Annotated in this window: 195 protein-coding genes, 5 tRNA genes, 1 rRNA gene and 1 pseudogene (1 of these 202 cut by a window edge); 122 read left to right on the top strand and 80 right to left on the bottom strand. The window is 57.2% G+C overall.

Annotated features, from left to right (window positions below; genetic code table 11):
- The 5 genes in view from QZ298_RS05380 to QZ298_RS05360 are tightly spaced (at most 55 nt apart) and all read left to right on the top strand, a layout consistent with a single transcriptional unit that may run on beyond the window.
- Positions 1-1,511, top strand: partial view of a BACON domain-containing carbohydrate-binding protein gene (locus QZ298_RS05380; RefSeq protein ID WP_296006294.1) — the 3' portion only. It extends 328 nt beyond the left edge of the window; only the last 1,511 of its 1,839 coding nucleotides appear in the window; the start codon falls outside the window, past its left edge; it ends in the stop codon at positions 1,509-1,511.
- Between the two features lie 55 nt (positions 1,512-1,566).
- Entirely contained in the window at positions 1,567-2,352 is a 786-nt protein-coding gene (locus tag QZ298_RS05375) for a sialate O-acetylesterase (protein ID WP_296006292.1), read from the top strand.
- Positions 2,345-4,999 (top strand): glycoside hydrolase family 2 TIM barrel-domain containing protein, encoded by a 2,655-nt coding sequence (locus QZ298_RS05370; protein WP_296006289.1) that lies wholly within the window; start codon positions 2,345-2,347, stop codon positions 4,997-4,999. The genes QZ298_RS05375 and QZ298_RS05370 overlap by 8 nt, the downstream gene beginning before the upstream one ends.
- Positions 5,000-5,019: 20 nt before the next feature.
- Positions 5,020-6,567 (top strand): hypothetical protein, encoded by a 1,548-nt coding sequence (locus tag QZ298_RS05365; RefSeq protein ID WP_296006287.1) that lies wholly within the window; start codon positions 5,020-5,022, stop codon positions 6,565-6,567.
- On the top strand, positions 6,564-9,524 hold the full coding sequence (locus QZ298_RS05360; RefSeq protein ID WP_296006284.1) for a discoidin domain-containing protein: 2,961 nt from the start codon (positions 6,564-6,566) through the stop codon (positions 9,522-9,524). Before QZ298_RS05365 ends, QZ298_RS05360 begins: the two co-directional genes overlap by 4 nt.
- A gap of 61 nt (positions 9,525-9,585) precedes the next feature.
- Here the strand turns inward: QZ298_RS05360 and QZ298_RS05355 are convergent, their stop codons facing one another.
- From QZ298_RS05355 to QZ298_RS05340, 4 genes are all read right to left on the bottom strand, one after another.
- Entirely contained in the window at positions 9,586-10,404 is an 819-nt protein-coding gene (locus QZ298_RS05355; protein WP_296006281.1) for an SDR family oxidoreductase, read from the bottom strand.
- Positions 10,405-10,410: 6 nt separating this feature from the next.
- Positions 10,411-11,586, bottom strand: a complete 1,176-nt coding sequence (gene uxuA, locus QZ298_RS05350; protein WP_296006279.1) for a mannonate dehydratase — start codon at positions 11,584-11,586, stop codon at positions 10,411-10,413.
- Positions 11,587-11,596: 10 nt separating this feature from the next.
- Positions 11,597-13,411 carry a family 43 glycosylhydrolase gene (locus QZ298_RS05345; RefSeq protein ID WP_296006277.1) on the bottom strand — a complete coding sequence of 605 codons (1,815 nt, stop codon included), beginning with the start codon at positions 13,409-13,411 and terminating at the stop codon, positions 11,597-11,599.
- Between the two features lie 204 nt (positions 13,412-13,615).
- A complete protein-coding gene (locus QZ298_RS05340) occupies positions 13,616-14,599 on the bottom strand; it encodes a CorA family divalent cation transporter (RefSeq protein ID WP_296006274.1) in 984 nt (327 codons plus the stop codon).
- Between the two features lie 681 nt (positions 14,600-15,280).
- Here QZ298_RS05340 and QZ298_RS05335 point away from each other — a divergent pair.
- The 9 genes from QZ298_RS05335 (at position 15,281) to pth (ending at position 24,224) form a co-directional block, all read left to right on the top strand.
- The gene (locus QZ298_RS05335) at positions 15,281-16,249 is read left to right on the top strand and encodes a hypothetical protein (protein WP_296006271.1); all 969 of its coding nucleotides are present in this window, start codon (positions 15,281-15,283) and stop codon (positions 16,247-16,249) included.
- The gene (locus tag QZ298_RS05330) at positions 16,246-18,621 is read left to right on the top strand and encodes a hypothetical protein (protein ID WP_296006269.1); all 2,376 of its coding nucleotides are present in this window, start codon (positions 16,246-16,248) and stop codon (positions 18,619-18,621) included. The genes QZ298_RS05335 and QZ298_RS05330 overlap by 4 nt, the downstream gene beginning before the upstream one ends.
- Positions 18,622-18,663: 42 nt before the next feature.
- The gene (locus tag QZ298_RS05325; RefSeq protein ID WP_296006266.1) at positions 18,664-19,551 is read left to right on the top strand and encodes a Clp protease ClpP; all 888 of its coding nucleotides are present in this window, start codon (positions 18,664-18,666) and stop codon (positions 19,549-19,551) included.
- Positions 19,552-19,638: 87 nt separating this feature from the next.
- Positions 19,639-20,616, top strand: a complete 978-nt coding sequence (locus tag QZ298_RS05320) for a hypothetical protein (protein ID WP_296006264.1) — start codon at positions 19,639-19,641, stop codon at positions 20,614-20,616.
- A gap of 70 nt (positions 20,617-20,686) precedes the next feature.
- Positions 20,687-21,913, top strand: a complete 1,227-nt coding sequence (locus QZ298_RS05315) for a phage portal protein (protein WP_296006263.1) — start codon at positions 20,687-20,689, stop codon at positions 21,911-21,913.
- Entirely contained in the window at positions 21,913-22,386 is a 474-nt protein-coding gene (locus QZ298_RS05310) for a hypothetical protein (RefSeq protein WP_296006261.1), read from the top strand. Before QZ298_RS05315 ends, QZ298_RS05310 begins: the two co-directional genes overlap by 1 nt.
- Before the next feature lie 48 nt (positions 22,387-22,434).
- A complete protein-coding gene (locus QZ298_RS05305; protein ID WP_296006256.1) occupies positions 22,435-22,839 on the top strand; it encodes a structural protein P5 in 405 nt (134 codons plus the stop codon).
- 232 nt (positions 22,840-23,071) lie between these two features.
- The gene (locus tag QZ298_RS05300) at positions 23,072-23,647 is read left to right on the top strand and encodes a 50S ribosomal protein L25/general stress protein Ctc (RefSeq protein ID WP_296006253.1); all 576 of its coding nucleotides are present in this window, start codon (positions 23,072-23,074) and stop codon (positions 23,645-23,647) included.
- A gap of 13 nt (positions 23,648-23,660) precedes the next feature.
- Positions 23,661-24,224 carry an aminoacyl-tRNA hydrolase gene (gene pth / locus QZ298_RS05295; RefSeq protein ID WP_296006250.1) on the top strand — a complete coding sequence of 188 codons (564 nt, stop codon included), beginning with the start codon at positions 23,661-23,663 and terminating at the stop codon, positions 24,222-24,224.
- Between the two features lie 66 nt (positions 24,225-24,290).
- Here the strand turns inward: pth and QZ298_RS05290 are convergent, their stop codons facing one another.
- The 9 genes from QZ298_RS05290 to rsmH all read right to left on the bottom strand — a co-directional run bounded on the left by QZ298_RS05290 (position 24,291) and on the right by rsmH (position 35,966).
- A complete protein-coding gene (locus tag QZ298_RS05290; RefSeq protein WP_296006247.1) occupies positions 24,291-25,643 on the bottom strand; it encodes an MATE family efflux transporter in 1,353 nt (450 codons plus the stop codon).
- A 382-nt stretch (positions 25,644-26,025) separates the two neighbouring features.
- Positions 26,026-26,418, bottom strand: coding sequence for an RNA-binding S4 domain-containing protein (locus QZ298_RS05285; RefSeq protein ID WP_296006244.1), 393 nt, complete (start codon positions 26,416-26,418; stop codon positions 26,026-26,028).
- 2 nt (positions 26,419-26,420) lie between these two features.
- Positions 26,421-27,677, bottom strand: coding sequence for an FtsW/RodA/SpoVE family cell cycle protein (locus tag QZ298_RS05280; protein WP_296006241.1), 1,257 nt, complete (start codon positions 27,675-27,677; stop codon positions 26,421-26,423).
- Between the two features lie 78 nt (positions 27,678-27,755).
- The gene (gene murD, locus QZ298_RS05275; protein WP_296006238.1) at positions 27,756-29,102 is read right to left on the bottom strand and encodes a UDP-N-acetylmuramoyl-L-alanine--D-glutamate ligase; all 1,347 of its coding nucleotides are present in this window, start codon (positions 29,100-29,102) and stop codon (positions 27,756-27,758) included.
- 159 nt (positions 29,103-29,261) lie between these two features.
- Positions 29,262-30,506 (bottom strand): phospho-N-acetylmuramoyl-pentapeptide-transferase, encoded by a 1,245-nt coding sequence (mraY, locus tag QZ298_RS05270; protein ID WP_296006235.1) that lies wholly within the window; start codon positions 30,504-30,506, stop codon positions 29,262-29,264.
- A 299-nt stretch (positions 30,507-30,805) separates the two neighbouring features.
- The gene (locus QZ298_RS05265) at positions 30,806-32,260 is read right to left on the bottom strand and encodes a UDP-N-acetylmuramoyl-L-alanyl-D-glutamate--2,6-diaminopimelate ligase (protein ID WP_296006232.1); all 1,455 of its coding nucleotides are present in this window, start codon (positions 32,258-32,260) and stop codon (positions 30,806-30,808) included.
- A gap of 16 nt (positions 32,261-32,276) precedes the next feature.
- Entirely contained in the window at positions 32,277-34,538 is a 2,262-nt protein-coding gene (locus tag QZ298_RS05260; protein ID WP_296006229.1) for a penicillin-binding protein, read from the bottom strand.
- Positions 34,539-34,540: 2 nt separating this feature from the next.
- Entirely contained in the window at positions 34,541-35,059 is a 519-nt protein-coding gene (locus QZ298_RS05255) for an FtsL-like putative cell division protein (protein ID WP_296006226.1), read from the bottom strand.
- A gap of 4 nt (positions 35,060-35,063) precedes the next feature.
- The gene (gene rsmH / locus QZ298_RS05250; RefSeq protein ID WP_296006224.1) at positions 35,064-35,966 is read right to left on the bottom strand and encodes a 16S rRNA (cytosine(1402)-N(4))-methyltransferase RsmH; all 903 of its coding nucleotides are present in this window, start codon (positions 35,964-35,966) and stop codon (positions 35,064-35,066) included.
- A gap of 169 nt (positions 35,967-36,135) precedes the next feature.
- Here rsmH and QZ298_RS05245 point away from each other — a divergent pair, with 169 nt between their 5' ends.
- Together QZ298_RS05245 and QZ298_RS05240 are read left to right on the top strand one after the other, a co-directional pair.
- Positions 36,136-36,969, top strand: a complete 834-nt coding sequence (locus QZ298_RS05245) for an acyltransferase (protein WP_296006222.1) — start codon at positions 36,136-36,138, stop codon at positions 36,967-36,969.
- Positions 36,970-36,991: 22 nt separating this feature from the next.
- On the top strand, positions 36,992-38,005 hold the full coding sequence (locus tag QZ298_RS05240) for a GNAT family N-acetyltransferase (protein ID WP_296006219.1): 1,014 nt from the start codon (positions 36,992-36,994) through the stop codon (positions 38,003-38,005).
- 29 nt (positions 38,006-38,034) lie between these two features.
- On the opposite strand, the gene QZ298_RS05235 is transcribed toward QZ298_RS05240, so the two are convergent.
- The 9 genes from QZ298_RS05235 to pheS form a co-directional block, all read right to left on the bottom strand.
- Positions 38,035-38,580: an HAD family hydrolase gene (locus QZ298_RS05235; RefSeq protein ID WP_296006217.1), complete on the bottom strand. Its 546-nt coding sequence runs from the start codon at positions 38,578-38,580 to the stop codon at positions 38,035-38,037.
- Complete coding sequence (locus QZ298_RS05230; protein WP_296006213.1) at positions 38,556-39,329, bottom strand: Rossmann-like and DUF2520 domain-containing protein; 774 nt, start codon at positions 39,327-39,329, stop codon at positions 38,556-38,558. Before QZ298_RS05230 ends, QZ298_RS05235 begins: the two co-directional genes overlap by 25 nt.
- Positions 39,330-39,377: 48 nt before the next feature.
- Complete coding sequence (locus tag QZ298_RS05225; RefSeq protein WP_296006210.1) at positions 39,378-40,688, bottom strand: YihY/virulence factor BrkB family protein; 1,311 nt, start codon at positions 40,686-40,688, stop codon at positions 39,378-39,380.
- A gap of 68 nt (positions 40,689-40,756) precedes the next feature.
- A complete protein-coding gene (locus tag QZ298_RS05220) occupies positions 40,757-41,908 on the bottom strand; it encodes a methyltransferase domain-containing protein (protein ID WP_296006207.1) in 1,152 nt (383 codons plus the stop codon).
- Positions 41,905-43,437, bottom strand: coding sequence for a ComEC/Rec2 family competence protein (locus QZ298_RS05215; protein WP_296006204.1), 1,533 nt, complete (start codon positions 43,435-43,437; stop codon positions 41,905-41,907). The genes QZ298_RS05220 and QZ298_RS05215 overlap by 4 nt, the downstream gene beginning before the upstream one ends.
- Positions 43,434-43,871: an rRNA maturation RNase YbeY gene (ybeY, locus tag QZ298_RS05210; RefSeq protein ID WP_296006201.1), complete on the bottom strand. Its 438-nt coding sequence runs from the start codon at positions 43,869-43,871 to the stop codon at positions 43,434-43,436. The genes QZ298_RS05215 and ybeY overlap by 4 nt, the downstream gene beginning before the upstream one ends.
- Before the next feature lie 2 nt (positions 43,872-43,873).
- A complete protein-coding gene (locus tag QZ298_RS05205; protein WP_296006198.1) occupies positions 43,874-44,998 on the bottom strand; it encodes a peptidoglycan DD-metalloendopeptidase family protein in 1,125 nt (374 codons plus the stop codon).
- A gap of 8 nt (positions 44,999-45,006) precedes the next feature.
- Positions 45,007-46,779 (bottom strand): tetratricopeptide repeat protein, encoded by a 1,773-nt coding sequence (locus QZ298_RS05200; RefSeq protein ID WP_296006196.1) that lies wholly within the window; start codon positions 46,777-46,779, stop codon positions 45,007-45,009.
- Positions 46,780-46,805: 26 nt separating this feature from the next.
- Complete coding sequence (gene pheS, locus QZ298_RS05195; RefSeq protein WP_296006195.1) at positions 46,806-47,834, bottom strand: phenylalanine--tRNA ligase subunit alpha; 1,029 nt, start codon at positions 47,832-47,834, stop codon at positions 46,806-46,808.
- 171 nt (positions 47,835-48,005) lie between these two features.
- Between pheS and QZ298_RS05190 the strand changes: the two genes are divergently transcribed.
- Positions 48,006-50,360 (top strand): patatin-like phospholipase family protein, encoded by a 2,355-nt coding sequence (locus QZ298_RS05190; protein ID WP_296006193.1) that lies wholly within the window; start codon positions 48,006-48,008, stop codon positions 50,358-50,360.
- A gap of 116 nt (positions 50,361-50,476) precedes the next feature.
- On the opposite strand, the gene QZ298_RS05185 is transcribed toward QZ298_RS05190, so the two are convergent.
- Positions 50,477-51,010, bottom strand: coding sequence for a nitroreductase family protein (locus tag QZ298_RS05185; RefSeq protein ID WP_296006190.1), 534 nt, complete (start codon positions 51,008-51,010; stop codon positions 50,477-50,479).
- 78 nt (positions 51,011-51,088) lie between these two features.
- Here QZ298_RS05185 and QZ298_RS05180 point away from each other — a divergent pair, with 78 nt between their 5' ends.
- The 7 genes from QZ298_RS05180 to QZ298_RS05150 all read left to right on the top strand — a co-directional run bounded on the left by QZ298_RS05180 (position 51,089) and on the right by QZ298_RS05150 (position 56,211).
- A complete protein-coding gene (locus QZ298_RS05180) occupies positions 51,089-51,934 on the top strand; it encodes an HAD family hydrolase (protein ID WP_296006187.1) in 846 nt (281 codons plus the stop codon).
- A 208-nt stretch (positions 51,935-52,142) separates the two neighbouring features.
- Positions 52,143-52,784: a hypothetical protein gene (locus QZ298_RS05175; RefSeq protein ID WP_296006184.1), complete on the top strand. Its 642-nt coding sequence runs from the start codon at positions 52,143-52,145 to the stop codon at positions 52,782-52,784.
- Positions 52,781-53,536, top strand: coding sequence for a hypothetical protein (locus tag QZ298_RS05170; protein WP_296006181.1), 756 nt, complete (start codon positions 52,781-52,783; stop codon positions 53,534-53,536). The genes QZ298_RS05175 and QZ298_RS05170 overlap by 4 nt, the downstream gene beginning before the upstream one ends.
- A gap of 4 nt (positions 53,537-53,540) precedes the next feature.
- The gene (gene rdgB, locus QZ298_RS05165; RefSeq protein WP_296006178.1) at positions 53,541-54,122 is read left to right on the top strand and encodes an RdgB/HAM1 family non-canonical purine NTP pyrophosphatase; all 582 of its coding nucleotides are present in this window, start codon (positions 53,541-53,543) and stop codon (positions 54,120-54,122) included.
- 40 nt (positions 54,123-54,162) lie between these two features.
- Positions 54,163-54,771: a GTP cyclohydrolase I FolE gene (gene folE / locus QZ298_RS05160; protein ID WP_296006176.1), complete on the top strand. Its 609-nt coding sequence runs from the start codon at positions 54,163-54,165 to the stop codon at positions 54,769-54,771.
- Between the two features lie 147 nt (positions 54,772-54,918).
- Positions 54,919-55,557: a DUF4136 domain-containing protein gene (locus QZ298_RS05155; protein WP_296006172.1), complete on the top strand. Its 639-nt coding sequence runs from the start codon at positions 54,919-54,921 to the stop codon at positions 55,555-55,557.
- Positions 55,558-55,584: 27 nt separating this feature from the next.
- On the top strand, positions 55,585-56,211 hold the full coding sequence (locus QZ298_RS05150; protein ID WP_296006166.1) for an outer membrane beta-barrel protein: 627 nt from the start codon (positions 55,585-55,587) through the stop codon (positions 56,209-56,211).
- Positions 56,212-56,329: 118 nt separating this feature from the next.
- Here QZ298_RS05150 and QZ298_RS05145 read toward each other — a convergent pair whose 3' ends face one another.
- The 5 genes from QZ298_RS05145 to QZ298_RS05125 form a co-directional block, all read right to left on the bottom strand.
- Positions 56,330-56,545: a hypothetical protein gene (locus tag QZ298_RS05145; RefSeq protein ID WP_296006165.1), complete on the bottom strand. Its 216-nt coding sequence runs from the start codon at positions 56,543-56,545 to the stop codon at positions 56,330-56,332.
- A 103-nt stretch (positions 56,546-56,648) separates the two neighbouring features.
- Positions 56,649-57,119 carry a hypothetical protein gene (locus QZ298_RS05140; protein ID WP_296006162.1) on the bottom strand — a complete coding sequence of 157 codons (471 nt, stop codon included), beginning with the start codon at positions 57,117-57,119 and terminating at the stop codon, positions 56,649-56,651.
- Between the two features lie 64 nt (positions 57,120-57,183).
- Complete coding sequence (locus tag QZ298_RS05135) at positions 57,184-57,717, bottom strand: hypothetical protein (protein ID WP_296006161.1); 534 nt, start codon at positions 57,715-57,717, stop codon at positions 57,184-57,186.
- A 36-nt stretch (positions 57,718-57,753) separates the two neighbouring features.
- Positions 57,754-58,476, bottom strand: a complete 723-nt coding sequence (gene ubiE, locus QZ298_RS05130; protein WP_296006158.1) for a bifunctional demethylmenaquinone methyltransferase/2-methoxy-6-polyprenyl-1,4-benzoquinol methylase UbiE — start codon at positions 58,474-58,476, stop codon at positions 57,754-57,756.
- 2 nt (positions 58,477-58,478) lie between these two features.
- A complete protein-coding gene (locus QZ298_RS05125) occupies positions 58,479-59,723 on the bottom strand; it encodes an FtsX-like permease family protein (RefSeq protein WP_296006156.1) in 1,245 nt (414 codons plus the stop codon).
- Between the two features lie 98 nt (positions 59,724-59,821).
- On the opposite strand from QZ298_RS05125, the gene QZ298_RS05120 reads away from it, so the two are divergent.
- The 5 genes from QZ298_RS05120 to QZ298_RS05100 all read left to right on the top strand — a co-directional run bounded on the left by QZ298_RS05120 (position 59,822) and on the right by QZ298_RS05100 (position 65,152).
- On the top strand, positions 59,822-60,568 hold the full coding sequence (locus QZ298_RS05120) for an SDR family NAD(P)-dependent oxidoreductase (protein WP_296006153.1): 747 nt from the start codon (positions 59,822-59,824) through the stop codon (positions 60,566-60,568).
- Between the two features lie 5 nt (positions 60,569-60,573).
- Entirely contained in the window at positions 60,574-61,326 is a 753-nt protein-coding gene (locus QZ298_RS05115; protein ID WP_296006151.1) for a zinc metallopeptidase, read from the top strand.
- Positions 61,327-61,330: 4 nt separating this feature from the next.
- Entirely contained in the window at positions 61,331-62,908 is a 1,578-nt protein-coding gene (locus tag QZ298_RS05110) for a hypothetical protein (RefSeq protein WP_296006148.1), read from the top strand.
- A complete protein-coding gene (locus tag QZ298_RS05105; RefSeq protein WP_296006145.1) occupies positions 62,905-64,410 on the top strand; it encodes an MBOAT family O-acyltransferase in 1,506 nt (501 codons plus the stop codon). Before QZ298_RS05110 ends, QZ298_RS05105 begins: the two co-directional genes overlap by 4 nt.
- A 76-nt stretch (positions 64,411-64,486) precedes the next feature.
- The gene (locus QZ298_RS05100) at positions 64,487-65,152 is read left to right on the top strand and encodes a phosphatase PAP2 family protein (RefSeq protein ID WP_296006143.1); all 666 of its coding nucleotides are present in this window, start codon (positions 64,487-64,489) and stop codon (positions 65,150-65,152) included.
- A gap of 80 nt (positions 65,153-65,232) precedes the next feature.
- Here QZ298_RS05100 and QZ298_RS05095 read toward each other — a convergent pair whose 3' ends face one another.
- Positions 65,233-66,378 (bottom strand): DNA/RNA non-specific endonuclease, encoded by a 1,146-nt coding sequence (locus QZ298_RS05095; protein WP_296006141.1) that lies wholly within the window; start codon positions 66,376-66,378, stop codon positions 65,233-65,235.
- A 107-nt stretch (positions 66,379-66,485) separates the two neighbouring features.
- Between QZ298_RS05095 and lysS the strand changes: the two genes are divergently transcribed.
- Complete coding sequence (gene lysS / locus QZ298_RS05090) at positions 66,486-68,210, top strand: lysine--tRNA ligase (RefSeq protein WP_296006138.1); 1,725 nt, start codon at positions 66,486-66,488, stop codon at positions 68,208-68,210.
- A 31-nt stretch (positions 68,211-68,241) separates the two neighbouring features.
- A complete protein-coding gene (gene tpiA / locus QZ298_RS05085) occupies positions 68,242-69,000 on the top strand; it encodes a triose-phosphate isomerase (RefSeq protein ID WP_296006135.1) in 759 nt (252 codons plus the stop codon).
- A gap of 282 nt (positions 69,001-69,282) precedes the next feature.
- Here the strand turns inward: tpiA and QZ298_RS05080 are convergent, their stop codons facing one another.
- Positions 69,283-69,573: a hypothetical protein gene (locus QZ298_RS05080; protein WP_296006132.1), complete on the bottom strand. Its 291-nt coding sequence runs from the start codon at positions 69,571-69,573 to the stop codon at positions 69,283-69,285.
- 187 nt (positions 69,574-69,760) lie between these two features.
- Positions 69,761-69,835, bottom strand: a tRNA-Glu gene (locus tag QZ298_RS05075).
- Between the two features lie 291 nt (positions 69,836-70,126).
- On the opposite strand from QZ298_RS05075, the gene QZ298_RS05070 reads away from it, so the two are divergent.
- The 3 genes from QZ298_RS05070 to QZ298_RS05060 all read left to right on the top strand — a co-directional run bounded on the left by QZ298_RS05070 (position 70,127) and on the right by QZ298_RS05060 (position 74,252).
- The gene (locus QZ298_RS05070) at positions 70,127-70,864 is read left to right on the top strand and encodes an RsiV family protein (protein ID WP_296006130.1); all 738 of its coding nucleotides are present in this window, start codon (positions 70,127-70,129) and stop codon (positions 70,862-70,864) included.
- Positions 70,865-71,562: 698 nt separating this feature from the next.
- On the top strand, positions 71,563-73,128 hold the full coding sequence (locus QZ298_RS05065) for an NAD(P)/FAD-dependent oxidoreductase (RefSeq protein ID WP_296006128.1): 1,566 nt from the start codon (positions 71,563-71,565) through the stop codon (positions 73,126-73,128).
- The gene (locus QZ298_RS05060; protein WP_296006592.1) at positions 73,125-74,252 is read left to right on the top strand and encodes a glycosyltransferase family 1 protein; all 1,128 of its coding nucleotides are present in this window, start codon (positions 73,125-73,127) and stop codon (positions 74,250-74,252) included. The genes QZ298_RS05065 and QZ298_RS05060 overlap by 4 nt, the downstream gene beginning before the upstream one ends.
- A gap of 86 nt (positions 74,253-74,338) precedes the next feature.
- Here the strand turns inward: QZ298_RS05060 and QZ298_RS05055 are convergent, their stop codons facing one another.
- A complete protein-coding gene (locus tag QZ298_RS05055; protein WP_296006126.1) occupies positions 74,339-75,436 on the bottom strand; it encodes a glycosyltransferase family 1 protein in 1,098 nt (365 codons plus the stop codon).
- A gap of 203 nt (positions 75,437-75,639) precedes the next feature.
- Between QZ298_RS05055 and QZ298_RS05050 the strand changes: the two genes are divergently transcribed.
- The 9 genes from QZ298_RS05050 to QZ298_RS05010 all read left to right on the top strand — a co-directional run bounded on the left by QZ298_RS05050 (position 75,640) and on the right by QZ298_RS05010 (position 91,973).
- Positions 75,640-78,126, top strand: coding sequence for a glycoside hydrolase family 95 protein (locus tag QZ298_RS05050; RefSeq protein ID WP_296006122.1), 2,487 nt, complete (start codon positions 75,640-75,642; stop codon positions 78,124-78,126).
- A gap of 97 nt (positions 78,127-78,223) precedes the next feature.
- Positions 78,224-80,011 (top strand): signal peptide peptidase SppA, encoded by a 1,788-nt coding sequence (sppA, locus tag QZ298_RS05045; protein WP_296006117.1) that lies wholly within the window; start codon positions 78,224-78,226, stop codon positions 80,009-80,011.
- Between the two features lie 107 nt (positions 80,012-80,118).
- Positions 80,119-80,571: a 6-carboxytetrahydropterin synthase gene (locus QZ298_RS05040; RefSeq protein ID WP_296006114.1), complete on the top strand. Its 453-nt coding sequence runs from the start codon at positions 80,119-80,121 to the stop codon at positions 80,569-80,571.
- Between the two features lie 60 nt (positions 80,572-80,631).
- Positions 80,632-83,526: a DNA polymerase I gene (gene polA / locus QZ298_RS05035; RefSeq protein WP_296006111.1), complete on the top strand. Its 2,895-nt coding sequence runs from the start codon at positions 80,632-80,634 to the stop codon at positions 83,524-83,526.
- Positions 83,527-83,547: 21 nt separating this feature from the next.
- The gene (locus tag QZ298_RS05030; protein ID WP_296006108.1) at positions 83,548-84,600 is read left to right on the top strand and encodes an Mrp/NBP35 family ATP-binding protein; all 1,053 of its coding nucleotides are present in this window, start codon (positions 83,548-83,550) and stop codon (positions 84,598-84,600) included.
- Positions 84,601-84,975: 375 nt separating this feature from the next.
- Positions 84,976-85,917, top strand: coding sequence for a quinolinate synthase NadA (gene nadA / locus QZ298_RS05025; protein WP_296006105.1), 942 nt, complete (start codon positions 84,976-84,978; stop codon positions 85,915-85,917).
- Positions 85,918-85,925: 8 nt separating this feature from the next.
- The gene (locus QZ298_RS05020; protein WP_296006102.1) at positions 85,926-88,040 is read left to right on the top strand and encodes a S46 family peptidase; all 2,115 of its coding nucleotides are present in this window, start codon (positions 85,926-85,928) and stop codon (positions 88,038-88,040) included.
- An 825-nt stretch (positions 88,041-88,865) separates the two neighbouring features.
- Positions 88,866-90,911 (top strand): methionine--tRNA ligase, encoded by a 2,046-nt coding sequence (gene metG / locus QZ298_RS05015; RefSeq protein WP_296006099.1) that lies wholly within the window; start codon positions 88,866-88,868, stop codon positions 90,909-90,911.
- A gap of 48 nt (positions 90,912-90,959) precedes the next feature.
- Positions 90,960-91,973 carry a branched-chain amino acid aminotransferase gene (locus tag QZ298_RS05010; protein WP_296006096.1) on the top strand — a complete coding sequence of 338 codons (1,014 nt, stop codon included), beginning with the start codon at positions 90,960-90,962 and terminating at the stop codon, positions 91,971-91,973.
- 667 nt (positions 91,974-92,640) lie between these two features.
- Here QZ298_RS05010 and mnmG read toward each other — a convergent pair.
- The gene (gene mnmG, locus QZ298_RS05005) at positions 92,641-94,521 is read right to left on the bottom strand and encodes a tRNA uridine-5-carboxymethylaminomethyl(34) synthesis enzyme MnmG (protein WP_296006093.1); all 1,881 of its coding nucleotides are present in this window, start codon (positions 94,519-94,521) and stop codon (positions 92,641-92,643) included.
- Positions 94,522-95,057: 536 nt separating this feature from the next.
- Between mnmG and kbl the strand changes: the two genes are divergently transcribed.
- From kbl to QZ298_RS04975, 6 genes are all read left to right on the top strand, one after another.
- Positions 95,058-96,245 (top strand): glycine C-acetyltransferase, encoded by a 1,188-nt coding sequence (gene kbl / locus QZ298_RS05000; RefSeq protein ID WP_296006090.1) that lies wholly within the window; start codon positions 95,058-95,060, stop codon positions 96,243-96,245.
- A 9-nt stretch (positions 96,246-96,254) separates the two neighbouring features.
- The gene (locus QZ298_RS04995) at positions 96,255-96,728 is read left to right on the top strand and encodes an AsnC family transcriptional regulator (RefSeq protein ID WP_296006087.1); all 474 of its coding nucleotides are present in this window, start codon (positions 96,255-96,257) and stop codon (positions 96,726-96,728) included.
- A 784-nt stretch (positions 96,729-97,512) separates the two neighbouring features.
- On the top strand, positions 97,513-98,436 hold the full coding sequence (locus QZ298_RS04990) for an ABC transporter ATP-binding protein (protein ID WP_296006085.1): 924 nt from the start codon (positions 97,513-97,515) through the stop codon (positions 98,434-98,436).
- 129 nt (positions 98,437-98,565) lie between these two features.
- On the top strand, positions 98,566-99,885 hold the full coding sequence (locus QZ298_RS04985) for an ABC transporter permease (protein WP_296006082.1): 1,320 nt from the start codon (positions 98,566-98,568) through the stop codon (positions 99,883-99,885).
- Positions 99,886-100,002: 117 nt separating this feature from the next.
- Positions 100,003-101,265, top strand: a complete 1,263-nt coding sequence (gene pgk, locus QZ298_RS04980; protein WP_296006080.1) for a phosphoglycerate kinase — start codon at positions 100,003-100,005, stop codon at positions 101,263-101,265.
- A gap of 130 nt (positions 101,266-101,395) precedes the next feature.
- Positions 101,396-103,426 (top strand): M13 family metallopeptidase, encoded by a 2,031-nt coding sequence (locus tag QZ298_RS04975; protein ID WP_296006077.1) that lies wholly within the window; start codon positions 101,396-101,398, stop codon positions 103,424-103,426.
- Positions 103,427-103,671: 245 nt separating this feature from the next.
- Here QZ298_RS04975 and recJ read toward each other — a convergent pair whose 3' ends face one another.
- The 5 genes from recJ to QZ298_RS04950 all read right to left on the bottom strand — a co-directional run bounded on the left by recJ (position 103,672) and on the right by QZ298_RS04950 (position 109,734).
- Entirely contained in the window at positions 103,672-105,438 is a 1,767-nt protein-coding gene (recJ, locus tag QZ298_RS04970) for a single-stranded-DNA-specific exonuclease RecJ (RefSeq protein ID WP_296006075.1), read from the bottom strand.
- A gap of 8 nt (positions 105,439-105,446) precedes the next feature.
- On the bottom strand, positions 105,447-106,358 hold the full coding sequence (gene lipB, locus QZ298_RS04965; RefSeq protein ID WP_300248722.1) for a lipoyl(octanoyl) transferase LipB: 912 nt from the start codon (positions 106,356-106,358) through the stop codon (positions 105,447-105,449).
- Positions 106,355-107,242 (bottom strand): lipoyl synthase, encoded by an 888-nt coding sequence (gene lipA, locus QZ298_RS04960; protein WP_296006072.1) that lies wholly within the window; start codon positions 107,240-107,242, stop codon positions 106,355-106,357. Before lipA ends, lipB begins: the two co-directional genes overlap by 4 nt.
- A 425-nt stretch (positions 107,243-107,667) precedes the next feature.
- On the bottom strand, positions 107,668-108,582 hold the full coding sequence (locus QZ298_RS04955; RefSeq protein WP_296006069.1) for an AraC family transcriptional regulator: 915 nt from the start codon (positions 108,580-108,582) through the stop codon (positions 107,668-107,670).
- A 162-nt stretch (positions 108,583-108,744) separates the two neighbouring features.
- A complete protein-coding gene (locus tag QZ298_RS04950; RefSeq protein ID WP_296006067.1) occupies positions 108,745-109,734 on the bottom strand; it encodes a hypothetical protein in 990 nt (329 codons plus the stop codon).
- A 235-nt stretch (positions 109,735-109,969) separates the two neighbouring features.
- Between QZ298_RS04950 and QZ298_RS04945 the strand changes: the two genes are divergently transcribed.
- Complete coding sequence (locus QZ298_RS04945; protein WP_296006064.1) at positions 109,970-110,572, top strand: ribonuclease HII; 603 nt, start codon at positions 109,970-109,972, stop codon at positions 110,570-110,572.
- Between the two features lie 623 nt (positions 110,573-111,195).
- Here the strand turns inward: QZ298_RS04945 and QZ298_RS04940 are convergent.
- The 7 genes from QZ298_RS04940 to dprA form a co-directional block, all read right to left on the bottom strand.
- Positions 111,196-111,657: a biopolymer transporter ExbD gene (locus tag QZ298_RS04940; protein WP_296006587.1), complete on the bottom strand. Its 462-nt coding sequence runs from the start codon at positions 111,655-111,657 to the stop codon at positions 111,196-111,198.
- 13 nt (positions 111,658-111,670) lie between these two features.
- Positions 111,671-112,276, bottom strand: a complete 606-nt coding sequence (locus QZ298_RS04935; RefSeq protein ID WP_296006062.1) for a biopolymer transporter ExbD — start codon at positions 112,274-112,276, stop codon at positions 111,671-111,673.
- Between the two features lie 12 nt (positions 112,277-112,288).
- Positions 112,289-112,708, bottom strand: coding sequence for a hypothetical protein (locus tag QZ298_RS04930; RefSeq protein ID WP_296006058.1), 420 nt, complete (start codon positions 112,706-112,708; stop codon positions 112,289-112,291).
- Positions 112,709-112,737: 29 nt separating this feature from the next.
- Complete coding sequence (locus tag QZ298_RS04925) at positions 112,738-113,532, bottom strand: MotA/TolQ/ExbB proton channel family protein (RefSeq protein WP_296006056.1); 795 nt, start codon at positions 113,530-113,532, stop codon at positions 112,738-112,740.
- A gap of 311 nt (positions 113,533-113,843) precedes the next feature.
- Positions 113,844-114,914 (bottom strand): asparaginase, encoded by a 1,071-nt coding sequence (locus tag QZ298_RS04920; RefSeq protein WP_296006052.1) that lies wholly within the window; start codon positions 114,912-114,914, stop codon positions 113,844-113,846.
- Positions 114,889-115,722 carry a TatD family hydrolase gene (locus QZ298_RS04915; RefSeq protein WP_296006050.1) on the bottom strand — a complete coding sequence of 278 codons (834 nt, stop codon included), beginning with the start codon at positions 115,720-115,722 and terminating at the stop codon, positions 114,889-114,891. Before QZ298_RS04915 ends, QZ298_RS04920 begins: the two co-directional genes overlap by 26 nt.
- Positions 115,723-115,779: 57 nt before the next feature.
- Positions 115,780-116,880: a DNA-processing protein DprA gene (dprA, locus tag QZ298_RS04910; protein WP_296006047.1), complete on the bottom strand. Its 1,101-nt coding sequence runs from the start codon at positions 116,878-116,880 to the stop codon at positions 115,780-115,782.
- A 277-nt stretch (positions 116,881-117,157) separates the two neighbouring features.
- Between dprA and QZ298_RS04905 the strand changes: the two genes are divergently transcribed.
- The 5 genes from QZ298_RS04905 (at position 117,158) to QZ298_RS04885 (ending at position 122,034) form a co-directional block, all read left to right on the top strand.
- A tRNA-Cys gene (locus QZ298_RS04905) sits at positions 117,158-117,228 on the top strand.
- A gap of 195 nt (positions 117,229-117,423) precedes the next feature.
- Positions 117,424-117,861 carry a hypothetical protein gene (locus QZ298_RS04900; protein ID WP_296006045.1) on the top strand — a complete coding sequence of 146 codons (438 nt, stop codon included), beginning with the start codon at positions 117,424-117,426 and terminating at the stop codon, positions 117,859-117,861.
- Positions 117,862-118,172: 311 nt separating this feature from the next.
- Complete coding sequence (locus QZ298_RS04895; RefSeq protein ID WP_296006042.1) at positions 118,173-119,654, top strand: hypothetical protein; 1,482 nt, start codon at positions 118,173-118,175, stop codon at positions 119,652-119,654.
- A gap of 164 nt (positions 119,655-119,818) precedes the next feature.
- Positions 119,819-121,402, top strand: coding sequence for a (E)-4-hydroxy-3-methylbut-2-enyl-diphosphate synthase (gene ispG, locus QZ298_RS04890; protein WP_296006040.1), 1,584 nt, complete (start codon positions 119,819-119,821; stop codon positions 121,400-121,402).
- A 20-nt stretch (positions 121,403-121,422) separates the two neighbouring features.
- Positions 121,423-122,034, top strand: a complete 612-nt coding sequence (locus QZ298_RS04885) for a WbqC family protein (RefSeq protein WP_296006037.1) — start codon at positions 121,423-121,425, stop codon at positions 122,032-122,034.
- On the opposite strand, the gene QZ298_RS04880 is transcribed toward QZ298_RS04885, so the two are convergent.
- Positions 121,955-123,988, bottom strand: coding sequence for a glycoside hydrolase family 2 protein (locus QZ298_RS04880; protein ID WP_296006035.1), 2,034 nt, complete (start codon positions 123,986-123,988; stop codon positions 121,955-121,957). The genes QZ298_RS04885 and QZ298_RS04880 overlap by 80 nt on opposite strands.
- A 297-nt stretch (positions 123,989-124,285) precedes the next feature.
- Here QZ298_RS04880 and pyrH point away from each other — a divergent pair, with 297 nt between their 5' ends.
- From pyrH to QZ298_RS04860, 4 genes are all read left to right on the top strand, one after another.
- Positions 124,286-125,002 carry a UMP kinase gene (gene pyrH / locus QZ298_RS04875; RefSeq protein ID WP_296006033.1) on the top strand — a complete coding sequence of 239 codons (717 nt, stop codon included), beginning with the start codon at positions 124,286-124,288 and terminating at the stop codon, positions 125,000-125,002.
- Positions 125,003-125,032: 30 nt separating this feature from the next.
- Positions 125,033-125,623 (top strand): TlpA disulfide reductase family protein, encoded by a 591-nt coding sequence (locus tag QZ298_RS04870; protein ID WP_296006031.1) that lies wholly within the window; start codon positions 125,033-125,035, stop codon positions 125,621-125,623.
- A gap of 28 nt (positions 125,624-125,651) precedes the next feature.
- On the top strand, positions 125,652-126,209 hold the full coding sequence (gene frr, locus QZ298_RS04865) for a ribosome recycling factor (RefSeq protein WP_296006029.1): 558 nt from the start codon (positions 125,652-125,654) through the stop codon (positions 126,207-126,209).
- Between the two features lie 72 nt (positions 126,210-126,281).
- Positions 126,282-126,890: a DUF3575 domain-containing protein gene (locus QZ298_RS04860; RefSeq protein WP_296006026.1), complete on the top strand. Its 609-nt coding sequence runs from the start codon at positions 126,282-126,284 to the stop codon at positions 126,888-126,890.
- A gap of 557 nt (positions 126,891-127,447) precedes the next feature.
- Here QZ298_RS04860 and pckA read toward each other — a convergent pair.
- Positions 127,448-129,055, bottom strand: a complete 1,608-nt coding sequence (pckA, locus tag QZ298_RS04855; protein ID WP_296006023.1) for a phosphoenolpyruvate carboxykinase (ATP) — start codon at positions 129,053-129,055, stop codon at positions 127,448-127,450.
- Between the two features lie 595 nt (positions 129,056-129,650).
- On the opposite strand from pckA, the gene hemW reads away from it, so the two are divergent.
- The 5 genes from hemW to QZ298_RS04830 all read left to right on the top strand — a co-directional run bounded on the left by hemW (position 129,651) and on the right by QZ298_RS04830 (position 139,976).
- Entirely contained in the window at positions 129,651-130,763 is a 1,113-nt protein-coding gene (gene hemW / locus QZ298_RS04850; RefSeq protein WP_296006020.1) for a radical SAM family heme chaperone HemW, read from the top strand.
- A 183-nt stretch (positions 130,764-130,946) separates the two neighbouring features.
- Positions 130,947-135,197, top strand: a complete 4,251-nt coding sequence (gene glgP, locus QZ298_RS04845) for an alpha-glucan family phosphorylase (protein ID WP_296006017.1) — start codon at positions 130,947-130,949, stop codon at positions 135,195-135,197.
- Between the two features lie 167 nt (positions 135,198-135,364).
- Positions 135,365-137,302, top strand: a complete 1,938-nt coding sequence (locus QZ298_RS04840; RefSeq protein WP_296006014.1) for a glycogen debranching enzyme N-terminal domain-containing protein — start codon at positions 135,365-135,367, stop codon at positions 137,300-137,302.
- A 128-nt stretch (positions 137,303-137,430) separates the two neighbouring features.
- Complete coding sequence (locus tag QZ298_RS04835; RefSeq protein ID WP_363323907.1) at positions 137,431-138,744, top strand: glycosyltransferase family 4 protein; 1,314 nt, start codon at positions 137,431-137,433, stop codon at positions 138,742-138,744.
- Positions 138,745-138,758: 14 nt separating this feature from the next.
- Complete coding sequence (locus tag QZ298_RS04830; RefSeq protein ID WP_296006012.1) at positions 138,759-139,976, top strand: glycoside hydrolase family 57 protein; 1,218 nt, start codon at positions 138,759-138,761, stop codon at positions 139,974-139,976.
- A gap of 294 nt (positions 139,977-140,270) precedes the next feature.
- Here QZ298_RS04830 and bla read toward each other — a convergent pair whose 3' ends face one another.
- The 4 genes from bla to QZ298_RS04810 all read right to left on the bottom strand — a co-directional run bounded on the left by bla (position 140,271) and on the right by QZ298_RS04810 (position 144,084).
- Positions 140,271-141,173, bottom strand: a complete 903-nt coding sequence (gene bla, locus QZ298_RS04825) for a class A beta-lactamase (protein ID WP_296006009.1) — start codon at positions 141,171-141,173, stop codon at positions 140,271-140,273.
- A gap of 11 nt (positions 141,174-141,184) precedes the next feature.
- Positions 141,185-142,108, bottom strand: coding sequence for an AraC family transcriptional regulator (locus QZ298_RS04820; RefSeq protein WP_296006006.1), 924 nt, complete (start codon positions 142,106-142,108; stop codon positions 141,185-141,187).
- A gap of 72 nt (positions 142,109-142,180) precedes the next feature.
- Complete coding sequence (locus QZ298_RS04815) at positions 142,181-143,071, bottom strand: diacylglycerol kinase family protein (RefSeq protein ID WP_296006003.1); 891 nt, start codon at positions 143,069-143,071, stop codon at positions 142,181-142,183.
- Complete coding sequence (locus QZ298_RS04810) at positions 143,068-144,084, bottom strand: FAD:protein FMN transferase (protein ID WP_296006000.1); 1,017 nt, start codon at positions 144,082-144,084, stop codon at positions 143,068-143,070. Before QZ298_RS04810 ends, QZ298_RS04815 begins: the two co-directional genes overlap by 4 nt.
- Positions 144,085-144,395: 311 nt before the next feature.
- Here QZ298_RS04810 and rpsO point away from each other — a divergent pair, with 311 nt between their 5' ends.
- The 4 genes from rpsO (at position 144,396) to deoC (ending at position 150,326) form a co-directional block, all read left to right on the top strand.
- Entirely contained in the window at positions 144,396-144,668 is a 273-nt protein-coding gene (rpsO, locus tag QZ298_RS04805; protein ID WP_019151684.1) for a 30S ribosomal protein S15, read from the top strand.
- 354 nt (positions 144,669-145,022) lie between these two features.
- Positions 145,023-147,248: a polyribonucleotide nucleotidyltransferase gene (gene pnp, locus QZ298_RS04800; protein ID WP_296005993.1), complete on the top strand. Its 2,226-nt coding sequence runs from the start codon at positions 145,023-145,025 to the stop codon at positions 147,246-147,248.
- Between the two features lie 222 nt (positions 147,249-147,470).
- On the top strand, positions 147,471-149,189 hold the full coding sequence (locus QZ298_RS04795; protein ID WP_296006581.1) for a hypothetical protein: 1,719 nt from the start codon (positions 147,471-147,473) through the stop codon (positions 149,187-149,189).
- A 258-nt stretch (positions 149,190-149,447) separates the two neighbouring features.
- Positions 149,448-150,326, top strand: a complete 879-nt coding sequence (gene deoC, locus QZ298_RS04790; RefSeq protein ID WP_296005990.1) for a deoxyribose-phosphate aldolase — start codon at positions 149,448-149,450, stop codon at positions 150,324-150,326.
- A 362-nt stretch (positions 150,327-150,688) separates the two neighbouring features.
- Here the strand turns inward: deoC and QZ298_RS04785 are convergent, their stop codons facing one another.
- From QZ298_RS04785 to QZ298_RS04775, 3 genes are read right to left on the bottom strand one after another with little or no spacing between them, the layout of a single operon-like run.
- Positions 150,689-151,117: a hypothetical protein gene (locus QZ298_RS04785; protein ID WP_296005988.1), complete on the bottom strand. Its 429-nt coding sequence runs from the start codon at positions 151,115-151,117 to the stop codon at positions 150,689-150,691.
- Complete coding sequence (locus QZ298_RS04780) at positions 151,110-152,747, bottom strand: S41 family peptidase (protein ID WP_296006578.1); 1,638 nt, start codon at positions 152,745-152,747, stop codon at positions 151,110-151,112. The genes QZ298_RS04785 and QZ298_RS04780 overlap by 8 nt, the downstream gene beginning before the upstream one ends.
- Positions 152,747-153,967 carry a DUF3078 domain-containing protein gene (locus tag QZ298_RS04775; protein ID WP_296005985.1) on the bottom strand — a complete coding sequence of 407 codons (1,221 nt, stop codon included), beginning with the start codon at positions 153,965-153,967 and terminating at the stop codon, positions 152,747-152,749. The genes QZ298_RS04780 and QZ298_RS04775 overlap by 1 nt, the downstream gene beginning before the upstream one ends.
- Before the next feature lie 108 nt (positions 153,968-154,075).
- Here QZ298_RS04775 and nfo point away from each other — a divergent pair, with 108 nt between their 5' ends.
- A complete protein-coding gene (gene nfo, locus QZ298_RS04770) occupies positions 154,076-154,921 on the top strand; it encodes a deoxyribonuclease IV (RefSeq protein ID WP_296005983.1) in 846 nt (281 codons plus the stop codon).
- A 354-nt stretch (positions 154,922-155,275) separates the two neighbouring features.
- Here the strand turns inward: nfo and QZ298_RS04765 are convergent, their stop codons facing one another.
- The 4 genes from QZ298_RS04765 to QZ298_RS04750 all read right to left on the bottom strand — a co-directional run bounded on the left by QZ298_RS04765 (position 155,276) and on the right by QZ298_RS04750 (position 158,755).
- On the bottom strand, positions 155,276-156,475 hold the full coding sequence (locus QZ298_RS04765) for an aspartate aminotransferase family protein (RefSeq protein ID WP_296005980.1): 1,200 nt from the start codon (positions 156,473-156,475) through the stop codon (positions 155,276-155,278).
- Between the two features lie 132 nt (positions 156,476-156,607).
- The gene (locus QZ298_RS04760) at positions 156,608-157,333 is read right to left on the bottom strand and encodes an RNA methyltransferase (protein WP_296005977.1); all 726 of its coding nucleotides are present in this window, start codon (positions 157,331-157,333) and stop codon (positions 156,608-156,610) included.
- Positions 157,314-158,234 (bottom strand): ribosome small subunit-dependent GTPase A, encoded by a 921-nt coding sequence (gene rsgA, locus QZ298_RS04755; protein WP_296005975.1) that lies wholly within the window; start codon positions 158,232-158,234, stop codon positions 157,314-157,316. The genes QZ298_RS04760 and rsgA overlap by 20 nt, the downstream gene beginning before the upstream one ends.
- Before the next feature lie 5 nt (positions 158,235-158,239).
- Positions 158,240-158,755 (bottom strand): CvpA family protein, encoded by a 516-nt coding sequence (locus QZ298_RS04750; RefSeq protein ID WP_296005973.1) that lies wholly within the window; start codon positions 158,753-158,755, stop codon positions 158,240-158,242.
- A gap of 279 nt (positions 158,756-159,034) precedes the next feature.
- Here QZ298_RS04750 and dxs point away from each other — a divergent pair, with 279 nt between their 5' ends.
- Positions 159,035-160,921, top strand: coding sequence for a 1-deoxy-D-xylulose-5-phosphate synthase (dxs, locus tag QZ298_RS04745; protein ID WP_296005971.1), 1,887 nt, complete (start codon positions 159,035-159,037; stop codon positions 160,919-160,921).
- A 43-nt stretch (positions 160,922-160,964) separates the two neighbouring features.
- Here the strand turns inward: dxs and QZ298_RS04740 are convergent, their stop codons facing one another.
- Entirely contained in the window at positions 160,965-161,738 is a 774-nt protein-coding gene (locus QZ298_RS04740; RefSeq protein WP_296005967.1) for a radical SAM protein, read from the bottom strand.
- Positions 161,739-161,989: 251 nt separating this feature from the next.
- Between QZ298_RS04740 and QZ298_RS04735 the strand changes: the two genes are divergently transcribed.
- The 11 genes from QZ298_RS04735 (at position 161,990) to QZ298_RS04685 (ending at position 173,648) form a co-directional block, all read left to right on the top strand.
- Positions 161,990-163,261, top strand: coding sequence for a pyridoxal phosphate-dependent aminotransferase family protein (locus QZ298_RS04735; RefSeq protein ID WP_296005963.1), 1,272 nt, complete (start codon positions 161,990-161,992; stop codon positions 163,259-163,261).
- A gap of 148 nt (positions 163,262-163,409) precedes the next feature.
- Entirely contained in the window at positions 163,410-163,790 is a 381-nt protein-coding gene (locus QZ298_RS04730) for a hypothetical protein (RefSeq protein WP_296005961.1), read from the top strand.
- Positions 163,791-163,849: 59 nt separating this feature from the next.
- Positions 163,850-163,922: transfer RNA gene (locus tag QZ298_RS04725), tRNA-Gly, on the top strand.
- A gap of 318 nt (positions 163,923-164,240) precedes the next feature.
- Positions 164,241-164,399: a hypothetical protein gene (locus tag QZ298_RS04720; RefSeq protein WP_296006602.1), complete on the top strand. Its 159-nt coding sequence runs from the start codon at positions 164,241-164,243 to the stop codon at positions 164,397-164,399.
- Positions 164,338-164,514: a helix-turn-helix transcriptional regulator gene (locus QZ298_RS04715; protein ID WP_296005958.1), complete on the top strand. Its 177-nt coding sequence runs from the start codon at positions 164,338-164,340 to the stop codon at positions 164,512-164,514. The genes QZ298_RS04720 and QZ298_RS04715 overlap by 62 nt, the downstream gene beginning before the upstream one ends.
- A 6-nt stretch (positions 164,515-164,520) precedes the next feature.
- Entirely contained in the window at positions 164,521-166,068 is a 1,548-nt protein-coding gene (locus QZ298_RS04710) for a type I restriction-modification system subunit M (RefSeq protein WP_296005955.1), read from the top strand.
- 9 nt (positions 166,069-166,077) lie between these two features.
- Positions 166,078-167,094, top strand: a complete 1,017-nt coding sequence (locus tag QZ298_RS04705) for a virulence RhuM family protein (RefSeq protein WP_296005952.1) — start codon at positions 166,078-166,080, stop codon at positions 167,092-167,094.
- Entirely contained in the window at positions 167,091-167,738 is a 648-nt protein-coding gene (locus QZ298_RS04700) for a restriction endonuclease subunit S (protein ID WP_296005949.1), read from the top strand. Before QZ298_RS04705 ends, QZ298_RS04700 begins: the two co-directional genes overlap by 4 nt.
- 26 nt (positions 167,739-167,764) lie before the next feature.
- The gene (locus tag QZ298_RS04695; RefSeq protein ID WP_296005946.1) at positions 167,765-168,370 is read left to right on the top strand and encodes a restriction endonuclease subunit S; all 606 of its coding nucleotides are present in this window, start codon (positions 167,765-167,767) and stop codon (positions 168,368-168,370) included.
- Complete coding sequence (locus tag QZ298_RS04690) at positions 168,345-171,446, top strand: type I restriction endonuclease subunit R (protein WP_296005943.1); 3,102 nt, start codon at positions 168,345-168,347, stop codon at positions 171,444-171,446. Before QZ298_RS04695 ends, QZ298_RS04690 begins: the two co-directional genes overlap by 26 nt.
- 84 nt (positions 171,447-171,530) lie before the next feature.
- On the top strand, positions 171,531-173,648 hold the full coding sequence (locus tag QZ298_RS04685) for a hypothetical protein (RefSeq protein ID WP_296005940.1): 2,118 nt from the start codon (positions 171,531-171,533) through the stop codon (positions 173,646-173,648).
- Between the two features lie 125 nt (positions 173,649-173,773).
- Here the strand turns inward: QZ298_RS04685 and mobV are convergent, their stop codons facing one another.
- Together mobV and QZ298_RS04675 are read right to left on the bottom strand one after the other, a co-directional pair.
- A complete protein-coding gene (gene mobV, locus QZ298_RS04680; RefSeq protein ID WP_296006576.1) occupies positions 173,774-175,162 on the bottom strand; it encodes a MobV family relaxase in 1,389 nt (462 codons plus the stop codon).
- 325 nt (positions 175,163-175,487) lie between these two features.
- Positions 175,488-176,714, bottom strand: coding sequence for a site-specific integrase (locus QZ298_RS04675; protein WP_296005938.1), 1,227 nt, complete (start codon positions 176,712-176,714; stop codon positions 175,488-175,490).
- A gap of 559 nt (positions 176,715-177,273) precedes the next feature.
- On the opposite strand from QZ298_RS04675, the pseudogene QZ298_RS04670 reads away from it, so the two are divergent.
- Positions 177,274-177,718: pseudogene (locus QZ298_RS04670) on the top strand (SDR family oxidoreductase); the annotation flags it as partial.
- Between the two features lie 65 nt (positions 177,719-177,783).
- Here the strand turns inward: QZ298_RS04670 and QZ298_RS04665 are convergent.
- From QZ298_RS04665 to QZ298_RS04630, 8 genes are all read right to left on the bottom strand, one after another.
- Complete coding sequence (locus tag QZ298_RS04665) at positions 177,784-180,744, bottom strand: hypothetical protein (RefSeq protein ID WP_296005936.1); 2,961 nt, start codon at positions 180,742-180,744, stop codon at positions 177,784-177,786.
- A 92-nt stretch (positions 180,745-180,836) separates the two neighbouring features.
- On the bottom strand, positions 180,837-182,003 hold the full coding sequence (locus QZ298_RS04660) for a hypothetical protein (RefSeq protein ID WP_296005934.1): 1,167 nt from the start codon (positions 182,001-182,003) through the stop codon (positions 180,837-180,839).
- A gap of 8 nt (positions 182,004-182,011) precedes the next feature.
- Complete coding sequence (locus QZ298_RS04655; RefSeq protein WP_296005932.1) at positions 182,012-183,085, bottom strand: FimB/Mfa2 family fimbrial subunit; 1,074 nt, start codon at positions 183,083-183,085, stop codon at positions 182,012-182,014.
- Between the two features lie 66 nt (positions 183,086-183,151).
- Complete coding sequence (locus QZ298_RS04650) at positions 183,152-184,897, bottom strand: Mfa1 family fimbria major subunit (protein ID WP_296006574.1); 1,746 nt, start codon at positions 184,895-184,897, stop codon at positions 183,152-183,154.
- Positions 184,897-186,330 (bottom strand): DUF3868 domain-containing protein, encoded by a 1,434-nt coding sequence (locus tag QZ298_RS04645; RefSeq protein ID WP_296005929.1) that lies wholly within the window; start codon positions 186,328-186,330, stop codon positions 184,897-184,899. Before QZ298_RS04645 ends, QZ298_RS04650 begins: the two co-directional genes overlap by 1 nt.
- Positions 186,331-186,341: 11 nt before the next feature.
- Positions 186,342-186,926, bottom strand: a complete 585-nt coding sequence (locus QZ298_RS04640; protein ID WP_296005927.1) for a DUF3575 domain-containing protein — start codon at positions 186,924-186,926, stop codon at positions 186,342-186,344.
- Positions 186,927-187,096: 170 nt separating this feature from the next.
- Positions 187,097-187,516: an Arm DNA-binding domain-containing protein gene (locus tag QZ298_RS04635; RefSeq protein ID WP_296005924.1), complete on the bottom strand. Its 420-nt coding sequence runs from the start codon at positions 187,514-187,516 to the stop codon at positions 187,097-187,099.
- A 335-nt stretch (positions 187,517-187,851) separates the two neighbouring features.
- A tRNA-Thr gene (locus QZ298_RS04630) sits at positions 187,852-187,923 on the bottom strand.
- A gap of 117 nt (positions 187,924-188,040) precedes the next feature.
- Here QZ298_RS04630 and QZ298_RS04625 point away from each other — a divergent pair.
- From QZ298_RS04625 to QZ298_RS04615, 3 genes are read left to right on the top strand one after another with little or no spacing between them, the layout of a single operon-like run.
- A complete protein-coding gene (locus tag QZ298_RS04625) occupies positions 188,041-189,468 on the top strand; it encodes a carbon starvation CstA family protein (protein WP_296005922.1) in 1,428 nt (475 codons plus the stop codon).
- Positions 189,449-190,141: a tetratricopeptide repeat protein gene (locus QZ298_RS04620; protein ID WP_296005918.1), complete on the top strand. Its 693-nt coding sequence runs from the start codon at positions 189,449-189,451 to the stop codon at positions 190,139-190,141. Before QZ298_RS04625 ends, QZ298_RS04620 begins: the two co-directional genes overlap by 20 nt.
- A 20-nt stretch (positions 190,142-190,161) precedes the next feature.
- Positions 190,162-190,719, top strand: a complete 558-nt coding sequence (locus QZ298_RS04615) for a DUF4924 family protein (RefSeq protein ID WP_296005915.1) — start codon at positions 190,162-190,164, stop codon at positions 190,717-190,719.
- Here the strand turns inward: QZ298_RS04615 and QZ298_RS04610 are convergent.
- Positions 190,706-191,287 (bottom strand): GNAT family N-acetyltransferase, encoded by a 582-nt coding sequence (locus tag QZ298_RS04610; RefSeq protein ID WP_296005911.1) that lies wholly within the window; start codon positions 191,285-191,287, stop codon positions 190,706-190,708. The two genes, QZ298_RS04615 and QZ298_RS04610, sit on opposite strands and share 14 nt — an antisense overlap.
- Positions 191,288-191,402: 115 nt before the next feature.
- Positions 191,403-191,564 carry a 50S ribosomal protein L34 gene (gene rpmH / locus QZ298_RS04605; protein WP_010261331.1) on the bottom strand — a complete coding sequence of 54 codons (162 nt, stop codon included), beginning with the start codon at positions 191,562-191,564 and terminating at the stop codon, positions 191,403-191,405.
- A 259-nt stretch (positions 191,565-191,823) separates the two neighbouring features.
- Here rpmH and murA point away from each other — a divergent pair, with 259 nt between their 5' ends.
- The 3 genes from murA (at position 191,824) to QZ298_RS04590 (ending at position 194,647) form a co-directional block, all read left to right on the top strand.
- Entirely contained in the window at positions 191,824-193,134 is a 1,311-nt protein-coding gene (murA, locus tag QZ298_RS04600; RefSeq protein WP_296005907.1) for a UDP-N-acetylglucosamine 1-carboxyvinyltransferase, read from the top strand.
- A gap of 72 nt (positions 193,135-193,206) precedes the next feature.
- Positions 193,207-193,782 (top strand): thymidine kinase, encoded by a 576-nt coding sequence (locus QZ298_RS04595; RefSeq protein WP_296005904.1) that lies wholly within the window; start codon positions 193,207-193,209, stop codon positions 193,780-193,782.
- Between the two features lie 61 nt (positions 193,783-193,843).
- Positions 193,844-194,647: a M48 family metallopeptidase gene (locus QZ298_RS04590; RefSeq protein ID WP_296005901.1), complete on the top strand. Its 804-nt coding sequence runs from the start codon at positions 193,844-193,846 to the stop codon at positions 194,645-194,647.
- Between the two features lie 275 nt (positions 194,648-194,922).
- Here QZ298_RS04590 and QZ298_RS04585 read toward each other — a convergent pair whose 3' ends face one another.
- The 7 genes from QZ298_RS04585 to QZ298_RS04555 all read right to left on the bottom strand — a co-directional run bounded on the left by QZ298_RS04585 (position 194,923) and on the right by QZ298_RS04555 (position 208,463).
- Positions 194,923-197,145 (bottom strand): inorganic phosphate transporter, encoded by a 2,223-nt coding sequence (locus QZ298_RS04585; protein ID WP_296005898.1) that lies wholly within the window; start codon positions 197,143-197,145, stop codon positions 194,923-194,925.
- 271 nt (positions 197,146-197,416) lie between these two features.
- Positions 197,417-199,246 (bottom strand): BACON domain-containing carbohydrate-binding protein, encoded by a 1,830-nt coding sequence (locus QZ298_RS04580; RefSeq protein ID WP_296005895.1) that lies wholly within the window; start codon positions 199,244-199,246, stop codon positions 197,417-197,419.
- 423 nt (positions 199,247-199,669) lie between these two features.
- On the bottom strand, positions 199,670-201,826 hold the full coding sequence (locus QZ298_RS04575; protein WP_296005890.1) for a translation factor GTPase family protein: 2,157 nt from the start codon (positions 201,824-201,826) through the stop codon (positions 199,670-199,672).
- A 280-nt stretch (positions 201,827-202,106) separates the two neighbouring features.
- The gene (locus tag QZ298_RS04570; RefSeq protein ID WP_296005887.1) at positions 202,107-203,498 is read right to left on the bottom strand and encodes an aminopeptidase P family protein; all 1,392 of its coding nucleotides are present in this window, start codon (positions 203,496-203,498) and stop codon (positions 202,107-202,109) included.
- A gap of 84 nt (positions 203,499-203,582) precedes the next feature.
- Positions 203,583-204,461 (bottom strand): alpha/beta hydrolase, encoded by an 879-nt coding sequence (locus tag QZ298_RS04565; RefSeq protein WP_296005884.1) that lies wholly within the window; start codon positions 204,459-204,461, stop codon positions 203,583-203,585.
- Between the two features lie 14 nt (positions 204,462-204,475).
- On the bottom strand, positions 204,476-207,232 hold the full coding sequence (gene leuS, locus QZ298_RS04560; RefSeq protein WP_296005881.1) for a leucine--tRNA ligase: 2,757 nt from the start codon (positions 207,230-207,232) through the stop codon (positions 204,476-204,478).
- Between the two features lie 163 nt (positions 207,233-207,395).
- Positions 207,396-208,463 (bottom strand): family 43 glycosylhydrolase, encoded by a 1,068-nt coding sequence (locus QZ298_RS04555; protein ID WP_296005878.1) that lies wholly within the window; start codon positions 208,461-208,463, stop codon positions 207,396-207,398.
- Positions 208,464-208,747: 284 nt separating this feature from the next.
- On the opposite strand from QZ298_RS04555, the gene rpsL reads away from it, so the two are divergent.
- The 33 genes from rpsL to rplQ all read left to right on the top strand — a co-directional run bounded on the left by rpsL (position 208,748) and on the right by rplQ (position 227,988).
- On the top strand, positions 208,748-209,131 hold the full coding sequence (gene rpsL / locus QZ298_RS04550) for a 30S ribosomal protein S12 (RefSeq protein ID WP_296005876.1): 384 nt from the start codon (positions 208,748-208,750) through the stop codon (positions 209,129-209,131).
- 90 nt (positions 209,132-209,221) lie between these two features.
- The gene (gene rpsG / locus QZ298_RS04545; protein WP_296005873.1) at positions 209,222-209,698 is read left to right on the top strand and encodes a 30S ribosomal protein S7; all 477 of its coding nucleotides are present in this window, start codon (positions 209,222-209,224) and stop codon (positions 209,696-209,698) included.
- A gap of 15 nt (positions 209,699-209,713) precedes the next feature.
- Positions 209,714-211,828 (top strand): elongation factor G, encoded by a 2,115-nt coding sequence (gene fusA, locus QZ298_RS04540; RefSeq protein WP_296005870.1) that lies wholly within the window; start codon positions 209,714-209,716, stop codon positions 211,826-211,828.
- Between the two features lie 8 nt (positions 211,829-211,836).
- Entirely contained in the window at positions 211,837-212,142 is a 306-nt protein-coding gene (gene rpsJ / locus QZ298_RS04535) for a 30S ribosomal protein S10 (protein ID WP_148468460.1), read from the top strand.
- A 145-nt stretch (positions 212,143-212,287) separates the two neighbouring features.
- A complete protein-coding gene (gene rplC, locus QZ298_RS04530) occupies positions 212,288-212,902 on the top strand; it encodes a 50S ribosomal protein L3 (RefSeq protein ID WP_296005866.1) in 615 nt (204 codons plus the stop codon).
- 2 nt (positions 212,903-212,904) lie between these two features.
- Positions 212,905-213,531 carry a 50S ribosomal protein L4 gene (gene rplD, locus QZ298_RS04525; RefSeq protein ID WP_296005864.1) on the top strand — a complete coding sequence of 209 codons (627 nt, stop codon included), beginning with the start codon at positions 212,905-212,907 and terminating at the stop codon, positions 213,529-213,531.
- A gap of 15 nt (positions 213,532-213,546) precedes the next feature.
- The gene (rplW, locus tag QZ298_RS04520) at positions 213,547-213,837 is read left to right on the top strand and encodes a 50S ribosomal protein L23 (protein ID WP_296005861.1); all 291 of its coding nucleotides are present in this window, start codon (positions 213,547-213,549) and stop codon (positions 213,835-213,837) included.
- Between the two features lie 5 nt (positions 213,838-213,842).
- A complete protein-coding gene (rplB, locus tag QZ298_RS04515; RefSeq protein ID WP_296005858.1) occupies positions 213,843-214,667 on the top strand; it encodes a 50S ribosomal protein L2 in 825 nt (274 codons plus the stop codon).
- A 17-nt stretch (positions 214,668-214,684) separates the two neighbouring features.
- On the top strand, positions 214,685-214,954 hold the full coding sequence (gene rpsS, locus QZ298_RS04510) for a 30S ribosomal protein S19 (protein WP_251214474.1): 270 nt from the start codon (positions 214,685-214,687) through the stop codon (positions 214,952-214,954).
- A 7-nt stretch (positions 214,955-214,961) separates the two neighbouring features.
- Positions 214,962-215,372: a 50S ribosomal protein L22 gene (rplV, locus tag QZ298_RS04505; protein ID WP_296005851.1), complete on the top strand. Its 411-nt coding sequence runs from the start codon at positions 214,962-214,964 to the stop codon at positions 215,370-215,372.
- 4 nt (positions 215,373-215,376) lie between these two features.
- Positions 215,377-216,153, top strand: a complete 777-nt coding sequence (rpsC, locus tag QZ298_RS04500) for a 30S ribosomal protein S3 (RefSeq protein ID WP_296005848.1) — start codon at positions 215,377-215,379, stop codon at positions 216,151-216,153.
- 30 nt (positions 216,154-216,183) lie between these two features.
- Positions 216,184-216,612, top strand: a complete 429-nt coding sequence (rplP, locus tag QZ298_RS04495) for a 50S ribosomal protein L16 (protein ID WP_087263390.1) — start codon at positions 216,184-216,186, stop codon at positions 216,610-216,612.
- Positions 216,613-216,623: 11 nt separating this feature from the next.
- Complete coding sequence (gene rpmC, locus QZ298_RS04490; RefSeq protein ID WP_087263391.1) at positions 216,624-216,815, top strand: 50S ribosomal protein L29; 192 nt, start codon at positions 216,624-216,626, stop codon at positions 216,813-216,815.
- A 9-nt stretch (positions 216,816-216,824) separates the two neighbouring features.
- Positions 216,825-217,079: a 30S ribosomal protein S17 gene (gene rpsQ / locus QZ298_RS04485; RefSeq protein ID WP_009597655.1), complete on the top strand. Its 255-nt coding sequence runs from the start codon at positions 216,825-216,827 to the stop codon at positions 217,077-217,079.
- Positions 217,080-217,081: 2 nt separating this feature from the next.
- Positions 217,082-217,447 (top strand): 50S ribosomal protein L14, encoded by a 366-nt coding sequence (gene rplN / locus QZ298_RS04480; protein ID WP_087311260.1) that lies wholly within the window; start codon positions 217,082-217,084, stop codon positions 217,445-217,447.
- A gap of 20 nt (positions 217,448-217,467) precedes the next feature.
- Entirely contained in the window at positions 217,468-217,791 is a 324-nt protein-coding gene (gene rplX / locus QZ298_RS04475; RefSeq protein WP_296005844.1) for a 50S ribosomal protein L24, read from the top strand.
- The gene (gene rplE / locus QZ298_RS04470) at positions 217,791-218,348 is read left to right on the top strand and encodes a 50S ribosomal protein L5 (RefSeq protein WP_296005841.1); all 558 of its coding nucleotides are present in this window, start codon (positions 217,791-217,793) and stop codon (positions 218,346-218,348) included. Before rplX ends, rplE begins: the two co-directional genes overlap by 1 nt.
- 3 nt (positions 218,349-218,351) lie before the next feature.
- Positions 218,352-218,648, top strand: coding sequence for a 30S ribosomal protein S14 (gene rpsN, locus QZ298_RS04465; RefSeq protein WP_296005838.1), 297 nt, complete (start codon positions 218,352-218,354; stop codon positions 218,646-218,648).
- Between the two features lie 901 nt (positions 218,649-219,549).
- Complete coding sequence (gene rpsH / locus QZ298_RS04460; RefSeq protein ID WP_296005835.1) at positions 219,550-219,948, top strand: 30S ribosomal protein S8; 399 nt, start codon at positions 219,550-219,552, stop codon at positions 219,946-219,948.
- A gap of 26 nt (positions 219,949-219,974) precedes the next feature.
- Positions 219,975-220,562, top strand: a complete 588-nt coding sequence (gene rplF, locus QZ298_RS04455; RefSeq protein WP_296005833.1) for a 50S ribosomal protein L6 — start codon at positions 219,975-219,977, stop codon at positions 220,560-220,562.
- 16 nt (positions 220,563-220,578) lie between these two features.
- Positions 220,579-220,941 carry a 50S ribosomal protein L18 gene (gene rplR / locus QZ298_RS04450; RefSeq protein WP_296005830.1) on the top strand — a complete coding sequence of 121 codons (363 nt, stop codon included), beginning with the start codon at positions 220,579-220,581 and terminating at the stop codon, positions 220,939-220,941.
- A gap of 5 nt (positions 220,942-220,946) precedes the next feature.
- Positions 220,947-221,465 (top strand): 30S ribosomal protein S5, encoded by a 519-nt coding sequence (gene rpsE, locus QZ298_RS04445; protein ID WP_296005826.1) that lies wholly within the window; start codon positions 220,947-220,949, stop codon positions 221,463-221,465.
- 14 nt (positions 221,466-221,479) lie between these two features.
- Positions 221,480-221,728: a 50S ribosomal protein L30 gene (gene rpmD / locus QZ298_RS04440; protein ID WP_296005824.1), complete on the top strand. Its 249-nt coding sequence runs from the start codon at positions 221,480-221,482 to the stop codon at positions 221,726-221,728.
- 37 nt (positions 221,729-221,765) lie between these two features.
- A complete protein-coding gene (gene rplO / locus QZ298_RS04435) occupies positions 221,766-222,212 on the top strand; it encodes a 50S ribosomal protein L15 (RefSeq protein WP_296005821.1) in 447 nt (148 codons plus the stop codon).
- A 22-nt stretch (positions 222,213-222,234) separates the two neighbouring features.
- On the top strand, positions 222,235-223,611 hold the full coding sequence (secY, locus tag QZ298_RS04430; protein WP_296005819.1) for a preprotein translocase subunit SecY: 1,377 nt from the start codon (positions 222,235-222,237) through the stop codon (positions 223,609-223,611).
- 29 nt (positions 223,612-223,640) lie between these two features.
- Complete coding sequence (gene map, locus QZ298_RS04425) at positions 223,641-224,417, top strand: type I methionyl aminopeptidase (protein WP_296005814.1); 777 nt, start codon at positions 223,641-223,643, stop codon at positions 224,415-224,417.
- 6 nt (positions 224,418-224,423) lie between these two features.
- The gene (infA, locus tag QZ298_RS04420) at positions 224,424-224,645 is read left to right on the top strand and encodes a translation initiation factor IF-1 (protein ID WP_296005812.1); all 222 of its coding nucleotides are present in this window, start codon (positions 224,424-224,426) and stop codon (positions 224,643-224,645) included.
- A 14-nt stretch (positions 224,646-224,659) separates the two neighbouring features.
- The gene (gene ykgO / locus QZ298_RS04415; RefSeq protein ID WP_010262443.1) at positions 224,660-224,776 is read left to right on the top strand and encodes a type B 50S ribosomal protein L36; all 117 of its coding nucleotides are present in this window, start codon (positions 224,660-224,662) and stop codon (positions 224,774-224,776) included.
- A 132-nt stretch (positions 224,777-224,908) separates the two neighbouring features.
- Positions 224,909-225,289, top strand: coding sequence for a 30S ribosomal protein S13 (gene rpsM, locus QZ298_RS04410; protein WP_296005809.1), 381 nt, complete (start codon positions 224,909-224,911; stop codon positions 225,287-225,289).
- Between the two features lie 13 nt (positions 225,290-225,302).
- On the top strand, positions 225,303-225,692 hold the full coding sequence (gene rpsK / locus QZ298_RS04405) for a 30S ribosomal protein S11 (RefSeq protein ID WP_251214491.1): 390 nt from the start codon (positions 225,303-225,305) through the stop codon (positions 225,690-225,692).
- A 54-nt stretch (positions 225,693-225,746) separates the two neighbouring features.
- Entirely contained in the window at positions 225,747-226,355 is a 609-nt protein-coding gene (rpsD, locus tag QZ298_RS04400; RefSeq protein ID WP_296005804.1) for a 30S ribosomal protein S4, read from the top strand.
- A gap of 25 nt (positions 226,356-226,380) precedes the next feature.
- Positions 226,381-227,373 (top strand): DNA-directed RNA polymerase subunit alpha, encoded by a 993-nt coding sequence (locus QZ298_RS04395; protein ID WP_296005801.1) that lies wholly within the window; start codon positions 226,381-226,383, stop codon positions 227,371-227,373.
- Between the two features lie 3 nt (positions 227,374-227,376).
- Positions 227,377-227,988 carry a 50S ribosomal protein L17 gene (gene rplQ / locus QZ298_RS04390; protein WP_296005798.1) on the top strand — a complete coding sequence of 204 codons (612 nt, stop codon included), beginning with the start codon at positions 227,377-227,379 and terminating at the stop codon, positions 227,986-227,988.
- Between the two features lie 445 nt (positions 227,989-228,433).
- Here the strand turns inward: rplQ and QZ298_RS04385 are convergent.
- Positions 228,434-228,515: transfer RNA gene (locus QZ298_RS04385), tRNA-Leu, on the bottom strand.
- A gap of 137 nt (positions 228,516-228,652) precedes the next feature.
- On the bottom strand, positions 228,653-229,267 hold the full coding sequence (locus QZ298_RS04380; protein WP_296005795.1) for a signal peptidase II: 615 nt from the start codon (positions 229,265-229,267) through the stop codon (positions 228,653-228,655).
- A gap of 609 nt (positions 229,268-229,876) precedes the next feature.
- On the opposite strand from QZ298_RS04380, the gene QZ298_RS04375 reads away from it, so the two are divergent.
- Positions 229,877-230,686 (top strand): 16S ribosomal RNA (locus QZ298_RS04375); the annotation flags it as partial.

The raw sequence follows: 230,686 nt of genomic DNA, 5'->3' as shown, positions 1-230,686 counted from the left end.
AGTCTGCCGTCGACGAAGAAAGCGGACTGAAGGTGGGCGACCCCACAGACGACGGGCTGGGCATGATCTTCTGGGTCGATCCGTCGGACCGAACGATCGGCAAGGCCGTTTCGCTGGCCCGCCTCGAAGGCAAGCCGTTCGAATCGACGATGAAGGCTCACGGAGCCGAATCGCGTGTCGACGGGCTGGCCAACACCGCGCTCTACACCGAGCACACGGCAGAGGAAGCCGCAGGCTACTGCACGGCGATGGGCGAAGGCTGGTATCTGCCTGCTTTGGGCGAACTGAACGAACTGTTCGACGCCTACAACGGCGTAGGACATGCGGATCCTTCGTTCATAGCCGCGACCATCGAGACATTGACCGACCCCGAGAAAATGGCGCGTGCGGCATTCGACAAAATGCTGACCGACCTGGGCGGCACGGTCATCGACGCCACCACGTCGGGCAACGGCCAAAGCTACTGGTCGTCGACCGAATACGACGACCAGAATTCCTACGGCGTGCGCTTCGGCAAATACACCTCGGACAAATGGAAAAAATCGGGTACGGCACGCTTCGTACGTTGCGTACGCCGCGTGGGCAACTATCTGCCGCCCGAAGAACCCGCTACGCTGACGCTCTCCTCGCAAACTCTTGCGCTGGAGGCTGCCACGGGCAGCTCGGCGTCGGTAAATGCAACGACCAACAAGGAACTCGCGACGCTCGCCGTAACGCTTGCCGACCCCTCGTGGCTCGCTTTCGACATTGCGGACGCAACGATTACGTTCCGTGCGCTTTCAGCCAACGAAACCGGCGACGTGCGTTCTACGACGGCCACCGTGACAGCCGGCAGCGGCGAGAACACCGCATCGGTCACGCTGACCGTATCGCAGGCGAAACTCATTACCGTGGAGCCTTGGCAGGCGGGCGACATCGTGCCCGACGAAGACGGAGTGAAAGGCGGCATCGTCTTCTGGGTCGATCCGGCCGACGGCACGAAAGCCAAAATCGTATCGCTGACGCGCACCGCTCTCGTCTGGACGACCGCCGCCTCGGCGCCTGTCTACGGGTTGACCGATCCCGACGGAGCCGTGAACATGCAGAAAATCATCGACCACGGAACGGCCGACGACGTACCGGCGGTCGGATGGTGCCAAACCTTCGGCAAAGGCTGGTATTGGCCGTCGCGTCAGGAAATCATCCAACTTTACGATTTCTACAACGGAGGCCACGGCGGAGATTTCATAGCCAATGAGCCGGCAAACCTTAGCGCAGCAGAAAAAGAACAACGCGACAAAATCGAAAAACTATTCATCGACGCAGGCGGCGACCCGCTCAACGGCACACCCGAAGCCTGCGGTTCGCAAGCCGCAGGCAACGGCGACAGCTATTGGGCATCGACGGAAACTTCTGCCGGCGACAAAGCATTCTACATCCGCTTCGGCAAGTATGGCGATCTGAACCTCTCGAAAACAAGCCCTACGCCTCGTTACATCCGTGCCATACGTGCGGTCGAAAAAACCAACTGACACCCGGATTCCTCCCGCACGGTTCGACCGAGCGGGAGGATGACCCACTACTCTGATGAAACGAATCCTCCTCATTCTGGCGTTTTTCGCCGCCGCGGGCCTGACCGCCTGCGGCGGGCGGAAAACGGCTTCCGACAAGGGACCCAATGCGTCGGCATGCGACCTCTTCCTGCTGATCGGCCAATCGAACATGGCCGGACGCGGAGCGATGCTTGCCGCCGACAGCCTCTGGCGCCCCGAGGGCGTGCAACTGCTCGACAGCGCAGGCATCCCCGTGCAAGCGACACAACCGCTCAACCGCTACTCGACCATCCGCAAACGCCTTTCCATGCAAGGGGTCAACCCGGGAGTCGGTTTCGCCGAACTGCTCCACGAAAAGACCGGACGGCCTTTGCTGCTCGTAGTCAATGCCCGCGGCGGCTCGGCGCTCCGGGAGTGGATGCCAGGTTCGGACTACTACAACGAAGCGGTGCGCCGCACGCGGCAAGCCATGGACTACGGCAGGCTGCGCGCCATCCTCTGGCATCAAGGCGAAAGCGACAGCAGCCATCCCGAGCAGTATCTCGAACGGCTGGCAGAAACGGTCGCGGCGCTGCGGCGCGACCTGGGCTGCGGCGATGTGCCGTTCATTGCGGGCGAAATCGCCCGTTGGCACAGCAACGCCGAGCGGTTCAATCCGATAATCGGCCGCATAGCAAAACGCATACCCAACAGTGCCTTCATATCAAGCGAAGGCTGCACGCCTCTGCGCGACTCGCTCGACCCGCACTTCAGCCGCGAGGGGCAACTGCTGCTCGGGCGACGCTATGCAAAAAAAACGATCGAAATGTGTTATGAATAAACGATGCTTCTTTACGCTTCTCGCAGCGTTGCTGGTAATATGTCACCCTTCTTTTGCCGACCGGATCGACTATACGATCAATGACGGCTGGGAGTTCTGTTATGGCGACCTGCATCCTGACGAGCAGGAATGGCACCGCATCTCGGTGCCCCATACGTGGAACGCCGTCGACTGCGACGACGACACGCCCGGCTACCACCGCGGGCCGGCATGGTACCGCCGAATGCTGCACATCGACGCCTCGCTGGCGGGCTATCGGCTCCACCTGCTCTTCGAAGCGGTCGATTCGTATGCCGAAATCTACATGAACGGGACGCCGGTCGGCACGCATGCAGGCGGCTACACGGCGTTCGCCTTCGACGTGACCGACCTGGTCTGCGCCGGCGACAATTTATTGGAAGTGCGCGCCGACAACTCGCATAATCCTGACATTCCGCCTCTTTCAGCCGACTACACCTTCTTCGGAGGCATCTACCGCGATGTACACTTGATCGCCACCGACCCGCTGCATATCACGACGACCCACTACGCATCGTCGGGAGTCTTTCTCACGACGGAACGTCTCGACGCCTCGTCGGCCGAAGTTTCCGTCCGCACGCTGTTGACGAACGACGGGCCGGAAACGGCCCGCGCAACGGTCAGACAACGGGTCTTCGACCCTGCGGGACGCTGCATCGCCCAAACCCAGACATCGGTCAAGCTGCCTGCCGGAACAAACGGCATGCCCGTCCGCCAATCGCTCCGCATTCCGCAGCCGCGTCTCTGGTCGCCCGACGAACCGCACCTCTATCGGGTCGAAAGCTGCGTAATCGACGCCCGCGGCATCGAGACCGACCGGGTGGCCAATCCGCTGGGTCTGCGCACCTGTTCGTTCGACCCCGACCGCGGATTCTTCCTCAACGGCCGCCCGCTCAAACTGATCGGCACGAGCCGTCATCAAGATTACGAAGGGTCGGGATACGCCCTCGGCGACGAACGCCACATACGAGACGTGGAGCAACTCAAGCATATGGGCGGCAACTTCCTGCGCATAGCCCACTATCCGCAAGACCCTGCCGTGCTGGCCGCCTGCGATCGGTCGGGGTTGCTGGCTTCGGTCGAAATACCGATCGTCAACGCCGTCACGCGCAGCGACGCATTCGCCGATTGTTGCGAACGGATGATGACCGAAATGGTGCTCCAGAATTACAATTCGCCCTCGGTCTGTCTCTGGACCTACATGAATGAGGTCATGTTACGGCCCCCCGGCTTTGCAGACGAACACGACAAGGCCGAATACCTACAATGCGTACGCAACATTGCACAACGCTGCAATGCCACGGCCCGCAGACTCGATCCCTCGCGTGCGACCATGCTGCCCTGCCACGGCAATCTGACCCTCTATGAGGAAGCCGGCTTGCTGAAAATACCCGACATCATCGGGGTCAACCTCTATCAAGGATGGTACGGCGGTCGATTTACCGATTTCGAGAAACAACTCGACCGGATACACGCCGCATATCCCGACAAATCGTTGTTCGTCACGGAATACGGAGCCGACTGCGACATCCGCATCCGTTCGGCACGCCCCGAACGGTTCGACTTCTCGGTCGACTACGCTATGCTCTACCACGAACACTACCTGCCGCAGATGCTTGCACGGCCGTTCATCTGCGGTGCGGCAGCATGGAACCTCAACGATTTCTATGCCGAACCGCGCGGCGACGCCATCCCTCACGTCAACTGCAAAGGTCTCTGTACGCTCGACCGCACACCGAAAGACACCTATTTCTACTATCAGGCCATGCTGCGCCCCGATCCGATCGTACACATTTGCGGCGGCGGCCGACATTTCCGCGCCGGAGTGGAGACGACGCCGGGCATCGCAACGGAACGCGTGCGGATCTATGCCAATGCACCGCAGATCGAAGTATCGCTGGACGGACGGGATATGGGCCGATTCGACGTGACGGACTGCATAGCCGAGGTAGAAATCCCCTTCCATGCAGGCACGAACCGCCTCGAAGCAACGATCCGCACCGAGGACGGCCGCACGGCGCGTCACTGCTCCACGACGGAATACCGGCTCGTACCCCGGAAATTCGGCAACGGCACGCCGTTCACTGAAATGAACGTGCTGCTGGGGTCGACCCGCTCCTTCGACGATCCGCAGCAGGAGACGGCATGGATTCCCGAACAACCCTATGAGCCGGGCGGCTGGGGCTATGTCGGCGGCATCCCGTGGCGGCCCAAAACCAATCGCGGCACGCAACCCGCATCGAATCTGCCCATCGACCGAACACGCCTCGACCCCCTATTCCAGACCCAACGCCGAAGCATCGAGGCGTTTCGTGCCGATTTGCCGGACGGAGTTTACGAAGTGACCCTCTATTTTGCCGAACTGGCGGGCGAAGAAACGGCAAGTTCGGTCTACCAACTGGGACTGGCGACCGAAAGCGAAGCCGTCTCGGAACGCGCTTTCGACATCAGCATCAACGGTCTCGACGTCGCCCGCAGTCTCGATGTCGCCGCCGAAGCGGGTCGCAAAACCCCGGTAACGCGACGTTATCGGATCGTCTTGAACAACGGCGAAGGGCTTTGCGTAGGCTTCACTCCCGTGCGATCCGAAACGATGCTCTCGGCCATCCGCATTCTACACTTGTACTAACCGACAAAACCTGAAACGATATGAAAAAGCACCTCATTCTGATCTGCCTGACAGCCTGCATCTCGGGCAGTGCCTGCACTGAAAAATCGGACAAGGATCCCCACTTCATGCCTCCCTCCATTCTGACCGAGAAAGAAGAAGTAGTCTATCCCGACGACCTGCCGGAACCCGGCGAAATGATTCCCTACGAAGAATCGCCCGTCGACCGGCCCTATCGTCCGATCACGGTCAAATACGCATCGGGGTATCCTCCCGTTTCGAGCTGGAAACAAGCCAACACCCGCTTGCTCGCCTATATGTACGGCTACGAACGACGGATTTCGACCTACGAGGAATACAGCGCCGTGACCGACGAATACGGCGCTTATACCGCCGACGGCGCACAACAAGCCACGGGGCGTTTCTACGTAAAGAAAATCGACGACCGCTGGTGGATCATCGACCCGCACGGCTATCGCTACTACATGCGCGGGGTAGCTTCGTTCCGCAAAGGCACCTCCGACCGCAACAAAAAAGCATGGAGCGAACGTTTCGGCAGCGACGACAACTGGGTATCCGTCTCCCGCAACGAACTGGCCCGCATGGGCGTCCACTCGACGGGCGCGTTCGGCACGAACGGAGCCTACGGCATCCAACAAACCTACAATGCTGCCAATGCCAACGCTCCGTTCCCGCTGGCCCCGTCGTTCGGATTCCTCTCCCAATTCCGTTCGCAAAAGAAGCATGCCTATGCCGACGGCAATTCGGCCAATGCTGTCGGACTGGTGCTCTATGACGACTGGGGTGCATTCTGCGAAGAATACATGCGTTCGAGCGCTTTCCAACCCTATGTCAACGACCAGAACACGTTCGGTTTTTTTTCGGACAACGAACTCGACTTCTCGTCGCAGAACAACGCGATTCTCCAGCGGTTCCTCGACATCAAAGATCGGTCGGACGTAGCCTATCTGACCGCCCGGGCGTTTATGGATGAGAAAGGAGCGGCAAAAGTGACCGATGCGCTCAACAACGAATTCGCCGGCATGTTGGCCGAAAAATACTACAAAGGAGTGCGCGAAGCCCTGGACAAGATCGACCCGCAGCTGCTCTACCTCGGCTCGCGCCTGCACGGCACACCGAAATATCTCGAAGGTGTTGTCCGAGCTGCCGGCAAATACTGCGACATCGTGTCGATCAACTACTATTCACGCTGGTCGCCTGAAGGCAAGACCTACATGCCCAAATGGGCCGAATGGGCGGGGAAACCGTTCGTCGTTACCGAGTTCTACACCAAAGGCGTCGAAGATTCCGACCTGAACAACGGCTCGGGAGCCGGCTTCTGCGTTCCGTCCCAGAAAGAACGCGCCTACGCCTATCAACACTTCACGCTGGGGCTGCTCGAAGCCAAAAACTGCGTCGGCTGGTACTGGTTCAAATATCAAGACGACGATGGCACGGACAACAGCAGCAAACCAGCCAACAAGGGAATCTACGACAACTACTATCAGCTATTCCCGTATCTATCGCAGATGATGCGCGAAATCAACTACAATGTCTACAACATCATCGAATACTTCGATCAACAATGAACCGACGACTGATACTTTTCCTGCTGGCGTCGACGATCTTCAGCCTTGAAGCAGGGGCGCAGCCGGCACAGAACCTCTTTCGCAAGGCCCGCATCGCAGCGCTCGACGCTCGTCGCAGCTACGAAGCCGAAAAAGCCGTCGACGGCCTGCACTTCCGGTCGTCGACGTGGATGCCCGCCAACGGTTCGAGACCGCCCTATCTGTTGGAAGTGAGCCTCGACCGCTATTGCGACATCGACTCGATGATCATCTACACGGGGATTCCGGAAGGCGAACGCACACCGGCCGAATCGATACAGTCCGCAGGCTACTGGAACATGAAGAACTTCATCATTCAGTACTGGGACGATGCCAACTGGACCGACATCGGCGAGACGCTGACGACCGAAAACCGTCTCGACAAGGTGGTGTTCCGGTTCCGGCCGGCCATCACATCGTTCCGCTTCCGCATTCGATCGACCGACGGCGAACCCATCCGCATCATCGAGTTCGAGGGATACGGACATCCCAATCCCTCGATGCCGTCGCCCTCGATCGTTGCCGAAGAAATCGTCCGCAAGGAATATCCATCGAAAATCGAGGCAAAGATCCGTCCCGAATCCATGGGCCGCACCATGCGCTATGTAGGCTACAACCAAGGTTACTTCATGCCCGGCAGCAACGTGTCGGCTTGGCTCGAATACAGCCGGGTCAATGCCGTCCGATTGTGGATGCCGCTCGACTTCCTGGTACCCGAAACGGCCGTCGACGCCGCATCGCGTCCGGAGAATCTCGAAGCGTTCGAACTACTGAAAAAACAATTGCGGCACAACCCGAAGCAAGCGGAAATCGACTGGGAAGCGATCGAACGCCGGGCCGATTCGGTCTATGTCTCGACCAATACGATGGTCTACAACTACGCTTTGGATGAATTGCGGCGGCTCAATATCGAATCGTTGATTCAAACCTCGGCCTACAAGGCTGCGCCCGACTGGCCGACGCGCTGGCTGCTCTGGCAGCGGATGTATGCACTGGCCTACTACTCGGCGCTCCGCGGAGGAGTCGAGATGTTCGCCATGCAGAACGAGCCGAATCATCGCCATGCCGGCCCCATTCCGCTCGACGAGTGGATTCGCATGATGCGCATCGCCTCCGACGCCGTCCACTGCGGGGTCGAAGATGCCGTGAAAGCGGGTGCCGGCGACCTGCAAGGAAAGTTCGTAGGCCCCGTCACGGCAGGCACCAACACCAACTGGTGGGCCGCGATCGCCGCAGCCGAGGGAACCGACTACCGCGGCAACGCCTGCGAACAAGAACTGGTCGATCTCTTTTCGACCCACTCGTACAACCTGCCTGCCACCGGCTACGAAGGCAAGACGCTCACGATCGAACGGATTCTGCGCGAGAACCATCCGCACGGAGGCTCCAAACCGATTCTCTACACCGAAATCGGCCGCTGGATGAACGCCTACCTCATCGACAAGGACGAGACGATGGATTCGCCGACGCTCTTTACCGAATGGGCCGGAATATATGCCCGCAACATGATCGAGGGATGCCGCGGCATGTGGGCGTTCAAATTTGCCAACACGGCCAGTTCGACCTATCCGCAAGGGATCAAATCGGGACATCATCACATCTGGAAAGGGCGGCGTTTCGCTGAAGATGCGTTCCGCAACTATGCCCCCGGCTGCCGCATCGTCGCCTCTTCGACCGATGCGGGTTCGCGCCCCGAAATGGCGGTCGACGGCATCAAAGATGCCGCCCACGGCTGGCACGCCACCTCCGACGAAAGCAAATGGCTCGTGCTGGAACTTCCCGAACCCACGATGTTGGGCGGCATGGCCATCTACACCGGCACCGAGGGCGGCGAATTCACGGCTCCCGACCGCATCCGCACGCTCCGCATCGAAACGGAATGCGACGGCGTGTGGCACACGGCAGCCGACATGCGAACGATTCGCTACGCACAGCTTTTCCCGCGCTTCGAAGCACCTGTAAAGGCATCGCGCGTCCGGATATCGACCTCGGACAAAGGGCATTCCGTCATCCGTGAAGTGAAACTGTTCGGCCCCGAATTCATCGACGGGGGCGAAGAATCGTTCGACATCGGCGGTGCACAACGCACGGCGGAAGTAGTACGCCTTTTTGCCAAAGGCTTCGGCGGCGACAAACCGCTGTTGCAGTTCGACCGTACGAGCGAAGACCCTCACTTCGACTTTTGCGCGGCAGCCGATTCCGTAGCCGGCACCCTCTTCGTGTGGATCGTACACCGGCACGACAAACCCTATCGGCTCGATCTGGACCTCTCGGCATGGGGCATTTCCGAGTCGCCGGTAGTCTGCGAACGGGTCGACGAACGACACTACGGCGACGCCGAGCTGCTGCGCACCGATGCCGCGGGGCGAATTCCGCTGCAAGTACCGCCGTGGAGCGTGACACTGCTTAGCGTACCTTTCGAAGCGCACACGCAATACACCCTTCGGGCCGCCGTCTCCGCAACCCTGCACGGCGACGGGTCGGCGACCCCGGCACCCGAAATCGCCATGAACTCCGAAAAACCGGCCGAACATGCCCTTGGGTTTGTCGGGTTCAAGGTACCGGAACCACGGGTGGCCCGCGCTTCAAGAATCCTGCTGCGCCTCCATGGTGCAAGCACCGGCGACCGGCCGTTCCGCTTCCATGTCTATGGCAGCGGCCGACGGCTCGGAAAACGGCCGACAGCAGAACATCTCGATGTCGACCTCTCGCGTCCGGGCGTTCTGAACGCCGGAAGCAGCTGGTTCGTCGCGGGAGAAACAACCCTGACCCGCGAACCGAACGAACGCATGCTTGATGTGACGGAACTCGTGAAACGCCATACCGACGGCACCGTAACGTTCGCATTGATCCGCGAACTGAGGGAACCCGGCGACGACTGCGACAAAGGCATAGTCGGGCATCTCGACGAAGTGCCGGAACTGATCTTCATCGAGTAAAGGAGACGGGGAGCCGATATGAATCGGCTCCCCGTCTCCTTTACGGCAAAACAATGTCCGGCTAAACGCCGCTGAACATCGAAAAACCGCCGTCGACAGGCAAATTCACACCTGTGATGAACGACGCGGCATCGCTGCACAAGAACTGAATGGCTCCGTTCAATTCGGTAATATCGCCGAAACGCCGCATAGGCGTATTGGCCAACACCTTGTGGCTGCGTTCCGTCAACGAACCGTCGGGATTCAGCAGCACGGCGCGATTCTGGTCGCCGATGAAGAACCCGGGAGCCACAGCATTTACCCGAATCCCATCGCCGTACTTCAACGCCATATCCATCGCCAGCCACTGCGTGAAATTCGTGACGGCTGCCTTGGCCGCAGAGTATCCCGGCACGTTGGTCATCGCCTGCAAAGCAGCCATCGACGAAATATTGACGATAGCACCTTTCTTCTGACGCGCCATGACCTCGCCGACCACGATCGACGGATAAACCGTTCCGTTCATGTTCAGATTGGTAACCTTGTTCCAATCCTCGATTTTCATGTCGAAAATCGGCTGCGCGGGCTGCAACGTCGCACCCGGCATGTTGCCGCCCGCGATATTGACAAGGATGTCGATACACCCCCAACGGGCCACGACCGCATCGGTCATCTTGCGGATAGAATCGAGATCGAGAACATTGCACAGCAAGCCCATTACCTCCCCGCCGTTCAAGGCCTCCAACTCTGCGATACGCTGATCCAACTGCTCCTGGCGAATGTCGAGCGCCACGACTTTAGCCCCTTGTTCTACGAAACTTTTGGCGACATTGCCACCCAAAACACCGCCGGCACCGGTAATGACTGCGACCTTGCCTGCAATACTAAATTTTTCATTCATAGTTGCTTATATTTTTTGAAGTTCATCTTTCACTACGGTCATCATGCCCTCGACCTGCCCCAGAGCGAGCATGCGCCCATGGAATGCGTAACCGGGATTGTAACCGAGCTTGTCATCGCCCAACATCGTACGCCCGTGATCCACACGCATAGGCACGCGAGGACGCAAGCGCTCGAAAATCCGAACGAGGTCAACCAAACGGCCCCGTCCTTCGAGGTGCGACGCCTCGATGAAATCGCCGTCCGGCAAGATGTTGCAACTGCGCAGATGGACGAAATGCGTGCGCGCAGCGAACCGTTCGGCCATCTTCACAACGTCGTTATGCGCTCCAGCGGACAACGAACCGGCACAGAACGTCAATCCGTTGTGCGGATTATCCACTGCATTGAGGAGCCAGGCGATGTCCTCCTCCGAAGTAACGATGCGCGGCAGGCCCAGCACCTGAAAGGGCGGGTCGTCCGGATGCACGCACATATCGATGCCCCACCGGTCGCAAACGGGCATGACGGCCGAAAGAAAATAGCGCATGTTCTCGCGCAACCGATCTCGATCGACACCTTCGTACTGCGCCAGCAGGCGGCGAAAAATCGAGACAGGGGCCTTGTCGCCCTCGCGGATATTGCCATTGACGAACCCTTGGGTCTTGACAATGATCGCATCGATCAGTTCGTCTTTTTCAGCCTCGGTAATCGTGCGGTCGAGTTCCTGCACCTTGCGAAGCATTTCGGCATCGTAATCCTTTTCGGCACCCTCCCGCGCCAGAATCTTCATGTCGAAATAGGCGAAACGCACCCGGTCGAAATAAAGCGATGTCGTGCCGTCTGCCCACGGACGGGCCAGATCGGTGCGGATCCAGTCGATAACAGGCATGAAATTGTAACAAACGGTCTTCACACCGCATTTCCCCAGATTCGCCAGGCTGATTTTGTAACGCTCGATCAACTCGTCGCGTTCCGGGCCGGCGTATTTGATCGCTTCGCAAACCGGCAGCGATTCGACGACCGACCACCGCAGGCCGAAAGATTCGATATACTGCTGCAAGCCGCGAATCGCCTCTTCGTTCCATACTTCGCCGTTCGGAATCTCGTGCAGCGCCGTCACGATGCCCTCGACACCGATCTGCCGCAGCATGTCGAGCGTAATTTTGTCTTTCCTACCGAACCATCTCCATGTCTTTTCCATTGCTGTCGTTTCAATTTATTTCTTCATATTCTACATTTTCGGCAAACACTTCGCCTTCGGTCACGCCGCTGTCGTTATAAGCATCGACCCGATACCAATAGGGCTGGCCTTTAGTCAGGACATGCAACACGAGGTCGTGCTTTTCATTGCCCTTGACCTGAACCGTCAGATTCAGACAGTCGGGAGCATAGCCGAAGCACACCAGATAACCCTCGGCACCCTGCGCCGGCGTCCATTCCACATGGGCAAAACGCTCGTCCCGGCGATTACGACGCGCCGCACCCCGCTCCACACGGGCCGGAGCCTTACCCAGGCCATGACCGAAAAGACGCAGACCGCGGATGGCGAACTTGCCCTGCAACATCGCCTTGACGTTCTCCACACGCACGTAACGAGCCATGATGCTGCGTCCGAAGTCGACGTAGCGATGCGGATTGGGCGTACGGTTGCTGCTTTCGTCGACGATCGTCGTCCAATGCTCCCCATCGCGGGAAACGCGGAGCCGATAAGCAGTGTAATCCTCGGCCAGACGGGTCGTATCGACATCCTGCTCGGCGAAGTTGATTTGCACCGCTTCGATCCGCATCGGCCGGCCCAAATCCATGCCGACCCACTCGCCGGCATCCCCGCTTTTCGCCGACCACCACGTGCGGACATTCTCATCGCCGACGAACGCGACTTCATGCCCCTCCAGCTCCGAAGATGCACTGCACGCTTTATTGTACGAAAGCAGATTCCACCCCAAAACCTCGGTCTCGGGATCGAACTTCCGCTGCGGGACACGCATCGGATAATCGCCGAAACGGGTGTGTACCTTCATGCGCCCCTTCGTATCGAACGAGACGGGAAAGAGACCCAGCCGGCGCTCGAACGGGTCGGCATTGCCCACCCACATGGAGGTAATCTCCCACCAATTGCCGTAGCGATCCTCGAATACGCTGCTGTGGCCTGCACCGCCGATGAAGCCGCCAGCCTTAAGCGATACGGGGTTGTAGGGGCAGACCGTAAAAGGGCCTTCGGGAGAGTCGGCCTCCATGACCACGTCGGCATACCAAATCGAAATGGTGCCCGGCGTGGCGAATTGCAGATAATATTTATCGCCGTGCCGCACGACCCAGGCCCCTTCGGGACTGGGCAGCCATCGGAAACGCCCGATCCAATCGCGGGCATCGATCTCGTCGTAGATTTCGCGACGGCCGAAATGATAACCGCCCTCGCAATCGTCGACATGTTCGATGACGGGCATCAACAGCCGCTCCGAATCGGGTATCTCCTCGAAAGTTTCGGGATCGACCTCGAAGCACCGGATCGACTGCTGCGTACCCAGACCGTGATAGATGAAAAAACGCCCGTTGTCGACGAAAAGCGCCGGGTCGGAAACACGACGCACATCGCCGCAGTGCTCCCAACGTCCGCTGTCGGGATCCGACGTACGGATCACTTCGGTCGTCCGGGCCGCACGGTCGCGTTTGAGCCGAATGAAATAGAGGTATTCGCCATCGGTGGCCACGGCCGGAGCCACATAACGACCGCCGTCCTGTGCCGCATAACGGATTTCGGGGGCGAAGGCGATATTCTGCCAATGAACCAGATCGTCCGACACACGATAACCGCCCGTATCGTGCGTAGAAAAGAGGTAGTAACGGTCTTTGAAAAGAACGATTACGGGATCGGCTGCCGCCCGGGCCAATGTCTGTCTGAATCCGCCCCAACCGTAATCGAGGTCGATGGGGTTGCAATAGGTGGGGGCAGGAACATTCTGCTGGGAACAGCCGGCCAACGAGGCGGCACCGAGCAGCCCGACTAAAAAATGTGCGAATCTCATAACGGATTTCGTTTGAAACAAAAATACCCGAAACGCAGGTCGGGCCACGCACTTCGGGTACAAAAAAATACGAAAATAATACGGATTGCCGCCGAATCCCTTCCGAAGAGAAGAATCGGCGGTCAACGTTCCGGAATCGGCCCGATTTATCGGTCGAAAAGAAAGGCGAGAAAGGAAGCCGACAAAAGAACTCCTCTTACCGGCTTACAACCATTTTTTGTAGCGGAAGAACCAGATCGTCAAGCCGGAGCAGACGATCATCAACCCGATGGCGAAAAGGTAGCCCAACGGCAGCACCCATCCGTTGGGAAAAGTGAGATGCCAGTCCAGTTCGGGCATGTACTTGAAGTTCATGCCATAGATCGAGGCAATGAGCGTCGCGGGGAGAAAGATGACGGCGGCGACGGAAAAAATCTTGACGATCTCGTTCTGCTCGATGTTGATCAGACCCAGAGCGGCGTCCTGGATGTAGTCGAGACGCTGGAACGAGAAATCGGCGTGGTTGATGAGCGAGTTGACGTCCTTGATCATCAACTGCAACCGCGGATAGATGTCGTTGGGGAAGCGCTCGGAACGCAGGATGCCGGACAAGACGCGCTGGCGGTCGAAGATGTTCTCGCGCAACGACATGGTGCTCTCCTGCAAGGCGCTGATGCGGTGCAGCACCTCCTTGTCGATGGTATCCTCGGAATTGATGGCCTTGGAGAGCGAAGCGACCTGCTTGGAAACCAACTCCACCATGTCGGCATCGAAGTCGATGCGTACCTCCAACAACGAAATGAAAAGGTGGTAACCGGTGGAATAGCTGCGGTAGTTCATCTGGAGCCGCTTTTCGGTCTCGCGGAACGTACGCGACTCGGCACCCCGCACGGAGACCAGCACGCCCTCGTTGGAGATGATGAACGACACCGGCTCGACGACGAACGAATCGCCCGTGGGCACGAAGAAATTGGAGTTGGAGATGATGGCGTTTTCGTTCTCGGAATATTTGGACGTCGACTCGATCTCCTCGACCTGCTGTTTGGTCTGGAGACTGATCTCCATGAAGTTCTCGACGGCCTTCTGCTCCTTGATGGTGGGAAGAAGCATGTCGATCCACAAAATGTCGTCGTAACCCAACTCGTCGAAGAGCTTGGTGTCGGCATTGCGGATGATCTTGTTGTACTGCTTAAGATAGATGGTAATCATTGAAGGGCCTTTCTGAAAAGTTGCTGAATCCGTTGACGACCGTAAGCGCACGAAACGCCTGCCGACCTCTTCAGCCGGGATTGACCCTCAACGGAACCCGCATGTCGGCACTGCGGAACTTGCAGAAAGGAAAAGACAACGACGAACCGGCATGCAGGCTATCTGCACGCTTCGCACCATGGATGCACGGCATCGCACCGGAGTACGACGCGGCGGCTGTACGAAGAACTATGGCCATCATCCATATAAAGGTAAAAATTGGTTCGTGACGCAAAGTTATACAAAAATCGGTAGTTTTTTACACAAACTTGACAAAAAACAGCCCGAAAACTTGACAAAGGGGGTGCGTCCGCAATATATTTGCCCCACGATTCGACAACACCGCCGCTGCGCAGGGCGAGTTGTAAACACTTGTTTCCGGATTGGTTCTCAATCTTCTACGAATCGATTTCAATAATCATCAACATTTTATCAACGGGTTTTCGACGACTTGTCGACAATCGGATACGCCATGCCTCCGCATACGAAGCGCAGGGGAAGAACTTCGGGCAGCCGGGCGGAGGAAAGAACGATCGGCCGGAAAGACAGAGGGAGAGCCGAATCCGTTCGGCCGATTCCGGCAAACGATTTAATCAAGCATGTTCGGCCACCGTTTTGAAAACCCAGAAAAATCCTCGCATCATGCTTGCGTTCAAAACTACTCCTCCCGACTATTCGCCCACTTGGCGCAAGGCCCAATGCCGTGTGACGAGCGACACGGCACAAACGATCGACATCGCCCTGAAACACACGCTGACAGGCGAACTGTTAGGCACCAAGCGTTTCGTGAACGTCAGCGAAGCGACGTTCGACGTATCGCCCATCATCCGGCGCCGCATCCGTTTCGCACCCCAGCCCGCACCGACGGGGTATGTGTCGGCCGTCGACCGCAAAATCCCGGTAACGGTAACGGCAGCTCTCATGGACGACCCGAGCTGCAAGGTTCATTCGCCCACACGCGTCTACTTTGCCGGGGCCGAGATGCCGGACATGCTGTCGCTGCTCACGACCATGCCGACCGAACGGCTCATAGCCCCCGGAGAATGCGACGAAGTGACGCTGCTTTTCAACATACCCCCCGAAACGACCGTCACAGCACAAGGCCCCGAAGGCACCGTCGTCCGCACCTATGCCCCCGGCAGTTCGGGACTGCAAGCCTTCCGGCTCGACACGTCGGACTTCCCTGGCGCAGAACGGATCACTATCGAATTCGACACCTGCGGCAAGGTGGAATACACGGTCGTGCCCGCCGCCCAAGGCGCCCGCCGCATCGCCTGGCACAGCCGCACCGGATCGATCGAGCACTACACCTTCCCGATCGAGCAGACCGCCTCGGTCGAAACGCACAAAACCCGCATCTCCGGCGCCGACGGCACCGAAGTCGTCAGCGCGGCCCAGGAACAACGCCTGCGGCTCCGCTCGGCCTACGAAACACGTGCAATGCTGGAAACGATAGCCGAAATCCTGGTCGCACCCGAGGTGTGGATCGTCGACGCCACGGCCTATCGCAAGGTCGATGTGCTGAGCGACCAAGCCGTCGTCCACCGCCACGGGGTGCTGAGCTGTCTGGAGATCGAAATCCGGCCCTGCCGAACAATAGAACGCCCATGAAAACAACCCTGCAATTGCTGATCGACGGCCAAAACTGCGATTTGAGCGACACCGTGTGCCGTGTGCCAGGCTACACGGCGGCGAAGATCTCCGACATGGAAGCCTGCCGCGAGGGGCGCTCGCTAAAGCTGGAACTACCCCCGACGCCGCACAACCGCACCCTGCTGGGCGACCCGTGCGAACCGCATCCGGGCAATCGTTTCAACGCGGCGCTCCACACTGCGGCACTGACGGCCGAAGAGAGCGTGCTGCTGGAGGGCACGGCACGCCTGCTCTCGGCGTCGGGCGAGGGCTTCGTACTCGAAATCCGCGAAGGAGGCGCCGGCTGGGCCGAACGGGCGGCCCGGCGGATGTTCAACACGCTGGAAATCGACTACAAAGCCCCGCTGCACCCGACGACGATCGAACAAAGTTGGACGGATGCGTCGCCCGTGAAGTTCTTCCCCGTACATCGCGACGAATACCCGCAGCAAAGCAACCCGCAGGATCTGCTGACGGCCGAACGGCTGCTGACGGTCGACGACTACCACCCGTTTCTGCATGTGGCAACGCTCGTCGAACAGATCTTCAAGGAAGCGAACTACCGAATCGTGAGCGAATTTTTCGGAACGCCCTTTTTTCGCTCACTTTACATGAGCGGGGCCTACCCCACCCGCGACACCGCAGCCGCCGAGGCCCGCATGGGGTTTCTCGCCCGCCGCACAGGCCCGGCGACGGCGACGGCGAGCGCTGCCGGATGGGTCTACGCCGATCCGAAAGCCGTGCTCAATACGGTGGGCAACATCGTGGAGCCGGCGACACCCCAGACCCCCGACGCCGACGGCGAACCGATGACGGAGGTCTACAACAACGGCCGCTCGCTGGGGATGGTCGATGGCATGCTCTGCTTCACGCCAGCGACGGAAACGACCGTGGGATTCGAATACTACCTCAAGTACACGACCGACCACCGCATCCTGAGCCGCACACGGCTGCGCGGATTCGACTCGATCTACTTAGGCCCGGGATCGGAACTGCGCTTCGCACTGGCCAACCGATACGAAGACCGGCGTCCGGCGATACACGCCAACCGCACCTACCGCGTGGTGGTGTTCGACCACACGGCGGGCAGCCGATATCGGCTCAACTGCACCCTCCATGGCATGCCGGGCGCCGAGTGGACGACGTTCGACGTACGCTCGACGACCGTGACGACTCCGACGTCGGGCGATCCGGCCGACCCGGTGCTTTGGGTGCAGCGCGACGGCTCGTGGCTGCCCTATGCGGGCGACTGGGCGCTCTACGACGGCTACATCGGCGAAACGGGGCAGACGACCGTCGAACTGCGCGTGCGCACGGCGGCGCAAACCGTATCGCCCGCGGCACCCAAGTATTTCTACGACATCCACTTCTTCGGAGCCGAAGCCGGCATGGCGCTGACCCTGCACAAGGAATGCTCGCTGCGCCCCCGTTTCCAAGCCGGCCCGGGCTACGGCTCGATGCTCCGATTCGCCGACGTGGCCCAGCACCGCATCCGACAATCGGAGCTGCTCGAAGCGCTGGCCCACCTGTTCAACCTGCGGTTCTACACCGAAGAAGCCACGCGGCGCGTATTCATCGAACCGGCCGACGACTTCTACGGCGCGGGCGCCGAAGCGGACTGGCGTAGGAAAAGCGACTTCTCGAAACCGGTGGTGCTGGAAGAAATCGCCCCGAGCATCCACGAACTGCGCACGTGGTGCTACCAGGAGGGCGACGGAGCGGTAACGCGGTTCGAGGCGGCGAACGACACCCTGCTGGGAAGCTGGAGCGCACGCACCGAATCGTACGGAGCGAAGATGGGCACGCAGACGCTGCGCAATCCGCTGTTCCGCCCCACGCTCAACAGCACGGGCCACTACCGCAACGCCCGCTCGGCGCAACTGCTGCAAGTGGGCGACCGCGATGCGGCCGACGAAGACGGCACCAACTTCTCGCTCCGCATCGTGAGTTTCGCGGGCATGCACCCCCTCCCGGAGGGCGAACGCTGGGGCTACCCTTCGCATGCGGCGGAATATCCGCTGGCGGCGTTCCACTTCGCGGGCGATGCGGCGACCGCACCTTTTACGCTCTGTTTCGAAGACCGCGACGGCGCCCGGGGGCTGCACCACCGCTACGACCGGCAGGTCGCGCAGGAATCGACGCGCGAACGGATCACGCTCTCGCTGCGGCTGGCGCCTCACGAATTCGCAGCGCTGCTGGCTCCAGGCACGGGCGCCCCGGACATCCGCTCGATATTCCTGCTCGACACGGGCGGCGACACGGTACGCGCGACACTCCATGCCATCGAAGAATACGACCCAACGGAAGGCTCGGCCCGCTGCACGTTCGTCCACACGGCGGACGACGAATAGACACCCGACATTCATCGAAAAACACCCATCATTTTTTTGACTATGCAATCCATCCGAATCAACAACAACGCCGGCGTGTGCCACATCGACATCGAAGGAACGATCGGCGTGCCCGAAGAATGGCAGTTCGACCAACCGGAACAACGCATCGCCACCTACGAAAAATTTCGCGACGCCGTACGGCGCATCGGCGAAATCGACGCCCCGGAAGTGGTGGTCAACATCCGCTCGACGGGCGGCGACGTGAACGACGCCCTGCTCATCCACGACGCCCTGCGCCAGCTCTCGGGCCGCATTACCACCCGCTGCTACGGCTATACGGCCTCGGCCGCCACGATCATCGCCCAGGCGGCGAGCGACGGATGCCGCGAAATCTCGGCGAACGCCCTCTACTTGATCCACACGTCGATCTGCGCCACGGAGGGCAACGCGGCCGAACTGAGCGGCAAGATCGACCTGCTGCGCCACACCGACCGCCGGCTGGCCGAAATCTATGCCGCCCGCTCGGGCCGAACAGCCGAAGAATTCGAAACATTGATGGCCGAAAACAACGGCAACGGACGCTGGCTCTCGCCGGAAGAAACCTTGGCGGCAGGCCTGGCCGACACGATCATCGACGCAGGCGGCACGACAACGGAGACCTCCTCCGCACACCCGCGCAACGATGCCCGCGGCTGGGCGCGGCTTCTTGCCGCCCTGGGTCTGCACCGCGGGAAAGGCCCCTCCGACGAACTGCTCGACGACCGCAACGTCCTTCATTTCGACGACGAACCGGAATCCCGCCAAACCTCGTCCATAGCATCCGACGAAGCTTTCCGACATGCCGCGCCGACGACCACGCGCCCCTGCGAAGACCCTTCGTGCAACGAAACGATCCGCACGGCCAACCAACGCGCCTATGCGGCAGATGCGCGACAATTCAGGAAATAAACCGCGGACTTTGCAGCCGCAAAATCCGCCCCGAAGAGACCAAAACCCCTTTATCATCCATCATTTCACACTTTAATCCTTTACACTATGAGTTTGTTGGAAAATGCAAAACAGTATGTCGGTGCCGAACTCGACACCATCTTCTTCCGCCCGCTGCTTACCGGCCCGTCGGCCCAGGAACTGGGCGTGAGGGTACTCTACAACATGCCCGTGCCCACGACCGTGCAGCTGTGGGACGGTCAGCGCGACATCCTCCAGAAACACACGGCCAAAGGCTGGAGCGGAGGCCAGGTTGCGAAAAAATACCAGAAGACCATCGCCCTGAACCGCGTGAAGGCCGAGCTGGGATTCGCCGCTGCCGACTACTTCTCGCTGGTCTACGAAAAGATCGCAGCCCGGGCCGACGTCAACATGGACGACCTGACGGGCACCGAACTCGAACAGGCCGAAACGGCGCTCTTCCGCCAAGCTGTGGCCGAAAGCATCCGTGCCACGATGTGGGTGGGCGACACCTCGGCAACCACGGGTTACAACACCTTCAACGGCTTCCTCAAGACGATCAACGACTGCCTGATCGCCGAACCGTTCTACGCACTGCCCTATCAGGCGAGCGACGTGAACGACCCGGCGAAGATCATCGAAATCTTCGATGCGCTGTGGAAAAACGCCGACACCCGTCTGCAAGACATGAAGGCCGAAGGGCAGCTGGCGTTCTTCGTGACCTCGGATCTCTACTTCCTCTACGAAAAGTATCTCGACTCGAAAGGCGTCGACGCGGCCTACACCGACACGGTAAACGGCCGCCAGAGCCTCTCCTACCACGGCATCCCGGTAATCGACGTCCGCCTGGGCAACTACCTGGCGAACACTTCGCACCACAAATCGTTCTGCCTGCTGACCGACCGCCGCAACCTGGTGCTGGCCGTCAACACGTCCGACTTCCCTGGCAACGAAGTGCGCATGTGGTACAACCCCGACGAGATGGAGAACCGCCAGCGCGCCCTCTTCATGGCGGGATGCGATATCCTCGACGAGAGCCTGCTCGCATACGCCTACTGCGAATAGACCGAACGCTGTCCGCGGAAGTTGCCGGCGACTTCCGCGGACATGTTCCGCACCCGAAAAAAGAAAAAACATGGACAACCCAACACGCAAAACCGCCGTGGGCGTCACAGCGCGCACGGAACCCTACATGACTCTGGGCACAGGAACGGTGCAGAGCGATAAATTCTGGCGCTGGGGCGACGACAACCTGCTGCCCTACGCCCTGGCGCTGATGGCCCGCCGCTCGACGACCCACCGCCGCATCATCAACGACAAAGCCGACTACATCTCGGGCAAAGGAGTGATCTGCGACGAAAATCTGCCACGGCTGAAAAGCCTGATCGAACGGGTCAACCCGCTGGGCGAGAGCCTGCGGCAGGTGCTCAACAAACTGGCCTACGACAAAGCGCTCTTCGGCAACGCCTTTCTGGAAGTGGTAACCGACGCGCGGCACTCGTTCCTGGCCCTCTATCATCAGGACGCCTCGCGCTGCCGCGTAGCCCGCGACGAACACCATATCCTGCTGCACCACGACTGGACGTCGTTCAACCCCTCCGAGGCGCAGTCGCTGCCGCTCTACCCGCTTTTCGAGGAACAGCCCGACGGCACGCTGCGCGCGCTGATCCACTACAAGGACTACGAACCGATGTTCAGCCACTACGGCGTGCCGCCCTACATCGCGGGGTTCGGCGTCTCGGCTATCGCCTACAAGACCGACCGCTGGAACATCTCGCGCCTGGACAACTCGTTCCAGCTCTCGGGCGTGCTGCTGCTGGACTCGGCCGTGGACAACGAAGCCGAAGCCGAACGCGTGATGCGGCTGGCAGAGGAGAAGTTCGCCGGCAACCCGGGGCAGGTCATGTTCGTGATCCGCGAGGGAAGCGAAGGCGACAAGGACAACTCGCGCTTCATTCCGATCAACTCGCAGAACGAGGGCGACTGGCAGGCGCTGCACGAACAGGCCGTAGGCGACATCGTGGTGGCCCACTCATGGTTCCGCACGTTGAGCGGTCTGGACTACGCGAGCGGCTTCAACGCCGAACGCATCCTCCACGAATATGAAATCGCGCTCAACACCGTGATTCTGGGCGAACAGGCCGAGCTGATGGAACCCATCCGCGAGACGATCGCTTCGACGCTGGGTCTCGACACCTCGTCGCTGGAGATCGTCAACCGCCCCCCGACGCGCTCGAAACCGATCTACATGAAGGTGTGGGAAGCCCGCAAGGCCGACGGACTGGATTACGACCCCGAGGACGAACGCCAGCAGGCCTTCCTGTCGGAAATCACGAAGTACAACATCCGAAGCATCGAATAATGGAAACCCTCATTACCCCTCTGCAAGTGCTGAAAACAGCTTTCGGCGACAGCGAGATGCTCCCGCCCCAGACCATTGCGCCGGCCGACATCGCCGCTGCCGAAGAACGCTGGATCGTCCCGGCCATCGGACGCAAACTCTACGGGCAGCTGCTCGCCGGCGCCGATGCGGAATTCTGCGCCGACTATCTGGCGGCACCCGTGGCGCTCTTTACCCGCACGCTGGTGCAACCCCGGCTGGACATCCGCACCGACCGCACGGGCACGGCGGCGCCCCGCTCCTCCTACGGCCAACCGGCGAACGACGACGCCCTCCGGCAGCAGCACCGCCGGCTGTTGCAGGAAGCCCGCACGCTGCTGCGCCGGGCGACAGAGTATCTGCGCACCCATCGCGCCGACTTCCCGGACTACGACCCCGACGACGACCCGACCGCGCGCTGTACGATCGAAAGCGGCATCGTCTTGAAATCGTAGGAGCCTGCGCTCCTGGTTTTACGAATTTTGCAAAAACACATTCTTAAAATGTCCCGAGGCTTAAAAAACTGCAATCCCGGCAACATCCGGCAATCCAAAAGCCGCTACAAGGGCGAGGTGCGTCCGTCGCGCGACCCGGCATTCAAACAATTCGAATCGCTGGCCTGGGGCTACCGGGCGATCTTCATGCTGCTGCACACCTACCGCACCCGCCACAACCTGCGCACCCTTGCGGAGATGATCGCCCGCTGGGCGCCGCCCACGGAAAACCGCACCGACGCCTACATCCGAGCCGTGGCTCGGAGCACGGGCATCGCACCCGACGAACCCCTCGACACCCTCGACCGCAAAACCATGGAGCCTATCGCCGCAGCCATCTCACGGGTGGAAAACGGCATCCCGGCCGACCGGCGCGAAGTAGAAAGGGGATGGGAGCTGTTCGAGAAACCCTGATTCCCGATCATGCCGCCGCATCCCGCAATCGCTGTCGCCCGAAGACCAGGAATTTGCAGAAACCGGTTTCGAAGCTCCGCACTTTGCAGCACCCGAAATTTTCGAACGGCGATTTTTTGAATTGTCGACTTTTTCTTCCTATCTTTGTCCCCCGAAAACAGGCGGAAATGGGATGCGGCCCGCGAGACCGTATTGAGAACCGCCGGTGGCAATAACAAAAAACAAAAACATCATGAAAACCATTGCTGTAAAAGCGACCAAGCGCGCAGACTTCGGCAAGAAAGCCGCCAAGGCAGTGCGTCGCGAGGGACTCGTTCCCTGCGTATTGTGCGGTAACGGCGAGACCGTATCGTTCTCGGTCGATCCCCGCGAGATCAAACCCCTGATCTACACCCCCAACTCCTACATCGTAGAGTTCGACTTCGACGGCAAGACCGAGAAGGCCGTGCTTCGCGAAGCGCAGTTCCACCCCGTGCGCGAGGAGATTCTGCACCTCGACTTCTACCGCATCGCTGCAGGCAAGCCCGTGTCGATCGCCATTCCGGTGCGTCTGACCGGTAACGCCGAAGGCGTGAAGGTCGGTGGTAAGCTGGCCCTCTCGGCCCGCAAGCTGACCGTGAGCGCTCTGGTGGAGAACCTGCCCGACGAGATCGTAGTGGACGTCACGCCGCTGGGCGTCGGCAAGACCATCTTCGTGGGCGACCTGAAGATGGAGAACATCAAGTTCGTGACCCCCGCCACGACGGCCGTCTGCGCCGTGCGCGTAACCCGTGCTTCGCGCGGTGCCGCCGCTGCCGAAGGCAAATAATCGCTGACGCGGCATGAAATACCTCATCGTTGGGCTGGGCAACATCGGCGCCGAATACGCCGAGACCCGCCACAACATCGGATTCAAAGTGTTGGACGCCCTGGCCGGGGCGTCCAACGCGCTTTTTACCACCGCCCGCTACGGCGACGTGGCTGAAATCCGGCACAAGGGCCGCACCCTGGTGCTGCTGAAACCCTCGACCTACATGAACCTCTCGGGCAAGGCGGTGCGCTACTGGCTCGACGCGGAGAAGATTCCGCGCGAGAACCTGCTGGTCGTATCCGACGACATCGCCCTGCCGTTCGGCGCGCTGCGCATCCGTCAGCGGGGAAGCGCCGGCGGCCACAACGGGCTGAAAAACATCGCCGAGCTGCTGGGCACCGAAGATTTCGCACGAATGCGCTTCGGCGTGGGCGGCGACTTCCCGCGCGGCCATCAGGTCGACTACGTGCTGGGCGAATGGACGGCCGAAGAGCGCGAGGCGCTGCCCGAGCGGCTGAAAATCTTTGGCGATGCGCTCCTCTCGTTCGCCACGGTGGGCGTCGAACGGACGATGAACTTCTTCAACAAGAAATAAAAGAACGAGAAACACTGAATCATCGAAGAAAAAAGCGATTGTGTATCTACACAATCGCTTTTTGCATCAACGAGTCCGCCGCCGGCACAGCCAATAATAGGCACCGATCGCCAAGAACGTCAGCATTTCGGAAAGCGGCATAGCCAACCAGATGCCGGGCGTACCGCACAGACGGGGTAGCAAGACGAAAGCGGGAACAAGGAAGAAGAATCCACGCAAAAGAGCGAAAAACGTTGCCGGACGCACCCGTTCGAGACTCTGGTAATAACCGATGACCGCGAGGTTGACGACGAAGCAGACGAATCCGGCGGCGAAGAGCGGAAACCCCTCAACGGCGAGCCGGGCCGCCACCGTCTCCAACGGCAGAAACAACCCGACCAGCAGCTGCGGACACCCCACGAAAGCCAGCGCGACCGCCCCGCCGCAAAAAACAGCCGTGGCAAGGGCGACACGCTGTACCGCGGCAACCCGGTCAAGACGGGCGGCTCCGAAGTTGAAACTGACGATCGGCTGGGCCGACTGGGCCACGGCATTGCCTATCATGAAAACGAACGGCGCATAGTAGCAGGCTATGCCGAACGCCCCCACACCGTCGTCGCCCAAGTAGTGCATGAAGACCAGATTGCCGGTAAACATCAACACAGCCATCGTTGCCTCGCCCAACATGGCCGACGCCCCGATGCGGCACTGGTAACCAATGTTACGCAAGGTAAGACGCAGGCTTTTGCGGCTGGCTTTGAGAGGATAAAACCGCAATGTCCGAGCCCGACGGAAAAGATAGACCCCGACGATTATGCCTCCTATGGCTACGGCCAGGGTCGACGCGAGCGCCGCTCCGAAGACGTCCCATCCCAACGGAAAGACGAAGAACCAGTCGAGCACGACGTTGACCAATGCTGAAACGACGCTGCACCACATGGCCAGCCGAGGTGCACCGTCCAGACGCACGACGAACAACCCCACGGCGACCCACATTTGAGGAACCAATGCCGGAACGAAACCCCACAGATAATCGACGACCATGGGCAACAGATGCTCCGACGACCCGAGCCACGCAGCAACAGGACGCACGAAACCAAGAATCAAGGCCGAACACACCAGCGTAACAAGAGTGACGAACAAAAACGCCTGCGTGACGTTGATGCGTGCGGCCTTGACCTGCTGCCGGGCGAGATGGATCGATGCAACGACCGAACAGCCGGCTCCGACCATCAGTCCGAAGCCCGTGAAGAGCATCAGCAGCGGAATGCAGATGTTGATAGCGGCGATGCCGTCGCTGCCGACCCCATGGCCGACAAAAATGCCGTCGGCGACCGTGACGGCCGAGATGCTGAGCATACCCAGCAGTGTGGGAACGAAAAACTTGCGGAACAGGCGGCCGACATGTTCCGTCCCGAGATCCAAAGCGTCTCTTTCCATAATATTTTCCATTTATAAAAAATCCGTATCATTCGATTCCGACCACGCAAACAACCGGACTTGAGTCGAACGACGGGCGGCTCCGAACACAAAAAAGGCCGGATAAGCGTCGTGGTTTTACCCAGTCATCTTATCCGGCCTTATAGCAGCCCTCCGATGAGGATTACAAAACAAACTATTTATAGTGCAAAGATACGAATAAGCGAGGACAAAACCAAACCAAAGGTTTGATTATGCCGAGGCGAAGTATCTTCAGCGAAGCCAGAGACCCAAATAGAAACAGAGACAGAATAAGAGCAAAGGCAAAAACGGAGCATGGAAGCAAGAATCTGGGCCGGGACGCAGATAGGGCGGCAGAAAGTAAAATATGCCCGCCTTCCGGTTACTCTTCTTCGTAATAAATCCCGTCCATCAGTTGGTCGAGGTCGCGGCGTTCTTTCTTGGTCGGGCGTCCGGTGCCGCGGTCGCGGAAGACGAAGATCGTCTCGCGCGGCACGTTGAGCTTGTCGAGCTCCTCCTGCGGCGTGGTGTTGAGGCAGTAATCGGGTACGTTCTTGGCAGGCTGGCGGCTCGAAACCAGATCGAGCACCTTATAAGAGTAAGTTACCTGCTGACGCCGCACCTCGATGCGGTCGCCGATCTTCACTTCGCGCGACGGCTTGGCATAAGCCCCGTCGACCGTGACCTTGTTGTTGCGGATGGCGTCGGCCGCATCGCTGCGGGTCTTGAAAACCCGCACGGCCCACAAGTATTTATCGAGTCGAACACTATCCATCTTTATTTCTCGTAAATCGTTTCGCCCTTGGGCTTATCGTGCGACTTCTCGTCGTTCTGGCGGCTGACGCTGAGGATCATGCCCAAAGCAATGGCCGTGAAGAGCACGGCCGAACCGCCGCGCGAAATCAGCGGCAGCGTCTGCCCCGTTTCGGGAATGAGGTTGACCGTGACCATGATATGCAGCAACGCCTGACAAGTGATCTGCAAGGCCAGTCCCAGCACCAGCAACCCCGGAAAAGCCGTGCCGCAACGCCGGAAAATCTCGATCGCCCGGAAGAAAATCCACAGATAGAGCATCAGCAGCACCACGGCCAGCAACAACCCGTACTCCTCGACGAAAAACGCAAAGGCGTAGTCGCTCTCGGGGTGGATCATCTCCACACGCATGGCGCTCTGCCCGGCGCCCTGGCCCAGGATGCCGCCATTGTGGATGGCGATCATCGAACGCTCCGAGTCGGTAAGATGCTCGATGGGCTTCTCGGTCTGGGGCTGCGTCCAATAGTTCATCCAGGTGGAGACGCGCCCCTCGGCGGTCTGGCTGCGCCCCAGATTCAAGGTCATGACCAACATCACGGCGGCAAGCGCCGCGAGCAAGAGTTTCATCAACTCGCCGAAGCGCACGCGCCCGATCAACATCATGACCCACGAGGCCAAAAACACCAGCATCGCCGACGAAAAATGGGCCGGGAAAATCACTGCGCACGAGACGACCATCGGCATGAGGATCGGCCGCGCACCCTCGCGCCAGATGCGCCGCTGCGCGGGCTGCCCCCACGTCCAGAAACGCCACGAAGGCAGGATGCGGAGCTTGTCGATCTTCGACTGCCGCCCGGCCAGCTGCTGGGCCAGGAAAAGCACCGTAGCGACCTTCAGCGCCTCGGAGGGCTGGAACTGGAACCCGCCGACCGGTATCCAGCGGGCGGCGCCGTTGACGGTCGACCCGACGAAATAGACGGCGACGGTCGCCAGCACAGAGAGGAAATAGACGGGCCGCGCAAAGTAATTGTAGATCCGGCAATCGATCTTTTGCACGGTAAGCATGACGACCATGCTGACCGCCAGAATGAACAATTGCTGCCGCAGAAAATGGGCCGTCGTGCGGGCCGTATGGGCATCGTAGGCCATCTTGGCCGTAGACGAATAGACGACCAGCACCGAAATGACCGCCAGGGTGGCCACGATGATCCACAGCACGCGATCCCCGGTAAACAACCGGAACTTCCGCCCTTCGGCTTTATCGGGATCAATAGCTGCCATAAAACTCAACGATTCGAATCATTTGCAAACTATCCGACCGCCTCTGCAAAACATCGGTCGGCTTTACGAAAAGATTTTCTACTTCTCCTTTACCCATTGCTTGAACATTTCGCCGCGGTGCTCGTAGTTCTTGAACAAGTCGAACGACGCGCAGGCAGGCGACAGCAGCACCGCATCGCCTGGGCGTGCAGCGGCCTTGGCGGCAGTCATGGCCGCCTCGAACGAATCGACGGAGACCACATCGGGCACCACGCCCGTGAACTCGCGCACGAGCTTGGCATTGTCCAGCCCCATGCAGACCAACGTATGCACTTTCTGCCGCGCGAACTCTTTGAGCGGGCCGTAGTCATTGCCCTTGTCCGTGCCGCCGGCGATCCAGACCAGCGGACGCGTCATGCTCTCCAAGGCGTACCACACCGAATCGACGTTGGTCGCTTTCGAATCGTTGATCCACAGCACGCCCTGCTTCTCGGCGACGGGTTCGAGCCGGTGCTCGACGGGTGCGAAGTCGTAAAGCGATCGGCGGATCTTGGCCGGAGCGACGCCTGCCGCAAGGGTTGCCAAAGCCGCCGCCATAGCGTTGTAGGCATTGTGAAGCCCGGCAATGCGCATTTTGGCCATGTCTATTTCAACCGAAGCCTTGCCGGCCGTGGCGGTAAATTTGCCGTCGCACAGAAAAGCATCGCCGGCACCGCTCGCCACCGCATTGCGCGCCGCGAAAGGCAGCTGCCGCATCCGCAGATCGTACTTAGGCAGCTGCTGCCAGATCGTCTCGTCATCGCCCGAGAAGACGAACCAGTCGCGCGAAGTCTGATTCTGCGTGATGCGCATCTTCGAGTCGATGTAGTTCTGGAAACAATGGTCGTAGCGATCGAGGTGGTCTGGCGTGATGTTCATCAACACCCCGATGTGGGCGCGGAAGCGGTACATGCCGTCGAGTTGGAACGAACTCAACTCCAGAACATACCAGTCGTAGTCGCCCGTAGCGACCGAGTAGGCGAAGCTCTCGCCGATGTTGCCGCCCAAGGCGACGTTCAGCCCCGCGTCGCGCATGATCTTGTAGATGAGCGACGTAGTGGTCGTCTTGCCATTCGAACCGGTAATGCAGATACATCGGGCCTTGCCCATATAACGCCCGGCGAACTCCATCTCGGAGACGACCGGAATGCCGGCCTCGCGAATCTTCCGCACGATGGGCGCCGTGTCGGGGATGCCGGGCGACTTGACCACCTCCGTGGCGGCGAGGATGCGCTCCTCGCTGTGTCCGCCCTCCTCGTAGGGCACCTGCCACTCGTCGAGCTTCTCCCGATAACGCGCGGCGATGCGGCCGCTGTCGGAAAGAAAGACTCCGAACCCCTTCTTCTTGGCGAGGATTGCGGAACCGTAACCGCTGATGCCGCCGCCTAATACGACAATGTTTTTCATAATGCGTCGAATCTTATTTCTGTTCGTTTGCGGGCCGGAGCCTGCGAAGCACGCCCGGCAAAGAACCGGGTTTCGAAAAGAGTTTGCTGACCCGCAGGGCGGGCCTCCCCGGAAGCTGCGGCCCGCTGCGAATGCGGACGACTGTTTCTTCGGTTTCCTCTATCTTATCTTCAATGTTACCAGCGTGATGGCGGCCAGGAGCAGCGAAATGATCCAGAAGCGGATGACGATCTTGGTCTCGAACTGGCCTTTCTTCTGGTAGTGGTGGTGCACGGGCGACATAAGCAGAATGCGGCGCCCCTCGCCATATTTACGCTTGGTGTATTTGAAATAGGCAACCTGCAACATGACCGAGCAGCTCTCCACCAGGAAGACGCCGCACAGGACAGGCAACAGCAGCTCCTTGCGGATGCAGAGGGCGAAGACGGCGATGATGCCGCCGATCGAGAGCGACCCGGTGTCGCCCATGAAGATCTGCGCGGGGAATGAATTGTACCACAGAAAACCCACCAGCGCCCCGATCATCGCGGCGGCGAAGACCACCAGCTCGCCGCTCTGGGGGATGTACATGATGTTGAGGTAGTCGGCGTAGACGATGTGTCCGGAGAGGTAGGCCAGCATGCCCAGCACCACGACGATCGGCACCGAGACCCCCGTAGCCAAGCCGTCGAGTCCGTCGGTAAGGTTGGCGCCGTTCGACACGGCCGTGACGACGAAGATCGCCACCAGCACGTAGAGCAGCCAGGCGGCGACGTCGTGGCCGCCGGTCATCCATCCGTAGTCGAACTCGTTGTCCTTGATGAAAGGGATCGTGGTCTTGGTCGTCTTGGTGCTCTCGGAGCTGAGCAGCACGCGCTGCCGGAACTGCTGCTCGACCGACCCGTCGGCATTGACGAAGAGCGTCTCGACGGGCTGCGTGACCTTCTCGCGCACGACGATCTCGGGCGAAAGCCACATGGTGGTGCCGACGATGATGCCCAAGCCGACCTGCCCGACGACCTTGAACCGCCCCTTGAGACCCTCCTTGCGATGGCGGAACACTTTGATATAGTCGTCCAGCCCGCCGATGAAGCCCAACCAGAGGGTCGAAACGATCATCAACTGCACATAAACGTTGTCCAGACGTCCGAACAACAACGTAGGTATGAGAATCGCCAGCAGGATGATGACACCGCCCATCGTAGGAGTACCGCGCTTCTGGAGCTGCCCTTCGAGACCCAGGTCACGAATATCCTCGCCGATCTGCTGGCGGCGCAGGAAGTCGATGATCGACCGGCCGAAGATCACGGCGATCAACAACGACACGATGATGGCCGCCGCGGCACGGAACGAAATGTACTGGAACATACCCGCACCGGGAATGCTGTAAGACTGGCTGAGAATACGAAAAAGATGATAAAACATTATGGAACAACTATTTATTAAAAATTCAATACAATTGCGACAGCGTATCTCCGTTCCCGAAGCATGCAGCCGACCCGAAAATTTTGGCCGCTCTGAATGTTCCGGCCGCTCCAGAGCGTGAAACCTCCCCGGAAACTCCGGCCCCTCCGAAGTGCGGAGCCGTCACGAAAACCCGGCCCCTCCGAAAGCTCCGACCGTCTCCAAGAATACGACCCTTCCCAGAAACTCCGCCCCCTCTCAAAGCGCGAAGCCGTTAGCACGCTGAAGACTCCGACCGGCCCCAAAACTTCTTACCCTTTTTACCCCAACGTTTCGAATGCTTTTCTTACCTGCTCGCGGTCGTCGAAATGCCGTTTTTCGTCGCCCACGATCTGGTAGTCCTCGTGCCCTTTGCCGGCTACAAGCAGGATATCGCCCGGACGGGACAGCATCACGGCCGTGCGGATGGCTTCGGCACGGTCGGCGATGCGCAGGTAGCGCACCGCGGGGTCGAGACCGGCCACCATCTCGTCGAGGATGGCTTCGGGCGACTCATGCCGCGGATTGTCCGACGTGAAGATCGCCGTCGAGGCATATTTCACGGCTATGGCCGCCATTTCGGGCCGCTTGGTACGGTCGCGGTCGCCGCCGCAGCCGCACACGACCAGCAGCTGTTGCCCCGGCGTGCGGATCTCCTCGATGGTGCGGATCACGTTTTCAAGCGCATCGGGCGTATGGGCGTAGTCCACCACGGCCGTGGTGCCGTTCTCCGCGCGCACGATCTCGAAACGTCCGGCCACGGGCCGCAAAGCGCTCAACACGCGCAGCACTTCGTCGCGTCCGAAGCCCAGCAGCCGCGCAGCACCATAGACCGACAGCAGGTTGTAGGCGTTGAACCGCCCGGGCAGGGCCACCCACACCTCGCAGCCGTCGATGCGCAGCAGCATGCCGTCGAGGTGCTGCTCGACGATCTTGCACTGGAAATCGGCCATCGACCGCAGCGAATAAGCATAGACCTTGGCAGCGGAATTCTGCACCATGATGCGTCCGTTGCGGTCGTCGACGTTGGTCAGCGCAAAGGCATCGGCCGGCAACGCGTCGAAAAACGACTGCTTGGCCTTGATGTAGGCGGCGAAAGTCTTGTGGTAGTCGAGGTGGTCGTGAGTGATATTGGAGAACAGGCCCCCGGCGAAGTGCAGGCCCCGGATGCGCTCCTGCACGATGGCATGGGACGAACACTCCATGAAACAATATTCGCACCCGGCGTCGGCCATCTCGCGCATCATAGCGTTGAGCCGCACGGGATCGGGCGTGGTGTGGGTCGACTCGACGGTGCGTTCATCGATCTTGTAGACCACCGTGGAGATCAATCCGGCCTTGTGTCCCAAGGCCCGCACCAGATCGTAGAGCAACGTGGCGGTCGTGGTCTTGCCGTTGGTGCCCGTGACGCCGACCAGCTTGAGGCTGCGGCTGGGATGGTCGTAAAACGCGGCCGCCATGTCAGCCATGGCACCGGCGGGATCATCGACAACGACGCAGACGATCCCCGCGGCGAGAGTCTCGGGCCGACGGCTGCACACGATGGCCGCAGCGCCCTTTTCGATGGCCGCAGGGATGAAGTCATGGCCGTCGCACCGCGTGCCGGCCACAGCGAAGAAGCAGGCTCCCGGCACGACGGCCCGCGAATCGTAGATCAACGCCTCGATCCGCACCCCGGCATCGCCCAGCAATTCGCGCACGGGCGTATTCTCGATCAACTCGGAAAGAAATTTCATATGCTCTCGGCTATATTTATTCCAATTTTATTTCAATCGTCGTTCCGCTCCGCAACGGAATACCGGGCGCAACACTCTGCGACACGACGGCTCCGGTGCCCGAAAAACGTACGCGCAAACCATAATTTTCCAACAGGAACAACGCATCCTTCAACCCCATGCCGCGCACGTCGGGCACGGTCTTGCGCTCCTCGCCGAAACTCCGGATTACGACGTTGTCCGCAGAGTCGACATGCGCCCTACCCCAACCGGTCCGACGGTCGGCGGCGACCCCGGGAGAAAACCGATCCGCGACGCGGCGCATCTGGGCGATGTCGCCGCCCTTGATCCGGCAAGGATGGCGCACCGGCCCGGCATCCGCCGGCTGCGCGCTTCGCAAACCGTAGCGGTTGAACGTGTAGTCGACCAGCCGCTTGACGACCGGCCCGGCCAGCGGGCCGCCATAGAAAGCCTTGCCGGGCTGGGCTTTGGTCTCGATGGCGGTCAAAACCGTGAACTGCGGATCGTCGGAAGGAAAGAACGCGACCATCGATCCCAGATAATAACGCCCTTCGCGCCGCCGCGCATCGGTAACCTGCGCCGTGCCGGTCTTGGCTGCCACCTTCACGCGGGAAGTGTCGCGGAAGAAGTCGCGCGCCGTACCCTCGGTGCAGACCGCCTCCAAACTGCGCCGAACCTCCTGCAAGGCGGCAGGCGAACAAACGGACTTGCGGAGCGTCTGCGCCTCGAACCGCTCGACGACCCGCGTGCCGCGCCGCAGCTCCTTGACCAACAAGGGCGAAATCATCTTCCCGCCGTTGGCGATGGCATTGTAGAACGCAATGGTCTGAATGGGGGCCATCAACACGCGATAACCGTACGACATCTTGACGAGCATGACCCCGGGGTCGTCGACCTTCCAGTCGGTGGTGATCGAGGGCGAACGCTCGCCGAGACGCTCCAGACCGACGGTCTGGCCGAGACCCAACTTATCGTGAAGATAATCGCTATAACGCATCTTCTTACCCGTGATGCCATAACGCTCCCAGACGGCGCGGGCGAAATAGACGTTGGACGAAGCGGCAACGGCCTGCCGGAAATCCATGCGCTGCCCGCCGCGATGCGAATCGCGGATGTTCTCGGCCGGGCCGATAGTCACGGGATCGCCGTCGTTGGTGTCGTAGACCGTGGCGGGCGACATGCCGGCGTCGTCCAACAACAACAACATCGTAGCCAGCTTGAACGTAGACCCCGGCTCCATGCTGCGACCCAAGGCATAGTTCTCGCGCTCGGCATAAGTTCCCGAAGAAGTACGGCCCAAATTAGCCAAGGCGAGGATTTCGCCCGTACGGGTCTCCATGACGATGGCGGTGCCCCAATTGGCGTTCTGCGCCACGAGCTGCTGCCGCAAAGCCTTGTCGGCGACCTCCTGCAAATCGAGGTCGAGGGTCGTCACCACATGCAGGCCGTCTTCCGGCTCCTGATGTCCGGCACCGGCGACGCGTCCATGGAAGCCGCGCGCGATACGCTGCCGCACGGCCTTGCCGTCGCGTCCGGACAACTCCTCGCGGTAGGCATCCTCGATGCCGTAGTTGCCCTGCCCGCCCTGCTTGCCGATGGTGCGGCGCGCCAGCTCGCCCTGGGGATAGATACGCTCATCGTTCTCGATGAGTCGGTAGACCATGCCCATGTTCCAATTCAACAAAGGATAACGCCTCAACACCTCCCACTCGGAAAAATCGACGTCGCGCGGGAAAATCTCGACGGGCGTATGGTCGCGGATCGTGTCGTAGATGGTGCGCGTGATGAACTCCTCGCCCCGCAGGCGGTCGCCCAATCGGTCGAGCCACCCCTCGGAGCGCAGGTAAGTCGTGTCGCGCGGCCGCACGAGCCGATAACGCCGCGCATGCTCCTCGCGAAAGAGGCGCCGGTATTCAGCGACGGACTTATCCTTGAAAAAGGCAGCCAGCAGCTTGGCGAGCGAATCGCTCTGCTCGCGGAACGTGCGGAGCGAATCCAACCCGGGCGACGCGAAGTCGAAAGCGACGCGATAACGGAAGATCGAGGCGGCCAGCGGATCGCCGTTGCGGGCGAGGATGCTGCCCCGCTGCGCGGGAATGATCTCCTCGGTAAAGATGCGCCCGGCCAGCCGCTCGGCATTGAACGAGACCTCGCGGCTGAAAAGCTGCACCCAGACGAGCCGTCCGAACACAAGGGCGCCGGCGGCGATGAAGACCACATACAAGAGTCTCACACGCAGCAGGATATCGCTTTTGATCTTCGAACGTTCCTCTTTCATGCCTAACGGGTTTCGATGCGCTCGCCGGGAGCAGGGGGATCATAAAGCGGAATGCCGCGTTCACGCAACCGCGCGCTGACGGCCGAATGGGTGGTGCGGCTGAAACGCTGCTCCTCCAGCCGGATGGAGCGCTCGCGCAGCATCTGCACCTCGCGAGAAAGCCGCGAATACTTCATATCGAGATGCAAGGCTGTGAACATCACGGCGATGCTCAAAAAAAACATGCCGGCGACGCACAACATATAGGGATAATAACGCGATACGCCCTCGCGCACGAGAATCGAGCCTGAAAAGAACTGCCACAGCATACTCGACTTGCGCCGCTGCTCGCGCCGGGCGCTCTCCTCGGCCTCGACGCGTTCCAAGGCCTCCTGCTCCAAATCGGCACGGATGTCCTCCTCGGCGTCGCCCCGCTCCATGCGCAGCACCTCGCGGCGCACGCGGCGGGCGAACTCCTCCTCCTGAAGGCGGCGTTCCTGCTCCTCGGGAGCAACGGGGTCGAATTCGTGGTCGCGCAACATGGTTTCACTTTTTGACTGCGGCGCGCAACTTGGCCGACCGCGACCGCGGATTGTCCGCCAACTCCCCGTCGGAGGGAACGACGGCCTTGCGCGTAAGGATGTCGAACGGCACGCAGGCCCGGCCGAAAAAATCTTTCTCGACCTCGCCGGCGAAATTGCCGCTGCGCAAAAAATTCTTGACCAACCGGTCTTCGAGCGAATGGTAGGAGATGACAACCAGCCGCCCGCCGGGCTTCAACACCTTGAGACTCTGCTCCAAGGCCATCTTCAAGGCTTCCATTTCGCCGTTTACCTCGATGCGCAGCGCCTGGAAAAGCTTGGTAAGGAACTTGGCCCCATCTTTTTTGGGAGTACAGGGCTGCACGGCCTCGACCAGCCGGGCCGTCGTGCGGATCGGCTCCGCCTGGCGTGCCCGAACGATGCAGTTGGCGACCTTCCATGGCGTCTCGACCTCGCCCCAGTCGCCGAATATGCGGGTCAGCTCTTCGGGCGGATAATCATTGACTACCGAGGCGGCGGTCAACCGTCCCCGCTGGTTCATGCGCATATCCAACGGTGCATCGCCGCGGAACGAGAAACCGCGCCCGAGGTCGTCGAAATGGTGCGAGGAGACGCCCAGGTCGGCCAGGATGCCGTCGACCTGCGTCACGCCGCGCAAACGCAGCGCCCCGCGCAAAAACCGAAAATTGCTTTCGACGAAGCCGAAGCGCGGATCGTCGGGCCGATTGGCCTGCGTGTCTCGATCCTGATCGAAAGCGAAAAGCCGCCCCTCGCAGCCGAGCGCCGCGAGAATACGCCGCGAATGGCCGCCCCCGCCGAACGTGAGGTCGACGTAGGTGCCCTGCGGATCGACAGCGAGCAGATCCACAGACTCTTCCAGCAACACGGGAGTATGATAACCGGACATAGGGTTGACGGCAAAAGACTATTTGGGTGTAAAGTTAGGCAAAATTCGAAAAAGAATATTTATATTTGTAGATATATTTTCTCGAACGTCCGGACGCCCGGCAAAACAGCCTCCTTTGCCGAGGGACGAAGGCAGGCGCCGGCTCGTTTCTTCAACCCCTTTTTCTGCCATGCCTCAGATAGATATCGGAAACATATTGCAGCAGAAAGCGCCGAAACTGGCCCGCCGCATTCCGCGGCCGGCGATCGAATGGCTGCGCCGCACGGTGCACGAAACCGACATCAACCACATCCTGGCCTCCTACTGGGAACTGCCGCCCCAGGAGTTCATTCAGGCCTGCTTCCGCGAGTGGAAAGTGACCTACTCGGCCAGCGGACTGGAGAAGCTCGACCCGGCGGGCCGCTACCTTTTCGTGGCCAACCATCCGTTCGGCGGCATGGACGGCATGATGCTGGCCGACAAGCTCATCGACCGCTTCGGCGACGCCCGGGTGGTGGTCAACGACCTGCTCATGCACGTCGAACCCCTGCGTCCGCTCTGGATACCGGTCAACAAACACGGCTCCCAGAACACGGAGTACGCCCGCCGTTTCGACGAAGCGTTTTTCGGCGACCTGCCGATCCTCACGTTCCCGGCAGGTCTCTGCTCGCGCCGCATCGGGGGCAAGGTAACCGACCTGGAGTGGAAGCCCAACTTCCTGAAAAAGGCCTACGCCTCGCAACGCGAAATCGTGCCGGTATTCGTGGAAGGACGGCTCTCGAACTTCTTCTACGGCGTCGACCGGATACGCCGGACGCTGGGCGTGAAGTTCAACATCGAAATGCTGTGGCTCCCCGACGAGATGTTCTCGCAGAAAGGCAAACACTTCCGCATCGTCGTGGGCGACCCGATCCCCGTGGCCGAGTTGCAGAGCTGCGGATCGTTGCGCGAACAGACCGAAACCGTACGCAAAAAAACCTATTTCTTGGAAAAAACGCTCGAAGCATCGCGGAATGACAGCTAAAATGGCTACTTTTGTTCCTGCTATGCAACGAATATCCGAACATCCCATCCTCGCGCCTGTCGACCGGGCGCTGCTGCGGGCCGAGCTGACACCCGAACGCAAGGTGCGCGACACGAACAAGGCATCGAACGAAATCTATGTCTTTCCGGCCGCCGAATGTCCGGCACTGATGCGCGAAATCGGGCGCCTGCGCGAAGAAGCCTTCCGCGCGGCGGGCGGCGGCACGGGCAAGGAGGTGGACATCGACGAAGAAGACCTGGCGGGCGACGGCTACTATCAGCTCATCGTATGGGATCCCTCGGCCGAGGAAATCGTGGGGGGCTATCGGTTCATCGTCTGCACGACGCCCCATCCGCGCCATCTCTCGACGGAGCACTATTTCCGTTTCAGCGAAAAGTTCCGCCGCCGCTATCTGCCCCGCACCATCGAACTGGGCCGCTCGTTCGTCCAGCGAGCCTATCAGGCACGGCAGAATCCCAAGAGTCTCTATGCCCTGGACAACCTCTGGGACGGGCTGGGAGCGCTCATCGTGCTGAATCCCAAAGTCAAATATCTGTTCGGCAAGGTTACCATGTACACCACCTACCAAGCCGTGGCGCGCAACGCGCTGATCTGGTTCCTGCGCCGCTACTTCCCCGACCGCGACCATTTGGTGGAGGGCATCCACCCGCTGCAACTCGATCTGGACGACCCCTATTACGAACAACTTTTCACGGGCGGAAACTACCAAGAAAACTACCGCATTCTGATCCAGAAAATCCGCGAATTCAACGAAAACATCCCGCCGCTGATCAACGCCTACATGAACCTCTCGCCCACGATGCGGGTCTTCGACACGGTGTCGAATCCCGATTTCGGAGGCGTCGAGGAGACGGGCATCCTGGTAACCATTCCGGACATTTACCCCGAAAAACGCGAGCGCTACACCCGATGGGTCGGCTGGCGGCGCAACCTCAAGGCCCGACGCGAAGCATTCCGTCTGCATCTGATCGACCATCTGGAACGGATCAAGAAAAACAAGAAACAAGGCAAATAAAAAGGAGGTGCGAATCGCACCCCTTTTTTTCAGTTCGACGCCGCCAGCGTCGACGGCGTGACGCCCTGCGAATCGCGCGCCCAGTCGCCGCGCGCCCGCAGCACCTGCTCGACAATATCGCGTACGGCACCGGCACCGCCGACGAACTGCGACACGTAGCGCGACGCCTCGACCACCTCCGTAGCGGCATCGGCCGGGCAGACCGGAATCCCTACCTCGCGCATACACTCCAGATCGGGAATGTCGTCGCCCATGTAAATGACGTTGGCCGGGTCGATCCCCTCACGGGCAAAATAATCGTGCAATACGGCGATCTTGTCCATACAATCGAGATGATACTCCTTGATTCCGAGCATCTTCAACCGGTTCTCCAGGATCTTGCCCCGCCCGCCCGAAATGATGCACACGCGGTAACCCATCTTGATGGCGTAGGCCAGGGCATAACCGTCCTTGGCATTGTAACGGCGGATGAAATCGCCGTCGGCCGTAGGGATGATCCCCCCGTCGGTCATCACGCCGTCGACATCGAAGACGAAGGCTTCGGTGCGGGCTATATCTTCCTTGAAATTTCCCATATGTTTTGACTGATTGATCGATAAATCGTTCTCAAGGTCTCATCGTCGAGCATCGCGGCATGACGCTCCTGGGTCGGAACATCTCCCCGCACGGCCGGCCCGGTCTGCACGCCAAGGGGCGACGACGCGTCGAGCGCCTTGGCCGTCGTCTCGGCGATCAGAGGCTTCAACAACTCGAAATCGAGACCCGAGCTGTGCATCAACCGTTCGCCCACGGCATACATGTGGTTTACGAAGTTGCAGACGAACACGGCGGCCAGGTGCAGCTGCGCCCGACGCGCCGAATCGGCATGCAAAACATGGCGCGACAACTTGCGGGCGAACGACTCCAGTTCGACCTGCAATGCGGGCGTCGATGCCTCGATAAAGAAGGGCACCTGCGCGAAGTCGATGCGGCGTCCGCGCGTAAACGTCTGCAACGGATAGACGACGGCCCGCCGGGCATACTTCGCGGGCAGCGCCTCCAACGGCACGCTGCCGGCCGTATGGGCGACAAGGGCGTTTTCCGGAACGGGCAGCGCCGCCGCCACTTCGGCTACGGCCCGATCGCTTACGGCCAACAGATAAATGTCGGCCGCGGCCAATTCTTCGGGCCGGCAAGTCCACGGAGACCCCACCGCTTCGGCGATCTCTTTCGCCCGCGCAGCGTTGCGCGCCCACACCTGCACCAGGTGCAACGAACTTGCGGCGACGGCATGCGCCAACGCCTCGGCCACATTGCCGCTGCCAATAATGATGACTTTTTCCATAACAACGAGAAGAAGGGCTGCCGGATGCCGCCCCTGCTTCTTGACAATTCAATCTTTCAATAAATCTACCAGCCGCACGCAGCCCTGTGTCTGCCGGACAGCCGACTTGAGCCGCTCCAACTCCTGGTCGACACGCGTGAGTTGGGGCGTGGCGTCCATCACGAAAACGATCTCTCCGGCCCGCTCGACCGATTCGAGCACCCCGCAAACAGTCAACGACCCGATGTCGTGCGCCGGCACGAACGCCATGTCGCGCTCGTTGTCGCCCAACGGCACGGCGATGAGCTGCCCGGCCTGGACAAGCTGGTAGAGCACGTCGTTGACGATGCGCGTAGGCAAATCCAACTGCTGACGAATATCCTCGACAGGCATAGCGCCGCCTTTGTCGCGGAACCGCTCGACGATGGCGAGCATGACGGCCAACAGCACCTTGCGCCGCTGGTCGTAGCTGATGCGCAGCGACTCGCGCTCCTCGCCGAAGCGGGCGATGTTTTGGTAGGCGAACGACAGCTCGCCGCCGAAGAGGAGAATCTCCCACGAAGTCTGCATCCAGATCAGAAAAAGCGGCAAAGCGGCGAAACTGCCGTAGATGGCATTGTAGGAAGTCATCCATCGCTGCACGTAGAAGTAACCCCACTGGAAGAGCGCGAACGCCGTGCCGGCGACGATGCCGGCCGTCAAGGCGCTCGTGAAGCGCACCCGGGCGTTGGGGATGACCATGTAGGAAAAGACGAACATTACCCAGATGACAAGCAGCGATACGCTGCGCGAAAGCAGCCGGTAGCCCCAACCGTCGCCGAAACCCAACCATTCGCGGGCATAACCGCCCACCGCCCCGGCGATGATCCACAGCACGGGCACGATCATAACGATGGCGATGTAGTCGCTCCACTGCCGGGCGAGGCTGCGCTTGACCTTGACCTCCCAGATGTTGTTGAACGCCTTTTCAATCGACCCGAAGACACGGATCACAGCCCAAAAGAGCATGACGAGCGCCACGACGGCCACCACGCCGCCCTGGGTGCGGGCCAGCGCCTTTTCGGCGAAGGCCACCACATAGTCGATCAACTCGGGACTCTGCGGAAAGAGCGAATAGAGGCTCTGCACCAGGCCGTCGGCCAGGCCGAACCCTTTGACCACAGCGAAGACCACGGCCAGGATGGGCACCAGCGACATCAAGGTGTAGAACGTCAAAGCGGCCGACCGGATGATGGTGCCATGCTCCAACAACCCGCGGGCGGTATAGAACACCAGCTTATATTGCTGCACGAACCATCGCACGACAGGACTGCGCCATTCGCTGGCATCGCGGCGGAAGATCGTATCGGTAAAATAAGGGAGAATCTCTTTCGGCTTCATAAAAAACTTATGTATCGGCGTTCCGCTTTATCCGACCGCCTTTGCGTATGATTGGTATACAAATGTAACTATTTTAAACGGATCGTCCAAAACTGGCCATCGATGCGAGTAAATGCCAGCCGCAGATCGCCGCCTGCGTGCAATCCTGTACGGCGCATGATCTCGTCGGCCGAAAGCGGAAAATCGCGCTTGAAGATCGTGGCGCCGCACCCCTTGTACAAACGCTTGAGCTGCCGCGGATCGTAAGGCCCGATCGACTCTATTGCGAATACCCTGCCGATCGCGTCCGAGGGGCGCCCGACCGAGAATCCGAACCCGCCGTCGCTCCAGATGTCGACCTGCCCGGCAAGGTGGGCACGGGCGACACGGGCTTTGGCTAAAGCGACGTCCGGCACCGTAAGCCACCGGTACTCCTCCTGCCGGAAAGCTCTGGGCAGCGGCGGCACACCGCCCGAACGAAGGGTAAAACTGCGATCGGGATCGCCCAGCGCCGTAGCCGTGACCGAGGGGCCGGCCCCATCGTCGTAGACGACCACCTCCTTGCACTCGCCGTCGAGCGAGACGACCTCCACGCGCGCGGCGGGAAAGAGACGCAGCGCCTCGTCGACATCGAAAAGCGGCGAATTCTTCAGACACAACCGCCCCGAAACCCGCCGGATAGCAGACAGCAGGTCGGGAATCGCGGGCGAGCACTCCTCCAGACGCACCAACTTGCGCCCCGCGGCGGAACGGCGGTCGGGATCGGCATAGACCCAATCGAAACACCCGTCGGCATGCTGTAAATAATCCTCGGCAGCAGCGCATACGACCTCGACATTCGCGACGCCCAGACGGCGGAAATTTTCCTGCGCGATGCGGGCGAGCCACTCGTTGCGCTCCAACGTTACGACGCGGCGGAAACGCCGGCTCAAGGCGAACGCATCGACGCCCAATCCGCAAGTGAGGTCGAGCACACGATCGCCCCCGATGGTCTTGCGGGCGGCGCACCGCTCGCTGGAAGCCTGCTCGAACGCCAAAGGGGGCAAGATACACTGCGCAGCGGCATACGAAGGCAGCTTTACGGCGGCGCGGGCCAGATACTTGACCTGCGTGGCGACCACGCGGGCATGCGGCACGCCGCTGTCGAGCGCCACCTCCAGATGGTCGCGGCGGCGATGCTGCGCAACGGCGCGCGTTACCTCGTCGCTGATCAACAAAGCGTATTCTTGAGAATCGATCACGAGGGCAAATTTATGCTTTTTTTCGGTTCATACTGCCATACAGCCCAAGTCACAACGACGAAAATGCCGTAACAAGCCACTGTCCACCCTGCCGAAAGCGAATGGTCGACCGCGCCGCCGGGCATCGAAGCGACGAAACGGGCCATGCGGTCGAGCAGACCAGCGGCAGCCTCGCCGATGACCCGGAACACGGGCAACAACATCGGAACGGGAACGAGCAGCAAGAGCAACCCGGCCATGACGACGACTGCGGCCAAAGGAATGGCGACCGGATTCAACAACAACCCTGCGGTCGGCACGACACCGAAAACATGCGAGACCAACGGTGCCGCAGCGAGCGACGCGACGAATCCGACGACAAGCGTATCGACAAGCGCATCGACCGGCCGGCGCCCGGTGCGCAGCCGCCGGCAGAGGGGCACGCCCCAAGCGAGGATGGCCGCCACAGCGATGAACGAAAGCTGGAATCCGATGTCGCCCAACCAAGCGGGATTCCACAACAACATGCCGAAAGCGGCGGCAGCGAGTGCATTCCATGCGACATAAGTCGAAGCGGAAGCCATTGCCAACTGCAACATAGACGCCATGACGGCAGCCCGCACGGCGCTGGGCGGAAACCCGGCCGCGGCGACATAACCCCACACGGCGGCGATGACGCACAGATTGCGCAGAAGATGCCCGCGGCGGAAAAGCGTCACCCACCTCAACACGCCGTTGACCAACCAAAAGACGATACCGACATGCAATCCGGAGACGGCCAACAAATGGGCCATGCCGCTGCGCGAATAATCGGCACGCAAGCCGGGAGTCAACCCGCTGCGGTCGGCGACGGTCATGGCCCGGACGACGGCGCCGGCATCGGAAGCAGAACACCGCGTCTCCAACCGACGGGCCGCCCGCAGATGCAGACCGGGAGAGTGGGAAACACAGCCGATCACATCGTGCGGCCGCAGAAAAAGCGACCCGACGACACCCCGCCGCTCCATCGACCGCCGATAACCTGCCGAACCGCCCGATAAGGGACGCACGCTCCCGAAACACCGGATGCGCTCGCCGCCCGACAAGCTGACGAGCGTATCGCCCCGCAACACCACCTTGTCGGAAGCGGGCGACCACCGGTTTCGGGCCGCGGGAACACACGACCGGCTCTCCTCCGGAACCCGAACGGCCGGCCGACCCTCTCTCGAACCGGCGTCGGCAAGGGGTCTCCATGCGCGGATCACGCCGTCGGCAACCCAATAACCGCCTCTATTGGCTGGAATGCCGCAAACTTCGATCTCCCACATGCCGCGCACACCGAGGGGAACGCTCCGCACAGGCTCCCGCAACTGGGCGGTGCCGAATCCGGCGGTCAAAAACATGACCGCCAAAGCGCCCGACGACCTCAACAACAACGCGACGACCCCGCAGACGCAAAAAGCCGCTGCGAAAAACCACAACGGCAACACGAACCGCTCCGCCAACAAGATGCCGAGAACGAACAGCACCAGCAACCGGAACAAAGGCCCTCCAAAAAAATGATTTTTCACTCCTCGCCCGCTCGCTTCCAAAAAGCCAGGTATTTGTCTTCCTTGCGGTGCATCTGCCGGTTGGCACGGGGTGTCTTGTCGCCCTGGCCGCAAAGATGAAGAAGGCCGTGAACGACCACGCGACGCATTTCGTCGAGCCGCGAAGCACCATAAAGCCGGGCGTTGTCGGCAACGGTCTCGACGTCGATGAAAACATCGCCCGAGACGATGCGTGCACCGCGCCGGTCGCTGTAATCGAACGTGATTACGTCGGTAAAATAATCGTGTCCGAGGAACTGCCGGTTCATCTCAAGCAACTTGCGCGCGGAACAAAAGATGTAGTTCACGTCGCCCAACACATATCCCTCGGCCTGGGCCACGCCGCGCAGCCAGGCAGCCGTCAGCCGCTTCTGAAGCAGCCGATAGGCGCAATCGTCGGTGTAGTAGCGTACCATCCCTATTTCTTGAAACAGTTCTCGGCCAGCATCTTCTGCGAAGGGTTGGGCGGATAGATGCCGAAAACCAACTTGTACTCGGTCTGCATGGTCAGCACGTTGACCGCCGAACCGATGGTGCCTATGCGCTGGTTCTTGGCCACCTGCTGCCCCTTTTCGACAACGACCGACCCCAAGTTGGCGTAAGAGGTAATATACTCGCCGTGAGCGATGAAGACATCGAACTTGTCGGTAATGCGGTTGCGCTTGATCTCGACGACCTTGCCCTCGTAGATCGAGACGACGTGCGCCCCTTTCGGCCCGGTAATCTCGGCCATGTTGCCCTTGTAACGCTTCACGCGACCGGCAGCCACGGGCAGCCGCAGACCCGAAGTGCTGGACGAAAACGAAGCGCCCGCCTTGTTGCCCTTGGTCAATTTGCGCAGCTCGCTGATGGCCACGCTCAACCGCTGCTCCTGGGCCACCTTGCGCTGCAAGGCGTTCTTTTCTTTCTGGCTCATGCGCTGGATTTCGAGCTTGGCGTTCTTCGTGCTGCGTTCGAGTTCGGCTTTCTGGGAGGAGAGCTTCCGCGTGACCGACCCGAGCGCCTGATGCCGGGCGTCGAGTTCGGCCTTCTCGATGCGCACCTGCTCGGAGAGGGAGACGATCTCCTGCAACTTACGCTCGCGCACGGCCGCGACCTCGCGCAAGATGGCGATCTTGCGCGCCATATCGGAAAAACTGCGCGAAGAGAAGATGAACGTGATGTAATTCTGGTGCCGGTAATTGCGATAGGCTTCGCGCACCATGGCGGCGTACTCCTGGCGGCTGCGCTCGCAAGCGGACGAGAGGTTGCCGGCCAAAGAATCCTTGTGGGCGATTTCGCGCCGCAGAAGCTGCGCCTGGCGGCGTGTCTCGTCGAGCAGACGGGTGCGGGAGTCGAGCTGCCGCGCCATGCGCTGCACGCGCTCCTCGGTGTCGGCACGCCCTTTCTTGAGCCGGGCGATCTGCTGCTCCTCGTCGGCGATCTTCTTTTCGAGCGAAGCGATGACGCGCTTCTGCTCCTCGATCTTGCGGCTGTTCTGGGCCGTGGCGGAAAAGAACGGAAGAATCAACAAAAGGGTCAGCAGGCAACGGAAAGGTTTCATGGGCGGGATCATTGCTTGGTTTTGCCGGACTCCATGCGCCGGAGGATCGCTTCGGCCCGGTATCCTTTTTCAAGCGCCTTGCGCCAATAGGTCTCGGCGACGAAACGTTCGCCCAAGGCATCGAGGATGTCGCCATAGTGCACCAGCAGCTCGGGACTGTTGCGGCTGTCGAGCGCAATGGCCTGCTGCATGATGCGCTTGGCCTCCTCGGCCCGGCCGAGCCGGAAAAGCACCCAGGCGTGGGTATCGAGGTAGGTAGGGTTGTTGTCGGTCAGCGCCACGACGCGGCTGGACATGGCGAGCGCTTTTTCCAACTCGCGCCCCTCGACGGCGAGGAAATAGGCGTAGTTATTCAACACCAACGGACTATCGGGAGCATACTTCAAACTACGGTCGTAAGCTGCATAACAAGCCTTGAGCGCCCGCCGCCGGGCCGGCGTATCGCCGGAAGCCTCCTGCCCCCCGTCGGGCGCAGTGCTTTCGGCCACGCGGTGCCAGGCGTCGCCGATCAACCCCCAGATGACACCGCGCAGCGAATCGCTGTCGGCATAACGCAACGACTCCTTATAAGCCTTGATGGCGGGAAGGTAATCGTTGGAATAGCTCAACACGTTGCCCTTGGCGATATGGAAGACGGGGCGCCCCGGAAACAAAGCCAATCCACGGTCGACGTAACGGTCGACCGAATCGGGCCGCTGGAGGTAGGTCTCGATGTCGATTACCGACCGGAAATAATCCTCGTCGGGCGGCAAATCCTCCGTATGGAGCTTGTAGAGTTCCAATGCACGCTCCAACTCGCCCGACGCGATCAGGTGGCCGGCGTAAAGCTCCACGACGCGCTTGTCGCGAGGATAGCGGATGGCCAGCATCGAAGCCAGGTCGTTGAGCTGGAAATAATACTCGCGGTAGAAACGCATGTCGGAGGTAAACTGCTCGAAACGCGCGATCTTGCGCTCCAGAGGCATGGCATCGAGCGCAAACATGCGTTTGGTAACGGCGAGCATGCTGCGGAAGTCGCGCCGGTCGTTGTGGAAATCGGCCAGAGCACCGAGCGTCGGCAGCGCCGTGGAGTCGATCTCCAACGCCTGTATGTACTGGGACAGAGCCAACGAATCCTGGCCGGCGAGGGCATAAAGACCGGCCAGAGCCACCCGATGTTCGGCGTCGTAAGGCACGGTCTCGACCATGGCGCGCGCTTCGGCGATCGCCTTGTCGGTCTGGCGCGTGGCGACGAGCAACCGCCGCTTCATGGTGCCCAACATGGGGATGCGCCCGAAACGCCGCTCGGCGGAGTCGAGCATGGCGATGGCCGAGAAAGGCTGCCCGCCCATCTCATAAAGCAAAGCCAAGACGCGATAGTTGTCGGGATTGGCCGGATCGCGGCGCTGCAATCCACGGAAGACGTCGAGCGCCCGCTCGTACTGACCGGCGTAGAGCAGCGACTGCCCGTAAAGCGACCGGAACCACAAGTTGGCGGTATCCAGCTCATGGGCGCGGCGCGCATGTTCGGCCGCCCGGTCGGGCCGGCTTCCGAGTTCGGAGACGGCCAGCTCGTAATAAGCGGGCGCGAACGCCGAATCGCACTGCAAGGCGCGGGCGAAGCACTCGTGCGCCCGCACGGAATCGCGGGCGATGACGTTGGCCTTGATCCCCTCGGTATAATAATAGACCTCCGGCAGCGAATCGGCCCATGCAGGCATGGGCGACGTCCCCCTCCCGACGACGAAAGCCGAGGAGAAGAGGGCGACGCACAGAAACGATATGGCTGCCGCACGTTTCATGATCTGTCTGTCGTGTGAACCCGGCCTTACAAGGCCTGGTCGAACTGGTGGAGGAACCGCACGTCGTTCTCGAAGTAGAGCCGCAGGTCCTTGACCCCGTAGAGGAGCATGGCGATACGCTCAATACCCATGCCGAATGCGAATCCGGAATACTTCTCGGGGTCGATATTGTTCGCTTTCAACACATTGGGGTCGACCATGCCGCAACCCATGATTTCGAGCCATCCGGTGCCCTTGCAAACCGGGCAGCCCTTACCGCCGCAAAGGTTGCAGGAGACGTCGACCTCGGCCGACGGCTCGGTAAAGGGGAAGTAGGAAGGGCGCATGCGGATGGCGGTCTGCTCGCCGAAAATCTCCTTGGCGAAGTAAAGCAGCGACTGCTTCATGTCGGCGAACGAAACGCCCTGGTCGATGTAGAGGCCCTCGATCTGGTGGAAGATGCAGTGCGCGCGGTAGGAGATGGCCTCGTTGCGAAAGACGCGCCCGGGGCAGATCACGCGGATGGGCGGCTTCTGCCGCTCCATAGTGCGCACCTGGATCGACGAGGTGTGGGTGCGCAGGAGGATGTCGGGGTCTTTCTCGACGAAGAACGTATCCTGCATATCGCGCGCAGGGTGCTCGGGCGGGAAATTGAGCGCCGAGAAGACATGCCAGTCATCCTCGATCTCCGGCCCCTCGGCCACGGTGTAACCCAAACGCCCGAAAACCTCGACGATGCGGTTCTTGACCAATGCGATGGGGTGCCGCGACCCCGACTCCCCGGCCGAACCGGGACGCGTGAGGTCGTCGGATGCCGCCGCCGAAGCGTCGGCCGCAACGTTCTGCAACTCCTCGCGCAGGGCGTTGATGCGCGTCGTGGCTTCGTTTTTGAGTCGGTTGAGCTGCTGGCCCAATTCGCGCTTGAGTTCCGGCGCCACCGTCTTGAATTCTTCCATCAGAGCCGTCAGTTCGCCTTTCTTGCCCAGAATGCGGATGCGGAACTCCTCGATTTCGGATGCGGCCTTGGGCTTGAACTCTTCGACCCGTCGCAGAAGTTCGTTGATTTTGTCGATCATATTTTGAATGTTAATCCTTTTTCCTTACTTTTGACGGAACCCGCCCGCGCAGGCGGACACCTTTTAATGTGCAAAGTTAGAAAAAATTCACAATACCAAGGATTCACGAATCGCAATTTTATGAATTCCGGCCGGGAAACTCTTTCCTCTGCGTCCAACTCCCGAAACGCCATGCGACACCAATATCCCGGATACCTGCTACCGATTCTTTTGCTGGTGCTGTCTATGACGACGGTACCGACATCCGCCCGACCCCACTTTGAAGCCGCTCCCGCCGACGGCCCCGAACGCCGGGGCGTAGGCGTGGTAATGAGCGGCGGCGGAGCCAAAGGCCTCTACCACATCGGCGTGCTGGAGGCGCTGGAAGAAGAGGGGGTGCCGATCGACTGCGTGGCGGGCACATCGATGGGGTCGATCGTGGCGGCGATGTATGCGGCGGGCTACTCGCCGGCCGAGATGCGGGCGATCGTCTCCTCGGGCGTGGTCAAGGAGTGGGTGTCGGGGCGCATAGACCCCACGCGCTACATGTCCTACTACCGCCAGATGCGCAGCTCCCCCGGGATGGTAAGCTTCCGTTTCGACTTGAGCGACCCCAAACGCAAATTCCGCGTACCGACCAGCCTGATCTCCTCGACGCAGATCGACATGGCTTTCGCCGAGCTGTTCGCTCCGGCGACGGCAGCGGCCCGAGGCGACTTCGACCGGCTGATGGTGCCCTTTCTGTGCGTGGCCAGCGACATGAACTGCCGCGGGCCGGCCGTGCTGCGCAGCGGCGACCTGGGAGAAGCGGTACGCTCGTCGATGTCCATACCGTTGGTATTCAAACCGATGAAGAAAGACTCGATGCTGCTGTACGACGGCGGCATCTACGACAACTTCCCGTGGCGGCCGCTCGACGAAGAATTCCGGCCCGCATTCATCATCGGCTCGATCTGCACGAGCGGCAACACGCCGCCGAGCGAAAACAGCAACCTGCTGGATCAGGCCTTCATGCTGGCCATGCAGGATACCGACTACACACTGCCCGAAGGGCGGAGCGCGACGATCCGCCGCGGCGTGGAGGCGGGTATGCTGGACTTCGACCAGGCGGAAGCCATCATGAACATGGGCTACGCCGACGCGAAAGCGATCATGCCGCAGATCGTCGGACAACTCTCCGAACGCCGCACGCCCGAAGAATATGCGGCGCGGCGCGAAACGTTCCGCAAGCGATGCCCGCCGCTGGTCTTCGATGACTACAAACTGGAGGGGCTGACCGACGCCCAGATCGCCTACATCCGCGACTTCGTGCATGTCGACCGCCAGACCCGCGGCCAACAACGCCCGATGGCATTCGCAGAACTGCGCGACAACCTATACAGCGTGCTGGTCGACGGCGACGTCACGATGGATTTCCCGACAGTGCGCTACGACTCGCTGCGCGGGCATTACTCGTTCGAAGCCCGCTTCAACACCAAACCCAACTTCAAACTGACGGTCGGGGGCAACGTATCCTCGACGGCTTTCAACCAAGCCTACCTGGGAATGGAGTACACGGCCGTGGGCCGCGCGGCGCAGCAACTCAACCTGGATCTCTACCTGGGGCCGCTATACACGTGGGGCACGATCGGCGGGCGGACGGACTTCCATGTGCGGCGACCGATCTTTCTGAACTACGCGTTCAACTTCTCGGTAAGCAATTTCCGCCACGGCTCGTTCGGACGCCTGACGGAAATAGACAACATCTGCCCGGTCAAGGAGAGCGAACTCTTCTTTTCGCTGGGGGCGGGCATGCCGCTGACGCGCCGCAGCATACTGACGCTGCAAACCAACGGCGGCCACATCAACTACCGCTACGACTCATCCCTGCCGACGGCCGAAGACACCGACCACACGCGCTTCGCCTACTTCGGAATCAAGGCTGAAGCGGTGCGCAACACGCTGGACAAACCGCTCTACCCGCGAAAAGGCTCCGAACTGAAACTCTCGGCGATCTATGTCTGCGGAAACGACAAGTTCGAACCCTCGGGGGCAGGCGGATTCACGAGCAAGACCCCGCGCCGATGGTTCGGCGGACGCTTCTCGTGGGACCTCTATTTCGACATGCCGGCATGCCGGTGGTTCTCGCTGGGACTGAACGTCGACGCCGTAATCACGGACCTGCCGAACTTCACGATGCAGACGGCTACCTGCATGGCGATGCCGGCCTATGCGCCGGTGCAGCATGCGCGGATGATCTGCATGCCCGACTTCCGGGCCAGGCGCTTCGCAGCGGGCGGCGTGATGCCGACGTTCGACCTGCTGCCCAACTTCTTCTTCCGCACAGGATTCTATGCGATGTTCCGCGAACGTCATGCCCCGTTCTGGCCGGGAAAGCACCCCGACGAACGGTGGCACTACATAGCCGAAGCGTCGCTGGTCTACCACACACCGCTAGGGCCGGTAAGTCTGGCAGCGACGAAGTATGATCTGCACGGCTGGAAGAACATCTACCTGACGTTCAACTTCGGCTATGCGATCTTCGCCCCGAAAGGCACGTTCTACTGAAAAAGTCTCGGAGCCGGACGAACGGGAACGATTCAAAAAACTTGCGGACAGCTCCCGAGCCGTACGGCAGTGGAAAAAATACAGCCCGGAGGGCGATAAAGCCCTCCCTGCGGGATTTACTCTTTATAATATTCGACTCTTGCCCGGTCGTCGGAGGCAGGCAGGGGGGCGGGCTGGAAATCGGAATAACCGATCGCAACGACGCAAAACGGCCGGCAGTCCTCGGGGAAGGGCAGAAAGGCACGCAGATAATCGGCGGCGGATTCGCCATCGGGGGCATCTTTGAACCGGGGGCGTCCGTCGACGTGCACCCAGCACGATGCCAGGCCCTCGTCGACGCAGGCCAACTGAAGCAGCGTGGCGGCAATGGCGCAGTTCTCGCGCCAAAGGTCGGTCTTGGAAGCATCGCCCGAAACGACGACAGCCAAAGGCGCATCCTTCATGAATGCGGCGCCGTAGTCGCGCATACCCGCCATGCGGAGAATGGCATCGCGATTGTCGACGACCAGAAAGTGCGACGAACGGCTGTTGCGCGACGAAGGGGCCGAGAGAGCCGCGGCCAGCAGGCGGTCGACGACTTCACGCGGTACGGGCCGCCCGTCGAACTTGCGCACCGAACGGCGCTTCTCTACGATTTGCTTGAATTCCATGGGGAAACGGTTTTTCTATGCTTTTTGCAAAGATAATGAAAAAAGAGTATATTTGACTTTCGAAAAACTCCACCGATCATGAACGACGACTACCGCTTTACCATAGCCCTGATCTACGATTTCGACGGGACGCTGGCCCCCGGCAACATGCAGGAATACGACTTCATCCCGGCCGTGGGCAAGAGCAACAAGGAATTCTGGACAGAGGCCAACTCCCTGGCCGAAGAACAAGACGCCGACATGGTGCTGACCTACATGGCCCGCATGATCCAGAGCGCCCGCTCGACGGGTCTCTCGCTGCGGCGCGAAGCGTTCCAGGAATCGGGCCGCCACGTGACGCTGTTCCGCGGCGTGAAAGAGTGGTTCGGGCGCATCAACCGCTACGGCGCCGAACGGGGCATCCGCATCCTCCACTACATCAACTCGTCGGGACTCAAGGAGATCATCGAAGGGACGGAGATCGCACACGAATTCCGCAAGATCTATGCCTGCTCGTTCCTCTACGATGTGGACGGCATCGCCTACTGGCCGGCCGTGGCGGTAAACTACACCAACAAGACGCAGTTCATCTTCAAGATCAACAAGGGCGTAGAGTCGGTGTCGGACTCCAAGCAGGTCAACCGCTACATCCCCGAACACGAACGTCCGGTGCCGTTCAGCCGCATGATCTACGTGGGCGACGGCACGACCGACATCCCGTGCATGCGTCTGGTAAAGAACTACGGCGGCCACTCGATCGCGGTCTACAATCCTGCGCAGAAAGGGGCGCACAAAGAGATGGCCTCTCTGATTCAAGACAACCGCGTGAACCATGTCTGCCCGGCCGACTACACGGACGGCTCGGCAATGGACGCCCTGGTAAAGATGATCATCGACAAGATCGACCTCGACGACCGGCTGGAACGGCGCGAAGCCATCTTGTGAGCGGCCGCCCGAAGAACCGGGTTGCGACCTGCATGCCCCGCGATCCCGAACATCCGTGCGACGGGTCTTTCGCTGCGGAGCGAGGTGTCTCGGGAGTGTGGGCCGGCTGCGATGCCGTTCAGAGCGGTTTTCGACGATAAAATGCACAAATAAGTCTCCGATTTCTTGCGGGGCGTATTATATTGCGGGAACCTACCAAAAGCATTCTATGAAGAGACTTCCGTTATTGCTGCTGCTCCTCTCGGCTCTGCCGGCCGGAGCATTCGCGCAACAAGAGATGACAGGCATCCGAAAGCAGGAGCCGTTCGTACAGCAACACGAACTGCGCCTCACGGCAGGCGCCTATCCGCTGCTGACCAATTTGGACCGGTGGTCGACCTGCACAGACGCGGACTTTTCTTTCGACCGGCCCCATCGCGGAGCGGTCTACACAAGCGGCGCATGGTCGCTCTCCTACGACTACCGGTTCAAGAAATGGTTCGACCTGGGGGCGACGGTCAGCTACTACGGCGAATACAGCGACCTATACAGCAGCGACGGCTGGTCGCCGGTCAGACGCGACCGCACCCATTACATCTCCGTCATGCCCGTAGTACGTTTCACATGGCTCAACAAGAACTGGGTGCGCATGTACTCGTCGTTCGGCCTGGGCGCGACGATCGAACACGGCCGCCGCTACTATGACGACCGCCCGTACCGCGACGTGCTGGTGGCCTTGCAGTTCACGCCGATAGGCATCTCGGTGGGTCGCTCGCTCTTCGGATTCGCCGAAATAGGCGTCGGTTCGCAAGGCGTGCTGATGATGGGCGTGGGATACAAGTTCAAACCCAAAAACAAGCGGGCAAAATGAAACGGACACTATTGCTGCTGGCAAGCCTCGCCGCACTGACGGGCTGCAAAATCGAAGACGCCGAATATTTCGATCCGACCCGCAATGGGTATCACATGTTTCTGCAGGCGAACGCCTGTCTGGCGGATGCGGCGGCCGATGCAGCACGCCTGATCCAGTTCAACGAATACTATTCGGCACCCGAGGAAGAACGCGAGCACATCCACAACCGATGGTTCTACGCATCGCGCATCGTCGACTCAGGCGACAACGAATGGCGCATCATCGACTGCAACAGCGAACTGGTCATCCGCACCGACGGCCGGCCGCTTTGCGAGGACGGCACGGTCTGGCGCTACGCGTATGCAGGCCGCGACTATGCCGAAAACATCTGGCCGACGATCGCCTGCCGCAAAAGCGGTCTCGATACATTCTACGGCCTCGAACTGCCCGGCCAGGCGCGGCTGTCGTTCACGGCAGCGTTTTATGACCGGCCGCAGGAGAACGGCATGACCCGTTATTGGTGCGAACTGCGGATCGAAGGCAGCGGATTATGCTCCGAACATCGAGACGGTTATGGCGCCGGGAAGATCGGCTGCGAAATCGTCGAACCCTTGAAATATCTATCCGACCGACCGCGGAGCTTCGACGCCGGCAAACTGAACCTGACGATACGGACGGACAACAAAACATACGAGGCCGAAGCCGAATACGGCGCTCCCTACAGCGTGTCGATTTCGTACGGCCAATATAAAAACGACTATTGGTATTGATAACATGGAACTCGTTTTTGCCACCAACAATACCCATAAACTGACGGAAGTCGGCGCTGTGTTGGGCCCAGGATACCGCCTCGTGACGCCCCGCGACTGCGGCGTGACAGAGGAGATTCCCGAGACGCAGCCCACCATCGAGGGCAACGCCCTGCAAAAGGCCCGCTACCTCTACGAACGCACGGGCCGCGACTGCTTCGCCGACGACACGGGGCTGGAAGTCGAAGCGCTCGGCGGAGCGCCGGGCGTACACTCGGCCCGCTATGCGACCGACGGTCACGACTTCGCGGCCAACAACCGCCTGCTGCTGAAGAATTTGGAGGGTCAGGCGAACCGCCGGGCACGCTTCCGCACGGTCATCGCGCTCATCGTCCGAGGCGAAGAACACCTTTTCGAAGGGGTCGTCGAGGGGCGCATCGTGGAAGCGCCGCGAGGCACCGAAGGCTTCGGCTACGACCCCCTCTTCCTGCCCGACGGCCACGACAAGACCTTCGCCGAGATGGACGCCGGGGAGAAAAACTTCGTCTCCCATCGCGGGCGCGCCGTACGCCGGCTTGCGGAGTATTTGCATTCGACGAATAAATAAGGTACCTTTGCCGCCGTTTCCAACATTTGCAAGAGTTCCCATGGAATCGAAAATCTACGAAAAGGAAGAACGCTTCGACCCCGCGAAGATCGAAGCGCTCGCCAGCCATTATAGCGAAATCCTTCGTCTGCTGGGCGAAGACTCCTCCCGCGAGGGGCTGCTGAAGACCCCCGAACGCGTGGCCAAGGCGATGGCGTTCCTGACGAAAGGCTACACCCAAAACCCGCTCGACATCATCCGTTCGGCGATGTTCCGCGAGGAGTACAAACAGATGGTACTGGTCAAAGACATCGAACTCTACTCGCTGTGCGAGCACCACATGCTGCCGTTCTACGGGAAGGCGCACGTGGCCTACATCCCCAACGGCCGCATCACGGGACTCTCGAAGATCGCCCGGGTGGTCGAATGCTTCGCACGGCGGCTGCAAGTGCAGGAGCGGCTGACGGTGCAAATCCGCGACTGCATCCAGGAGGCGCTCGACCCGATGGGCGTAGCCGTAGTGATCGAAGCGAGCCACATGTGCATGCAGATGCGCGGCGTGGAGAAACAAGGCTCGGCGACCACGACATCGGCCTTCACGGGCATCTTTCTGTTGGATCACCGCACGCGCGAAGAATTCATGACCCTCATTTCGCACCGATACCGGTAGCCGCCCGCTGCCGCTTTCGCTCGGACGCTTTCTTGAAAGAGAGCGTCTTTTTTTTGTTGTCCGGACAAATTTTTCCGAAGCGCTGCGCCATTGCGGAACGAATTTTGAACCGTCTCTGCCTGACAGCAAACCAAAATCAGAAAAACCATGACTTTCAAAACCATCCACTACCTTGCGGTCGCGCTGCTCGCAGCGACGATCTGCGCATGCCAGAAAGACCCCTCGACGTCGGATCTGCACCGGGAGTACCTGGTCTACACCGACCACGACACCCAGGCCGACTTCGCGGCTTTCGACACCTACTACATTCCCGACAGCATCCTGCTGATGGGCACCAGCAACAAAACCGAGTACTGGAAAGACGAAAACGCCCTGGAAATCATAGCCGCCGTAGCTGCCGGCATGCAATCCGCGGGCTACATCCGCACCGACGCCAAAGAGACGGCCGACCTGGGCCTCCAGCTCAGCTATGTGGAGCGCGAAACCTACTTCGTGGGCAACAGCAATCCCTACTGGTGGTGGTACTACCCCTACTACTGGACGCCGGGCTACTGGGGCGATTGGACCGGCTGGTACTATCCCTATCAAGTCTACTACGGCTACACAGCCGGCTCGCTGCTGATCGAAATGGTCAACCTCGACGCCGTGCCGACCGCCGGCAAACGCCTGCCCATCGTCTGGGACAGCTTCATCGGCGGCCTGCTGACCTCGAACGCCAAACTCAACCAACGCCGCACGCTGGAAGCCATCGACCAAGCTTTCGCACAATCGCCCTATCTCAAATAACCAATCAACCGACAAATCGCAACAACCATGAAATCGACCAAATATTTTCGGATACTCGCGCTCTGCACCCTGCTGCTGGCCATCGCACAACCCGGCAAGGCACAGCTTTTCCCCAACTCCTACATCAACATCGACTGGCAGGTAAACGTGCCCGTGGGCGACAGCTTCGCCGACAAGGCCTCGGGCTGGGGCATGAACTTCGAAGGCGGCTACCGCATCACGCCGGCCGTGGCCGTCGGCCCGTTCATCTCGTTCCACACGAACTTGCAAGACATCGACCGCCGCACGATCCATCCGAATGCGGGTTCGGCCCTGACGACCAACCAGAAACATGCGGTGTTCCAACTCCCGTTCGGCGTGTCGGGACGTTACAGCTGGTACAACAAAAGCGTGCTGCAACCCTATGTGGGCCTGAAACTGGGTGCCAACTATGCACAGCTTTCGAGCTACTACTATATTCTGAAACAATACACCGACACATGGGGATTCTATGTCGCGCCCGAGGTGGGTCTGTCGATCTTCCCCAATCCCGACTACCGGCTGGGGTTCCATCTGGCGCTCTATTACAGCTACGCAACCAACAGCGGCGACGTGCTGATCTACTCGGTCAACAACCTGAACAACTTCGGCGTGAGAGTCGGCGTATCGTTCTGAAAACAGGGGACGGCAGCTCGGAAGTCTTCGTTTCCGAATCGACCTTCGGGCGCCATCCCCATATTGAAAACGGGGTTCCTTTGCAGGAACCCCGTCGTTCATTCGCAGCGAACCGATACTACTTGTTGCAGCACTCCTTCTCGCACTTCTCGCAAGCCGCCGAGTCGCACTTCTCGCACTCCTCGGTGCACTCGCCTTCGCACTTCTCGCCAGCGGCAGCCTCGACAACGGTCTGCTCGGCCTGTGCCTCGGCAGCTTTCTTATTCGGGTTCCCTGCGCAGCTTACCATAGCTGCGGCAGCCATGACAACAACGAAAGAAAGAATCTTTTTCATAGCTTTAAATGTTTAGAAATTAGTTGTTTTGTATCGCCGCAAAGTTAGGTAATCGTGCGGAATATGCAAGAAAAAACTAAATAATTTTCAAAAAGGACTTTCTTCAACGCGAGAAATCGGCCAATGACAACTGCTCGCTCTTAGGAAACGCCTTGGGAAAGGTCGCCGAGACATGTCCTTTAAGAATGATCGCCTCCTCGATGGTAAGGCAGTCGCCGACCGTGATCCGGAAATAAGGATTTTCATAAACCATGTAGGTTCGGATTCCGGGGTAGGTCTCCGTAAAGAGATTGCGGGCCGCCACGGCACCCGCACGGGCCTCTTCGCCATTGTCGGCATAGATGCAGACCCGATATCCCCTGACGGAGAAATGGCGTTCGGCATCGGCCGCCGACCCGACGGCCTGCGCCGCATCGCCGTATTCATCGACGACGACCCGAGCCGTCGCACCCGACGACTCGCAGACTACGGGGCGCTCCAGACGCTGCTTGAAGGCGTCGAGCGACTGCGCCGCGGCAACGTGCGAACCGGCCGCAGCAAAAACGAACAAGAAAAGAATCAAACGATTGCGCATAGACACAAACACAATTTAAACACTTATCCAAAAATCGGCGAAGCGGGACGCCCCGCGCCCCGAACTATTTCAAATTCAAACCGTTTTTCAGCTCCTGTACATTCAAGTCGAAAGTATCCAGAAACTCGGGCAACGGCACCTGCCGGCGCTCGAACACGAACGGCGCCGGGCCGCCGCGCCCCGTGACCGTACACGAAACGGCGATATTCGAAAAATCATCCTTCCCGATGCGCCGGGAAAGCGCATAGAGCGCCAGCGGATCGCCGATGCGCCACTTCCAGGAGGTAACAACGCTGTACACGCCGCGCCGCGGCACCTCGACCGGCTCCCGCAACACGATCGTCCCGACGCAGGCCGAACCGTAGAAAAGATCGAACGAAGCACTGGCCAACACCAACTTGTAACGCGTATCGTTGCGCACCTGCAAAACGATGTCGCAGCCGCTCGCCCCGCGCAGGTCGGCCCGCTCGATGCACTCGACCCGAATATTCTGCCGCGCTTTCTCGACCGTCCGGCGGCACGAAGCCGCCCCCAAGCAGCAAACCAGGCAAAACATCCACACCGAGGCCCGGATGCCGTATCGAAACTTCGGACGCACACCGTCCGAACAACTTTTATTCAATCCACCCATATCTTATTCCGATCGTTGGCCTACATATATTTGCGCAATGCCGAAACTCTGGCTTCGGGCGCGGCACCCGACGAACCCGGCACGCTCCAACCTCCGCACGAACTCTGCGGGAGCGGGAAACTCCCCGACCGAAGCGGGCAGATAAGCATACGCCTGCCGGTCGTGGGAAACCGCCCCTCCGACAAACGGCAAAACCCGGAAAGCATACCACTCGTACAACGCCCGGAACCATCTGTTCCGCGGCCGCGAGAACTCCAAAATAACGACCCGGCCCCCAGGTTTTATTGTGCGGGCCAACTCGCGCAGCCCGACATCGAGATCGCCGAAATTGCGCACGCCGAACGCAACCGTCGCGGCATCGAACGCGGCATCGCCGAAATCGAGCCGCTCAGCATCGCCCTGCACGAAAGCGACCCGCTCCTTCAGCCCGCGGGCGGCCGCCTTGCGCCGGGCGGCATCGAGCATCCCTGCGGAAAGGTCGACACCGGTTACCTCGGCGCCGGGCATGCGCCGCACCAGCTCGAACGCCAGGTCGCCGGTGCCCGTAGCAACGTCGAGCACGCGCCGGGGGCAGCCTCGAAGCACCTCGTTCACGACATGCCGGCGCCACAACCGGTCGATGTTGAATGACAAGACATGGTTCAAGAAATCGTAATGCGGAGCGATGTGATCGAACATCGTCCGCACCTCCTCCTTCTTGGAGCGTTGGGTATGATAGGGTTTCACGTTCATTCGTAGCGGATCGCCTCGACGGGCTTGATTTTGGAAACGATATAAGTAGGAATTACCAGCAGAACCACGATGGCTGCCAAGACCCCGGCATCGAGCAGCAACAACCATTCCCACCCCAAACCGATGGGCACGCGCGAAAGCAGATAACCCTCGGCGCTGAGCCTTGCCCATCCGGTGGCCTGCTGCAAAAAACACAAAGCCAGCCCGACGCCGTTGCCCCAAGCCATGCCGCGCAAGGCGATGAAAAACGCCCGGTAGAGAAAAATCCGCCGCAGAGCACCGTTGCGCATGCCGAAAGTCTTCAGCAGTCCGATCATGCGCGTACGCTCCATGACGAGCACCAACAAAGCAGAAGTCATATTGAAAAAAGCGACGATGAGCATGATGATGATGATGACCGCGGCATTGACATCATGGGCCTTCAACCAGTCGAAAATGTTGGCATACTGTTCGCGTACGCTCAAGGCTACCAAATTAGCGGTCTCGTCGCCCTCATCGTAGAGAATCGCCCGATTGAGGCGTCGCACGAAATCGTCGGACGAGGCGATGTCGCGGGTAAAGATTTCATAACCGGAGACTTCCTGCGCCGACCAGTCGGAAAGACGCTGGACGTTACGCAAATCGGTCATAATCACAGCATTATCCATTTCGTCCATGCCCGACGAATAGATGCCCGCGACCTTGAACCGGTCACGGCGCGGCACGGCCCCGTGCTCAACGAAAAGCATTTCGGCCCGGTCGCCGACGCCAAGACGGAGTCTGCGGGCCAAGTTGCGCGACAGCAGGATCTCCTTGGTGCGGACAACCCCGCCCACGCGCGGCAAGGCCCCCTCCTGCAACCACTCGCCGAAAAACCGCCAGTCGTAGGTGCTGTCGACCCCCTTGAGGAGGATGCCCTCGACCGTCTCATCGGTGCGGACGATGCCGCTGCGCACAGCATAGGGGGTCATGGAGACGAACCCGTCGACCCCGCCGACGAAGTCTTCCAGGCGCTCGCTGCGCAGCACTGGCGTGCTGTCGAACGCGCGGACGCTACGCACGTCGGTCAGCGTGGCATGGGCCGCGAAACCAGCGATCTTATGCGTGATTTCACGCTTGAAACCCATAATCACGGCCAACGCCAGGATCATGGCGCCCACGCTCAGCGCCACCGATACTACGGCGATGCGCTCCATCACGCCGGGTCGCGCTCCGCAAAGCGACCGGGCGGTACGTCGGGCTATGAAAAAGGCGAGTTCCAAGAGGGTTTCAAGATTTACGGAAAAACCGGCAATCGCGCATAAAAGTTATGCAAAGTAATATAAAATTTCGTACTTTTGCCCAAAGAAACAGCACTTTTATGAAAAAACAAGCGCTCATTACCGGAGCGACGTCAGGCATCGGCCGGGCGACGGCTCTGCGGCTGGCGGCCGCAGGCTACGGCATCGTAGCGACGGGCCGACGGGCGGAACGGCTCGAAAGCCTGCGCCGGGAGATCGAAGCAGCGGGCGGCGAATGCCGGACGCTGTGTTTCGACGTACGCAGCGAGGAGGAGGTGCGCCGCCACCTGGAACCGCTGGAAGATATGGATCTGCTGGTAAACAACGCCGGGCTGGCAGCGGGGCTGGAACACATCGACCAGGGCGACACCCGAGACTGGGACGCGATGATCGACACCAACGTGAAAGGACTGCTCTATGTGACGCGCGTCGTTGCGGCGAAGATGGCGGCCCGCGGCGCGGGACATATCGTCAACATCGGCTCGATCGCCGGCACGGAACCCTACGAGAACGGCGCCGTCTACTGCGCGTCGAAACATGCGGTGCACGCCCTTTCGCAGGCGATGCGGGCCGATCTGCTGGCATCGGGAGTCAAGGTCACGGAGATCCGTCCGGGAATGGTCGAAACGGAGTTTTCGTGCGTAAGGTTCCACGGCGACCGGCAGCGTGCGGACGGAGTGTACGAAGGCGTGACGCCGCTGCGTGGCGAAGATATTGCAGAGGCGATCGCATGGGTGGCGCAACTTCCTGCACACATGAATGTAAATGACATGGTTCTGATGCCCGCCCAACAAGCAGGAGCATATTATACACACAGAAAAAAATAGGACTTATGGTGCAACCGCTTTTGAGCTTGCTGCAAGCAAGCTATCCCTACACGGAACGCTACGACACAGCGACGACAGGCATGATCTTTCTGATCGTGGTCATCGGCGTGGTCGGCTACATGGTGCAGGCGCGCCTGCAATCCGTATTCAAAAAATATTCGAAAGTGCGCTTCCCGGGCGGGCTGACGGGCGCCGAAGTGGCTGAAAAGATGCTGCGCGACAACAACATCCACAACGTGAAGGTAACCCACGTAAAGGGGCACCTGACCGACCACTTCAACCCGCAGACGATGACCGTGAACCTGAGCGACGCAGTATACGGCTCGGACAGCGTGGCCGCCGCGGCCGTGGCGGCGCACGAATGCGGCCATGCGATCCAGCATGCCCGCGAATACGCCCCGCTGAAGCTCCGCTCGCAGCTGGTGCCGGCCGTGCAGTTCGCCTCGACGGCCGCCACATGGGTAATCATCGCCGGGCTGGTGCTTCTGGCCGCCACGCAGAACGAAATCCTGTGCTGGATCGGCGTGGGGATGATCGCCATGTCGGCGATCTTCTCGATCGTGACGCTGCCCGTGGAATACAACGCCTCGGCCCGCGCGCTGGAGTGGCTGGAAGCGAGTCGCACGATGCAGGGCGCGCAACTGGTGCAGGCCAAAGAAGCCCTCTCGTGGGCGGCCCGCACCTACCTGGTGGCCGCGCTCAGCGCCGTAGCTTCGGTACTCTACTACGTCTTCCTGATTCTTGGACGGCGCGACTGATCGCATGGAAAAGACCCCCGAAAAGGAATATTCCCGCAAGGTGCGGCAGGCCGCGGCGGCGCTGGTCGTCGTGCTGACGGTCGTGAGCCTCATTCCGCCGCAGAGTTTCGGCGGTGTGGAACTGCGCCGGGCCAACATTCTGTCGGACCTCGTAGTCTATGACGACACCCCGGCAGAAGCCCCCTCGGCAGTGCTTTTCGATGAGGAGGAGTTCCGCATCGATCTGGCCGAAGTGGTCGAACGGATCGAAGCCGAGACGGCCCCGCCCCGCGTGCAGACCCTCTACGAATGGTGCGCGGCACCGGACAACACGCCACGACGTCCGATCCGTCCCGACACGACGCTCCCCAAGCGCATCGTGCCGATCGAAGAATTCGACACGGCACGCCGCGACGGCATGCAGGCGTTCTACGACACGCTGCTGACAGCCCGCCGTCCGGTGCGCATCGCCGTGCTGGGCGATTCGTTCATCGAGGGCGATATTCTGACGGCCGACCTGCGCGAGCGGCTGCAAGAACGCTACGGCGGAGGCGGCACAGGCTTCGCACCGATGGCCTCGCCGCTGACGGCATTCCGCCGCACCGTAAAGACGACGGCCAAAGGCTGGAACGCCCACAACATCATGCAACGCAAGAAGACGCCCGAGACGCTGCGCGACAAATTCTATGTCTCGGGATGGGTGTGCCAACCTGCGCCGGGCGCCTCGACCCGCTGGGAGACGACCGACTATCGCCGCGGGCCGGAAACGAGCACCTGCGGCCGTATCTTCTTCCTCTCGCCGCGCGACAGCCGGCTGGAAGTAACGATAAACGACACGCTGCACCAAGAATTCGCCGTCGAAGGCGCCGCCGCAGTGCGGCAGATCGCAGTGACGGCGCCCGACATCCGCTCGCTGGGCTTCCGTGTGGTGTCGGGTGCAGAAAGTTTCGTAGGCTACGGCGCCATGCTGGAGGGGCGCGGCGTGACGGTAGACAACTACTCGATCCGCAGCAACAACGGCCAGGCGATGTTCTGGACCGATCCGTCGATCAACGCCCAGATCCACGCCATGACGGGCTACGACCTGGTAATCCTGCAATACGGACTCAACATCATGCAGACGGGCGTCTACAACTACACGAACTACGGCGTGAAGATCGAGAAGATGATCGCTTTCGTGCGCGAATGTTTCCCCGGGGCCGCGGTGCTGGTGCTGGGCGTGAGCGACCGCTCGGTGCGCACCGAAAACGGCTTCCGCCCGATGGATGCCATCCCCCACATGCTGGCGTGCCAGCGCCGTGCGGCGCGCAACGCCCAGGCGGCTTTCTGGTCGACCTGCGACGCCATGCGCAAACTGGGCGGCATGGAACGTTTCGTACAGAACGGCTGGGCAGGCAAGGACTTCACACACATCAACTATGCTGGCGGAAGCCGCATCGCCTGGGCGCTGGCCGACGCACTGAACGAACGCGTCCGCGCAGCCGATGAAACCCGCCGCCGCGAAGAGAACGCCCAAGCCGCAGTGCTGGACTCGCTGCAAACGGAAAAACTCCGCCGCCGGCTGCTCTACGCTCCGGAACCGATCAAACCGATCCGACCATGACGCTGCCCGCGACGGAGAACCTCTTTTCGAAAATCGGGGCTTTGCTGACCTACGACCCCTCGTCGCCGCTGATATTCAGCAGCGGGCTGTTTCTGTTTCTGTTCACGGGGTTTCTGCTGCTCTACGGCTTCTTCCGCCGGGCGCCCTTGGCGCGCATGGTCTATGTGATACTCTTTTCGCTCTACTTCTACTACAAGTCGAGCGGTATCTATTTCCTGCTGCTGATTTTCGCCGCCACAAGCGACTTCCTGATCGCCCAAGCCATCTATCGGGTGCCGGGCCGGCGGGCGAAACGCTGGCTGGTGGCGCTCAGCGTGGCGGTCAACCTGGGGATGCTGGGCTACTTCAAGTACACGAACTTCCTGGTCGAAATCGCCAACGGACTTTTCGGCCAAGGATTCCTGCAATTCCAGAACATCTTCCTGCCGGTGGGCATCTCGTTCTTCGTGTTCCAGTCGATGAGCTACACGATCGACGTCTACCGCGGACAACTCTGGCCGCTGAAAAACTGGCTCGACTACTTCTTCTATCTCTCGTTCTTCCCCCAGCTGGTGGCAGGGCCGATCGTGCGGGCGCGCGACTTCATCCCCCAGATCCGGCAGAACCCCGTGATCGTGACGCGCCGGATGTTCGGAACCGGCATATTCCTCATTCTGACGGGACTTTTCAAGAAAGCCGTCATCTCGGACTTCATCTCGCTGAACTTCGTCGACCGCATCTTCGACGAACCGCTGCTCTACACAGGCTTCGAATGTCTGATGGGCATCTACGGCTATGCGCTGCAAATCTACTGCGACTTCTCGGGCTATTCGGACATGGCCATCGGCATCGCGCTGCTGCTGGGCTTCCGCTTCCCGAAAAACTTCGACGCCCCCTACAAATCGGCGACGATTACCGAATTCTGGCGCCGCTGGCACATCTCGCTCTCGTCGTGGCTGCGCGACTACCTCTACATATCGCTGGGCGGCAACCGCCGGGGGCGCCTGCGTACCTACGGCAACCTGATGCTGACGATGCTCCTGGGCGGATTGTGGCATGGCGCGGCGCTCCGCTTCGTGCTGTGGGGCGCGCTGCACGGCGCAGCCCTGGCGCTCCACAAACTCTGGCTCGCGACTGTCCCGGGCGCCAAGGAGACGGGCCGGAAGATGCACTGGTGGAGCCGGATTGGGGGCGTGATCCTGACGTTCAACATAGTGTGCCTGGGCTGGCTGATGTTCCGCGCCGAATCGATGCAGACGGTGACCCTCATGCTGCACCAGATCGTCCACAACTTCAACGCACCGATGATTCCGCAAGTGTTGAGCGGCTACGCTTCGGTATTCGCGCTCATCGCGGCAGGCTATCTGCTCCACCTGCTGCCGCAACGGGTCGACACGCTGGCCCGGCGCAGCGTGACCGCGGCACCGCTGGCCGTACAGGTGCTGATGATGGCCGCGATGATCTGGTGCGTGATGCAGATCAAATCCTCCGACATCCAACCGTTCATCTATTTCCAATTCTGACGACGAAAGGCAGCGATGCAATCCTTGCCTTCGGCCCGTCAGGCACCTGCGATTTCTCTTTTTCCAACCCGAACCGATGTACTATAATTTCGATCACGACCTTTTCCTGGCGCTGAACTTCGACGGCGGCGCTTTCCTCGACCGCGCGATGCTCGCCGTGTCGGGCACCCTCGCATGGCTGCCGCTCTACGCCTTGATCCTTTGGCTTGTCTGGCGCCGCACGGGATGGCGCTGCCTGCTGCTATTTATCGTCTTAATGTTGGGCGCCCTGGCCCTCTCCGACATGGTGTCGGGCATCTTCAAGCACAACGGCCTGCTGGGCGGCCTGCTGCCCGACTTCCAGCCGCGCTGGCGCCCGATGTTCACGCCCGAACTGGAGGGGCTGGCCATTGCGCCCGACTCGCTTGTGGCGATCCGCCGGGCCGCACTGCCGGGCGACTGGGCAGTACATGTACCGGTCGAAGCCGTGAGCGGTCTCTACGGCACGGTCTCGGCCCATGCGGCAACGATCGTAGCGCTGGCAACACTCTCTTGCTCGGTAATCCGCCGCCGCTGGTTCGCATGGCTGATGGTCGGATGCACGTTGTTGATCTGCTATTCGCGCATCTATCTGGCCAAGCATTTCCCGATGGACTTGGCATGGGGAACGCTCGTGGGACTGCTGCTGGGCTGGGGGAGCTACCGAATTTTCCAGCTTTTCGCCCGACCGCAAAAAGACGAACCAACGACTCCCCTAAATTGAAAATCGCCCCTGCCAGAATACATTCTGGCAGGGGTAAAACCATTCGAACCGGAACTTGCCGGACGGTATTTATCGCACTATCAGAACCCCCAATCGGCCGGGTCGAAACGCTCTTTGACCGAAGCCGGCACGTCGGGGAAAAACTCGATGCCGGTCGTCTGCTCGATGAACGCGACCGGCACGGCGATCTTTTTCAACTCGGCCGTGGCGCTCGTACCCGATACCGAGGGAAAAGCCTCGATCCAGAATCCGATGGCCTGCAATTCGTCGGCCGTGCAGTCGGCGATGCGCTTGCCGGTGTTGCCTTTGCGGGTGCGCAGCGCCATCTTGAACTGGTGGGTCGGCATCACGCAAATTTTCGACACACCGCAGGTTGTGGGCGAATAATTGTAATTCGACGCGTCGTGGTCGGCCCAGTTGTCGTGCGCGTAATAGCATCCCGCAACAAGGAACAACGTGTCGGCCACGATGTTGATGTTCTGCCGCCCGTCATCGGCCGTGAAGTCGGTGTCCTTGTAGTCGTTCGTGCCGGAAAAAAGAGACTCCGCATAGCTCCACACCGTGGCGAAGTCGGAAGCCCCGGCACTCGACTGCGGCGCGATGTTGGTCGGATAAAATGTTTGGATGTTGATCGGCGCATCCTTGCCGCCGCGTTCGCTCGACATGCAGAGGTGGCCTTTCGACCAGTAGCCGCCCTTGCCGAGCGACTTGAGCAGCGCATTGCCCCAAAACTGGTAGCCGTCGTAGATGCCGGAGCCTTCGCCGGCGCGCTTGTAGATTTTCGACTGGCATGCCTCGTCCAACGCCGGATCGGGCGCCCACGGATCGGGATCGGTGCGTCCCGTACCGCCCTCGCGGTAGACGGCATGCAACGGATAGGCCACCCACACGGGATTGTGGCGCCGCGTGTCGTAGCAGTAGGAGAAATTGCGGACGGTTTTCCTGGTTCTGACGCTCTGCGACCAGTGCGTGAAGAACGCAAGATCGCCATGCCGTGCTGCCGCATCGCCCGTCGGTGCCACCCAGTTGCCGGGCAGCTCGGGAAAGCGGTAGGTCGCAGCTGGAACCGGCGGCGGAGTCGGAATCGGCGCAGGTGTCGGTGCCGGCGCCTCGTCCTCGCCGCCCTCGCTGCAAGCCAATGAAAAGAGACCGACGGCCGCAACAACGACAGTCCGCAACAACATGTTCCGCCGTACGGAACCCGATTCGGAGAAAAAATCGATCATACGGACGAATATAGGGACAAAAAAACGGAATCGCAAATTATTCATTATTATTCCTTTTTTCACTACTTTTGTACGGATAAAACGACAACACGAAAAACAGCATAAGCATGACCATCGAACTCAACGAACAGGAACAACTCCGCAGGCAGTCGCTGACCGCATTGCGCGAACTGGGCATAGACCCCTATCCTGCCGCCCGCTATGAAGTGACGGCCACGGCGCGCGGGATAGCCGACAACTACAACGATGCCGACCAGGCCGCTTTCGGCGACATCCGCATCGCGGGCCGCATCATGTCGCGCCGCATCATGGGCAGCGCGTCGTTCTTCGAACTGCAAGATCACACCGGCCGCATCCAAGTCTACATCCGCCGCGACGACATCTGCCCGGAGGGCGATCCGACGCTTTACAACACGGTATTCAAGAAACTGCTGGACATCGGCGACTTCGTGGGTGTCGAGGGCTTCGCGTTCCGCACCAACACGGGCGAATTATCGGTGCACTGCCGCAAGTTTACCGTGCTGTCGAAGTCGGTGCGGCCGCTGCCGGTGGTCAAGGAGAAGGACGGCAAGACGTTCGACGCCTTTACCGATCCGGAAGTGCGCTACCGGCAACGCTACCTCGATCTGATCGTCAATCCGCAGGTCAAGGAGACCTTCGTCAAACGGTCGAAAATCATGTCCACGATGCGCGACTTCTTCAACGAACGCGGCTACATCGAAGTCGAGACCCCCATCCTCCAGCCCATTCCGGGCGGAGCGTCGGCCCGGCCGTTCATCACGCACCACAACTCGCTCGACATCGACCTCTACCTGCGCATCGCCACCGAACTTTACCTCAAGAAACTGATCGTCGGCGGCTTCGACGGCGTCTACGAGTTCGGCAAGAACTTCCGCAACGAAGGCATGGACCGCACGCACAACCCCGAGTTCACGTGCATGGAGATCTACGTAGCCTACAAAGACTACCTGTGGATGATGGAGTTTACGGAACAGATGCTCGAACGCGTGGCCCTGGCGACCAACGGCACCACGGAACTGACGATCGACGACAAGGCCGTATCGTTCAAAGCTCCGTTCCGCCGTGTGACGATGACCGACCTCATCCGCGAAAAGACGGGCTACGACATCACGGGCCAGAGCGAGGAACAGCTGCGCGAAGCCTGCAAGCGTCTCCACGTCGAGACCGACGAGACGATGGGCAAAGGCAAGCTCATCGACGCCATCTTCGGCCAGTACTGCGAGGAGGAACTGATCCAGCCGACGTTCGTGACCGACTACCCGATCGAAATGTCGCCCTTGTGCAAGCGCCACCGCGGAAACCCCGATCTGACCGAGCGCTTCGAACTCTTCGTCAACGGCAAGGAGCTGTGCAACGCCTACTCGGAGCTGAACGACCCGATCGACCAGCTCGAACGCTTCCAGGAGCAGCTGCGCCTCTCGGAAAAGGGCGACGACGAAGCGATGTTCATCGACATGGACTTCGTGCGCGCATTGGAATACGGCATGCCCTCGTGCTCGGGCATGGGCATCGGCATCGACCGGCTGACGATGTTCATGACGGGTCAGACGTCGATCCAGGACGTGCTTTTCTTCCCGCAGATGCGGCCCGAAAAGAAAGTTGTGAACGACCCGGCGGAGAAATACATGGAGATCGGCGTACCCGAAGAATGGGTGCCTGTGATCCAGAAGATGGGCTATCTGACGGTCGACTCGCTGCGCAAACTCTCGGCGGGCAAGTTCTTCAACGACCTCTGCGGCTTCAACAAGAAGAACAAACTCGGTCTGAAAGCCCCCTCGATGGAGGAAGTCAAGAAGTGGTGCGAGGAGTAAACAAAGAATCGTTTCATACAAAAATAAAACTATGAGAAAGAAAATCGTAGCCGGCAACTGGAAGATGAACACGCTTCCGGCCGAAGGCGTAGAATTAGCAAAAAACATCGTCGGACAACGCACGACGGTTTCGGGCGAAGTGAATTTCCTCGTCTGCCCTCCCTTTACCCATCTGGCGATGGTGGCCGAAGCGCTGAAAGGCTCGGACATCGCACTGGGCGCACAGAACTGCGCCGCCGAGGCCAAAGGCGCCTACACGGGCGAAGTGGCCGCCTCGATGATCGCAGCCCTGGGCTGCAAATATGTGATCCTGGGTCACTCGGAGCGCCGCCAATACTATGGCGAGACCTCCGAGACGCTGAACAAGAAGATGGAGCAGGTCTACGCCAACAACCTTACCCCGATCTACTGCGTGGGCGAGAACCTCGACGAGCGCGAGGCCGGCAAACATTTCGACGTAGTAAAGACGCAGATCGAAGAAGTGGTCTACAACCTCACGGCCGAGCAGTTCAGGAACCTGGTCATCGCCTATGAACCCGTATGGGCCATCGGTACGGGCAAGACAGCCACGGCCGAGCAGGCACAGGAAATCCACGCCTACATCCGCAAGGTGCTGGCAGTGAAGTTCGGCGCAGCGGCCGACGAATGCGCCATCCTTTACGGCGGCTCGTGCAAACCCTCGAATGCGGCCGAAATCTTTGCCAAAGCCGATGTAGACGGCGGCCTGATCGGCGGAGCAGCTCTGAAAGCCGACGACTTCCTGGCCATCGGCAAAGGATTCGAGAAATAAACGGACTACCATCCGCCATTCAATTAAAACGAGGAGAATGTTTTTCTCCTCGTTTTAATTTTACCCCCCCCCTCCGTCCTAAAGTGATTAGCAAATGAACGAGCAAACAGGAGAGAGGGAGGGATAACTGACGAACCGGCAAATGGATAGAACGGGGATGCAGAGAAGTCCGGGCTAATCGGCAGGGGGGGGTAACGAACGGATCGATGGAACGGGGAGGTATACAACGGAATTTCGGGCTACCAACAATGAATCGGAAATAACTATGATTTTACGATTCGATTACCGCTTGGCCCCGTCCACGCCGAGCAGAACGATGCCCGCAGCGACCACGACCGCGAATACGACAGAGAGCGCCATCGTGATTTTGCTCTTGCGGCCCGCACCTCTTTTCAGCATCCCCTTATACCTGCCCCAATGGATCGTGACGTGACGCACCCCAACGGCAAGAAACAGCAACCCCGCCGCTATATGACCTGAAGCCCAGGCATGCCACACTTCGTGGTCGGTTCCGTGTCCGGCGAGGTGCAGGCCGATTCCGGAACATCCGACCGGGACGAACGTCGCGATCATAATCCCTAATCTATTATGAAAATCTTTTTCATCGCTTTTGCGGCGGAGCTGACTCCGATAGATTTAAAGAACAACTTTCGGCCGCAACGCGGTTCCCGAATAAAGGCCGGATGCCGGCCGACGGCGAAACAGACAAAAGGCCCGTCCCTCTCCGAAACAAAAAAGCGACCTCGAAAAAGGTCGCTCCTGGTAGTGGATAGGGGATTCGAACCCCTATGTCATGCGTGAGAGGCATGTATCCTAACCCTTAGATGAATCCACCATAAATTCAGTACCAAAATAAATGCGCTGCAAACAATAGCTGAATTTATCCATGCTTTGCCGAAGCGGCATTTATCGAGTGCAAAGATAGCGCAGTTTTCGGGAATGTGCAAAAAAAATCGTCCAAAACTGCAAAAAAATTCTTCAGACAGCTCTTTTTCCCCGCTTTTTGCCTATATTTACAAGAGAATACTTTGTTTTCGGACAGGGAGGAACTACGGAAACACCGAAGTCCCCGCGACTCCGAAATATAGGCTGGAAGCATACGATGCCTCCACAATACGTCCGCACCATGAAAAAAACCTGCATCTTCCTCACAACACTGACCGCTCTGACGCTGACGGCCTGCCACCGTCCTGTGAAACCGCACTTCGAGTTTTCGACCCTCGACACGCTGATCGGCGATGCGACCTACGACTGCCGGGTAGAATACCGCTTTGCGGCGATCGCCAACACGGCGAAATCGGATGCCCTGCGCACGATCGAAGAACGCAACATAATCTACTTCTTCGAACTGGAAGAATTCGACGGGACGGCCGCAGAGGCGATGGCCGAATCGCTCCGGCAGCTCGACGAGGAGTTGCGCCTGCCTACCACGGCGGCCCCCTCCGTAGCTCGCATGGAGTGCGAGGTGTCGGTGGAGAGCGAAGGCACGGTCGTCGACACGCTGCTGAACTATGCGATTTACCGCTCCAGCTATCTGGGCGGTGCCCACGGCATGTATACGACCGCCTACCACACCTATTCACTGACGACGGGCTACGAATACTCGGCCGCCGAACTGTTCGGCCAAGAACGCATGGAACCGCTCACGGCGCTGATCCGGAAAAAACTCTATGAAAAATACGAGGCGACGAACGACAACGAACTCTCCGCACGCGGATTTTTTCCCGAATACATTGCAGTGACGGACAACTTCAAGGTCACACGCGAAGGCGTCGTCTTCCTCTACAACCCCTACGAGATCGCCTGCTACGCCACCGGCGACATCGAGGTGGCGATAAGCCATGAGGAACTGGCCGCACTCTGACAGAGAAACGACCTGCGGAAAAATAAAAAAAGGCCCTAAGTTTCACAACTTTGAGCCTTTTTTCAACGGGAACCACCCCGTTGAAAATGAGGGTCAATCGGAGGTATTCGACCCTTCGGACGAGCACCGCCCTCGAAGTCTTAGTAACGGATTTCCGTTACAACCTGCCGATTTCCTCAACCAACCTAAAACTACTAACCTAAATGAACCTTAAAACTTCAAGGGCAAAGATAAGGCGGAATTTTGAATTGTGCAAATATTTTATGAATATTTTAAATATATTTAACAATTTGGTAACATTACCCTGCCCGAAAAAGCGCTGCAACGCAACAAGTTGACTACTTAAACGATTAAATTTTACACAAGAAAAAAAACAGAACGACGACTCCGGAAATGCGTCCGGACAACACACAAAATCCCAAGGAGCGTCGAAAACCCCACCGACGTTTGCAGCGGCATCCGATTTCAACATGCACCTTTACCCCATGCTCCGTCGCAACGGATATCAAATTTCGTTTGCTTCTGCGCCCGGCTTTTCGTATATTTAGCATTGTAAGATATTTCGTTTCGGCAATGCTCAAATAAATTTGGCATTGCACTCAACTTATTCGTATCTTTGTCGGGCCGCATCTTGAAGGTGCAGGCACATCCGGAAGCATGTCAACGACTTTTACCCCGACCCAATCGACAACTTTCCCATGCCTCAACGCATAACTCTTGTACTCTCGCCCGAAGCAGCCGCCGACGCGAAACGCTACGTTCCGCAGGCGGCACGGCGCATGGGCGTAGCCGAGCGCGACATCGCGCTGACCCGGGTCGTCAAACGATCGATCGATGCACGACGGGGTGCCCCAAAAGTCAATCTGACGCTCGAAATCTATGTCGACAACGAACCGCAGCCGGCACCCGTGCACTTCGACTACCCCTCGGTAGCCGGTCGCACGGAGGTCGTGATCGTGGGTTCCGGCCCGGCCGGGTTATTCGCCGCCCTGCGGCTCATCGAACTCGGACTGCGGCCCATCCTTGTGGAGCGCGGCCGCGACGTCGCGGCCCGCAAGGTCGACATCGCGCAGATCAACCGCAACGGAGCCGTCGACCCCGACTCGAACTACGCTTTCGGCGAAGGCGGCGCCGGCACCTTTTCGGACGGCAAGCTCTTTACCCGCAGCAAAAAACGCGGCGACTACAACAAGGCGCTGCAAACACTTGTCTTCCACGGCGCTACACCCGAAATCCTCTACGAAGCCCATCCTCACATCGGTACCGACAAGTTGCCCGACATCATCCGCAACATCCGCCGCACGATCGTCGATTCCGGGGGCGCAGTACTCTTCGGGCGCCGCGTTACCGACCTGACGATCAAGAACGGACGCATCTGCGGCGTGCAGTGCGGCGACGAAACGATCGACGGAGCCGCCGTGGTGCTGGCCACGGGCCATTCGGCGCACGACATCTATGAGCTGCTACACCGCCGAGGCGTGCACATCGAAGCCAAACCTTTCGCCATGGGCGTGCGGATCGAACACCCCCAAGCATTGATCGACTCGATCCAATACCATTGCGACCGACGCGGCGACTATCTTCCGGCCGCGGCCTATTCGCTCGTGAGCCAGGAGAACGGCCGCGGCGTCTACTCGTTCTGCATGTGTCCGGGCGGCTTCATCGTGCCGGCGATGACCGACGCATCCCAGTCGGTGGTCAACGGCATGTCGCCCAGCGGCCGCACGTCGCCCTATGCCAATTCGGGCATCGTGACGGAGGTGCGGCTCGCCGACTTCGAGCACCTGCGAACCGAATGGGGCGAACTGGCCGGGCTGAAGTTCCAGCAGCAGTTCGAAGAACAAGCCCGTAAATATGGCGGCGACCGGCAGATCGCACCGGCACAGCGCGTGGCCGACTTCGTGGCCGGCCGGGCCAGCGCCACACTTCCGACGACATCCTACATCCCGGGACTCGTCCCCTCGCGGCTCGATGAATGGATGCCGCGGTTCATCGCAGAGAATCTGCGGGCCGGTATCGCGACGTTCGGACGTCGGATGCGGGGCTTCGTGACCAACGAGGCCATCGTGGCCGGAGTCGAGTCGCGCACCTCGTCGCCCGTGCGTATCCCGCGCGACCCGACGACGCTCATGCACCCCGCGACGGCGGGCCTTTTCCCTACGGGCGAAGGCGCCGGATATGCGGGAGGAATCATTTCGGCGGCACTCGACGGCGAACGCATCGCCGAAGCCGTCCGCAACCATATCGACAGATGGAACCGATGACGATCGCCTACGATGCCAAACGCATCACGCACAACGCAACAGGTCTGGGCAACTACGGCCGCATGATGATCGAAGCACTGGCCCGCTTCGCCCCTGCAAACCGCTACCTGCTCTACTCGCCCGACCCGGGGCGCGACGACCTGCGCCGCCGGCTGCCGCAAATGCCGCAGATCGAGTTCCGCTACCCGCAGCGGCAGCGCAAAGGAATCGGCAAAGCCTGGTGGCGCACGTTCGATATCCGGCACGAACTGCCGGCCGAAGTCTCGCTATTCCACGGCCTGGCCGCAGAACTGCCGTTCGGACTGCGCAAGTCGGGCGTCCGCTCGGTCGTGACGATCCACGACCTGATCTTCCTGCGCTTCCCCTCCTACTACAAATGGATCGACCGCAAGATCTACACCTACAAATACCGCAAAGCATGTCAGCAAGCCGACCGGATCATTGCCATCAGCGAGGCGACCAAACGCGACATCGTTGCATACTTCGGCATCGCGCCCGAAAAGATCGACGTAGTGTATCAAGGCTGCGACGAGAGTTTCAAGCGCGAAGTCGCGGAGGAGACGCAACGTGCCGTACGCGAGAAATACAACCTTCCGGAACGCTATATCCTCTATGTCGGCAGCATCGAACGACGGAAAAACTTGCTGCTGCTGGTGCAGGCGGCAGCCCGGACGGCGGAACCCGTCCACATCGTCGCCATCGGCAAACGGACACCCTACACGACTGAAGTCGAAAGATATGCGGCACAGAACGGACTGACGCCGCGGCTGCACATCTTCGACCGGGTGGAGTTCGCCGAACTGCCCGCCTTCTACCGCATGGCCGACCTCTTCGTCTATCCGTCGCGGTTCGAGGGCTTCGGCATTCCGATGATCGAGGCGGCGTGCTGCGGCGTGCCGACCATCGGCGCTACGGGATCGTGTCTGGAAGAAGCGGGCGGGCCGGATGCGGCATACGTCGATCCGGATGATCCGCAGGCACTGGCCGACAAGATCGCGGAGATACGCTCCGACGAGGCGCTGCGCCGCCGCATGATCGAACGGGGCCGCGCCTATGCGATGCGCTTCGAACCGGAAAAACTGACGGCCGACCTGATGGAAGTATACCGCAGAACGACCGAATGAAAAAACATCCGAAACAAAGAAACACCCCTCGCTGCATGGCTCTTGCAGCGAGGGGTGTTTCTTCTTAAATCGGGCGCTCGGTTTCCTTATCCGTTATTTTTGTCCAGCAAATCCAAATAGCAGGCGATATATTCGTCGGCACACTTCTCCCAATTGAAACGGCCGGCCCAACCCCGGATGCGTTCGGACGCCTGCACCGGATCGGCGGCGAAGTCGTCCAGCCCCCGGCGGGTCGCGGAAGCCATCGCTGCGGGCGTCAACTCGGAATAATAACAGGCGCAATCGCCGCCCACCTCGGGCAGCGACGTGAGCGTGGAGAGAAAGACCGGTTTGCCGGCTTTCATGGCCTCGACGGGCGGCAAGCCGAAACCCTCGCACAACGACGGGAAGCAGAATCCTTTGCAACGCTCGTAAAGGGCGAATTTCTCGGCATCGGTCACATGGTCGAGCGGAAAGATATTCTTCAGCCCCTCGCGGTCGATCCGTTCGCGGAGCCGCCGGCCGTAACCGGAGTGCCAGTTGCCGACGATGACCAAATTTTCTTCGGGCAGCGAAGCCATCATCTCGACAAGCAGATGTACGTTCTTCTTGGGCTGCAAACTCGAAATGTGCAACAGAAAATGCTCCGGCAGACCGAACGACGACAGATCGACCGAGGCGGAGGCATTCCGGGAGAAGTCGGCCACACCATTGTAGATTACCCGATCGGGCTGTTTCGGAGCGAAATGCTTCCCCACGTCGGCACGAGCGAACTGCGAAATATAAACCAAGTCGTCCGCATGGGCCAGCCGCAAGCGGAAAGCGCGAACGTAGCGGGGCAGCTTGCAGGCGCTCTTTTCATAGAAGAAGTTGATGTCGTGGATAGTCAACAAATTGCGCCGCGCAAAAAACATGTACTTGATGCGCGAAAACTGATGCGTGACATGGAACAGATCCATGCGTTCAGGATAAAAACGCAACAACTTGCGGATCGGACGGAATGTCTGGATATAACTCACATCCGGCCCGAAACACCCCTTGAAACCCCGCGGCACGATGAAATAAAAATCGATGCCATGCTCCTGGCGCAAGGCAGCGGCACGGGCGGCGAGATGCGCACCCAACTGGTAAGTGAATTCGCCGAATCCGACATTGCGGTTTCCTATTTCGAGCAACTCGACGGCGATCTTGCGCTGAGGCTTCATATCCAAGAAAGGGTATTTTCTATTATATTTTACAAATATAAATATAAAAACCAATGTAAACCAACGAACAGATGAAAATCATCGCCGAATCGAAGAATGAACAAAAAACGAAAGGCATCCGGATCAAATACAAACGTGTTCGTTATCTTTGCAAAAAGGAACCCGACTTCGGCTCCGAAGAAACCGATTCAAAATTATCGATCATGAAAAACCTTGGACTGCTGCTCATCCTGCTGGGCTGGACGACTGCAATTCGGGCCGCCGGGGCCGCGGACGGCGAACTGAAACTGCATTACGTCCGACCTGCGGCCTGCTGGGAGGAGGCGCTGCCCCTGGGCAACGGCCGCATAGGAGCTATGGTCTTCGGCGACCCGCGGCACGAAGAGTTCCAACTCAACGAGGAAACCGTGTGGGCCGGCTCGCCCTACAACAACACCAATCCGGCGGCCCGCGAGGCGCTGCCGGAGATCCGGCGGCTGCTTTTCGAAGGACGCAACCTCGAAGCGCAGCGTCTCTGCGGCCCGGCGATCTGCTCGCCCTCGGGAGCCAACGGCATGCCCTACCAGACGGTGGGGTCGCTGCGGCTCGATTTCGAAAACATCGCAGGGTACGGCGACTACCGCCGGGAACTGGACATCGCCCGCGCGGTGGCGACGACGCGCTTCACAGCCAACGGCATTCTCTACACCCGCGAGGCGTTCGTCTCGCTGGCCGACCAGGTGCTGATCGTACGGCTGACCGCCTCGAAGAAACACAGCATAACTTTCACGGCCCGCTACGACACGCCCTACGAACACAACATTGAGCGTTCGGCCTACGGCAATGACCTGCGGCTCGACGGCAAGGCCGACGATCACGAGGGGATCGAAGGCAAAGTCCGCTTCACGGCCATCGCCCGCATCGAACAAGAAGGCGGCCAAACCGTCGTGCTCTCCGACAGCACGATACGGGTGTGCGGGGCCGACCAGGCGATCCTCCGCATTTCGATCGGCACGAACTTCGTCGACTACAAAAACGTGTCGGGCGACGCGGCACGAAAAGCCGAAACCTATCTGGCCCATGCGGAAAGCAAATACAAAGAAGCGCTCCGCAAGCACGAAGCGATTTACCGGTGCTATTTCGACCGCGTATCGCTCGACCTGGGCCGCAACGACCAAGCCGACAAGCCCACCGACGTACGTCTGCACGAATTCGCCGCTGCGTCCGACCCGCAACTGGCAGCGCTCTACTTCCAGTTCGGGCGCTACCTGCTCATATGCTGTTCGCAGCCGGGCGGCCAGGCGGCCAACCTGCAAGGCATCTGGAACCACAAGCGCCACGCCCCCTGGGACGGAAAATATACGACCGACATCAACGTGGAGATGAACTACTGGCCGGCCGAGTCGACCAACCTGCCGGAAATGCACGAGCCGTTCATCGATCTGATCCGGCGCACGGCGGAACAAGGACGCGCCGCAGCCGCCATGTACGGCTGCCGGGGCTGGACGCTCCACCACAACACCGACATCTGGTGCGCGACGGGTGCGGTCGACGGCCCGAAATATGGCATCTGGCCCACGTGCAACGCGTGGTTCTGCCAACATCTGTGGGATCGCTACCTCTTTTCGGGCGACCGCGGCTACCTGGCCGCGGTCTACCCGCTGATGCGCGATGCCTGCCGCTTCTACCTCGACTTCCTGGTGCGCGAACCGAAATACGGCTGCCTGGTGGCAGCCCCCTCCTACTCGCCGGAAAATGCGCCGAAAGTCAACGGAAAACGGAATTTCGTGGTGGTGGCCGGCACCACGATGGACAACCAGATGATCCACGACCTGCTGCACAACACGATGGATGCCGCCGCTGCGCTGGGCGAAGACCCGCGCTTCGTGGACAGCCTGCGCACGACGGCCGCCAACCTGGCCCCCATGCGTACGGGCCGCTGGGGCCAGCTGCAAGAATGGCTCGAAGACTGGGACGACCCCAACGACCGCCATCGCCACACCTCTCACCTGTGGGGGCTCTATCCGGGCCGTCAGATTACCGATGCCCACCCGGCGCTCATGCAGGCCGCACGCACCACGTTGGAGGGCCGCGGCGACCACTCGACGGGCTGGTCGATGGGCTGGAAAGTATGCTTCTGGGCACGTCTGCACGACGGCAACCGCGCCTGGCGGCTCATTACCGAACAACTGCGCCCGACCACCGACACGCGGGGTCGGAACGGCGGCACCTACCCCAATCTGTTCGATGCCCATCCGCCCTTTCAGATCGACGGCAACTTCGGCTGCACGGCCGGCATCGCCGAAATGCTGGTGCAAAGCCACGACGGAGCCGTGCATCTGCTCCCGGCGCTGCCCGACGCCTGGCCGCAAGGGCGGGTCGCAGGCCTGCGAAGCCGCGGCGGATTCGTCATCGACGACCTGGAGTGGGCCGAAGGGCGGCTCCAGCGGGTAAAAATCGTCTCGACGGTCGGCGGCACACTACGTATCCGCTCGGCGGTACCCCTCGAACAGAACGCCAAGCCATTGCAACCGGCCCGCACGGCCGAATGCCCCAATCCGCTGTTGAACGCCCAACCGATCCGCCGGCCCGAATTTTCCGAACGGACGCAGACCGCGCTGCGAGACGTCGCCGGTGCAGAACGAACCTATGTCTATGACATAGAAACCGAACCGGGAAAAACCTATCGTTTCGAAAACGGTCTTCGATAAAAAGCGGCTGCGCGAACGACAAACCGGATAACATATCGAAAAACGATAAATTTTTTTATTATCTTTGCAAAGAACAGACACTAAACAACCGGAATATATGAATTTCTTCAAAACCTTTTTGGCGGGTGTACTGGCCTTTCTGGTAGGCTCGTTCCTTTCGCTCTTTTTCTGGCTCTTTCTGATCGGCATGATCGCCGGCATGGCAGCATCGATAGGCGGAAACAACGTTTCTATCCACCCCGGCTCGATTCTGAAGATCGACCTGGCGGAACGGATCGCCGACGCCCCTTCGACCGACCCGACGGCCAACTTCGACCTGCTGTCGATGCGCCCTACTCCGCAACTCTCGCTGATGGAGGCCCTGCGCGCCATCGAAGCGGCAAAAAACGACGACCGGATCGCCGGCATCTACCTGCGTCCGAACGGCGGAGGCGGCATCGCCGGCTCGGCGATCGTGGAAGAACTGCGCGCCGCGATCGTGGATTTCAAGCAAAGCGGCAAATTCGTAGTGGCCTACAACGAAAGCTACACGCAAGGCCAGTACTACCTGGCCTCGGCGGCCGACAGCATCTACCTGCAACCCCAGGGCGGCATGGAGTGGTCGGGACTCTCGATGCGCATGATGTTCTACAAAGGCCTGATGGACAAACTCGATCTGAAAGCCGAAGTGTTCCGCCCTACGGCCTGCAAATACAAAAGCGCGGTGGAACCCTACATCCTCAACAAGATGTCGGATGCCAACCGCCAACAAATGCAGCAACTCATCAACTCGCTGTGGAAGACCCTGGCCTCCGATGTAGCCGCCTCGCGGGGCCTGTCGTTCGAAACGCTGAACCGCATGGCCGACAAGCTGGAAGCGACGCTGCCGGAGGAGGCCCTGGAAAAGGGGTTGGTCGACGCCCTGATCTATGAAGACCAGATGGACGACGTATTCGCGTCGCTGGGCGTCGAAGCCGATCCGGACGGCCGCTACAACTATATCTCGCTGGGCGCATACGCTTCGCAAGTGCCGGCCGACCTGCGGTTCAAGGCTCCGCAGGTGGCCGTAGCCTATGCCGACGGCGGCATCGTGGACGGCAGCTCGTCGAACGGTTCGGTGGGCGGCAACTCGCTGGCCGAAAAACTGGCCGACCTGCGCGAAGACGACCAGGTAAAGGCCGTGGTGCTGCGCGTCAACTCGCCGGGCGGCAGCGCACTGGCCTCGGATGTCGTCTGGCGCGAAATGGAACTGCTGAAAGCCGAAAAACCGGTGGTGGTATCGATGGGTTCGTATGCTGCCAGCGGCGGATATTACATCTCCTGTCCGGCCGACGTGATCGTGGCCGACAAGATGACGCTGACCGGCTCGATCGGCGTATTCGGCATGTACATCGACCCGATCGCCGCACTGAAAAACAAACTGGGCGTGACGATCGACGGCGTGAAGAGCAACGCCTCGGCCGGCATGGGCACGATGGCTCCCCTCACGCCGCTGGAACGCGCAGCGATCATGCGCAGCGTAGACAAAGTATACGAAACCTTCACGACCTATGTGGCCGAGGGACGCAACCTGCCCCTCGAACAGGTGCTGGAGATCGCCGGAGGCCGGGTGTGGACGGGAGAAGATGCGCTCGGCATCGGACTGATCGACAGCTACGGCGGACTCGATGCGGCCATAGCCATAGCGGCGGAGAAGGCAGCAATAAGCGACGACTACCGCATTGTCGAAGCGATCGACGAACCGACGGGGCTGGCGGCGATCCTCGCCTCGCTCAATATTCGGATCCGTGCGGCGCTCCGCGACCCCGCAACGGAGACTCTGGCGACAGAATATCGCCGGATGTGCGAAGCACTGAGCCAACAAGGCATCGCCATGTACTGGCCCTATCAGGTCGACCTCCGATAAACGGAGCGGACGTATCGCTCGGCGGGACGGTTTCTTCGGAAGACGTCCCGCTTTTTTTGCCGCCGGATTCCTTGGTTTCGTTTTAAATCCATTATCTTTGCGAAAATATGGCAACGATCAGACTGACCAAAGAATTCTCGTTCGAAGCGGCGCACGCGCTCAACGGATACGACGGGCCATGCCGCGAAATCCACGGCCACTCCTACCGCCTGTTCGTGACGGTCAAGGGCCGTCCCTCGGAAACGGAAAACGACCCGAAATACGGTATGGTAATGGATTTCGGCGTATTGAAACAGATTGTGAACCAAGAAATCGTATCGCGGCTCGACCACGCCCTGGTGCTGCGGGCAACGCCCGGCAACGCCGCCTTGCGCAAAATGCTGGCACAGCAATTCTCCAACATCGTCGAAGTCGACTATCAACCTACGTGCGAAAACATGCTGGCCGACTTCGCCCGGCGCATCGCGGCCCGGCTGCCCGAAGGCGTAGCGCTCCACTCGCTGCGCCTGCACGAAACGGCGACCTCCTATGCGGAATGGTTCGCCGAAGAGAACCAATAGAGCGAAAACCGTACACCGGCAAAGCACATCCCTTTCTGTCCCCGACGCAACACAAACACTATGAAAAAACTCTTCCTGGTCGACGCCTATGCGCTGCTGTTCAAGTATTACTACGCCTTTCTGGGGCGCCCGATGCGCAACCGCACAGGTATGAACACTTCGGTAATCTTCGGATTCGTGAAGTTCCTGCGCGACATCCAGAAACGCGAACGGCCCGATCTGCTGGGCGTGGCATTCGATCCCAAGGGAGGGAGCTTCCGCCGCGAAATCTTTGCCGACTACAAAGCCAACCGTAGCGAAACGCCCGAAGACATCATCCTCTCGGTGCCCTATGTGAAACGGGCGCTGGAGGCGATGTGCATTCCTATTCTGGAAGTCGCGGGCTACGAAGCCGACGACGTGATCGGCACCCTCTCGCAGAAAGGCGCCGACGCAGGCTACGACGTCTACATGGTAACGCCCGACAAGGACTATGGCCAGCTGGTGCGCGACAACTGCAAGATATACAAGCAAAAAGGCACCGACGGCATCGAAATCGTCGACCGGGCGGCGATCCGCGAGAAATACGGCATCGACGACCCGACGCTGGTGCGCGACATTCTGGCGCTGTGGGGCGACGCCTCGGACAACATTCCGGGGGTGCCGGGCATCGGCGAGAAAATCGCCTGCAAGCTGGTGCAGGAATGGGGTACCGTGGAAAATATTCTGGAGAACGCAGACCGCATTCCGGGCAAGCAAGGCGAAAAGATCGCGGCCTGGAGCGACAATCTTCGCCTGGCCAAAAAACTGACGACGATCTGCCTGGATGTGCCGATCGACTTCAACGAAGAAGACCTCACGGTCTGCGAACCCCATATCGACGATCTGCGTGCGCTTTTCGCCGAACTCGACTTCAAACTTTTCCTGAACGACCTGAACAACCTGGCACCGGCCGAACCGATCTCCGACGCTCCGCGCCAGGAGGCACAGCGCCAACTGGCCGAAATGGCCCGCGCCAAGTCGGCCGCGGCGAAGAAAGCGGCCCTGGCGGGACAAGGCGATTTATTCGCACCGCCCGCGGCCCCGGCAGCAGAAACTCCGGCGGACGGGACATCGGCCGCCGAGCCGGGAGCAGAGACCGAACCGATCGCTCCTGCCGCAACGGCTTTCCGTACGGCCTTCGACACACCGCACACCTACACGCTGGTAGAGACACCCGGACAGCTGCGCGACGCGGTAGCCGAAATAGAACGCTATCCCGAATTCTGCTTCGACACGGAGACTACGGGATTCAACATCTTCAACGACCGCATCGTAGGATTGTCGCTGGCCGTGAAACCCCACGAGGCGTGGTACGTCCCGTTTCGGGAAGAAAACACGGCCGAACTGGCGGCGATCGTAAAGCCGCTTTTCGAAAACGAGGCGATCGCCAAAATCGGGCAGAACATCAAATTCGACTACATGGTGCTCCGCCGTCTGGGCATCGCGGTGCGCGGCCGGAAATACGACACGATGATCCTCCACTATCTGCTCGATCCCGAATCGCGCCACAACATGAACGCCCTGGCCGAACGCTATCTGGAGTACCGGCCCATCGAGATCGAAACCCTCATCGGCAAAGGCTCGAAGCAGCTGACCATGGACTTGGTAAACGTCGAACGGGTAAAGGAGTATGCAGCCGAAGATGCGGACGTGACGCTGCAACTCAAACAAAAACTCTATCCGATGGTGGAGCAGATGGGGCTGTGCGACCTCTATTTCCGTATCGAAGAACCGATGATCGAGGTGCTGGCCGACATCGAAATGGCGGGCGTGAGGATCGACACCGCAGCGCTGGCGGAATACGATGTGGAATTGAGCCGCCGCCTGGCCGAGCTGGAGAACGAAATCCGCACAGAGGCGGGCGAAGCATCGCTCAACATCAACTCGGCGCGTCAGCTGGGCGAAGTGCTTTTCGGCAAGATGCGCATCGCCGAGAAGCCCAAGATGACGAAAACGAAACAATTCTGCACCGACGAAGAATATCTCCAGTCGTTCGCCCACAAATACCGGATCGTGGATTTGATCCTGGAATACCGCGGAGTGAAGAAACTGCTGTCGACCTACGTCGAAGCACTGCCCCAACTGGTCAACCCGACGACAGGACGCATCCACACCTCGTTCAATCAAGCCGTGACGGCAACGGGGCGTCTCTCGTCGGCCAATCCGAACTTGCAGAACATTCCGGTGCGCGAGGAAATGGGGCGCCGCATCCGCAAGGCGTTCATCCCTACGGACGAAGACCACGTATTGCTGTCGGCCGACTACAGTCAGGTGGAACTACGCCTGATGGCCCATCTTTCGGGCGACGAATCATTGATCGCGGCATTCGAACACGGCGAAGACATCCATGCGGCGACGGCGGCACGGCTTTTCAACAAACCGCTCCCGGAAGTGACGGACGAAGAACGCCGCCGGGCCAAAACGGCCAACTTCGGCATCATCTACGGCATCTCGGCATTCGGACTGAGCCAGCGGCTCGAAATCCCGCGCAAAGAAGCAAAAGAAATTATCGAAGGCTATTTTACATCGTATCCGAAAGTAAAGGAATACATGGATCATGTGGTCGAAAAAGCCAAGGAAGAAGGCTTCGTTACGACGATTTTCGGCCGCCGCCGCTACCTCAACGACATCGCCTCGCACAACGCCGTGGCACGCGGTCTGGCCGAGCGCAATGCTGTGAACGCTCCGATCCAAGGCTCGGCGGCCGACATCATGAAGATCGCCATGATCGAAGTGCATCGCCGTTTCAAGGTCGAAAACATCCGCTCGCAGGTCATCCTGCAAGTACACGACGAACTGGTGGTCGACACGCTGCGCTCGGAGCAGGAAACCGTAGCGCGGATCGTGACCGAAAGCATGGAAAACGCGGCTCGGCTCAAAGTCCGGCTGCTGGCCGACTGCGGCATCGGCCGGAACTGGCTGGAAGCGCACTGAACAATATTGCAACCTCTTTTTATGGAAACCCAAATCAAACAGCTGCTCGGCACGGTCGTCCATCCGGAAACCGGCACGGATATCGTGACGAGCGGAATGATCGAACACCTCGCCGCCACGAACGAGAAAAAAACCGTGGTACTGCGCTTTGCAAAGGCCCGCGACCCGTTTGCGGTCAAGATCAAAAACCAAGTGGAAGCGCTGCTCAAGGAACATTTTCCGCAATCGGAAATCCTGGTGGTCGTGAAAGAAGGCGGTCAAGCCCCGCGTCCCGAACCCAAGGAAAAAACCACGACCGGCTCCATCGCCCATATTGTCGCAATCGCTTCGGGCAAGGGCGGCGTGGGCAAGTCGACCGTGACGGCCAATCTGGCGATCGCCCTGCGCAACATGGGCTTCCGCGTGGGCATTCTGGACGCCGACATCTACGGCCCGTCGCAACCCAAGATGTTCGGCGTGGAGGGATACGTTCCCGATGCGGTACAGGAAGACGGCACCGATCTGATCGTTCCGGCCGAATCGATGGACATCCGTCTGATGTCGATCGGCTTCTTCATCAAACCGACCGATGCCCTGCTGTGGCGCGGCGCAATGGCCGTGAATGCCCTCAAGCAGATGATCCACCAGACGAAATGGGGGCCGCTGGACTTCCTGCTGCTCGACCTGCCGCCGGGTACGGGAGACATCCATCTGTCGATCATCGGCGAACTGAAAATCGACTCGGCGGCGATCGTCTCGACACCCCAACAAGTGGCCGTAGCCGACGTGGTGCGCGGCGCGGAGATGTTCCGCAACCCGAACGTGAACATCCCCATAGCAGGCATCATCGAGAACATGGCCTGGTTTACCCCCGAAGAACTGCCCGAAAACCGCTACTACCTCTTCGGCAAAGGCGGAGCACGCCGATTCGCCGAAGAAAACGGAATCGGCCTATTGGGCGAAATCCCCATCGTCCAATCGATTATGGAAGGCGCGGAGGAGGGGCGCCCGGCCACAGCCATCGACCCGCGGGTAGAACAACACTACCGTGAAATTGCAGAACGCATCGTTGAAAACGTGATGAAAAAACGTTGAAAACCCCGTTGAAAAGCGTCGGTAAATTCGAATAACTTCATCATGGAATTTTTGAGTTTTCCCGATCTGCAATCATATATACAGAATTCCGCCGATTCCAAAAATAGTTATTATTTTTTACGGTCAGATTATGCCCCCGGAAAATCGATGTCCCGTTAAAAAATCAAGAATGTCAATATGTTGAAATATAATTTGCACAATTGTGGAAAAAACAAACAAATTATTGATATTCACTCGTATATAAAATAATATAATGAATATTTTCGTTGTTGAACTGTTCACTTATCAGTTCGAAAATTATTTATGAACATTGTGAACACCCTTTATTTTCTTTTTTCTTTATATTTAAATTTAAAAAAGAAATAAATAATAAAAATGAAAGTCGATAACTCCGATTCGCTGATCCGACGCATCGAAACGCTCAAACGCGACAAGAATGCCGTGATCCTGGCACATTACTATACGACCCCCGCGGTGCAGGCTGTGGCCGATTTTCTGGGCGATTCGCTGGCCTTATCGATCCAGGCCCGCTCGGTCGAGGCCGACGTCATCCTTTTCGCAGGGGTGCATTTCATGGCGGAAACGGCCAAGGTGCTATGTCCAGACAAGAAGGTGTTGATACCTTGCCCGGAAGCGGGCTGCTCGCTGGCCGAATCGTGCGGGGCGGAAGCGTTCGCTGCCTTCAAGGCGAAGTATCCGGGGCATAAAGTCGTTTCTTATGTCAATACGACGGTCGAAGTCAAGGCGCTTACGGATATCTGCTGCACGTCATCCAATGCCTTGCAGGTCGTACGTTCCATTCCGGAGGATCAACCATTGATTTTCGCTCCCGACCGCAATCTGGGGGCTTATGTCCGCAAACTGACCGGCCGTGAAAATATGGTGTTGTGGGACGGTGCCTGCCATGTACATGAAGAATTTTCGCTTGAAAAATTGTTGGCGCTCAAAAAACAGCATCCTGGGGCGGCGGTAGTCGCCCATCCCGAATGCCGGGCATATATTGTCGAGACGGCTGATTTTGTAGGTTCTACGGCGGCGATTCTTGAATATTGCGGAATGAGCGATGCTGAAGAATTCATTGTGGTGACGGAAGCCGGCATCCTGGCTGAAATGCAGCGGCGCTATCCTGAAAAACGGTTTATCCCTGCGCCGCCCGACGATGAGAGTTGCGGCTGCAACAATTGTCGTTACATGAAGATGGTAACGTTGGAAAATATTATTGCGTGTCTGGAGAACGGAGCGCCGGAAATAGTGATCGACGAAAAAATCCGTAAACAGGCAGAACGTTCGATTTTGAACATGATAAATATAAAATGATAGGAACCATGAAGAAATTTTTGTTGTTGATCGCTGCCGTGTCGGTCTCGTTTTCGGCTGCGGCCGATGAGGGCATGTGGATGTTGCCCTACTTGCAGAAAATGAACATCCGGAACATGAAAATGCGCGGTTGCAAGTTGTCGGCCGAAGATATTTACAGCGTCAACAAGTCGTCGCTCAAGGATGCCATTGTTATCTTCGGCGGCGGTTGTACAGGTGAGATCGTATCGCCCGAAGGACTGCTGTTTACCAATCATCATTGCGGTTTCGGTGCGATCCAGGCTCTTTCGTCGGTCGAACATGACTATCTGAAAAACGGTTTCTGGGCCATGTCGCAAGCTGAAGAACTTCCGGCACCGGGGCTGAGCGTGCGTTTTATCCGCAAGATCATGGACGTAACGCCTGAAATCGTTGGCAATGTACCCTCTGTGGCCGGACAGCAGGAGTATCGGGAGATCACGGGGGAGAACATCAAAGCACTGACCGAAAAATTGCAGGGGGAATATCCCGGTATGGAGATCGATGTCAAGCCTTTCTTCGAGGGCAACCAGTATTTTGCTTTCGTGATCGAACGTTTTACCGATGTGCGCCTGGTCGGTGCGCCGCCCCAGTCGATCGGCAAGTTCGGCGGCGATACCGACAACTGGATGTGGCCGCGTCATACGGGCGATTTCTCGATCTTTCGAGTCTACGCCGGGCCGGACAATAAGCCGGCAGATTATTCGCCCGAAAATAAGCCTTACAAGGCTGAAAAATTCTTGAAAGTATCGCTTGGCGGTGTCGAGGAAAACGATTTCGCCATGATTATGGGTTTTCCGGGATCGACGCAGCGTTATGCCACGTCCTATGAAATCGACAACATGTTGCGGGTGTCGAATCCGCAGCGGATTTTCATTCGCGGCGAGCGCCAGGCGATTCTGTGGGACGACATGCTGGCCAGCGACAAGGTGCGTATCCAATATGCGTCGAAATATGCCCAATCGTCGAATTATTGGAAGAATTCGATCGGCATGTCGCGCGGCATCGAGAAACTCAATGTGAAAGCTCGTAAGCAAGCGCAGGAGGAGTCTTTTCAGCGTTGGGCCGAGGGGAATTCGCTGCCCGAAGAGGGATATGTCGATGCACTGCCCAAGATCTGCGAGGCCTGCAAGGCGATGGAGGAACCCGCTGCTGTGCTTCAGTATCTTTCCGAGGCTTTTTTGCGCGGCATCGAACTGTTGGCGCCGGCAATGACTTTCGCGCGTTCGTCGGAGATCAAAAATCCCGAAAAAACCAAGAAAGTAATGTCCGACTGGTATGGGGATTACAATGCTCCGACCGACCGTAAGGTAGCCAAGCGCATGTTGCGGATCGCCCGTGAAAACATGAAGACCTTGCCGTCGTTCTACACGGAGATCGTGGACAAGGAATTCGGCGGCGATACGGATGCCTATGCGGATTATGTTTACGATCATTCGATCTTTGCTTCGGAGGAGAGTCTGATGGCGTTGATCGATGATTTTTCGTCTGAAAAAGTGGCTGCCGATCCTGCTGTGGCATTGGGCAAATCGGTGCTCGAACTTTATGAGAAGCTGGCTGCGGAGTGCAAGGGTGCGGAGAAAAAACTCGCCGAGGGGCGCCGCAAGTATGTTGCCGGTCTGATGATTCAGCAACCCGACAAGGCGTGGGCTGCGGATGCCAACTTTACGCTTCGCCTGACCTATGGCCGTGTGCTGCCCTATGATCCGGCGGACGGTATCCGCTACAATCACTATACGACCCTCAAGGGTGTGATGGAGAAAGAAGACCCGAAGAATCCGGCTGAATTTACGGTACCGGAAAAACTCAAGGAGCTTTATCGTCTCCGGGATTTCGGACGTTATGCCGACAAGAATGGCGAGCTGCCTGTTGCTTTCCTTGCCGACTGCGACATCACGGGAGGCAATTCGGGTTCGCCGGTGCTGAATGCCCGCGGCGAATTGATCGGCCTGGCGTTCGACGGCAACTGGGAGGCCATGTCGGGCGATGTGGCGTTCGAACCCGAGTTGCAGCGCACGATAGCCGTGGATGTGCGCTATGTACTTTTCATTGTTGACAAGTTCGCGGGTGCGGGCTGGTTGCTCGATGAATTGCAGATCAAGTGATCGCGACGGAAACGATCTGAAAGATATGGTACGGTCGTTCGGAAAACTCGATTTTACCCTTGCCGGAATATTTTCGGCAAGGGTAATTTTTGGTCGTTGTTCGTAATGATCTGAAAAAAAGTTTTTTAATAACAGCTCTCTTTTAACCCGGAGTGGCCGGGATTAAGGTTCCGGCCAGTGTGGTACGTAGATTCAGCAATCCACTGGTAATATAAGGCGCAAAAAGGATAAATGCAAAAGGTTGGTACCGCCGGTTTCGGGTATCGACGATTCGGTGCAAGAACGTTTCATGCGCAAATAATTCAACGCTGAAACCTTAATGCAAAGATTCCGTGCAAAAACTTTTGCTTCTTGTTTTGCGGTGTTGCCAGTTGTCCATCCCAGTCTGTTCCGAAGTTACCTCAAAAATTCCTTCGGACCATTCATTCCAGCGATTGCTTCTTTTACCTGCCGCGGGCTACCGCCACGACGCGTCGGGAGCCTTGACGAATGTCAGCACGAACGGCTACTACTGGTCGTCTTCGTCCTACGCCGCAGGTAATATCAACGCAGGTTTCCTGAACTTCAATTCGGGCAACGTGAACCCGCTGAACAACGGTAATCGGGCTGCGGGTCTCTCCGTGCGCTGCGTCCAAGCATCTGCGCAGAGAGCTGTTTTTATTTTTCTTGAACGGCTATTTTTGATATGGGATCGGCTTTCTTTAAGGTTCGGAAATCGAAAGCTCCGGACGAATTGTGCGGACGGGCTGTAATTTATTGATCGGAATGCCTCTTTTTGTTAATTAAAATCACTACTTTTGAGACTGCAAAGCAATATTTTGGAACATGGCGTCTAAACAATTCAAACGTTATTTGGTGACTTCGGCGCTTCCCTATGCCAACGGTCCCGTACACATAGGTCATCTGGCTGGAGTTTACATTCCTTCGGATATTTATACGCGTTATCTGCGGTTGAGAGGCTGCGATGTGGTTTCGGTCTGCGGATCGGACGAACATGGCGTGCCGATCACGATCAAGGCCCGCAAGGAGGGCGTTACGCCGCAGGAAATCGTCGATCGTTATCATAACATCATTAAGGATTCGTTCGAACGGCTGGGCATGTCGTTCGATATTTATTCGCGTACCTCGTCGCCGACGCATGCCGCGACGGCTTCGGACTTCTTCCGCAAGCTCTATGATGAGGGTAAGTTTGTCGAGAAGACCTCGATGCAGTACTATGACGAAGAGGCCAAGACTTTCCTTGCCGATCGCTATATTGTCGGCACCTGCCCCAAGTGCGGCAATGACCGCGCCTACGGCGACCAGTGCGAGAAGTGCGGCTCCACACTCTCTCCCGAGGAACTGATCGACCCGCACAGCGCTGTGTCTGGGTCGGTACCTGTGAAACGCGAGACGAAACACTGGTATCTTCCTTTGGATCAATATGAAACGTTTCTACGAAACTGGATTCTGGAAGGTCATAAGGAATGGAAATCCAATGTCTACGGTCAATGCAAGAGTTGGTTGGACGGCGGTTTGCAGCCCCGTGCCGTGAGCCGCGATCTGGATTGGGGCATTCCGGTTCCGGTCGAGGGCGCCGAAGGCAAGGTGTTGTATGTCTGGTTCGATGCTCCTATTGGCTATATATCTGCTACAAAGGATTTTACGCCCGACTGGGAAAAGTATTGGAAGTCCGATGACACGAAGATGGTGCATTTCATCGGCAAGGACAACATCGTATTCCACTGCATCGTCTTCCCGTCGATGCTCAAGGCACATGGAGGGTATATTTTGCCCGAAAACGTGCCGTCCAACGAGTTTCTCAATCTTGAGGGCGACAAGATTTCGACTTCGCGCAACTGGGCGGTGTGGCTGCACGAATATTTGGACGAATTCCCGGGCAAGGAAGATGTATTGCGCTATGTGCTTTGCGCCAATGCTCCCGAGACCAAAGACAACGACTTCACGTGGAAAGATTTCCAAGCTCGCAACAACAACGAACTGGTGGCCGTGCTGGGCAACTTCGTGAACCGTGCCCTGGTACTGACCAAGAAATATTACGACGGTCTTGTTCCGGCGTGCGGCGAATTGAACGACTATGATCGCGAAACGATCGCTGAAATGGCGACTGTAAAGGGTTCGCTCGAAAGCAATATCGAACATTATCATTTCCGCGAAGCGCTGAAAGATGCCATGAACATCGCCCGCATCGGCAACAAATATCTGGCCGACACGGAACCCTGGAAAGTGATAAAAACCGATCCGGAACGGGTAAAAACCATTCTGAACGTAGCTTTGCAAATCACGGCCAACTTGGCGATCGCCATCGAACCTTTCATGCCGTTTTCAGCGACGAAGATACTGAAGATGCTCGCAGTAGAGAAGTTTGCCTGGGATTCGCTCGGCTCGGTCGATCTGATGGCGGTTGATCATCGGATCGGCGAACCGGAACTGCTTTTCGAGAAAATCGAAGACGATGCGATCCAGCGTCAACTGGACAAACTGGAAGCGACGAAAAAGGCCAATCAAGCGGCCGAGGCGTCGCAAAAAGTTGAGGATCAAAAGGAAGAAATACCTTTCGATGACTTTCAGAAGATGGATATCCGTGTGTCGACGATTTTGACGGCGGAGAAGGTGGCCAAAACCAAAAAACTGCTCAAATTGACGGTAGATACGGGCATCGACCAACGCGAGATCGTCTCGGGCATAGCCGAGCATTTCTCTCCCGAGGAGTTGATCGGCCGTCAGGTGCTGGTGCTGGTAAATCTGCAACCACGCGAATTGAAAGGTACTCTTTCGAGGGGCATGATTCTGATGGCGGAAGATGCCGACGGAAAACTGCGCCTGCTGGGGCCGGATGAAAAGACGGTCAACGGAGCGATTGTCGGATAAAAATACAAATTATTCGGTGACTGAAAAATCAAGAAACAGGTAAGTATTATGGCAAACATCGATTGGAATGCTTTGGGATTCGGCTATTGCAAGACCGATTTCAATGTTCGCTACTCTTTTGCCGATGGCAAATGGGGCGAGATGGAAGTGACGGACGACGAATATATCAAGATACACATGTCGTCCTATTGTCTGCATTATGGAATTGAACTGTTCGAAGGGCTGAAAGCCTTTCGGGGAGTCGATGGCAAGGTGCGGCTTTTCCGGGTCGAGGAGAATGCCAAACGGTTGCAATCATCGGCCGAGCGATTGTGTCTGCCGGTTCCGACGGTGGACATGATCGTGAAAGCCTGCGTCGAAGTGGTAAAACGCAATGAACGTTTCGTTCCGCCTTATGGTACTGGAGCGTCGCTTTATCTTCGCCCGGTCATGTTCGGCACTTCAGTCGGATTGGGTGTGAAACCCTCGGACGATGCGCTGTTGATCGTGTATTGTTCTCCTGTCGGGGCATATTTCAAAACCGGGATCAAGCCGATGCCGGTCGTGATCGACCGCGATCAAGATCGCGCTGCTCCACGTGGAACGGGCGATGTGAAGGTGGGCGGAAACTATGCTGCGAGCCTGCTTTCCGGTGAACGAGCGCACAAGATGGGCTATTCGAATGTGATCTATTTAGATGCAGCGGAGCATAAATATATCGAAGAATGCGGTGCCTGCAATTTCTTCGGAATCAAGGATGGAAAATATATTACACCGAAATCGCCTTCTGTGCTGCCGTCGATTACTAACAAAAGTTTGCGTCAATTGGCCTGCGACATGGGGTTGGAAGTGGAAGATCGGCGCATTCCGGTCGAAGAACTTCCGACGTTCGAGGAGTGCGGCGGGTGCGGAACAGCGGCTGTGATCTCCCCTATCGGTAAGATTTTCGATTTGCAGACGAACGATGTTTATGAATATGGCGACGAGGTGGGAAAGGTGTCGCTTGAACTTTATACTCGTCTGCAAGATATTCAGTATGGCCGGGCCGAAGATAAATACGGCTGGTGTACGATTGTAATGTAGGAATTGTTTTATACTCCCCTCTTTTGTTTGGCGATGCGTCTTGGGAACTTGTGGGTTTTTGCAGATGAAGAGTGTGCCCGAGTTTTAAAGATTGGATAGATGGCGAGATTTAGACAACGGGTGTGTTTTTGCTGACAAGAGGAGGGTTAGTAAGAGAGACGGCTTTTAAGCCGTCTCTCTTATTTTTTATAGTAGGGTGTTGAATTTGTGCGTGGAGTCTAACTGCTGTTCCACGTGGAACGAATTTTTGTGTTTAACAAGGTGTGGCGTCTTGTGTTGGTGTTGATCGACTGGGGTTTGTGGGGTTTGCGATGTCTGGATTTAGGCCGACTTTGTAAAAAAAAGAGTGAACTGTGTCTTGTGTAAAACCGAAACAAGAGTCTTATGTTCGATGAGACGGAGCTTTTTTTGTTGCCGGCGAGCTGCTTGTGCTGTATGTAATGAAGCTGTTGTGGGGATGTATAGACGGGTCTTTATGGGGCGGATTGTGTGGTGGTTTTGTGATCGAATTTTGTATAAGTAAACAAGGCTGTCGATAAAAGGCGGGGGCTTTGTTTTGCGCTTCTTTGTTCTACGTGGAACGGGCTGCTTTTTTTGTTGGTGTGTAAAATGATGTCGTGCACAGAAAATGTGCGCAGTGTTGTTTGGGATTGCCCTATGTGTTTTATTATCTTCCGAATTTTACCAGCAATACGTTTATGTCTGCAGGCGAGACGCCCGGAATGCGCGATGCCTGGCCGATGGTTGCAGGATGGATGCGTCCCAGTTTCTGACGGGCTTCGATGGTCAGGGCCTGCAATTGCGAATAGTCGAAGTCATTGGGGATGGCGATGTTTTCCAAACGATGCAATTTATTCGCGATGAATTTTTCGCGTTCAATGTATCCCCGGTACTTTATCTGTATTTCAGCTTCTTCGATCGCGTCGGAAGAAATCTTTTGCGTCGTCAGGAATGCTTCGAGATTCGGCAGAACCTTGCGCAGCGATTCGATCGTCACATTGTTGCGCATCAAGATGTCGTTGAGCTTCCGTCCTTGAGTCAAAGGCTCCGAACCGACCGATTTTAAATAGTCGTTGATTTCGCTTGCTTTGATGCTCTGTTCGCGGGCGAATGAAACAAGCGATTCTACGAACGATTTTTTTTGCAGGAAATCGTCGTGGTTTTTGCGCGTTACCAGGCCTATTTTATGACCGATTGGCGTGAGTCGCAAGTCGGCGTTGTCTTGGCGCAGCAAGATGCGGTACTCTGCGCGCGAGGTAAACATGCGGTAGGGTTCGTCGACGCCTTTGGTTACCAGGTCGTCGATCAGTACGCCGATGTAGGCTTCGTCGCGTTGCAGTACGATCGGCTCCAGCCCTTGCAGTGCCCGATGCGCATTGATGCCGGCCATCAGACCTTGGGCTGCGGCTTCCTCATAGCCGGTCGTGCCGTTTACTTGACCGGCAAAGTAGAGGCCGCACACCAGCTTCGTTTCGAGCGAATGATGCAGCTGCGTCGGCGGAAAGTAATCATATTCAATAGCATAGCCGGGGCGGAAGATGTGGGCGTTTTCCAGACCGCGGATTTTGTGCAGCGCCTCCAGCTGGATTTCCCAGGGCAGCGACGACGAGAAGCCGTTGAGGTAATATTCGTTGGTGCTGCGACCTTCGGGTTCGAGGAAAAGTTGATGTTGTTCCTTGTCGGCAAAGGTGCGGAGCTTGTCCTCGATGCTGGGGCAGTAGCGCGGCCCGATGCCCTGGATCGTGCCGTTGAAAAGCGGCGAACGGTTGAATCCGCTGCGCAGAATGGCATGCACCTCGGGCGAGGTGTAGACCATGAAACAAGGAAGCTGGTTCTCAACGGGATGCGTGTCGGACGAAAAGGAAAATTTGGCCGGATGTTCGTCGCCCTCCTGCACCTCCAGTGCCTCGAAGTCGATCGTACGGGCGTCCAGTCGGGCCGGAGTGCCGGTCTTCATGCGCCCGATTTCGAAGCCTAATTCTTTGAGACTCTGTGTGATGCCGTGTGACGCGGCATCTCCTGCCCTACCCCCTTCGGCCTGCGAAGCCCCGCAGTGCATCATTCCGTCGAGGAACGTCCCGGCGGTCAGCACGACGGCCCGGCATGCGAATTCGACCCCCATACGGGTGCGCACGCCTCGGATGCGCGCCTGCGGGCCGGAGGTGTCGAACAGCAGTTCGGTAGCGGTATCCTGCCAGATGTAGAGGTTCCACGTGTTTTCGAGCGTATGGCGCCACTCTTCGGAAAACCGTGTTTTGTCGCATTGCGCCCGGGGACTCCACATGGCGGCGCCTTTCGAGCGGTTGAGCATGCGGAACTGCACGGCCGTGAGGTCGGCGATGCGTCCGGTCTGGCCTCCGAGTGCGTCGATTTCTCTGACTATCTGTCCTTTGGCAACACCTCCTATGGCTGGGTTACAGGACATGGCGGCCATTTTCGTCATGTCCATCGTAAGCAGCAGCGTCCGCGAGCCGAGGCGGGCCGCAGCGCAGGCCGCCTCGCATCCGGCATGACCGCCGCCGATGACTATGATATCGTATTGAAGCATAACGATTGAAAGGAAATTCGATCGGAAACTTATTATACGGCAATGTCGCATTCCTCTGTCGGATGCGATCCGTTTGCATCCGTTTCGTGCCGGATTTCGGGCAAAGGTAATGAATTATTCTTGATCGGCGGCCGGCTCTCCTGTGGATTTTAGATGCCGCAACCGACGATTCGTTCAGTGGCATGAAAAAAGCGAGTCCCGGAATGCGTTTTCGGAAAAATAATAGTATCTTTGTTCGTTAAGCAAGTCTTTTGCGCAGCATTCGCCGGGCGCAGGTGCGGAATTTCCCGTACGAGTGCAAGAGACCGCGTGCAGGGCGGGTTTGCCCGACTATGTGCGGCAAGAGGTGTGCCGAGTTCGTTTTGCCCGACTGCATGCGACGGTTTCTCGGTGCGCCGTCTGCCGGCCTGGAGAATGGGTACGCTGCCGGAAAAAATGGGCATGCCGCTGGAAAAATGAGCGTGCCGCCGAAAGCAAAGGGTTCGAGCCAAGAAAGATGTTCGATGCAGGAACGATGACAAACAAAAAATAGAGCTATGTACGGAAAGATCAAGGAGCATTTGCAGCACGAACTGGCAGAAATCAAAGCCGCCGGATTGTACAAGAACGAACGAGTGATCGAGTCGCCCCAGCGGGCCGAAATCGAAGTGGCCGGCCGCAAGGTGCTGAACTTCTGTGCCAACAACTATCTGGGCCTTTCAGACAATGCGCGGCTGATCGAAGCGGCGAAAAAGGCGATGGACGCCCGGGGTTACGGCATGTCGTCGGTACGTTTCATCTGCGGCTGCCAGGACATCCACAAGGAGCTGGAGAAGGCCGTGTCGGATTATTTCGGAACGGAGGATACGATTCTTTATGCAGCTTGTTTCGATGCCAACGGCGGCGTTTTCGAACCCCTCTTCGGCGAGGAGGACGCCATCATTTCGGATGCACTCAACCATGCGTCGATCATCGACGGCGTGCGTCTGTGCAAGGCCGTGCGCTATCGTTATGCGAACGCTGACATGGCTGAACTGGAGGAGTGTCTGAAGAAGGCTCAGGCGCAACGTTTCCGCATCATCTGCACCGACGGCGTTTTCTCGATGGACGGCAATGCGGCGCCGCTGGACCGAATCTGCGAGTTGGCAGATAAATACGATGCTTTGGTAATGGTGGACGAATGCCATTCGGCCGGCGTCCTGGGCAAGACGGGCCGCGGAATCACGGAACTTTACAACTTGCGCGGCCAGGTGGACATCATTACCGGCACGCTCGGCAAGGCTTTCGGCGGTGCCGTGGGCGGTTTCACGACGGGCCGCAAGGAGATCATCGATATGCTGCGTCAGCGGTCGCGTCCGTATCTGTTCTCGAACTCGCTGCCTCCTGCCGTGGTCGGCGCCGGCATCGAAATGTTCCGCATGCTGGCCGAGAGCAACGAATTGCACGACCGTCTGGCGGCCAACGTAGAGTACTTCCGTACGAAGATGATCGCCGCGGGATTCGACATCAAGCCTACGCAGTCGGCCATCTGTGCCGTGATGCTCTACGATGCCAAGCTGTCGCAGGATTTTGCAGCGCGGCTGCAGGAAGAGGGTGTTTTCGTGACGGGCTTCTACTACCCTGTCGTACCCAAGGGCCAGGCCCGCATCCGGGTGCAGGTGTCGGCAGGCCATACCGCAGAGCAGCTCGACCGGTGCATCGCGGCATTCGTCAAAGTCGGTAAGGAATTGAACATCATCAAATAACAGAGCATCATGCCTAAAGTTTCGTTGGATGCGATCGATCGCAAGATTCTGAAATATCTGATCAAGAATGCCCGCATGCCCTTTTTGGAGATCGCACGCGAATGCGGAATTTCGGGCGCGGCCATCCACCAGCGCATCCGCAAATTGGACGACCAGGGCGTGATTCTGGGCAGCCGGCTGATCGTCGATCCCAAGATGATGGGCTTCGATGTCTGCGCCTACATCAGCATCACACTGAAAGACCCGCAGCTGCTCAATCCGACGGTCGAGTGTCTGAAGGATATCCTGGAGATCGTCGAGTGCCATTTTGTCACGGGCCAGGGCAACATTCTTGTGAAGCTCTACTGCGTGGACAACGAACACTTGATGCAGACGCTTTTCGAGGGTATTCTGCGCATTCCCGGCATCGCGACGACCGAGACGACCATTTCGCTTGCGGAATCGTTCCAGCGCCAGGTAAACGTCGATTTTATCGAAGAGTAAAAACCCGGACGAACCCGAACTAAATTGGACGACCTATCAGAAGTTGTTCGAACTCGTCCGAACCGTCCGAACCGTCCGAACCGTCCGAACCGTCCGAACTCGTCCGAGGTCTTTGAGCCGTTCGAACTCTTCGAAGTTGTTCGAAGTTGTTCGAAGTTGTTCGAACTCGTCCGAGGTCTTTGAGCCGTTCGAACTCTTCGAAGTCGTTCGAGATTGTCCGAGGCTTCCGAATCCCCCGAGGCTATCCGAAGTTTCCGAACCTTTCGACGCCTTCGCTGGATATTTCTGCCCGGATTTCCGCGTGGATGGTTTCGTCCGAGTACCTCGGGTTGGCATTCCCATCCGTCCCTTTCGTCTGTTTGCGATCGGGCGGGCAATCGCTCCGGCAAAACTTGAGTCGGCGTCTGGAGAAGTTGTGTATTCGTGGGGCGGAAATATTTCGGACTCTCCCCCACCCCGGGTGTATGAAATACGTCCGGGGTTTGTTATAGAAAGGGTTGGTTGGATGCACGCCGCCGGGGCATTGAGTGTAAGCGTAGTATCGGTGTTGCTGGGTTGACTTCATGCTGTTCTGCGTTATCCGGTTTATCGAGACTTGGCTGCGAGAACTCTATTTATCGAATTTCGATAAAAGTTTTTTGATATTCGAAATTTGTTTTTATATTTGTCCCGAAGAATCGAAAGAAAAGGACTTGTTTTTCCGAGTGTTCGGTTTTATTATGGTTTCCGAATCGTCGGGATGAACGTTAAGTCGATTTTTTTTCAGAAAAACAATCATAGAGCGATGGATTTACTTGCAGTAGAGCACGTTACCAAGCAGTATGCAGGGCATAAGGCGTTGGACGACGTGTCGTTGGCCGTGCCCCGCGGGTCGGTCTACGGATTGCTCGGGCCGAACGGAGCCGGCAAGACGACCTTGATCCGCATCATCAACCGCATCACGGCGCCCGACAGCGGCCGGGTGTTTTTCGGCGGCCGCGAAATCCGGCCTGAAGATGTGCAGCGCATCGGTTATCTGCCCGAGGAGCGGGGGTTGTACAAGAAGATGAAGGTCGGCGAACAGGCGCTCTTCTTCGCACGGCTCAAGGGGCTTTCACGGCGCGAGGCTCTTGTCCGGTTGAAAGCATGGTTCGAGAAGTTCGGCATCGAGGGTTGGTGGGACAAGAAAGTGGAGGAACTCTCCAAGGGCATGGCCCAGAAGGTGCAGTTTATCGTCACGGTGCTGCATCAACCCGAATTGTTGATTTTCGACGAACCTTTCTCGGGATTCGACCCCATCAACGCCAATCTGCTGAAAGAGGAGATTCTGGCTCTGCGCGACAAAGGCGCGACGGTAATCTTCTCGACGCACAACATGTCGTCGGTGGAGGAGATATGCGACCACATTACGTTGATCGACAAGTCGCACAACATCCTTTCGGGGCGTGTGGACGACATCCGCCGGCGCCACGGCTCGAACATCTTCGAAATAGCCTACCGAGGCGAAGAACAGAGCTTGAGGCATGCGGTCGAAGGGCTGCAATGCCGTATTCTCGATGCCGATGCCGAGGAATCGGCCTATCGTACGCTTCGTTTGCAGGTCGCCGACGGGAGCGAAGTGCGACGCGTCATCGCCGCTGTCAACGAGGCTGTCGAACTGCGCTCGTTCCGCGAAATCATCCCTTCGATGAACGACATCTTCATTCGGGCGGTCAACGGCACATTGTGAGGCTCTGCGCTTGGGCTGTGAGACCCCCGTGCCTGGATTGTGCTATGCGACAATTCGAAAGATCGGGAGCCTGCGCATCCGGCCGGCCGATCGAAACAAGAATCGGATAACGAATAAAATACTACGATCATGTCCAACGTATTTCTTATCATACGGCGCGAGTTCAACGAGCGCGTCCGCAAAAAAACGTTCATCATTACCACGTTGTTGATGCCCCTGCTGATGATCGGCCTCATGGTAGCGCCGGCGTTGATTATGGAGTTTTCGCGCGGCGAGACGAAGACGATCGCTGTGATCGACGACAGCGGTTTGGTGGCTGCGGCCCTGGAGAGCGACGACGAACTGGTGTTCGAACCCGTCGATCTGCCGGTCGAACAGGCGCGCCGCGAGTTGACCGACCGCTTCGGGGTGCTCCACATCGGCGCCCAGGTGCTTGCCCGTCCGAGCAGCGTGCGGTTTTATGCCAATTCGTCGTCATCGCTCACGCTCGAAAGCAACATCACGGGACAGATCGAACGGATTCTGGAGGCCGAAAAACTCAAAAGCTACCATATCGAGAATCTGTCGCAGATTCTCGACGAAGTGAAGACTTCGGTGTCGATGCAGGTTTTCCGCAACGATAAATCGCAGGAGGAGGAGTCGCAGGCGCAGTCGTCGGTCGTGGCAACGGTGCTGGGTTATCTGCTCGGGTTCCTACTCTACATGTTCCTGCTGATTTACGGTTCGATGGTCATGCAGTCGGTCATCGAGGAGAAGAACAGCCGCGTGTTGGAAGTGATGGTTTCGTCGGTGCGGCCGTTCGATCTGATGCTGGGTAAAATCCTCGGCGTGGCGTCGGTCGCCGTGGTGCAGGTGCTCCTCTGGGGCGTGCTGATCTGCGGTGTCGGGGGTGCGGTGCTCCCCCATCTGATGCCCGAGGAGGTAATGGCCGGAGCCGAAGCCGTGCAGGCCGGGATGCCTGTTGCAGCGTCCGGCGACCTCGATCCCGAGATGTTGCAGGCCGTGGCTGCCGTGACCGACATGGGTTACGTGGTAAAGATTTTCGTGTGCCTGCTGTTGTTCGTCTTCGGAGGTTATCTGCTCTATTCGGCCATGTTCGCGGCGGTCGGTTCGGCTGTGGACAATGTGCAGGACGCTTCGCAGTTGCAATTGCCCATCACGCTGCCTATTATTCTGGCACTTATGGCCATGCTGGCCGTTGTCAAAGACCCCGATTCGCAGCTGGCATTCTGGTTTTCGATCGTTCCTTTTACCTCGCCCGTGGTAATGATGGCTCGAATCCCCTACGACATCGCATGGTGGGAAATCGGTCTCTCGCTGGCGCTGCTCTACGCTTCGTTCGTGGGGATGGTGTGGCTCGCGGCAAAAATCTATCGTGTGGGCATCTTCATGTACGGCAAGAAACCCACCTTGAAAGAGTTGTGCAAGTGGATCCGGTACAGATATTGAAACATCGGTCGTTTTATTCTGTTATCCGAATAACAGATTTATGAAAATATTTTATAAATTTGCAGCGGAACAAACAGCAAATCGGATTTAATTGAAAATATCTAAAAATCAACGACTATGATTTCGATCGACAATTACGATTTCAAGGGTAAGCGCGCGCTTGTCCGTGTGGATTTCAACGTGCCCCTCGACGACAAGGGCCAAGTAACCGACGACACCCGCATCCGTGCGGCCGTGCCGACCATCAAGAAGGTGCTGGCCGAGGGCGGCTCGGTAATCCTCATGTCGCATATGGGGCGTCCCAAGAAGAATCCCGATCCCAAATATTCGCTGGAGCAGATCGTGCCCGCCGTCGAGAAGAACCTCGGCGTGAAGGTAATGTTCGCCGGCGACTGCATGGGCGACAAAGCTGCCGAAATGGCCAAGAATCTGAAGCCCGGCGAAGTTATGTTGCTCGAAAACCTGCGTTTCTACGCCGAGGAGGAGGGCAAACCCCGCGGCCTGGCCGAGGATGCAACCAAGGAAGAGAAAGACGCTGCCAAGAAAGCGTTGAAAGAGGGGCCGCAGAAAGAGTTCGTCAAGAAGCTCGCTTCGCTGGGCGACTGCTACATCAACGACGCGTTCGGCACGGCGCACCGCAAACATGCCTCGACCTACCTGATCGCCAAATATTTCCCCAACGACAAGATGTTCGGTTACCTGATGGAGAAGGAGGTAAAAGCCATCGCGTCCGTAATGGAGAAGCCCGCACGTCCGTTCTGTGCCATCATCGGCGGTTCGAAAGTCTCGTCGAAGATCGGCGTCATCAAGGCCTTGATCGAGAAGTGCGATTCGATCGTCATCGGCGGAGGCATGACCTATACGTTCGCCGCGGCGCAGGGCGGCAAGGTCGGCAAATCGATCTGCGAGCCTGATATGTTCCCCGTGGCGCTCGAAATCCTGGAGCTGGCCAAGCAGAAGGGCGTGAAACTCGTCATGTCGCCCGATGCGCTCATCGCCGACGACTTCTCGCAGAACGCCAACACCAAGACCGCTCCGGCCAACGACATTCCCGACGGCTGGGAGGGTGTCGACATCGCCGACCAGGGCAAGAAAGCCTTCCGCGAGCATATCCTCGGCTGCAAGACGATCCTGTGGAACGGCCCCGTGGGCGTCTTCGAGATCGACAAGTTCGCTACGGGTTCCAAGGAAGTGGCTCTGGCCATCGCCGAGGCGACCAAGAACGGCGCCTACTCGCTCATCGGCGGCGGCGACTCGGTGGCCTGCGTCAACAAGTTCGGCTTGGCCGACCAGGTCTCCTACATCTCGACGGGCGGCGGTGCGCTGCTCGAATACATCGAGTTCGGAGACCTGCCGGGTGTGGCGGCCATCCGCGACTAACGACGAAAGGCCGCCGCGAGCGGCCTTTCGTGTAAAAGCCGATGCCGGCCGATCCGGTCGCTCTGCCGGAACGAAGCGCCGGCGGAGCAGATCCGGCTGCGAATTCTGCGAACTTTCAAATTACGAATAGATGAAAAAAGTACTTGTTTTAGTAGCTATGGTTTGTATGGCAAGTTGTCAGAACAACCCCAAGACCCCGGCGATCGATCTGGCGAACTTCGACACCGAGGTGGCCCCCGATGCCGATTTCTACCAATACGCTACGGGCGGTTGGCAGAAGCTCAATCCGCTCAAACCCGAGTATTCGCGCTACGGGTCGTTCGACATGCTGCGCGACAACAACGAGAAGCGCATCAACGAGCTTTTCGCGGACATGACGGCCCGGAAAACCGCACCGGGGTCAGTCGAGCAGAAGATTTCCGACCTCTATAAGATGGGTCTCGATTCGGCACGGCTCAACGCCGAGGGTGCTGCGCCGATCAAGGCCGCTGTGGAAAAAATTCTGGCCATCGACAACCGGGCGCAGTTGACCGAAGCTATCGCTGCGCTCCATTCGAGCGTGGCCAATCCGTTCTTCTCGATCGGTGTCGAAGCCGATCTGATGAACAGTTCCATGAACGCGCTCTATGCGTCGCAGTCGGGGCTGATGATGGGCAACCGCGATTATTATCTGGATGCCGAGAACGAGCAGTTCCGCACGGCCTACAAGGCTTATCTGGCGAAAATTTTCGCCCTGGCCGGCATTCCTGAAGCTGAAATCGAAAAGGCAGTGGCCGGAGTCATGAACATCGAGACCAAACTGGCCGAGAAGATGTGGTCGAACGTCGAGTTGCGCAATATCCCGGCTCAATACAATCCTACCTCGAAAGCCGATTTCGAGAAGCGCTACGATGCCATCGATTGGCCGACCTATTACAAGACGCTCGGCGTCGGCGACTTCGACACGATCATCGTCGCTACCCTCTCGTCGCTCGACAACGCCAACGAACTGCTGAAAACGGCGCCGCTCGACGACATCCGCTACTATCTGGCTGCACAATACATCGATTCGGCCGCCAATTATTTGAGCGACGATTTCCAACTTGCGTCGTTCGACTTCTTCGGTCGTACGATGGCCGGGCAGCAAGAGATGAAACCTCGTTGGAAGCGCGCCATGTCGGTGCCCAACGGCACGCTCTCCGAAGCTGTGGGTGAGATGTACGTGGCCAAGTACTTCCCCGAGGAGGACAAGGCCCGCATGCTGGAGCTGGTAAAGAACCTCCAGACTGCCCTTTCGCAGCATATCGATGCCCTCGATTGGATGTCGGACGAGACCAAGGCCCGTGCCCAGGAGAAACTGGCTACCTTTACCGTGAAGATCGGCTACCCCGACAAGTGGAAAGACTATTCGACGCTCGACATCGACCCGACGAAGAGCTACTGGGAGAACATCGTCAACGCCAGTGCATGGTATACGGCCGACAACCTGGCCAAGCTGGGCAAGCCGGTGGACAAAACCGAATGGCACATGCCGCCGCAGATGGTCAACGCCTACTACAATCCTACGACCAACGAAATCTGTTTCCCGGCCGCCATTCTCCAGCCGCCGTTCTTCAACCCTGCGGCCGACGATGCGGTCAACTACGGTGCTATCGGCGTGGTAATCGGTCATGAAATGACCCACGGATTCGATGACCAGGGCCGCAACTTCGACAAGGACGGCAACATGAACAACTGGTGGACGGAAGCCGATGCCGCTGCATTCAAGGCCAAGACTGACGTGCTCGTCAAGCAGTTCGACGCGATCGAGGTGCTGCCGGCCAAAGAGGGTCAGCCGGCCATCTACGCCAACGGTTCGCTCTCCCTGGGCGAGAATATTGCCGATCAAGGCGGTTTGCGCGTGGCCTGGACAGCTTATCGCAACTCGCTGGAGGGGAAGTCCGCTCCGACTCCGATCGACGGTTTTACGGATGCTCAGCGCTTTTATTTGGGCTATGCCACGCTGTGGGCGCAGAACATCCGCGACGAGGAGATCGCACGTCTCACGAAACTCGATGTGCATTCGCTCGGCAAATGGCGCGTGAACGCTACGCTGCGCAACCTCCAATCGTTCTACGATGCGTTCGGCATCACTGACGGTGCGATGTTCATGCCTGAAGAAGAACGCGTGATAATCTGGTAAACACACAATGACGCGATGAAATGGCCGGAAACAACGTTTCCGGCCATTTTTATGGGATTTCTATTCAGACTCGGGTCCCGCTGGAAAGGAGGTTGGAATAGAGTATAACGGCTGCTTTTTATGTCCGGGGGCATGCTGATCGGCCTTTCGGTCGGATCGGGGAGTCCGGGTATGCAATGGAAACAAAACAGCCGGTCTTCGTAAAAAGAGACCGGCTGTTTTTGTGCAGCAGCGGTATGATGTCCCTATCGGTTGACCACCGGCTTGATGTCCTTGATACGCAGCTGCGTGGTCACGGAACCCCGGTAGTGGTTCTCGACGATCTGGTAGCAGACGTCGATCGGCCGGCCGGACTTGACCCATTCGTAGTGGGTGGGCTGCTGGAAAGCGATCGACTGAATCTTGGTGTTGGGTTTCTGCCGCTGCATCAAATCCATGCGCAGATGCTCGCATTCCATGCCGACCAGCTTGGCATCGCCGTGGTTGCTGACGCCGTAGGTCGCGAAGACCGGTGCCGCATTGCCCGGCCCGAAAGGCTGGAAGCGGTTGAGGTTGTCGCGGAACTTGGGCGTGATGTCGGAGAAAAGCAGCTCGCTGTCGATGTCGACCTGCGGCACGAGCATCTGGGGATCGATGTGCTGTTCCACGAAGTCGTTGAACCGCCGCGTGAACTCCTCGACGTTCTCGGGCTTCATGGTCAGTCCTGCGGCGTACATGTGTCCGCCGAAGTTTTCCAGCAGGTCGGAACACGACTCGACGGCCTGGTAGAGATCGAAGCCCGGCACCGAGCGCGCCGATCCGGTAACGAACCCGTTGCTCATGGTCAGCACGACGGTCGGCCGGTAGTAGGTCTCGATCAACCGCGAAGCGACGATGCCGACGATGCCCTTCATCCACTTGGGATTGTAGATTACCGTGCTTTTGCGGCTCTTCAGCTCGGGATTGCTCTCGATGTAGCTGTGGGCTTCCTGGGTTACCGAGCGGTCGATCGACTTGCGATCCTGGTTGTAGGCGTCGATGACGTTGCCGAACTCCTGGGCGACGCTTTCGTTGCCCTCGATCAACAGCTCTACCGCGGCATGGCCGCCCGAGGGCGATGCGTTCTCGTCGCTCTCGTCCATGCGCATGCGCCCTGCGGCGTTGATGCGCGGGCCGATCTTGAACACGATGTCGTCGATGGTAATGTTATGCTTGTCCAGACCGCAAATCTTGATGATGGACAACAATCCTTTCGACGGCTCGCGATTGAGGTTCTTCAAGCCGAAATGGGCCAGGATGCGGTTCTCGTCGACCAACGGCACGATGTCGGAGGCGATGCTGACGACCAGCAGGTCGAGCAGGTCGAGGATCTGCTCGAAAGGAATGCCGTTTTTCTGGGCATAGGCCTGCACGAGCTTGAACCCTACGCCGCAGCCCGACAACTCGTCGAACGGGTAGGAGCAATCGACCCGTTTGGGGTCGAGAACGGCCACGGCGCGGGGAATCTCCTCGGCCGGGAGATGATGGTCGCAGATGATGAAATCCACGCCCTGCTGCTTCGCATAGACGACCTTTTCTGTGGCTTTGATGCCGCAGTCCAAGGCAATGATCAGACCGACGCCTTTGCGCGCCGCCAGGTCGATGCCTTTGACCGAGATGCCGTAACCTTCGGTATACCGGTCGGGGATGTAGAAAGTCAGGTTTTGATGCCCGATCTGGCGCAAAAACTTGTAGACCAGCGCCACGGCCGTGCAGCCGTCGACGTCGTAGTCGCCGTAAACCATGATCTTCTCATTGTTCGCGACGGCCCGCTCCACCCGCTCGACCGCCTTGTCCATGTCTTTCATCAAGAACGGATCGTGCAAGTCGGCAAGGCTGGGTTTGAAGAATTTCTCCGCCTTTTCTACGGTGTCTATGCCTCTCTGAACGAGTAGATTAGCCAGTACGGGCGATAGTTTCAGCGCGGCAGCCAGCGCCGCCACCGCCTCCGGATCGCCCTGCGGTTTCACTACCCAACGTTTTTCTATGGGCATACGAACTATTATTTATATATTTTAACATTTAATATCTTACCCAAATTTTCGACGAGCGAATCGTTCACTTCGCCGATGGCGATCTTGCGTCCAGTCTCCCGCTCGATCGAGGTCGCACCCCGGTCGACGAACCCGCACGGGTTGATATGCGAGAACCATTCCAGATCGGTGGAGACGTTCAGTGCGAAACCGTGCATGGTCACGAAACGCGACGAACGCACCCCGATGGCGCATATCTTGCGAGGTGCGCCTCCTCGTGTTGCCGGCATCGCCCCCGGCCCGGCCAACCCGAGGTCGTTCGCTTCCGGCCTGTCCACTCCCGGTCCGATCCAGACGCCCGAAGCGCCTGCGATGCGTCCTGCGGCGATTCCGTACTCCGCGACCGTGCGGATGACTGCTTCTTCGAGCGAGTCGATGTACTCCCGCAGGCCGATCCCGAGCTTTTCGAGGTCGAGAATGGGGTAGCAAACCGTCTGCCCCGGCCCGTGGAACGTGATGTCGCCGCCCCGGTCGATGCGGAAGAACTCGGCTCCGAGCCGCTTCAGCGCGGTGTCGTCGACCAGCAGGTTGGCGGCATGGCCGCTTTTCCCGAGCGTGTAGACCGGCGGATGCTCCACCAGCAGAATTGTACCCGCCCTATTCTGTGCGTCCGCTTCCGGGCACTCGTTCCCGTGATCCGTAGCGCTTTTTATTCTGTTCTCGACCGTATTGTTGGTTGCATAGCCGGTCGTATTATTGGCAACCCCATTGGCTGTCTCGTCAGCCGCATTGCTGACCATATTGTTGGCTGCATTGCCGGCTTTGCCGTCCCTGCGCCGCCGGTTTTTCTCCGCGAGCAGTTCCTCGAAAAGCGACCGCTGCAACTCCCAGCAGCTTGCATAATCCATCGTTCCGAGGTCGCGGCGGCGGACTCTCATCATCGCTGCAAACCTTTCGCTTTGCGGAGCGCCTCCTCGGCCATGTAAGATGACCGTACGAGGGGTGCGCTGGCGCAATAATCGAATCCCATCTCCATCGCCTGCTCCCGGTACCATTCGAATTTCTCGGGAGTTACATACGCCGCAACGGGGTAGTGCTCCAAAGTGGGCCGAAGGTATTGGCCGAGCGTCACGATCCTTACGCCTGCGTCGCGCAGGTCGCGGAGGGTTTGCAGGACTTCGTCATCGGTCTCGCCCAGGCCGACCATCAACCCGCTTTTGACGGTCGCGCCGCGATCGCTCAAATGACGCAGCGTCGCCAGGCTGGTGCGATAAGTTGCCCTGGAGCGCACGTCGGGGGTCAGTCGTTCGACGGTCTCGATGTTGTGCCCGATGACATCGGGTCTGGACGCGACGACCCGATCCAACAGTTCGGGCTTTGCGTCGAAATCGGGAATAAGAAGCTCGATCGCCGTGTCGGGATTCTGCGCGCGGATCGCTTCCACGGTGGCGGCCCAGTGGGCGGCTCCGCCGTCGGCAAGGTCGTCGCGCGTCACGGAAGTGACGACGGCGTACCTGAGTTTCATCAAGGCGACGCTCTCGGCGACCCGGCGGGGTTCGTCGGCATCGGGAACAAGGGGCCGTCCGGTCTGCGTGGCGCAGAAACGACAGCCGCGGGTACATACTTCGCCCAGAATCATGAACGTGGCGGTTCTGCGGCTCCAGCACTCGGCCTGGTTGGGACAACGGCCGCTGCTGCAAATGGTATGCAGCCGGTGCTTTTCGACGAGATGCCGCACCTCGGCATAGTCGGCCGTGCGGTGCAGGCGGATTTTGAGCCATCCGGGTTTTTTCAGTACGTCTACCTTGTCATAAAACTGAGGCATTTAAGTTCTTAATTTTCCAATTGACGCAAATCTACGAAAAATAATTGACATTTTGGAGGTTCGGCGTGCATTATTATTACGATCCTTATCGGAAACCGGTCGCGAGGCTTTCTGTCTGCGACGGGATGGGGGAGTATCGGGACGTGAAAGCGTGCATCGGGATTGAAAGGGGATGCGTCGTTTTCTCGGCGTTGCAGGAGAGCGTAGGGTGCAAAGAAGAATCCCGGAGCCGAGCGGCTCCGGGATTCTCTGGTTAGGTTAGTTAGGTTAATGAGTGTGGGGGAACCCCACGTTTTGTATTACAAAGATAAACGGATTTTTAGGAAAAACAAAATCTCGAAGCTGTTTTTCTTGCTTAAATCCGATATTTTTCGATAATTTATAATTAAAATTTTTTAATTATAGCGCAATTCATAAGTTTTTCATTAAAGGGCTTCCCGCATGGCTTCGTTTTCTTGTGCGGTCTCCTGTGGCACGGAAAGCGTGTTGAGGTGCCGGTTGCGATAGGTTGCGGGCGTCATCTGGTACTCTTTCTTGAACAACTTGATGAAATGCGACGTGTTGGGGAACGTGCATTCGTTGCCGATTTCGGAAACCGACTTCGAAGTCGAAATCAGCAGCAACCGCGAGTGCATGAGACGTTGGCGGATGTACCACTTGTGGGGCGGCATCTGGAAATGACGCCGGAACTCCTTCTTGAACGATGTGAGCGAACGGTTGGTTAGCCGCGACAGCTCCTCGATGGATATATCCTTGAAAATGTGGTCGTAGACGATCTGCTCGAAGTTCTCCTTGGCGGCATCGACGTTGCTCAGCAGCTTGCTTTTGATGCAGCAGTCTTCGTGCGAGGCGATCAGGTAGATGAGTTCGGTCATCTTGATGTTCTCGGCCGTTTCGTCGTGGTGGAAATCTTCGTCGCGCAGGTAGCTGTTGATGTTGGAGAAAAAGTTGCGGACAGCACTCCATGCAGGCATGACCACGTGCATGCGGTTGTTGCAGTTCTCGCACGAATGCGAATTGGAGATATTCAGCCCGTAGGTAATGTTCAGATGCAGCAGGATGCGCTGAAGATCCGACGGGGTGTAGTAGACGAGAATCTGCTCGAACGGTTGTCCGTTTTCGGGGAAGTGTTCAATGTAATGGTGTCCGATGCCGAGGTAGAAGATGTCGCCGCGAGTGAACTTGCGGCGTTTGTCTCCGTCGTAAACGTACATCGTACCGCGCAAAATGTAACCGATGGCGTAGCGGGAAAGAGATTGTGACTGGATACCGGTGTGAAGCGTTTCTACATACTTCACGATCATCGGTTGCTGAGCCGACGAATTCATTGAATTCTTCATGGTGTAGATTGTTAATTTTTAATTACTGCGAACAATGGTTGCGTCACTCTTGTTCATCCTCAAATATACAATCTAAACTTTAATTCATAAAATGTAAAATAGTAAATAGGGGTGTGGGAATGCACATTCAGCCGTAACGTATCACGATTAGGTCTAAATATATTATTTAAAAAGTATGTTGAGCAAAACTCCCGCCAGGAGGATGGCGTAGATCGCCCGACCCGCTGAAGAGTAGGCACGGACGAAGAAAAGGGGCAGCAGTACAGCCGCCGGGACGGCCGTCAGGGAGAATAATGGCAATGATGCCCCGGGTAGGCAAAGTACCGCTGCTGACAACAGCAAGGCTTCCATATTATAATACAAGATTACCCGAGGTTTGGAATTGACGGCCAGACGGCTCGAAAAGAGGAAGTAGAATCCGAACAACAGACACACAAGCAACGCACCGAGCAAAAAACGGGTCGGCAGCGGAATTTCGTCGATGAGAGCGAAGAACGGGCCGCTGCCGGTCAGTTGCTTGCCTAAGGCGAGCAGCGGTGCGTGGAAAGGGGCGCCCATTCCCCAGTTGATGTAACAGAGCGTTAATGGTGCGAGCAACAAGCCGGCCAGGGCGACGATCGTTTCGCGTACGGTGCGGTGGAAATGGACGACGGCCAGCGGCAACAGCAATAACAGCGGGGCGGTCTGCGGAATGAGGATGACTGCTGCACCCAGGTAGAGCGAGGCTCGGAAAAGGATGTTGAACGCATAATTGGGCGTGAATGCCCGGCAAAAATTGCTGATCGAAAAAGCCAGCAGCAGCGAACAGAGGCAAGCGGTCAGATCGACGGTGCTGGCTATGGCGCCGCAGGCGACGATGCCGTAAAACGGAATGGCGATGCAGGTGTTGACGGAATAGAGATTGTAACGGACGGCGAAGTGACCGGTGCGGATGCCCGTGATTAACAACGACAATCCGCAGATAGTTGTGGCCCAACGCGGAAAAGCGGTTTGGAACTTGAGGAGTGTTTCTGCGGGCAACCATGTCGGAAGCGCGTCGTCGACCGGAAGCGCGGCAGCGGGAATAGTGCTGCGGAGCAGGGCGACGACGACCAGAACGGCCAATGTCAGAAAGGCCGGAACGAAAGGCTGTTGGGCGATGTCGAATTTCATGGTACAAATTATTCGCAGGACAAAAATAACGAAAAAAAGCCGGAAGGCCGTAGTTTATTCGTAACTTTGTGAAAAGTAACGATGTGTGGAGCGGCGGGTTCCTCTATCCGGGCGTTCCGCATGTATGGTCCCCGCTGCCGGGTACAGGATGTGCCTCTGCCGGTTGCTGGCGCCGGACTGGGAGCCGCCTGCCGCTTCGAACAGGGAAGTGTCGGCGGCGGATGCGATATGCGCGATGTTGGAATTGTGTTTTCAATATGAATTTCCGGAAGCCGGGTGCGACGAGGCGGGACGGGGCTGCCTGGCCGGCCCGGTGTTCGCGGCGGCTGTGATGCTGCCGCCGGATTTTCACGATCCGCTGCTCAACGACTCGAAGCAGATGACCCCGCGCAACCGCGACCGGCTGCGGGAGGTTATCGAACGCGAAGCGGTGGCCTGGGCCGTGGAAGCCGTGGCGCCGGCGCGAATCGACGAAATCAACATCCTGAACGCATCGTTCGAGGGCATGTCGCTGGCCGCGGCGCGTCTGGAGCCGCAACCGGGTTTTTTGGCAATCGACGGCAACCGTTTTCGCACGCAACTGACGCTTCCCTATGCGTGTGTCGTGAAAGGCGACGGCAAGTATGCGGACATCGCAGCTGCCTCGGTACTTGCGAAGACCCATCGGGACGAATACATGTGCCGCCTGGCAGAGGAATATCCGGAATACGGCTGGCGGAAGAACAAGGGCTATCCGACGCGAGAACACCGTCTGGCGATTCGAGAACATGGCCTGACGCCGCATCATCGCCTGACGTTCAACCACGAAATCGACCAACTGGAACTCCCTTTCGTATAAAAAGATAAAAACAACTCCTTGCAGATGCTTGGACGCAGCGCACGGATAAGGCACTGGCCCGGTTCCCGTTGTTCAGCGGGTTCACGTTGCCCGACGTGAAGTCCAAAAAGGCCGCGTTGATGTTGCCGGCAGCATAGGACGAAGATGCCCAGTAGAGGCCGCGCGTGCCGGCGCCCGTCAAGTCTCCCGACGTCTCGTTGCGCCAGCCCGCGGCAGGTAAAAGAAGCAATCGCTGGAATGAATGGTCCGAAGGAATTTTTGAGGTAACTTCGGAACAGACTGGGATGGACAACTGGCAACACCGCAAAACAAGAAGCAAAAGTTTTTGCACGGAATCTTTGCATTAAGGTTTCAGCGTTGAATTATTTGCGCATGAAACGTTCTTGCACCGAATCGTCGATACCGAATGAACCGTCCGCACCGAATTTCTGTGCTGAACTTTTGTATCAACTTCTTTTTTGCGCCTTATATTACCAGTGGATTGCTGAATCTGCATACCACACTGGCCGGAACCTTGATCCCGGCCATTCCGGATAAGAAGAGAGTTGCTTTTATCTTGGATTAAAAAACAACGGGTCTTCAATGAAGGCCCGTTGTCTTTGAATCAGAGTGGGAATGCCCGTTTAGTATCCCAGCGACTTGGATGCCGCATAGGAGATTTTCAAGGCATTGGCCCGGCGAAGTTCCTGCTTCACGTCCGTGACGATACCCATCTTGGTCGAGCCGTCGGCTTTCAGACATACGGTCATCGAAGCACGGTCGGCTTCGCTGAGTTTGTCGCGCTCGGCAGCTACGAAATCCAGGATATCTTTGGTCGTCTTGTAGGAGTCGTTGAGCTGGATACGCGGCGCCGTGCCGAATTTGGCCTGCATGGCCAGCGACGGCTGTCCGATGTGGATGTAGCTCACGAGCGACTTCTTTTCGAGCTTCTGCACCTCGGTAGCTTCCGGCAGCTTGTAGCGTACCAGCAACTCTTGGTCGCGCATGGTCGTAGAGACCATGAAGAAGAAGAGGATCATGAAGATCACGTCGGGGAGCGACGCTGTCGAAATGGGGGGCAAACTTTTGTTGCCCTTCTTTTTCATTACTGCCATAATCTTACTTCTTAATGGTACGCGGCTCAGCCTCGGAAATCTTCAGAGGCACAGCCTTGGTAATTACGTTGCGCTGTTCTTCGTTGAGCGCCGCCAGCTTGTCGCCGAACTTGCGTACGGCCAACTCGTCGCGGATCTCGTTGAAGGCACGCGTCAACTCGTTCTGCACCATGATGTAGGGCTGGTAGCCCGTATCGCGGGTGGTTTGCAGCGAAACGACGCCCGAGCTGACGGGATAGACCCACTTGCTGCCATCGGGAAGATCGAATTCCTTCTCCTCTTTTTCCGGAAGATCGGCATCGTCCAGCGGATTGAGGACGAATTCCTTCGTCTTCTCCTTCAGGTCGCGCAATTCGATGAACTCCTGCTTGCCGGGTTGTCCTGCCATGATCTGACCGCTACCGTTGATGAGCACCAGGAAAAGGTTGCGCTCCTTGACCTTGATTTCCTCCTGTTTCTGATCTTCGGGAGGAATCGGCGGGAGCATGCGCGCCAGACCCGTGTCGGTGTTCATGGTAGTGGCCACCAGGAAGAAAATCAGCAGCAGGAAAGCGATGTCGGCCATCGAACCGGCGTTGATTTCCTGTACTTTTCTTTTATCCGTTGCCATTTGTTCGTTCCGTTATTTGAATGCGCCCCAGATCTCCGTCGCGATGGCCGTCACGAATGCGGCGACGAAAGCGACGTAGGTCACCAGGATGCTCGTTTCGGTAATCACGGTTTCGCCGTGGCCGAAGAACCCGTTGTTCTGCAAGTCGATGATGTTGACCGTGTGGCTGGCCGAATAGAAGTACGACACGCCCACGACGATCAGGATCAACGCCAGGGAGATGATGGTTCCCTTGATGCCTGCCGGGTTCTGAATCATTCCGAAGATGGCGCAGAAGATCGCAGCGGCGATGGCGAACACGAAGAGGAAGTATCCCCAGATCAGGTTCGCACCGATCGCAGCGTCCGAGCCGCCCGAGGCTATCGCGTAGATCAGAAGAACCGCGGTAACAGCCATCAGAATGCCCAGCAATATGTTAAGAATCTTTTTCATGATTGCTTGTGACTAATCGTTAACTGTGATTATTTCTTGTTGTAAGCCGTCAGGATGTCCATCAGCGTGATCGACGAATCCTCCATATCGTTCACGAGCGAGTCGATCTTCGAAACGATATAGTTGTAGAACAACTGAAGAATAACCGCAGCGATAAGACCCATGAGGGTCGTCAACAGAGCGACCTTGATACCGCCTGCAACCAGCGTCGGGCTGATGTCGCCGGCAGCCTGGATGGCGTCGAACGCGCCGATCATACCTACGACGGTACCCATGAAGCCCAGCATCGGCGCGAGGGCGATGAACAGACCGATCCACGAAAGACCCGACTCCATCTGGCCGGTCTGCACCGAACCGTAGGAAACGACGGCCTTCTCTACGGCGTCCAGACCCTGCTCATAGCGATCCAGACCCTGGTAGTAGATCGAGGCGATCGGGCCGCGGGTGTCGCGGCATACGTCCTTGGCAGCGTCGATGCCACCGGTGTAGAGCGCCTTCTCCACGGCGTCGATGAGTTTCTTCGAGTTGATCGTCGAGAGCGACAGATAGAGGATGCGCTCGATGGCTACGGCCAGACCGATGACCAAGCAGAGCAACACGGGAAGCATCCAGCCCCAACCGCCTTCGAGGAACTTCTGCATCAGCACATGGTGCATGCTCTCGCCTGCGATTTCGGTCTCGGCGACAGCGGTTTCGGCTGCCGTGGCTTCGGCAACGGCGGTCGTCTCCTCAACGGCAGCAGCGGCTTCCGGCTCCTGGGCGAAAGCGCTCACGGTGCCCATGGCGAAGAGGGCTACCGACAGAATCAAAAAAAGTTTTTTCATAGTGGTGTTTGATAATTGATTTGATTGGTTGATCTTATGTGCTTTTCTGTTCTTGTCCTAAAAATTATAAAAACAATCGTTTTTTCTTTGTTTCCATCCGTCTGCATTGTGAATTTGCAGCCCGAAGCCGGTTTCCGGCATGGGGTTCCATACGCAAACCCGAATTCGGAACGATGGGTTCGGAATTCGGCTAAATAGCAGTATTTCAATGCTTTCTCGTGCACCTATTCTTCCGTCTCCGCTTTTTTGCGGGCGGAAAGAATATGTTAGCAGTGCGAAATATATAAAAAAAAATCGTTTTATGCAACGGCCTATATTGTAAATTCTCCTCGCAGAGGTTTGCGCAGCAAGGCGAGCGTCGCTTCCTCGGGGAGTTCCTGTCCGAGTACGTACATCAGTTTGGTAACGGCCGCTTCGGTGGTCATGTCGTGGCCGCACAGCACGCCGGCTTTTTGGAGACGCAGGCCTGTCTCGTAAAGTTCCATCGACACCTTGCCGCCGCCGCACTGCGTGATGTTGAGCACGATCGTACCGCGTCGGATGGCGTCGTGCAGCGCGCGGATAAACCATTCGCTCGTGGGAGCGTTGCCGGCGCCGAAAGTCTCCAGTACGACGGCTCGCACGCCGGGCGCCGAAAGCATCGAGCGCAGGATTTCCTCGTTGAGGCCCGGAAAGAGTTTGAGGACGACTATGCCGTCGGCCAGGTGCTCGGCGATGTGCAATTCGGCGTTCGCGTCGGAAACGGTTCCGGATGCAATTTCGGGGTGCAGGATGGCCGGGAAGTTATAGGCGATGTTGACGCCAACCTCGGCCAGGGGCGGATAGTTGTAGGAGCGGAACGCGTTGAGCGCCTCGGCGCTACGCTTGGTGGTGCGGTTGGCGCGGAACAGCCGGTTCTGGAAGTAGAGCGATACCTCGGGTACTGCGGGACGTCCGCCGATCTTGGTGCCGGCGATTTCGATCGCCGTGATGAGGTTTTCGCGGCCGTCGGTGCGCAGCACGCCGATGGGAATCTGGCTCCCTGTGAAGACCACGGGTTTGGCGAGGTTCTCGAACAGGAAACTCAACGCCGAGGCCGTATAGGACATGGTGTCGGTGCCGTGCAGCACGACGAAGCCGTCGTAACGGGCATAGTTGTCGCGGATGAGCTTCGCCAGGGCGATCCAGTTGTCCGGGGTCACATTGGACGAATCGATCACAGGCGACATGGTTCGCACGTCGATGTCGATGTTGAGCCGCTTGAGCGAGGGAAACTCGTCGTAGATAGCGCTGAAGTCGAACGGCACCAAGGCGCCGGTTTCGGCATCGGTCTTCATGCCGATCGTGCCGCCGGTGTAGATGATGAGGATCGAGGATTTAGAGGTGTCCATTTCGGGATTCATCGTTGGTTTGTCGTTTGCTCGGATTGAACATGCGTTCGGCGTTGGCGGAGGTTGCCGCGGCAACGATTGCGGGTGTCGTGCCCTGCAACTCCGCTATCTTGGCGCAGATGTGCTCCACGTAGGCCGGTTCGTTGCGCTCGCCGCGATGGGGCGCCGGGGTCAGGTAGGGAGAGTCGGTTTCCAGCACCAGATCGGCGAGATCCATTTCCCGCACGGTGTCGGCCAGCCGGCTTTTTTTGAACGTGACGACTCCGCCGATGCCGAAAAGGAAATCGCCGCAGGATTTGAGCCTTTCGTAGGTCGCGGCATCTTCGCTGAACGCGTGGAACACGCCCCGCAGGCCGCTGCCGCGGAACTCCTCGATAATGGCGATCATTTCGGGCCAGGCGTTGCGTGTATGCACGGCGACGGGCAGATGCTGTTCGACGGCCAGAAGGCACTGGCGGCGAAAGGCCTCGGTCTGCTCGTCGCGGAAGTCGGACGACCAGTAGAAATCCAGTCCGATTTCGCCCACGGCGCAAAAATGCGCGACGCCCTCGGGCGGATTCTTGAGGAGTCGTTCGACGAGGTGCAACTCCTCGCGCCAATGCGGATTGTTGTTGACCGACGTGGGGTGCAGCCCCATCATCGGGAAGCATCGGTCGGGATGGCGCCGGCAGAGGTCGAACAACCGCTCGTGGCTCTGCGAGTCGATGGCCGGGAGCAGGAGTTTCCCGACACCGGCATCGACGGCTCGGGCAAGCGTCTCCTCGCGGTCGGCGTCGAACTCGGGTTCGTAGAGGTGGGAATGGGTGTCGATCAAAAACATTTTCGGCGGATTCACGAATACAAAATTAGGAAAAAATCCGAAAGGCGCATTGCGGGGTCATAATTTCATGTATCGGTTGCCGGGCAACTGCCGCAGAGCGCCTGCCAGCTCCAGTCCGAGCAGCAGCGCGGCCAGCTCGCCGGGGTCGAGTCCCGTTATTTCCCGGAGCGTCTCGACCGACAGCGGGTCGGACGTGCGGAAGCAGCCCAGAAGCCCGGCTTCGTCGGGGGTAAGGGCCGGGGTGTCGGCCTTGGGACGGAGAGCGGCCGGTTCGGGTTCCAGGTCCCAACCCATTTCTATGATGATGTCTTCGGCCGAAAGCACGAGCTGGGCTTTGCGGTTGCGGATCAAGCGGTTGGTGCCGGACGACGAACGGTCGGTGGCGCGGCCCGGCGTGGCGACGACGGTGCGGTTGTACCCGTCGGCGAAGTGGGCCGTAAGGAGCGATCCGCCGCTCTCGGGCGACTCGACGACCCATGTGCCGGCACTCAAGGCGGCGATGATTCGGTTGCGGGCGGTGTAGGCGGTGCCGTTCTGGCGGGTCTGGCTGTGCAGCTCGGTAACGAGGGCGCCGCCGTGATCGAGCATATCGCGGGCAAGGGCTGAATGTTGGGTAGGCATGATTCCGGGCAACGGGCATGGCAATACGGCGACGGTGGGAACCTGGGCGGCCAAAGCAGCGCGGTGGGCGGCCGCGTCGATGCCGAATGCCAGGCCGCTGACGACAACAAGGCGGGGAACCCGTTCGGACAGGCGTTCGACGAGTTTGTGGCACATGGTCTGGCCGTAAGGTGTGGCCTCGCGGGTGCCGACGATCGAGAGTGTGCGTGCTGCGAGTATCTTTGGGTCGCCCATCACGTAGATGACGTGGGGATAGTCCGGGATTTCGCGCAACAGGGCCGGATAGTCGGGGTCGGTGGAAGCGATGGCTGCGATGTTGTGCTTGCGGCAGTATTTCAGCTCTTTTTCTGCGGCGGAGAATCCCGTGTGCCGAACGATCTGCCGGGCCGGTTCGGGGCGCAGTTCCGCATGGCCGATCAATTCTGCTTCCGTTGCTTCGAAAATCCGCGCGGCCGTCCCGAACCATTCCAACAGATGAACCGCTCCTTTCACTCCGATTCCTGGGGTCATCTGCAAGGCGATGTCTTCGATGGTCATGCGTGCGCTTTTTGAAAGTTATACATACAAAGGTATGATTTTCTGCGCGACTTCGCCAATCGGAGATGCGGATTTAATAAGCGGAAACTGAAATATGTTTCGAAATCGAGTAAATTCATCGGAAGTTTTGCGATTTTCAGAAATGTTCGTATATTTGCAGACCCGATGTGCAACGGAACTTGTCGAGGCGGGGTTGAGGAGCGGGTTTTCCCTGTGGAAACGTCTCCCCCCCCCGCAATTGCCCGAATCCCTTTTTTCCGGTCGCATGAAGGTTTTTGGTCTGATGGCCGAGTGGCTAGGCAAAGGTCTGCAAAACCTTGTACAGCGGTTCGAATCCGCTTCAGACCTCGAAGAAAGGCTTTTAAGTAAATGCATTAGCAGCTTAAAAGCCTTTCTTTTTTGTGATAAAATGGGGGCGGAAGTATGCAAAGATTATGAAGTCAAGACTTGCGTAAATCGTTATCCTTTTGAATTCTACCTTCCTATGTGTATTTTTGTAGTGTCAACTCCAAGTGGAGTATGTGGGAAAATAATGGTTGTCTTATGAAAGTAGTTTTCGACTCGAACGTTTTTGATGATATTGTTACCGGAAAGATAGATATAAACATGCTTATTCAAAATGGGTTAGAAGTTTATATTACTCATTTGCAGGTGGACGAAATAAATGAGTGCCCAGACGCAGAAAAACGGGCGCGGTTGTTCAATTCGATGACAGAGTTGAGGCCTCATAAAGTTCCGACAGAATCTTTTTGTGTCGGTATCTCAAGAATCGGTAGTGCAAAGATCAATGATGGCAGCGGTTTGATACAAAAGCTGGAAGCTGGCAATTCGAACAATGCTCATGATGCTCTGATTGGCGAAACTGCCATTAAAAATAGTTTAACATTGATAACCAATGATAAAAAATTCAAAAATAGAGTGGTCGAACTTGGTGGAATGGCCTTGACAACAGAAGAATTGTTGATTCGGATGAATATTTAAAGGTATAAAAAGTGGCTTGTGTTTTTCAATATCAAGTAAACAACTATGGAATACTGAATCGATGAAAATTCGTTTATCGGGAATTCGGTAAAATATAACGAATTGACATACAAATCTTTTTTCAGACATCGAACTCTTGATTTACTGTTTGCAGTAAATCAAGAGTTTTTTTGCTGGTCTATATACTTTAATACCTTTGGTAATGGTAAAATAATATTTTCTATAAAGAGGGTAGGTGTTTTTTAGAGGGGCTTTTTGGGGATTTGATTGAAAATCATTATTTTTGACAAAATTAAACTACTAACTTAAATATGGAACTTTACCAGCATTTAGGATTTAATCGGAATCCATTTTCCACCTATTCCGCAGAGGAGGAATCAGATTTTCTTGGTAATATCTATATTAATCCTAAATATTTCAGCTCATTAAAATCCGATATTGCTAATGGGCATAGTCGTTTTATTTTAGGCGCAAGGGGTATTGGTAAAACAGCTCTTTTGTCGCAATTAAAATCGACGTTAGAATCAGAAGGTATTTTTTCAATAATTATTGATACTTTTGATAATATACCTATAAGTAATAATGGGGCTGAAATAGTTAGGCTTATTGTAGAGTGTTTAATAAAATATTATTGCATAGAACTTAGTCGAAATCCCAAACAACTTCATAAGTTAAATAAAATACAAAAAGAAAAATTATCTTTTATCATCGAAGAGTTCTTCATTACACTTAGTTCGATGGAATACAATGAGTTAAAGGATAAAACAAACATATATCGTCGAAAAAATTTTCTTAAGCAGATTTATAATAGATTTTTTAATAAACCTATTAATTTTATAATATCTGGTTGTATGGAAATAGCAGCCGATGCTGTCAAAAAATCGCTTGGTTTGCCGGATATTGATAAAGAGCGATTTTATAAAAATTATTTGCCCGAGTTTGCAATAGAATCTATGGGGCGGTATGATGGGAGTTTAAATTATAAATCCTATAAATTGATCTTGTCGGATTTTGTGGAAATAATAAAATCGAGCGGATTTGCTAATGTTGTTATCTTTTTTGATAAGATAGATGAATATACAAGACTGAATAACAATATCAGTTTAGTTGCAGGATTTTTGGAAGATATTTTAAAGGATACTACAGTCTTGATGAATAGTTCATACTCTATAGTGTTCAGTATTTGGGATGCAATTAAACCTGAGTTGACAGATAGAGGAGTGCGTTTCGACAAGATAAAACCGAATGATATTACTTGGTCGAATGAAGATATTAGGGCGATAATAGAAAAAAGAATAAAGTATTTTAGCAAGGGACAAGTGACATTAGATTCCTTAATTAAAGACAAGGAAATTATAGAGGAGGTAATTAATTTATCCAATCACTCTCCAAGATATATTTTCCGCTTGCTTTCGTATATTTATGATTGTCAATCTGAAATCAATCAAAGTTCAGATTCTTTCGAAATAGAAGCGATCCAAAAAGGGGAAAATATTTATTGTTCATCCTTTGATTGGTATGCAATCTATCCTACACGCACTTCTGGTAAGGTAAATATTATTACTAATATTAATCGTTTGTTAAAGATTGGAAAACCGCAAATTAAAACGAATGATTATGTCAGTGCTTATAAAGTCAGTACGCCTACGGCTATTTCATACATTCAAATAGCATTAAATTATAATCTGATCAAGGAATTGCCAGAAACAGAAGGCGGTGCAAAATTGTACACGATAATAGATCCTGTAGTTAATCATTTGATACGAATCGGTATACCGGAATTACAAAAGTAAATGTTATTTCGTTCTTAACTGATTTTAGAATCTTGCTTGATAAACACAGCAAATAGTAATTACTGTTTGCTGTGTTTATATGTGATTGGCAAGGAGTGGTGGGGGAAATAAATTTGGGATTGGGCGGAGTTTCGGTTACTTTTGCAAAGTAAAGATCGAATGATATGAATCTGACGAAATTTTCCCGGCGTGCGACATGCGAAGTTCGGATCGGAGGTTCGAATCTCGCGGCGGGGCGGCCGGAGGCCCGAACCGATGTTGCCGGTGTTGCGGGGTGCGGGGTGCGGATCGGCGGAGGGAATCCTGTGGCGGTGCAGTCGATGACCAATGCCGACACCAACGATACCGAGGCTTGCGTGGCCCAGATCCGCCGCATCGTGGCGGCGGGCGGCCATATCGTACGGTTGACGGCGCAGGGGCGTCGGGAGGCCGAAAATCTGCAAAATATAGCCCGCTGCGTGCGCGAGGAGGGGATCGAAGCCGTGTTGGTCGCCGATATCCATTTTCTGCCCGAAGCGGCGGCCGTGGCGGCGCAGTATGTCGACAAGGTCAGGATCAACCCTGGGAATTATCGTACCGATCACGGCGAGTTGGAGACGCTCATCGAGCAGTGCCGCCGCCGGGGCGTCGCCTTGCGGATCGGCGTCAACCACGGGTCGTTGGCCAAGCGCGTTTTCGACCGTTGGGGCGATACGCCGCAGGGCATGGTCGTGTCGGCCATGGAGTTTTTGCGCGTTTGCCAGCGCATGGAGTTCGACCAGGTCGTCGTGTCGATGAAGTCGAGCAATACCCGCGTGATGGTAACCGCCTATCGGTTGTTAGTCGAGGCCATGGAGGCCGAGGGGATGCGTTATCCGATCCATGTCGGGGTAACCGAGGCCGGCAACGGGTTGGAGGGGCGTATCAAAAGCGCCGTCGGGATCGGAGCTTTGCTGGCCGACGGCATCGGCGATACGATCCGCGTCTCGTTGACCGAGGCTCCTGAGAACGAAATCCCCGTGGCGCAGTTGTTGGCGGATCATTTCGCCGCGCGGCCCGGAGAGTTCGAGGTGCGTCATCCCGAGCGTTACGCGCCCACGGAATTCCGGCGGCGCAGCCGGGTGGCCGTGCCGATCGTGCACGACGAGCCGATGGAGGGTTTTCGCGTGATCGAAGCTCTCTCGGGCAATCCCACGGCCGAGTTGCGTGCTGCGATCCTCGATCTGGAGCAGCCTGACGAGCCGGTCGTGGTCAAGCGGCGCTATGATGACCCGGCGTTGGAGACCGTGGCGGTAAAGGCTGCGGCCGATTTGGGCCTGTTGCTGCTCGACGGGCTGGCCGACGGCATCTGGATCGATGCGCCGGGGCATGATCCGGCAGTTGTCCGCGAGGTGGAGTTGATGATTTTGCAGGCTGCGCGCGTGCGGTTTTCGCATACCGAGTATATCGCTTGCCCCTCGTGCGGCCGGACGCTCTACGACATCGAACGCACGTTGGGCGTCATCAAGGCCCGCACGTCGCATCTCAAGAACCTGAAGATCGGTGTCATGGGGTGCATCGTCAACGGCCCCGGCGAAATGGCCGATGCCGATTACGGCTATGTAGGTGCCGGGCCGGGGCGCATTACCCTTTATCGGGGCCGCGAGGTCGTGGCGTGCAACATCCCCCAGGACGAGGCGTTGGATCGATTGATCGAGGTCATCAAGGCCGACGGAAAATGGGTGGATGCGGACGGCCGCGCGCCGCAGTCGAAATTTGCGCTCGGATAGCGCGGCGATCGTTTCGTATTATGGATGCCAAGATTCTTCTTCCGTGCAGTTATCTGCCCTCCGTCGATTATTTCGCATGCCTTGTCCACAGGTCGTGCGTGGTCGATTTGGGCGAACATTTCGTCAAACGTTCGGAGCGCAACCGCGCACGTATTCTGGCGGCTGACGGTGTGATGGATCTCACGGCCCATGTCGCCCATGCCGACCGGCCCCGCCAGCCGATGCGTGACGTGCGGCTCGACTATTCGAAGCGCTGGCAGCACCAGCATTGGGGGGCCTTGGTCGCCTCTTACAAGGCGTCGCCCTATTTCGATTATTTTGCCGATGCGTTGGCGCCGTTCTACCAGGAGCGGTTCAGGTTTCTTGTCGATTTCAACTTGCGTTTGCTCGAAACGCTTTGTACGTTGGTGCGCGTGCCGATGCCCGAGGTCAGCCAGCAGTATGTCGAGGCCGGCCCGGGCGATGCCGATCTGCGGCCCAAACATGCGAAAGGCCCGGCGGTCGTCGCCGAGCCTTATGTCCAGGTCTTCGCAGACCGGCAGTCTTTCCAGCCTAATTTGTCTTTTGTTGACTTGTTGTTCGCGGAGGGGCCGGGAAGCCTTTTGTTTTTGAAACGTTGCCGACTTGAATAGTCATGCTGTCGTGCAGTTTGCCTGCGGTCGCTTTCACATGGACGCGGCCTTGCAGCTCCACGGTGTCCGAACGATATTGGCAGGGTGCGTATTCGTTGAGCGCCACCGTGTCGCCGTTGACCAGCAGCAGGGGCGTTCCTGCGGATGAGTAGAGGTGGAACGACTGTTGCGGCATGTTGCGGCGATATTGGCGTTTGCCGGTAATGTGCAGCGTGGGCGTCGTCTTGTTCCACAGCGCCTTGTAGAGGTGGTAGGCATCCTTGCGGGTGCGGCGGTCGAGGGTCGCCAGGCCCATGCCGTTGACGCCGTAGGGGCGGCGCGCCGAGCCGTAGTCGAACATGTTCTCGATCCAGATTCCCCAGAAAAGCGAGTCGTTTTGCAGGCTGCGGGCGTATTCTTCGTGGAAGAGCGTCTGACGTTCTTCGGGCATGCGGTTGTGGCTCGGGTCGGGCTGCGCCGTGTAGCTTTCGTGGCCGACGAATCCCGCACCGCCGTATTCGATGGCCGAATGCAGGTGCGACCACTTCTCCTGAAGCCGCTCGTACCATAGGGCCAGATCGTCGGTCTTGCCTCTGCTCCAGCCTACGTCCTGCCGCCAGACGATCAGATCGGTCACGAAGTTGATGTTGCCGTTCTGGTCGCTCACAGCTACCGTCGGACGCGAGGAGTCGAGCGTGCGGGCCGCTTCGTGCAGGCGGCGGATGTAGGGCGTGGCGTCGTCGCCCCGCGTCCAGAGCCGCGAAAAGATGCCCCACATGATTACCGAGGGGTGGTTGAGGTGTTGGGCCACGATTTCCCGCAGCTGCTCCATACCGTTCTGTTCGAATTGCGGTGTGGCGAAGTAGGCCGCATCGCTCAAGAAAGGCGCCCGGTGCAGCGGCACGTCGATCCATGCCAGCATGCCTTGTTCGTCGCAGCGGTCATAGAGGTATTGCGGATGGGGCATCACGGCCGAGCGCAGTGCGTTGGCCCCCAGATCCCGGATTTCTTGCAGGTCGTTGTCGTGGTCGGAAGGCCGGAGCGTGCCGCCCGAGATGGCGTTGTCGTGGTAGAGCACTACGCCGCGCAGTTTGGTGGCGGTGCCATTGAGCAGCAGTCCGTCGGTCTGTGCGGCTTGGATGGTGCGGAACCCTGTGCGGACGGTTACCCGGTCGCTCTTTCCGTTGTCCGAAACGGTTGCCGTGATGGTGTAGAGCGCCGGATGGCGGGGACTCCACAGCATGGGCGAGGCGATCGAGTAGGCGATCCGCAGCGGCTTGCCGTCGAGTTTGGCGTGGATGCGCTTGGACATTACCTTGCGGCCGTCGGGCGCCGTGATGTCTATGGTCAGCGGTGCCGTATTGCTGCTGCTTTTCGAGGTCAGATGGACTTCGATTTCCCCTTCGGCCTTTTCTTCGTTGGCAGTGCGCTGATGCACCAGCACGCCGTCTGTGCCCAAGTAGAGCGGCGAAACGGCGGTTTGTGCGGTAACGATGAGTTCGGCTTCGCGGTAAAGGCCGCCGTAGAGATTCATGTCGGTCGAGGTGGGCAGCACGTCGTTGCGCGAGGCGTTGCTCACAACCATAAGCAGGGCGTTGTCGGTGCCGAAGCGGAGTTTGTTCGTGATTTCGAACGTGAAAGCCGTGGCCCCGCCGCGGTGGCTGCCGGCATGGCATCCGTTGACGAAGAGGTCAGCGACGCTCTGGGCACCATAGAAACGGACGAAGATGCGTTTGTTCGCCCATTCGGCGGGCACATACATGTTGTTGCGGTAGTTGCCCGTGGTTTCGAGCAGCACGCCCTCGCGTGCCGGGTCGGTGTTCCAGGAGTGGGGCAGGGTAACATAGCGGGCATTGTCGCTGCTGGTCTCCGATTTGAAGAAGAATCGCCAGCCCTCGTTCAGCGGAAAGACTTGGCGCGCCCGGGACGGCATCCAGAGGGCAAGCAGCAGGCAAAGGACAAGATATCGTTTCATAGCGGAATAGTTTAGCAATGCGGGCCGAATCCGGTATCGGATGTTTCCGAGTTGCGTACGGATACGGTCGGTTTTCTGCAAAGATAGCGCAAGCCGAACACAATGCAAATTTATTTGAACATTGTTGAGGCGAAGCCTCTCTTCTGCAAAGATAGCGCAAGGTAAGCGCAAAACCAAACGGAGGTCGTATTTTGGGGTTGGCAACCTCTTTTTTGCAAAGATCGCTTCAAGGAATCCTGGCGCCTTTCTGTTTTTCAGAAAAAATACCTATCTTCGCATAATAAACGGTTACAACAGATGAAATACAATCGGATCCTTCTGAAGTTGAGCGGCGAATCGTTGCAGGGCGGACAGAATTACGGCCTTTCGCCCGAGGTGTTGCAGTCTTATGCCGAGCAGATCAAGGCAGCCGCAGCCACCGGCGTGCAGATCGGCATCGTCATCGGCGGGGGGAATATTTTCCGTGGCATGACCGGTGCCAAGCGAGGTTTCGACCGCGTGAAGGGCGACCAGATGGGCATGCTGGCGACGATCATCAATTCGCTGGCTTTGCAGTCGGCCCTGGAGGATAACGGCGTGCGGGCCAAGGTGCTTACCTCGATCCGCATGGAGCCTATAGGCGAGTATTTCTCCAAGGCGCGGGCCATCGAGTATCTGGAGGCCGGTTATGTCGTCATCATCGGCGGCGGGACGTCGAATCCCTATTTCACGACCGATTCGGCATCGGCCTTGCGCGGCATCGAAATCGAGGCCGACGTGCTGCTCAAGGGCACGCGGGTCGACGGTGTTTATACGGCCGATCCGGAGAAAGATCCCGCGGCAGTGAAGTTCCCCGAAATCACGTTCGAGGAGGTGCTCGACCGGCGGCTCAAGGTCATGGATCTGACGGCTTTCACGCTCTGCCGCGAAAACGGTCTGGAGATCGTCGTTTTCGACATGGACACCCCCGGCAACCTGGGCCGGGTGCTGGCCGGAGAGGCGATCGGCACGCTGGTAAAGATGCAGAACGAATAGGTAATGGATCATTTGTGTTTTTTCAATTTTATGGCTACCAAAAAAAGCAATAAGCAGCTTGCGGTTTTGTTGGCATTGATCGCAGCGATCTTCGTCGCACTTCTGTTGTTGCCCGGTTGCGACGGGCGCGCAAAAAAGGGTGCAGCGGACGAGGCGGAGGCAGCCACGTTGGTTAAGGCCGGCGATTCGGCGCCCGATTTTACCGTGGCGATGTTCGACGGAGGGCATACGACCCTCTCCGACTTGCGGGGTAAGGTAGTGTTGCTCAATTTCTGGGCGACGTGGTGTCCGCCGTGCCGGCAGGAACTGGCCCGCGTCCAGACCGATTTGATCGACCGTTTCGCCGGGCGCGATTTCGTCTTTCTGCCCGTCTCGCGCGGCGAGAGCCGCGAGGAGGTGGCCGCGTTCCGCGAAAAGGCGGGGTATGCTTTCCCCATGGGCCTCGATCCGCAGCGGAAAGCCTACGACCGGTACGCTTCGAATTTCATCCCGCGCAATTTCTTGATCGGCCGCGACGGCAAGGTAATCTTGGCGACGGTGGGTTACGAGTCGGAGGAGTTCGACGCATTGTTGCAGGCCGTCGAGACGGCGCTCGAAGCAGGAAACACTTCTGCGGAATAGGATTCGTTTGCAATTCAATCACACAACTATGGATACCAAAACCATTCTCAACGATGCTTCGGCCCGCATGCAGAAAGCCATCGACCACCTCGAAGAGGAACTGCTGAACGTTCGGGCCGGCAAAGCCACGCCCAACGTGCTCAACGGCGTGATGGTCGACTATTTCGGTTCGCAGGTGCCGGTTTCGGGTGCGGCAAGCGTCACGGTGCCCGATGCCAAGACCATCCTGATCCAGCCGTGGGACAAGAACATGATCCGTACCATCGAGAAGGCGATCGTCGATTCGAATATCGGTCTTACTCCTTCGAATAACGGCGAGCAGATCCGGCTGTCGATTCCCCCGCTGACCGAGGATCGCCGCAAGGAGCTGGTCAAGCAGGTGCGCTCCGAGGCCGAGACGGCCCGCATCAGTCTGCGCAATGCCCGCCGCGATGCGGTCGAGGCGTTCAAGAAAGCGCTGAAGGAGGGTATGCCCGAGGACGAGTCCAAGGACGGAGAAACCCAGTCGCAGAAACTTCTGGAGAAGTTTACCAAAGTGCTCGACGAACTGCTCAACAAGAAGGAAAAAGAAATTATGACGGTATAAGATTTACCGGCTTTCTTTCGGGGACGGGCGGAATGTAAAGATTCCGCTCATTTTCATACTGCTGCCTCTGCCATGAAAAAATACGCCGCACTGCTGCTCCTGTTTTTGTCCGCCTTTGCCGATGCAGGTGCCCAAGGTTATGTCAAGATTAACGGATTATATGCCTTAGCCGGCGTGGTCAATCCGGCTGTGGAGTTCGCCATATCGCCCAAGTCGACATTGCAGACCGATATTGTCGTATCGCCTTGGAAGTCGATCCGAGGCAAGCACATGACTTTCGCCATCTTCATGGGAGAATACCGGCGCTATTTCAAGCAGCACAACCGCGGGCTGTATTTGGGCGCCAACCTCGGAATGATGGCTTTCGACATGTCGAAACCCTATCTGGAGGGAGGACGAATCAAGCTGGAAGACCGATACAGCAAGGGTTACGGCATGATGGTCGGCTTGTGCGTGGGCTATGAATACCAGTTTCGCGAACGTTGGCTGATCGACGCGTTCTTCGGCTGGGCCTGGATGGACAGCCACTACAACGGCTACACGCTGGACGGCGAAATCGACATGTATCCCCATCGTCCCGTGCAACCCAAGCATCCCGATCCGTTCAACGGTTCGTCGGAGTGGTATCCCAATAAAATCGGCGTGTCGATCGGCTATCGCATTTTCAAGCCGAAGAAATAAGAGCCGGACTTGCGGATGTCGCCGTCTCTCTTTTGAGGGTTTATAAAAACAGCTCTTTCTACCCGGAGTGCCGGGGGTCAAGGCTCCCGGCAGCGCGGTACGTAGATTCAGCAATCCACTGGCAATATAAGGCATCGAAAGGCTTGTTTCAGCCGGGTTCGACGGTTTTGCCAGTTATCCATCCCAGTCTGTTCCGGGGCTGCCTCTGTCGGCTTCTTCGGGCCATTCATTCCAGCGATTGCTTTTCGCTCCTGCCACGGGCAACCGCAACAACGCGTCGGGAGACTTGACGAACGTCGGCACGTGGGGTGCTTACTGGTCGTCTTCGTCTTATGCTGCGGGCAACATCAACGCGAGCCACTTGGCATTCGGTTCGGGCGAGGTGAACCCGCTGCGCGAAACCAACCGGGCAAACGGTCTCTCCGTGCGCTGCGTCCAAGCATCTACCGGAAGAGCTGTTTTTATTTTCTGCGTTTTTGGGTGCAATATAAAAGGGTGCCCGAACATTCGGGCACCCTTTGCTTGGTCGCATGCGGTTGCTACCGCAGGGGTAGAGGCTATTTAACTTTCGGGCCGGCAGCCACCAGGCTCTTGCCCTCGTCGTTGCCCGTGAACTTCACGAAGTTTTTCACAAAGCGGTTGGCCAGGTCTTCGGCCTTGGTCTCCCACTCCTTGGCATCGGCGTAGGTGTCGCGCGGGTCGAGAATCTTGGGGTCTACGCCCGGCAGCTCGGTCGGTACCTTGAAATCGAAAGTCGGGATCATCTTCGTCGGCGCCTTGTCGATCGAACCGTCGAGTATGGCGTCGATGATGCCGCGCGTATCCTTGATCGAGATGCGCTTGCCCGTGCCGTTCCAGCCCGTGTTCACGAGGTAGGCCGTGGCACCCGACTGCTGCATGCGCTTAACCAGCTCTTCGCCGTACTTGGTGGGGTGGAGCGAGAGGAACGCTGCGCCGAAGCAGGCCGAGAAAGTCGGCGTAGGCTCCGTGATGCCGCGCTCGGTGCCGGCCAGCTTGGCCGTGAAGCCCGAGAGGAAGTAGTATTTCGTCTGTTCGGGGGTCAGAATCGACACGGGAGGCAGTACGCCGAAAGCGTCGGCCGAGAGGAAGATGACCTTCTTGGCGGCGGGAGCCTTCGATACGGGTTTCACGATGTTCTTGATGTGGAAAATCGGGTAGGACACGCGCGTGTTCTCCGTCACGGATTTGTCGGCGAAGTCGATCTCGCCTTTCTTGTTTACCGTCACGTTCTCCAGCAGGGCGTTGCGGCGGATGGCGTTCCAGATGTCGGGTTCGTTCTCCTTCGAGAGGTTGATGACCTTGGCGTAGCAGCCGCCCTCGAAGTTGAATACGCCGTCGTCGTCCCAGCCGTGCTCGTCGTCGCCGATAAGCTGACGCTTCGGGTCGGTCGAAAGGGTGGTCTTGCCCGTACCCGAGAGACCGAAGAATACGGCCGTCTCGCCCTTTTCGTTGGTGTTGGCCGAGCAGTGCATCGAGGCGATGCCCTTGAGAGGCAGCAAGTAGTTCATGTAGGAGAACATGCCCTTCTTCATTTCGCCGCCGTACCAGGTGTTGATGATGACCTGCATCTTCTCCGTCAGGTTGAAGACCACGGCCGTCTCGGAGTTGAGACCCAGTTTCTTGTAGTTCTTTACCTTGGCTTTCGAGGCGTTGAGCACCACGAAGTCAGGTTCGCCGTATTCCTCCAGTTCGGCGTCGGTCGGTCGGATGAACATGTTCTTGACGAAGTGCGCCTGCCAGGCCACCTCCATGATGAAGCGGATCTTCAGACGCGTATTTTCGTTGGCGCCGCAGAACGTGTCGACCACGTAGAGCTTCTTGCCCGACAACTCCTTGCCGGCGATCGTCTTCAGCTCTTTCCACGCTTCTTCGGTCACAGGCTTGTTGTCGTTCTTGTACTCGTCGGAAGTCCACCAGATCGTGTCTTTGGTGGTCTCGTCCATGACGAAGAACTTGTCCTTGGGCGAACGGCCGGTGTAGACGCCCGTCATCACGTTCACGGCGCCCATGTCGGTCAGCTGACCCTTCTCGAAACCTTTCAGGCCCTTCTTGGTCTCTTCGCGGAAGAGTTCGTCGTAAGAGGGATTGTAGACGATCTCTTTCACGTCCGAGATCCCGTACTTCTTCAAATCCAATTTGTCCATAACTAACTTATTTTTGAATTAAACCTCATTCCCTATATTACCCGCCCGCTTTCCCGGTGCTATTGTCTTGCGGATCGCGCGGCGTTGCCTGCGTTGTTTCCGGTTCTGTTTCCGCAGCCTTGAAAATCAAGATTTCTGCATGGGCGGACATATTCTATGTCGGTGCAAAGGTAGAAAAAGTTTCATACTTGTGAAAAAAATAACAACAAAATTAAGAAAAAATTTTATTATTTTTTCGTAGACGCTTATACGCTTCATTCATAGTTCGTTCCAATTGTCATGCCGTTGTACGGAAGAGCGGTTTTTCCCTTTGCGGCAGCGGGATTTCGAGGGCGGATCGGGACCGAGAACGAGGCGGAGAACGGAGACGTGCGGCAGGAGCGGAGGGCGGGCTGAAGCGGGTGCGTGTTGCAGGGGTGGCGAACGGGGCGGAGAGCAAGGGTGTGCGGCAGGCAGGGCGGAGGGGGTGTTGCAGGCGGGGCAAATCGGGATGGATGGGGTGGAATAGGGGGAATGGATCGGAATCTTGTTGCTGAAAGAAAAAAGCGGGTGCATGTGTGCCGGATTCTGAAAAAAATGGTTATATTTGATAGATATGGCCGGACTTTATTTTCATATCCCGTTTTGCAAGCGGATCTGCGCCTATTGCGATTTCTATAAGAGCGCCGATTTGCGGCGCATGGACGACGTATTGGCGGCCATGCACGACGAACTCGAACGGCAGTGCGGCTACCTGGGCGGCGAACCTGTCTGCACCCGTTATTTCGGCGGCGGTACGCCATCGCTCTGTACGCCGCAGCAGATCGGGGAGCTGCTGGAGTATGCCGCCGGCCTTTTCGACTGTACGGCCGTCGAGGAGACGACCCTCGAAGCCAATCCCGACGACCTGGATCAACAATATCTCGACGCCCTGCGCCGTTGGGGTGTCGATCGGCTTTCGATCGGCGTGCAGTCGTTCGACGACGCATGTCTGCGGTTGATGAACCGCCGCCATACGGCCGCGCAGGCCGTCGAGGCGGTGCGGGCGGCCAGGAGGGCAGGATTCGACAACATCGCCGTCGATGTGATGTTCGGCGTTCCCGGTTTCGGGGGCGATGCGTTGAGGCGGTCGCTGGACGCAGTGTTGGAGCTGGAGGCAGAGCATGTTTCGGCATATCATTTGACCATCGAACCCAATACGGCGTTCGGCCGTCGGGCGGCCCAGGGTAAGTTCGCGCCCGTCGACGAGCGGATCAGCGAGGAGGAGTTCATGATCGTGCACCGCACGCTCACGGCGGCCGGTTACGAACATTACGAGGTCTCGAACTATGCGCTGCCCGGGCGCCGGGCGCGTCACAACGCCGCTTATTGGCAGGGCGTGAAATACCTTGGCATAGGCCCTGCCGCCCATTCCTACAATGGTCGCGAACGGCATTGGAATGCGGCGTCGGTCGACCGTTATCTGGCCGGCGAAGCCCCCGGGTGCGAGACGCTTACCGACCGCGATCGTTTCAACGAGTATGTGATGACGCGTCTGCGTACGGCGGAGGGGATCGACCTGGGCGAGGCCGGGAGACTTTTCGGCGTGCGGCGCCTCGAAAGACTGGAGGAGGAGGCCGGCCGGATGGTGCGAACGGGGGCGTTGATCGCCGCCGACGCCCGGATCGCTGTTCCGCCCGAGCGGTTTCTGCTCTCCGATGCAGTGATCGGAGCGCTTTTCGAGGCATGACGCAGTGTTAAGTTATTATTAAATTTTTTAAAGAACTACACCCCGGCAGGGGCCTGCAATGGCTCCGGAAGGGTGTCGGAGGGGATGGCCGGAAGCCGGATTCTTTGCTTTATATAAATATATGTGCTAATTTTGCGACTGGTTTTTTGCCTTATATTGTGTAAATTATAATTCTGGATAATTATGAACAATTCAAAACTGACCCCTGACTATCTGTTCGAAGTGAGTTGGGAGGTGTGCAACAAGGTCGGCGGCATCCATACCGTCGTTTCGACCAAGGCGCAGACCGCTCTCCGCAAGTTCGGCGATCGTTATCTGCTTATCGGCCCCGATCTTTCGCACGAGGGTGTGAACCCTGAATTCGAGGAGGACATGAATCTGCTCCGGAGCTGGCGCCAGAGCGTTTACAGCGAGGGCATCCGCATTCGCGTGGGCCGCTGGAAGATCAAGGGCGAGCCGATCGCCATTCTGATCGACTTTACTTCGCTTTTCTCCAGCAAGGACGATATTCTGAAGAAACTTTGGGAGGACTACCATGTCGATTCGATTTCGGGTCAGTGGGATTATATCGAGCCGGTGTTGTTCGGTTATGCTGCCGGCCGGGTAATCGCGTCCTATGTCGATACGTTCTGCAATGCCACGGAGAAAGTCGCCGCCCACTTCCACGAGTGGATGACGGCTGCCGGCGGTCTCTACCTGCGCCGCAACGCCCCCTACGTGGCCACGCTCTTTACCACGCACGCCACCGTCATGGGCCGCTGCATCGCCGGCAACCGCCTGCCGCTCTACAACGACCTGACGAAGTTCAACGCCGACGAGTTGGCCCGCCAGTTCAACGTGATGGCCAAACATTCGATCGAGAAGATGGCTGCGACCTACCACGATGCGTTCCTTACCGTGAGCGACATCACGGCCAACGAGTGCAAATACTTGCTCAGCCGCGAACCCGACTGCATCACGCCCAACGGTTTCGAGAACGATTTCGTCTGGACGGGCGACGAGTACGAGGTCAAGCGTGCCGAGGCCCGCAAGACCATGATCGAGGTCGCCGAGGCTTGTCTGGGCACCCGATTCTCGACCGATCCGCTGATCGTCGGCACCAGCGGCCGCTACGAGTTCCGCAACAAGGGTCTCGACGTCTTCCTGGAGTCGCTCAAGACGTTGGCCGCATCGGAGGGTCTCGACCGCGAGGTGTTGGTCTACATCACTGTGCCGGCCGGCAACCGGGGGCCGCGCCGCGACTTGCAGGCCCATCTGGCCGATCCGTCGCAGCCTATCGACGGCGGACAATACAAGTTCTCGACGCACTACCTTGAAAACCAGGCCGGCGATCCGATCGTCAATGCCCTGAACGGCTCGGTGCTCGCAACCGCCGATTCGAAGGTCAAGGTAATCTTCGTGCCGACCTACCTCAACTGCAACGACGGCATCTTCGGCAAGGACTATTACGAGTTGCTCGTCGGCATGGATGTGACGGTCTTCCCGTCGTACTACGAGCCGTGGGGCTATACGCCGCTGGAGTCGGTGGCTTTCTCCGTGCCGACGATTACCACCACGCTGGCCGGCTTCGGCCTCTGGGTCGACAAACAGCCCGAGCATGACGGTGTGGAGGTAATCCGCCGTGACGACTACAACGACAGCGAGGTTGTGGCCGGCATCGCCGATGCACTGCTCCGCTTCTGCAAGCTCGACGACAAGGAGGTGGCCAAGACGCGCCGGTCGGCCCTCGAAATCTCCAAATCGGCCCTCTGGGAGCATCTCTACGCCGCCTACGAGAACGCCTACGCCGAAGCGCTCGAAAGTTCCATCACCCGCACCAACCGCGCCGTGCTCGACGACGGCGGCTCGCGCAACGAGCAGATCAACTTCGTGCGTCAGCAGCTTTTCGTCGAGAAACCCAACTGGAACCGCATGATGGTCGACAAGACCCTGCCTTCGCGCCTGCATGCGTTGGAGGAGTTGTCGCGCAACCTGTGGTGGTGCTGGAATCCCGGCGCCCGCGACCTGTTCGAGAATATCGACCCCGTGCTGTGGATGGAGTGCGAGCGCAATCCCATTGCGTTCCTCGACAAGTTGAGCTTGGAGCGGCTCCGGCAGCTGGAACAGGACTCGGAGTTCCTCGCCCAGCTCGATGCCGTGCATGCCCAGTTCCATGATTATATGAACGAGAAGCCCGATCCCAAGACCACGACGGTTTCCTACTTCTCGATGGAATATGGTCTGCACTCGTCGCTCAAGATCTATTCGGGCGGCCTGGGCATCCTGGCCGGCGACTACCTCAAGGAGGCTTCGGACAAGAACGTGCCGATGGCCGCCGTGGGTCTGTTGTACCGCTACGGTTACTTTACCCAGCGTCTCTCGGCCCAGGGTGCGCAGGAGGCCACCTACGAGGCGCAGAACTTCTACAAGCTGCCTATCTCGCCCGTGCGCGACGAAGAGGGCAACTGGCTGACCATTACGATCGCTTTCCCCGGCCGCACGCTGCACGCCCGTGTCTGGAAGTGCCAGGTGGGCCGTACCGATCTGTTCCTTCTGGACACCGATTTCGAGGACAACCTCGAAGAAGATCGTCAGATTACCCACTACCTCTACGGCGGCGACTGGGAGAACCGCCTCAAGCAGGAGATTCTGCTGGGCATCGGCGGTATCCGCGCCCTGCGCAAGCTGGGAATCAAGCACCAGGTGTTCCACTGCAACGAGGGACATGCCGCCTTCATCGGCATCGAGCGCATCCGCGAGTTGGTCAACCACAAGAAACTCTCGTTCTCCGAAGCACTGGAGGTAATCCGTTCATCGTCGCTTTTCACGACGCATACTCCCGTGCCGGCCGGTCACGACGCTTTCCCCGAGCAGATGATCCGTCAGTACATGTCGCATTATCCCGATGTGCTGGGCATCACATGGGAGCAGTATATCAACCTCGGCAAGACCAACCCCAACGATCCCAACGAGAAGTTCTCGATGTCCGTTCTGGCCTGCAACCTCTCGCAGGAGGTCAACGGCGTGTCGTGGCTCCACGGCGAGGTGTCGAAAGACATCTTGGGCAACATGTGGCCCGGCTACTTCAAGAACGAGCTGCACATCGGCTACGTGACCAACGGCGTGCACTTCCCGACCTGGATCGCCACGTCGCTGCGACGTCTCTATGCCCGTTACTTTGGCGATGGCTTCGAAGGCCACGTCTATGATATTCCTGCATGGCAGAAGGTGCACAATATTCCCGACGAGGAGTTGTGGAATGAGCGCATGAATTTGAAGAACCGCCTCATCAAGCACATCCGCCGTCGTTTCAGCGACCCCAATCAGGTGCGTCTCGACTCGCCGCGCCAGATGATCCAGATCATCGAGGGCATCAAGCCCGACGTGCTGACCATCGGCTTCGCGCGCCGTTTCGCCACTTACAAGCGCGCCTATCTGCTCTTCACGAACCTCGACCGTCTGGCTGCCATCGTCAACAACAAGGAGCGTCCCGTGCAGTTCATCTTCGCCGGCAAGGCCCATCCCAACGACAAGCCGGGCCAGGACCTCATCAAGCGCATCGTCGAGGTGTCGGCCATGCCGCAGTTCGTGGGCAAGATTCTTTTCTTGCAGAACTACGACATGGAGCTGGCGCGCCGCATGGTGCAGGGCGTCGACGTATGGCTCAACACTCCCACGCGTCCGCTGGAGGCGTCGGGTACGTCGGGCGAAAAGTGCGTGATGAACGGCGTCATGCAGTTCTCCGTGCTCGACGGCTGGTGGGTCGAGGGCTACAAGGAGGGCGCTGGCTGGATGCTCCCCATGGAACGCACTTTCGCCGACCAGCACTACCAGGACGAGCTCGACGCCGAGATGATCTACAACACCATCGAGGAGCAGATCGCCCCGCTCTACTACCAGCGCGAACAGGACGGCATCCCCCACGCGTGGGTGGCTTCGGTCAAGCGCTGCGTGGCCGACATCGCCTCCAACTTCACAACCAACCGCATGCTTACCGACTACGAGGAGCGTTTCTACAACAAGCTCGCAGCGCGCAAGCAGCAGATCGTCGAAGGCGGTTATAAGCTGGCGCGCGAGATCGCGGCTTGGAAGCGCAAGGTTTCCGCAGCCTGGGATCAGGTGCGCGTGGTCGACGTGCAGCGTGTGAAGATCGAACGCGAAGCCGTCTATGTGGGCGAGAAATACCATTTCGAAGTCAAGCTCGACATCGCCAACCTGCGTCCGGAGGATCTGGGTGTGGAGATGGTCATCGCACGGCAGATCGTCGGCGGCGAAGGGGTCAACGTGGCCCGTACCGTAGGGCTGGAGTGTTCGAAGGTCGAGGGCAAGATCGTGACCTACACGTTGGACTATACGCCCGACGCTACCGGTACGTTCGATGTGGCGCTGCGAGTTTTCCCGCGCAACGAGCATCTGCCCCACCGCATGGACTTCGCCCTGGTCAAATGGGCTTAACCTTGTGAAAACGACGCCGGCGGAGGGTGCGTTCCGTCCGTCGGCGTTGTTCAGAGATGCCCAAAAACAGGATAAAAAGTTGAAAGGAAGATAAATTTTTTAGCAGCGCAGAATAAGTTGCTGAAAAATTTATTATCTTCATAACACCAAACAACGTCATCATCAGCATGTCAGCCTTAACTTTCGACAAAAGCGAGCTGGGCAATCTGGAGTACTCGCTTCAGCGGGAGATGCTCGCCACCGACCGCATCGGCGGTTACATGAGCACCACCATCGTTTGTTGCAACACGCGCCGGTATCATGGCTTGATCGTGGCGCCCGTCGACGACAGCGACCGCACCTATCTGCTCTTGTCGTCGCTCGACGAGACGATCGTGCAGCACGACCAGAGTTTCAACCTGGCGCTGCACCGTTTCCAAGGGGTCTACGAGCCGCGCGGACACAAGTACATTACCGATTTCCAGTATACGCCCACGCCGACCATTACCTACCGCGTCGGCGGCGTGATCCTCCGCAAGGAGATGCTGTGGATTCATAAGCGTACGCAGCTGATGATCCGTTATACGCTTGTCGATGCCCATTCCGAAACCCGTTTGCGTTTGCGGCCGTTCCTGGCGTTCCGCGACAAGCATGCCTTGACCAAAGCCAACATGAAGGCCAACGGGCATTCCTATCCTGCGGTCAACGGTGTCAAATGCCGGCTCTACGAGTCGTTCCCGTGGCTCTATCTCCAGACCAGCAAGCCCGGCACGGAATTCGTTCCGGCTCCCGACTGGTACTACAACTTCGAGTATTTGCAGGATATCGCCCGCGGTTACGAGGGGCACGAAGACCTGCTTACGACCGGTTATTTCGAGACCGGATTGAAGAAGGGCGAGAGCATCATTTTCTCCGCTTCGCTCGATGAAATGGGATCGACCAAGACCATCGAGGAGATGTTCGAGGCTTCGATCGCCCGGCGCACCCACAAGATCGACTTCATCAGTTGCCTGGAGCACTCGGCCCGTCAGTTCGTCGTCCGGCGTCCCGGCGATCGCACCGAAGTGGTCGCAGGTTACCCGTGGCACGGTTTTTCGGCCCGGCAGATGTTCATCGCCCTGCCCGGGCTGACGCTGGCCCAGGATCACAAGGAGGATTGCATCGATGCGCTCGACACCCAGGTGCGGGGCATGCGCGAGGGGATGTTCTCCGGTTCGGCATCGGCCGCCGAAGCTGCCGACGCGCCGCTGTGGTTCTTCTGGACGCTTCAGCAGCTCGAAAAGAAGATGGATGGCAAGAGCATCTGGAGCCGTTACGGCGGCGTCATGAAAGAGTTGCTCGAAAGTTACCGCCGCGGCATCGCAGACCGGGTCGTCATGAACGATAATGGTTTGGTATGGGCTTCTTCCGAGGAGCTTCCGCTTACGTGGATGGATTCGGTGGTCGACGGTCATGCCGTCACGCCGCGCAACGGCTACCAGGTCGAAGTCAACGCCCTTTGGTACAACGCTGTATGCTACGCGCTGCGGCTCGCGTCCGAAAACGGCGATACGGAGTTCGTCAAGGCGTGGGAGGAGATTCCCTCACGCACGGCCGCTTCGTTCAACGAGTTGTTCGTTCTGCCGCAAGGGTATTTGGCGGATTATGTGGGGGCCGAAGGTGCCGACGACACGATCCGGCCCAACATGATCGTCGCATGCGGTCTGCCTTACAAGATGATCGGCATCGAGACGCAGATCGACATCCTGCGCATCGTCCGCCAGCACCTGTTGACTCCCAAGGGCTTGCGCTCGCTTACCCCGCGCAATCCGCTCTATAAGGGCACGTGCGGCGGAACACCCGCCGAGCGCGATTTCGCGGCCAAAAACGGCTCGGTATGGCCATGGCTGCTGCAATTCTTCGTGCAGGCTTCGTTCGACATCGACGGCGACGCTTTCCTGCCGCAGGCCGAGGAGATGCTCGCTTCGTTCGAGGAGGATATCCAGGTCTACGGCATCGGTTCGATCAATGACCTCTACGATGCCGACCCTCCCTATACCCATCGCGGGGCCATCTCGCAGGCGTGGAGCGTCGGTGCGGTGCTCAACATCTATCGCATGATCCGGGAGTGGAAAAAGGAAAGATAATGGTTTGACGGTCGGCAATACAGCGGCGGTTGCGACATCGGAGCGCGATTGGCTCCCCGAAGCCTCGGCACGACGCGGAACGTCGGGAGTGCGTCAGGCAAGTTTTTGGTTATAAAGAAATTGTTGTTATGAGAGTTTTGATGTTCGGGTGGGAGTTTCCGCCTCATATTGCGGGAGGGCTGGGTACGGCCTGCTACGGCATGACCCGCGGCCTAGCTCGCAACGGCGTCGATGTGACGTTCGTTGTTCCGCATGCCTACGGCGATGAGGATCAGCGTTTTACCCATGTACTCAACGCCAGCGAGGTGGAAGCGCTTTATGGAACGACTGGCAGCGGCGCCGACGATATTTTATCCAACATGTCGTTCATCCGCATCGATTCCAACATGGTGCCTTACATTTCGCCCGAAGAGTATGCCTCGTATCACGAGCAGTACGTCAAGACGGGTCAGAAAACATGGTCGACGACCGATGCCTGGAAGCAGCGCTACACTTTTTCGGGCAAGTACGGCGCCAACCTCATGGAGGAGGTCGCCCGTTATGCGGTCGTTGCGGCGCAGGTGGCCAAGGATCTGGAGGGGCAGTTCGATGTGATCCATGCCCACGACTGGCTGACCTACTTCGCCGGTATAGCCGCCAAGCGCGTTTCGGGCAAGCCGCTGGTCGTGCACATGCACGCCACGGAGTACGACCGCAGCGGCGAGAACGTCAATACGCAGGTCTATGCCATCGAGCGGGCCGGCATGCAGGCCGCCGATCGGGTAATGGCCGTCTCGAACCTCACGCGCAATATCGTCATCAACCGCTACGGCATCCCGGCCGAGCGCGTCGTGACGATGCACAACGCCGTGCGTTTCGCCGAGCACTCCGGCGAGGCTCCCGAGCGGGGCGTGGAGGACAAGATCATTACGTTCCTGGGCCGCATTACCTACCAGAAAGGCCCCGATTACTTTGTCGAGGCGGCTGCTAAGGTGCTCAAGCGCATGCCCAACGTGCGGTTCGTCATGGCCGGTTCGGGCGACATGATGAACCATGTCATCCGCCGTGTCGCCCGCCTCGGCATTGCCGACCGGTTCCACTTCACGGGCTTCCTGCGCGGCGAGGACGTGCACAAGATGTTCCAACTTTCGGATGTCTATGTCATGCCTTCGGTCTCCGAGCCGTTCGGCATTTCGCCGCTCGAAGCCATGCGTTCGAACGTGCCGGTCATCATCTCCAAGCAGAGCGGTGTGGCCGAGGTGCTGGACTATGCGGTCAAGGTCGATTATTGGGATGTCGACGCCATGGCCGATGCCATGTACGGTCTGATCAAGTATCCTGCCTTGGCCGACATGTTCTCTTCCAAGGGGCTGGAGGAAGTTACCAACCTGAAGTGGAACAATGTGGCCGCCAAGATCAAGGCCGTCTACGAAGAGGTAATCGAAGAAGCTAAGAATCAATAAAATAAAAGCCCCTCATGAAAACTGTCTGCCTATATTTTCAGGTACACCAGCCCTGGCGTCTGAAGAAATATCGTTTCTTCAACATGGGCAAGGATCACAACTATCTGGACGATCTGTCGAACCGTTCGATCATGCAGAAGGTGGCGCGGCAATGTTATTTGCCGATGAATGCTCTGCTGCTCAGACTCATCAAGGAGAACAAGGGTGCGTTCCGCTGCTCGTTCTCCATCACGGGCACGGCCATCGAGCAGTTCCGGGCGTTCGCTCCCGAGGTGTTGACTTCATTCAAGGAGCTGGCCGCTACGGGTTGCGTCGAGTTCTTGGCCGAGACTTACTCCCACTCGTTGGCGTCGTTGGCGTCGAAGGAAGATTTCGTGGAGCAGGTAAAACTCCACATGGAGGTTATCGAAAAGGAGTTCGGCAAGCGCCCCACGGCATTCCGCAACACCGAGTTGATCTACTCCGACCAGATCGGCGCTGCGGTGTCCGAAATGGGATTCCACACCATGCTGGCCGAGGGCGCCAAGCATGTGTTGGGTTGGAAGTCGCCCAACTTCGTCTATGCCAACGCCATCGACCAGCGGATGCGGTTGCTGCTGCGCAACTATAAGCTCTCCGACGACATCGCTTTCCGCTTTTCCGATCGGGGATGGGATCAGTGGCCGTTGACTGCCGGGAAGTTCGTGCAATGGCTCGCTTCGAAAGATACGCCGGGCGAGGTCATCAACCTTTTCATGGATTACGAGACTTTCGGCGAGCATCAGAAGGCCGATACGGGCATCTTCGAGTTCATGCGCGCACTGCCGGCCGCCTTGTTGGACAAGAAGACCGGGTTGGAATTTGCCACTGTGAGCGAGGCTGCCGCGAAGTACCAGCCTGTCGCCGTGCTCCATTGCCCCTACACCATGTCGTGGGCCGACGAGGAACGCGACGTCACGGCTTGGCTCGGTAATGAATTGCAGAACGAGGCGTTCTCCAAGTTGTATGCCCTCAAGGGGAAGATCGCCGAGTTGCACGACCGCGATTTCGACTACGTGTGGAACTTCCTCCAGACCTCCGATCACTTCTATTACATGGCTACCAAGTGGTTGTCGGACGGCGATGTGCATTCCTACTTCAATCCTTACGATTCGGCTTACGATGCGTTCATCAATTACATGAACGTCCTCTCGGATTTCATGATCGAAGTCGACAAGGCATTGGAAAAGAAGAATGTCGGGATGAAGAAATAAGAAACGTTTTTTGTCCGAACGGAAACACCCCGGAACTCAAAGTTCCGGGGTGTTTCCGTTTTTTTGGAATAAGGGCGGCAGGGTTGTTTCTCCGGGAAAGGGTCTTTTCTTCGAGAAAGGGTTGTCCCTCCTGGAAGGCCGGGGTGGGGCCGTCGTTCCGAGAGGAGTGTCTCGAGGCTATTTTCCCGGGTAGGGCCGAGATTGTTTTCCCGGATTGGGTCAGGAGTGTTTTTCTGGGAGTACCGGGTATTTTACCGGCTGGGGCGGGCGGTCTTGCTGGTTGGGAGTCTTGTCCTATATGGCGGGAGTTGAAAAATAATCGTAGATGCAACGGGAAATGCGGGCGATGATGGTCGCATTGAGGCTGTCGCTTTCCCGTGAGTCGGTCACGAAAATAGCGATCGAGTAGGCCCGGCCGTCGGGCAGGAAGACGATCCCGATGTCGTTGTCGGCGCCCATGATGCCGTGTTCATTGCGGAATCCGTTTCCGGTTTTGTGTGCCACCTGCACTCCGCGCGGCAGCAATCCTTTCAGCTTGTCCGGTCCGGTAACCGTCGCCATCATGGTGTGCATGAGGAACTCGGTGTGCTGGGCGCTGAGCAGTTCGCCGCGGCGGAACCGCTCCAGAAGCCGTACGGCGTCGAGCGGCGTCGTTCGGTTCAGATATTGGGTGGCCGGAGAGGCGTGCATGGCTTGTTCGTCGGTGGCGATGACCGTGTCGTCGAGTCCCAGCCGCACCACATAGCGGTCTGCGGCCCTCGGGCTGCCGAGAAACCGGAAAAGCAGGTCGCAGACGTTGTTGTCGCTCAGCGCCACGCTGTAAGCCAGCAGCTCGGCCATCGGAAGCTCGTAGCCCCCTTCGGGTCGGGCCTTGCGCAGCGGCGACCAGGTGTCGGGGTGCAGGTCGGAATGGAGCACCGGCACCAGCGTGTTGATCGACAGCGCGGCGCGGTCGAGCGAGTCGAGCACGGCGAGCGCCTGGTGGAACTTGTAGACGCTGGCCATCGGAAAGGCGGCATCCGGATGGATCGCCAGGGTGTCGTCCGGGCCGAAAACGGCAGCTACGCCCACCGTCGCATGCACGGAGTCGACGATCGTGCGGATTTCGTGTTCGAGCGTCGCCCGGCGTTCGGGGCGGGGCGGGTTGCAGGCCGCCAGCGCCGAACCGCATGCAAGCAAAAGGAAGAGACGGAACATGAGCGTCGATATTAAGACCTCTCTCCGCGGCGTTTGTAGCGCGACGGGGAGGTGCCGGTGTGCTGTTTGAAATATTTCCCGAAGAACGATTGGGTCGAGAAGTTGAGATGGTAGGCGATCTCCTGGATGCTCATGCCCGAGTATTTCAGCAGAGCCTTGGCTTCGAGAATTACCGATTCATCGATCCAGCGGGCCGCTGTTTTCCCGCTCACTTCCTTGACGGCCGAGGAGAGGTATTTCGGCGTGATGTTCAGTTGCTTGGCATAGAAGCTCACGTTGCGCTCGCGTTTGCTGTACTGCTCCAACAGTTTCATGAATTCGCTGAAAAGCACTTCGCAGCGGCCCTGCTTTTGTTCGCCGGGATCGTCGCGCTGGTTGATTTCGGTAATCAGGTAGAATGCGGTGGTAAACAGCGAGCGGATGATTTCGTGGCGATAGCGTTCCTTGTCGCTGCGCAACATGGTCTTGACCAGTTGGAAAAGCTGGCGTATTTCTGCCACATCCTGTTGCGAGACTTGCAGTACGGGAGCTTTGCCGAAACGCATGTAGACAGGCAGCGAGGTCGAAAGGTCGATCTGGATTTCGTTGACGAACGATTTGGAGAATGCCAGCACGAACGCCGCTGCATTGGATGAGCATTTGACCGTGCGGATGATGCTGCCCGGATTGAAGAAGACGATCGAATTGGGCCGCACGGCATAGTTTTTCATGTCGATCGACACCACGGCTTCGCCCGCCATCATGATGATGACCGAGAATCCGTCTATGCTTACCGGATGCTCGGTCGTGGCGTTGTGCTGGGCGTCGAGCGAGGTAATGACCAGGTCGTCGGACAAATAGAATACGTCGTGCATCTCTTTTTTGATGCGTGGAATCGAGACTTTCTGCAAGTTCTCGCGTTCGGATGCGGATTTGGGTTTGCCGATCGGGGTCATCTTGAGTGATTGTGAATCGGTGGAACTTCTGTTTTTCCGGGAGTGTCGGAGCGGGTTTTTATGGTTTGTGTGTCAGGGATTGCATTCGGGGCTTTCAGTTTGTTCCCTTTCGCACATCACTTGCAGCCCGCCCGGCAGGCATTCGATGTGCAGCGGGAATTCGGCTCCTTTCTGTCCGTCGACGTCCGTCGGTTCGTTGAGCGTCGAGCGGATGTCGATCCGCTGCGCCTTGAGCTGGCGTACGATCTTGGGGTTGCCGCCCAGAAGATAACGGATCATGGCTTCTGTCGAGCGGATGACGTTTTTCTTTTCAAGCATCAGGCAGTCGAACAACCCGTCCTTGATCGAGGCGCGGCGCGCCAGGCGGAAGCCTCCGGCCGTCTCGCCGTTGAACACCAGCACGATCAGCGAGTCGAGATCGAACGCTTCGCCGTCGGCCACCACTTCGAGCGGCACGGCGTGCAGGGAGCGGAATTCCTTGACGCCCTCGATCAGGTAGGCCAGCTTGCCGATCAGATGCTTGCTCGTGTTGGAGGTGTGCTGCGAGGTGGTGGTAAAGATGCCGAACGAAAGGACGTTGACGAAATATTTCCCGTTTACGCAGCCGCAGTCCACCCGATCGATGGTGCCCGAGGCGATCTGCCGGGCGGCTTCCAGCGGATTGCCCGACATGCCGAGCGCTCCGGCGAAATCGTTGGCCGTGCCGGCGGGGATCACACCCAGCGGGATGTCCAACCCTTTGCTTTTCATGGCGTTGAGCGTGAAGTTGATCGTTCCGTCTCCGCCCGCGACGACCATCAGGTCGATCTCCTCGTTGCCGTCGAAAGGGTTGGCCTCGAAGTCTATGGGCAGGGGCCGGATGTCATATTCGGCCTGACGGAAGATGTCGCAGATCCGTTCCACATTGCGCCGGATGCGTCCCTTGCCGGATTGGTCGTTGTAGAGAAAGACGGCTTTTTTCATCGCTGCTCCATAATCAGCGCCTGCATTGCAGGCGAAATATATTCTTGGTACTCTTCTTCGTTGTTGCCGGCCAGAATGAAATAGACTTTCACGTTCGGCATCCGTTCGATGGCCTGCAGAGCGTCGTCGGCGCCCATCGCCAGGAACATCGTGCCCAGAGCATCGGCTTCAGCGCACGTGGCGGCCGCCACCGTGACGGAGAGCAGCCGCGAAAGGGTGCTGCGTCCTGTGCGCGGATCGATCGTGTGGGCCATCTTGCGTCCCTGCCCGTCGAGATAATAGCGGCGGTAGTTGCCCGACGTGGCCAGGCCGCCGTCGCTCATGGCGATGCGTTTCTGCAAGTATTGTCCGTCGGACATATTGCCGTCGAAAGGCGTCTCCACACCGATGCGCCATGCCTGGCCGTGAGGGTTGAGGCCCCGGCAGCGCACCTCGCCGCCGATGTCGACCAGGTAGTTGCGGGCGCCGAGACTTTCGACCAGCCGGGCCAGCAGATCGACCGTATAGCCTTTGGCTATCGAGTTGAAGTCGAGTTGTACACGCGGATCGCTCTTTATCAGGCGGCCGTCGCGGATCGCCACCTTTTCGCGGCCGACGAATTGCAGCAGCGAGTCGATGTTAGGCTCGGCGGTGCGGGCCTTGCCGGCAAACCCCCATGCTTCCACCAGCGGTTTGACAGTCACGTCGTAGCGTCCGTCGCTCAAGGCGCCGATGCTATCGGCCAAGGCCAGACAATAGGCTATGTGGCGGTCTATGCTGTCGGTCTCGTTGCGGTTGAGGCGGCTCAACAGCGACTCTTCGTCGAAAATCGACATCGAGGCTTTGGCTTCGCGATCCAGTTCCATGATCGCGGCGTAGAGTTGTTGTTTGCCGACATCCCGTACGTCGGCCACCGCACGCAGCGTCGTTCCCAGCATTGTTCCTTCGACCACCGTGTAGGCGGGGCGGGAAGCGCATCCTGCGCATGTTGCGGCCAGCATGACCGACATCCACTTGGCGAATGTGTTCAGCATAAGATCGTACTATTCCGTGCAAAGATAGTAAATTATTCGTCGATTTTGCCGCTTCGGCCTGCGGTGGGGCCGTTTGCATGGTTCGGAGCCGGGTTTATTCGCGCTCCGAGAGGCCGCAGGGAGTCCGGGGGAAGGCAGCGGCGAATCCGATATTTTTCCCGAAATGTGGTTTTTTTTCTTCTGGAAGTGAAAATAATTGTGCGTTGCGAATCTTGAATTATGAATTTATTCGTACCTTTGCAGAACGCTCTGGCGTTATTCACGGTAAGGGGGATGCGTCGTAGAGTGGAACTTAAATAAATCAACACACAATGGCTTATTTAACAGCAGAGAAAAAGCAGGAGCTTTTCGGCCAGTACGGCAAGTCTAACACCGATACGGGTTCTCCCGAGAGCCAGATCGCGCTGTTTTCGTACCGTATCAGCCACCTTACGAACCACCTCAAGAGCAACAAGCACGACTTCGGCACCCAGCGCGCGCTGCTGCGTCTGGTAGGTAAGCGCCGTCAGTTGTTGGAGTACCTCAAGGAGGTCGACATCGAGCGCTACCGCGCCATCGTTAAGACGCTCAATCTCCGCAAGTAGTTCGTTGAGGAAGAAATGAGGGCAATTCCCGCAGAGGGGTTGCCTTCATTTTCGTAGAAAAATCAGGAAAATTCATAATTCGCGGCCCGGGGCATCGCCCGAGGAGGGGCGAAAACCGCGGCTTTCCACTCCCGGAAAGGACGATGTCGCTTCGGCACCTCGCCGCGGGGAGCCGGCCCCGATCCGATTTCTTCGGCAGCCGATTCGGGAGGATGAGACCGGAACCGGCGGGTTCGAAGTCCGGCAGGAGCCGGCGATCGGGCAGCTTGCTGCCGGGGACGGGCGGCGGGGAGGAAAGCCGGAATTGCGAATTCGTTCGAAGCATTCAAAATTACATCATAGGTTAAAATTTTTATGGAAGAAAAGAAACTGTACAATGCAGTCCGCAAGATCATCACGCTGGCCGACGGCCGCGAGATCGAGATCGAAACGGGCAAGCTGGCCAAGCAGGCCGACGGTTCGGTCGTTGTCAAAATGGGCAACACCATGCTGCTCGGTACCGTCGTTGCGGCCAAAGACGCCAAACCCGACACCGACTTCATGCCTTTGCAGGTCGAGTATAAAGAGAAATACGCCTCCTGCGGCCGTTACCCGGGCGGCTTCATGAAACGCGAGGGCAAGGCCAACGATGCGGAGGTGCTCACGGCACGTCTGATCGACCGCGCGCTGCGTCCGCTGTTCCCCTCGGATTACCACGCCGAGGTTTACGTTACGGTGAACCTCATTTCGGCCGACAAGGACATCCAGCCCGATGCGCTGGCCGGTCTGGCTGCTTCGGCCGCGCTGGCCGTGTCGGACATTCCGTTCGGCGGCCCCATTTCGGAGGTGCGCGTCGTCCGTAAGAACGGTCAATACGCCATCAACCCTGGTTTTTCGGAGATGGCCGAGTGCGATCTCGACATCATGGTCGGCGGTACGATCGATAACATCCTGATGGTCGAGGGCGAGATGAAGGAGGTGTCCGAGGAGGTAATGCTCGGTGCCATCAAGTTCGCCCACGAGGAGATCAAGAAGCACTGCGCCGTGCAGATCGAGCTTTCGAAAGAGTTGGGCAAGGACGTGAAACGCACCTATTGCCACGAGGTCAACGACGAGGAGCTGCGCCAGACCATCATCCGCGAACTCTACGACAAGGCCTACGCCATCGCTACGAGCGGCACGATGAAGCACGAGCGCAGCGAGATGTTCGACGCCTTGGAGGCCGAGTTCGCCTCGCGCTATACCGAGGAGGAGCTGGTAGAGAAGGCTCCGCTGATTCACAAATATTTCCACGACGACGTGCAGAAGAAGGCCATGCGCAACATGATCCTCGACGAGGGCAAGCGCCTCGACGGCCGTCGCACGGACGAAATCCGCCCCATCTGGTGTGAAGTGGGCTACCTGCCCGCCGCTCACGGTTCGGCGATCTTCACACGCGGCGAAACGCAGTCGCTGACGACCGTCACGCTGGGTACGAAACTTGATGAGAAAGTCAAGGACGAGGTGCTCGTGCAGGGCACCGAGCAGTTCGTGCTCCACTATAACTTCCCGCCCTTCTCCACCGGCGAAGCCAAGGCCGCACGCGGTCTGAGCCGCCGCGAGATCGGCCACGGCCACCTCGCATGGCGCGCGCTGAAGCCCATGATTCCGCTGGGCGAGGAGAACCCCTATGCTGTGCGCGTGGTGTCGGATATCCTCGAATCGAACGGCTCCTCGTCGATGGCCACGGTTTGCGCCGGTACGCTGGCGCTGATGGATGCCGGCGTGAAGCTCAAGAAGCCCGTGTCGGGTATCGCCATGGGTCTGATCTCCGATTCGGCCACGGGCAAGTGGGCCGTGCTGTCGGACATCCTGGGCGATGAAGACCACCTGGGCGACATGGACTTCAAGGTAACGGGTACCCGCGACGGTATTACCGCTACGCAGATGGATATCAAGGTCGACGGTCTCTCCTACGAGGTGCTCGCCGCCGCTCTGGAGCAGGCTCGCCAGGGCCGCATGCACATCCTCGGCAAACTTACCGAGTGCATCGCCGAGCCGCGCGCCGACTACCGTCCGTTCGTCCCGCGCATCGTTCAGATTACCATTCCGCAGGATATGATCGGTGCCGTGATCGGCCCGGGCGGCAAGGTAATTCAGGATATTCAGAAGACTACGGGTACGACCATTACCATTACCGAGGACGACAACAAGGGCTACGTCGACATCTTCGGCGTTGACAAGGCTGCCCTCGACGGAGCTTTGGCCCGCATCAAGGCGATCGTCGCCGTGCCCGAGGTGGGCGAGACCTACCATGGCAAGATCCGTTCGATCGTAGCATTCGGCGCCTTCGTCGAGATCATGCCCGGCAAGGACGCCCTGCTCCACATTTCGGAGATCGACTACAAGCGTTTCGCCACCATGGACGAGACCGGTCTGAAAGAGGGCGATGAAATCGATGTCAAGTTGATCGGTGTCGATGCCAAGACCGGCAAGCTGAAACTTTCGCGCAAGGTGCTGCTGCCCAAGCCCGAAGGTTACGTGGAGCGCGAGCGTCGTCCCCGCCCCGAGCGCGGCGAACACCGCGACCGGCACGAGCACGGCGGCCCGAAAGACGAATAGTCGATCGGGGCGCAGTCGTGCGCCGGATGGATTTTTTACAAAAACCGGCTGGGATATTGCACGATAGACGATTATTTTATATATTTGCGCTGTTGGCGTTTCCCGTGCGCGTTTCTGGATGGAACGCATGGCGGCGATTCGGCGCTCGTGCGACTGCCAAGCAAAACGAAACAGAAAAATAAACACATTAAATTAAATTTCGTAAGTATTATGAAAAAATTGATGAAATTGAGCGTCGTGCTCGTAGCTGCCTCGCTGGCGCTTTCGAGCTGCAATTGCTTCAAGAAGATGGCGCAGAACCGCGAGGATGTGAATCTGACCGTCACGCCTGAGGTCCTGACTCTGAACAACGGCACCGTTGCGGCTGATATTACCGTTACGTTCCCCGCCGATTATTTCAACCAGAAGGCTGTCATCAAAGTTACGCCCGTGATCGTGTTCGAGGGCGGCGAGGTTGCCGGTGCCGCGAAGTTCTATCAGGGTTCGAAAGTCGATGAGAACTATGCTGTCGTTTCCAACAACGGCGGTTCGTATACGCAGCATGTCGAGTTCCCCTACGATCCGCGCATGGATCAGTGCGCTTTGCAGCTGCGTGCCGAGATCAAGTGCCCGGGCGGCAAGTGCAAGGAGTTCACGCTCGTGAATCTCAACGACGGCGCCATTCCTACCAAGGAGCAGGCCGAGATTCTGGCCGGCAACGACGCGGCTGCCAAAGCTGCTTTGGCCAAGGAGTTCGGTCTGACGGTAGCTTACGGTCTCAATACGCTCCAGAAAGATCTGAAGTACGGCGATCTGATGGCTCCCATGGCCAACAACTACAAGAAAGTAACGACCGTGGTCGACAAGACCGATCTGCTCTATGCGATCAACTCGTCGGTGGTTACCAAGAAGAACGAGCGCAAGGCCGACCTGGGCGACTTCAAGAACAATGTGGACAAGAACTTGGAGAACGACCGTGCTACGCAGAATATCGCTGTGAAGGGTTACGCTTCGCCCGATGGCCCCGAGAAGTTCAACGACAAGCTCTCGAAGGCTCGCAGCGAGTCCGGCAAGAAGGTTGTCGCCAAGCTCTTGAAGGATTCGGGTCTCGATATCGACGCTGCCGCTTACGGCGAAGACTGGGAAGGTTTCAAGGAGCTGGTCGAGAAGTCGGATATCAAGGACAAGAACCTGATTCTCCAGGTGTTGAGCCTCTACAACTCGCCTGCACAGCGCGAGGCTGAAATCAAGAACATGTCGTCGGTATTCAACGAGCTGAAGAGCGACATCCTCCCCGAGCTGCGCCGTTCGCAGATCGTCAACAGCACCGATATCCAGGGTAAGACCGACGCCGAGATCATGGCTGCTTACCGCAACGGGGACGAGCTGACCGTCGAGGAGTACCTCTACGCTGCCGAGACGCTGGCCAACGGTGCCAACGAGCAGGTTGCCATCCTGACGGTTGCCGCCAAGAAGTACAACGACGCACGCGTTTACAACAACCTGGGTGTAGCCCAGACCAAGGCCGGTCAGAAAGCCGAGGCGCTGAAGTCGTTCGACAAGGCTGCCAAGCTGGATTCGTCGAAGGAGCTGAACAAGAACCTCTTGCTGGCCAACTTGGCTAACGGCAACACTGCCGAGGCCAAGAAGTACGCTCAGTCGGCCGACGCCGAGGCTAAGGCTGCCATGGCTGCCGCTCAGGGCGATTACAAGGCCGCTGCCAACACGCTGGAGGGTTACAACGCCGCTGTTGCTTCGGTTATGAACAACGACTTGGCTGCCGCTAAGAAAGCCATCGCCAAGGACAATTCGGCCGATGCCGACTATCTGCGTGCCGTGATCGCTGCCAAGGAAGGCGATCTGAACACGGCCGATGCCCAGCTCAAGAGCGCTGTTTCGAAGAACCCCGCTCTGGCCGAGAAAGCTGCCAAGGATGTGAACTTGAAGGCTTTGCGCAAGTAATTCGCTGTCGTATTCAAAAAGAGGCCCGGGTCGAATGATTCGGGCTTCTTTTTTGCAGGGAAAGGAGTGTTGTGGGTTCCTGGGATCCGTAGAATGCGTGCATGCGAGGAGTTCGTATAGTTTGGAGCGTATGCGTGGAATCCGTTCGCTCGGGTGCGGCGAAGCCGGATGCCGATATGCCCGTTCGATAATTTTGCAGTTGCAGGTTGAGGATATAAATTATTTTTTCCTATTTTTGTACAAAATACCGATGAACCTATGGAATACGCAAACCATCTGAACGAATATGCGCCGGCCTGGAGTGCCGCTCAAGTGGACGAATACGTTGCCCGCATGCGGAAAGTTGCCGAGCGCAACCACAATGCCGAGGTTTACAAGTTCTGCTACTCGGCCATCGACCTGACCACGCTGTCCTGCAACGATTCCGTTACGTCTGTAACCGAATTCGCCCGCAAGGCCGCAGAATTTTATCAGAAATACCCTCACATTCCCAATGTGGCGTCGATCTGCATCTATCCGTCGTTCGTCGAGACCGTCGGTCTGGCTGTCGACGGTACGCCGATGCGCATCACGTCTGTGGCAGGCGGTTTTCCCGCGGCGCAGACTTTCTTGGAGGTCAAGGCCTTGGAAGTGGCTATGGCGATCGAGAACGGTGCCGACGAGGTGGACATCGTGCTGAACGTAGGGCGTATGCTGACGGGCGAGTATGACGAGGCTGCCAACGAAGTGGAAGTGATCCGTTCGGAAATGGATAACGATGTGGTGCTGAAAGTCATCATCGAGTCGGGAGCCTTGAAGACGCCCGAGCTGATCCGCAAGGCTTCGCTGCTGTCGATGTTCGCAGGCGCCGATTTCATCAAGACTTCGACCGGCAAGATCGATGTGGCAGCCACACCGGAAGCGGCGGTCATCATGTGCGAGGCGATTCGCGACTACCATGCCAAGACCGGCCGTAAGGTGGGTTTCAAGGCTGCCGGCGGTGTCCGCACGGCCCAGGATGCTGCGCTTTACTATACCATCGTCGAGGAGATGCTCGGCAAGGAGTGGCTGACGACGGATCTGTTCCGCATCGGCGCTTCGTCCGCCGCGAATAACATCCTATCGGCGATCGAAGGCAAAGAAATCAAGTATTATTAGCGGTTGTCCCTGTCGATATGAAACACACTCTCCGGATTGTCCGGGGAGTGTGTTTCAATATTTATGGAACTTGAGTACCACAACGATGTGAAAATTCGAATCCTTTTCGCATTCCGACCGAAGCCCTCCCAAATGAGGGGTTTGGGGTGGGAGCGGAAACAGAATACGCCCCTGGCGGCCAACTACGACGCTTGGATTCGAGATGCCGTTTTCTAACGGTGGTATACTAAAATATAGAATGGCGGGGTTCTCGCCGCGAACTTGCCGAAGATACGGGGATTCCCGTTGCGACGATTTTGTCGCGAAGCACTATGCAGGGAAGCATTTGTACCGCAGGCCGTCCGACCTCTACGAAGCGTTTCTTACTTGTTGAGTTCTTCCAGCGGATCGGGACATTCGATCGAGTCGGGCATGTCCAGGTAGTCTTCGTATTCGCCGTTGGCGTTTTTCTTCGGGCGGCGGTTCAGGCGGTCGTCGTCGGGGATGGCGTTTTGCGATTTTCCCGCCGATGCGGACGAAGAAGCAGAAGTGTCCGTTGCGGAAAGGGCGGGCTTGTTCGATGCGGCCGTCGGGTTTGTATGTGCCGCGTTGCCGGCCGACGTCGCCGGTGCGGCTTCGGGGGTCGAGTCTTTGCCGGCCGAAATGTTGGGTATGACCGCCCGGATGATGTGGTGGACGCCGGGTTCGTCGTCCCAAATCATCGAGCGGTAGTTGCCGCGTCCCAGGATCGTCAGGACGATCGTTGCGATGGTCGCGGCGGCAAAGAGCATTCCGAGCAATTTTTTAATCATCTTTTCGGGTTGCATTTAGGGTTTCGAGGGCACGCATGATCGCATTGTCCATGGGGTAGATGTTGGCATAGAAACCGTTGTCTTCCAGTTGCGTATTGCGGCCGATGTAGGCTTTGAGCTGGGCTTCGATCAGGCGGCGCGAGCGGACGATGTCGGCGGGCCGCGGCGCTACGCCCTGCCGTGCGGCATAGGCCACGAAGTTGTCTACCAGTCGCTTGTCGCTGTCGAGCAAGTTTTTCAGTTCTTCCACGTTCTTCACGGCGTTCAGCGCTTCGCGGTGCCGGTCGGCGTATTCGATCGTGTAGCGGTAAAGAATGTTGCGGCCGGCCACCTCGATGAAATATTTCGTTACGTCGGTCGTGTCGACTGGAACGAAGATGTCGGGCATGATGCCTCCTCCGCCGTAGACGGTCTTGCCGCCCGGGGTTGTGAAGCGCAGCGAGTCGGCGAAACGGATGCTGTCGGCCGAGAAGAACTCGTTGTTGTTGTAACGCTCCCACAGATCCTTTTCGTAGCCGACACCGTCGCCGTTGGTGTAGGGTTTTTGGATCGAGCGGCCCGTGGGCGTGTAGTAGCGTGCCGTGGTCAGCCGCAGAGCCGAGCCGTCGGGATAGGGAATCTGCTGTTGGACGAGTCCCTTGCCGAACGAGCGGCGGCCGATGATCGTGCCGCGGTCGTTGTCCTGCAAGGCGCCGGCCAGGATTTCGCTCGACGAGGCGCTCGCTTCGTCGATGAGCACCGCTACATCCATGTCTTGCGCCGTGCCCGTGCCGTCGGCATATTCGCGCAGTTGTTCGTGGTTGCGATCTTCGGTGTAGACGATCAGTTGGTCGGCATGCAGGAATTCGTTGGCTACGGCGATCGCTTGGTCGAGAAATCCTCCTGCGTTGCCCCGCAGGTCGAAGATCAGGCGGTCTACGCCCTCAGCCCGCAGGGCAGCCAGCGCTTGGCGGAACTCGGCGGAGGTGGTGCGGGCGAACTGGCCCAGCTTGATGTAACCTGTCGTGCCGCTGATGCGGAATGCCGCCTCGATGCTCTTGATCGGAATCGCGCCGCGCACGACTTCGACCCGCACCGGTTCGGGGATGCCGTGCCGCTCCAGCCCCAGACGCACGGTCGTGCCGCGCGGCCCGCGCAGCCGTTTGACGATCTGGTGCTGCGGAATCTTGCGCCCGGCGACCAGCGAATCGTCGATCTCGATGATCCGGTCGCCGGCCTTGATGCCGGCTTTGTCGCTCGGCCCATGCGGAATGACGTTGAGTACGATTACCGTGTCGGTAGCCATGTTGAAGACCACACCGATGCCGTCGAATTCGCCTTCGAGCGATTCGTTCATTGCCGCCATCTCCGAAGCAGGAACATAGATCGAGTGGGGGTCGAGTTCCTTGATCAGAAGCGGAATCGCATGCTCGGAGAGCGAGTCGATCGAAATCGGATCCACGTAGCGGTTCTCGATAAGGGAGAGGGTCTGCGTGAGCTTGTTCGACGAGAAAGTGGCTTGCAGCAACATGCTGCGCAGTTGCGACGCCGTGCTGTTGCGCCCCATGTAGAGACCGGCCAGCATGCCCGCTGCGATGCCTGCGGCCAGCAGCAGCGGGAAAAGAACGGTGCGTTTCGTATTGCGGTACATCACTTGTTCTTGAAAGTATAGGCGAGACCTACGCTCAACAGTGTTTTGGTCTGCACGTCGACGTTCTGGGCCCGGTTATAGTAAAGCTCGAAGTTCAACGTCGTGGAGAGGTATTTGGTCGCTTTGATATTGATGGTGTTCGTCCAGCGTACGGTCGGGTGGATCGGCAGGTTGGGCTTGTCTCCCGGGCCGTGACCTACGGAGGGGTTGTCCTTGTCGTTCCAGGCTTCGAGCGCATGCAGGTAGTCGGAGTATTTCGATATTTTGTTCCGCTGCCCGATGTCGGTAATCCAACCGTAGAACGAGAAGATAGAGGTGCGGTAGCGCAGGATGCCCCTGCGGTCGAAAGTGCGGTCGAAGTCGATCTGTACCGAAGAACCGCCTTCATATTTCGAGGTTTTGTCCGGCCCCGAGAGACCGTAGGTCTGCCATCCCTCTTTCTTGTCCCATTTGTTTTCGCGGATCTGTGCGCTTTCCACGAAGACGGCGCTCAAGGCTATGGGCGAAATGTTTACTACGATCGGGAATTTCGGTTTGGGGCATTTGTAGGTAATACCCAGCGAGATGTCGAGGTAACCCGGAGCCATGAAAGCGCTTTTGCGTTCGAAATCCTCCTGCTGCGTACGCGAAATATAGCCGTTGGCGAACTGGCTGCGGAACTTGAAGATGGCTCCGTAAGACCAGTTTTTCGACATCTTGAACGACGGAGCCACCGAAATGTCGAATTCGTCCTGGTTTTTGAACCATATGCCGGACTGATCCATGATTTTGTTGCCGTTTTCGTCCACCATGCCGTTGCCGTCGGCATCGAGCCGCTGGGTTTCCACCTTCATGCGGTTGTAGCCGAATTTGGCGATGACCTTGGTCTCGATCGAAAAGAGGTTTTTGGTAAACGTGTGGTTGAGGAACAGATTGGCTGTCAGTGCGATCGAGTTATCACCGCCCGACACCTTGATCCAGGGGTCGTTGTAGGAGGTCAGCGCGCCTTGCAGGCCGCCGCCGAATTCCAGCATGTTGCGCTCCTTGCGGACAGCGGCGCGTTCGGCCCGGTAGCGCGCACGACTGAAATATTCGGCGTCGACCGGTGTGGTTTTCACATTGTCCTTGAACGTTATGTTCTCTTGTCGGGCGTTTACCTCGTCGATCGAGAATTGGGCCGAGGCCGGAAGCGAGGCGGCAAGCGCCGGCACGAACGCTGCAATCAAATAGAAAGATTTCATGTCAAAAATAAAAAAACGAATCTTCGGACGTTTGGTTCGGCAAATTTATGAAATTATTTACAGAATAATTAACTTTGTCTGAAGTTAAAACATCAAAAATCATTATTTATGAAGTATTTCGGAGCGCATGTGAGTGCCTCGGGCGGCGTGGCCAACGCTCCGGCCCATGCGTACGCCATAGGGGCCGTCGGATTCGCCCTCTTTACCAAGAACCAGCGTCAGTGGACGGCCAAGCCGCTCACGGCAGCGGAAGTCGAGGCGTTTCGTCAGGCTTGCACGACGTATGGTTATGCGCCTGCGCAGATTCTGCCCCACGATTCGTACCTCATCAACTTGGGACACCCCGAGGAGGAGGGGCTGGAGAAGTCGCGCCAGGCTTTCTGCGATGAGATGCAGCGTTGCGAGGCGCTGGGTCTCGACAGGCTCAATTTCCATCCGGGCAGCCATCTGAACCGGATTTCCGAGGTCGAAAGTCTCGACCGCATCGCCGCGTCGATCGATCTGGCGCTCGAATGCACGCAGGGGGTCACGGCCGTGATCGAAAACACGGCGGGCCAAGGTTCCAATCTGGGGTTTCGCTTCGAGCAGTTAGCTTATATCATCGAGAGGGTAAAGGACAAGTCGCGCGTGGGCATTTGTATAGATACTTGCCATGCGTTTGCGGCCGGATATGATCTGTGTACTGCGGCGGCTTGCGACGCGACGTTCGACGAACTGGATCGGGTCGTCGGGCTGAAATATTTGCGCGGCATGCACCTGAACGATGCCATGAAGCCGTTGGGCAGCCGCATCGACCGCCATGCGCCCCTGGGCGACGGGGCGATCGGCTGGGAGTGTTTCCGCTACATCGCGCGCGACAGCCGTTTCGAGGGCGTTCCGCTGATTCTCGAAACACCCGACGAAAGCCGCTGGCCCGACGAAATCGAAGCACTGAAACGGTTCGCGGAAGAATAAGGCGCCGGTATACGGATACTATTTGCAGCAGAATATACCAACGGGTCGGGAGACGATTGTCCGACCCCAACCGGAGCAGACGGAGCGGAGATACAGACTCGACTCTGTTTACAAAAAACTTCGGGGCGGCAGCGGGGGTCGCACCTCCGGTGCGAGCCGCCCCGATGATGAGATGGCTGCTTTGACACTCGATTGCCATTCCGAGTGCACGGATGTGTCGCTTCGCTCAACATGACGGGTTGCCGGGCTTCGGGCAGAAGCCTGCGGGACATGCCCGGCGAAAGCCGGATGCTTGCGGGGCTCCGTCGGGGTGGCTTCGGCCCGCCCGCCAAAAACAAGGGTTGCGATGTTTTTCTATTTCAATTCGTCCAGACACTTCTTGATGATCGCGGCGCTGTCGCGGATTTCTTCTTCGGTAATCGTCAGCGGCGGCGAGATGCGGAATGCTGTGTCGCAGTAGAGGAACCAGTCGCTCATGATGCCCGCTTCCTTGAAAAGCTCCATGATGCGGTACAGCGGTGCTGAAGCCCCCAGTTCGACGGCCAGCAGCAATCCCGCACGGCGGATTTCCCGCACGGCCGGGTGGTCGTGCAGCAGCTCTTCGTACAGGGCGCCCTTGCGTTCGGTCTCCTCAATGATCCGGTTTTCCAACAAGTGGTTCAGCGCTGCCAGTCCGGCCGCGCAGCAGACCGGATGTCCGCCGAAAGTGGTAATGTGGCCCAGCACCGGATCGGTCTGCAACGTATCCATGATTTCGTGGCGAGAAACGAACGCGCCCAGCGGCATGCCTCCGCCCAGCGCCTTGGCCAGACACACGATGTCGGGTGCGACGCCGTATTTCTGCATGGCGAACAGCTCGCCCGTGCGGCCCATGCCTGTTTGTATTTCGTCGAAAATCAGCAGTGCCCCCACCTCGTCGCAACGCCGGCGCAGCGCTTCGAGGTAACCCGGCTGCGGCGGTCGTACGCCCGCTTCGCCCTGCACGGGTTCGGCCAGCACGCAGGCCGTGCGCGGCGTGATGCGTTGCAGGGCTTCGAAATCGTTGAATTCGATGGCTTGCACGTCGGGCAGCAGAGGCCGGAACGCATTTTTCCATTCTTCGCCCTCGGGCGCTCCCATCATGCTCATGGCCCCGTGCGTCGAACCGTGGTAGGCCCGGCGCATGGCGACCATCTCCGTGCGGCCCGTGAAGCGTTTGGCCAACTTGAGCGCCCCCTCGACCGCCTCGGCGCCCGAGTTGACGAAGTAGACGCTTTCGAGACCGCCGGGCAGCAGCGAGGCCAGCTTCGAGGCGTAGGCCACCTGCGGCGTCTCGACCAGCTCGCCGTAGACCATCACGTGCATGTAGCGTGCGGCCTGTTCCTGCACGGCCCGCACCACGTCGGGATTGGCATGTCCGACGTTGCTTACCGACACGCCGGCCACCAGGTCGTAGTAGCGCTTTCCCTCGGGGGTGTAGAAGAAAACCCCCTCGGCCCGTTCGACCTCCACCAGCATGGGCGACGGCGAAGTCTGGGCGACGTGGGCAAGAAACTGTTTGCGGAGTATATTCATTTTATGAGAAGTGAAAAGTTTCGTTTTACGGAACCGGACGGTTCTGCTGCATTCGCCCGGGCCGGCTGCGGGGGCTGCGTTGAAAGTGCGGGGCGTTGCCGGGCGCAAGGTCTGCAACCTTGCACCTTACGATTACCCCAAGGAAGCCGGCGCTTCCGAACCTGCATCCTGCAACTCGTCTCCGAACCGCCGGTTGAGAATCTGCGGAGCGTCGTTCACGCTGCGGTACATCCACCGGTAGAGCGTCTCGGTCTGCTCCTGCGGGGTCATGGGCCAGCCGGCGACCTGCTCCCGCACGCGCTGCGAGAGCATGTAGATGAGGATGGCGGCCGAAGCCGAGACGTTGAGACTCTCGACCATGCCGCACATCGGAATGCGCAGGAATTCGTCGGCTGCCTCGCGCACCTCGTCGGAGATGCCGGCATGTTCGGTGCCGAAGACCAGTGCGAAAGGCCCGCGGGCGACGTCGAACGTCTCGGGCGTGGTGTCTTCGCGGTGGGGCGTGGTCGCTACGATGCGGTAGCCCCCGGCCTTGAGCGCGCGGAGCGCTTCGGCTGTCGACGCATGGCGGCAGACGTCGACCCAGCGGTCGGTGCCGCGCACGACGGCCGCCGCGGGGCGGAACTCGCAGAACGTCTCGACCGTGTGCATCCGCTGCAACCCGAACGCCTCGCAATGGCGGATCAACGCCGCGGCGTTTTGGGGGTGGAACGTGTTTTCGGCCAGCAGGGTCATGTAGTGTGTGCGCTGCGCCACGGTGCGGCGGAACAGCGCTTCGCGTTCGGGCGTCATGAATTCGGCCAGATACGCGATCCGTTCTTCATACCATGCGGTCGGGTTATTTGCGGTATTTGTCATCGTCGTCGAGCATTTTCAGATAGCTTTCGTAGCGCATGGGCGATATTTCGCCCTGCATGACGGCTTGCGTCACGGCGCAGCCCGGTTCGTGGGTATGGGTGCAGTTGTAGAAACGGCAGTCGCGGCCGATACGCATCATTTCGGGGAAGTAGTGCCACAGCTCGCCGTCGTCGATGTCGATCAACCCGAAACCCTTGATGCCCGGCGTGTCGATCACTTGCCCGCCGCCCGCCAGGGCATACATGGTCGAGAAGGTGGTCGTGTGGCGGCCTTTGCCGTGGCTCTCCGAGATTTCGCCCGTGCGGATGTCGAGCGTCGGGTCGATCGCCCGCACGAGGGTCGACTTCCCGACCCCCGAGTTGCCCGAGATGAGCGTGGTCTTTCCGGCGAGCAGCCGTTCCACTTCGTCCACTCCTTCGCCCGTGCGGGGCGAGACGGTCAGCACGCGGTAGCCGATCGCTTCGTAGACGGCGCGGAACGCAGCCAGCGCCTCCGGCTCCTGCACGTCGGCTTTCGAAAGGACGATGACCGCCGGAACCTTATAGGCTTCGCACGTGACCAGGAAGCGGTCGACGAACTCCGGGGCCGTCTCGGGCTGGCGGAGCGTTACCATCAGGAGCGCCTGGTCGATGTTGGCGGCGATGATGTGGGACTCTTTCGAGAGGTTCGAGGCGCGGCGGATCACGTAGTTGCGGCGCGGTTCCACTGCGACGATGGCGTGGTCGCCGTTCTCGTCGCGCTCGCATGTCACGCGGTCGCCGACGACCACCGGACTGGTCGACCGCACGCCCTTCAGACGCAGGCGCCCCCGGATGCGGCAGCGGATCGTTCCGCCGTCGGTCGATACTTCATACCAGCTGCCCGTGGCGCGGGTTACTACGCCCGAAAAGATGCGTTCCATAGCGGTCATGCGTTTTGGAGTCCGTCGTTCTGCATTTGCGGGAGGTGCTCGGCGGCCCGTTCCAGCATGGGGAAGAGCGCTTCCGAGAGCCGCAGCAGGGGTTCGTAGCACTTCGAGGCGGCGAGCGTGCGTTCGTCGACCAGCTTGTGACCGGCGTCGAGTTTGTCGAGTGCGGCGAAAAGCACGCTCAAAAGCAGCAAGTATTTTATAGCGCAGACCGCAATGCCCAACGCGACGTCGAGCAGTCCGAAGCCGGCGAAGCGGAAAAGCCTCCGTAACAAACGCCCCGCGATCGCGGTCGCCAGTATGGCGGCCAGCAACACGGCGACGAAGCCGCCTGCCGCCTGCACCGAATCGTCGAGCCGCAGCCATGCGCCTGCCGCAGTGCCGTAGCGCGAAGCGAGCCACAGCCCGACCGCGACTGCGGCCAAGGAGCATATCTGCACGACGAACCCCTGGCGCCATCCGTTCCAGACGGCCAGCACGAGGGTCAGGCAAACGATGAAGTCGATCGTATTCAAAATCCTAAAGCCGAAAAAGGTGCTCGTAAAGGTACGAAAATAACCGGAAAGCGCAAAAAACGGACATCCGCACGCGCCGCGGTTCATGGAAAGCGGGGAAATATGAGGGGTGGCGCGGTACATGCCACGCATTTATTTTATACCTTTGCAAAAGATAGGCTGCGCTCCGGCAATGTGCGGATCGGTTTGCATTGCTCCTGGCTTGCGCTATCTTTGTGCCCCGAAACGGGAGCGTGCCGCTGACGCATGGCAAGCCGTTTTCGGTTATGTTTTCAGATTATGACACAGAAACCCTACGAATGGTTGGAGCGGGTGGATTCGCCGCGGGAGCTGAAAAACCTCTCGCCGGACGAGTTGCGCATCTATTGCGACGAACTGCGCCGCTATATCATCGAGGAGTGCTCGGTCAACCCGGGACACCTGGCGTCGAGTCTGGGTGCCGTAGAGTTGGCGGCGGCGCTGCACTATGTCTTCGACACGCCCGATGACCGCATCGTGTGGGACGTAGGCCACCAGACCTATGCCCACAAGATCATCACGGGCCGCCGCGAGGCATTCCGCACCAAACGCAAGCTGGGCGGCATCAGCGGCTTTCCGCGCATGGCCGAGAGCCGGTACGACGCTTTCGGGGGCGGTCATGCCTCGGTCTCGATCTCGGCGGCGTTCGGCATGGCCAAGGCGGCCGAGCTGCGGGGCGAGAAGCATAAGGTGGTGGCCGTGATCGGCGACGGTTCGATGACCGGCGGTCTGGCGTTCGAGGGGATGAACAACGCCGGCGCCAGCAAGATGACCGACCTGCTGGTAATCCTGAACGACAACAACATGGCGATCGACCAGGCGACGGGCGCCTTGAAGAACTATCTGCTTAAGATTTCCACCTCGCACCACTATAACCGTTTCAAGCAACAGCTTTGGAACCTCCTTTCGCACACGCCCCGGCTGCTGCGGCTGTGCCAGAAGGCGGGCAATGCCGTGAAGCTCGGTGTGTTGAACAACAGCAATCTGTTCGAGAGCCTCAATTTCCGCTATTTCGGGCCGGTCGACGGCCACAGCCTGCCGGAGCTGGTGCGCACGCTGCGTGCATTGCGCGATATTCCGGGGCCGAAACTGCTGCACGTGATGACCGTCAAGGGCAAGGGCTATCTGCCGGCCGAGCACGACAAGCCGGTGTGGCATGCTCCGGGGCGCTTCAATCCTGATACGGGCGAACGGATCGTGGCGCAGGGTGTCGCGGCGCGCTATCAGGATGTGTTCGGCGAGACGCTGCTCGATCTGGCGCGTCTGGACGCTCGCGTGGTGGGCGTGACGCCGGCCATGCCGTCGGGATGTTCGATGAACATTTTGATGTCGGCCATGCCCGAGCGGTGTTTCGATGTGGGCATCGCCGAGGGACATGCCGTGACGTTCTCGGCCGGGCTGGCCGCGGCGGGGATGGTGCCTTTCTGCAACATCTACTCGTCGTTCATGCAGCGGGCTTACGACAACGTGATCCACGATGTGGCGATCCAGGGGCTGCCCGTGGTGCTGTGTCTCGATCGCGCGGGGCTGGTCGGCGAGGACGGCGTGACGCATCACGGACTCTTCGACATGGCAGCTTTCGGGACGGTGCCGGGGCTGACGATCGCGGTGCCGATGGACGAACGAGAACTGCGCAACATGATGTTCTCGGCCTTGCAGGCCGGAGCGCCCTATATGATCCGCTATCCGCGCGGCAACGGAGCGGGGGTATCCTGGCACGGCGAACCTTTCGAGGTGCTGCCGGCGGGCAAGGGGCGCATGCTGCGCGAGGGCGCCGACGTGGCCCTGCTGACGGTGGGTACGGTGGGGCATGCCGCGGCGCGCGCTGCCGAACGGGCTGCGGCCGAGGGGGTGAGCGTGGCGCACTACGATCTGCGTTTCGCCAAACCGCTCGACGAAGAGATTCTGGTTGAGGTGGGCGCGCACTTCGGCCGGGTGGTAACTATTGAGGACGGGTCGCTGCGCGGCGGCGTGGGCGAGACGATTGCTGCTTGGTTCAACCGGCACGGATTCCGTCCGGAGGTCTGCTCGCTGGGTGTGGGCGACGAATGGATCGAACACGGCACGCCGGCACAACTTCAAGCGTTGTGCGACTATGACGAGGAGAGCATTCTGCAAACGATCTTACAGAACAAGGGGGCAGAATGATTCCAGGCGGGAAACGCCGTTTCTTGTTCTTCGTCGTCTGTTTCTATACTGCTGAACAAGGGATTCCCAGGGCTTCGACCCGTGTCGCTATGGCCTGCAATTCTTCGCGCGGGACTTTTTCGAGCGTCTTGCAGGGTGTGTCGCGGTCGAGGGAGTAGACCATGACCTGCCGAGGCCGGATCGCTGCGACGATCCGCAACCAGGCGGCGATCTCCTCCTCGGTGGTATTGTCGACCGGCATGCCGTTGCAGGTGCCTCGCAGAAACATGGTTTGCAGGATCATCCGTCCCTCGAAACGCTTCATCTGTTCGACGATCCGATGGACGGAGTATTCCGCGCTCTGCGGGTTGTTCATTCTGCGCACCGTTTCGTCGAAAGCCGAGTCGAGCTTCAAGATGTTGTTGTCCACGCGCAGGAGTGCGCGCCGTACGTCGTCGCGGTGGATCTGCGTGGCGTTCGACAGCACGGAGACTTTGGCCGCAGGACACAAGGCGTCGCGCAGGGCGATCGTATCGCCGATGACGGCTTCGAACTCGGGATGGAGGGTCGGCTCGCCGTTGCCTGCGAATGTGATGACGTCGGGCGGCGTGGCGTCGGCCACCATGCGCCGCAGCGTGGCTTCGAGCTGCTTGCGCACGTCGTCGCGGGCGTTGAACTGCCGCAGGCCGGGGTGCTCGGCGTTCCAGCCGCATTCGCAGTAGATGCAGTCGAACGAACAGAGTTTCGATTCGGTGGGCAACAGATTGACGCCCAGCGAGAGACCCAGCCGCCGCGAACGCACCGGCCCGAAGATGATGTCGTGGAAAAGCGCTGTCATGATGCGAAAATAACAATTAAAAATTCAAAAATCGAATTCCCTGCCGATGAAATGCCTGGCCGCTTCGTTGCGGAGCGGATTTTGGTGGCCAGCGATACGTCGGAAAGGTCAAAATAGGTATAAATGCGTATCCGCACACAATAAAAAACGGCTACCTTTGGTCGACAAATTTATTTTATTTATATTTTTGCGGTGCCGACAGGCGGATTCGGCGCAGAAAAAGCCACTAAATTTTAAATTGCGAATCAAATATGGTTGATATTTTTGCACGCCTTGAAAAGAATGCAGGCGGACCTATCGGTCAGTACATGGGCTATGCGCACGGCTACTATGCTTTTCCCAAGCTGGAGGGCGAGATCGGGCCTCACATGGTGTTCCGGGGCAAGAAAGTGCTCAACTGGAGCTTGAACAACTATCTGGGTCTGGCCAACCTGCCGGAGGTGCGCAAGGCCGATGCTGAGGGTGCTGCGAAGTTCGGCATGGCGGCTCCGATGGGTGCACGTATGATGAGCGGACAGACGGTTTACCACGAACAGCTGGAGCGCGAACTGGCCGAATTCGTGGGCAAGGAAGATGCTTTCCTGCTCAACTTCGGCTACCAGGGCATGATCTCGATCATCGACTGCCTGCTCACGCCGCGCGACGTGGTGGTCTACGACGCCGAGGCGCATGCCTGCATCATCGACGGTCTGCGCATGCACAAGGGCAAGCGTTTTGTCTTCGGCCACAACGACATGGAGTCGCTGCGCCTGCAATTGCAGCATGCCACGGAGTTGGCTGAGGAGCAGAACGGCGGCGTGCTGGTCATTACCGAGGGCGTTTTCGGCATGAAGGGCGACCTGGGTAAGTTGGATGAGATCGTAGCTTTGAAGAAGGACTTCCAGTTCCGGCTGTTGGTCGACGATGCCCACGGCTTCGGCACGATGGGCGAGGGCGGCCGCGGTACGGCATCGCATTTCGGGGTGGCCGACGGTGTGGACGTGCTCTTCAACACGTTCGCCAAGTCGATGGCCGGCATCGGTGCGTTCGTGAGCGGCCCGCGCTGGCTGATCAACCTTTTCCGTTACAACATGCGTTCGCAGCTCTACGCCAAGTCGCTCCCGATGCCGATGGTAATCGGTGCACTCAAGCGTCTGGAGCTTATCCGCGAACATCCCGAATATCAGCAGAAGTTGTGGGAGATCGTCCGCGTGTTGCAGAACAGCCTCAAGGAGAACGGTTTCGATATCGGTGTGACCAATTCGCCGGTAACGCCCGTATTCCTCAAGGGCGGTGTCCCCGAGGCGACGAACCTGGTGGTCGACCTGCGCGAGAACTACGGAATCTTCTGCTCGATGGTCATCTATCCGGTAATTCCGAAGGGCGAGTTGATTCTGCGAGTCATCCCGACGGCGGCGCATACGCTGGAGGATGTGAAAGTCACGATCGACGCTTTCAAGGCTGTGCGCGAGAAACTCCAGAGCGGTTATTATGCCCAGCTGCCTATTCCGCAGCGTGCCGACGAGGGTTTCAAAGTACGTTGATTTTATTTCCGATCCCGGTCGCGGGTTTCAAGGTCTGTCGATTCCTGCGCCTCATAGAATTGCCGGCCCCGAAAGGGGTTGGCAATCTTTTTTGGTGTAGAAGAAGTCGGGTGTATATATGTAGGATGCGCTGGCGGCTGCCCGAAGTATGGCGTTTGGTCGCACAGTTGCCGTTGGGGTTGCCGGCAGGCGATTCTCCCGTGAAGAACTTCGAGCTGGAGGAAGCCCGCATGTGGGTTTTTCGATAACGCTATCGCTTGCCAGGCTTTTTTTCGACCTACGCTTCCTCGCCGATTGCTGCTACTTCCTTGTGGGGATTTTCGGAAAGGGTTCTTCTGTTTTTTCGATTTTATGCCGCCCGGCTGTTTTTAGCCCGGCCTTTTCTCTTGTTCCAGTGGTATTTTTATCCTTGTTTATCTGGCTGGCAGTTCTATTGCTCGTCTTGGTTTTCCAGCGTTTGGCTCTTGGATTTTGCTGGGTAGGTATTTTTCATCCGCTTATTTTTCGTCAAATAATTTTGATGTTTTGATTTTTAGGTTTATATTTGCAGTCCCAAAGCAGGAGTTTTTCCTTTTGAGGGTTTGTTTTGCGGAAATAGCTCAGTTGGTAGAGCACAACCTTGCCAAGGTTGGGGTCGCGAGTTCGAGTCTCGTTTTCCGCTCAAAAACAGGAGGATCGAGCAATCGATCCTCTTTTCTTTTGTCAGTCAGCGGATTGCAGGCCTGCAACTATTTACGCTGTTAACGATCTGTTAACCGATCTTCTGCACTGCTTTGCGGTAATCTTCAGCTTGAAAAAGAACTCAATACAAAGATAAGTATTTTTATTTAATTAGCATATCATGTTTTTCTACTTCTATAACCACCTTTTGTTATATTAGACTATAATAGCAAACATATTCTGCAACTATTTAGTATAGTTTTATCAACAATTATTTGGCAAATATCGCATAAAAATAAAAGTTGAAAAAATTATATGATTGAAAGATTCCTTTGCAGAGATTGTGCTGGTTGAATTATTTTCAATATCTTTGTTTACAATCTGTTTCGAGCATAGTGATGAAAAAGATAAACCGATTGAGAATCATTCTTGCGGAAAAGAACAAAACGGGCAAATGGCTGGCGGAGCAGTTGGGTAAGGACCCTTCGACTGTATCGAAGTGGTGTTCCAACTCGTCGCAGCCGCAATTGGATACAGTGATTCGTATCGCAAAACTATTGGACGTAGATATTACAGAATTGATAAACAGATAACGATATATGGCAAGAGAACAGGAACGTGCGGAACTTCATCGCACGATCTGGCAGATAGCCAACGACCTGCGCGGCAGTGTCGATGGCTGGGACTTTAAAAACTACGTTTTGGGAATGTTGTTTTACCGCTTCATTTCCGAGAATATTACCGCATTTATCAATGCAGAGGAGCGGCGTGCGGGAAATGCGGACTTCGATTATGCCGCATGCTCGGATGAGCAGGCCGAGTTTGGTCGGGAGGTAACCGTGCAAGAGCGGGGATTTTACATCCTCCCGTCACAGTTGTTCGGGAACGTGCGCAAAAACGCGGCGGCAGACCCCAATCTGAACGAAACATTAAGCAATATCTTTCATGCAATCGAGAACTCGGCCAAAGGTGCGGCGAGCGAGGACGATATGAAGGGGCTGTTCGCCGATATCGACGTGAACAGCAACAAACTCGGTGCGACGGTACAGAAGCGCAACGAGACGCTGGTAAAGATTATCGACAAAATCGGCGATATGAGGTTCGGCAATTTGGCGGACAACCAGATCGATACATTCGGCGATGCCTACGAGTTCTTGATGACGATGTATGCCAGCAATGCAGGCAAGTCAGGCGGCGAGTTCTTCACTCCGCAGGAGGTATCCGAACTGCTCGCCCGAATTACGCTCGTAGGCAAGAAGCAGGTGAACAAGGTTTATGATCCGGCTTGCGGCAGCGGCTCGCTCTTGCTAAAATTTGCCAAAGTATTAGGTAAGGAGAATGTACGTCAGGGATTTTACGGGCAGGAAATCAACATTACCACCTACAACCTCTGCCGTATCAACATGTTTCTACACGATATCAACTACGAAAAGTTCGATATCGCGTTGGGCGATACGCTGCTTGCACCAAAACATTGGGATGACGAGCCGTTCGAGTGCATCGTCTCCAATCCACCCTATTCGATTAAATGGGCGGGCGATGAAAATCCGCTGCTAATCAACGATCCTCGCTTTTCCCCTGCCGGTATTCTTGCGCCGAAAAGCAAGGCTGATCTTGCCTTTACGATGCACATGCTCTCGTGGTTAGCGACGAACGGCACGGCAGCTATCGTCGAGTTCCCCGGCGTACTCTATCGTGGCGGAGCTGAGCAGAAAATCCGCAAATATCTGATCGACAATAACTATATCGACACCGTTATCCAACTCCCTGCCAACCTCTTTTTCGGTGTCGGCATCGCCACTTGCATCATCGTATTGAAAAAGAGCAAGAAAGACAATGCAACGCTCTTTATCGACGCTTCGGGTAAATTTATCCACGAAGGCAATAAGAACAAACTATCCGACGCGAACATCGCGCGTATTCTTGATGCGTTCGTCGCCCGCAAGGACGATGCGCATTTTGCCCGGCTGGTGGAGAACGGCAAGATTGCCGAGAACGACTACAATATTTCGGTATCGTCGTATGTCGAACAACCCGATACGCGCGAAGTCGTGGACATCGACGAACTGAACAAGCGTATTGCCGAAATCGTCGCCCGCCAGCATGTATTGCGCACGGCAATCGACGCGATTGTGGCTACTTTATAAATATACGTTATGGAAGAGAATAAAAATAATGATATTGTCATTTACCAGACGGAAGATGGTATAACCCAAATCGAGGTCCGTTTGGAGAATGAGAACGTGTGGCTGACACAGCAACAGATGGCTGACCTGTATCAGACTTCGCGAACGAATGTAGTAGAGCATATAAAACATATCTACGAAGAGCAAGAGTTGAACGAAATTTCAACCTGTCGGAATTTCCGACAGGTTCGCACGGAGGGCATCCGACAAGTCGAGCGTGAAATTCCGTTTTATAATCTCGATATGATTATATCGCTGGGATACAGAGTAAAATCCCGTATTGCCACGAATTTCCGCCGTTGGGCTACCGAGCGACTGAAAGAGTATATGATCAAGGGCTTCACGATGGATGACGAGCGGTTGAAGCAGATGGGCGGCGGAGGATACTGGCGCGAACTGCTCGACCGCATTCGTGACATCCGCTCGTCGGAGAAAATAATGTATCGTCAGGTACTGGATCTGTACGCTACGAGTGTTGATTACGACCCGAAAGCAGAGCAGTCCGTCAAGTTCTTCAAAATCGTGCAGAACAAACTGCACTATGCGGCGCACGGACATACGGCTGCCGAAGTTATCTACGAACGTGCCGATGCGGACAAACCATTCATGGGGCTGACGACTTTCGCAGGCGAACAACCCGCCAAAACGGATGTCACGGTTGCCAAAAACTATTTGAGCGAGGAAGAGTTGAAAGTGCTGAACAATTTGGTGTCGGGGTATTTCGATTTTGCCGAAATACAGGCGATCCGTCATAAACCGATGTATATGTCCGATTACATCAAACAATTGGATAGTATCCTGACCTCGACCGGCGAAAAATTATTGTCCGGAGCAGGTCGCATATCCCATAAGCAGGCCGAAGAAAAAGCGATTGCCGAATATCGGAAATATCAGGTCAAAACACTTTCTCCGGTGGAGCAGGCATATATGGATTCCATCAAGACACTGACCGCCAAAACCTCAAAGAAGAAAGGGGGCAAGCAATGAGCCGTATCGAAGAAATGATTCGGGAGTTGTGCCCGAATGGGGTGGAATATAAACCGTTGGGAGAAATCGGTACTTTTGTAAGAGGGAATGGATTACAAAAGAAAGATTTTACAGACGAGGGGGTTGGATGTATTCACTATGGTCAGATTTATACTTATTATAAGTTATTTACAAATACGACAAGATCGTATGTGCCTCCTGAATTAGCGAGAAAATTGAAAAAAGCAAAATATGGAGATTTGGTTATTGCTACAACAAGTGAAAATGTCGAGGATGTTTGTAAGGCTGTTGCATGGCTTGGAGAGGACGAAATAGCAATAAGCGGAGATGCCTACATTTTTAGCCATTACCAAAATCCCAAATATCTTGCTTATTTCTTCTCATCTGCATACTTTCAAGAACAGAAAAGGCCATTGGTAACAGGAACAAAAGTCATGAGAGTTTCGGATCGAGCCATGTCGAAGATTTTGCTGCCCGTTCCGCCCCTTGCCATTCAGAATGAAATCGTCAATATCCTCGATAAGTTTACCGAGTTGGAGGCTGAGTTGGAGGCTGAGTTGGAGGCTCGGCGGAAACAATATGAATACTATCGCAATAAGTTGTTGAATTTCAAGAAATTCGGGGGGGGTATCCTGACGATATAAAATGGTGTAAATTAGGCGATTTAGGCGTGTTTTACGGCGGACTTACGGGTAAATGCAAGAGTGATTTTACGGATGGCAATGCCAAGTTCGTAACTTATATGAATGTCTATTCCAATATTGCGATAGACACCGATATACATGATACGGTTAAAATTGCAAACGGAGAGAAGCAAAACAAAATAGAGTACGGCGATGTCGTATTTACGGGTTCGTCAGAAACACCCGACGATTGCGGAATGTCTTCGGTCATGACCGAGCCGTGTGAAAATTTATACCTTAATAGTTTTTGTTTCGGGTTTCGGATGTATGACAAAAAATTGTTATTGCCCGATTTTATGAAATTCTTATTTCGTAGTGAAAATATACGAAAACAGATAACGAAGACGGCAAGCGGCGTTACTCGTTTCAATGTATCGAAAAAGCGGTTCGGAGAGATTGTAATTCCTATCCCGCCAATGGAAGAGCAGCATCGCATCGTCGCCATACTGGACAAGTTCGAGACTTTAGTAAACGATATTTCGGAGGGCCTGCCCGCCGAGATTGCTGCCCGACGGCAGCAATACGAGTATTACAGAGACAAACTACTGACCTTTAAGCGCAAAGAAAATGGTGAGATACAACCTTGTAGCTGAGAATCCCGAAAGTACGGTCGTCAGTGATTACCGAGCCGAGTACCGCACGGAAAAAGAGTATCAGTCGGAAGCCGAACTCGAACGGGCGTTTGTCGCTCTGTTGGAAGGGCAGGCCTACGATTATTTGCCGTTTCGCACCGAGACGGAGTTGGTCGCCAACCTGCGCCGACAGTTGGAAAAACTCAACGGTTATACCTTTACCGATGCGGAGTGGTCGCGGTTCTTTACGGGTTGTATCGCCAACAAGAACAGCGGAATCGTCGAAAAGACCGCAATCATTCAGGAGGATCATGTGCAGCTGCTGACGCGCGACGACGGAACGGTCAAGAATATCTACCTGCTCGATAAAGGCAATATCCACAACAACTCATTGCAGGTCATCAACCAATACGAGGTGGACAACGGTGCACGTCCCAATCGTTACGACGTTACCGTACTGGTAAACGGTCTGCCGTTGGTGCATGTCGAACTGAAACGCCGCGGCGTCGACATCCGGGAGGCTTTCAACCAGATCGACCGTTACCAGAGGGAGAGTTTCTGGGCAGGCAGCGGGCTGTTCGAATATGTACAGCTGTTCGTCATATCGAACGGAACCTACACCAAGTATTACAGCAATACGACACGCCAAAGCCACATCAAGGAGGCATTGAACAGCAACAAATCCAAGAGCAAACAGACGAGCAACAGCTTCGAGTTCACCTCGTGGTGGGCCGATGCCAACAACCGGCCGATTACCGACCTGATGGGGTTCGGCCGCACGTTCTTCGCCAAACATACGCTGCTCAATCTGCTGACCCGATATTGTGTATTCAGTTCCGACCGGCTGCTGCTCGTCATGCGCCCCTATCAGGTCGTGGCGACGGAGCGTATTTTGAGCAAGATCCATATCGCCGACAACTACAAACTGTACGGCACGGTCGAGGGCGGCGGATACATCTGGCATACGACGGGCAGCGGCAAGACGCTCACCTCGTTCAAGACGGCGCAGTTGGCGAGCCGACTGCCCTACATCGACAAGGTGCTGTTCGTGGTCGACCGCAAAGACCTCGACTACCAGACGATGCGCGAGTACGACAAATTCGAGCGCGGGGCGGCCAACAGCAATACGAGCACGGCGATTCTGAAACGTCAGTTGGAGGATCCGGCGGCGAGGATCATCATCACGACGATTCAGAAACTTTCGGTCTTCATCGGGCACCATGCGGAACACCCCGTGTTCCAGCAAAAAATCGTCATCATCTTCGACGAGTGCCACCGCTCGCAGTTCGGGGATATGCACACGGCCATTACCCGAAAATTCAAACGCTATTTCCTTTTCGGCTTCACGGGTACGCCCATTTTCGCTAAGAATGCCGTAAGCGGCGGCAAGCCCGACCTGCGGACGACCGCCCAGGCTTTCGGCGAACAGTTGCACACCTACACGATCGTCGATGCCATCAACGACAAGAACGTGCTGCCGTTCCGCATAGAATATATCCGCACCATTAAAGAGAAAGAGGAGATTGAAAACTCGATGGTGTGGGACATAGCCCGCGAGGAGGCTTTGGCGCACAAACGGCGCATCGCCAATATCGTCGCCTACATTCTCCGACATTTCAACCAGAAGACGAAACGCTCCGCAAAATCGTATGAGTTCCATGCCGTGACCAATGTCGGCGAGGTAGCATCGGCTGGTCGTCGTAATAAGGTAAAAGAGGTCAAACAGCGGACTCGTCTGACAGGTTTCAATTCGATTTTCGCCGTCTCCTCCATCGAAACGGCGAAGATGTATTACGCCGAGTTCAAACGGCAGATGGCGGAATTGCCGAGCGCGCAGAGTCTGAAAGTGGCGACTATATATAGTTTCGGTGTGAACGAAGATGCGGACGACTTCATTATCGACGAAAACCCCGAAGATACGAGCGGTCTGGACCGAAGTTCGCGCGATTTTCTCGAAAGTGCCATCGAGGATTACAATGCGATGTTCTCGACCTCCTACGATACGTCGAGCGACAAGTTCCAGAACTATTACAAAGACGTCTCGCTCCGCATGAAGAACAGGGAGCTGGATTTGCTCATCGTCGTCAATATGTTCCTGACGGGCTTCGACGCAACAACGCTCAACACGCTGTGGGTCGACAAGAACCTGCGGATGCACGGGCTGTTGCAGGCCTATTCGCGCACGAACCGCATCCTGAACTCGATAAAGACCTTCGGCAACATCGTATGTTTCCGCAACCTCGAAACGGCTACGAACGAAAGTCTCGCCCTGTTCGGAGACAAGGAGGCGGCAGGCATCGTGCTGCTCAAAACCTTCGACGAGTATTACAACGGATACACGCAGAGCGACAAAGAGATTCGCGGTTATGCCGAATTAGTTGCCGAGTTGCAGTCGAAATATCCCGTCGGGGAACAGATTGTAGGAGAGCAGAACAAAAAGAATTTCGTATGGCTTTACGGGGCGATTTTGAAGTTGCGGAATATCCTATCGACATTCGACGCTTTCGCCGGACGCGAAATTCTGAGCGAGCGAGACGTGCAGGATTACCACAGCGCCTATATCGACCTTTACAACGAGTTCCGACCGCAGAAGCACGAAGCGGAACATATCAACGAAGATCTTGTCTTCGAAATGGAGCTTATCAAGCAGGTGGAGATCAATATCGACTATATCCTGTCGTTGATCCGTAAATACCACCAAGAACACTTGCAGGACAAAGAGATTATCGTGTTGATTCGCAAGGCGATTGATTCGAGCGTTGATCTGCGCAACAAGAAAGAGCTAATCGAGCGTTTCATCGAATCCCTGACACCCGATTCCGATGTGGACGAGGATTGGCTCGCTTATGTCGAGGAGCAGCGTCGTGCCGAGCTGGACCGGATCATTGCCGACGAAAACTTGAATCACGACGAGGCATACAAATTCATGGACAATGCTTTCCGCGACGGATTCGTACAAACGACGGGGACGGCTATAACCAAAGTCCTACCGCCCGTCTCCCGTTTTACGCCCACTGGCGACCGCACGAAGAAGCGCGAAGCTGTCATCGAACGGCTGACCGCGTTCTTCAATCGGTTCTGGAGTATAATATCATAAACTGCATAATAATCAATATTTCTTACTGATAAAAAGTAATAGTTATTTTTATTATTTTTGATCACTAATTCCAAATCAATAGTTATGGCAGACAATACTATTAGTTTATTTAAATTGAAGAACAAACTCAATACATTTATTCTAGATAAATTTACCTATTCAATAGCTCAAAATAGTTCATTAAAGATAATTGATACTCTTAATCCTAAATATGTAGAACCTATATTTTCACAGCAGGATATAGAGGGGACTTCGTTTGAGAATGCCACTATTGTGCTTATTTCTGCTGCTGGAGCTACAGGAAAAACCTGTTTGACAGAGAATCTGTCAAATGAATTAGGTATCCCTATTTTCGACTTAAGCAAACACGACCCAGTAGCTAGCAATTCATTAACAGGTTTGCTTTTCAATAGTATGGAGCTATCTGATTTTACGGATTATTCACAAAAGCTGCAAACAGGGAAAGCTTCAATGATTATAGACGCATTGGACGAAGGGTATATTAAGACTACTGTTGACGGTTTCTATGCTTTCTTGGATAATATTGTAAAGATTGCTGCAACGGCTCAAGGAACACCTTTTGTCTTGCTAGGGAGAACGAATGTAGTAGAATTGGCAACACTATATTTTGAAGAACAAGGGGTTAAAGTTGCCTTTTTGCAAATAGAGCCTTTTACTATAGATTCAGCCAAAGTATTTATTGACAAACATGTTGAATCAGAAGCAAAAGAGCGCTTTGTTGAACAGTATAAAGCTGTTCGAGATTATATTGTTGACGCAATTGGAGGTTTTTTCAAAAATCAGTCAGAGATTAATCATAAACAATATTTACAATTCATTGGTTACGCTCCAGTATTGCTTGCCATATCAACCTTGCTGAATAGAAACAATAACTATCATGCATTATTGGAAGATTTAAAATCAAACAATCGGCAAAATGTAAAATTAGTTATTGATATTATTGAAGAAATTCTTAAACGAGATAAAGAGGATAAAATCAATGAGATCCTCTTGCCACAACTTTTAAATAATCGAGATGATTCGTTTAAAGACATGGCATTTAAAAATGCATATTCAATAGAAGAACAGTGTATTAGATTATTGTGTAAACAATTGAATATTAATCTGAATATTCCTGTTACCCATGATACGTACTTTGATATCGAGTATAATAAGCAAATATCGTCATGGTTGAATGAGCATCCATTTTTATCTAATGGGAAGATTCAGAATGTAGTTTTCGAGAGTTATATAATTGCAAGGCTGATTAAAATAACGAAATATAAGGATTATGTATTCCAATATTTAAAAAGTTCATTTAGAAATGCATACATGCTCTTTTATATTTACGACGAACTGGCAGATAAGAATAGGACTATTGACAAAGAGTTTATCCCTTATTTATTTGAATCGTTAAAAGCATTGGATAAAAAGGGGCACTACTCATCTATGGAATTAACGGTTCAGAAGGTTGATAAAAGTACGAAGGATATTATTTGTGAATTGGAGTTTTTCAAAGCTGGAATTACGACCGATGATTATTCTTATTCCGTATATACGAATTGTGCAGATACCCTTTATGTAGGGACTGAAATCAATAATATGACGATTGACTTGCCTGTGACGGTTGGTATTTCAGCTGATAAAGTCGATTGTACTCCTCCTGCATATATCAAATGCAATACAATTGAGTGTACAGCATCGGAAATATTATTAAATGCTGGAGTGCATGATGAAAGCGTCGTTCTTGAATGTAATAATTTTTGTGTAAAATGTGGTAACAACGGGACGCTCCCAATTTTAACAAATAAGGGACGTATGGATGGAAAACAGTTTCAATTAATTTGTAAAAACCAACTCTCTTACCCTTTTGTGCAATATAGTGCACATGCACTTGAGGACAGTATTCCGACTGATATCCAAGACAAATATCAGAAAATGCGTCGTTTACTTCTAATGTTCCGCTCACATAGTAAAGGGGATTTAGCTAGATATAAGGATAAGATTGATAATAGAATCGGGAATAGTAATATTGGGAAAAAAGTATTGGATGCGCTAATTGAAAAAGGAATTTTATACTCTAAAGAAATGTTATATTTCATTGATCTCGAAAAGATGGCCATGGAACTAGGTGTAAAATACGATGACATTAGGTCTTCAATCATCAATGATAAAATTAAACATTTTTTAGCGAATATATAATGTACAATAACGCCTGTGCAGAGAATAACTTTCAAGATTTTTTATTGAATCTATTATGAGCATCGTTTCTATTGTAGAGATTAGATTTATAGCAAAAAAGTATAAAAAGCCACGATAATCCACTATCATATTAGGGGCAAAATAGGTTCAAAGTTTTGGCCCTTCATATTTTTGTTGCCTCTGCATGGGTTGGCAAAAGGTATCTCTAGTTTCTCGAACTTTTCTCTGCACCACGTTCCAAACGGTATTTCGTTGATGTTTAGTTGCAGCTTTCGTTTGTTGGTCGGATCGGGCGTTATTTGCGCCGTTACTCGTTCGACCCAGAATTTGCAGTTGTGTTCTTCGGAGTATAGCTTGCCGCTATATTTAAGCGGTTTGCCCTTGATAAGTGTAGAGGTTTGTTCGTCGTCGAAACCGGCTATCAAGCAAACGCTTTCCATTCGGATCATCTCGCGGAAATAAAGGAACCACTTCATGGCTTTCGAGAGAGCCGCTTTCAGTAGCGATACTTCCTTTTCGTGTCGCTTCGTCAGGTTCGTTGTCTCGGTGGTATGTTGTGCTTGTATTGCCGTCAATTCTCGGCTGTGTTCTGCTTGCATGGTCAGTATTTTGGCTTGTAGGGCTTCGATGGTCTCTTCATGCGTGACTACCTCCCGATGCAGGACGATATTCTCCCTTTCCAGCGTCTTGACTCTGTTGCTGCCGAATATCGCACCGACACTTTCGGCAATGTTGGTGGCGGCTGCGGTGGTAGCCCCTTTCAGCCGTTCGGTGTGCACTTCCTTTTTCGCACGGTTCAATTCCTCCTGTGTTGTCTCTTTCTGTTTCTGCAATTCCGTTACGTCGGCTTTCAGCGTATCGGTCATTGCCTTCACTTCTCGGTAAAACTGCTGTGTGCCGACATGCCGAGCTTCGGAGCCTTCGATACCGCGTCGCAGTCCGTATTTGGCCATCGCTGCGGCATAGGTGTCTTGATACCCTTTCAGTTTAACGCGCGACATGACCTCGTCGGCGCACAACCGAGGACGGGTGGCAGATTTCATGCGGTAGCGTTTGGTTGCCCGCTCCTCCTGCTTCCTGCGCTTCCGTTCGGTCGTTACGATCGGAACAAGTGTCGCATGGATATGCGGCGACGTTTCATCCAGATGCAGGTCGGCCGAAACGATGTTCTCCTTGCCGAACGTCGCGGCAAGGTATTTCATGTTGTCGGCACACCATTCGTCCAACCGACCTCCGCGCACGATGCGCTGCATATCGTCGGGACTGCCCGAAAGCATGATGCGTATCGCCCGCACTTGGTTCTTGCCGACCTTGCGGGTCAGTCCTGCGGTCTCCAAACGGTGCTGGATCGCCTGCGTGCGAGTTTGTATTCCGTCGGGATATTCGACCAGTCGACGGTTCAGGTGCGTGCGTTCTTCGTCGGCGTTCGACGGTTTGACTTTGCGTTCGATGTGGGCGGAGGTTCCGCTGTCGGTTCCGCGGCTCTTCTGCATATGGAATACGACATAGCCCATAGTCATGTGGTTTTAGGTGTTGGCGGGTTCGGGGAGTACAGAGGGGCGAAGCACCTTTGCCTTATTGGGGAATTTTCAGCGTGTCGAAGACATGCGGCTCGGAAAATTCCCTAATAAGCTATGCCTTTTGTAAAAAGGCGCGGGCGCGGAGCGGCCGAGTGATCCGCGACGGTGCCCCGTCGTATCCGTCAGCAGGTGCGGCCGATGAAAGAGACCCGACACCTCGCAAGCGCGCCGCCCTTGTGCGCCTGGAGGGATCCTCCCAAATCCCATAGGGCGCACAAGGGGCGGCAGCTGTGAACCCCCTCCACTGCGATTTCTCTTTTCATCGTGCGAGGCTGTATTTTGCGGAATAGATGTCGGCCATCTCATCGAACCCTTTGGCCAGCATATCGTCCGTTACTTTGGCATATATCTGGGTCGTCTTGATGTTCGTGTGCCCCAGCATCCGACTAACCACCTCGATGCGGATGCCCTGCGCCAGCGCGTTAGTCGTTGCGAACGTATGGCGCCTTTGGTAATAAGTTATCGGCTTGTCGATGCCGACCTCCGCAGCGATCTTTTTCAATACGCGGTTGCAGTAGGCGATGTCGGGCACGGGCAGTACGAGGTTTGTCCCCGCGACCTCACGTTTGTAACGGGCGATGATGCGCTTGGTAATGCCGCACAGCTTGATTTTGAACGGCGTGGCGGTCTTCTGCCGATTCTTGACGATCCACAGATCGCCGTCGAACGAGCGTTGGATCATCTCCTGCGTCAGTCCCTTGACGTCGGCATGGGCCATGCCTGTGAAGCACGAGAAGACAAATAGGTCGCGCACCTTGCCGTAGCCCTCGAATGCGAACTCGTGGTTCATCAACGCCTGCAACTCGGATTCGATCAGATAGCCGCGCTCTTTGGTCGTCTTCTTCGGGTGGTAGTTCACGAACGGATTGCGGGCGATCATGCCCGCGTTGTGGGCTTTCGTGACGATCATCTTCAACGGCTTGGTATAGATGCAGACGCATGAGGGCGTCAAGCCTTTCTCTCCGCGCAGATAGAGGTCATAATCGGTAATGAATGTCTCGGTCAGCTCTTTCAACGGAATATCCCTGCGACGGAGTTTGTTGGCGAGAAACTCCGCCAGCCGCTTGCGGACGTTGTCGTATTTGCGATAGGTGGATTGAGCACGGTCTATGCCGACATGCTGTTTGAAGTCGCGATTGAACTTGTCGAACGCTTCCAGCAATGTTTCATACTCTTCGCCCATGCCGAGGTAAGCCAGCTTTACGCGTTCGGCCGTAACGTAGGCGTCGCGGTCGGAGATGCGCTGGTAATGCCGCTCGATTTGAGTGCGGATATGCTCCAACTTACGGTTGACCGTCTGCGCCTCGTGGCTTTTGCCGGCAGCCTTGTTGGCTTTGGAATCCCACAAGGCGAGCGGCAGGGTTACGCGGCAGTTGACGAACGTGCTTTGGCCGTTCACCGTCAGACGAGCGTAAACGGGAATACGCCCCTCTTTCATGCGCTGTTTGTTCACATAGAACAAGATTTTGAATGTGTTTCTTCTCATAACAGTTTTACAGATTGCAAAGTTAACCGGTTATGAGTTCAGAATCAATACGAAGAGTTACGCAAAACAGTGAATAAGAATACATTGCAGAAATAAATCGAGTCCTCTGACCGATTCTTCGGCTGCCGAATCGCCGTTAACGATTTGTTAACCGAACTCCTGCTTTTCGATGCTTTGAAGTGCTCAACCGACCGTTTGCAGAATACGGCATAAATGTGCATATATCACAAACGGTCAGTTTGTTAGCCTAAATCTGCATTCGATCGTTGCCGCAGTCCCGTTTCCCGTTCAAAGTGCCTTTGAAAAAGAAGGTAACAAGAAGTAAAAACCTTATGTATCAATGATATGTAAGGTTTTTTTTGTTTTTGGGGTAATACAGATTGAGGTAATAGAAAGCAAGTTTCACACTCCTTATTCGGGACCTGTTTTCGACGGTCTGAAAATTGATCGCGATTTAGCCGGATTGGGTTGCATTATTTTATTCTCAATACTCTACTCTTTGTGCTTTCAAACTTTGTAGCCACCCATATTGCACATATCTCGCTTTCTCTGTCATTTTCTGCTTGTCAATGCGGCAGTTTCTCTTGGCCAAATCCCTGTCGAAACAATATTGAAAGTCGATCTTTAAGGTACGGCGGTGTTGTTCGAAGAAGTAGTGGGGGCAATGATCGGAGCCGGTGGGGCAGGAGTGACTATTTCCAGCCAGTCGGGCCATCGGATTGCCGGCCCTCATGCTGGAAGAAGATGCGATGCTTGCTATTGCGCCGTCCGAGCGACTGCTCGAACTCGATTGGTATCATCGTCACGCCCCTCGCTTTGGACGAGTTCAACGGGCCGCGCGGCGATTTCTACAAGCACATGTTCGCCGCTTATCCTGCCGGTCGTCCCGGGACGGCGACGAGGTCGCCAATGCCGCCGAATTGTTGATGAGCGACCGCGGAACGTTCATTACGGGTTCCGACTTTCTGGTCGATGGCGGAACCGCGGCTTCTCATTTTTATGGCAAGGGCGTCGGCGAAATATCCATAGTTCCGGGTGCGAGGAGAAATAAGGTGTCTCCGTTCCGTCGTCATTTCTTGACGCAGCGTATAAAGCATGCGTCCTGGCGGCTTTCCAGGGAGTAGCTGCCTATGGGGAAGAAGTCGAACGTAAAATAGTTGATGTCCCAGCCGACATACGGGCCATAGGGGATTGTGCCTCCTTGCGTCCGGTACCAATACACGGCGCCCGGCCGCATGTAGATGTCGTGGAACAGCGGAGCGTCCGCCACACCGTTGGGATAGGTGTAGATGCCGTCTTGGGGATTGACCGGAATGGGGTGCGTGGCAAAATAGTCGGTCTGCCCCGAAGCGTACCTCAGGATGCCGCCTTCCGCGTGTCTTCTGTGGCCGTAGCCCGAGGCGCCTATCGGGAAGAACAGGTTCTTGCCGGTGTTTTTGTTGTATACGAAGCAGCCGCGCATTCCGTGGCCGGATTTTTCTTGGGTGTAGTCGTAGCCGTATGCGTCGTTTATGTGATCGGCGGTCGCTGTCGCGCCGTCTCCGTACAGAATGCCGTAGCCTTGTTCTATATGTTCGTTATAGTACAGGGCTTCATAGTCTTCCCATCCGGCGACCCGCATGTCGGTGCCGGGGTCTTCGAACGGAACCGGGATTTGCGGAGTGTCTGGGTTGACGTTCGTGGTTATCTCGTTCCATTTCTTTTTTTCGTTTTTCCCGACGATGGTAAAGCCGTCTTCCGGCAGCAGCTTGAAATCGGAGGGTACGACATGGGTCCAGACGGATTTCGAGTTTTTGTTGTTCAGGGCGTCGATCGGATCGTTCCAGTTGCCCAGTTTGAACAGCGAGCCTTCTTCCAGCGGGGTGTTTGCGCGTTCGGTTCTTGTTACCATGTTCTCGGCATACCATGCCGCACCGCCATCGATCAGATTGTCGGGTTCGTTGCCTTGCCTTACGAATATCATGTGGTGGCAAGTATAGTTGTGATATTCGACCCGGATAATGGCATAGTGGTTTCCTGGGCCTCCGGGGGAAAAGTCTACGGTAAAATCGATTTCCGTTCCCGTTTTGCCGTATATGGTGTCGTTGAGGTATTCCGATTTCCCGGGAGTTCCGGAAAGTTCGATGCCGTCGCCGTTGTGTTTTTTGGCCAGGTAGGCTTTCCAGGGACCTTCTGATTGGAAGGTCTCGAAGTATTCCGCATTTTCTTGCGGCAGCCGCTTCAGCACGACATGGAACGACTTGTTGTTGTGCGAGCTGCGGTAGATTCCCTTGGGATTCACGATGCGGCGCACCTGGTAGATGGTCGCATGGTTTTCGAACGGCGGTTCCAGTCCTTCCAGCTTGGTCGTGATCTTCACGTTCGCTTTCCGCTGGTATGCCACGTAGGGGTTGTTGCCCGTGTAGCCGGTTCCTTTGATCAGCTGCTTGGCCCGCGTGTACATGGGGATGTATACCGTGTATGTATCTTCTTCCGTCGGGTGCTTCTCCACACGGTAAATGTCGGTGCTTACGTCGCCCTCGGTCGTGTGTTCTCCCTCCGAGAAATCCCGGTATTCGCGTTCGCCCCGCCTGGGCGGCGTTTCATAGTATGCCTTGTTCGACAAACGGGTGTAGGGCTTGTTGCCCTCGATATATGTCTTGGTCGTTTCGTGCAGCGAGAGGAAACCGTTCCATTGGTTTTCGTTCGGGATGTCCATCTGGTGGTAGTACATTTCCTGATAGGCATTGTGGGGCGCCCAGCGGTTGTCGGTAATTTCGGCCTTTATGTATTCGATTTTCCTTCCGCCGGTGTTGATCTTGATGGGGTACATCAAAGCGTGGTTGTACAGATAGGAAATATAATAGGGTTCGGGCGTCGTCACTCCCGGTTTGGGTTTCCGGTATTCGATGTGCCAGTCCGCATCGTTGGCGAAGTTCTTGAATTTCAGCGTCAGTTTGTAGTGGCAGTTGCGCTTGGCGTTGTAGTCTTTTTCTGTATCTTGCCCCAGCATGAAGCGATAGACGATCCGGCCGCTGCCTTGTTCTTCCGGATTGATGGAGACATAGTAGGCTTCGACCTCTACGTATGTGCCGTAAGGCTTGTCGTCTTTGAGCCGGTATGTCGCGTCTCCCGGCAGTCCCGGTGCGTCCGCCATGCCGTTTCCGTCTGCATCCTGCCGTTTGTCCCGGCCCGTTCCCTGCATGTTTTCATAAAAGAACAAGGCGGCGTCTTTTTCGCCGTGGGAGCCGTATTCGGGGGTTCCGACCGTGATGCGGGGGCCGGTGTAGTCGGAGTCGAAGACTTGGGGTTCTTCCCCTTCGTAATATAGGATTTTCTCTCCGTCGGGCATGTCCGGCCCTTGTGCAGGATAGGCCAGCGCATACCCTTCGCCTCCGACATTGTTATCTTTTCCCAAATAGCATTGCGAGGGTATGTCCTTGATCTGTGCCGATTTGATGTATATGAAAACGCCCTCTTTCAGCGCGCTGCCATCGTAGGCGATCGTCAACTTGGAAGCCGCCCGGCGCAGCCAGGCATGCAGACGGGTCTCCTTTTCGTCGATCACGAGCGGTTGGTCTTCGGGTTGTGTTGAGGCGTTTTTTGTGAAATACCCGATCATCTGACCGTTTTTACTGATCTCCTGGGCATCCCATGTGAGCGGCAGACTCTTGAGCCGGTCTACGGTTTTTATCGCTTCGGCATGGGCTTCCAGCAGATCGGGAATGTTCGCTACCGCATACATCCGGTATTTGCCGAAGTCTATGTCGGCCAAATCGAAAGAGGCCCGTTTGGTCGATGCTTCCGCCGCTTGCCCGTTTTCTGCGTCTGCGTCGCTCCGGTCGATGTCGTTGAGTTGATATTCGGTTATTTCCCAGCTTTTTACCAGGCTTTCGCTGTCGTAGTCGTACAGCAGCACATGCAGACTGCCGATATCTTTGATCGCGTCGCCCGCGGTTCTCGTCTGCGCAAGTCCCGCCGACATAGGCTCGAAATCCGCAGCGGCGGATATTGTGGCCTTGCCTTTCCCGAAGGCGGTGTCGTCCGTCATGAAATCGTTGCGGCAGCTCGTTGCGGCAAGAATTGCCGCACAAAGAAAAATAGATGGTATCCGACGTTTCATCGAGGTTTGCTTTTTAGCGTTTACAATCCGAATTCGGGTTCGAGGACAACTTCGCTGTAAGGCGTCACGTCCACCTGAATCCCTTTTTCAAGAAAGGTAATGTCCACCGCGACGTGGGTGTTGCGGAAAAGGGCTTTCAGGTTGTCGAAAGGGCGGCTGAACGTCTTCTTTGCGTTGTTGGCATCGGTCACATGCAGCGTCAGGGTATATTCTTGTTCTCCATACGGGTTCGAGGAGTCTTTCAGGTCTTTGCTTTCTGGAAGATAGAATGCCGGATACGTGGCAAGGCCCGGTTTGGGCACCCCCATGTCGTAGGTAAGCCCTGCGACCCGGAATTCCTGGGGTGCCTCCATGACCGCAGTCCGGTGCGTCGTCGGGGGGATGTCGTAGTCTTGGATCCATCCTCTCTTGTCCGCCAGTTCCTTGTCGTCCGGATTTTGTTGGGCTTCGTCCGATACTTTCTTCAGCCACTCGATCCAATACAATTCTTCGACTGCGCCTCCTTCCGTTTCTTGAAATTTCATCGTCGGTGCGATCTTGCGGGGCAGCAGGTAGCTTTTTTCGGCGATCTCCGCCACGGCCACGCTGTTTACCGCCACGGCGCCTTCGCGTTTGTTGATGAAGCGGAAAGTAAATTTCGCAGCGGCATGAACCAGGTAAAATCGGCATTCTTTCTGGGCTTCTTCCCGGATTTCGACTTCGTACTTGGAACTCATGGGAAGCGGCTGGGTGTAGTCGGGCGTGAAGACCAGATCGTCGACCGCATTCTTGAAATCATTCTTGCCGGCCGTGTAGGTTCCGAGCGCCGCATGCAGATCAGTAGAGATGCTGGTTTCGTTGGCGATCAGGTAGATAGTCTTTTTCTCGTTTTTCTGCACCTCCATGACCTGGGTATATTCCGAGAACATGCCGTGACCGAAGTCGATGAACTGGTTGTGCTCCACCGTACCGTCCGGATGCAGGATGACGATACGCAGGGTGTGCATTTTTTCGTTGTCCGGCAGCCCGGCCGCCTCGCCGCTGCGCGCCTCGCCGAGAATTTCGGCGGTCAGTCCGAGCCGCACCCTGCCTTCGTCCCGCTGCGGTTCGTCTGCGAGACCGGCCTCCCGGGTGCTGCAAGCCGGGGCTGCCGCGATCAGGCAGCATGCCGATGCCAGCTTGATGATATGGTGCGAAAAACGTTTCATCGTGTCTCTCAAAAAACCGTTTGTGCGTTCAGATTCGAATTGTTGACCACCACCCGCCAGGAGAGTATCTGTATCATGGTGCTTGTCCAGCGATTGTTCGCATCGAGGAAGAATGTCATGTTGTATTCGTCCGCCCGGTCGAGATATTCTTGGTCGTCCATCTGTTTGTAGTGTTCGCCCTTTACCAGCAGGGCGTAATCGATGATCGGAACAGAGGCGACGAGTTCTCCGTCCGCAGCGGTGCGTATCGTCAGGGCAGGGCGTCGGTATTTTGTCCAGTCCCTTACGAAGAGCCGGTTTACGGTCAGTTCCGCTACCACGACCTTTACGGTGGTTATAGCGCGTCCGGCACCCACGCCTGCCTCTCCCGAGTAAACCGCCCACGGGCGGTATTCGACCTGGGCGTCTTGCAGCAGCGAGTTGTCGCAGGCCAGCCATCCGTTGCAGTCTTCTATGCAGAATTCGAAATCTTCGGCAACGATATCTTCGCCCGAAAGATGTTGCAACACTACGCGGAACACGTTCGTATCCTTGGTAAGGATCATTTCGTAGGTGTGTTCTTCCCCGTCGACGCCCTCCGGCAGTTCCACCTCCATCATGCCGTGGAAAAGCGGGCGCAGATCCTGGTCGGAGCAGGCCGGCGCTGCCTGGCCGTCCGGGGTCTCGGCCGGTGCTCCGTCCAGGCAGTTCAGCCGGCAGTGCAAGTCCTCGGGAGTGCATGCCGCCGCTGCATCGGGCAGGCTGAAAGATTCTTCGTCGCCCAGTCCGCACCATGCCACCAGACGATAGTTTCCGGGGGCAAGGGCCAGTTCCATGGCGTAATCTTGGGCGGCGAGGGCTTCGCCCTGTTCGGACGCCTGCCACACCAGCTCTCCTGCCGTGTCGAAGGCATACAATCTGATCGACTTTACCTCGTGGGCAAACGCGTCGGCGAACTTCAGGTTCATGTCGTAACGGAACTTCAGTCGGTAGCGTACGTCGCAATCCCCTTCGTGTTCGTAGATCAGGTCGTTGCAGGACAAAGTCGCAAATAGTGCGACGGCCGCTGTTCCAAGGTATTTGATACCGCGCAGTATATTCATTGCATCTCGTATAATCGGTTCATAACTTATGTGCCGCGGGGCCATGCGTATCCGGCGTTCGGGTCGTTACCACTCGAAGTCGAAGTCGTTGTTCGCCACTCTCCACGAAAGGACATCGACCTTTGCGGCGATGTAGGTTTCGTCGTTGTCCGGTTTTTGCGGGACGATCTTTTCGTCGGGATCGTAGACCGGAGTGCCCAGGCCCACCACCGAATTGATGTTGACATCATAGAGGTGGTTGCGCACCACGCCGAACAGCCCTTTCCGTTCGTCCGAACCCAGGTGTTTCAACTCTATGTAGTAGTATGTCATCCCGTTTTTCCATATTTTGGCGCCGGGCAGGTTCTTGAGTATCTCGTCGACGGCTTCCGGCGTCATGGCGGCATCGTCCGTGGTGTCCGAATAGAATTGCAGACTGCGGGCTTCGTCCGTCAGTTGCAGGTAGCTGAGGTATCTTGCGCTGTTTTCCGATTTGTCATCCGCCGTTCCGGCTTCGGTGCCGGTAACCCATTCCACGTGTTCCGGTTTGATCGGAACGAACTTCGCGGCTGCACCTTCTTCTTTCGTGAAGATTTGGCTCGCCTCCAGGTGCAGCATGGTGGCCTTTGCCCCTTCTTCCGTGTAGTCGGTTCCGAGCCATCTTGCCAGGTCGACCGGGATGGCATTGTTGGTTGCGTCGATCGTTATCAATACTGCGGCGATGATTGCCTGCGTGCGGTTGCTGATCTCCTGGTCGGGATCGTAGGATTTCTTGGTGCCGTTGTCGAAATCGTCCGCCGCATTCTCCAGACAGTATGCTGCGTTGTTTTCCCCGAATTCGGTGTCGATCTCATTATAGGCGATATGTTTGAGCGCCACGTCGGCAGGGTTCGTCGCCCAATAGGAGCGGAATTGAGCAGGATGATTCCATACCCAGCCCAGTTGCCAGGCCGTCGCGGTGTTGACTTTCTTGAACAGATACGATCTGTCAGCCTTGCCGGTAATGTTCCAGCCGATGAAAATAGCATGCACCTGCTTCCCGCCTACTTTGATGGCGCTGCCCTTGGCATCTTTCAGTTTGACGGCCGTGTAGGTTCTGCCGTTGTATGCCACACCCTCTGTCACGGTGGTGTTTTCGGCATTCCATGCGGTTTTCAGCCGTGTTTTTGCAACCACGCGTTCTATGTAGATGGTCACGGGGTTCTTCATCGCATCGGCTTCCGTTTCGCAGAAGTGTTCGGGCGTTATCGTTGTTGTGCAAATCTGCCGGTCCGTTCCTGCGTAGGATGAACTGGTCATCGGAAAGAGCCGCGTTTTGGCGTTCTCGGCGTTCCCTTTCCCGGCGGCATCGTATTCGCCTATTCTTGCACAGAGTTCGCCGAGGGACAGCGCGTCCGTTCCGAGTGCCGCCGTTTCATGGTTGGCTATGGCCACCAGAGAGCCGATGCCGGCGATCTGTTCGTCCTGGGCATTGATTGCAACGAGCGCCTGCATCCGTTTCTCTGCATTGGGCTGGGTACTTTCCGGTTCCGACGTAATTTTCGTGCAATCCGCATAGTTCTTTCTGCCGGTTATGCCTATGCGGGCCGGATCGCCGTTGTGGTCGAAGAAATAGAATCTCAGCGAATTGATCTTGTCCTCGTTGCCCGATCCTGTTTCGTAGTCGTCCGACAAGAGGGTTTCCCTCGCACTCGTTATGGACGGGTTTGTAATGCCGACAGCCAGGAAGCGGGGCTTTTCGTTGTCTCCCGGAACATTCCCTGCCGACATTCCATCTTCGGAACACGAGTTGAAAACCATTGTTCCGAACAGTAGTAAAACAATCCGTTTCATCATTCCGTGTATCCTCTTCCCCGTAATTCAGCAAGAATGATTTCTGCGGCCCGGAGTCCCATTTCGTGGGCCATCCTCATGCAGCGCACCGCTGTCCTGTAATCCTTCGACCGTATGGCGAGCGCACCTCGGGCATAGACGGCTTCCGCAGAACTTCCTGCCTTGGTCAGGTAGTTTTCGGCCGTGCTCAGGTCGCCGTGGCGCATGGCTGCGTTGGCTGCGTTGAGGTTGGCGGTCTCGTCGTCGGGAAACATGCGTACCGCCGCTTCGAATACGTCGGTAAATTCTTGCGTTCCGGGTTCGTATTCCCGTGCCAGCAGGTAGAATTCGTTCAGGCTCAACTTTTCCGGACGTTCCGCCATGATGCGTTTGATCTCCTCGGGGTCGTTGTAGCTGCGGATGTTGTAATCTATGCGATAGTCCGTATGGCGCAAGGCCGGATAACAATGTTGCAGCAGAAAACGGTATTCTTCCGGATAGGTGTATTTTATTTTCGCTTCTTTGGCATCCGGTTCAAGATTGTTGTCGATCATCTTGAGTATTTCCTTGCGATGAGCCAGGCTGGACTGCGCCACGTAGCGCCGCAGGCCCTCCCAGTCTTCCGGTTCGTACTCGGTGATGATCTGCTTGTCGGTAAAATGGAACAGCAGACGGATGTGTTTCTTGAGCGCTTGCGTACGTCCGATGGCCAGTTGTCTGTTGTGCCAATAGGGGCTTTCGGGCGAGGCGTATCCTTTGAGCCACACCGAGACGATCGAGATATCCTCGTCGTTGCGTACGGAGTCGATGGTGCTCTGGATCTTGATCAGCTCCGCCATGTTTTGGCGGTATCCAGGATAGATGATGGTTTCGTCGACCGGGAAGTCGATGAATGCCGATCCCGACAGCGAACGGCTTTTCATCGTCTCGGCTTCGGGCCGGACGTAGATCAACTCGGGAAAGAACGCTTCGGAGTGCTGTCCCAGCAGCCCGTCGTATTCGGCCACTATGGCGCGGCAGCATCCCCAGTCGCTGCGATGGAAGCGCAGTTCAGCTCCGTTCATCCATTCTTCGTAGGGTATCGGATTATGGTAGCTTACGGTTTTCGTTTTTTGCGAGGCCCGGCGGCTGATTTCGTTTTCTCCGGAGATGTTGCCTCTGCCGTTGCGCATATAATAGTAGTAGCGCCTGCGTCCGTAGATACCGATCGAGGGCAGGTCGAGCGAATCCGATCCGTTTATGAACCGCGGTGTGAGCAGCACGGCGCGGTTGCTGTTCACATGGAGTTCCGACCAGTCCACATCCATCCGCACGGCCAGATACCTGCCGCTGCGATCCATTTTGAAGCGCTCGACCGATATGTCGGGAACGATGTTTTTCGTATCCTGGGCCGAACTTTCCGACAACGTTCCCCCCCCCAGCAGGGTGGCCAATATGAATATTGCGGGTTTCATTCTCATGCGTTTCAAAACAGATAAACCAGATTGACTGCCGCTTTGGTCGGGCCTACGTAATGATGCGGTTTGTCGACTTCCACCTTTTTCCCGCATCCGACGCATCGGAACCGATCGTAGCGGGTATAGGAGTATCCGAAGCCTATTTCGGCTTCGAGGTTCCAATGTCGGTTGAGTATCCATGCGTAGCCGTAGGCTACTCCCGCGCCGACGAACCAACCCTGGTAGCGGGTTTCTTTCAGTTTGCGGGCGTCCGTTCCCAAGAAATGGAGCCGTCCGTCGAATCCGCCCATGTTATACAGACCTCCATGAAGATGTATGCCAAGAAAGTGACCGGCGAACCGGTCGCAGAACCAATAACGCGCCTCGGGCTGCACAACCTCGTGCTTCCATCGCCGGCCGTGCGAAAGCGTCCAGCCGTTGAATTCGCCCGAGAGGTTGAGCGTCCATCTGGGGGCGAGACCGGCTTCTACTCCGAAGCTGATATTCATGAAAGCATCGGAAAGCAGATTGGTCTTTATTGCAGCATGCTGTGCTTGAACCCTTTGCGTAAAGCCGAACACAGCGATAGCCAACAATAAGATTATATGTTTCATTTATATCTTAGTTGCTAATTTATCCAACAACGTGCGTTTTGTCCTACCAAGAGGGTATTTTGACAGATGCAAAGTTATGTAAAATATCAAAAAATTCAACAACATGAGACATCTCTTGTTTAAAGAGAGGTCGAAGAGGATATATATTTAAGATCGAGTGAGTTGTAATTTTAGAATCCTCTTTTTGAAGGTTTCTGCATTTTGCGGTATGTGGTGCCGTCCGTTTTGTTGCAGAATTTTTGAAGCCGGAATGTTCGCAAACCGTTGCGTCTGCATACTTTTGTCTCTTGGTGCCGGCGGCTTTTGTCGGTCTCGAAAAGCGTGTCGAATGTTACGGGAATATCCAGCGCTTCCAGCCTTTGAATCTTCTTGCGATAGCTCGCCAGCGTGTTGTCTATCTGACTTTGCAAGGCTGCACGTTCGGGGCAGTTTGCCGCTATCGTTTCAGTCTCTTTGTCCCAATAATGCGGCTCTACCGAAATGTCGAGCGAAACGGTTTTGTGGGTGCGTTGATGCGTAAAGCGGATTGCCAGCGGGGACTTGCCGTTTTTGTAGACGATTTCGTGTCGGCAGATTGCTTTGATTTTCATTTGTTTGCGCGTTAGGCAAACCGTGCGGGGCGCTTAAATTTTATGTGTAACATTATGTGTAACATTGCCCGTCCGAACCCCCTTTTTCGCACTTTTTAGCCATCCGAGCACAAAAAAAGCGACTGCGTCAAAAACGCAATCGCTTGATTTTCAGAGCCGAAACCGAGATTTAACTTCGCTGCGCTCGTTTTATCTCTTCTGCTTGCCGCAGGGGCGCTGTCAAAAATGCGAAAATCGCTACGCGATATACGGCCCGAAATGAAAAAAACCGCTTTCAAGTAACCTTGAAGCGGTTTTTCATTCGTTCCTGCGCCTGCGGCGCTTTCGCATTTTCGAGCCGAAACCGAGATTTGAACTCGGGACCCCTTCATTACGAGTGAAGTGCTCTACCGCTGAGCTATTTCGGCTTGGGGAAACACGGGGTTTCCATTCGGAGTGCAAATATCCGAAAAAATATTTTTTCTCGCAACAATTTTGCGAAAAATATCTCTTTTGTTGCTATATTCGCGCTAAAACTATCTCGGATGATTACATTTCTGCTATGCCTGGCGCTCTTGGTAACGGCCTATTTCACTTATGGGCGTTTCATGGAGCGGCTGGCCGGCGCCGACTCCCGGGCTGAAACGCCTTGCCGGCGGCTTTGCGACGGGGTGGATTATGTGGCGCTGCCGCGGTGGCGGATTTTCTTGATCCAGTTGCTCAATATCGCCGGTACGGGGCCGATTTTCGGCGCTGTGCTGGGGGCTTGCTTCGGGCCTGTGGCTTTCGTGTGGATCACGCTCGGCGGCATTTTCGTGGGTGCGGTGCATGATTATCTCTCGGGGATGATGGCCGTGCGCAACGACGGGTTGAGTCTTCCCGAGGTTATCGGGCGTTATCTGGGCAACGGCATGCGACATTTCCTGCGGGTATTTTCGGTGTTGTTGATGGTGCTGGTCGGTGGCGTTTTTTTGTTGAGTCCGGCGCAGCTGTTGGCCAACATGATCTCCGCAGTGCCGGTTTCCGTGTGGGTATGGATTATTTTGGCTTATTATTTCGTGGCTACGATGTTGCCCGTCGACAAGATCATCGGACGGATTTATCCGGTTTTCGGTTTGGCGTTGGTCGTCATGGCGTTAGGGTTGCTGGGGGCGTTGCTTTTCGGTGGCTGGCGGATTCCGGAGCTTGTCGCGTTGCAGAATTTCCAGCCCGATACCCATGCGTTGCCGATCATGCCGACGCTTTTCATTACCATCGCGTGCGGTGCCGTTTCCGGGTTCCATGCCACGCAGTCGCCGTTGATGGCCCGATGCGTGGACAACGAGCGCGAATGCCGTTCGGTGTTTTTCGGAGCCATGATTTCGGAGTCGGTCATCGCGTTGATCTGGGCTGCTGCTGCGATGGCTTTCTTCGGCGGTGCCGGGGAGTTGTCGGCTGCATTGGGGCAGCATCAGGGCAGTGCCGCATGGGCCGTGGATGCGGTGTCGCGCGGAATGCTGGGTGTCGCGGGCGGCGTCCTGGCGTTGTTGGGCGTCGTCGCGGCGCCGATCACTTCGGGCGACACGGCGTTCCGCTCGGCTCGTCTGATCGTGGCCGACATGTTTCGCATCGAGCAGCGCAGTAAGACCAAACGGTTGTGGGTGTGCCTGCCGCTTTTCGTTGTCGGATTCGGCATCACGCGGATCGACTTCGATGTGATATGGCGTTATTTTGCCTGGACGAATCAAACGCTGGCAGCCATCGTGCTGTGGGCCGTCGTAGTATGGCTGGCGGCCCGGCGCGCGAACCGTTGGGTTGCGTTGGTGCCGGCGGTGTTCATGACGTACGTATGTTCGTCGTTTCTCTTTGTTTCGGAACAGTTTTTCGGCATGCAGAACCGCATGGCGGCCTATCTTCTGGCCGGTGCGGTAACGCTTGCGGTGGTTGTTGCGATGATTTTTAAAATGCGGCGCGATGCAAAAAGCCTTTCTTAATCCTACGCCCGAGCAGACTTTCGAGGTGGTCGGTCAGGGAACCTATGATTTCGCCAAGATATTGGCGCACAGCCGTGAGCTGCAACTCGCCGGTGATGTGGCCGGGGCATGCGAAAGTCGCTTCCAGGCTTTTCAGCGGCTGGCCGGATTGATTCCCGACGATGAGCCGGTCAATCTGGAATGGAACCACCGCAACTCGCGGGCGGCGCTCGAGCTGATCCATGCTTCGGCGATCGACCACTTCCTGATCGACGATTTCGAGATGTCGGCTGCCATGCTGGAGATGTTGCTCGATCTCGATCCCGAGGATCATCTGGAGGGGAGCGAGCTTTTGGCGTTCGACTATCTGGCCATGGACGAAGACGAGCTGTTCGACGAGGTAATCAACGATGTGCCGGACAAGAGCGCTTCGCGCGAGCTGCTGTTGCTCTGGTCGGCATATAAACGCGACGGGAAGCTGCCAGAGGGGGAGTTAAAACGTTTTAAAAATCGTTTTACCCCGTTTTTTGCCGAGTTCACGGCACAGGAGCACCCGGCCGATGCAGCCTATTTGTGCGATATTGAAAGCGAACGGCCCACGGTGGCGGCCCAGGCTCGTGAACTATGGCTGCGGACGGAGAATCTGTGGGTCTTGTGGCCCGGATTCATCGAGGCGCTGCGGGCGTCGCGATAAGACGAAACTAAATATTACCGATGGATATAGCACAAGCCAAACGGTGCGAGAATATCGCCGAATACATTCTCTATTTGTGGCAGGTCGAAGATTTGTTGCGGGCGCTGCAATTCAGTCCCGAGGCGGTCTATTCGCAACTTGTGGCGCCGCGTACGGAGTTGACCGAGGAGCAGAAACCGGCATTCTTGATGTGGTATCTTGACATTGCGGGTCTGCTGCGCCAGGAGGGCAAGGAAGAGAAGGGGCATCTGGAGCACACGCTGCATTTGATTCAGGATTTGCATGACTTGCATCTGCAATTGTTGAAACTGCCTGTGGGCGAACACTATCGCCGAACGTTCGCGAAACTGGAACCTGAACTGCCGCGTCTGCGCGGGGTGCTGGGCAATCCGGGCATGAACGACACGGAATTGTGTTTCCGGGCGCTCTATGCGACGATGCTTTACCGCATTCAGGGGCAGGGCGGCAAAACCGCTGTGACGGATACGCTGGAGGTGGTGTCGCCGGTCATAGCCGAGCTGGCGGCGATGTACGGAAAAGCGGAGCGCGGCGAACTGGACTTGTTCAAGGATCGTTGACTTCAACGGAGGCGGCCCATTCCTCGCGCGAGAGGCGGCTGATGTGCTCGGTTGCGACGACGCCCGTAAGAGGCCAAAATTGGTCGTGTTCTGTGCGGAGGTAACGGAATCCGCATTTTTCCTGCACGCGCTGCGATCGGATGTTGCCGTCGAACCAGCCGCACCACAAAGCGGAATAGTCCAATGTTTCAAAAGCCCGCCGCATCAAGGCCCGCAAGGCCTCGGTCATCAGTCCGCGGCCCCAATAAGGCACGCCGAGCCAATAGCCGACCTCGGCTTCATCGGCTGCAATAGCGATGTTGCTTGCATCGGCCGCGATCAACCCGATGCAGCCGACGATGCTGTCGGTCTCGCGCAACACCACGGCATAGGTTTCCGGTGTGCTGAAGACGGTGCGAATGATCTCGGCGCTCTCCTCCGCTGACCGGTGGGGCGGCCATCCGGCTGCCGGCCCGACCCGCTCGTCGCAGGCCAGGACGTAGAGAGCTTCGGCATCGTCGCAGCACCAAGGCCGCAGAATCAGCCGCCCGGTAGACAACCGATCTTCTTTTGTCGTTTCGTTTCGCATTGTTTGCATCCGTTATTGTTCCGATGCGGCGCGACTTTGCTCCGTCCGCCGACCGTGCCGACGAAAAAAGCCGGCCCTACGGCCGGCTTCGATCTGTCTGCGTTCGAGACGGAATCTATGCGTACTTGAACGTCGATTCGTCCGAGACGGTCAGCTTCTTGCGACCCTTGGCACGACGTGCCGCCAACACCTTGCGACCGTTCGCCGTAGCCATACGGGCACGGAAGCCGTGCTTGTTGATTCTCTTCCGGCGCGAGGGCTGGTAAGTTCTCTTCATTGCCATAGCTATCTCTGTTTTTTGTTGTTTCGCTACATTTTTACGGATTGCAAAAGTACAACAAAAAAGCGAACCGCAAAAATTTTTTACGAAAATATTTTGAAAAGGCTCGGGAAAAAGGGCGATTGTTTCTACCTTTGGCTGCGCCGGAGATACTCCGTCTCAACAAAATCCAAACAAGTTTGGTTTTGTATCCGGCTTTTTCGTATCTTTGTATGGGCGTCCGCCGAGGGCCGGCGCTTTCAAACCACAAACGATCATGGCAGTTTTCAAAGTAGAGGGCGGGCATCGTCTGAACGGGAGCATCGTGCCCCAGGGTGCTAAGAACGAGGCCTTGCAGATCATCTGCGCAACCTTGCTGACCCCCGAGCGGGTAACGGTGCGCAACATTCCCCAGATTCTCGACGTCATGCAGCTCATCGAGTTGCTGCGCTGCATGGGAGTCGAAGTCGAGCGGCTGGCAGACGACGCCTATGCGTTCTGCGCCCGCGACATCGATTTCGACTACCTCAAGAGCGACGACTACCGGCAGCGCTGCACGCGGCTGCGCGGTTCGGTAATGCTCATCGGCCCCATGCTGGCGCGCTTCGGCGTGGGCTATATTCCCAAGCCGGGCGGCGACAAGATCGGCCGGCGCAGGCTGGACACCCACTTCCTGGGCTTCCAGAAGCTGGGCGCCAAGTTCGATTTCGACATCGCCGACGAGTTCTTCATGGTCGAGGGCAAGGAACTGAAAGGCACTTACATGCTGCTGGACGAGGCGTCGGTAACGGGTACGGCTAACATTGTGATGGCAGCCGTGATGGCCAAGGGCACGACGACGATCTACAATGCGGCGTGCGAACCCTACCTTCAGCAGTTGTGCAAGATGCTCAACCGCATGGGTGCGAAGATTTCGGGCATCGCCTCGAATCTGCTTACTATCGAGGGCGTCGGGACGTTGGGCGGCACGGAGCACACGCTGTTGCCCGACATGATCGAGGTGGGCAGCTTCATCGGCATGGCAGCCATGAACCGTTCCGAGCTGACGATCAAGAACGTGTCCTACGAAAACCTGGGCATCATACCGGCGCAGTTCGCCCGCATGGGCATCCGCTTCGAGCAGCGCGGCGACGACATTTATATTCCGCAGCAGGATCATTACAGCATCGACACGTTCCTCGACGGTTCGATCATGACCATCGCCGATGCGCCGTGGCCGGGACTGACGCCCGACCTGCTGTCGATCTTCCTGGTGGTGGCCACCCAGGCCAAGGGGGCGGTGCTGATCCACCAGAAGATGTTCGAGAGCCGTCTGTTCTTCGTGGACAAGCTGATAGACATGGGGGCGCAGATCATTCTGTGCGATCCCCACCGTGCGACGGTCATCGGCCACGACCACCGCATCCGCCTGCGGGCTACGCGCATGACTTCGCCCGACATCCGTGCGGGCGTGGCGCTGCTGATCGCCGCCATGTCGGCCGAGGGGGTCTCGACGATCCAGAACATCGACCAGATCGACCGCGGCTATAAGGAGATCGATAAGCGGCTGAACGCTCTGGGTGCGAAGATCACGCGGATAGAGGAATAGGAAGAGTAAAGGAAAACAGCAGAGGGAGCGGCTGCGTTCGTGTGCCGTTTCCGATATAATGGAATTCGAAGTATGTTTTTGGAAAACGCCAATCGCAAGGGTTGGATCGAGGTGGTATGCGGTTCGATGTTTTCGGGCAAGACCGAGGAGCTGATCCGACGTCTCAAGCGGGCGCAGTTCGCCCATCTGCGGGTCGAGATCTTCAAGCCCCGCATCGATGTGCGCTACTCGGAGGAAGAAGTGGTCTCGCACGACGCCAACGCCATTCGTTCGACGCCTGTCGACTCGCCGCAGAACATCCTGCTGATGTCGGCCGAGGTCGACGTCGTGGGGATCGACGAGGCGCAGTTCTTCGACGACAGCATCGTCGAGGTGTGCCGGAAATTGGCCGACAGCGGCGTGCGGGTAATCGTGGCCGGACTGGATATGGACTACATGGGCAAGCCGTTCGGCCCCATGCCGGCGTTGATGGCTACGGCCGAATATGTTACCAAGGTGCATGCGATCTGCGTGCGCTGCGGCAACCTGGCCCACCATTCGCACCGGCTGACCAGCGACGAGAAACAGGTCATGTTGGGGGCGCAGGACACCTACGAACCCATCTGCCGCCATTGTTTCAAAGAATTGGTGCGGGCCAAACAAGAATAACAGTGAAAAAATGGAGTTCGATGCAGAGCATCGGATGGAGTGTTAAATTTTTAGAAATGTTATGAAAAATTTGTGTGCGAAATTCGCGATCGTGTTGTCGTTTATGATGGTTTCCATGCCTGCTTCGGCGCAGTTCAACCTGAAGAAGGCGATCGGCGGGGCCGCCAAGGCGACGCAGGCCGTCACGCTGACCGACCAACAGATGGCTGCCTATGTGAAGGAATATATCGACTGGATGGATGCCAACAATCCGGTCTGCGGCGAGGACGATCCCTACACCGTGCGGCTGAACAAGCTGACCGAAGGACTGGCCGATGCCGACGGTATCGCGCTGAACTTCAAGGTCTATAATGTAATCGATGTCAATGCGTTCGCATGTGCCGACGGGAGCATCCGCGTCTTTTCGTCGCTCATGGACATCATGAACGACGAGGAACTGCTGGGCGTGATCGGCCATGAAGTGGGGCACATCGCCCACCGCGACTCGAAGAAAGGATTCCGTACGGCTCTGCTGGCCTCGGCGCTCCGCGACGGCGTGTCGTCGACCGGCGGCAAGGCGGCGCAACTCTCCGAATCGCAGCTGGGCGACCTGGGCGAGGCGCTGACCAGGGCGACCTACTCGCAGAAGCAGGAACGCGATGCCGACGACTACGGCTATGAGTTCCTCAAGCAAGCCGGGAAGAATCCGTGGGCGATGGCCTGCTCGTTCCGCAGGCTGAAAGCGATGCAAGAAGAAGCCGGCGTGCAAAAGAACAGCAAGATCAACCAGCTCTTCTCGACGCACCCCGATCTGGATGCGCGCATCAAGCGTATGGAGGAGCGAGCCACGTGCGAAGGCATCGAACACCCGACGTCGGAAAAATAACGTCTGCCCGACGGCCGGCGGGAACCGGGGGTGCCGTTTAACCGACCGGAAAAACAGAGGAACAGAAATCCAGGAAATCTGACGATTCGGGAACTCTGGAAATCCGGAAAGTCTGGCAAGGGATGTTCGTAAGTTCGAATGTCGAATATCCAAGGAGGGTCGGGCCGGCAAATCCGGCTGATTGTCGGAAAGGAATATTTATTATATGAACCAAGCACCCTTTGCGGGGTGCTTGGTTTGTTTAGGCGGTGCCGGTCGGTTTGGGCAGGGCCTGTTTATTTGATCCACTTCTTCTCGGTACGGTGCTTGAGGAAGTATTGCTGCGATTTGAGCAAGTTGCGCGATTGAAGCACCATGTTCTTGGTCTCGGTAAGGATTGTCAGATAGAGCATCGAAGCTTTGGTGTTTGACTTGGCCTCGTTGATGCGTGTCAGCTCCGACTTGATGGCGTCGGCGATCGATTCGAAGAGCTGGTCGCGCAGGCCCAGCACCATTTCGATGTCCGAGAAGTCGCCGTCGCGCAGCATCAGATTGATGTGGCGGTAGATGGCTTCCACGTCGTCGTTGATCGCCATCAGATCGCGCGTCTGCTCGACGGAGAGTCCCTCGTGGCTGTTGTCGATGTGCTCGAATGCCGGGCGGGTAATGTGTACCAGGGCCTTGGTCATCTCGTTGAGGTAGTCCACGACCTGCACGTAGTAGTGCGCCGTGTTGACGTCGCCGCTCTGGAGCCGTTTGAGAGTCGGCAGCAACGTGTATTTGCGGTCGCGCGACTGGTAGAACAGGTCGTTGGCCTCCTTGACCATGTCGCGCAGCACTTTGTGGTTCTCTTTGAGCACGGCGATCAGGGTGCGGTCGTAGATCTTCGTGGCGTTCTCCATGGTGCAACATACGTCGTCGCGCAGCGAAGCGATGATGTCCTCGTTGGTCTCGGCCTTGATCTCCGCATCGGCGGTCTTGTTTTTCTTGGCGAACTGGCTGCGATAGAGAAACCAGGCGCACAGCACTGTGACGACCACGAACGTAGCTATGCCGCCGTAGATCAGCACCAGACCGACGATGAACGAGATCAGGAAGCCTCCCAATGCTGTGACGAACCACCCGGCGATGACGGTCATCACGCCCGAAATGCGGTAGACGGCGCTTTCGCGGCCCCAGGCGCGGTCGGCGAGCGACGAACCCATGGCGACCATGAAACAGACGTAGGTGGTCGATAACGGCAGCTTGAGCGACGTGGCCAAGGAAATCAACAGGGCCGAGGTGGTCAGGTTGACCGTGGCGCGGATCATGTCGTAGGGGGCGCCGCTGTGTTCGACGTCCTCGTATTCGAACCGTTTGCCTACGGCTGCGCGAATCTTGGCCGGCACGATGCGCTCGATGCCGTTGTTGATGCTCAAAGCGATGCGCACGAGCGTACGCGAGAAGATCGACGAGTCGTAGCGTTCCTGTCCGTCGTCGCCCTGCGCCGAGAGTGACAGCTCGGTTTTGGTAACGCGCAGCACGGCCTCCTTGGACGCCCACAAGGCTACGATCATGATGCCGCCGGCAATCAGCAGGATCGTCATGTTGGCGGGCACGTTATTGGCCAGCGGCGCCATGAGCATCTGCGTGTCGCCTGTGGCCCGGGCGAAGGAATAGGCATCGAAACCGGCGACGGGCACGCCGATGAAGTTTACCAGGTCGTTGCCGGCGAAAGCCAGTGCCAGTGCGAAAACGCCCGAGAGGATCGTGATGCGCAGGATGTTGATCTTGAACCGCTGGATGAAGAACAGCAGCAGTGAACAGATTACCCAGCAGATACCCAAGGCTGCCAGCAGGTGGTTGTTGATCAGTTGGATGAAGGCGTTGCCGGCCAGCAGAGTCTTGAGGCCCTTGAAGACGGCGAAGTAGACGATAGCCGTGAGCGAAACGCCGCACCAGAGCGATCCGAAACGCCGGAAGACGACGGTATAGCGGAACGAAAAGATGACGCGCGAGACGTACATGATGAACGAACCGCACGAAAAGGCGATGACCACGGAAAGGAGGATGGCCGACACGACGCCCATGGCACGCGAGGAATTGATGTAATCGCCCAGCGTGCCGACGCCGAGGGCGGGGTCGCTCGTAATCTTGTAGACCGAGACGGCGACGGCCGAACCCAACAGACAGAAGATCAACGACACGGTGGTCGAAGTGGGCAGGCCCCAAGAGTTGTAGAGGCCCAGCAGGATGACGTTGGCGAACATGACGCCCAGGTAGAGCATCATCACTTCGTGGAATGTGAAGAGTTCGGGGTTGAACATGCCGCTGCGGGCGACCTCCATCATGCCGCTCGACGTGATGACGCCCAAGAGGATGCCCGCCGAAGCGACCAGCAGGATGGTGCGCATCGACGCAGCCTTGGAACCGAGGGCCGAGTTGAGGAAGTTCACGGCGTCGTTGGTAACGCCCACGAAAAGACCGGAAATGGCGAGGATCGCTAAGATGCCGACAATGACGGTGTAGATTTCGCTCATGTTGGGGTAGAGTGCAATAACTGAACAAATGTACTCCAATTTTTTCGACCGCAGATAAGCGACGCCTATTGTTAACGATAATTTAATACACGGAGAAAAACGAAGGAAAGGATATGTTTCTGAAAATGAAAGAAAATAAAAGACGGATTGCTGTCTTGAACCTCGAAAAAGATCGGTTTGTTCTGCTTCGATGAGGTTCGTAAAAAAGCTTCCGGACAGCCCTGCAAAACGCAGGGCTGTCCGGAACATGCAATAAAGAAAGGGCGGAGCGCTACGGCAGCATGTCGCGCGTGGGGACGATGCTCTTGCGTACCAGCGGCCCGTAGTTGCCGTCGGCGTCGACCGCGATGGCGTAGAACGTGCGCTCGGAGTCGAACCTGCCGTAGCCGTCGGCTTGCAGCGCGTCTTTGGTCACTTCGATGCTGGAACCCGAAGAGGTAAGCGCCGTGATGATTTCGGTGTCGGTCAGATATTCATCGCTGAAAGCGTTGTAGGGCACACCGTCGATGCTGTTGAAGTGGGAGACGTACCAGTGCACTGCTTTGTCGTTGACCTGGACTTCGGCGCGGAGCAGGGCGTAGTTGCTCGAATCGGGATCGGGGCCGGTAACCGCGATGCTGAGAATCTCGACCGTAGCCTGGCCGGTGGCTTCGTAGGCACCCGTGGAGAAGGGGAAGATCGTGGGGACGGGCGTGGTAATGCCGCCGGCATAGCCGAACGCGAAGAAGATGTATTCGGTGTCGGCCAGCAGGGCATTGGTGCGGTCGATCAGCTGCTGCCCTTCGAGCAGCACGACGTTGCCGTTGGCCACGACGTACTCCATGAACTGGGTGTCGTTGCCGCCGAATTTGTCGTATTCGGTCTTGCGGATGCAGCCGGCCATGTAGGTCTTGTCCGAATAGGAGGGCGTGACCTGGATCTTGACGCCGTTGATCGAAGTCTCGATGACTTGGACATCGAACGTCATGTCGGTAATTTCGACTGGAAGCGTGTGAGCGATCTCATACGATACTTCGGTGGTGCGTTCGCCCAGGGCGCTGACGCCGAAGACGATCACGGCATAGTCGGAGTTGGCCTCCAGGTCGCCGAAACCCAGGTCGTCGAACGTGTGGAGCTTGCAAGGCCCCGTACGCAGGGCGTCGTGGGCGCTCCAGTCGATGTCGTAACTTTCGGCCCGCTGGATGAATTCTGTGGCGATTTGCTCGGGAGTCGACTCCTTGAGCACCGCGGCGTCGGTAAAGCCTATGTAATAGCGGGTGTCGTTGTTGTCGGGCGTGATCGAAATGGAGAACTCCACCTGCTTGATGTCGGTAAATTCGATCTTGAAATTGCAGGGGTCGGCGACTTGGAACGCCGGCGTAGTGAACGTATAGGTCTCGACACCGGTGGTGGCTTTGCCTGCGGGGCTGACGCCGAAGACGTAGAGCGTGTATTCGGTCTGCGGCTTGAGCACGTTGATGCGGCGGGTGTCGTAAATGCGCGAGAGGATGTTGATGAGCGTGCCGTTGGGATCGACGTAGGCTTGGTAATCGGGAAGCTGGTCCTGTACGAGGTCTTGTAACTCGGCGGCGATCAACTCCTCGGAGGAGGTGTAGTGGGCTTTGAAATCGTCGCTCGACATGAGGTTCCAGGTAAAATAGGCGTCCTCGTCGGAACCTTCGTACTGGATGCGGAACGTGACGCCCGAAGAAGTCAGATCGGAGGTCGAGATGGTGAAATTCTTGTTATCGGGAACGAAAGCCGCCTGCGTGACGGTCAGCGAGGCCGAAATCGTTCCGGATTTCGAAATCGTGACGTCGGCGCTGCGTTCGGCACCCATGTTGGGGTCGGCCGTGAAAGCCACGATGCCTTCGGCCGAGCAGTCGAAGTCATGCAGCCAGGCGGCATCGGCAGAGGCTGTGACAATTCCCTCCCCCTTCGCGGAAGGTACGATGCGATAGGCGATTTGCAGTGCGCCGCCTTCGGCGGATGCGGCGATCGGCTGCGAAGTGATTTCGATGGCCGGTGCGGTCGCTTCATCTGTCTTGTCGTCCTTGCAGGAGACGGTGCCTGCGAGCAGTCCGATGCAGACGCTCAGAAAGGGGAGGTAACGGTTTTTCATAAATCGATGGTTTGAGTATGGATAAGAAAGCTGTCAGGACAAAGATAGCAAAAAAGGCTTAACCGATTCAGTCTTTTGCAAGGTTTTTTTAACAAGGTAACGATCGGTTGCAAAATAACGTAAAATACTTACGATCAATCGGGTAGAAACATGCGTGCGCTATCGAATCGTAAGGGAGCAAAAGTAAAAAAAATGCTATGGATAGCTCGATTTGTCTAAAATTACGTTCTGAATAGTTCGAATTCTGAAAAATATAGACAAGGCGTGTGTTGTCCGACGATCATCCGAAACGCAAAACCGCCTTCGCCGAGCATGTTTTCGGCGAAGGCGGAATGAACGGATAAGCACTCGATCCGGTTTTTGTTCCCGGGCGGGCCGGAGGTGCTGAAGTTCAGGGAGGTGCTGCTTCTTTGGCTCCGTTTTTTATTCCTCGTCGGTGTCGGTGTAGGCCTTGAGCAGTTTTTCCTGCACATCGGCGGGCACTTGCTCGTAGCTGGCGAACTTCATGGTGTAGGTCGCCGAACCTGACGTGAGCGAGGAAAGGGTGGTCGAGTAGCGGTAGAGTTCGGCCAGCGGCACCGTGGCGTTGAGCCGGTCGAAGCCCTTGTCCGACTCCATGCCCAGGATCATGGCGCGGCGGTTCTGGAGGTCGCTCATCACGGCGCCCATGTAGTCGCTCGGTACGAGCACCTCGACGTTGTAGATCGGCTCCATGATCTTGGGGCCTGCGTTGCGGAACGCCTCCTTGAAAGCGTTGCGGGCCGCGAGCTTGAACGAAATTTCGTTCGAATCCACCGGGTGCATCTTGCCGTCGTAGATCACTACGCGGATGTCGCGGGCGTAGGAACCCGTCAGCGGGCCCTCGTCCATCTTCTCCATGATGCCTTTCAGGATCGCCGGCATGAAGCGCGCGTCGATGGCGCCGCCCACGATGGCCGAATAGAATTGCAGCTTGCCGCCCCACGGTAGGTCGTACTCTTCCTTGGTCTTGACGTTGACTACCATGTCGCCTTTGCCCGGCACCTTGTAGTTCTTAGGCTCGGGCATGCCGTCGTAATAGGGTTCGATGATCATGTGCACCTCGCCGAACTGACCGGCGCCGCCCGACTGCTTCTTGTGGCGGTAGTCGGCCTGCGCGACCTTGGTAATGGTTTCGCGGTAGGGAATCTTCGGTGCGGCGTATTCGTAGTCGAGCTTGTTCTCGGCGAGGATGCGCGAGCGCAAGATGTTGAGATGGTGTTCGCCCTGACCCTGGATGATGGTCTGCTTCAGCTCCTTGGAATAGTCGACCAGGATGGTGGGGTCTTCGAACTTGGCGTCGTTGAGTATCTTGCCCAGCTTCTCCTCGTCGCCCTGATCTTTGCACTTGAGGGCGGCGCGGTAGCGCGGCTCGGGGAAGACGATGGGTTCCACGGCCACCGGAGTGCCCGGCGCGGCGAGGGTGTCGTTGGTGCGCGTGCCCTTGAGCTTGACGGTGCAGCCGATGTCGCCGGCCGAAAGCTCGGTTACCTTGATGCGGTTCTTGCCCGCCACGGCGAAGAGCTGCGAGAGCTTCTCCTTGTTGCCCGTGCGGGTGTTGACCAGCTCGGTGCCCTCTGTGATCTTACCGCGGATCACGCGGAAGTAAGTGATTTCGCCGATGTGCTGTTCGATCTGGCTTTTGAAGACGAACGCTGCGGTCGGGGCCTCGGCGTCGGCAGGGAGTTCCTCGCCCTCGGTCGTGAGGAAGGCGGGGGCTTTAAGCGGACCGGGAGCCACGTTGATGATGAACTCCATCAGACGCTTGGTGCCGATGTCGCGCTTGCCGCTGGTGCAGAAGATCGGCATCACTTCGCGGCGCGAAACGCCGATCTTCAGTCCCTGGCGGATGTCGTCCTGCGTGAGGGTGCCCTTGTCGAAATAAAGCTCCATCAACGCTTCGTCGTGTTCAGCGGCCATTTCGACCAGCTCTTTGTTGAGAGCCTTGGCCTTTTCCAGCTCCTCGGCCGGAATCTCCAGCTCCTCGCGGTGGCCGTCGTTGTCCTTGAAACGGTACATCTTCATCATCAACACGTCGATGAACGCATCGAAACCGGCGCCCTGGTTGACGGGATACTGCACGAGGACGGGTTTCACGCGCGAAGCGGCGCGGATCGACTCGAAAGCGGTCTCGAAATTGGCCTTGTCGTGGTCGAGCTGATTGATGACGCCGATGACGGGCTTTTTCAGCAGGCGGGCGTAACGGGCCTGGATTTCGCTGCCCACCTCCCAGCCGTTGACGGCGCTGTAGAGGAACACGCCTACGTCGCCGACCTTGAAGGCAGAGAAGAGGCTGCCGCAGAAGTCGTCCGAACCCGGGCAGTCGATGATGTTGAGCTTGCGCTCCATGAATTCCGTGAAGAGGATCGTCGAGTAGATCGAACGTTTGTATTCGTGTTCGATGTCGGTGTTGTCCGAGAGGGTGTTGTTGGTCTCGATGCTGCCCCGGCGGTCGATGACCTTGCCTTCGAAAGCCATCGCCTCGGCCAGGGTGGTCTTGCCTGTGCCGGGGGCGCCGATCAGCACGATGTTCTTGATCTCTTTGGCTGAATAGTTTTTCATATGACGAGAGTTTTAAGGTTTTTCGGTTTGCTGACTATAAATATACAAAAATTTTGACATAAACAAAAAAATCGCTCCGAGGAACGAGGCGATTTTTAAAAGGGTGAAAATTACGAAGGGGCTTTTGAAAAGACGGCCGGCAGATCGATTCGGAGACGGTCGGCAGATCGATTCGGGGTTGGCGATCGGGCGGAGTGCGGCCGGCTTCGAGGCATCTTCGGGATGTCTCCGAGGTGTCTTTGGGGCATCTTCGGGGTATCGACCGAAATATGTTGCCGGCTTATTTTCCTACGACGGCTTCCAGCTCGTCGACCGTGACGGGTATCTTGCGGTCGCCCAGCATGCGGCAGCCGTCGTCGGTCAGCAGCAGGTCGTCTTCGATGCGGATGCCGCCGAAATCGCGGTAGGCGTCGAGCGCGTCGTAGTCGACGATGCCGCGGTAGAGGCCTTCGGCGCGGCACTTGTCGATGAGCGCCGGGATGAAGTAGATGCCCGGCTCGTCGGTCATTACCGTGCCGGGGCGCAGCCGCCAGGCCGCACGGTAGATGCAGGTGCCCGAGGCGGCGGCACGCTCGGCGATCGACGAGAAGTCGAACGATCGTTCGCCCATGGCCTCGCAGTCGTGGACATCCATACCCAAGCCGTGACCCAGGCCGTGGGGCATGAAGAGCGTCATGGCGCCGGCGGCTACGGCGTCGGCCGCCGAGCCGTGTATGAGACCCGCGCCGATCAAACCCTCGGCGAGTTCGAGACAGGCGGCGTTGTGGACGTCGGTATACATCATGCCGGGTTTGACGATGGCGGCCACGCGGTCGTGGGCCGCAAGGACGATTTCGTAGATTTCGCGCTGCTTCGCAGTGAATTTGCCGCTCACGGGGTAGGTGCGCGTGTGGTCGGAGCAGTAGTTGCCGACGGTTTCGCCGCCGGCGTCGCACAACAGCAGGCGCCCCTCCTCCAGCACGCCGTCGGCGCAGAGGTTGTGGAGCGTTTCGCCGTGCTGCGAGACGATCGAGGGGAACGAAACGCCTGAGCCGCACGACTTGGCGACGCCCTCGATGGCGCCGGCGATTTCGCGCTCGACGACGCCCGGACGGCACATCTTCATGGCGAGCGTGTGCATGTCGTAACCGATGCGGAACGCGCGCTGCATCTCTTCGATCTCCTCGGCGCTCTTGGTCTCGCGCATCTCGGCGACGGCGAACATCAGGTCGACCGACTTGTAGTCGTGGAGCAGCGCGGGCGCGATGCCCAGCAACTCGGAGAGCTGGAGTTTCGTTTCGCCGCGGTAGGGGGGCAGGTAGTGGATGCGGCGTCCCTGGGCGACGGCTTGGCGCAGGCGCTCCTGCAAGGCGGCCAGAGGGAACGTCGCGGCGATGCCGACTTGGGTGCCCAGCTCGCGGAGGGTGGGCTGCGGCCCTGTCCAGATGATGTCTTCGACAGTGAAGTCGTCGCCGAACAACATCTCCTGGCCCGAATCGGCGTCGATCAGCCCGACCAGCGACGGGATGTTCAACCCGAAGTAATAGAGGAACGTCGAATCCTGGCGGAAATAGTAGGTGTTGTTGGGGTAATTGTTCGGTGCCGGCATGTTGCCTGGCAGAAGAATCAATCCGCTGCCGATTTTGGTGCGCAGTTCGGCACGGCGCGAAGCATAGGTTTTTGCGGAAAACATAGGTGTATGTTTTTAATCGTTGGTATTATCCTGTCTTGGCGAAACAGAGCGGCGCCGCGAGTAAATGGATGAAAGATTCGCTATTTATTTTTCGAACCGTTTCAGCCAGTCGAGCGCCGCAGCCTGCCAGCAGGGGCTGTACTCGAAACTGTCGCGCATGCCCCAGCCGTGGCCGCCGACGGGGTAGATGTGCATGGAGGCCTCGATGCCGTGCTGTTTGAGCGCATGGTAATAAAGCGTGCTGTTGACCGGCGGCACGGCGCGGTCGTCGTCGGAGAGCAGCAGGAGCGTAGGCGGCGTCGAGGACGTCACGCGGTTTTCCAGCGAATAGCGTGCCTCGCTCTCGGCATTGCGGCCCTGACCCAGCAAATTGTCGAACGACCCCTCATGCGCCGATCCTTTGCGGGCCGTGATGACGGGGTAGAAAAGGAGGGCGAATGCCGGTTTGGTCTTCGCCAGATTCGACGTCATGGCGGCAAGGTGGCCGCCGGCCGAAAAGCCGGCGATGCCGACCCGTTCGGCGGCGTATCGTCCGGCTCCCGGAACCGCTCCTTTCATGATGCGGAGCGCCTGTTCGGCATCTTCCAGCGGCACTTCGGGGTGGCCCGCAGGCATGCGGTATTTGAGTACGGCAGCCGTGATGCCGTTGGCGGCCAGCCACTCGGCGACGGCGTGGCCTTCATGCTCCATGGCCAGCCGCGTATATCCGCCGCCGGGGCAGATCACGACGGCCAGACCGGTGTTTTCTGCCGGAGCGGCGGGGTAAACGAAGAGTTCCGCCTCGGAGGTGTTGCCGATGCGGCCGGGTGCCGGGGCGGTTTCGGGCGTGGCGATGCCGTTGGAGTGGGGCGCCGTCGAATTGTCCCAGATTTTCAAAGAAAAGACCTGGGTGCTCTCTTGGGCGTTGGCCGCGGATGCTCCGCCACATGCCGTTGCGAGTAGAAAGGCGACGAACCGTTTCATCGGATGCTCGTGGTTTAAATTACGATATTGATGATCTTGCCCGGGACGACGATGATCTTTTTCGGAGCTTTGCCTTCGAGCCATTTTTGCGCTTCGGGCAACGTCACGACGTCGGCCTGGATATCGGCGGGCGATGCGGCGACGGGATACTCTTTCTTGAAGCGGAGCTTGCCGTTGATCGAAACGGGGTACTCGAAAGCGCTGAGGGTCAAATATTTTTCGTCGTATACCGGATAGGCTGCGTCGCACACCGAACCCTCGTGGCCCAGCACCTCCCACAACTCCTCGGCGAGGTGCGGCGCGAAGGGTGCGAGCAACACGGTAAGCGGTTCGAGGACGGCGCGCTTGGAGCATTCGCCCAACTCGTTGAGACAGATCATGAATGCGGCGACCGAAGTGTTGAACGAGAAATTCTCGATATCGTCCGAGACCTTTTTGATGGTCTTGTGCAGCGTGCGCAACTCCTTGTCGGCGGCGGCTTCGTCCGTCAAGAGGAGTTTGCCGTCGCGGTCGAAGAACAGGCGCCAGAAGCGCCGCAGGAACTTGTGCACGCCGTCGATGCCGTTGGTGTCCCACGGCTTGGACTGCTCCAACGGGCCGAGGAACATCTCGTACATGCGCAGCGTGTCGGCGCCGTAGTTGTCGACGATGTAGTCGGGGTTGACGACGTTGTACATCGATTTGGACATCTTCTCGACAGCCCATCCGCAGACATACTTGCCCTCTTCGAGGATGAATTCGGCGTTGTTGAATTCGGGCATCCAGCGGCGGAACGCCTCGGTATCGAGGATGTCGTTCTTGACGATGTTGACGTCGACATGGATCTCCTGCGTCTCGTATCGGTCTTTGAGTCCGAGCGACACGAATTGGTTGGTGCCGACGACGCGATAGACGAAGTTGGAGCGGCCCTGGATCATGCCCTGGTTGACGAGCTTCTTGAACGGCTCCTCCTCGCACACGCACCCCAAGTCGTAGAGGAACATGTTCCAGAAACGCGAATACATCAGGTGGCCCGTGGCGTGCTCGATGCCGCCGACGTAGAGGTCGACCGAACGCCAATAGTCGTTGGCCTCCTTGCCTACCAGCGCCTGGGCATTGTGCGGATCCATATAACGCAGGTAGTAGGCCGACGAACCGGCGAAGCCGGGCATGGTCGACAACTCGTAGGGGTAGCTTTCGGGCGTGTGCCAGCCCTCCGCGCGAGCCAGCGGCGGCTCGCCTTCGGCCGTGGGGCCGAAGTTCTCGATGGGCGGCAGCTCCAGCGGCAGCTTGTCGGCGGAGAGGGGGTAGGCCACGTCGTCCTTGTAGTAGACGGGGAACGGCTCGCCCCAATAGCGCTGGCGCGAGAAGATGGCGTCGCGCAGGCGGTAGTTGACCAGGCGTTTGCCCAGACCGCGGCGCTCGACCTCGTCGAACATCAGAGGGATAGCCTCCTTGACATCCTTGCCGTTGAGGAAATCGGAGTTGATCATGCGCCCTTGCTTGGCGTCGTAGGATTCCTTTTCGAGGTCGCCGCCCTCGACTACGGGGACGATCTCCAGCCCGAAGCGGCGGGCGAAGGCGTAGTCGCGCGAGTCGTGGGCCGGAACGGCCATGATGGCGCCCGTGCCGTAGCCGGCGAGCACGTAGTCGGAGATGTAGATCGGGATGGCCCTGCCGGTAAAGGGATTGATGGCGAACGAACCTGTGGCCACGCCGCTGACGCGTCTGGTCTCGGCGATGCGCTCGCGCTCGGAGCGCTTCTTGGCCTGGGCGATGTACTCCTCGACGGCGGCGCGGTTCCCGGGTGCGGTGAGCTCGCCGACCCACTCGTGCTCGGGGGCGATGACCATGAACGTGACGCCGAAGATGGTGTCGGGGCGCGTGGTAAAGATTTCGAGCTTGCGGTCGGAACCCTCGATGTCGAAGAAGACCTGCGCGCCGACCGAGCGGCCGATCCAGTTGCGCTGGATCTCCTTGAGCGAATCGCTCCAGGCGAGCTTGTCGAGTCCGTCGAGCATGCGCTGGGCGTAGGCCGTGACGCGCAGCAGCCACTGTTTCATGCGCTTCTGCTCGACGGGGAAGCCGCCGCGCACCGACAAGCCGTCGCGCACCTCGTCGTTGGCCAGCACGGTGCCCAGCTGCGGACACCAGTTGACCATCGTGTCGGCGCGGTAGGCGAGGCGGTAGTTCTGGAGCACCTGTTCCTTTTCGGCTTCGCTCATGGCGTTCCATTCGCCGGCCGTAAAGCGTATTTCGGAGGTGCAGGCGGCGTTCAGCCCCTCGTTGCCGCACTTGGAGAAAGCCTCGACGAGTTCGGCGATGGGCCGTGCCTGCTGCGTGTCGTTGCAATAGTAGTGTCCGTACATTTCGAGGAACGCCCACTGCGTCCATTTGTAGTAGGCGGGATCGCACGTGCGCACCTCGCGCTCCCAGTCGAACGAAAAACCGATCTTGTCCAGCTGCTCGCGGTAGCGGGCGATGTTGCGCTCGGTGGTCACGGCCGGGTGCTGCCCCGTCTGGATAGCATACTGCTCGGCGGGCAGTCCGAAGGCGTCGTAACCCATCGGATGCAGGACGTTGAAGCCCTTGAGCCGCTTGTAGCGCGAGTAGATGTCGGAAGCGATGTAGCCCAGCGGATGGCCCACGTGCAGCCCCGCGCCCGAGGGATAGGGGAACATGTCCAGGACGTAGAATTTGGGACGGGTCGGATCGGCGGTCACACGGTAGGTGCCGCGCTCTTTCCAGCGCTGCTGCCATTTGGCTTCGATCTGTCTGAAATCGTATTCCATATCTATATTCTATTTAGCTTGCTATTTTCCTGCGAAGATACGGAAAAACGAAATAAGAATTTAAAAATGAAGATGAAAATTTGATATTCTCGTCGGATCGGAACGGAAAAGGCGTGCCGCCGGAAATGCTCTTTTCAAGGCAGGGCAGGCTTCGGAGCTTCGTTTATTTTGCCGTTTCCCGCTCTTCGCCCGGCTTCCCTTCTATGGTGCGGATCGAGCCGTCGGGTTCGTGGATGAGTTCGCAATATTTGGCCGACCGCAGGGAGGATATGCCGCCCGAGGGAACGCAATCGTGGAAGAAAAGATACCATTTGCCGTTGTATTCGCAGACGGACTGGTGGGTCGTCCAGCCGACGACGGGCGTGAGTACGACGCCCCGGCAGGTAAACGGCCCGTAGGGGCTGTCGCCGGTGGCGTAGCAGATCAGGTGGGTGCTGCCGGTGGAGTAGGTAAAGTAGTAGGTGTCGTTGTGTTTGTGGAGCCATGCGGCTTCGAAGAAACGGTGCGGATCGTCGGACTTCAAGGGGTTGCCGTCGGCGTCGAGGATCGAGATCGGCCGGGGCGGCTCGGCCAGCGACCGCATGTCGTCGGAGAGCCGGGCGATGCGTGGTGCAAGCGCCTGCTGGCCGGGGGCGGGCATGTGCTCTTGTTCCAGCAGCCGGTTGTCGGCGTAACGTTGCAGCTGACCGCCTTGGAGACCGCCGAAGCAGATGTAGAACGTGCCGTTGTCATCGAAGATGGCGGGGTCGATGCTGTAAGTGCCTTCGATGGGTGCAGGGTCGGGAACGAAAGGCCCCTCGGGGTGCTGGCCGATGGCGACGCCGATACGGAAGAGGCCCTGGCGATCCTTGGCGGGAAAGTAGAGGTAATAACGGCTGTCGCGGCGGGCGATGTCGCAGGCCCACAACTGTTTGGAAGCCCACGGCACCTGCTCCAGCGTGAGGATGGCGTCGTGTCGTGCGACGTTGCCGAGGGAGTCGATGGCGAAGTGGGTGTACTCGCGCATGTCGTAGTGGTTGCCGTCGGTGCGGTCGCTAACGGGCGAAGCCCAGTCGCGGGTGCAGTAGACGTGGATTTTGCCGTCGAAGACGTGGGCCGCAGGGTCGGCCGCGAAGTCGGTGCTGTCGAGGTAGCGGGGCCGGTCGGATGCGGTTGTTCCGCTGAATGGAAAGAAGGCGTAGAAAAGGAACGGAAGCCCGAAAGAAAAGAGGGCCATGCGTGTGTTTTTCATGCTGTTGAAGAATTTGAACCGACCGAAAGTAGCAAAAAAACCATTGAAAAACAAAATAAAATAGAAATAATTGGTATTCAATAATATAAGATGTTTAATATAGTTTTTGGTTATTATATTTTGTATTCTATAAATATAAAGTATTGGAAAATCTGTAAAATCGTTGGAAATCGTGCCAAAAAGATGGCGGTATATATGGTATTTCAAAAAAAATGAGTACCTTTGCAGTCCATTTTGGACAATGGAGATAGAATTTTTAACCATTTAAAAGGACAATTTAAGAAATGCCAACTATTCAACAGTTAGTGAGAAACGGCCGTTTGTCGCTGGAGGACAAATCGAAGTCTCCTGCGCTGGCCGCGTGTCCCCAGCGTCGTGGCGTGTGTACGCGTGTGTACACTACGACCCCGAAGAAGCCTAACTCGGCGATGCGTAAGGTGGCGCGTGTGCGTCTGACCAACGGCAAGGAGGTCAACGCCTACATTCCCGGCGAGGGCCACAACTTGCAGGAGCACTCGATCGTGCTCGTCCGCGGCGGTCGTGTGAAAGACCTCCCCGGTGTTCGTTACCATCTTGTGCGCGGTGCGCTCGACTCGGCAGGCGTGGACGGCCGTCGTCAGCGTCGCTCGAAGTACGGTGCCAAACGACCCAAACCCGCAAGCAAATAATCGACAGCGAAAACAAACTTCAACCCGTCTCCCCTTGCGGAAGATGCCGCGCCGGGAGACGACCGATGAAATTCAACATTTTTAATAGCAATGAGAAAAGCTAAGCCAAAAAAGCGAATTCTACTTCCGGATCCGAAGTTCGGAGACGTGGCTGTGACCCGTTTCGTGAACAACCTCATGCTGGATGGTAAGAAGAGTATTGCCTACACCATTTTTTACGATGCGTTGGATATCGTAGGCAAGAAGATGAAGGATGCTGATAAATCTCCGTTGGAAATCTGGAAACAGGCTCTGGAGAACATCACGCCCCAAGTCGAAGTGAAATCGAAGCGTATCGGTGGTGCGACGTTCCAGGTTCCCATGGAGGTTCGTCCGGAGCGCAAGATTTCTATTTCCATGAAAAACCTTGTCCTCTTTTCCCGCAAGCGCGCCGGCAAGACGATGGCAGACAAGCTTTCCGCCGAGATAGTGGACGCCTACAACCAGCAGGGCGCCGCCTTCAAACGCAAGGAGGAGATGCACCGCATGGCAGAAGCCAACAAGGCGTTCGCACATTTCAGATTCTAAAAAGGAGACCCGAAGATGGCAATCAGAGACTTACATTACACCCGTAATATCGGTATCATGGCCCACATCGATGCCGGTAAGACTACGACATCGGAGCGTATCCTTTTCTACACGGGCAAGACCCACAAGATCGGCGAGGTGCACGAGGGCGGCGCTACCATGGACTGGATGGTCCAGGAGCAGGAGCGCGGCATCACGATTACCTCGGCCGCCACGACTGCATTCTGGCAGTACAAGGACAAGCGGTATCAGATCAACCTGATCGACACCCCGGGCCACGTGGACTTTACCGTCGAGGTGGAGCGTTCGCTGCGTGTGCTGGACGGCGCTATCGCTACGTTCTGCGCCGTGGGCGGCGTCGAGCCCCAGTCGGAGACCGTATGGCGTCAGGCCGACAAGTACAACGTTCCCCGCATCGGTTACGTCAACAAGATGGACCGCACGGGCGCTGATTTCCTTTCGGTCTGCGCGCAGATCAAGGAGCACTTCGGCGCTACGGCGCTGCCCGTCGTGCTGCCTATCGGTGCCGAGGATAAGTTCGAGGGTTTGGTAGACCTTATATATAATAATGCGATCTACTACTTCGACGACAAGACCGTCCGCGACAACTTCGAGTTGAAGGAGATTCCCGAGTCGATGAAGGCCGAGGCCGCCGAGTGGCGCGCCAAGCTCATCGAGGAGGTTGCCGCTACGGACGACGCCCTGATGGAGAAGTTCTTCGAGGATCCCGATTCGATCACTCCTGAAGAGTTGCTCGTGGCGATCCGCAAGGCTACGATCTCGATGCAGATCGTGCCGATGCTCTGCGGTTCGTCGTTCCACAACAAGGGTGTGCAGAAGCTCCTGGACTATGTGATCGCATTCCTGCCCTCGCCGCTGGATGTACCCGCTGTGACGGGCATCAATCCCAAGACGGATCAGGAGGAGGTGCGCAATTCCGATGAGAACGATCCGTTCTGCGGTCTTGCGTTCAAGATCGCTACCGACCCGTTCGTGGGGCGTCTGGCTTTTGTCCGCGTTTACTCGGGCAAGCTCGATGCCGGTTCCTACGTGCTCAACGCACGCAGCGGCAAGCGCGAGCGCATCAGCCGCATCTACCAGATGCACGCCAACAAGCAGAACCCGCTGGAGACCGTCGGTGCCGGCGACATCTGCGCAGCCGTAGGTTTCAAGGAGATCCGCACGGGCGACACGCTTTGCGCCGAGAACGCACCCATCGTGCTGGAGCAGATGACTTTCCCCGAGCCGGTAATCGGTCTGGCCGTTGAACCCAAGACGCAGAAAGACCTCGACAAGCTGGGCATCGCCCTGGCGAAACTGGCCGAGGAAGACCCCACTTTCACGGTGCACACCGACGAAGATTCGGGTCAGACCGTCATCAGCGGTATGGGCGAGCTGCACCTCGATATCATCGTCGACCGTCTGCGCCGCGAATTCGGCGTGGAGATCAACCAGGGTGCTCCCCAGGTAAACTACAAGGAGGCTCTTACCACCACCGTACAGCACCGCGAGGTCTTCAAGAAGCAGACCGGCGGCCGCGGTAAGTTCGCCGATATCATCTTCGAGATCGGCCCCGCCGAGGAAGGCAAGATGGGTCTTACGTTCGTCGACGAGGTAAAGGGCGGCAACATCCCCAAGGAATTCATTCCCTCGGTTCAGAAGGGTTTCGAATCGGCGATGGCCAACGGTGCTCTTGCCGGTTACCAGATGGACTCGATGAAAGTAACCCTCAAGGACGGTTCGTTCCACCCGGTCGACTCCGACCAGCTGTCGTTCGAAATCGCTGCCCGCAACGGTTATCGCGCCGCCGCTCCCAAGGCCGGTTCGGTAATCATGGAGCCGATCATGAACGTCGAGGTCGTGACCCCCGAGGAGAACATGGGCGACATCATCGGCGACCTGAACAAGCGTCGCGGTCAGATTACCGGCATGGAGTCGAAAGGCACTGCCCGCGTGGTCAAGGCCAAGGTTCCCCTGTCGGAGATGTTCGGCTACGTGACCGTGCTGCGTACGATTTCGTCGGGCCGCGCCACGTCTTCCATGGAATTCTCGCACTTCGAGGAGGTTCCTGCCAACCTGGCCAAGGAGATCATCGAGAAGTCGAGCGGTAAACGTAAGGATATAGAATAAGCAAAGATATGAGCCAGAAAATTAGAATCAAGTTAAAGTCATTCGATCACAATCTGGTCGACAAGTCGGCCGAGAAGATCGTGAAGACCGTGAAGAGCACGGGTGCCGTCGTGAGCGGCCCGGTGCCCCTCCCCACGCACAAGCAGATTTTTACGGTCAACCGCTCGACTTTCGTCAATAAGAAAGCCCGCGAGCAGTTCCAGCTCTGCACTTTCAAGCGTATTCTGGACATCTACTCGTCGACGCCCAAGACCATCGACGCGCTGATGAAACTGGAGTTGCCCTCGGGCGTGGAGGTAGAGATCAAGGTCTGACGACCGGTCGGAAGTCGGAACGGACTTGATGCGGAAATCCGATGACCGAAAGGCAGCAGGCGTCGAACGCCTGCTGTCCGAGGTCGGAGGAGCGCAATGAAAAAGAAACATCACTTTATTTTTTATAACAAACAATTGACAACAAATGTCAGGACTTATTGGAAAGAAAATCGGAATGACTTCCGTTTACAGTGCCGAGGGTAAGAACATACCATGCACTGTCATCGAGGCTGGTCCCTGTGTTGTTACGCAAATCAAAACCGTGGAGAAGGACTCCTACGAAGCGGTGCAGATTGCCTATGACGAGAAAAGTGAAAAGCACACCAGCAGCAGTTTGTTAGGTCACTTCAAGAAGGCAGGCACGACGCCCAAGCGCAAGCTGGCGGAGTTCAAGGGCATGCCCGAAGTGAATCTCGGCGACACGCTTACCGTAGACCTCTTCTCGGAGGAGGACTGGGTGGACGTGACCGGGATCTCGAAAGGCAAGGGTTTCCAGGGCGTCGTGAAGCGTCACGGCTTCGGCGGCGTCGGCGGTCAGACCCACGGCCAGCACAACCGTCAGCGCAAGCCCGGTTCGCTCGGCGCATCGTCCTATCCTTCGCGCGTCTTTAAGGGCAAACGTCTGCCCGGCCAGATGGGCGGCGAGCAGGTCAAGGTTCTGAACCTGCGTGTATTGAAAGTTATACCCGAGAGCAACCTCATCCTCGTGAAGGGTTCGATTCCGGGTGCCAAAGGTGCTTATTTAACAATTGAGAAGTAGTCATGGAATTAGCTGTTTTGAACACACAAGGAAAGGAAACGGGTCGTAAGGTAACCCTTTCGGACGCCGTTTTCGGCGTGGAGGCTAATGACCACGCTATTTATCTCGACGTGAAGCAGTATCTGGCCGATCAGCGTCAGGGTACGCACAAGTCGAAGCAGCGCAACGAGGTTGCCGGCTCGACCCGCAAGCTCAAGCGCCAGAAAGGTACGGGCGGCGCCCGTGCGGGCAGCATCAAGTCGCCCCTCTTCCCGGGCGGCGGCCGCATCTTCGGCCCCGTGCCCCGCGATTACCGCTTCAAGCTCAACAAGAAGCTCAAGCAGCTGGCTCGCCGCAGCGCGCTGACCTACAAGGCCCAGGCCAATGCGATCATCGCTCTGGAGGCTGTGAAGCTGGAGGCTCCGAAAACCAAGACGATGGTGGCCATCGCCGAAGCGTTGAAGGTGTCGGATAAGAAAGTGCTGCTGGTTCTGCCCGAGGGCAACGCCAATTTGCAGCTCTCGTGCCGCAACATTCCCTACGTACAGCCCGTGTTGGCTCAGAACGTCTGCACCTACGACGTGATGAACGCCTCGGCCGTCGTACTGGTGGAGGGCGCCGAGAACGTACTCAATACGATGTTAGCTTAAAAAACGCAAGTGACAATGGAAATTATTATTAAGCCGGTTCTGACCGAGAAAATGACGATTCAGGGCGAAAAGTTGAATCGCTACGGTTTTATCGTTGACGTGCGGGCTAACAAGCTGCAAATTCGCAATGCCGTAGAGCAGATGTACAACGTCGTCGTGACGGATGTGAACACCGTCAATTATATGGGTAAGCAGAAGAGCCGCTACACCAAGGCCGGTCTTCTGGAGGGTCGCGCCAACAACTTCAAGAAAGCGATCGTTACCTTGAAAGACGGAGACAAGATCGATTTTTACAGTAATATCTAACGAAGATGGCAGTAAGAAAATTTAAGCCTGTTACCGCAGGTACGAGACATAAGATTATCGGCACGTTCGACGAGATTACCAAGTCGACGCCGGAGAAGTCGCTGCTCAGCCCCAAGAAGAGCACGGGCGGTCGCAACAATGTGGGTAAGATGACGGTGCGCTATATCGGCGGCGGTCACAAGCAGATGTACCGCAACGTCGACTTCAAGCGCTCGAAGGACGGCATCGCTGCCACTGTGAAATCGATCGAGTACGACCCCAATCGTACTGCACGCATTGCACTTCTGGTGTATGCCGATGGAGTGAAGAGCTACATCATCGCTCCCAACGGTCTTCAGGTGGGGCAGACCGTGATGAGCGGCGCCGGCGTCGCTCCCGAAGTGGGCAATACGCTCTTCTTGAGCGAGATTCCCCTCGGTACGGTGATCCACAATATCGAACTCTACCCGGGCCAGGGTGCCGCCATGGCGCGCTCCGCAGGCTCGTATGCTCAGCTGTTGGCTCGCGAGGGCAAATTCGCCATCATCAAGCTGCCTTCGGGTGAGACTCGTATGGTACTCGTGACTTGCCGTGCGACGGTGGGTGTGGTGTCGAACATCGACCACAACCTCGAAAGCTCCGGCAAGGCAGGTCGTGAACGCTGGCTCGGCCGTCGTCCTCACAACCGCGGTGTCGTGATGAACCCCGTGGATCACCCGATGGGTGGTGGCGAAGGTCGCGCCTCGGGTGGTCACCCCCGTTCGCGCAAGGGTCTGTTGGCTAAGGGTTACAAGACTCGCAACCCGAAGAAGACGACCTCGAAATTTATTATTTCCAAGAAGAAAAAATAATTAAATAAGAGTACATAATGAGTCGTTCATTAAAGAAGGGGCCGTTCATCGATCCCAAACTCGAAGCGAAAATCGTCGCACTGACCGAGGGCAACAAGAAAGCCGTGGTCAAGACGTGGTCGCGTGCCAGCATGATCTCGCCCGACTTCGTGGGGCAGACCGTCGCCGTGCACAACGGAAACAAGTTCATTCCGGTATACGTAACTGAGAACATGGTAGGCCACAAACTCGGTGAGTTTGCGCCCACGCGTAACTTCCGCGGTCACGCCGGTAACAAGAAAAAATAGGTAGAAAATGGGTGCAAGAAAAGCAATAAGAGCCGAGAAACTGAAGGCCGAGAAAAAGCAGAAGGCGATCGCCATCATGCGCGATTGCCCCACCTCTCCCCGTAAGATGCGCCTGGTGGCCGACATCATCCGCGGCGTGGAGATCAACAAGGCGTTGGGCATCCTCCGTTATTCGAAGAAGGAAGCCTCGATCCGCATGGAGAAACTCCTCAAGTCGGCCATCGCCAACTGGGAGGCCAAGAACGAGGGCGAGCGTCTGGAAGACGTGCAGCTCTGCGTCAAGGAGGTGTTCGTCGACTGCGGCCGCATGCTGAAGCGCATTCAGCCGGCGCCCCAGGGTCGTGCGCACCGTATTCGCAAGCGCTCGAACCATGTGACGATCGTAGTGGACAAAATGGTAACCGTAGAAAACAAGTAATCAGATGGGACAGAAAGTTAATCCGATAGCAAATCGTCTTGGTATCATCCGCGGTTGGGATTCCAACTGGTTCGGGGGCAAGGACTTCTCCGACAAGCTGGTCGAGGACGCCAAGATCCGCAAGTATCTGAACGTCCGTCTGGCCAAGGCGAGCATCTCGAAGATCATCATCGAGCGCACGCTGAAGTTGGTTACGGTAACCATCTCGACGGCACGTCCGGGCATCATCATCGGCAAGGGCGGCCAGGAGGTCGACAAGCTCAAGGAGGAGCTGAAGAAGCTTACCGGCAAGGAGATTCAGATCAACATCTTCGAGGTCAAGCGCCCCGAGGTCGATGCCGTGATCGTGGGTCAGAACATCGCCCGTCAGCTGGAGGGCCGCGTGTCGTTCCGCCGTGCCGTGAAGACCGCCGTGGCTTCGACCATGCGCATGGGTGCCGAGGGCATCAAGATTCAGGTCGCCGGCCGTGTGGGCGGCGCCGAAATGGCCCGCACCGAGACCGTGAAGGAAGGCCGCATTCCGCTGCATACGTTCCGTGCCGACATCGACTACTGCCTGACCGAGGCCCTCACGAAAGTAGGTATCCTGGGTGTCAAGGTGTGGATCTGCCAGGGTACGGTATACGGCAAGCGCGACATCTTCGAGATCGCAGGCGCTTCGGCCCAGGCCGCTTCGGGCGACCGCGGCGAGCGTCGCGGAGGCGACCGTCGAGGCGATCGCCGTGGCGGGGAACGCCGCGGAGGCCGTCGTGGCGGCGAGCGTCGCAACAACAATCAGTAGTAAGTAGGACCTTTTAAAGCAAGACAAACAATGTTACAGCCGAAAAAGACCAAGTTTAGAAGAATGCAGAAAGGCCGTATGAAGGGTTTGGCTCAGAGAGGCAACCAGCTTGCATACGGATCGTTCGCAATCAAGGCGCTCGAATCGACCTGGATCACGGGTCGTCAGATCGAGGCCGCACGTCAGGCCATTACCCGTTACATGAAGCGTGAAGGCCAGCTCTGGATCCGCATCTTCCCCGATAAACCCATCACGAAGAAGCCCGCCGAGGTGCGTATGGGTAAAGGTAAGGGTAACCCCGAAGGTTTCGTAGCGCCCGTAACGCCGGGCCGCATCCTCTTCGAGGCCGAGGGAGTGCCCCTGGCCGTGGCGCAGGAAGCGCTCCGCCTGGGTGCGCAGAAACTGCCCATCACCACTAAGTTCATTGTACGACGCGACTACGTCGAAACCACCATTTAAGGGAACAGAAGATGAAAAGTGCAGAAATCAAGGATATTTCGATCAAAGACCTGCAAGAGCGCATCGAGACCGAAAAGGCGCAGCTCGCGAAGCTGAAGGTGCAGCACGCGGTGTCCCCCGTCGAGAACCCGTCGATCATTAAGAAGAACCGCAGAGACATAGCTCGCATGCTGACCATTCTGCGTCAAAAAAACGCCAAATAAGGAATGACCATGGAAAGAAATCTTAGAAAAGAGCGTATCGGAGTGGTTGTCAGCAACAAGATGGAGAAAACCATTGTGGTTGCCGTAGCACGCAAGGTAAAGCATCCGATCTATGGCAAGTTCGTCAACAAGACGACGAAGTTCGTCGCCGAGTCGCTCGACGAGACCTGCAAGGAAGGCGATACCGTGCGTATCATGGAAACCCGCCCGTTGAGCAAGACGAAGCGTTGGAGATTAGTACAAATCATTGAAAGAGCCAAGTAATTATGATACAGCAGGAAAGTAGACTCGTAGTAGCTGACAACAGCGGTGCGAAGGAGGTGCTCTGCATCCGCGTGCTCGGCGGCACGAAGCGTCGCTACGCTTCGATCGGCGACAAGATCGTGGTTGCCGTGAAGAGCGCTTCTCCCTCGGGCGATGTGAAGAAAGGCGCCGTTTCGAAGGCGGTCGTCGTTCGCACGACCAAGGAGATCCGCCGTGCCAACGGTTCGTACATTCGTTTCGACGACAACGCCGTGGTGCTGCTTAACAACCAGGGTGAAATGCGCGGTACTCGTATATTCGGCCCCGTGGCTCGTGAGCTGCGCGACCAGTATATGAAGATTATCTCCCTCGCACCCGAAGTATTGTAATCATAAAAACGATTTCGGATATGTCAGTCAAATTACATATTAAGAAAGGGGATACGGTTTACGTGAACGCCGGCGACAGCAAGGGTCAGCAGGGCAAAGTCCTGAAGGTCGACGTCGAGAAGCAGCGTGCCATCGTCGAGGGCGTGAACCTGTGCAAAAAGGCTACCAAGCCCAATGCTAAGAATCCCCAGGGAGGTATCGTCGAGCAGGAGGCTCCGATCCATATCTCCAACTTGCAGGTCATCGACCCCAAGAGCGGCAAGCCTACGCGTGTAGGCCGCAAACTCGATGACAAAGGTAAATTAGTTCGTTACGCTAAAAAGTCAGGGGAGGAGATCAAATAATGGCATACGTACCTACACTCAAGACACAGTATAAGGAGCAGATCATGCCTGCCCTTATGAAGGAGTTCGGCTACTCCAGCATCATGCAGTGCCCGAAACTTACCAAGATCGTCATCAACCAGGGCATGGGCCAGGCCGTCGCCGACAAGAAGCTCATCGACGTCGCCGAGGCCGAGCTGACGCAGATCACGGGCCAGAAGGCTGTGCAGACGCGTTCGCGCAAGGACATCTCCAACTTCAAGCTGCGCAAGGGCATGCCCATCGGCGTGCGCGTGACGCTGCGCGATGCCAAGATGTACGAATTCCTGGAGCGTCTGATCGCTGTGGCGCTGCCGCGTATCCGCGACTTCAAGGGCATCAACGAAAAGTTCGACGGTCAGGGCAACTATACCCTCGGCATTACCGAGCAGATCATCTTCCCGGAAATCGACATCGACAAGATCACGAAGATTTTCGGCATGGAGATCACTTTCGTAACCACGGCCAAGACCGACGAGGAGGCTTACGCCCTGCTTCGCGAATTCGGCCTGCCTTTCAAAAACGCTAAAAAGAACTAAGCCATGGCAAAAGAATCGATGAAAGCGCGCGAGGTAAAGCGCCAGAAGCTCGCCAACCGCTATGCTCATAAACGCGAGGAGATCGCAGCCAAGCTGAAAAGCGGCGAGATCGATCACGAGGAGGCTTGGATCGCTCTGTCGAAGTTGCCCCGCAACTCGAATCCCATCCGCCAGCATAACCGCTGCAAGATCACGGGTCGTCCCAAGGGTTACATCCGCCTGTTCGGCATCAGCCGTATCCAGTTCCGCGAGATGGCCTCCAAGGGTCTGATCCCGGGTGTGACCAAGGCAAGCTGGTAACAAACGTTCTTCGGGCTGTAAAGCCCAGGGAACGACGTGGAGCGGGGCAGGCCGGAACACGGTCTCTCCCGGATTCCGCGAAACATAGGGTCGTTGTGTCCGGAAGGTGCACAGCCTGTGGACGAGGGAGGAGGAAAACAGCCTTTTTCCGTCGGGCGAAGGAGCAGCGGCCGATACGGGTGTCGAATCCGTACGGAGAAGTTGCGAAGTCAGGGAAAGTGCCGTCGCAAGCGGTAACTTCCTGACTGCGGAACTCTTCGGACGATCGGCATTGGTTACGGATTTTCCGCGGCCGCAGCCGATGCCGGCGAGGTACGGGGCGGTGCGATGAACTGCGATGCGGTCGACAGCAGCGATGCCGACGGGGCGCAGGGCGGCGAGGAAACCGGAGGGAGCGTCGAGCGGAAAAAGGCATCGGGCTTTGTTCTGCGAAGATGTCCGATCGCAAGATCGGCGTGCTTCCGGACGGCAACCGGACAGCTGGACAGCAGTTTTGTCGGCGGAAATTTGTACGAACGTATGTTAGCGACATTCATGTGCTAACATTGTTCGTTTTTCTGAAATGCCATGTAAACGGCTAAAAACAAGCCGATAACTTGGTGGTTCGGGAAATAATTCGTATATTTGCACGCTTGTGCCCGAAACGCGCCTTGCGTGTGCAGGTGCGGTGCGGCCGAAAAGATACGGTTGCAGAGCCTCCGAGCCGAGCGAACGAAGAGTCAAGGCGATGAGTCGAAACGGGGGGGGGCGGAAAAGACGCGGCACCCGCAAGACGAATGCGAGACGAACAAAAAGATCGACAACGGAGACAGGAAGCGGCTTCCGGATGCGAAAGCGCTGCCGATCTCCGGAAACGATAAAAAACATTAACTAACAACTTTAATTTTAACTTCTATTCGTTATGACTGATCCTATTGCGGACTTTCTGACCAGAATTAGAAATGCAGTGAAAGCCAACCACAAGGTGGTTGAAGCTCCTGGTTCCAAAATTAAGCAGGAAATCACGAAGATCCTCTACGAGCAGGGTTACATCCTTGCTTACAAGTTCAACACCGACGAGAAGGGTCATCCCAACATCAAGATCGCTCTGAAGTGGGATGCCGCGACGAAGACGAACGCCATCAAGAACCTCAAGCGCATCAGCCGTCCGGGCCTGCGCCGCTACGCTTCGGTAGCCGACATGCCCCGCGTGCTGAACGGTCTGGGCATCGCGATCGTCTCGACCTCGAAAGGCATCATGACCGACGCCAAGGCCCGTCAGGAGAACGTGGGCGGCGAGGTGCTGTGCTACATCTACTAATCGGAAATCACTAAACAACAAACACAATGTCAAGAATCGGTAAATTACCTGTAAACTTGCCCGCCGGCGTGACCGTGGAGGTTGCGGCCGACAATACGGTAAGCGTGAAAGGACCGCTCGGGACGCTGAGCCAGAAAGTGGACTCGGACATCAAGGTCGAGGTCGGCACGCACAAGGATCCCCACACGGAGAAGGAGATTCCCGCCGTGCTCGTATCCCGTCCGACCAACCAGCCGCGCCATCGCTCGCTGCACGGTCTGTATCGTGCGTTGATCAACAACATGGTGATCGGCGTATCGAAAGGCTACGAAATCCAGCAGGAGTTGGTCGGTGTCGGCTTCAAGGCCGAAGTGAAGGGCCAAGTGCTCGAAATGAGCCTCGGCTACTCGCATGACACCCATTTCATGCTGCCCAAGGAAGTGACCGCCACGGCCGTTACGGAGAAGAAGGGCAACCCCATCGTGACGCTCAAGTCGATCGACAAGCAGCTCGTGGGGCAGGTTGCCGCCAAGTTGCGCTCGCTGCGCAAGCCGGAGCCGTACAAGGGCAAGGGTATCAAGTTCGTAGGCGAACAGCTGCGTCGCAAGGCGGGTAAATCGGCAGGTGCTAAATAGTAAATAGTCTGAAGTTATGTCACTGAACAAGATAGAAAGAAGAGAGAGGATCAAGATGCGTATCCGCAAGATTGTGAGCGGTACGCCCGAACAGCCTCGCATGACTGTATTCCGTAGCAACAAGCAGATCTACGTGCAGTTTATTGATGACCTTGCAGGCGTAACCTTGGCGACGGCTTCGTCGCTGGACAAGGAGGTGGTCTCGGCCGTTGCCGGCAAGACCAAGTGCGAAGTGGCCGCCCTGGTGGGCAAGCTGGCCGCCGAGCGCGCCGCAGCCAAAGGCATCACGACCGTAGCGTTCGACCGCAACGGCTACCTTTATCACGGAAGAGTTAAACAGCTGGCCGAAGCAGCACGCGAAGGCGGTCTTAAATTCTAAACATCATGTCGAATACCAACATAAAGAAAGTACGCACGAGCGACCTGGAGTTGAAGGATCGGCTCGTCAGCATTCAGCGCGTTACCAAGGTAACCAAGGGCGGTCGTACGTTCAGCTTCTCGGCCATCGTGGTCGTGGGCAATGAGGACGGCGTCGTAGGCTACGGCTTGGGCAAGGCTTCGGAAGTGCAGGCCGCCATTGCCAAGGGCGTGGAGGATGCCAAGAAGAACTTGGTAAAGATTCCCGTCATCAAGGGTACGATTCCCCACAAGCAGGAGTATCGCTACGGCGGTTCGCTCGTCATGATCCGCCCGGCCGCTCCCGGTACGGGTATCATCGCCGGCGGCGCCATGCGTGCCGTGCTGGAGTCGCTGGGTATCAAGAACGTGCTGGCCAAGAGCAAGGGTTCGTCGAACCCCCACAACTTGGTAAAGGCCACCATCGGCGCTTTGTGCGAACTGCGCGACGCTTACAGCGTGGCCCGTCTGCGCGGCATCTCGATGGACAAGGTGTTTAACGGTTAATTCTTTTCGGACAAATGGCAAAGTTGAAAATCACTCAAATCAAGAGCCGCATCGGCGCGACGTCGCGTCAGTGCAAGAACCTCGACGCGCTGGGTCTCAGGAAGATTAACGCCAGCGTCGAGCACGAGGATTCGGCGATCATCAAGGGCATGCTGGAGCGCGTGAAGCACCTGGTGAAGGTGGAGACCGTGGCCGCCAAGGCTGCGCCCAAGGCGAAGAAAGCCGCCGCGACACCCGCGGAGCCTGCACAGGCCGCAGAATAGGCGATCGAAAGTTAACGCACAAATCGAAATCAAACTTATGGAACTCAATAATCTGAAACCCGCAAAGGGTTCTACGCACCACGACAAGCGAATCGGCCGCGGTGCAGGTTCGGGCCACGGCGGTTATTCGACCCGTGGTAACAAGGGCGCGCAGTCGCGTTCGGGCTACTCGCGCAAGCTGGGATTCGAGGGCGGTCAGATGCCCTTGCAGCGTCGTCTTCCGAAGTTCGGCTTCACTAACTTGAAGCGTGTGGAATTCAAGGCGATCAACCTTTCGACGCTCGAAGAGCTGGCCGGCAAGAAGTCGCTCTCGGAGATCACGGTCGAGACGCTCGTAGGCGCAGGTTTCATCTCGTCGAACGACAAGGTGAAGATCCTGGGCAACGGTCAGCTGACCAAGGCGCTGACAGTCAAGGCCCACGCTTTCTCGAAGAGCGCCCAGGAGGCCATCGCGGCCGCCGGGGGCAGCGTCGAAAAACTGTAAGGAATCTTAGAATCCCACAATTATGAATCAGTATCTCGTTGTTGGTATCGTCTTTTTGGTGCTCATCGCCCTTTTGGCGACCAACAAGAAATTGGTTGAAACGCTCAAGAACATCTACAAGATCGAGGAGCTGCGCAAACGTGTCCTGTACACGATCGGGCTGCTGCTGGTCTACCGCTTGGGCAGTTTCGTCGTGATTCCGGGCATCAATCCCAACGCCTTGGGCGAAGGGTCGGCGTATGCCAGCCAGCTGGAGGGCAACGGACTTCTGGGTCTGTTGAACATCTTCTCCGGCGGCGCGTTCGGCAACGCCGCGATCTTGGCGCTCGGAGTCATGCCGTATATCACCGCCTCGATCATCATCCAGCTCATGGGCATGATGATTCCGTATTTCCAGAAGATGCAGAAGGAGGGTGAGAGCGGCCGCCGCAAGATGAATCAGTGGACGCGCTTCCTGACTATCGGCGTGCTGTTGATCCAGGGGCCGGCATACATCGCCAACCTCTATCATCAGGAACCCACCGCGTTCGTCTACGGCAATACGTTCCTTTTCGTTGCCTATGCGACGACGATTCTTATCGCCGGCACCATGTTCATCATGTGGCTGGGCGAGAAGATCACTGACAAAGGTATCGGAAACGGCATTTCGCTCATCATCATGATCGGTATCGTGGCCCGTCTGCCGCACGCCCTGTTGGCCGAGGTCAACGCGCGCTTCCAGACCGCCTCGGGCAGCGCCATCATGCTGATCCTCGAACTGGTGCTTCTGTTCCTGGTCTTCATGGCAACGATCGCTCTGGTGCAGGCCGTCCGCAAGGTGCCTGTGCAGTATGCGAAGCGGATCGTCGGCAACAAACAGTACGGAGGCGTACGTCAGTACATCCCTCTGAAGATGAATGCTGCGAATGTGATGCCCATCATCTTCGCGCAGGCATTGATGTTTATTCCGGCGTTGTTCTCGGGAACGGCTTTCGCGGCTGCTTTCAGCTCGATGACCGGTTTCTGGTACAACTTCACGCTCGCAGTGCTGGTAATCGCTTTCACCTACTTCTACACGGCGATTATCATCAACCCTCAAATGATGGCCGATGACATGAAACGCAACGGCGGCTTCATCCCGGGAGTGAAACCGGGCAAGCAGACCGTGAACTACATCGACACCATCATGACGCGCATCACGCTTCCCGGCTCGTTCTTCCTGGCCATCGTGGCGATCCTGCCCGCTCTGGCCATGCGGTTCCTGGGCATCCAGCAGGCGTTCGCCTACTTCTACGGAGGTACGTCGCTGCTGATCATGGTCGGCGTGGTGCTCGACACTCTCAAGCAGATAGAGAGCTACCTCTTGATGCGCCATTACGACGGTCTGATGAAGACCGGCCGCATCCAGGGGCGTCATTAGTAGTTTTCCGAAGAGATTCTTAGCGAAGAATGATCTATCTGAAGACAGACGAGGAAATCGAGTTGCTCCGCGAGAACAACATCCTGGTGTCGCAGACGCTGGCCGAAGTGGGGCGCCACATTCGTCCGGGCGTCACGACCCTGGAGTTGGACCGCATCGCCGAGGAGTTCATCCGCGCGCACGGAGCAGTTCCCGCTTTCCTCGGATATCAGGGATTTCCCGCTTCGTTGTGCGTTTCGGTTAACGAACAGGTAGTTCACGGTATCCCGTCCGCCGATTGCGTCCTCAAGGAGGGCGACATCGTTTCGGTCGATTGCGGTACGTTTATGAAGGGGTTTGTTGGTGATTCGGCGTATACGTTCGCCGTGGGAGAGGTCGCCGAGGAAGTACGGCGGCTGATGGACGTTACCAAAGAGGCTCTTTATAAAGGTACAGCCCAGGCGAAAGCCGGCAACCGCGTAGGCGACGTGTCGGCAGCCGTACAAGAGCACGCTGAGCATTCGGGCTACGGCGTGGTGCGCGAACTGGAGGGACACGGTTTGGGTCGCAGGATGCACGAAGACCCCGGGGTTCCCAATTTCGGCGCACGAGGCCGCGGGCCGCTCTTGAAGGAGGGCATGGTAATCTGTATCGAACCCATGATCAACATGGGGAACAAAGCGGTGGTTTTCGAGCGCGACGGCTGGACGGTACGCACCCGGGACCGCAAACCTGCGGCACACTACGAATTCGCAGTGGCCGTGCGGAAGAACGGCCCCGATGTGCTGACGGATTTCAGCATCATCGAACAGGTACTAAACAACTAAGACTCAATGGCAAAACAAGCTGCTATCGAACGCGACGGCACGATCATCGAGGCCTTGTCGAACGCGATGTTCCGCGTCGAATTGGACAACGGCCACGTCTTGACGGCCCACATCTCCGGAAAGATGCGCATGCACTACATCAAGATTCTTCCCGGGGATAAAGTAAAAGTGGAGATGACGCCCTATGATCTTTCGAAAGGACGTATATCTTTCAGGTACAAAAATTAGATCGCTTTAAGACTATGAAAGTAAAAGCATCCATCAAGAAGCGCAGCGAGGATTGCAAGATTGTGAAGCGTAAGGGCAAACTTTACGTCATTTGCAAGAAGAATCCCAAGTTCAAGATGCGCCAGGGGTAGTATTTCACATGTAAGTTAAAGTAAGACGATCATCGTGCCGGCAGTTCGGCGTTGCACGACCCGGATCTTCCGATCCGCCTGCCGCCGACCCTATGCAGGGTCTATGATCGCATCAAAAGAAAAAGAATTTTTATGGCACGTATAGTTGGTGTAGATTTACCCAAAAACAAGAGAGGCGAGATCGGCCTGACCTATATTTATGGTGTCGGTCGTTCGACGGCTCGCAAGATTCTCGACGGAGCTGGTATCAGCTACGACGTCAAGGTTCAGGACTGGACGGACGACCAGGTGGGCGCCATCCGTTCGACGATCGCCGAAATGGGCATCAAGGTCGAGGGCGAATGCCGTTCGGCCGTGCAGCTCAACATCAAGCGCCTGATGGACATCGGTTGCTACCGCGGCATCCGTCATCGCCTGGGTCTTCCCGTTCGCGGACAGTCGACCAAGAACAACGCCCGCACCCGCAAGGGCCGCAAGAAGACCGTCGCTAACAAGAAAAAGGCAACAAAGTAATCTTTAGAGAATTATGGCAAAGAAAACTGGAACAGTCAAGAAAAAGGTTGTCAAGGTGGGTGCCATGGGCAATGCCTATGTACATTCGACTTTCAACAACGTAATCATCACGATCACCAACGAGAACGGCGATGTGATCAGCTGGTCTTCGGCCGGCAAGATGGGTTTCCGTGGTTCGAAGAAGAATACTCCCTATGCCGCTCAGACTTCGGCCGCCGATTGCGCCAAGGTCGCTTACGACATGGGTCTGCGCAAGGTCAAGGTCTACGTCAAGGGACCGGGTGCCGGCCGCGAGTCGGCCGTGCGTACGATCCACGGCGCCGGCATCGAAGTGATGGAGATCATCGACGTCACACCGCTGCCGCACAACGGCTGCCGCGCTCCCAACCGCCGTCGTGTGTAGTTCGTGCGACGAGGACAGGGTAAAATCTTACAGTTATTTAATTCGTAAAAGACCATGGGAAAATACATAGGACCAAAATCGAAGATCGCCAGAAAATTCGGCGAAGCCATTTACGGGGCGGACAAGGTGCTCGAAAAGCGCAACTTCCCTCCCGGACAGCACGGTCTGGCACGCAAGCGCAAGAAGGTGTCGGAGTACGGCACGCAGCTCAGCGAGAAGCAGAAGGCTAAGTATACGTACGGTTTGCTGGAGAAGCAGTTCTCGCGCACCTACGAACAGGCTGCCCGCATGGGCGGTATCACGGGCGAAAACTTGCTGAAGCTGCTCGAATGCCGCCTGGACAACGTGGTGTACCGTTTGGGCATCGCCCCGACGCGCGCTGCGGCCCGTCAGCTTGTTTCGCACCGTCACATCTGCGTAAACGGCAATGTGGTAAACATTCCTTCCTATTCGTTGCGCGCCGGCGACGTGGTGTCGGTTCGTGAGAAGTCGAAGAGCCTGGAAGTGATCGCCGCTTCGTTGGCCGGTGCGGCCCGCAGCCGTTACGCATGGCTGGCGTGGGACAACGCTTCGATGAGCGGCAAGTTCCTCCAGAAGCCCGAACGCGAGGAGATTCCGGAGAACATCAAGGAACAGCTCATCGTCGAGTTGTACTCGAAGTAGTAATCAAAAATTCACTTTCATTGTTATGGCAATATTAGCATTCCAGAAACCTGAGAAGGTTATTATGCTCGAATCCACTTCGTCGTTCGGAAAGTTCGAATTCCGACCGCTGGAGCCTGGATTCGGGATGACTGTCGGTAATGCTTTGCGTCGTATTCTGCTCTCCTCGCTGGAGGGCTATGCGATCACGACTGTCAAGGTGGCCGGTGTCGATCACGAGTTTGCCGCTATCCCCGGAGTGATGGAAGATATGCTCAATATCATCCTCAAGCTCAAGCAGGTTCGTTTTATCCGCACAGTCGACAATCAGGATGCCGAGAAGGTCTCCATTAACGTTGCGGGTGTGACGGAGCTGACTGCCGGATACATTTCGAATTATCTTTCGTTCTTCAAGGTGCTGAATCCCGATCTGGTAATTTGCCACCTGGCTCCCGGTACGAAGATGCAGATGACGCTGACGATCGGCAAGGGCCGCGGTTACGTGCCCGCCGAGGAGAACGCGCCTGCCGAGGCCGAAATCGGCACCCTGCCGATCGACTCGATCTTCACGCCCATCAAAAACGTGAAGTACGCCATCGAGAACTACCGCGTCGAGCAGAAGACCGACTACGAAAAGTTGAATCTGGAGATTACGACCGACGGATCGATCCACCCCAAGGAGGCTTTGAAGGAGGCCGCCAAGATTCTCATTCAGCATTTCATGCTTTTCTCCGACGAGAAAATTACCGTAAACATGGAGGATAACAACGGTGCCGAGGAGTTCGATGAAGACGTGCTCCACATGCGTCAGCTGTTGAAGACCAAGCTCTCCGACCAGGACTTGAGCGTTCGCGCCCTGAACTGTCTGAAAGCTGCCGACGTGGATACGGTGGGCGATCTGGTAAAGCTCAACCGCAACGACCTGCTGAAGTTCCGGAACTTCGGCAAGAAGTCGTTGACGGAACTCGACGAGTTGCTGGCTTCCTTGAACCTGAAGTTCGGTATGGATGTATCTATCTACAAACTTGACAAAGATTAACTTATGAGACACAATAAGAATTTCAACCACCTCGGCCGTCAGGCGGGACACCGCAAAGCGATGCTCTCGAACATGGCGTCGTCGCTTATCCTGCATAAGCGCATCGAGACCACCGTTGCCAAAGCCAAGGCTGTGCGCATGTTCGTCGAGCCGCTGGTTACCAAGTCGAAAGAGGACACGACCCACTCGCGCCGTGTTGTTTTCTCGTACCTCAAGCAGAAGGAGGCCGTGACGGAGCTGTTCCGCACGATCGCTCCGAAGATTGCCGAGCGTCCTGGCGGTTACACCCGCATTCTGAAGACCGGCTTCCGGTTGGGCGACGGTGCCGACATGTGCATCATCGAGTTCGTGGACTTCAACGATGCCTACACGCTGGGTATCGCACCTGCGGCTGCTGCCGAGGCGAAGCCCAAGACGCGTCGTTCGCGCGCCAAGAAGACGACGGATGCTGTAGAGGAGGCTACCGTTGTCGACGGTGCCGAGACCGCTAAGGCCGCGCCCAAAAAAGCTGCTGCACCGAAGAAGGCCGCTGCTCCGAAGGCTCCCAAGGCTGCTGCCGCCAAGACGGCTGCTCCCAAGGTTGCCAAGAAGACCAACGTCGGCAAGAAAATGTAGTTTCGGAGCACGGCTCGCCGTGCCCCCTGTAAAAGTCGTATGGCGCCCGTAAGGGCGCCATACGTTTTTTATACTATGATTTCTGTCGGATGTGGTTTTTAATAGTTGTTGGCGGCTTGCACGGCTGCCATATAAAAGAATAGGGGTGTGTTATCCGCCTATCGATGTGTCGGAAATCGAATTCCGGCAGTTCGCAGTGCAATAAGTACGGGAATAGGAAGGGATTGGGGCCGTTGAAGAACGACAAGGCCGTAGTGCTCTCCTTATAGTGGGAATCCATACAAGATGATTTGGTCTGCGGGTTGCTGTCGGAAGTAGCGGGATTCGGCTGTGAGCTGTGCTGAAATAGTATGGGCAGGGTCGTTGGCCCGAGGCCAGGGTCGGGAAGTCGACGATCGGCAGCAAAAGCAAAACCCCCGTTGAACATTCGTTCAACGGGGGTCAGTGCCCAGGACAGGAATCGAACCTGCACGCCTTGCGGCACACGCACCTGAAACGTGCGCGTCTACCTATTCCGCCACCTGGGCATGGTAGGATTTACGGAGTGCAAAGATAGGGCTTTTTTTTGAAACTCCAAAAAATGCGGATAAAAAATGCCTTGTGATGACTGGATTGCAATGTTTTCGAGCGGATTCGTCGCTGTCGCAGCTGTTTGGAGGAACTGCTACTTGTTGAGAAATCTATATTGAAACAGAAGCAGATAGACGACGGCAACAGAGATGTAGGCGTCGGCCAGATTGAAGATCGCGCCGAAGAAATAGTTGTTGCTGTCGACCAGGAACCGCAGGAGACGCGGCACGTTGTTCCATTGGAACAGCGGGAAGTAGAACATGTCGACCACCTTGCCCATCATGAAGCCGGCATAATGGCCTCCGAAGTGCGCTGCTTCATAAGGCGTCGATTCCGAGAAAAGCAATCCATAGAATGCGCTGTCGAGGATGTTGCCCACGGCGCCGGCGAAGATCAAGGCCAGCCCGACGATAACCCCTTTGGGCGTATCTTTGCGGCTGTGGAGCAGATGACCGATCAGCCAGGCGAGTGCGGCGGCCAGTCCTATGCGGAAGAATCCCAGCAACAACTTACCCCAATCGAACGCACCGGCCGAAGCGATGCGCATGCCGAACGCCGCCCCGCTGTTTTCGATGAAACGTATCTGGAACCAGTCGGGGAAGACGATGATCGCTTCGTTGATTTGCAGATGGGTCTTTACCCATATTTTGAGCGCCTGATCGGCTGCGAGCAGCAGCACGATGAGCAAAGAGACTTTCTTGATGTTCATTGGTATGCGTGTGAATCGGACATGCAGCGGACGGAGTTGCTCCGGGTCTGCGCTTGTCCGGATGCAAAGATAGCGCAAGGATTGCGCAATGCCAAATTTATTTGGGGCTTCACCGGCTTAAAGAGCCGGCAGCCGGGCGGGTGCGGGCCGATGTGCTTGATTGTTAGTTTGTAGTCGCACCGGTTCGCTGTGGAACGGCACCGCGCGAGGTAGCCTATTATATAATATGTAGGCTTCTTTTGTTGCGGTTTTTTGCATTTTTGTGTAAAAAAGATGCGGAAATATTTGCAGATTCAAAAAATGTCGCTACCTTTGCATCCGCATTTGAGAAAACACGGTTCTTGCAAAGATCGAGAGTAGACGTAAAGGAGCTTGAAGTCCTTGGTCGAACAGTGGAATTTCGGAAAAAATGCAACGTTCTTGAAAAAATATTTGCAGGATTGAAAAAGATGACTTATCTTTGCAGTCCTTTCGCATTGCAAAATGCGGATTTTTTCAACAGGTTCTTTGAATTACTGGTTATTTTTGAGAGAAAGAATGTAGTATTTATCTGTCAATTTCCTTTAAGGGAATAGAAGTAGTCAGGACTCTAACAATACATTATTTTATACAATGGAGAGTTTGATCCTGGCTCAGGATGAACGCTAGCGGCAGGCTTAACACATGCAAGTCGAGGGGCAGCGAGTAGATTGCTTGCAATCTGCGTCGGCGACCGGCGGACGGGTGCGTAACGCGTATGCAACCTACCCATTACAGGGGGATAACACTGAGAAATCGGTACTAATACCCCATAACATCAGAGGAGGCATCTCCTTTGGTTGAAAACTCCGGTGGTAATGGATGGGCATGCGTTGTATTAGTTAGTTGGTAAGGTAACGGCTTACCAAGACTACGATACATAGGGGGACTGAGAGGTTAACCCCCCACATTGGTACTGAGACACGGACCAAACTCCTACGGGAGGCAGCAGTGAGGAATATTGGTCAATGGACGCAAGTCTGAACCAGCCATGCCGCGTGCAGGAAGACGGCTCTATGAGTTGTAAACTGCTTTTGTACGAGGGTAAACGCAGATACGTGTATCTGTCTGAAAGTATCGTACGAATAAGGATCGGCTAACTCCGTGCCAGCAGCCGCGGTAATACGGAGGATTCAAGCGTTATCCGGATTTATTGGGTTTAAAGGGTGCGTAGGCGGTTGGATAAGTTAGAGGTGAAATCCCGGGGCTCAACTCCGGAATTGCCTCTGATACTGTTCGGCTAGAGATCAGTTGCGGTAGGCGGAATGTATGGTGTAGCGGTGAAATGCTTAGAGATCATACAGAACACCGATTGCGAAGGCAGCTTACCAAGCTATATCTGACGTTGAGGCACGAAAGCGTGGGGAGCAAACAGGATTAGATACCCTGGTAGTCCACGCA

The sequence above is a fragment of the uncultured Alistipes sp. genome, assembly GCF_910580175.1.
In the GTDB taxonomy this organism is placed as follows: Bacteria; Bacteroidota; Bacteroidia; order Bacteroidales; family Rikenellaceae; genus Alistipes.
This window is presented reverse-complemented; position numbering and strand designations above follow the sequence as displayed.

What these genes read in the sequence shown, in the direction of transcription:
- pckA (WP_296006023.1), bottom strand. Translation starts at nt 129,055, where the DNA reads ATGGACAAATTGGATTTGAAGAAGTACGGGATCTCGGACGTGAAAGAG.
- QZ298_RS04730 (WP_296005961.1), top strand. Translation starts at nt 163,410, where the DNA reads ATGGCGTTTGGTCGCACAGTTGCCGTTGGGGTTGCCGGCAGGCGATTC.
- QZ298_RS05050 (WP_296006122.1), top strand. Translation starts at nt 75,640, where the DNA reads ATGAAAAACCTTGGACTGCTGCTCATCCTGCTGGGCTGGACGACTGCA.
- QZ298_RS04945 (WP_296006064.1), top strand. Translation starts at nt 109,970, where the DNA reads ATGTTGGAATTGTGTTTTCAATATGAATTTCCGGAAGCCGGGTGCGAC.
- lysS (WP_296006138.1), top strand. Translation starts at nt 66,486, where the DNA reads ATGACCATCGAACTCAACGAACAGGAACAACTCCGCAGGCAGTCGCTG.
- QZ298_RS05370 (WP_296006289.1), top strand. Translation starts at nt 2,345, where the DNA reads ATGAATAAACGATGCTTCTTTACGCTTCTCGCAGCGTTGCTGGTAATA.
- murA (WP_296005907.1), top strand. Translation starts at nt 191,824, where the DNA reads ATGGCAGTTTTCAAAGTAGAGGGCGGGCATCGTCTGAACGGGAGCATC.
- QZ298_RS04580 (WP_296005895.1), bottom strand. Translation starts at nt 199,246, where the DNA reads ATGAAAAACCGTTACCTCCCCTTTCTGAGCGTCTGCATCGGACTGCTC.
- QZ298_RS05065 (WP_296006128.1), top strand. Translation starts at nt 71,563, where the DNA reads ATGCCTCAACGCATAACTCTTGTACTCTCGCCCGAAGCAGCCGCCGAC.
- secY (WP_296005819.1), top strand. Translation starts at nt 222,235, where the DNA reads ATGAATCAGTATCTCGTTGTTGGTATCGTCTTTTTGGTGCTCATCGCC.
- rsgA (WP_296005975.1), bottom strand. Translation starts at nt 158,234, where the DNA reads ATGGAACGCATCTTTTCGGGCGTAGTAACCCGCGCCACGGGCAGCTGG.
- QZ298_RS05155 (WP_296006172.1), top strand. Translation starts at nt 54,919, where the DNA reads ATGACTTTCAAAACCATCCACTACCTTGCGGTCGCGCTGCTCGCAGCG.
- QZ298_RS04590 (WP_296005901.1), top strand. Translation starts at nt 193,844, where the DNA reads ATGAAAAATTTGTGTGCGAAATTCGCGATCGTGTTGTCGTTTATGATG.
- rplD (WP_296005864.1), top strand. Translation starts at nt 212,905, where the DNA reads ATGGAATTAGCTGTTTTGAACACACAAGGAAAGGAAACGGGTCGTAAG.
- QZ298_RS05140 (WP_296006162.1), bottom strand. Translation starts at nt 57,119, where the DNA reads ATGCGCAATCGTTTGATTCTTTTCTTGTTCGTTTTTGCTGCGGCCGGT.
- QZ298_RS05095 (WP_296006141.1), bottom strand. Translation starts at nt 66,378, where the DNA reads ATGATCGATTTTTTCTCCGAATCGGGTTCCGTACGGCGGAACATGTTG.
- kbl (WP_296006090.1), top strand. Translation starts at nt 95,058, where the DNA reads ATGTACGGAAAGATCAAGGAGCATTTGCAGCACGAACTGGCAGAAATC.
- QZ298_RS05245 (WP_296006222.1), top strand. Translation starts at nt 36,136, where the DNA reads ATGCCTCAGATAGATATCGGAAACATATTGCAGCAGAAAGCGCCGAAA.
- rdgB (WP_296006178.1), top strand. Translation starts at nt 53,541, where the DNA reads ATGGAACTCGTTTTTGCCACCAACAATACCCATAAACTGACGGAAGTC.
- QZ298_RS04930 (WP_296006058.1), bottom strand. Translation starts at nt 112,708, where the DNA reads ATGAAAAAGATTCTTAACATATTGCTGGGCATTCTGATGGCTGTTACC.
- fusA (WP_296005870.1), top strand. Translation starts at nt 209,714, where the DNA reads ATGGCAATCAGAGACTTACATTACACCCGTAATATCGGTATCATGGCC.
- QZ298_RS05365 (WP_296006287.1), top strand. Translation starts at nt 5,020, where the DNA reads ATGAAAAAGCACCTCATTCTGATCTGCCTGACAGCCTGCATCTCGGGC.
- QZ298_RS05315 (WP_296006263.1), top strand. Translation starts at nt 20,687, where the DNA reads ATGGACAACCCAACACGCAAAACCGCCGTGGGCGTCACAGCGCGCACG.
- recJ (WP_296006075.1), bottom strand. Translation starts at nt 105,438, where the DNA reads ATGCCCATAGAAAAACGTTGGGTAGTGAAACCGCAGGGCGATCCGGAG.
- rpsD (WP_296005804.1), top strand. Translation starts at nt 225,747, where the DNA reads ATGGGAAAATACATAGGACCAAAATCGAAGATCGCCAGAAAATTCGGC.
- QZ298_RS04665 (WP_296005936.1), bottom strand. Translation starts at nt 180,744, where the DNA reads ATGACGGACGACACCGCCTTCGGGAAAGGCAAGGCCACAATATCCGCC.
- QZ298_RS04765 (WP_296005980.1), bottom strand. Translation starts at nt 156,475, where the DNA reads ATGAATATACTCCGCAAACAGTTTCTTGCCCACGTCGCCCAGACTTCG.
- QZ298_RS05345 (WP_296006277.1), bottom strand. Translation starts at nt 13,411, where the DNA reads ATGAGATTCGCACATTTTTTAGTCGGGCTGCTCGGTGCCGCCTCGTTG.
- sppA (WP_296006117.1), top strand. Translation starts at nt 78,224, where the DNA reads ATGAATTTCTTCAAAACCTTTTTGGCGGGTGTACTGGCCTTTCTGGTA.
- rplP (WP_087263390.1), top strand. Translation starts at nt 216,184, where the DNA reads ATGTTACAGCCGAAAAAGACCAAGTTTAGAAGAATGCAGAAAGGCCGT.
- tpiA (WP_296006135.1), top strand. Translation starts at nt 68,242, where the DNA reads ATGAGAAAGAAAATCGTAGCCGGCAACTGGAAGATGAACACGCTTCCG.
- QZ298_RS05235 (WP_296006217.1), bottom strand. Translation starts at nt 38,580, where the DNA reads ATGGGAAATTTCAAGGAAGATATAGCCCGCACCGAAGCCTTCGTCTTC.
- QZ298_RS05205 (WP_296006198.1), bottom strand. Translation starts at nt 44,998, where the DNA reads ATGAAACCTTTCCGTTGCCTGCTGACCCTTTTGTTGATTCTTCCGTTC.
- rplB (WP_296005858.1), top strand. Translation starts at nt 213,843, where the DNA reads ATGGCAGTAAGAAAATTTAAGCCTGTTACCGCAGGTACGAGACATAAG.
- rplQ (WP_296005798.1), top strand. Translation starts at nt 227,377, where the DNA reads ATGAGACACAATAAGAATTTCAACCACCTCGGCCGTCAGGCGGGACAC.
- rpsS (WP_251214474.1), top strand. Translation starts at nt 214,685, where the DNA reads ATGAGTCGTTCATTAAAGAAGGGGCCGTTCATCGATCCCAAACTCGAA.
- QZ298_RS04650 (WP_296006574.1), bottom strand. Translation starts at nt 184,897, where the DNA reads ATGAAACGGATTGTTTTACTACTGTTCGGAACAATGGTTTTCAACTCG.
- QZ298_RS05180 (WP_296006187.1), top strand. Translation starts at nt 51,089, where the DNA reads ATGAACGACGACTACCGCTTTACCATAGCCCTGATCTACGATTTCGAC.
- QZ298_RS04840 (WP_296006014.1), top strand. Translation starts at nt 135,365, where the DNA reads ATGTCAGCCTTAACTTTCGACAAAAGCGAGCTGGGCAATCTGGAGTAC.
- rpsG (WP_296005873.1), top strand. Translation starts at nt 209,222, where the DNA reads ATGAGAAAAGCTAAGCCAAAAAAGCGAATTCTACTTCCGGATCCGAAG.
- QZ298_RS04740 (WP_296005967.1), bottom strand. Translation starts at nt 161,738, where the DNA reads ATGACAGCGCTTTTCCACGACATCATCTTCGGGCCGGTGCGTTCGCGG.
- QZ298_RS04585 (WP_296005898.1), bottom strand. Translation starts at nt 197,145, where the DNA reads ATGAGCGAAATCTACACCGTCATTGTCGGCATCTTAGCGATCCTCGCC.
- rpsJ (WP_148468460.1), top strand. Translation starts at nt 211,837, where the DNA reads ATGAGCCAGAAAATTAGAATCAAGTTAAAGTCATTCGATCACAATCTG.
- dprA (WP_296006047.1), bottom strand. Translation starts at nt 116,880, where the DNA reads ATGACCATCGAAGACATCGCCTTGCAGATGACCCCAGGAATCGGAGTG.
- QZ298_RS04570 (WP_296005887.1), bottom strand. Translation starts at nt 203,498, where the DNA reads ATGTTTTCCGCAAAAACCTATGCTTCGCGCCGTGCCGAACTGCGCACC.
- pgk (WP_296006080.1), top strand. Translation starts at nt 100,003, where the DNA reads ATGATTTCGATCGACAATTACGATTTCAAGGGTAAGCGCGCGCTTGTC.
- QZ298_RS04920 (WP_296006052.1), bottom strand. Translation starts at nt 114,914, where the DNA reads ATGAATCCCGAAATGGACACCTCTAAATCCTCGATCCTCATCATCTAC.
- rpsL (WP_296005876.1), top strand. Translation starts at nt 208,748, where the DNA reads ATGCCAACTATTCAACAGTTAGTGAGAAACGGCCGTTTGTCGCTGGAG.
- QZ298_RS05260 (WP_296006229.1), bottom strand. Translation starts at nt 34,538, where the DNA reads ATGAAAGAGGAACGTTCGAAGATCAAAAGCGATATCCTGCTGCGTGTG.
- QZ298_RS05105 (WP_296006145.1), top strand. Translation starts at nt 62,905, where the DNA reads ATGACGCTGCCCGCGACGGAGAACCTCTTTTCGAAAATCGGGGCTTTG.
- QZ298_RS04900 (WP_296006045.1), top strand. Translation starts at nt 117,424, where the DNA reads ATGAAAGTAGTTTTCGACTCGAACGTTTTTGATGATATTGTTACCGGA.
- QZ298_RS05030 (WP_296006108.1), top strand. Translation starts at nt 83,548, where the DNA reads ATGGAAACCCAAATCAAACAGCTGCTCGGCACGGTCGTCCATCCGGAA.
- QZ298_RS04975 (WP_296006077.1), top strand. Translation starts at nt 101,396, where the DNA reads ATGAAAAAAGTACTTGTTTTAGTAGCTATGGTTTGTATGGCAAGTTGT.
- QZ298_RS04760 (WP_296005977.1), bottom strand. Translation starts at nt 157,333, where the DNA reads ATGACAAATACCGCAAATAACCCGACCGCATGGTATGAAGAACGGATC.
- rplN (WP_087311260.1), top strand. Translation starts at nt 217,082, where the DNA reads ATGATACAGCAGGAAAGTAGACTCGTAGTAGCTGACAACAGCGGTGCG.
- QZ298_RS04575 (WP_296005890.1), bottom strand. Translation starts at nt 201,826, where the DNA reads ATGAAAAACTATTCAGCCAAAGAGATCAAGAACATCGTGCTGATCGGC.
- QZ298_RS04785 (WP_296005988.1), bottom strand. Translation starts at nt 151,117, where the DNA reads ATGATTAAAAAATTGCTCGGAATGCTCTTTGCCGCCGCGACCATCGCA.
- rplO (WP_296005821.1), top strand. Translation starts at nt 221,766, where the DNA reads ATGGAACTCAATAATCTGAAACCCGCAAAGGGTTCTACGCACCACGAC.
- map (WP_296005814.1), top strand. Translation starts at nt 223,641, where the DNA reads ATGATCTATCTGAAGACAGACGAGGAAATCGAGTTGCTCCGCGAGAAC.
- uxuA (WP_296006279.1), bottom strand. Translation starts at nt 11,586, where the DNA reads ATGGAAAAGACATGGAGATGGTTCGGTAGGAAAGACAAAATTACGCTC.
- pth (WP_296006250.1), top strand. Translation starts at nt 23,661, where the DNA reads ATGAAATACCTCATCGTTGGGCTGGGCAACATCGGCGCCGAATACGCC.
- QZ298_RS04735 (WP_296005963.1), top strand. Translation starts at nt 161,990, where the DNA reads ATGGTTGATATTTTTGCACGCCTTGAAAAGAATGCAGGCGGACCTATC.
- rsmH (WP_296006224.1), bottom strand. Translation starts at nt 35,966, where the DNA reads ATGTCCGGTTATCATACTCCCGTGTTGCTGGAAGAGTCTGTGGATCTG.
- QZ298_RS04795 (WP_296006581.1), top strand. Translation starts at nt 147,471, where the DNA reads ATGAAATTGAGCGTCGTGCTCGTAGCTGCCTCGCTGGCGCTTTCGAGC.
- nfo (WP_296005983.1), top strand. Translation starts at nt 154,076, where the DNA reads ATGAAGTATTTCGGAGCGCATGTGAGTGCCTCGGGCGGCGTGGCCAAC.
- QZ298_RS04870 (WP_296006031.1), top strand. Translation starts at nt 125,033, where the DNA reads ATGGCTACCAAAAAAAGCAATAAGCAGCTTGCGGTTTTGTTGGCATTG.
- QZ298_RS05185 (WP_296006190.1), bottom strand. Translation starts at nt 51,010, where the DNA reads ATGGAATTCAAGCAAATCGTAGAGAAGCGCCGTTCGGTGCGCAAGTTC.
- QZ298_RS04955 (WP_296006069.1), bottom strand. Translation starts at nt 108,582, where the DNA reads ATGAAGAATTCAATGAATTCGTCGGCTCAGCAACCGATGATCGTGAAG.
- QZ298_RS05225 (WP_296006210.1), bottom strand. Translation starts at nt 40,688, where the DNA reads ATGAAGCCGAAAGAGATTCTCCCTTATTTTACCGATACGATCTTCCGC.
- ybeY (WP_296006201.1), bottom strand. Translation starts at nt 43,871, where the DNA reads ATGGTACGCTACTACACCGACGATTGCGCCTATCGGCTGCTTCAGAAG.
- lipA (WP_296006072.1), bottom strand. Translation starts at nt 107,242, where the DNA reads ATGCCTCAGTTTTATGACAAGGTAGACGTACTGAAAAAACCCGGATGG.
- QZ298_RS04995 (WP_296006087.1), top strand. Translation starts at nt 96,255, where the DNA reads ATGCCTAAAGTTTCGTTGGATGCGATCGATCGCAAGATTCTGAAATAT.
- QZ298_RS04620 (WP_296005918.1), top strand. Translation starts at nt 189,449, where the DNA reads ATGCAAAAAGCCTTTCTTAATCCTACGCCCGAGCAGACTTTCGAGGTG.
- rpsH (WP_296005835.1), top strand. Translation starts at nt 219,550, where the DNA reads ATGACTGATCCTATTGCGGACTTTCTGACCAGAATTAGAAATGCAGTG.
- QZ298_RS04655 (WP_296005932.1), bottom strand. Translation starts at nt 183,085, where the DNA reads ATGAATATACTGCGCGGTATCAAATACCTTGGAACAGCGGCCGTCGCA.
- rplV (WP_296005851.1), top strand. Translation starts at nt 214,962, where the DNA reads ATGGGTGCAAGAAAAGCAATAAGAGCCGAGAAACTGAAGGCCGAGAAA.
- rplX (WP_296005844.1), top strand. Translation starts at nt 217,468, where the DNA reads ATGTCAGTCAAATTACATATTAAGAAAGGGGATACGGTTTACGTGAAC.
- deoC (WP_296005990.1), top strand. Translation starts at nt 149,448, where the DNA reads ATGGAATACGCAAACCATCTGAACGAATATGCGCCGGCCTGGAGTGCC.
- QZ298_RS04985 (WP_296006082.1), top strand. Translation starts at nt 98,566, where the DNA reads ATGTCCAACGTATTTCTTATCATACGGCGCGAGTTCAACGAGCGCGTC.
- QZ298_RS05120 (WP_296006153.1), top strand. Translation starts at nt 59,822, where the DNA reads ATGAAAAAACAAGCGCTCATTACCGGAGCGACGTCAGGCATCGGCCGG.
- ykgO (WP_010262443.1), top strand. Translation starts at nt 224,660, where the DNA reads ATGAAAGTAAAAGCATCCATCAAGAAGCGCAGCGAGGATTGCAAGATT.
- QZ298_RS05060 (WP_296006592.1), top strand. Translation starts at nt 73,125, where the DNA reads ATGACGATCGCCTACGATGCCAAACGCATCACGCACAACGCAACAGGT.
- mobV (WP_296006576.1), bottom strand. Translation starts at nt 175,162, where the DNA reads ATGGGCTATGTCGTATTCCATATGCAGAAGAGCCGCGGAACCGACAGC.
- QZ298_RS04705 (WP_296005952.1), top strand. Translation starts at nt 166,078, where the DNA reads ATGGAAGAGAATAAAAATAATGATATTGTCATTTACCAGACGGAAGAT.
- QZ298_RS05190 (WP_296006193.1), top strand. Translation starts at nt 48,006, where the DNA reads ATGCGACACCAATATCCCGGATACCTGCTACCGATTCTTTTGCTGGTG.
- QZ298_RS05100 (WP_296006143.1), top strand. Translation starts at nt 64,487, where the DNA reads ATGTACTATAATTTCGATCACGACCTTTTCCTGGCGCTGAACTTCGAC.
- QZ298_RS05070 (WP_296006130.1), top strand. Translation starts at nt 70,127, where the DNA reads ATGAAAAAAACCTGCATCTTCCTCACAACACTGACCGCTCTGACGCTG.
- nadA (WP_296006105.1), top strand. Translation starts at nt 84,976, where the DNA reads ATGAAAGTCGATAACTCCGATTCGCTGATCCGACGCATCGAAACGCTC.
- folE (WP_296006176.1), top strand. Translation starts at nt 54,163, where the DNA reads ATGGAATCGAAAATCTACGAAAAGGAAGAACGCTTCGACCCCGCGAAG.
- QZ298_RS04860 (WP_296006026.1), top strand. Translation starts at nt 126,282, where the DNA reads ATGAAAAAATACGCCGCACTGCTGCTCCTGTTTTTGTCCGCCTTTGCC.
- rpsM (WP_296005809.1), top strand. Translation starts at nt 224,909, where the DNA reads ATGGCACGTATAGTTGGTGTAGATTTACCCAAAAACAAGAGAGGCGAG.
- metG (WP_296006099.1), top strand. Translation starts at nt 88,866, where the DNA reads ATGGCGTCTAAACAATTCAAACGTTATTTGGTGACTTCGGCGCTTCCC.
- QZ298_RS04700 (WP_296005949.1), top strand. Translation starts at nt 167,091, where the DNA reads ATGAGCCGTATCGAAGAAATGATTCGGGAGTTGTGCCCGAATGGGGTG.
- rplE (WP_296005841.1), top strand. Translation starts at nt 217,791, where the DNA reads ATGGCATACGTACCTACACTCAAGACACAGTATAAGGAGCAGATCATG.
- QZ298_RS05020 (WP_296006102.1), top strand. Translation starts at nt 85,926, where the DNA reads ATGAAGAAATTTTTGTTGTTGATCGCTGCCGTGTCGGTCTCGTTTTCG.
- rpmC (WP_087263391.1), top strand. Translation starts at nt 216,624, where the DNA reads ATGAAAAGTGCAGAAATCAAGGATATTTCGATCAAAGACCTGCAAGAG.
- QZ298_RS04640 (WP_296005927.1), bottom strand. Translation starts at nt 186,926, where the DNA reads ATGAAACATATAATCTTATTGTTGGCTATCGCTGTGTTCGGCTTTACG.
- QZ298_RS05340 (WP_296006274.1), bottom strand. Translation starts at nt 14,599, where the DNA reads ATGATTACCATCTATCTTAAGCAGTACAACAAGATCATCCGCAATGCC.
- QZ298_RS05240 (WP_296006219.1), top strand. Translation starts at nt 36,992, where the DNA reads ATGCAACGAATATCCGAACATCCCATCCTCGCGCCTGTCGACCGGGCG.
- QZ298_RS04610 (WP_296005911.1), bottom strand. Translation starts at nt 191,287, where the DNA reads ATGCGAAACGAAACGACAAAAGAAGATCGGTTGTCTACCGGGCGGCTG.
- QZ298_RS05010 (WP_296006096.1), top strand. Translation starts at nt 90,960, where the DNA reads ATGGCAAACATCGATTGGAATGCTTTGGGATTCGGCTATTGCAAGACC.
- rpsN (WP_296005838.1), top strand. Translation starts at nt 218,352, where the DNA reads ATGGCAAAAGAATCGATGAAAGCGCGCGAGGTAAAGCGCCAGAAGCTC.
- QZ298_RS04595 (WP_296005904.1), top strand. Translation starts at nt 193,207, where the DNA reads ATGTTTTTGGAAAACGCCAATCGCAAGGGTTGGATCGAGGTGGTATGC.
- QZ298_RS05300 (WP_296006253.1), top strand. Translation starts at nt 23,072, where the DNA reads ATGAAAACCATTGCTGTAAAAGCGACCAAGCGCGCAGACTTCGGCAAG.
- QZ298_RS05080 (WP_296006132.1), bottom strand. Translation starts at nt 69,573, where the DNA reads ATGATCGCGACGTTCGTCCCGGTCGGATGTTCCGGAATCGGCCTGCAC.
- QZ298_RS04815 (WP_296006003.1), bottom strand. Translation starts at nt 143,071, where the DNA reads ATGAAAAAAGCCGTCTTTCTCTACAACGACCAATCCGGCAAGGGACGC.
- QZ298_RS04990 (WP_296006085.1), top strand. Translation starts at nt 97,513, where the DNA reads ATGGATTTACTTGCAGTAGAGCACGTTACCAAGCAGTATGCAGGGCAT.
- rpsO (WP_019151684.1), top strand. Translation starts at nt 144,396, where the DNA reads ATGGCTTATTTAACAGCAGAGAAAAAGCAGGAGCTTTTCGGCCAGTAC.
- QZ298_RS04940 (WP_296006587.1), bottom strand. Translation starts at nt 111,657, where the DNA reads ATGAAAAAGAAGGGCAACAAAAGTTTGCCCCCCATTTCGACAGCGTCG.
- QZ298_RS05320 (WP_296006264.1), top strand. Translation starts at nt 19,639, where the DNA reads ATGAGTTTGTTGGAAAATGCAAAACAGTATGTCGGTGCCGAACTCGAC.
- QZ298_RS04935 (WP_296006062.1), bottom strand. Translation starts at nt 112,276, where the DNA reads ATGGCAACGGATAAAAGAAAAGTACAGGAAATCAACGCCGGTTCGATG.
- QZ298_RS04880 (WP_296006035.1), bottom strand. Translation starts at nt 123,988, where the DNA reads ATGAAACGATATCTTGTCCTTTGCCTGCTGCTTGCCCTCTGGATGCCG.
- QZ298_RS04710 (WP_296005955.1), top strand. Translation starts at nt 164,521, where the DNA reads ATGGCAAGAGAACAGGAACGTGCGGAACTTCATCGCACGATCTGGCAG.
- QZ298_RS04565 (WP_296005884.1), bottom strand. Translation starts at nt 204,461, where the DNA reads ATGAAACGGTTCGTCGCCTTTCTACTCGCAACGGCATGTGGCGGAGCA.
- dxs (WP_296005971.1), top strand. Translation starts at nt 159,035, where the DNA reads ATGACACAGAAACCCTACGAATGGTTGGAGCGGGTGGATTCGCCGCGG.
- rpmH (WP_010261331.1), bottom strand. Translation starts at nt 191,564, where the DNA reads ATGAAGAGAACTTACCAGCCCTCGCGCCGGAAGAGAATCAACAAGCAC.
- QZ298_RS05305 (WP_296006256.1), top strand. Translation starts at nt 22,435, where the DNA reads ATGTCCCGAGGCTTAAAAAACTGCAATCCCGGCAACATCCGGCAATCC.
- rpsE (WP_296005826.1), top strand. Translation starts at nt 220,947, where the DNA reads ATGTCGAATACCAACATAAAGAAAGTACGCACGAGCGACCTGGAGTTG.
- QZ298_RS04675 (WP_296005938.1), bottom strand. Translation starts at nt 176,714, where the DNA reads ATGAGAAGAAACACATTCAAAATCTTGTTCTATGTGAACAAACAGCGC.
- rplR (WP_296005830.1), top strand. Translation starts at nt 220,579, where the DNA reads ATGTCACTGAACAAGATAGAAAGAAGAGAGAGGATCAAGATGCGTATC.
- glgP (WP_296006017.1), top strand. Translation starts at nt 130,947, where the DNA reads ATGAACAATTCAAAACTGACCCCTGACTATCTGTTCGAAGTGAGTTGG.
- QZ298_RS05330 (WP_296006269.1), top strand. Translation starts at nt 16,246, where the DNA reads ATGAAAACAACCCTGCAATTGCTGATCGACGGCCAAAACTGCGATTTG.
- rplW (WP_296005861.1), top strand. Translation starts at nt 213,547, where the DNA reads ATGGAAATTATTATTAAGCCGGTTCTGACCGAGAAAATGACGATTCAG.
- bla (WP_296006009.1), bottom strand. Translation starts at nt 141,173, where the DNA reads ATGTTCCGTCTCTTCCTTTTGCTTGCATGCGGTTCGGCGCTGGCGGCC.
- QZ298_RS05325 (WP_296006266.1), top strand. Translation starts at nt 18,664, where the DNA reads ATGCAATCCATCCGAATCAACAACAACGCCGGCGTGTGCCACATCGAC.
- QZ298_RS04690 (WP_296005943.1), top strand. Translation starts at nt 168,345, where the DNA reads ATGGTGAGATACAACCTTGTAGCTGAGAATCCCGAAAGTACGGTCGTC.
- QZ298_RS05175 (WP_296006184.1), top strand. Translation starts at nt 52,143, where the DNA reads ATGAAGAGACTTCCGTTATTGCTGCTGCTCCTCTCGGCTCTGCCGGCC.
- QZ298_RS05280 (WP_296006241.1), bottom strand. Translation starts at nt 27,677, where the DNA reads ATGGCAGCTATTGATCCCGATAAAGCCGAAGGGCGGAAGTTCCGGTTG.
- QZ298_RS05200 (WP_296006196.1), bottom strand. Translation starts at nt 46,779, where the DNA reads ATGAAACGTGCGGCAGCCATATCGTTTCTGTGCGTCGCCCTCTTCTCC.
- QZ298_RS04615 (WP_296005915.1), top strand. Translation starts at nt 190,162, where the DNA reads ATGGATATAGCACAAGCCAAACGGTGCGAGAATATCGCCGAATACATT.
- QZ298_RS04895 (WP_296006042.1), top strand. Translation starts at nt 118,173, where the DNA reads ATGGAACTTTACCAGCATTTAGGATTTAATCGGAATCCATTTTCCACC.
- QZ298_RS05255 (WP_296006226.1), bottom strand. Translation starts at nt 35,059, where the DNA reads ATGTTGCGCGACCACGAATTCGACCCCGTTGCTCCCGAGGAGCAGGAA.
- rpsC (WP_296005848.1), top strand. Translation starts at nt 215,377, where the DNA reads ATGGGACAGAAAGTTAATCCGATAGCAAATCGTCTTGGTATCATCCGC.
- QZ298_RS04835 (WP_363323907.1), top strand. Translation starts at nt 137,431, where the DNA reads ATGAGAGTTTTGATGTTCGGGTGGGAGTTTCCGCCTCATATTGCGGGA.
- QZ298_RS04950 (WP_296006067.1), bottom strand. Translation starts at nt 109,734, where the DNA reads ATGAAATTCGACATCGCCCAACAGCCTTTCGTTCCGGCCTTTCTGACA.
- QZ298_RS04555 (WP_296005878.1), bottom strand. Translation starts at nt 208,463, where the DNA reads ATGAAAAACACACGCATGGCCCTCTTTTCTTTCGGGCTTCCGTTCCTT.
- QZ298_RS05360 (WP_296006284.1), top strand. Translation starts at nt 6,564, where the DNA reads ATGAACCGACGACTGATACTTTTCCTGCTGGCGTCGACGATCTTCAGC.
- QZ298_RS05265 (WP_296006232.1), bottom strand. Translation starts at nt 32,260, where the DNA reads ATGAAATTTCTTTCCGAGTTGATCGAGAATACGCCCGTGCGCGAATTG.
- QZ298_RS04885 (WP_296006037.1), top strand. Translation starts at nt 121,423, where the DNA reads ATGGATGCCAAGATTCTTCTTCCGTGCAGTTATCTGCCCTCCGTCGAT.
- QZ298_RS05230 (WP_296006213.1), bottom strand. Translation starts at nt 39,329, where the DNA reads ATGGAAAAAGTCATCATTATTGGCAGCGGCAATGTGGCCGAGGCGTTG.
- QZ298_RS04915 (WP_296006050.1), bottom strand. Translation starts at nt 115,722, where the DNA reads ATGTTTTTGATCGACACCCATTCCCACCTCTACGAACCCGAGTTCGAC.
- QZ298_RS04925 (WP_296006056.1), bottom strand. Translation starts at nt 113,532, where the DNA reads ATGAAAAAACTTTTTTTGATTCTGTCGGTAGCCCTCTTCGCCATGGGC.
- QZ298_RS04685 (WP_296005940.1), top strand. Translation starts at nt 171,531, where the DNA reads ATGGCAGACAATACTATTAGTTTATTTAAATTGAAGAACAAACTCAAT.
- QZ298_RS04625 (WP_296005922.1), top strand. Translation starts at nt 188,041, where the DNA reads ATGATTACATTTCTGCTATGCCTGGCGCTCTTGGTAACGGCCTATTTC.
- QZ298_RS05110 (WP_296006148.1), top strand. Translation starts at nt 61,331, where the DNA reads ATGGAAAAGACCCCCGAAAAGGAATATTCCCGCAAGGTGCGGCAGGCC.
- rpsK (WP_251214491.1), top strand. Translation starts at nt 225,303, where the DNA reads ATGGCAAAGAAAACTGGAACAGTCAAGAAAAAGGTTGTCAAGGTGGGT.
- QZ298_RS04775 (WP_296005985.1), bottom strand. Translation starts at nt 153,967, where the DNA reads ATGAAATCTTTCTATTTGATTGCAGCGTTCGTGCCGGCGCTTGCCGCC.
- pyrH (WP_296006033.1), top strand. Translation starts at nt 124,286, where the DNA reads ATGAAATACAATCGGATCCTTCTGAAGTTGAGCGGCGAATCGTTGCAG.
- QZ298_RS04780 (WP_296006578.1), bottom strand. Translation starts at nt 152,747, where the DNA reads ATGTACCGCAATACGAAACGCACCGTTCTTTTCCCGCTGCTGCTGGCC.
- rplF (WP_296005833.1), top strand. Translation starts at nt 219,975, where the DNA reads ATGTCAAGAATCGGTAAATTACCTGTAAACTTGCCCGCCGGCGTGACC.
- QZ298_RS04820 (WP_296006006.1), bottom strand. Translation starts at nt 142,108, where the DNA reads ATGACCCCGATCGGCAAACCCAAATCCGCATCCGAACGCGAGAACTTG.
- murD (WP_296006238.1), bottom strand. Translation starts at nt 29,102, where the DNA reads ATGAAAAACATTGTCGTATTAGGCGGCGGCATCAGCGGTTACGGTTCC.
- QZ298_RS04660 (WP_296005934.1), bottom strand. Translation starts at nt 182,003, where the DNA reads ATGAAACGTTTTTCGCACCATATCATCAAGCTGGCATCGGCATGCTGC.
- rplC (WP_296005866.1), top strand. Translation starts at nt 212,288, where the DNA reads ATGTCAGGACTTATTGGAAAGAAAATCGGAATGACTTCCGTTTACAGT.
- lipB (WP_300248722.1), bottom strand. Translation starts at nt 106,358, where the DNA reads ATGATGAGAGTCCGCCGCCGCGACCTCGGAACGATGGATTATGCAAGC.
- mraY (WP_296006235.1), bottom strand. Translation starts at nt 30,506, where the DNA reads ATGTTTTATCATCTTTTTCGTATTCTCAGCCAGTCTTACAGCATTCCC.
- QZ298_RS05290 (WP_296006247.1), bottom strand. Translation starts at nt 25,643, where the DNA reads ATGGAAAGAGACGCTTTGGATCTCGGGACGGAACATGTCGGCCGCCTG.
- QZ298_RS04645 (WP_296005929.1), bottom strand. Translation starts at nt 186,330, where the DNA reads ATGAAACCCGCAATATTCATATTGGCCACCCTGCTGGGGGGGGGAACG.
- ispG (WP_296006040.1), top strand. Translation starts at nt 119,819, where the DNA reads ATGAATCTGACGAAATTTTCCCGGCGTGCGACATGCGAAGTTCGGATC.
- leuS (WP_296005881.1), bottom strand. Translation starts at nt 207,232, where the DNA reads ATGGAATACGATTTCAGACAGATCGAAGCCAAATGGCAGCAGCGCTGG.
- QZ298_RS05150 (WP_296006166.1), top strand. Translation starts at nt 55,585, where the DNA reads ATGAAATCGACCAAATATTTTCGGATACTCGCGCTCTGCACCCTGCTG.
- QZ298_RS05310 (WP_296006261.1), top strand. Translation starts at nt 21,913, where the DNA reads ATGGAAACCCTCATTACCCCTCTGCAAGTGCTGAAAACAGCTTTCGGC.
- QZ298_RS05115 (WP_296006151.1), top strand. Translation starts at nt 60,574, where the DNA reads ATGGTGCAACCGCTTTTGAGCTTGCTGCAAGCAAGCTATCCCTACACG.
- hemW (WP_296006020.1), top strand. Translation starts at nt 129,651, where the DNA reads ATGGCCGGACTTTATTTTCATATCCCGTTTTGCAAGCGGATCTGCGCC.
- QZ298_RS04635 (WP_296005924.1), bottom strand. Translation starts at nt 187,516, where the DNA reads ATGAAAATCAAAGCAATCTGCCGACACGAAATCGTCTACAAAAACGGC.
- QZ298_RS05145 (WP_296006165.1), bottom strand. Translation starts at nt 56,545, where the DNA reads ATGAAAAAGATTCTTTCTTTCGTTGTTGTCATGGCTGCCGCAGCTATG.
- QZ298_RS05355 (WP_296006281.1), bottom strand. Translation starts at nt 10,404, where the DNA reads ATGAATGAAAAATTTAGTATTGCAGGCAAGGTCGCAGTCATTACCGGT.
- QZ298_RS05375 (WP_296006292.1), top strand. Translation starts at nt 1,567, where the DNA reads ATGAAACGAATCCTCCTCATTCTGGCGTTTTTCGCCGCCGCGGGCCTG.
- QZ298_RS05170 (WP_296006181.1), top strand. Translation starts at nt 52,781, where the DNA reads ATGAAACGGACACTATTGCTGCTGGCAAGCCTCGCCGCACTGACGGGC.
- QZ298_RS04380 (WP_296005795.1), bottom strand. Translation starts at nt 229,267, where the DNA reads ATGAACATCAAGAAAGTCTCTTTGCTCATCGTGCTGCTGCTCGCAGCC.
- QZ298_RS04395 (WP_296005801.1), top strand. Translation starts at nt 226,381, where the DNA reads ATGGCAATATTAGCATTCCAGAAACCTGAGAAGGTTATTATGCTCGAA.
- QZ298_RS04830 (WP_296006012.1), top strand. Translation starts at nt 138,759, where the DNA reads ATGAAAACTGTCTGCCTATATTTTCAGGTACACCAGCCCTGGCGTCTG.
- QZ298_RS05055 (WP_296006126.1), bottom strand. Translation starts at nt 75,436, where the DNA reads ATGAAGCCTCAGCGCAAGATCGCCGTCGAGTTGCTCGAAATAGGAAAC.
- pheS (WP_296006195.1), bottom strand. Translation starts at nt 47,834, where the DNA reads ATGATCGACAAAATCAACGAACTTCTGCGACGGGTCGAAGAGTTCAAG.
- QZ298_RS05285 (WP_296006244.1), bottom strand. Translation starts at nt 26,418, where the DNA reads ATGGATAGTGTTCGACTCGATAAATACTTGTGGGCCGTGCGGGTTTTC.
- frr (WP_296006029.1), top strand. Translation starts at nt 125,652, where the DNA reads ATGGATACCAAAACCATTCTCAACGATGCTTCGGCCCGCATGCAGAAA.
- QZ298_RS05040 (WP_296006114.1), top strand. Translation starts at nt 80,119, where the DNA reads ATGGCAACGATCAGACTGACCAAAGAATTCTCGTTCGAAGCGGCGCAC.
- QZ298_RS04810 (WP_296006000.1), bottom strand. Translation starts at nt 144,084, where the DNA reads ATGCTGAACACATTCGCCAAGTGGATGTCGGTCATGCTGGCCGCAACA.
- infA (WP_296005812.1), top strand. Translation starts at nt 224,424, where the DNA reads ATGGCAAAACAAGCTGCTATCGAACGCGACGGCACGATCATCGAGGCC.
- QZ298_RS05335 (WP_296006271.1), top strand. Translation starts at nt 15,281, where the DNA reads ATGCTTGCGTTCAAAACTACTCCTCCCGACTATTCGCCCACTTGGCGC.
- mnmG (WP_296006093.1), bottom strand. Translation starts at nt 94,521, where the DNA reads ATGCTTCAATACGATATCATAGTCATCGGCGGCGGTCATGCCGGATGC.
- rpsQ (WP_009597655.1), top strand. Translation starts at nt 216,825, where the DNA reads ATGGAAAGAAATCTTAGAAAAGAGCGTATCGGAGTGGTTGTCAGCAAC.
- polA (WP_296006111.1), top strand. Translation starts at nt 80,632, where the DNA reads ATGAAAAAACTCTTCCTGGTCGACGCCTATGCGCTGCTGTTCAAGTAT.
- pnp (WP_296005993.1), top strand. Translation starts at nt 145,023, where the DNA reads ATGGAAGAAAAGAAACTGTACAATGCAGTCCGCAAGATCATCACGCTG.
- rpmD (WP_296005824.1), top strand. Translation starts at nt 221,480, where the DNA reads ATGGCAAAGTTGAAAATCACTCAAATCAAGAGCCGCATCGGCGCGACG.